This is a genomic window from Pseudoalteromonas sp. A41-2 (genome assembly GCF_015767615.1).
Lineage (GTDB): Bacteria > Pseudomonadota > Gammaproteobacteria > Enterobacterales > Alteromonadaceae > Pseudoalteromonas > Pseudoalteromonas lipolytica.
In genome coordinates this window covers 3,351,200-3,561,819 of record NZ_CP065231.1, presented here as the reverse complement: position 1 = coordinate 3,561,819, position 210,620 = coordinate 3,351,200, and the positions used below count along the sequence as shown (strand labels likewise).

The window sequence follows — 210,620 nt, the reverse complement described above, 5'->3', positions numbered from 1 at the left end:
TTAAATTCTACGATCTAATTTGCTTTTCCCAAGCTTTTATTCACTTTTTATACAGAGGCTGTGGAAAACTTCTTATTTATGATGATCCTATATGATCGAGCGACAGGATCCTTTATAATTACTGTGTTAGCCGTGTAATTATGATTGACTTTTGTTGTCTTCATCTATAATATCTCGCGCTCGCAATGGCACCTGTGCCAGGATCGCGACCTGCATAGGATGTTTTAACCTTAACCGATCGGATGGAATTGTTATGAAAAGAACTTTTCAACCTAGCGTTTTAAAACGCAAACGTACACACGGTTTCCGTGCTCGTATGGCAACAGCAAATGGCCGTAAAGTATTAGCTCGTCGTCGTGCTAAAGGCCGTAAAGTTCTTTCTGCTTAATATAAGTGGAAGACTTTAGCTTCAGCAGGGAGTTACGTTTGTTAACTCCCTCGCATTACTCTCGTATATTTAATGAACCAGCTCGCGCTGCGACTCCTTTCTTTACCTTATTAGCAAAACCCAATGACCAAACAAGTCCTCGACTAGGTCTTACTGTCGCTAAAAAACGTGTTAAAAAAGCCTGCCAACGTAATCGTATTAAACGACTTGCTCGCGAAAGTTTTCGTTTAAATCAACACAAAATCGATAACATTGATATTGTGCTTATGGTTAAAAGTGGCATTGATGAGCAGTCAAACGAAGAGTTAACAAAACAATTAAATAAATTGTGGCGAAAAATTAACGAACGCTGCAAGCCGGGTGCACCAAAACCACCCCCTTTCAAAAAACGCCCTAATAAATCAGCAAAATCTAATAAACAAGCCTGATATCAATAGAATTACGGGCATAATTAAGGTATCTTTAGCTCACCTTTTAATCATGCATTTAAAATTCTATCTTGGGAATTTAAATTCATGGTATTCCATTGACTAAATTAACGCAGGGGCAGACACACCATGAGGTTACTTAAACCACTTGTTGCTATTCCAAAGCGCTGTTTAGTCATGCTAATTCGTGGCTATCAAAATTGGATAAGCCCGCTATTAGGTCCACATTGCCGCTTTAATCCAAGCTGTTCTCATTATGCTATTCAAGCAATTAATTTGCATGGAAGTGTAAAAGGCAGTTGGTTAGCAGTTAAACGCATATTAAAATGTCACCCTTTACATGCAGGTGGGGATGATCCCGTTCCTGCAAAAAATCATATTAACCACCAACACGAGAAATAAGAGCTGTTATGGAATCGCAACGCACGTTTTTATTAATCGGCTTGATGCTTGTGTCGTTTTTATTATTCCAAGAGTGGAATAACGACTACAATGCACCAAAAGCTGATCCAAGTGCCACAACACAAACACTAGGCGCAACAACATCAGAGTCAGATGACTTTATTCCAGCATCATCTGACGGTGAAGTTCCTGTTGCTACAACAGCAAAGCGCTCAGTTATTGATGTAACAACTGATGTCTTCACTGTAAAAATTGACACCCGCGGTGGTGACATTATTGAAGCAGACTTACTTCAATACGAAGAGACAAAAGGCAGTGATACACCTTTTATGCTACTTGGTGAGTTTGACGGTAATCAATACTTCTCACAAAGTGGCTTAATTGGTTTAAACGGCCCAGATGCAACTGTTGCTGGTCGCCCTGTTTATAAAACCACACAAAAATCGTTCACCTTAAATGGCGATGAGCTTCGTGTACCACTCGAGTTTACCGACAGCAAAGGTGTGACATTTACCAAAACTTATATCTTCAAGAAAGGCGACTACGCTGTAGATTTAGAGTACACGGTAAATAACGTAACAGCGGATCCGATTCAAGTGCAGCTTTACACGCAAGTGAAGCGTACAGTACAAGATAAAGGTAGCTTAGTTGATCAAAACTACTTAGGGGCTGCATACGGTACTGAAGAAGAGCCTTACGAAAAATACAGCTTCTCTGATATGGCCGACAAAAACCTAAATGTTACGACGGCTGGTGGTTATATTGCGTTTATTCAACACTACTTTGTAAGTGCATGGGTTCCACAGCAAGACCAACAAAATACGCTATACAGCAAATTAGTGGCTGGTAATGCTGCCATCATTGGTACTAAAGGTGAAGCTGTTAACGTACAAGCTGGCACACAAACAACCCTTGCTTCGACTTACTATATGGGCCCGAAAGAGTCTGATGTACTTGAAGCAATTCACCCAGACTTAGACCTTACGGTTGATTACGGCTGGTTATGGTTCATCTCGCAACCATTATTCGTGCTACTTAAATGGTTGCACAGTATCCTAGGTAACTGGGGTCTAGCTATCATCGCTATTACTGTCATTGTTAAATCTGCAATGTACCCACTGACAAAAGCACAATACACGTCAATGGCGAAAATGCGCGCATTACAACCTAAAATGGCTGCACTAAAAGAGAAATTTGGCGATGATCGTCAAAAGTTCGGTCAAGCTATGATGGAAATGTACCGCAAAGAGAAAGTAAACCCGATGGGTGGCTGCTTACCGCTTTTACTACAAATGCCAATCTTCTTAGCACTATTCTACGTATTCTTAGAATCAACAGAATTACGCCATGCTGAGTTTGTATTATGGTTAACTGACTTATCAGCGAAAGACCCATACTACGTATTACCAATTTTATTTGGTGCAAGTATGTTCATCACACAAAAGCTGCAACCGATGACGGTTCAAGATCCAATGCAGCAAAAAATGATGACGTTTATGCCGGTAATCTTCTCTGTATTCTTCTTATGGTTCCCATCTGGCCTTGTACTTTACTGGTTAGTATCGAACCTTATCTCTATCGCGCAGATGCTTATCATCTACCGTGGAATGGAGAAAAAAGGCATTAAAGTAAGAGGCTAAAACCCTTACGCACAAAAAAGGCGACTTAGGTCGCCTTTTTTAATGCCCAGTTATTTTTAACCGAGTACAGGTGCATAAAGCTGCTTTGGCACGCTACGTTCACTAACGCTAACGCTTGTTATTACCACAGAGCCTATAACCAAGCCTATGGCTATATAACCTGATACACCTAACCAGCTAGAAACGGTTGCTTTGCGTTTAACTCTCAGCCAGCTCATGTAAATTCCAACACCACTAACACCGCTCATCAAGCTACCAAAAATAGCCCAAATAAACTTTGTGCCTAGACCTGCAAAGTTTCCAAAATGCAGTGGATCAGCGGTGTCTTTTATACGTGGAACAAACGGCAAGTCTTGCCCTTTTTGAATGCCTAACACGGCCCCTGTGCTTGCATTTATATAGACGCGATTAGCGCGTAGGCGTAGTAAAATATCGTTATTATAGCCACGAACTTCGATAGGCTGTGCTGCTTTTTGTCCGTAACCAATATAACGAATATCTAAACTAGGAAAAGCCTGTTGTGCTGCTTCGTATGCGGCCGTTAAAGATATTGGCATCATATTACTTGTCGACGCGCTTTGTTTTAGCGCAATAACCTTTGTAGGTTCTGCAACATAATGATCTACTTTGGCTGTTTGCAATCCATGCTCTATCAGATACCAAAGACCCGTTACCGCCATAACAGCAATAAACCACGTACTCCAAAGTCCTACAAGCTTATGCCAGTCTGCCCAACCATTGCGTTTATGCAATAAAAGTGGGGCTGGCTTTTTAAGAAAGCCTTGCCACCAGCGTCGGTAAACAAAAAAGCTCGAGACCAGTAATATAAGTACTAAGATACTTAAGCTTGTCACAATCAACTTACCAGTCCAGCCCATGGATAAATTCATATGCCAGTTACGTAAAAACCGCGATATTCGTGCCCACTCTCCTTCTCCTAATACTTCTCCTGAGGCAGCATCAAGATAAACAAACCGAAATGTATCATTAATTTTTAGCGCAACTTCTGTGGCTAAATAATCTTGCTTATGACGATGGATATACAGTACTTGTGCATTGGGATAATGCTTATTAAGACTGGATTCTATCGCGGGATAGTTAGTCATGGGTGAAGAGCTTAAAGCACGATATTTACTTCCAGTCAGGTACTCTATCTCGTGACTAAGGGTTGCTAACGTACCGGACACACAAATAACAAAAAGCAGGACCCCAACAACGAGTCCTGCCCACGAATGTAAGTTAAACCACTGCTTAGCGCTCACACGCCACCATTAAAAGCTGTATTTAGCACTTAAATAAACACGGCGTGGCTCACCGGGAAAATGCCCCGTACGTTCAATAAAGCCACTGCTTGCATATTCTTTATCAAACACATTTTTAACTGATAGCTGCCATTGCCAGTTATTTAAGGTCGTTTGCCATGCCATATTGTAGATAGTGTAAGGTTGAACACGTTGTCCGCCCAAGCTAAGCTGCTCATCAACATAGTCTAAACCTGCAGAAATAGATGACGATACGCGAGGTAGTTCATAGCGTGTCCAAATACCCAGGGTATTTTGCGGCGCATTGGCAAACTTATCACTGTTAGGAATTTGATTACGTATGCTGTCATTGGCTTTAGTGATACGGGTATCATTATAGGCATAACTTGCTGTCACAACCCAACGCTCGGTAATATCACCAACCACTTCGAGTTCAAACCCTTTACTTTGCACTTCGCCGACGGCCACTAAATCATCAACCCCATCGCCTGCAACATCACCCAACAAACTGGGTTGCAGAATATTTTTGCGCACAATGTCATAAGCGGCCATATTTACAGCTAAGCTATCATCAACAAGCTTCGTTCTTAAGCCCACCTCATTTATACGACTTGTTTCAGGAGCAAAAGGTCCGCCCTTGGCTGTTTCTTGATCGCTGGCACTTTGTGGTACAAAACCAGTACCATATAAGGCGTAAGGAAAGAAAGTATCATTAATATTGTAACTGGTGCCGACACGATAAGTGACATCGCTATCAGAAAACTCGGTCTGATTTAACTCATCTTTGTCTTCAAAGCGATCGTATCTTAACCCCGCGGTTATGCTCCAGTTGGCAGTGACATCAAGTTGGTCTTGCACATAAGCACCAAAGCGTGTGCTATGAGTACTGCCAAGTCTGGGTGTAATAGCATTGAGATCATAATCATCGCGAGACGTTAAACCATACTCGGGATCTTGAAGGTCAAGCCCAGGGACAGGCCCTCCTTTACTTTGTTGCGTAGCTGTGCGGTAAACACTTTCGAAATCATGCTCATACCAATCACTACCAAATAAGACTTGGTGTTGCATATTAACAAATATAAACTCAGCTACCGCATTAGCGGTTAAGCTAAACCCTGTATTTTCACGAAGTTGATCACGAAATTCGCGGTGACTCCAATCAACAATGCCATCGCCATTGGTATCCACAAGCCCTCTCGGCTCATGGTAATTTTGCACTTCTTTATTATCAAAATAACGTGCTGTAATATCCGTACGCCATACATCATTAATGTCGTGTTTTAAAATAGCTTGATAAACATGCGCCTCAACATTTTGGAAATCAGTCGCTTCATTATGATTCCAGCTAATATCCGTAATAAAATGCCCATTATCATCAGCAGGCACCCCACGAAGGCGTGCTCCTCCTAATTCTTGCTCTATATACGTATATTGCGTTGTAAGCTCTGTTGCGCTGCTTATCAGCCAAGTATAACCAAGATCAACAATCGTGTTATCACTGCTGGTATTAGCGCGAAATGGCTTTTCTGAATCACGATACAAACCAACACGATAAGCATGATTATCTAATGAGTCACTCAAGGGCCCTGTACTTTCTAATGCGCCACTAATAAAGTCATCATTACCAAGCTCAACTTCAATACTGTGCTTTTCAGTAAAGGTTGGCTTCTTGGTTACATAATTAATAATACCACCTGGATTACCGCTACCGTATATAGCACCCGCAGGCCCTTTTAACACCGCAACTTGTTCAATATTAAATAATTGTGGAACAGCAAAGCCGTTGAATGGATCGCCTTTGACACCATCATATAAAATTTCATCTTGGCGAAAACCACGAAATGTTACACCTGAATAACTAAAACCATTTACACCGGCAATATTACTGTATAAATCGGTAATCTGTCGGGCAGCCTGATCGTTAATCAGCTCCTGTGGCAAAATTTGAATAGACTGTGGGATCTTTTCAATCGGCGTATTAGTGCGGGTCCCGAAGCTTGACTCGGTTGGTCGATATAAAGAAAAAGCACGCCCTATTACATCGATTTTTTCGATTTCATTTTGATCTGACGTTTGTTGATTCTCAGCAACTGAAAAACCAGAAAAACTCGCGAGAACAGCTAATAATAAAGGAGAATAGCGCATATATTTTTAAATTATAAAGTAAGATGCAAATACCTTAATGAATATAATTATCATTTGCAATTAGTGTTTATTATTTATTAATGTTGAATAAAGTAAAACTAATAGCAACGACTAAGTTGGTATTTTTATACACCGCTATTCGCATGAAATTAAGCCATAGGTTACAATACAAACCAGCATCATTTTCAATATTGGCAATACTAAAAGCATGATTAATCAAGATACAATTGCAGCGCAAGCGACCGCACCCGGACGAGGTGGCGTTGGTATTATTCGCGTTTCTGGCAGCTTAGCCAAAACGGTAGCAGAGCATATTATTGGTCGCTGTCCTAAAACACGTTACGCAGACTATGTGCCTTTTAAGAGCTTAGACGGCGCACAGCTAGATCAAGGTATTGCCCTTTTCTTCCAAGGACCAAATTCTTTTACCGGTGAAGATGTACTTGAACTACAAGGACATGGCGGTCCTGTTGTACTCGATATGCTATTAAAAGAAATTAGCCATATTGAAGGTGTACGGTTAGCAAAACCAGGGGAATTCTCAGAACGTGCATTCATGAATGACAAGCTTGATTTAACACAAGCCGAAGCAATTGCCGACCTCATTAACGCAACCAGTGAGCAAGCTGCAAAAAGCGCCCTGCAATCTCTTCAAGGTGAGTTCTCAAAACACATAGAGATGCTGGTGGAAAAAGTCATTCATTTACGTATGTATGTTGAAGCAGCCATAGATTTTCCAGATGAAGAAATCGATTTTCTGACAGATGGAAAAGTAGCAAATGATCTCGATGCCATCATTCAACAACTTGATAATGTCACGCAACAAGCAAAGCAAGGGACGATAATGCGCGAAGGTATGCGTGTAGTCATTGCAGGTCGACCGAATGCGGGTAAATCAAGTTTATTAAATGCGTTAGCGGGTCGTGATGCAGCCATTGTTACCGACATAGCCGGCACCACACGAGACGTACTGCGAGAACATATTCATATAGATGGTATGCCGCTTCACATTATCGACACAGCCGGCCTTCGAGAAAGTCCAGACAAGGTAGAGCAAATTGGTATTGAACGCGCCTGGGAAGAAATTAATCAAGCCGATCGCGTGTTATTTATGTTAGATGGCACCGACACCGACGCTACAGATCCACATGCTATCTGGCCAGAGTTTATGTCTAAGTTACCACAAGGCATGGGCGTCACGGTGATCCGAAATAAAGCCGATATTTCGGGTGAAAATGTCGGTATGGATGAACATGATCAATACCCTGTCATTCGATTAAGCGCCAAAAATGCTGAAGGTATAGAGTTAGTTCGTACTCACTTAAAAGCATGTATCGGTTTTCAAGGCGCAACCGAAGGTGGCTTTATGGCCCGTCGTCGTCATCTCGATGCACTACACCATGCAGCGCATCATCTGCATACAGGTAAAGAGCAACTTGAACAGCATATTGCCGGTGAAATATTAGCTGAAGAGTTACGCTTAACTCAGCAGTTCCTAAATGAAATTACAGGTGAATTCACGTCTGATGATTTGCTCGGCAAAATATTTAGCTCGTTCTGTATCGGTAAATAAACGCCGGTCATCATTATTAGAAAAGAGTCGCAAGACTCTTTTCTTGTTCATAAACAGCACTTTCATTAACAGGTTCAGTGCCGAATACAGCCAGCAATAAATCTTACACTCATTAATCTATTGATGTCATTTATAGGAGGACATCATGGATAAATATCACATTTTTCATCAATTACATCAGCAACAAACAGGCTTTGTATTACCTAATGCATGGGATCTAAGCTCAGCGCAATTTATTCAAGCTTCAGGAGCAAAAGCCCTTGCAACAACAAGTTGGGGAATTGCCGCAAGTTATGGCTTACAAGATGGTGAGAAGATCCCATTTAGTTACCTACGATCGCTGGTCAAAACACTCATCAATCACCTCACTATCCCTTTATCTGTAGACATTGAGTCAGGCTATAGTAACGACGCACAGGTCATTAGCCAGCATGTACTTAGCTTAGCCAAGTTAGGGGTTGTAGGTATAAATATAGAAGACTCTGACAAAGTAACATCACAATTAAGATCGCTTGATCAACAGTGCACTATTATAAAGAAAATAAAGCAAACTCTGGATGAAAATGGCTTCGAAAAGCTCTTTATTAATGCCAGAACCGACACATATTTAATAGAAAAAGATCCCTATGAGCTGACATTAGCACGAGCAAAAGCCTATGAAAATGCAGGAGCAGATGGTGTGTTTGTACCTGGACTTTGCAAAATTGAACAGATAAAAATGCTGGTTAACGCACTTAATATTCCAATAAATGTGATGGCAATGGCAGATTTTAACTGCCCAAAAATAGCATTTGCTGGTGGGGTTAAACGATTTTCTTTGGGGAATTCTCTTTATGATCTTGTTGGTGAAACGCTAAAAAAACACTTAACACAGCTTGGAAATAACGAGCCACCAGCCATAAAGCTGATCTAAAATACAATTTAGATCGGCGATTGGTAAAAATGTTATCCACATTTGGCCTGTTTTTAGATCTAAGCAGCTAAACGATCACTATTTATCACTGTCATTTTTGTTATTCAGAGTAAATATGGCAGTTTTTTAGAGGTTTTTACCTTTAAAAACTAATTTTTTCATTTATTTTTCGTTTTTTTCGATCGAATTTACCGATCGAAAAATACAATTCGATCGTTATCAACAAGCGATCTATCCACAAAACGATCTCACCAAATACCTTCCCACGATCTGAGCGATTCTTTCAATTCAGATATTTAAAGATCAATCACTTAGCAAAGTTATGCACGTCTAGAAAATAGCCTTGATCAGAACTTTCCCCAAATTTACTAACAGCTTGATCAACGACTTTAAATTCGCGAAATAAATTAAAAACATTATAAATCATAAGCTTAAAACAAAATAAAAATTAAAGAGTGATTTTTGAACATAAAAACTTATTCAGATCGTAATTCAACACTTTACTCACACTACAAGTTCGTTATTATGTACCCACTTAACTCATTACACGATCAACGACATGCAATCAGTAAATATCATTGTGGGTAGTCAAATGGGATCTGCCGAATATGTTGCAGAGCAGCTCGCTGAAGCCCTTGAACAACAAGGGATTCAAGTAAAGCTTCATGAACAACCCGTTTTCAATGATATCGATCAACAAGACACTATCTGGCTATTATGTACATCGACTTATGGTGCCGGTGATTACCCTGAAAACTTACTTCCTTTTATTGAATCAGTTAACCAACAAATTGATTTAAAAGGATTAAAGTACAGTGTTATAGGTTTAGGTGACACCAGTTACGACACATATAACTATGCAGGCCGCCATATTGATGATTTATTTATAAGTAAAGGCGCAAGCCGCGTAGCAGAACGTTTAGAGCTAAATATATTAGATGAACAACTGCCAGAAGATACGGCCTTAGCCTGGCTACCCAGCTGGATCAAGTCTGTGGGTCTTTAAAGTATAGAGTGGCAAGATCTATTAAAAAAGTTACCCACAATTTACTGATAATTTAGATCAGATTGTGGATAAACACTGATTTACCTGCGTTTTTAACCTAGTTTATCCATTGGATAAGATCCATTCGATATTGCCCTGTGTATAAATAGGTCTTTTGATCAGAGCTTGTTAGCGGTTAGATCCGATCATATTAACACCTTTGGATCTGACTTAAGATCATGTTTTAAATATAGAACTAAACATTATCAACAGAAAACCGCTTCAGTAGTAGTAAGAGTAATAAAAGATCTCTTTAAAAGATCCTTTATATTATTAGAGATCACCCACTTAGATCTTGAGCACTGTTTAATCATTTATCTTCTCTAAATTTCTAGGTAGAATACGCTCCCTTTACAAAGTTTTGCTGGTCGATTAAGTAGGATCCATAAATGATTTTTCACGAAAGTTTTGATGTTATTGTTGTCGGTGGTGGACATGCAGGTACTGAAGCCGCATTAGCCTCTGCTCGCATGGGTATGAATACCCTATTGCTAACACATAATATGGATACCCTTGGTCAAATGTCATGCAATCCAGCTATTGGGGGCATTGGCAAAGGTCATTTGGTTAAAGAAATTGATGCACTCGGTGGTGCAATGGCACAAGCCATTGATAAAGGCGGTATTCAATTCCGTACTTTAAATTCATCAAAAGGCCCTGCGGTTAGAGCAACTCGTGCACAAGCTGATCGTGCTTTGTATAAAGCGGCTATTCAACATACTTTACAACACCAAGAAAATTTAAAGATCTTCCAGCAATCATGTGATGATCTTATTGTTGAAGGTGAACGTGTACTCGGTGTTGTTACCCAAATGGGACTTCGCTTCAGCGCCCCTACTGTTGTGCTTACAGTGGGCACTTTCTTAGGTGGCCAGATCCACATCGGTTTAGAAAACTTTAAAGGGGGTCGCGCAGGTGATCCACCATCAATTGCACTGGCACAACGTTTACGTGAATTACCTTTTAGAGTCGATCGTTTAAAAACGGGGACACCTCCACGTATTGATGCGCGTACTGTTGATTTCAGTAAAATGCAAGAACAGCCAGGTGATACACCAACACCCGTGTTTTCATTTATGGGTAAGCAATCGGATCATCCACAGCAGATCCCGTGTTATATCACTTATACGAATGAAAAAACGCATGACGTGATCCGTAATAACTTACATCGTTCACCTATGTATTCAGGTGTTATTGAAGGTATTGGCCCACGTTACTGCCCTTCTATTGAAGATAAAATTGTTCGTTTTGCTGATAAAGACAAACACCAAATTTTTGTTGAACCTGAAGGTTTAACATCATACGAATTATACCCAAATGGTATTTCTACCAGTTTACCGTTTGATGTTCAGCTTGAAATTGTGCAATCAATTACTGGCTTTGAGAATGCACATATTTGTCGTCCTGGTTACGCAATTGAATATGACTTCTTTGACCCGCGTGATTTGAAACAATCATTAGAAACTAAATTTATCAACGGGTTATTCTTTGCTGGCCAAATTAATGGCACCACGGGCTATGAAGAAGCGGGTGCTCAAGGGTTAATTGCTGGTATGAACGCCGCATTGCAAGTACAAGGTAAAGAGCCTTGGACTCCGCGTCGTGATGAAGCATACACAGGGGTATTAATTGACGATTTAGCGACGCTAGGTACAAAAGAACCCTACCGTATGTTTACCAGCCGTGCTGAATACCGATTATTACTTCGCGAAGATAATGCTGATATTCGTTTAACTGCAAAAGGCCGTGAATTAGGCTTGGTTGATGATGCTCGTTGGGCTGCATTTAATGAAAAAATGGAGATTATCGAGAAAGAATCGCAACGCCTAAAAGAAACGTGGATCCATAAGGATCATGTTGCGGTTGATCAAGTAAACGCATTATTAAAAACGCCACTGACACGTGAAGCGAGTTTAGAGGATCTGATCCGTCGCCCTGAAATTCGTTATAACGATTTAATGGCCATTGAAGGATTAGGATCTGAATTTAATAACCAAGCTGCGCTTGAGCAAGTTGAGATCCATACAAAATACGCAGGCTACATTGCTCGTCAGCAAGACGAGATCAATAAACAATTGCGTCATGAGCAAACTGTATTACCAAAAGACTTTGATTACTCAACGGTTTCTGGTTTATCAAATGAAGTTGTTGCTAAATTAACAGATAGTCGTCCAGACACGATTGGTCAAGCGTCACGTATTTCAGGTATCACCCCTGCTGCTATTTCGCTATTATTAGTGTATCTGAAAAAGCAAGGCTTACTACGTAAGACTGCGTAGTTGGTAAGGAATACAGTGTTACAACAACAATTAACGTCACTGTTAGCGCAAACTGATATTGCGCTAACAGAAAAACAACAGCAGCAACTCGTTCAGTATGTTGAATTATTAGACAAGTGGAATAAAGCGTACAATTTAACATCGGTGCGCTTACCTGAAGAGATGATGATTAAGCATATTATGGATAGCTTAGTTGTTGCGCCACACCTAAAAGGCAAACATTACATTGATGTTGGCACCGGTCCGGGTTTACCGGGTATCGTATTAGCCATTGCTTTACCTGACACACAATTTATTTTGTTAGATAGTTTAGGTAAGCGAGTACGCTTTTTGATGCAGGTAAAACACGCACTGGGTCTTGAAAATGTAACCCCAGTACAGTCTAGAGTTGAAGAATATCAACCAAGTGTTAAATTAGATGGTGTATTAAGTCGTGCATTCGCCTCTTTGCAAGATATGGTTGACTGGTGTTCGCACTTGATTGATCATTCGGGTAAATTTATCGCCTTAAAAGGTGTATTTCCGAGCGACGAACTTGACTCATTACCAGCGGGTATAAAGTTTGACGAAAAAATTAGCTTGGAAGTACCTGAGTTAGATGCGCAAAGGCATTTAATTATTCTATCTAAAGACTAGGGATCAGAGCACTGTGGCAAAAGTCATCGCATTAGCAAACCAAAAAGGGGGGGTTGGTAAAACAACCACCGCTGTAAATCTTGCGGCTTCTATGGCCGCGACAAAGCGTAAAGTGTTATTAATCGATCTTGACCCACAAGGGAACGCGACCATGGGCAGCGGTGTCGATAAATACGGTGACGTTGCAACTATTTATGACTTATTGATAGAAGAAACCCCAATCGAAGAAGTAATCAATAAAGAAACGTCAGGTGAATATCATTTAATTGCAGCTAATGGCGATGTCACAGCAGCTGAAGTTAAATTGATGGAATTATTTGCCCGTGAAGTGCGTTTACGTAATGCCCTTGAAAAAGTGCAAGACCAATACGACTTCATTTTTATTGACTGCCCACCTTCACTGAATATGCTAACGGTTAATGCGATGGCAGCAGCTGATTCTATTTTAGTGCCTATGCAATGTGAGTATTATGCCCTTGAAGGTTTAACTGCATTAATGGACACCATTACTCAGCTGTCGAAGTTGGTCAATCCGGCGTTAACAATTGAAGGTATTTTACGCACCATGTATGATCCGCGTAATCGCCTTGCAAATGACGTATCTGAACAATTAAAACAACATTTTGGCGATAAAGTTTATCGTACCGTTATCCCACGTAATGTCCGTTTAGCAGAAGCGCCGAGCTTTGGTGCCCCTGCCATGTATTATGACCGCGCATCAAGTGGTGCAAAAGCATACTTAGCCCTTGCCGGTGAAATGTTACGTAGAAAAGAGAAAACATCTTCAGCAGTAGCCTAACTTTGAGGTAAAAAAATAACATGTCTGCTAAAAAACGCGGTTTAGGCCGAGGACTCGACGCTTTATTAAGTTCATCAAAACCTGCCCCAAGTGCAGATAATCAGCAACAAAATGCAGTAACAACAGAGCCTGTATCAGATGCTGTGGCAGAGCAAAATAAAGGTGAACTGCAAAAATTAGCGATTGAGTTTTTACAGTCAGGTAAATATCAACCACGTAAAGACATGTCTGAAGAAGCATTGGAAGAGCTTGCAAGCTCGATTCGTGCGCAAGGCATAATCCAACCTATTGTTGTGCGCCCTATTGGTGCAAATAAATACGAAATTATTGCTGGTGAACGTCGTTGGCGTGCTGCTCAATTAGCTAAATTAGATAGCGTACCTTGTATTATCAAAGACGTACCTGATGAAGCGGCTGTTGCTATTGCACTTATTGAAAATATTCAACGCGAAGATTTAAATGCTATGGAAGAAGCCATTGCACTTAATCGTTTATTGAATGAGTTTGAGCTTACTCATCAGCAAGTGGCCGAAGCTGTTGGTAAATCTCGTACCACAGTGACTAATTTACTACGCCTAAATAATCTTAACGAAGATGTTAAAATACTGTTAGAGCATGGCGACATTGAAATGGGTCATGCACGTTGTTTATTAGCACTTGAAGGTGAAGCGCAGTCAGATGCGGCGCGATTAGCTGTCGCAAAAGCGTTAACTGTGCGTGAAACTGAAAAGCTTGTTCGTTCAATTTTAGAACCCGCACCTCAAAAAGAAGTGCTCGAAAAAGATCCAGATGTCAAACAGTTAGAGCAAAAACTTGCCGAGAACTTAGGGGCTAAAGTAGAAATTAACTACAACAAAAAAGGCAAAGGCAAGCTGGTTATTTCGTACACAAGCTTTGATGAGTTAGATGGCATTTTAAGCCGTATAAATTAAGACTATTCCCGTCATTAATTAATAACATGTCCAAAAAGAGACATTTGTGGTGTTTTTGCGCTACAAAGGGTCGACTCAAGTTGCAAAACTGGTAGGAATCAGTATAATTTCGCCAGTTTTCATACCCTGACAATATGAACGTTCTTAAGGTTAATAAAACGTGACTAATAGGTTAGCAAAGCCATATAGGCTTGCCGCATTTAAATTAATTTGTCTTCAGGGTATCGTAGCGATAATCGCTGCAGTAATTGTTTTTGTAGGTTGGGGAGTCAATGCCGGCCAGTCAGCGCTTGCTGGCGGAGCTGTTGCACTACTCCCTAATTTTGTATTTGTTGTTTATGCATTCAGATATATGGGTGCAAGTCGGACAAATCAAGTGTATGCCTCGCTAAAGCGCGGCAACGGATTAAAATTTATGCTAACAATTGTGTTGTTTGCACTGATACTGAAGTCTTACACGGTCGTTTTATTACCGTTTTTTTGTGTGTATGTATTGGTGTTATTTAGCGGATTGTTCGCACCCGTTTTTTTTAATCATTAACTTTTGGGATATAACATGGCTGCAGAAGAAGTAACTCTATCAAGCCATATTCAGCACCACTTAACCAATGCTAAGATGTGCTCGACCGACGCTGGTCTAGCCTTCAATAAAGCTTGTGCGGACAGTGGCTTCTGGACATGGAACATAGATACCCTCGCATGGTCAATCGGTTTAGGTCTTGTATTTTTATGGATCTTCCGTAGTGCCGCTAAAAAAGCAAATACCGGTGTACCTGGTAAATTTCAATGCTTCATTGAAATGATCGTTGAATTCGTTGGCGACAACGTACGCGATACTTACCACGGCAAAAGTAGTTTAATTGCTCCATTAGCTCTAACGATTTTCGTTTGGGTGTTCTTAATGAACTTAATGGACTTGATCCCGGTTGATTTCCTACCTGCATTCGCTGGCTTCGTTGGTGAGCAAGCATTTGGTATGGACTCTCACGACGTATACATGAAAATTGTACCGACAACAGACATCAATATGACTGCTGCACTTGCTATTGGTGTATTCATTCTGATGATCGGTTACGCAATTAAAATCAAAGGGATTGGCGGTTTCTTAGCGGAACTAACACTGCACCCATTTAGCTCTAAAAACAAGCTGATGATGGTGTTCTTAATCCCATGTAACTTATTACTAGAAACAATCGCTTTAGTTGCTAAGCCGTTCTCGTTAGCACTGCGTTTATTCGGTAACTTATATGCTGGTGAGTTGATTTTCATCTTGATCGGCGCTGTTGGTTTAATGCAACTACCGTTGCACTTTATTTGGGCCGCATTCCACATCTTAGTAATCGTGCTGCAAGCATTCGTATTTATGATGCTAACAATCGTTTACCTAAGCATGGCAAGCTCAGATAATCACTAATTTTTACACTTTTAAAATTTAATTTTAATTTACAATTGAAACTTTGGAGAAAAAAATGGAACTAATGATTGGTCTTAAGTATATCGCTGTTGCTCTACTTATCGGCTTCGGTGCAATCGGTACTGCTATCGGCTTCGGTAACATGGGTGGTAAATTCCTAGAAGCATGTGCGCGTCAACCAGAGCTTGCACCTTCACTACAAGTTAAGATGTTCATCCTTGCTGGTCTAATCGATGCCGTAGCTATGATCGGTGTTGGTATCGCAATGGTATTGTTGTTCGTACTTTAATATTATTTTTTGAACAGCTTACTATTTTAAGGAGGAGCGGTCGTGAACTTAACAGCCACTCTTATCGGTGAATTAATTGCATTTACGGTATTCGTACTTTTCTGTATGAAATACGTATGGCCACCACTAAATGGTGCAATTGAAGCTCGCCAGAAGAAAATCGAAGATGGTTTAGCTGCCTCTGATAGAGCCGAAAAAGACTTAGAACTTGCGCAAAAGAAAGCTGCTGAGCAGCTTAAAGAGGCAAAAGCTCAAGCGGCTGATATCATTGAACAAGCTAAAAAGCGTGCCACGCTTATCGTTGACGAAGAAACTGTTCGTGGTCAACAAGAGCGTGAAAAAATTATTGCTCAAGGGCACTCTGAAATCGAAGCAGAGCGTAACCGTGTAACAGAAGAGCTACGTAAGAAAGTAGCAACTCTGGCCGTGGTTGGTGCTGAGAAGATTCTAGAGCGCGAAATCAATCAAGCCGCACACAGTGACATCGTTGAAAAACTTGTCGCTGAGCTGTAATTAGGAGGGTATGAGCATGTCTGAATTGGCTACTATCGCTCGCCCATACGCTAAAGCGGCTTTTGAACTTGCTGTTGAAAAAGGCACTGTTGAAAGTTGGAACGACATGCTGTTCTTTGCTGGCCAAGTTGCCAGCAACGAGCAAGCCGCTGCTGCGCTAGCTGGATTGCCTACTGCTACTGAAAAAGCAGGTCTTTTTATTAAGATCTGTGCAGAGCAGCTCAACGAACAAGGCCAAAACCTAGTTAAGGTAATGGCTGAAAATGGTCGTTTAGTTGCACTGCCTGCTGTTGCAGAGTTATTCGCTGAATTAAAAGCGGATTACGATAAAGAAACCGACGTAGACGTGGTTTCTGCAACACCGCTTTCTGCCGAGCAGCAAGCAACATTGGTAGCGGCACTTGAAAAACGTTTCGCACGCAAAGTTAAGCTGAATTGTAGTGAAGACGCTACAGTTGTTGGCGGCCTTATTATTAAGGCGGGTGACACTGTAATTGACGGCTCAGTACGCGGCAAGTTAGCCCGCTTAGCTACATCACTACAATCGTAATTGGGAAAAAGAGCATGCAACTTAATTCCACTGAAATTTCAGATCTGATCAAACAACGTATTGAGCAGTTCGAAGTTGTAAGTGAAGCTCGTAACGAAGGTACTATCGTATCTGTTACAGACGGTATCATCCGCATCCACGGTCTAGCTGACTGTATGCAAGGTGAGATGGTTGAGCTTCCTGGCAACCGTTATGCTATCGCACTAAACCTTGAGCGTGACTCAGTAGGTGCAGTAGTTATGGGTCCATACGCAGACCTTAAAGAAGGCGTAAAAGTTAAATCAACTGGTCGTATTTTAGAAGTTCCTGTTGGTCGTGGTCTACTTGGTCGTGTTGTTAACACTCTAGGTGCCCCTATCGATGGTAAAGGCGCTTTAGATAACGACGGTTTTGAACCTGTTGAGAAAATCGCACCAGGCGTAATCGAGCGCCAATCAGTAGATGAGCCAGTTCAAACTGGTTATAAATCTATCGATGCGATGATCCCAGTTGGTCGTGGTCAGCGTGAGCTTGTAATCGGTGACCGCCAAACAGGTAAAACTGCTTTAGCTATCGATGCAATCATCAACCAAAAGAACACAGGCGTTAAGTGTGTGTACGTAGCGGTTGGTCAAAAAGCATCTACAATTGCTAACGTAGTACGTAAATTAGAAGAGCACGGTGCACTTGAAAACACAATTATTGTGGTTGCATCGGCTTCTGAATCTGCAGCACTTCAGTACCTAGCACCATTTGCTGGTTGTACTATGGGTGAATACTTCCGTGACCGTGGTGAAGACGCATTAATCGTATATGATGATTTATCTAAGCAAGCTGTTGCTTACCGTCAAATCTCATTGCTACTTAAGCGTCCACCAGGCCGTGAAGCATACCCAGGTGACGTATTCTACCTTCACTCTCGTCTTCTAGAGCGTGCATCACGTGTAAATGCTGATTACGTTGAGAAGTTCACTAATGGTGAAGTGAAAGGTAAAACAGGTTCACTGACGGCATTGCCAATCATTGAAACTCAAGGCGGCGACGTTTCTGCGTTCGTACCGACAAACGTTATCTCTATCACCGATGGTCAGATCTTCTTAGAAACTGACTTATTCAACTCAGGTATCCGTCCAGCTGTTAACGCTGGTATCTCGGTATCGCGTGTTGGTGGTGCAGCGCAAACTAAAATCGTTAAGAAACTAGGTGGTGGTATCCGTCTAGCGTTAGCTCAGTACCGTGAATTAGCTGCGTTCTCGCAGTTCGCGTCTGACCTTGACGATGCAACACGTTCTCAATTAGAGCATGGTGAGCGCGTAACAGAGCTAATGAAGCAGAAACAGTACGCACCAATGTCTGTTGCTGAAATGTCTCTGTCGCTATTCGCAGCTGAAAAAGGCTACCTAAAAGACATCGAAATCGCGAAAATCGGTGACTTTGAAGCGGGCTTAATTTCTTATGCAAACAGCACATACGCAGAGCTAATGGCTCAAATCAATGAAACTGGTAACTACAACGCTGAGATTGAAGCGCAACTTAAAGAACTTCTAGAGAAGTTCAAGTCGACGCAAACTTGGTAATTTAGTTATGAATGGTGAGCTTTAGGCAACTAAAGCCCACCTGATTCGGAGAGAGAGTCATGGCCAGCGGAAAAGAGATTAAAAGCAAGATCGGGAGTATCAAGAATACTCAAAAGATCACCAGCGCAATGGAAATGGTTGCTGCGTCTAAAATGAAAAAGGCGCAAGAACGTGTGGCATCAAGCCGTCCATACGCTGAAAACTTACGCAAAGTGATTGGTCGTGTTGCTCAAGCAAATCTTGATTTTACTCACCCTTTTTTAGAAGAGCGTGAAGTAAAACGAGTTGGTTATATTGTTATCTCTACTGACCGTGGTCTATGTGGTGGCTTGAACTCTAACGAGTTCAAAAAAGTTGCCCTAGATGTGAAAGCGTGGAAAGAAAAAGGCGTTGATGCTGAATTTACTACTTTAGGTAGCAAAGCAGCAGGCTTTTTCCAACGTTTCGGCGGTAAGTTAGTCGCTAAAAAGGCGAACTTAGGAGATACACCTTCATTACAAGACGTTATTGGTCCTGTAAAAACGATGCTAGATGCATACTCTGAAGGCAAAATTGACCGCTTATACGTCGTATTTAACAAGTTCGTTAATACGATGAAGCAAGAGCCAACAATCGATCAGTTACTCCCTTTGCCAAAAGCTGAAGAAGAAGTATCTCAACATTCTTGGGATTACTTATATGAGCCAAACCCAGAAGCTATTTTAGAAGCTCTGTTAGTACGCTTTATTGAGTCTCAAGTATACCAAGGTGTAGTTGAGAACGCTGCCTCTGAACAGGCTGCCCGTATGGTTGCAATGAAAGCTGCAACTGATAATGCTGGCGACCTTATGGATGAGTTACAGCTTGTTTATAACAAGGCTCGTCAAGCTGCAATCACACAAGAAATCAGTGAGATTGTTGGCGGCTCGGCAGCAGTTTAACGCTTCGGCAAAGTTTAATGAGAGGAATAGACATGAGTTTAGGTAAGGTCGTCCAAATTATCGGCGCCGTTGTGGATATCGAATTTCCACAAGACAACGTGCCAGCCGTATATGACGCACTAAAAGTAACAGATGGCGACTTAGCGGGTTTAACTTTAGAAGTTCAACAACAGCTAGGTGGCGGTGTGGTACGTGGTATCGCACTTGGTACTACTGACGGTTTACGTCGTGGTACATCAGTAGAAGGTACAGGTCAGCCAATCCACGTTCCAGTAGGTACGAAGACACTAGGTCGTATCATGGACGTACTTGGTAACCCTATTGATGAAGCTGGTCCAATTGGTGAAGAAGAGCGTATGTCTATTCACCGTGCAGCGCCTTCTTATGAAGAACAATCAAGTTCAGTTGAACTTTTAGAGACGGGTATCAAGGTAATCGACCTTGTATGTCCATTCGCTAAAGGTGGTAAAGTTGGTCTATTCGGTGGTGCCGGTGTAGGTAAAACCGTAAACATGATGGAACTTATCCGTAACATCGCAATCGAGCACAGCGGCTACTCAGTATTCGCAGGTGTTGGTGAGCGTACACGTGAGGGTAATGACTTCTACCATGAGATGAACGACTCAAACGTACTAGATAAAGTATCACTAGTATACGGTCAAATGAATGAGCCACCGGGTAACCGTTTACGCGTAGCGTTAACAGGTCTTACGATGGCAGAGAAGTTCCGTGACGAAGGTCGTGACGTACTTTTCTTCGTTGATAACATCTACCGTTATACACTAGCGGGTACAGAGGTATCAGCACTTCTAGGTCGTATGCCATCAGCGGTAGGTTACCAGCCTACACTTGCTGAAGAAATGGGTGTACTTCAAGAGCGTATCGCATCAACTAAGACGGGTTCAATCACATCAATCCAAGCGGTATACGTACCTGCGGATGACTTAACTGACCCATCTCCAGCAACAACGTTTGCTCACTTAGATGCAACAGTAGTACTTTCTCGTGATATCGCGTCACTTGGTATCTACCCTGCGGTAGACCCACTTGATTCATCTTCACGTCAACTTGACCCATTAGTAATTGGTCAAGAGCACTACGATACAGCGCGTGGCGTTCAAACAGTTCTTCAACGTTATAAAGAACTGAAAGACATCATCGCAATCCTAGGTATGGACGAGCTTTCTGACGAAGATAAGCAAGTTGTATCTCGTGCACGTAAAATCCAGCGTTTCTTATCTCAGCCGTTCTTCGTTGCTGAGGTATTTACAGGCGCGCCTGGTAAATACGTGTCACTTAAAGACACAATTGCTGGCTTCAAAGGTATCTTAAACGGTGAGTTTGATGATATGCCAGAGCAAGCGTTCTACATGGTTGGCTCTATTGAAGAAGCTCAAGAAAAAGCCAAAAGCATGTAATTAGGAGGGTAGTATGGCGGCTATGACTGTACATCTTGACGTAGTAAGCGCAGAAGAGAGCTTGTTCTCTGGTCTGGTTGAATCGATTCAAGTAAGTGGTAGTGAAGGTGACCTTGGTGTTAACTATGGCCACGCTCCATTATTAACTGCCCTAAAACCTGGTATGGTACGTTTAGTTAAGCAATTTGGTCACGAAGACGTGATGTATGTTGCTGGCGGTACGCTAGAAGTTCAACCTGATCGTATTACGATTCTTGCTGATACAGCAGTACGTGGTGAAGATCTGGACGAGCAAGCGGCTGAAAAAGCGAAACGTGATGCTGAAGAGCAAATGGCGAATACGTCAACTGCTGAGTTAGATTATCAACAAGCTGCAGTGCAACTTGCTGAAGCAATCGCTCAACTTCGCGTAATTCAACAATTACGCAAAAAGTAAGCCTACTCGGTTTTGTAAAAGCCCACTTAATGTGGGCTTTTTTGTGCCTGTAATTTACTCAACATTTATGTAATACCATTCCGCTTAATTTAGTGATCTATTTTGAGGCAATAAAACCGCGTTGATAACAAGGCAAAAATTTAGTTATTTAGTTGTTCTAAATCAGAAATTTTTAACGCAGGTAGCGACTGGTTTAATCACTCAAAATGATTAAGTATTATTATAGACCACTTAATTAAGCACAATGGTATAAGCAAACTCGTTTAAAGCGCCCTATTCTTCGTTTAGTACTTATATCCTTCATCAAAGCCCGTTACAATGTGGTGTATTAAATGTGAATAAGTATTTCATCTAAGGTTCAGTCCTCTTTATTAGGATTGAGTATTTGCACATGACGTGACTTACCTAACCAAGGTTGACTTATTTATTACACTCATTAACAGCTCAACTAAAACAAAGAAAGAAGGATATTGTTTTAATGTCTCTGACAACCGTTATTCTCGCTGCGGGTAAAGGTACTCGTATGCGTTCAGCACTCCCAAAGGTGCTTCATAAAGTGGCTGGAAAGCCGATGGTGCAACATGTAATTGATAATGCCACGGCCTTAGGCGCACGTGAGACCAACTTAGTTTATGGCCACGGTCGCGATCAATTACAAGCCGCCCTTTCTCATAATCAAGTAAATTGGGTGCTACAAGAAGAACAACTTGGTACTGGCCATGCTGTCGCGGTCGCTAAAGAGCATATCGCTGATGATGATACCGTGTTGATTTTATACGGTGATGTTCCCCTTACAAAACGTGCGACGTTAGAAAAGTTACTTGCTGTTACGCCTAAAAACGGACTTGCAGTATTAACAGTAACATTAGACGACCCATCTGGTTATGGGCGTATGCTGCGTGAAAATGGCAAATTAGTCGGTATTATTGAGCAAAAAGATGCGACCGCTGAGCAATTAGCGATTAAAGAAATCAACACTGGCATTATGGCTGCCAATGGTGAATTACTGAAACGTTGGTTAAGTAACCTATCGAATAACAATGCTCAAGGTGAATACTACCTAACAGATATTGTTGCCATGGCTCACAGTGAAGGCGTTGAAATCACCTCTGCACAACCTGAGCATCCAATGGAAGTTGAAGGCGCAAACAACCGTGTACAACTAGCGGCACTTGAGCGTGCTTATCAAGCATGGCAAGCAGAGGAGCTGATGTTAAACGGTGCCACCCTTGCCGACCCTGCACGCATTGATGTACGCGGTGAAGTAACAACGGGTGAAGATGTACTTATTGATGTTAATGTTATTTTTGAAGGTAAAGTAACACTGGGTAATAATGTACAAATAGGTCCTAATTGCGTACTTAAAGACTGCACCATTGGTGATAACGTTATTATTAAAGCCAATTCATTAGTCGAAGAAGCAACTGTTGCGACTAAATGTACTTTAGGTCCATTTGCACGACTGCGTCCTGGTGCCATTATGGAAGAAGATTCTCACATTGGTAATTTTGTCGAAATGAAAAAGACCCGCTTAGGTAAGGGCTCAAAAGCAAACCACCTTACTTATTTAGGTGATGCTGAAATCGGCGAAAAGGTAAATATTGGTGCGGGTACCATTACCTGTAACTACGACGGTGTAAATAAATCAAAAACCATCATCGGTGATAACGCCTTTATTGGTTCAAACTCATCGCTTGTCGCTCCTGTGAATATTGGTTCAACAGCAACGATTGGTGCGGGCTCTGTGATCACTAATACTGTTGAAGATGAACAACTGGCGGTAGCGCGTGGTAAACAGCGTAATCTCAGTGGTTGGAAGCGCCCTGTTAAAAAACAGTAAGCTGCATTATACCTAATTGAAAAAGGCGAGTTCACACTCGCTTTTTTTATGCCCGGATTTTGTCCACATAAAAATGCCATATTGTTGTCATGCCTGTGTGTTGTTATGTAGTAAATACAACACAAAGGAAAAATAATAATGTTAAAAAGATCAATGCTTGCTCTGTCACTGTTGTCTATTCTTACGGGTTGCTCATTAGAGGGAGATGATGGAAAAGATGGTTTACAAGGTGAGCAAGGTCCCGCAGGGCAAGATGGTGTTAATGGCACTAATGCACATTCACCTTTAAATATTCATCTTATTGGCCGTGCAGTATTAAATGCACAAAGCCCAGAAGGTGCCGCAGAGATTGTGGCCTATCAAGCGGCTAAAAAAAGAATTTTTGCAATTAATAGTTCGGGTGATTCTGCAGTGGTTAATATCATTCCGGCTGATAGCTTTGACAGAGCTGCGCTCGTAAAGGATAACGAAGGCGTTGTAAACGGCACTAATTTAGCCTCTGCAATTACCGTGTCTCTTAATGAGCACAGTGCGGGTGATGCAAACAGTATCGCCATCGATGAAAATAACGAATTACTTGCTGTAGCTATGGCTGCAAAAACAACGGGTGATGCAGGGCTTATCGCATTTTATGATATTAGTGGCGACGAGCCTCAGTTTATTAAGAATGTATCTGTAGGCGCCCTGCCCGACATGGTTACCTTTAGCCATGATGGTAATAAAGTACTGGTTGCAAACGAAGGCGAACCGAATGGGGATTACAGTATTGATCCTGAAGGCTCAATTAGCATCATTAACATCAATGATGGCGTGATTGCTGACACTGCTATTAGCATCACCTTCGCAGCCTATAACGATAAACAAGCAGAGCTTGAAGAATTAGGGATTGTTTTTGCTAATCCGACAGGTCGTACAATCAACGGCAAGCTAATTAATACAACCGTAGCTATGGATTTAGAGCCTGAGTACATCAGCATCTCTAAAGACAATAAGTTTGCCTACGTTTCACTACAAGAAAATAATGCCCTGGCTATCGTTAATTTGGAAAATAATAGCTTAGAGCTAAAAGGGTTAGGCTTCAAAGACTGGTCTAATTTACTCATTGATGCATCAGATAAAGATGGAGGGGTGAACTTTAAATCATACCCAGGCTTATATGGTATGTATCAACCCGATACTATCGCTAGTTTCAGCTGGAAAGGTGCAAATTTCATCGTTACAGCTAACGAAGGCGATGCACGAGAATACTTCTTTGACACAGCCGACGAAGCTGATTGTATAGCAAAAGGTGGTCTTGACTATGATGAAGATGATGGCTGCTTATCTTATATAGATGAAACCAGAGCTAAAGACTTAACGCTGGCAAGCAATTTTGATTATCTGAACAACGACAACACTGATATTGGCCGCCTAAAAGTGACCACAGTTAAAGGTGATGAAGATAACGATGGTGAATACGAGTCACTCTATGCGTACGGAGCCCGCTCATTTTCTATTTGGGATAGTAATGGCATGGTGGTTTTTGATTCTGGTGACCAAATTTCACGTATTACCGCATCAGTTCACGGCGAAGCATTTAACAATAATGAAGATGAAAATGCCGGTGATACCCGCTCAGATGACAAAGGGGCTGAACCTGAAGCATTAGCACTGGGTACTATTGGTGAGCGTACATTTGCATTTATTGGTTTAGAGCGTATGGGTGGCATTATGGTGTTTGATATTACTAATCCATACAATGTGACATTCCAAGATTACTTTTTTAACCGTGGCTTAGAAGCCGGTGCAGAAATAACCGGTGATCTTGCCCCTGAAGGGATGGCATTTATACCTGCAGAACAAAGTGCAACGAATGAAGCATTACTTGTCGTAGGTAATGAAATCTCGGGCTCAATCGCTGTGTGGGAAATTTCCACTAAGTAATCCAACTAGTAAAATAAAAGCGATAGACTGATTTTAAAGTATATCGCTTTTTCATTTGCCCTTTAATGAACATAAAAGTGACTGATTTTTGAGCTGAAATACTCCTGCAGCCCTTTATTTGTATGGTTATTGTACAAAATTGAAATTAATTAAATAAAACTGAAATAAAGCGTTGACGGCCTCCAGATAATCCCTATAATGCGCATCCACTGACACGGCGGGCAGCAACGAAAGACGCTGAACAACGTAGCAGAGAGTTAAGTAAAACTTCGGTTTTAAGTCTTCGAAAGAAAGTTTAAAATTAAGTGTTGACTCGAAAAATTAAGGATGTATTATACGCATCCCTCGAGACGCGAAAGCAACTCGAAACGTTCTTTAACAATGTAAAGCAATCATCTGTGTGGGCACTCGTACAGATTGAGTTCTAACAGTCGAGCTACTTAGGTAGTAAGACAAAAAAATTTAGAGTCTCAATTTAAACTGAGTGACCAACAGAAATAAGTTTACTTATTTCAGCACAGTCAATTCAACATCGAAAGATGTTAAATAAATTCAGAATTCATTGAGCATGTCCGCTCCCTTATGGGAAGGACAGAAAAAACTTTTAATTGAAGAGTTTGATCATGGCTCAGATTGAACGCTGGCGGCAGGCCTAACACATGCAAGTCGAGCGGTAACAGAGAGTAGCTTGCTACTCTGCTGACGAGCGGCGGACGGGTGAGTAATGCTTGGGAATGTACCTTATGGTGGGGGACAACAGTTGGAAACGACTGCTAATACCGCATAATGTCTTCGGACCAAAGCGGGGGACCTTCGGGCCTCGCGCCATAAGATCAGCCCAAGTGGGATTAGCTAGTTGGTGAGGTAATGGCTCACCAAGGCGACGATCCCTAGCTGGTTTGAGAGGATGATCAGCCACACTGGGACTGAGACACGGCCCAGACTCCTACGGGAGGCAGCAGTGGGGAATATTGCACAATGGGCGCAAGCCTGATGCAGCCATGCCGCGTGTGTGAAGAAGGCCTTCGGGTTGTAAAGCACTTTCAGTAAGGAGGAAAGGTTGGATGTTAATAGCATTCAGCTGTGACGTTACTTACAGAAGAAGCACCGGCTAACTCCGTGCCAGCAGCCGCGGTAATACGGAGGGTGCGAGCGTTAATCGGAATTACTGGGCGTAAAGCGTACGCAGGCGGTTTGTTAAGCGAGATGTGAAAGCCCCGGGCTCAACCTGGGAACTGCATTTCGAACTGGCAAACTAGAGTGTGATAGAGGGTGGTAGAATTTCAGGTGTAGCGGTGAAATGCGTAGAGATCTGAAGGAATACCGATGGCGAAGGCAGCCACCTGGGTCAACACTGACGCTCATGTACGAAAGCGTGGGGAGCAAACAGGATTAGATACCCTGGTAGTCCACGCCGTAAACGATGTCTACTAGAAGCTCGGTTCCTCGGAACTGTTTTTCAAAGCTAACGCATTAAGTAGACCGCCTGGGGAGTACGGCCGCAAGGTTAAAACTCAAATGAATTGACGGGGGCCCGCACAAGCGGTGGAGCATGTGGTTTAATTCGATGCAACGCGAAGAACCTTACCTACACTTGACATACAGAGAACTTACCAGAGATGGTTTGGTGCCTTCGGGAACTCTGATACAGGTGCTGCATGGCTGTCGTCAGCTCGTGTTGTGAGATGTTGGGTTAAGTCCCGCAACGAGCGCAACCCCTATCCTTAGTTGCCAGCGATTCGGTCGGGAACTCTAAGGAGACTGCCGGTGATAAACCGGAGGAAGGTGGGGACGACGTCAAGTCATCATGGCCCTTACGTGTAGGGCTACACACGTGCTACAATGGCGCATACAGAGTGCTGCGAACCTGCGAGGGTAAGCGAATCACTTAAAGTGCGTCGTAGTCCGGATTGGAGTCTGCAACTCGACTCCATGAAGTCGGAATCGCTAGTAATCGCGTATCAGAATGACGCGGTGAATACGTTCCCGGGCCTTGTACACACCGCCCGTCACACCATGGGAGTGGGTTGCTCCAGAAGTGGATAGTCTAACCTTCGGGAGGACGTTCACCACGGAGTGATTCATGACTGGGGTGAAGTCGTAACAAGGTAGCCCTAGGGGAACCTGGGGCTGGATCACCTCCTTATACGATTTAGAACTTATTTGTTCGTAGTGTCCACACAGATGATTGTTAGTTAGTAAAGCCATTGGCTTCACTAATTAATATGCTCTTTAAAAATTTGGAAAGCTGATAATAAAATTCTGATGAATAACATTGTTATTTATCAAGAGTTTTCAAAAGTAAAAATATGCCAATTAATCGACAGATTAATCGGTATCTACTTTAGTATTCTCATCATTATTTGATGAATTAACTTCTGGCGAAGTTAACAGCTGTCACTAACAAAGACCCGTTTGGGTTGTATGGTTAAGTGACTAAGCGTACACGGTGGATGCCTTGGCAGTTGGAGGCGATGAAGGACGTATTAACTTGCGATAAGCCTAGTCAAGCTAGTAAAAAGCACTTGAGACTAGGATTTCCGAATGGGGAAACCCACCTGCTTGCAGGTATCTTGCACTGAATACATAGGTGTAAGAGGCGAACGCGGAGAACTGAAACATCTAAGTACCCGTAGGAACAGAAATCAACCGAGATTCCGGAAGTAGCGGCGAGCGAAACCGGACCAGCCCTTAAGCTTATTATGTGTTAGTGAACATTCTGGAAAGTATGACGATACAGGGTGATAGTCCCGTACACGAAAATGCATCTTAAGTGAAATCGAGTAGGTCGGAGCACGTGAAACTTTGACTGAATATAGGTGGACCATCATCTAAGGCTAAATACTCCCAACTGACCGATAGTGAACCAGTACCGTGAGGGAAAGGCGAAAAGAACCCCTGTGAGGGGAGTGAAATAGAACCTGAAACCGTGTACGTACAAGCAGTAGGAGCCCACTTGTTGGGTGACTGCGTACCTTTTGTATAATGGGTCAGCGACTTATATTTTGTAGCGAGGTTAACCGATTAGGGTAGCCGTAGGGAAACCGAGTCTTAACTGGGCGTTGAGTTGCAAGGTATAGACCCGAAACCCGGTGATCTAGCCATGGGCAGGTTGAAGGTTGAGTAACATCAACTGGAGGACCGAACCCACTAACGTTGAAAAGTTAGGGGATGACCTGTGGCTAGGAGTGAAAGGCTAATCAAACCGGGAGATAGCTGGTTCTCCCCGAAATCTATTTAGGTAGAGCCTCGGACGAATACTTACGGGGGTAGAGCACTGTTAAGGCTAGGGGGTCATCCCGACTTACCAACCCTTTGCAAACTCCGAATACCGTAAAGTACTATCCGGGAGACACACGGCGGGTGCTAACGTCCGTCGTGAAGAGGGAAACAACCCAGACCGCCAGCTAAGGTCCCAAAGTCATAGTTAAGTGGGAAACGATGTGGAAAGGCCCAGACAGCCAGGAGGTTGGCTTAGAAGCAGCCACCCTTTAAAGAAAGCGTAATAGCTCACTGGTCGAGTCGGTCTGCGCGGAAGATGTAACGGGGCTAAACTATGCACCGAAGCTGCGGATTCAAAATTTATTTTGAGTGGTAGGGGAGCGTTCTGTAAGCCGTTGAAGGTGACCCGGGAGGGTTGCTGGAGGTATCAGAAGTGCGAATGCTGACATGAGTAACGATAATGCGGGTGAAAAACCCGCACGCCGGAAGACCAAGGGTTCCTATCCCATGTTAATCAGGGTAGGGTAAGTCGACCCCTAAGGCGAGGCCGAAAGGCGTAGTCGATGGGAAACGGGTTAATATTCCCGTACTTGGTATAATTGCGATGGGGGGACGGAGCAGGCTAAGCAAGCATGGCGTTGGTTGTCCATGTGAAAGTGAGTAGGTTGAGAGTTTAGGAAAATCCGGACTCTTAAGACTGAGACACGAGACGAGCCACTAAGGTGGTGAAGTTGTTGATGCCATACTTCCAGGAAAAGCCTCTAAGCTTCAGATTATACCGAATCGTACCCCAAACCGACACAGGTGGTCAGGTAGAGAATACTAAGGCGCTTGAGAGAACTCGGGTGAAGGAACTAGGCAAAATCGTACCGTAACTTCGGGAGAAGGTACGCTCCGATTGGTGATGAGACTTGCTCTTTAAGCTGATTGGAGCCGCAGTGACCAGGTGGCTGGGACTGTTTATTAAAAACACAGCACTGTGCAAAATCGCAAGATGACGTATACGGTGTGACACCTGCCCGGTGCCGGAAGGTTAATTGATGGGGTTAGTTTTCGGACGAAGCTCTTGATCGAAGCCCCGGTAAACGGCGGCCGTAACTATAACGGTCCTAAGGTAGCGAAATTCCTTGTCGGGTAAGTTCCGACCTGCACGAATGGTGTAACCATGGCCACGCTGTCTCCACCCGAGACTCAGTGAAATTGAAATCGCAGTGAAGATGCTGTGTACCCGCGGCTAGACGGAAAGACCCCGTGAACCTTTACTACAGCTTGGCACTGAACATTGAACCTACATGTGTAGGATAGGTGGGAGGCTTTGAAGCAGAGACGCTAGTCTTTGTGGAGCCGTCCTTGAAATACCACCCTTGTAGTTTTGATGTTCTAACGTTGGCCCCTAATCGGGGTTACGGACAGTGCCTGGTGGGTAGTTTGACTGGGGCGGTCTCCTCCCAAAGAGTAACGGAGGAGCACGAAGGTTGGCTAAGTACGGTCGGACATCGTACGGTTAGTGTAATGGTAGAAGCCAGCTTAACTGCGAGACAGACACGTCGAGCAGGTACGAAAGTAGGTCATAGTGATCCGGTGGTTCTGAATGGAAGGGCCATCGCTCAACGGATAAAAGGTACTCCGGGGATAACAGGCTGATACCGCCCAAGAGTTCATATCGACGGCGGTGTTTGGCACCTCGATGTCGGCTCATCACATCCTGGGGCTGAAGTCGGTCCCAAGGGTATGGCTGTTCGCCATTTAAAGTGGTACGCGAGCTGGGTTTAGAACGTCGTGAGACAGTTCGGTCCCTATCTGCCGTGGGCGTTTGAGAATTGAGAGGGGTTGCTCCTAGTACGAGAGGACCGGAGTGAACGAACCGCTGGTGTTCGGGTTGTCATGCCAATGGCATTGCCCGGTAGCTACGTTCGGAACTGATAAGCGCTGAAAGCATCTAAGCGCGAAGCAGGCCTCGAGATGAGTTCTCACTAGACTTTTAAAGTCTCTGAAGGGCCGTTGAAGACTACAACGTTGATAGGCAGGATGTGGAAGTGGTGTGAGCCATTAAGCTAACCTGTACTAATTACCCGTGAGGCTTAACCATACAACGCCAAACGCGTTTTATGACAGCGTAACAGACAGAAGTTAGTATACTAAAGTAGATTTTACGATTATCAGATTTCCAGATTTTATGTAGGGTGAACCTCAGCGCTTAATGCGAAATCAGTTCACCTTGCGCAAAGGACTCGTAAGCGCGATGCGCTTTGTCGAGAATCCTTTCCACGCATTTTGCTTGGTGACAATAGCGTTTTGGACCCACCTGACCCCATGCCGAACTCAGTAGTGAAACGAAACAGCGCCGATGATAGTGTGGCATTTGCCATGTGAAAGTAGGACATCGCCAGGCTCCTAATTAGAGAAACCCGATTCGAAAGAGTCGGGTTTTTTGCGTTCAGGGCTAAATCGTCCAGTACCATACTGAGATTGCATACAGAGATAAAAGGCGCATAAGCGCAAGATGAAGAGACGTAGGAGGCACTTTAGTGCCGAAGTGTCTGATATGCCCTTCATACATAACTACTGACATTCACGGCTAAAGCCGTTCCTACGCTTTGTAATCATGATGTTCAATCACGGTTCTAACGTTGTTTAATCATGATGACAGTAGTGGAGAATGATGGTTCTCTTAAATCGCTCATTTCACCTACACTGAGATAATTAGCGCGTAGGTGGCACTTGAGTGCCGAAAGAGTCTGATATGCTCTTCATGCATAATACCATTCCGCTTAAATATCTGATCTAATATAGGCTATATAAAATCACCGGTTAATAACATTGAACCAAAACATAGCTGAACAGCTTTTAGCGCTTTCGCGAAAAGAACCAAACGCACGAAAACGCATACGATTACTCGCAGTATCATTATTTTATGAGGGGAATAGCAGAACCGATATTGCAAAACGTCTTAACATAGCACGAAGTAGTGTTAATAAATGGGTTTCAAGTTACCTAGAGCAGGGGCTGTATGGCTTAGACAATAAGCCTATACAAGGGCGTCCATCTAGATTACAACAGTCACAACTTGAGCAACTGTCTGAATTTATAAAACGCACGAACACAGAACTTCAAGGTGGCCGGCTTACCGGTGAAGACATTGTGCATTACATTAGCACTGAATTTGGTGTTCATTATCACTTAAATCATACTTATAAAATACTCAAGCAGCTTGGCTTTAGTTGGATCACAAGCCGTTCGAAACACCCTAAACACTCATTAAAAAGCCAAGAAGCTTTTAAAAAACTTCCAACTGGAAACGATCCTTCACACACCCGGACACCTTCCACTTGACCGTATCGACGTATGGTTTCAGGACGAAGCACGATTTGGCCAGCAAAATCCGACTACGCGCATTTGGGCTGAAACAGGCACTCGGCCACGGATAGTAAAACAACAGCAGTTTGACTATGGATATTTATTTGGTGCGGTATGTCCTGCCACAGGCCAAACAGAAGCGCTAGTAAGCCCATTCGTCAATAAAGAAGCAATGACGCAGCACCTGAGTCAGATATCACAAGCTACACCAGTTGGCAGGCATGCTGTCGTGATAATAGATGGCGCAGGCTGGCACACATACGATACAGCCGCAGAATTTAACAACCTCACGCTAATAAAGCTCCCTCCTTATTCACCAGAGTTAAACCCAATAGAGCAAGTATGGAGCTGGATACGACAACACTGTTTATCCAATAGAGTGTTTTCGGGCTATGACGAAATTGTTGATGAAGTTTCAAAAGCATGGAATCACTTTATTTCAATACCGGAGCGAGTGATGAAGATGTGTAATCGGGAATGGATAAAGTTGATTTAACCTTTATGCGGAATGGTATAACCCCTGAGATTCACGGCTAAAGCCGTTCCTACGCTTCTTAATCACGATGTTAAATCACGGTTCCCACGTTGCTTAATCATGATGACAAGAATGAAGGGACTCTAAAATGGGCTACTTCACTTTATGCTAACCTAATTAGGGCGTGGAGGCACTTGAGTACTGAAAATATCTAATATGCCCTTCATACATAACCCCTAACATTCACGGCGCTGTGTCTGGCGAATTACTTGATATATCACACTGTTCTATTTCTTTTACATCTGCGCGGCCATCGCTTAGGTAGCATTGTTCTAGTAAAGAGCAATAGCAGATCTCGGTTTTGATGCTATTACGTTGCTTGTTTACTTTGTCCCATTGAGTTTCATTAAATCCCGTTCGCTTGAAACCAAAAAGTTTAAGTTCGCTGCCAGATGCCAGTAAACGGTTATCACTGGCACTCGTCATAATCCAGCCAAATGCTTCGAAAATATTTATGTTGGGAGAATCATCTTGCAGAGTTTGTAGCTGTGTTTCATATGCTTGTGTATCAAAACAGCATGCAGAAATTACTTTATAGATATCTAAATATGATTGGTCGTTATAGTGATACTTCACATACTTTACTATCGCAGGTCCTGATCCTGAATTAGTGAGTACAAAGGTGATTTCAGGTAGATTTTTTTCTTCATCAAAATTCCCCGTCATAACTTCAAGCCAAGGCCATGTGGCGGCTTTTACTTGTCGTTCTGCAGCATTTGCTTGCAGGTATGTGGCATAAAAAGACGCTGCTGAAATAATAATGGCACACAGTGCGAGAAAGAGGTTTAGGCGCTCATTGGTAAACCAAGCTTTAGGCTGTTTAGAGTCGTCGGGTTTAGTGCTTGCCGTGGTTGATTTTGGTTGGTGTTCATCGCTTGCCTCTTGCTGATGTGTCTCAAGAGTGGATTCGGTGACGTCCTTTTGTTGATTATCCATGACTTTGTCGTTGTTATTTTTATAGACTACTAAAGATACAACTTTAATTGGATATATAAAAGAGACAGGGAGTAAAACTCCCTGATTTGGTATTAACTATTTGAGATAAATACGGTGAGCTTTTCGCCTACTCTTAGACTATCCCTAGAAAGGTTATTCCATTGCTTTAGTTTTGTTATGCTGACTTTGTATTGCTTTGCTATTTTCCATAAGCTGTCGCCTGCTCTTACTTTGTACTCAATTTGTTGATCAGCTAAATGCGGTAATATGAGTTTTTGACCTACGCGAATAATGTTCGTTTTTAAGCTATTAAAGGTTTTAAGCTGGCTGACAGTCACTTTATAACGTTTTGCTATCACGCTTAAGCTATCGCCGCGTTTTACGGTGTAATGTTGCCACTGGCTGTAATCATTACTTTTCTGATTTGCTAACAGTGTTTTAAAAGTCGACTGTTGATCTTTTGGTACCACAATATGTGGCGCATCTATTACTGCAGGGTAGCGAATTACGCCATGGTTTAACTCTTCGAGTTCTTGCCATTTTGCTTTGTCAGCTAAGATCACAGCCCCTGACACAGGCAAGATGCTAATTGCTTCTTCATTTTTAATCGACGGAAAGACCATTTTTTGATGTTTAAGCAACTGTGCCGCAGCGAGCAACTTGGGCACATATTGGCGAGTTTGTGATGGCAGTTTTAAGCTGAAAAAATCGGTTGGTTTACCTTGCTTCTGATTACGAGCAATAGCTTGTAACACTCGCCCCTCACCGATATTGTAGGCAGCAATAGCATGATACCAATCGCCATCAAAGCGTTTATAAAGATACTCCATAAAATCGAGAGCTGCACGTGTGCTGTCAATCACATCTTGGCGACCATCATACCAAGGAGTAATTTTTACTTTAAAGTATTTGGCAATTGAAGGAGTGAGTTGCCATAAACCCGATGCATGCTTGTGCGAATAGGCACTGGCATCAAAATCGCTCTCTATAAGCGGCATTAGGGCAAGTTCTATGGGTAAGTCACGGTTTTCTACTGCTGTGACGATATGATACAAATACGGCGCTGCCCGACGGCTTATTTCTTCCATATAATTCGGATGAGTAAGGTACCAAGCAATGCGCTTTTGTACATCAGGATGACTTGAATCGCTAAACTGCAGTTGAACGCGAATACGCTGCCACACATCTTCAAGTTCACTTGGTTTTAGCGGTGGCACCGCATCTACTTGTTCTGTTTTAGATTCTGTAACCACAGTATCTGGATTTGCCTTAATTATGGGCTTCTTTTCAGTAAGAGACTCAGGGGCAGTCTGACAGCCTGTTACAATAAGACAAACAACAAGGCCTAAAAATCGATTTAAAAACACGTATTAAAATACTCCGTTAACTTAGGTGCGGGTAAACTAAAGCGCCTAAGCTTAACATAGGGTGAGCTAAAAATGACCATTAGATTAACAACGTGCTAACTCTCTCACCCAATTGAAATTAAAACGAAATACTAACTTGTAACCCAGCATAACCATGGTTTTGTGCCTCCCAATAGCGGCTGTCTATTTCTCGGGCTCTGGCATAGATCTCTATTCTGAATGGCTTAGAGTCCACGCCTATACCAACACCCACATAGCCATCGATACTATTGTTATCGTCATCGAAGCGGTCGTTATAGTCATGGTCTTTTCGGTCGTCGTAGAAAGCAAGCTCAATTAAATCTAAGCCCACTTCGCCATAGACAAAAAAGTCACTGAAATAGCCAAATTTTATGCCAGTATCGAGGGTTAAAAATGTCTCCCGATCACCTTTTTTAGTAAACACTTCAGCTGACCCAAGTGCTGTTGTCAATGCTGCGCCAAAATTGCTGTTGTTATTTTTAGCCATAAATTCGACACCTGCCGAGGTGATTGAGTCAGTGCTATTACGTTCTGACTTCACAAACAGGTTTATATTAGGGTTGTCATAAACCCCTGCAAAGCTTGTAGAAGGAATTAAGGCAAGTGGTGCAAAAAGTGCTAAGCCGAGATATTTCATATTGAATTTAATCCATTAACTGTAATGGGTACAATAATATCAATCTTGGTGAGTTCTAATTGTAAGAAAATGTTCTAAATTGGCAGGTTAGCCGACAATGTGTGCTCAATTTAATATCGCTATATTGTAATTTTTAAAGGTCTTTAATCTTCACTGCGGGGTTACCTGCTACTAGGGTATTTGCCGCGACATCTTTAGTAACTATTGCCCCTGCGCCAACTACGGCATTATCAGCAACTTTAATACCTGCAAGTATAATCGCACCAGCACCAATCCATACATTGTTGCCAATACTAATCGGCGCTGCAAAATTAGCTTTAGCTAAACGCTCAGTAGGGGTTACTGCATGCGATACTGCAAGAATTTGCACATTAGGGCCAATTAAGCAGTCATTGCCTATGGTAATTTGTGCATCAGATAGCGGCGCATCAAGCACAGTACAGTTAATATTTATGAAGGTTCGATCACCTATTTTAATACCACTGCCATAATCACAATGAAAACCCGCTTCAATAACGACCTGTTCACCACACTGAGCAAACATGCATTTTAGTCGTTTTAAATTGCCTTTACTGGGACTTTTGGCAAATAAACGGCAAATCTCATGTGCGTTTTTACGCTGTTCAATCAGGGATTTATCTAGGCTATTAAACTCTTTCATGGTGATCAGTCTAAGTAAATTCTAAAGATAGCTTATCGCGTAAAAGTCAGAGATCAAAATAAACTTAGTGGGGTTATAAAACATTCACTTGCCATTTATATTGTTTCGTTTAAAATCCCGTAACTTTCGAAACGAAACTTATGTGATCAGGTTAATGACAAAACGAAACACTCAACAACGTCGTCATACAATATTAAGTCAGGTTAATGAACTTGGCGAAGTAGCCGTTGAAGCGCTGGCTGAGCAGTTTCAAACCTCCGAAGTGACCATTCGTAAAGATTTAACAGCGCTTGAAAAAAGTGGCTTATTACTGCGCCGCTATGGTGGGGCTATTGCATTACCGCAAGAGATTGTGAGTGATGAAGAAGACTCAGTACGTAAAATCGCAATCGCTAAAGCGGCTGCGGGCCTTATTAAAGATCATAACAGAGTGATCATAGACAGTGGTCGCACAACGGCTGCCATGATCCCTGAGCTTGCAAGTAAACGTGGCCTAGTAGTAATGACAAATGCCATTAAAGTCGCTAACCGTTTATTAGCACTGGAAAACGAACCGACATTATTGATGACCGGCGGCACCTGGGATCCGCATTCAGAATCGTTTCAAGGCCAAGTTGCAGAGAACGTTTTGCGCTCTTATGACTTTGACCAACTGTTTATTGGTGCCGATGGCATTGATGTAGATAGAGGCACAACGACCTTTAATGAATTAGTGGGCCTTAGCCAAGTAATGGCTGAATCGGCTCGTGAAGTCGTTGTTCTTGTTGAGTCAGATAAAATAGGCCGAAAAATACCGAATTTAGAACTGCCTTGGCAGCAAATTACCACACTTATCACAGACAACAACCTTAGCGAAGAGAAACGCGAGGCGATAAGAAAATGTGGTGTGCAGCTGATTTGTGCAGACATTGAATAACCCGTAATAAGACCGACAACACCTTATTACATAAATTTTATGACAACACATACTGCCCAAAGTAAAACACTTTGGCATGTGCAAAAGGAGAGATTATGTGTGGAATCGTTGGGGCTGTTGCAGAACGCCCAGTAAATAAAATTCTTGTTGAAGGCTTAAAGCGCCTTGAATACCGTGGCTATGACTCAGCAGGTGTGGCTTTACTTAAAGGTAATGAACTAAACACAGTTAAAGCAGTGGGTAAGGTTGCAAACTTAGAAGCTGCACTTAATAATGCCGCTGTTAATGGCACTACCGGTATTGCACATACGCGTTGGGCAACGCATGGTGGTGTAACAGAGGCCAATGCGCACCCGCATATTTCAAAAAGCGAAATTGCCCTTGTTCATAATGGTATTATTGAAAACCATGCCAGCCTACGTGAAGCGTTAAAAGGCGATGGGTATGAGTTTTTATCAGAAACTGATACCGAAGTAATGGTGCACCTTATTCACCAGTTACGTCAGCAACATGACACGCTATTAGCAGCAGTACAAGCTGCAGTTAAGCAGTTTGAAGGTGCATTTGGTACTGTTGTTTTCGATAAAGCGAACGACAACGAAATCATTGTAGCGCGCTCAGGTAGCCCACTGGTGATTGGTTTAGGTCTTGGTGAGAACTTTATTGCATCTGACCAACTTGCCTTACTACCTGTTACACGCAGCTTTATTTACCTTGAAGAAGGTGATGTAGCGCGTATTACCCGTGATAGCGTGGAAATTTTTGATGCGAATGGCGAAGCTGTAGAGCGTGAAGTGATTGAATCAAACATCACCCAAGATGCATCAGGTAAAGGCGAATATCGTCATTACATGCTGAAAGAAATTTACGAACAGCCACTTGCGCTTCGTAATACACTTGAAGGCCGCCTTGTTAATGACACTGTAGCGATTGATGCCTTTGGCGACAGTGCCCAGCAAATCTTTAAAGATGTAAAACACGTACAAATTATTGCCTGTGGTACGTCTTATCACTCAGGAATGGTTGCGCGTTACTGGCTTGAACAGTTTGCGGGTGTGAGTTGTAACGTTGAGATTGCGTCTGAGTTCCGTTACCGCGAATCATTTGTGCATGAAAACAGCCTATTAGTCACTATTTCTCAGTCAGGTGAAACAGCTGATACCCTAGCTGCATTGCGATTAGCTAAACAACAAGGTTACATGGCATCGATGACCATTTGTAACGTACCGGGTTCATCTTTAGTACGTGAATCTGATTTAGCCTTTATGACGAAAGCGGGTGCCGAAATTGGCGTTGCATCAACGAAAGCCTTCACAACACAACTTGTTGGCTTACTAATGCTAACAGCGTCTATTGCGCAAGAAAAAGGCCTTGACCAACGTGTAATTGTCAATGCAATTAAAACACTCCCTAACAAGCTTGAAGAAGCATTGTTATTAGCGGATGGCATTGAAGAGTTAGCAGAAGAATTTGCCGACAAGCATCACTCACTATTCTTAGGTCGTGGCTCACAATACCCAATCGCGATGGAAGGTGCGCTTAAGCTGAAAGAAATTTCATACATTCACGCGGAAGCATACGCAGCAGGTGAGCTTAAACATGGCCCGCTAGCTTTAATTGATGCCGACATGCCAATTATTGTTGTAGCACCCAACAACGAGCTACTTGAAAAGCTTAAATCAAACGTAGAAGAAGTGCGTGCTCGTGGCGGTATTATTTATGTATTCGCAGATAAAGATTCACACTTCGAATCTGACGAAACCATGCGTGTGATCAACGTCAACCATGTTGATGATGTGATTGCACCAGTTGTATATACAATTCCACTACAGTTACTTTCATACTACGTAGCGGTGATTAAAGGCACCGACGTAGACCAACCACGTAACCTAGCGAAATCGGTGACAGTTGAGTAAAATCAATTAATTGAATTTTTAAAAAGGCGTTCTAGGCGCCTTTTTTTATACCTGTAATTCTGTTAGCTTAAAAAATTACCAGCATCTCAAGGATAAGTCGTGCGATTATTTAAGTTACTCTGTATTAGCGGTTTTTTACTCTGTACTAACCATGTAATGGCTCAACCAGCGGCAGATGAGCCTGTTATAAATTACAGCCAACAAACGCATACTTTTGAATCAAGTATGCTTAATGAGCAGCGCACTGTCGTTGTGCAATTACCGAAAAGCTATCAAACTCATCCAAATAAGAAATATCCCGTTATATATCGTTTAGATGGGGCTGGTAATGTGCCATTAATTAATGCTGTGCTTGAGCGCTTACAACAAGATGACCAAGCGCCAGAGGTGATTGTAGTCGCGATTGAAAGCACCAATCGACTTAGGGATTTTTATCCCACAGTGAACAAAGAACCGCAAGGACCCGTTGGCGAGGGCGGTGGTGCAGCAAAGTTTTTAGCTTTCGTAGAGCAAGAACTGATGCCTCTGGTTAATAAACAGTATCGCACTCATGATTATAGCGTTATTGCGGGAGCCTCCGCTGCTGGTGTATTTGCTCTTTACGCTATGCAGGCTAAGCCAGAGCTATTTCAAGCGCATATTGCTTATAGCCCCGCGGTATGGTGGAACTATGGCGCTCCGGCTAAGAGCTTAAAAACCTTTGTTACTAAAGCCAACAGTATCAACAGCTATGTATATATGAATATCGGTGAAGAAGCCGGCATTATGCGCGAAAGATACGATGAGATGCAGCAAACTATGCAAAATAGTAAGGTGCAAAATCTGCGTTTTAAGAGCGACGCCTTTGCTGGCGTTTCGCATAACTTAACCTCAGCTGCCGGAGCATTTAATGCTTACCATGGCTTATTTTTATCTAAACAGATGCCTTTGAGTGCATTGAGCGATGATGTTTCATCAATTGATGCTTATTATCAACGCTTATCTCAGCAATGGGGCGAGCAAATAGCGCCACCAGACCGTGCTGTTAGGCTACTAGGTTACAGCTTAACGGATAACCAGCAATTTGAGCGGGCTATTGAGGTGTTTAAGTACAATATCAAAAACTATCCTAAATCAGCGTATGCACTGTCAGCTTTGTCATATGGCTATGAAATGCAAAGTAATACTCGACAAGCTCTGGTTCAAATCGAAGCTGCAATAGCGGCCGCAGATGACACTTACCCTTATCTAGATTACTTAAAAGAGACCAAAATGAGGTTAGAAGCACAGTTGAGTAAGAGTTAATAATATGGCCAACTTAGTTGTTGGCTTTTTAAGTGCCTCTTTTAATATTGAGCAATTATCATAAACCAGTGGCTATTATCTAAAAGGTATTTAAATCACTAATCCCTACTTACCGGGCAATAAATGCGTTAAAATTGCAGGCTATTTTAGTAATGAGCCCGCACCTTTATGACCTCAGCCTCAAACCCTAGTAATTTCAATGCACTTGGCCTTATTCCAGAGCTAGTTGCTCGATTGTCTGATCTTGAATATACCCAGCCTACACCTATTCAGGCAAAAGCAATTCCAAGTATCTTGGCGGGATATGACTTAATTGCAGGAGCGAATACGGGCTCAGGTAAAACAGCGGCGTTTGCACTACCTATATTGCAAAAAATATCACAGGGTGCATTAAAGCGAGATGCTAAAGGTAACTATGTATCGGCGCTTATTTTGGTGCCTACGCGTGAGCTTGCAACGCAAGTGGCTGATAATGTTAAATCGTATTCTGCTTATTTTAATGGCGCGATTAAAACGATGGCTGTATTTGGTGGGGTGTCGGTTAATACACAAATGCAGGCACTACGCGGCGGTGCCGATATTATTGTGGCAACTCCTGGGCGTTTGCTCGACTTAATTTCAAGCAATGCCATTAAGCTAGATAAAGTAAACACCTTAGTGCTTGATGAAGCTGACCGACTATTGAGCCTTGGTTTTACAGAAGAGCTTGCTGAGTTGTTGGCGTTAATGCCTGCTAAAAAGCAAACGATGTTGTTTTCAGCTACGTTCCCTGAGCAAGTAATGCTATTAACGCAAGAGCTGTTAAAAAATCCGCTTGAGATTCAATTACAAAACAAAGATGAAAGCACCTTGGTGCAGCGTGTATTCACGGTAAATAAAGGCGAGAAAACCACCGTTTTAGCGCATTTAATTAAACAGCAGCAATGGCGCCAAGCACTTATTTTTGTGAACGCCAAAAAAGACTGTGAGCACTTAGCCAATAAACTAGAAAAACGCGGTATTAACGCACAAGTATTCCATGGCGATAAAGGCCAAAGCGAGCGTACACGCGTAATCGAGAAATTCAAAGCGGGTGAAATTGACGTACTAATTGCCACTGATATTGCTGCCCGTGGTTTAGATATTGAAAAACTGCCAGTGGTGATTAACTTTAATTTACCGCGCAGCCCCGCTGATTACATGCATCGCATTGGTCGAAGTGGCCGTGCTGGTGAAGTGGGTTTAGCGTTATCACTGATTGATTATGAAGACTTTCATCACTTTAGAATCATCGAAAAGAAAAATAAGTTACGCTTGGAGCGAGAGCAAGTGGGAGGTTTTGAAGTGAATAAAGCAAACCTTGATGCTGCACAGGCGCTTAAAAGCGATAAGCCAATGGCAAAACCGGAAGGCACGGGTAAGAAAAAGAAGAAAAATAAAGTGAACAAAGAAGACGATGTTTGGAGTAGCTGGCGTCGTAAGTAACAAAAATGAACAAGCCGACGAAAGTCGGCTTGTTCATTTACAGTAAGACAGAGTTTACTTATAAAAAACCTCAACAGTGCCTTTTACTTTCATAAGTAATGGCTGGCCGCGACGGTCTAGTGCTTTAGGTGCTGCAATTTTGATCCAGCCTTCGCTGATGCAGTATTCTTCTACGTCAAAACGCTCTTTACCGTTTAGTTTTACACCAATTTCATGTTCGAATACTTCTTCTACATAAAATTTGCTACGTGGGTTGATAGAAAGTTGATCAGGTAGTGCTGGTTTTGTTGTATCGGTCATAGTTGCGATCTGCATTGAATAAATTGTGCGCCATTGTAGGCAATACCGCGCATTCGCTCAAGTATCAGTGGTGCAAATTTGTTGTTTACTCACACGCTTGCGCTGAATGATCTATACACTGTGCAATGGCATCACTCTTTTTATCGAAATCATGGGTTAGGCAGTAGTCAAAACGCATGGTTAAATCAACCACCTGCTCATCGGTGCGCTCTGGCCAGCGCCAGTCTCTGACGATTTTCCTTGCGGCTTTTCTGACTTCTTTGCTGTATCGCTTAGGTGCAGATTTTTCAATATTTATCGCTTTTACTTGGCCTTGTGGTGTGACTTTAAAATTAACAATCGCGCAGCCACTGCCTTGCTTATTTAAAAGCTCACGAGGGTATTGAACATTTGGAATTTGCTGCAGTCGCTGCCATGTTAGCTCACCGGCTGAGGTATCAAGTACCTGTGCTTGAATATCCACAAACGGTACTTTACGTGATAAGTCTGGGTTGGCGTATGCGCTTACAGATGTGCAAGCCAGTGATAGTGCGAATAGCGATTTGTACATAGTCATCCGTAACATGTTTATTTTTTGTTCACCGATAAATACTAAAGATAAAAAAGCCGGATGTAAATAAGTGGTGTGGGTATAAAACAGCAACAAAATGATTTGTTATACTATATCAATACGATTATTTGTGTTATTTTATAACAAATAATCGTTTAATCTTTTTGAAGTACCAACCTATGACGTTTTCAACCCTTCCCCTTAGTTTAGCTGTTGTAATAAGCACGGCTGTGAATGCGACTGATAACAGTGATATAGAAACTATTACTATTGAACACAAGCAAGCGTTTCGGGGGGATATACCCGCCAAAGAGCTACCGCAATCGATCACGACCTTAAGTAAAGATATGCTCACTGACAACGGTATTACCACGTTTCGTGATGCACTCGATTTTTCTGCCAGTATTAGCCGTAAAAATAATGGAGGGGGCTTGTGGGATAGCTACTCTATTCGCGGTTTGTCTGGTAATGAAAACATGCCTTCGGGGTATTTAATTAATGGCTTTAGTGGTGGAAGAGGCTTTGCAGGGCCAAGAGATGTCTCGAATATTGAATACATTGAGGTGTTAAAAGGGCCTGGCTCTGCGCTTTATGGTCGTTCTGAACCGGGTGGTACTATTAATATTATTACTAAAAAGCCACAGTTTTACCAACAAGGCCAGTTTAAGGCTGAACTGGGCAGTGATGAATATAAGCGAGTTCAAGGTGATTATACCAATGGTGTGACTGATGATTTAGCATTTCGCATTAATGGTGCGTGGCAAGACAGCGATAGTTTTCGTGATTATGTGCACCACGATAAATTAGTGATTACACCTTCGCTTTACTATCAAGTGACTGATAACTCATCGCTCACCTATGAGTTTGAATATGTTGACCAACAACAAATGTACGACCGAGGGGTTGTGATTCTTAATGGCAATATTGAGACTGTGCCGGAGTCACGCTTTTTAGGTAACCCAAATGATGCGCCAACAAAAGTTCACTCCAGAGGCCATCAACTCAACTATAACTATAATTTTAATAATGATTGGTCATTACTTGCTGGTGCTAATTATCGTGCAGCCACTTTAACTGGTGAGTCTTCAGATGCAGAATTATCGCCATCGCGCCAATCATTATTTGATGATGGAACAACCTTAACGCGCCAGCACCGCTATCGAGATTATGAATCTGAGGATGTTTCCGTGCGTTTTGAGCTGAGCGGTCAGTTTGATATTGCAAGTATTACCAATCATGTTTTATTCGGTGCTGATGCATATGAATACGAGTTACGTACAGGGTTATATCGTTACCGCGGTGGTTATGGCACTTATACAATTGATATCCATGAGCCAGATTACACGCCTATCGAAGGCCCTGAAATGGGTATGCAATATGAGAACAATGAGGAACAACGTGCTTACGGTCTTTATATACAAGATCAGTTAGATATAACTGACAACCTAAAAGTGATGGTTGGGTTACGTTTTGATGAAATAGAACAAGATATTTTCGAAACGAAGTCGGGCGTTGCATCACACAGTAAAAAAAATCGTATTAGCCCACGTTTTGGTATGGTGTACGTGCTAAACGATAACATTAATCTGTACTCAAGTTACTCAGAGGGTTTTTTACCTCTAAGTGGCACCGACGCTGAAGGTAAGCCATTTGGCTTTGAAGAGAGTGACTCGTTCGAAGTCGGTGTGAAATTTAGCAGCGAAAAAATCACTGGTACAGTGGCAATATTTGATGCGACTAAGAGCAATATGCTGGTGGCAGATCCTGTTAATGTGGGGTATTCAGCCCCAATAGGCAAAGCCAAAAGTAAAGGTGTTGAGCTTGATTTAACAGGCTCACTGGGCGCGAACACTGAGTACAACCTATCTTATGCCTATGTTGACGCTGAGACAGCAACAGACAGTTTAAATGTTGAGTGGATAGTGCCTATTCCAAAGGGCAGCCCGCTTGTTAACGTGCCAAAGAATAACTTTTCTGCAAGTTTTAATCATGATCTGACACTATTTTCTCAAGAGCTTAAGGTCGGGGGGCATTATCAATATGTGTCAGATCGTTTAGGGGACCCAGCCGATTTAACTTTTCGCATCCCACGCTATCAATTAGTGGGTTTATTCGCAAAATGGCGTGCAACAGAGCAAACAACCGTGTCACTAAATGTCGATAATATCTTTAACGAAAAATATATTGCCAGTAGCTACAATGCACTGTGGGCTTATCCTGGAGCGCCAACGCAATTTAAACTGGGGGTGAGCTATGACTTCTGAGCAGCTTAAAAGTCGTATTCATAGTATCGACATTATGCGGGGGGTCGTTATTTTAATTATGCTCCTAGATCATGTCAGAGAACGCTTCTTTTTGCATATGCAAGTGTCTGATCCGATGGACGTTGATGTTACTTCACCCAGCTTATTTTGGAGTCGTTTTGCGGCCCACTTTTGTGCACCAACCTTTATCTTTTTAACGGGGCTGTCGGCGTGGTTGTACAGTCACCCAGCAACGGGTGTCGCACGCTCTGCTCGCGGCTTTTTAGTTAAACGAGGGCTGTTTTTAATTGCGCTTGAAGTAACGTTAATTTGCTTTTCGTGGATGGGGTATTACCACACGATTTGGCTTCAAGTGATGTGGGCTATTGGCTTGTGTATGTTGGTGCTTGCTTTACTTATAAAGCTACCTCAGAGGGTATTACTCGTCCTTGGTTTAGTGATTGTATTCGGCCATAACTTACTTACTCCAATCAGTTTCACGCCCGATGAGTTTGGTTATTCGCTGTGGACGATTTTGCATGATCGAGGTTATTTATCACAAGGTGGCTTAATTGACGTAAAAATTAGCTACCCTGTATTGCCGTGGATTGGTGTGATTTTACTGGGTTATTGCGCAGGGCCACTATATGCACATACGCAAAAAGCGCAGTCGCGTAAACGAGCATTGCTGCTGTTAGCACTATTATGTGTAGGATTATTCGCGGTACTGCGTGGTTTTAATATTTATGGTGAAACGCTGCCTTGGCAAACATTTAGCACCACCACAGAAACGATCATGTCGGTATTCAATGTAACGAAGTATCCGCCATCATTAAACTTTTTATTGATAACCTTGGCGGGGATGTTTCTCGGTTTATGGGCGTTTGAGCGACCCCTTAACCGCGTGACCAATGCGCTGCGCGTTTATGGTTCTGTGCCTATGTTTTTTTATATATTACACCTGTATGTGCTGCTCGCCATGTATCAAGTCGGTATGTTGATATGGGGGGCAAACCAAGGGCACTATTTTGGGGTAAGTGATATATCAAGTGTTTGGTTAATTACTTTACTCTTAATAATTGGACTCTATTGGCCAACCAAAAAGTTTAGTGAATACAAACGTAAAACTAAAAAACCGTGGCTTAAGTATTTGTAAAATGAAAAATGCCGATATGCAAGCATATCGGCATTACTTCTTAACTATCCTAATTAACTCATCCTTAGTTAATTTGAGATTTCTTACGACGAAGCGTCAGAAGTGGTGCAAACGCTAGTAATAACCAGCCAAATGAGCCACTTGATGATTTTTTGCTTTCTTCCACTTCAGGGTCTGGGATAACGGCCTCAGGGAAAGTACAACTACCATTGTCAGTATTTGCATTTTCATCATAATTTGTTGCTGCGCTGTCAGTACAACCCAACTCAATACCATCTGACATAACCATTAATGAGAATGAGCTCATTGCAGCATCTGCAGAGTTTACTCTGTCGCTTACTTTTACCATGACATCAATTTCACCATTAAAGTGCTCTGTAGGTGTGATTGTTACTGTGCTACCTGATGTGTGACCTGAAACTTCAGAAGTAAAGTTTTCACCCATCACTTCAATCACGTTACTTACGTTGTTTTCATCCGCGTAAAGTACATCGAAGCTAATAGAGTTGGTTTCTTCAACTTGCATATCAGGGAAGTCAGATAATGAAATATTACCCAGTACGTTAAGCTCTAAGGTTAACACTTCGTCATCAGCGCCTTCTAAGCCGTTATTAACCGTCAGCGTATGCATTTGTGCTGCAGCTGCTTCGCCAATATACGCTTGGAACTGAACGTCAAACTTAGACACTTCAGGGCCTACATAATCCATACATACGACAAGCTCATCATGAACAACTTCATCAAGATTGTCGTATGCAAAACCATCACCAATATTAAGATCTACAGGCATATCACCATTAACAATAATACGACCGTCAGCAGCTTTGAAACCAATAGAACCTTGGTTATCAGCGAGGTTAACGTTGTCATAAGCAAACATCATTTCATATTCGCCTGGCTCATAAGCAATATTCATACGCATGAACAATTCAACGTCAACTGATTGCCCTTCTACTTGAGAGCGTTGGATGTTATCCCACTCAAGGACAAGCCAATCACGTGCTTGAGTATAAGTTGGTGTAATACCCGCGTTAGCTTCATAGTTACCATAAGTACCATCTACACGCTCAGGGATTGTGTTATCACCAACCCAGAAAGGCGCAATAAGATACGGAGGAGGTGGTGGGAAACCGCCGCCTGATGGAAGTTCTACATGGAATGGTGTTGTGCGGCCGTTAGAGCCAAATGTCACTAAACCAGCTGGGTTAAGTTTGATTGAATCAAAATGGTATTTATTAAAGAATGGGAAAGAAACATCGAGATCTGTTGCCATTAACTCTTTAAATGAATACTCAAACTCGTTCCAGTATTGGCCTTGAACTCCTTCAAGTGTACGCCAGCCAAGTGTACGCAAGTCTAAATAGTTAGGGTACGGAGATTTAGCTGCTCCAAGAGAACACATTTCATCTGTTAGATTCGTGGTAATTTTATAGTTACGAGCCACATCTTTGGTCGTCTCTTGCGTACCTTGAAGTGATAATACGTTGTCTACCAGTTCAGGTGTTGCTGGAGTTGATGCTGTCGCAACAATGCTGTCTTCAATAATTTCGATGCCTTCTGGGAAAGCAGTATCAATTGTGAAATTACGAGCCGCTTGTTCATTATTTGCGATTACTTCAATTTTGAAATCAACTAATTCACCCACAGTCGCTTGTTCTTTATTTGCTGTAAAGCGCATGTCTTTATCAATTTGATTGATAATGACAGGAACAAAACCAAGGTTACCAGCGTCTTCAGGGTTGCTACCTAAGTCAAAACCACCAAAATATATATCGCCTACTTCCATGTCAGGTAAGTTGTACGACAGTGTTAGTTCGTAGTCTTTGTAACCTGCAATTTTCTCTGGAGCACTGACTGTTAGGTTGCTTTGACCTTCTTGAACCACTGCTGTTGCAAAAGTGATATCTCGGCCTTGGTCTTCTTCACCCGAAGGAACATTTGCTAAGCTCATGTAAACGGTGAAATATTCACCTGCTTCTGGGTCAACAATGTTACAGAAGTTGGTAACAGTAAAGCTGGTAGACATACAGATAGTTTCATCCATGCTTGCTAAACCATCGTTATTACTGTCTTTACCCATAAACATAAGCACGCGAGAGGCTTCGCCTACTGGGCTTGCGCTCAGCATTTTTGCGTCTTGTGGTACGGTAGTCCACTCAATATGGTTAGGGTTAACCATTTCACCATCGACGTCGACTAAATCAAATGGGTCGCCGCTGGTGGTGTCTGTGAATAATTTTACGGTGTTTTGTTGGCCTTCCACTAACCCAAAAGAGCGCGATGTGAAATCACTCACTTCATCGGTGTTGAAAGGACCTACATTAATTGTTGAAGAACGACGATGCGCATCTACTTTAATAAAGCTCGGTAATCCTGTATCACCGTTAAATGTCCATACTGGCATTTCTAGAACGGGTGAATTAGGGTTGCTCGAAACCAATTTTATTTGACCTTGGTTTCCTGATACCTCGATATTATCAATTGCTTGAGCAACTTGGTTCATTTTCACTTCAACAACAATGTTTTGTGTTTCACCGGCTTTTAGTGAAAACTCACTCGGCGTTACAGTAATTGTGCTGTTACCAATCCACTCTTCAGCTGATACGCTCCACGTTGCATCTTCTGTTGCTGTCACTGTACGCATAAAGCTACATTCTAGGCCACAGTTATTATCAACCATGTAAGCCGTGTTAAGTGCTTTTAAGCGGCCGCCTAAATTAGGATTTGCCGCTTTCATATTTTCGATACTTTCATGCATCACTAAACCGGCTTTATCAGCAAGGTCAACATGCATACGACCCGCACCCATATCTTGTAAAGATGAATCAAAGCCTTCATCTTTATAGTTATCAAGGTATTGTGCATTTTTAAGGTTGTTGCTTGCTGTTAACATTAGCGCTGATTGAATCTCCATTAAAGACCATTCAGGATGAGACTGTTTAAGCAATGCGGCAGCACCAGCAACGTGCGGACTTGCCATTGATGTTCCCGACATCGTTTGCCAGTCTGTTGATGATGGGTTTTTAGAAAACGGTTGGTCGTCTGAACTCGCTGCGAACACATCAACACCCGGTGCAGCAACATCAACTAACAAGGTATCAAAACCAAAGTATGATGGACCGCGACTTGAGAAGTACGCAATGCGCTCTTCATCTACTTCTTCTGTGCTAGCTGAGTTTGCTGTAATGGTTCCTTTATGACCTGAGCCTGTGCTTAACCAATTAAGTAGTTTAACACCTTCTGCATTGGTTACATGTGCTGTAGGCGCAGGGTAAGGCAGTTGAGGTGCTGGGCTACGGTCTTGGTATGACGATAGGTTGTAAATAATGACACCCTCAGCGCCACCGGCTAATACGTTATTTGCTTTTGCGTAAAGCGGTTTATTGCTTCGCTTACACACAACAATAACGTCTTCTTGGCTTTCGTCGATATCCGGCGTGTTAGGGTCATCGGTAAAGTCAAAGGTGCCCGCTGGATAAGGCTGATCACAGTCTGTTTGGTAGCGTGACACTGGCTCATTTGGGTTAGGGTAATCAGACGCAGAAACAATTAAACCCGTTAGCTCGTCAAAGGTAATGCCAGCAGCAATCATGTCTGTTGGTGCGTCAGTGTCGCCACCTGATAAGTTCTCAAGAGTTTTATCGCTAAACACAACTTGCGAAGATGGAGTATGCGCAGCAACCGTTGTTACCCAAGGAGATGAGTGATCAGCTGATTGTAAGTAAGGGCCACTGTTACCGGCTGCAACAGCAACGAACACACCTGAGTTTGCCGCATTGAAAAATGCTTGCTCAATAGGTTCAACCCAAGGATCTTCCTCAAAACCACCAAGTGAGGCATTAATGACATCAACGTTATCAATTGCTGATTGCTCGATAGCGGCAATAATTGCACTACCTGGACAGCCCGCATATGGGTCGCCAGCAGCACCAGGCCAACAAACTTGGTAAGAAATGATATTTGCATGCGGTGCCATACCTGACACTTGCGGGAAGATAAGGTTCGTTTCAGTCCCAGAGTTTTGGCTACCGTAACCAGGTTCTTTATAAGTAATATCATAAAGCACGTTACCCGCTGCGGTGCCTGCAACGTGAGAACCGTGAGAGTTATAATCTTCACCATACGCTGGACGCGATTCTTCAAATACAGGATCAGAATACGCTACCGTGATTTCTGGGTATGAATACACACCAATGAGCTTATCGTTACAGCGATCTGCGAATTCAGCTTTAGCACAATCACCTAAGTAAGTATCACCCAGTGGATTGGTGTGTGTATAGCCATCATCGCCTACGGCAGCAAATGATGGGTGATCAGTATTAATGCCTGTATCGATTATACCGACAACAACGCCTTCACCTTTGTTATTTGCTAGGCCACTTTGACTGTTGCTCCACAGTGCTTTTGCACCTGTTTGCTCAATCGTGTTAAACGTAGTTAATGGGTATATCTTAGAGCGTGCGATGTGCTTAATGCCAGGCACTTTTGCTAAACGCGCAGCTTCTTCTTGGGTCATTCGGGTGGTGAAGCCGTTTAAAGTGACGCTAAATTCACGATCTACTTTTAATTGCAGGCCTTGAAGTGTCAGTGCAGAGTTCACAACATTTTGACGCTTGCTTGCGAGGTGATTTGAGTAGCTTGCAATTTCAGGTTTATTTAAATCAAGTGGCTTTGCGGTTGTTTGTCTAGCTGTTGCCACTGTTTCACGTGTACTTGCTAGGCCTTTTAGGCCGCCATCATAAGCTGAAATAGGTGCATCAATTAATTGAACAATATAAGTTTGAACACCTGTGATGTCTTTTTCTGGCGTGAAAATACGGCTTTGTTTCTTTACCGTTTGGTTGATTTTACCATCCCAATTAGTTTCAGCAGAAACCATTGGTTTTGGCGCATAATCAGCGGGTTGTTCAGCCCATTCTTGTGCTTGATTCAGTGCAGCATGTGAAGTGCCAGCACTGATATACAGTGCAGAAGCGACCATCACTGATACTTTTTTCATATTGAACATGTGCTTTAGTTCCCTAGAAGGATTTTTTAATTATGAGCTCGCTATTTGTTGCGAACGATTTTAATCACTAGGGATAGTGTTCAGTTGTGTATCTAACATCAATATAATGTAAATAAATGGCACACACTGATACATCTTGGTACATTTTCGGGGAGGGGGTATTAACGCAAAAAATGAATACTTGCCTTGGCGCCAGTGAGCTGGCTGCTATTGTCTAAACTAAACTGTGCGTTATTCCAAATACAGAGTTGCTTCACGATTGACAAGCCTAAGCCGACTCCCTTATAGCCACGTTGATGCACAGAGGCCGTTTTAGAAAAAGGCTGCATTAAGGTTGCGCGCATCGCTTCTGGTATACCTGGCCCGTCATCTTCGATGATGAGTAACGTGCCTTTTTTAGTGTGTTTTAAGGTGATCTCAATATGTTGTTTAGCAAACCGCACAGCGTTACCAAGTAAGTTTTGCAGTAAGCGCTGAAAGCTTTGCTTATCAACACTTATTTTTTCTAGTTGGCAATCAATACGAATATCAAGCTGACAATAACTCATAAACTTAGCAATACAGGGCTGGAGTAATTCATCAGGGCTGTAGTCTTTAATTAATATGCGTGGCTCACACTGTTCAAGCTCTGCATAAGTTAAAAACTCTTCAACTAATAGCTCTAACTCAATAATGTCTTGCAAAATACTGTGGCGATAATGGTTGTTATCGTCAACGGCTTCGAGGGCAAACTTAGCGCGTGAAATCGGGGTTAAAAAGTCATGTGAAACGGCGTTGATAAGTTCGCGCTGACTTTGGTTTCGGTTATAAAGTGCCTGTGCCATATTATCAAAGGTATCGCCTATGCTTTTTAATAAACTAAAGCGGCTAAATTGAACTTGCGGGCTAAAATCAGCATTTGAAATTTTGCTACTTGCTCTACGTAGTTTACTTAAATCAATCAGTAATGGGCCGGTAAAAATAACCACCGCTAATGCAACACTACTATAAAAAACCAGACTCACGAGGGATTGTGATGCTGTTTCTTCTGTTTGTACGTAAGGGCCAGCGCTTAAAATGGTGTCACCATCGACAGCAAGTCGATGAAAATACACATTCCCTTCAGGGTCATTAACACTGATCACTTCGCCTCGTAACAGGGGTTGTTTTAAAGCATCGCCTAAGTAGAAACTGGCAAGGGGCGATTTTTTTATTAACGCATTATCGACTTGGCTTTCTACACTTAGCAGGTGGTGTGCGAGTTGCTGTTCTAACGAGTGAGCGGGAGGAGAAGGAAAATAAGTCTCTAGTACCCACGCTGCGCTACTTAGGCAAACAGCGAGGGTTAAATAGAGGTAAAAATACAGCCTAAACAAGGCAAGTTAGCTCCAAGCTTGAGGTGAAAAAATATACCCTTTGCCCCACACGGTGACTATTTTTTGGGGTGGCACAGACTCGTCTCCGAGCTTTTTTCGGAGCCGACTTATACGGCCATCAATTGTGCGGCTTTGACCATCATATTTACGACCAATTGCACTATCAAAAAGCTGATCGCGACTGATAAGTTGCCCTGGAGCCTTGGCTAACTGTATTAGTAATTCAAACTCTGCACTGGTTAATTCAAGAGGTTGGCTATGCAAATAAGCTTCGCGCTGAATGGTATTTATACTCAGTGAGCCAAACCGTATGTTATGGGCGTTGTGTACAGTACTTTGAGGCTTAACCTGTTGAGTGCGGCGAATCGTGTTGTTAATTTTTGCTAATAAAATAGACGGTGATACAGGCTTGGTAAGGTAGTCATCGGCTCCTAATTCTAGCCCTGTTATATGATCAACCTGACTTTGTCTGGCAGTCATAAAAATAATCGGACTGTCTTGATAGCGCTTTAGCTCTTTGAATACGTCAAAACCATCTTCGTTACCAAGGCCGATATCGAGTAAAATCAAGTCGAACTTCTTCATACTTGCTTGGTAGCACGCATGGCAGCCATTATCAAAATGATCAACCTCATACCCATTACTCATCAGGTAATTTACGACTAATTGAGCCAGTTTTAGGTCATCTTCAATATATAAAATTTTATTATGCTTGGTCATTAAAAAATACTCCATGCGATATCACGGCGACGTTTTTTAATATTTTGATAAAAAACGTTTATTTCAGTGCTTTCTAACGGGATAAGTTGCTCGGTTAATAGCTCTAGAACAATATTTCGATTGTTTCGTACAGCGATAAGGAAGTTGTGCCCTTGTTTTGGCTTTTGACAAAATAGCCTGACTTGCTGATCAGTAACACGAATGCACACCGTGCTGGTGGCCTCTGTGAACCAATCTACCTTAATATTCATCACACAATCTTGCTCATTAGTTACACAGTTACTGGGTGTTACTTCAATATGACTCGACTCAGCAAAGGCAAGTTTACTAAGGGTGAAGCTGAGGATAAGCATCATGAGTAAAAATGAGTTAGTTCGCAGCATTGTTTAGTAATTCCATGCAATGCCAGCATAAAAAGAAAGCAAGTTGCTATCGTTTATGAGTGGACTGTCGGCGATGCCCGAAGATAAGCGCTGGTACTTTACATCACTAATAAATTGCCATTGCTGACTAAAGTGGTATTGGTAGCTGGCCTTAAGGCCATACTTTTGACTTGAGCGACCTTCAAAGCGGCTAAACCCCACCTGCACGTCTTGTTGGCTAGTGCCATAATAGTAATCGACTAACCCTCTGTTTAAATGCTGTACTTCGATACCCAATAAAAGTAGGTGCTGATCAATTTTATATAAGCGCTGTGCAGAAAGTGCGCCTTGTAAACCCTTATGATAGTTGGTTAGCTCCATTGCCCAACTCACGCTAAAGCGCCAGTTTTGCCAATCGTATAGCGCTTCTGCGCCAGTCATAAAAGAGAGTTTACGGTTACTAATACTGCCTATATCGCCGCGTCTTTTTTGGGTCGTGGGCGGCATGTCACCCATTGCCGGTGGAATTGACCCCATTGGAGGGCGGCCACTTATAGTCCTTATTGCTGCGAGTGCAGCGGAATGCTTAGCAAAGTAAAGCCCGTCTTCGTTGAGTTGAGTGAACACTGAGAGTTGATAGTTTTCACGTGTTATCGGTGTCCAGGTTAGTTGCGTATTTGCGAACGAGAAATCACCGACAAACAGTTCCACGCGCGGCAGCACATAAAGTGGAATATCCCCTTTATTATAAACCGGATTATCGAGCTGCCCATACCCTAAGCTAATGCCAAGGCTCAACCCTTCATCTGCTAAATAGGCAGGCGCGGTACTGTGAGCCTGAGGAGACAAGTAAAGCGTGCTTAAGAGTAAAATAATGCGAAGCCCAATAGAGCAACCACTGTTAACTATCACAAATAAAAAACCTCAGCGAAAAAACGTGTTAACACTAAGGTGTTCTTGTTAACTTGAACAATGAAATAATGTACCAAATTGTAGCATTGGTTGGTTTTTGTAAACTAAATAATGTAAGCGCATGAATTAATAATTAATGTGTTTGTGATGCTGAGGTCGCTAAAAAAAAGCGTGAGCAACATAAACAGAGTATTACAAAGTATTAAACGGTGCATATTCACGCTCATTTAACACTTTAAAACCGCGTTAGGGGCACGTCATTACTGACATGACACTTTATTAAGTTGCTATTTGACTGAGTTTTTGCGATATTAATTATATTATAATATTAACAGGAAGCTAATAAGATGACTCTGCCTAGTTCTCAATCTGCAAATGCTATTCGCATACTTGCTGTCGATGCTGTTCAACAAGCTAACTCAGGTCACCCAGGTGCGCCCATGGGGATGGCTGATATTGCCGCAGTATTGTGGCAAAACTTTCATCGTCATAACCCATTAAACCCAGACTGGTCTAACCGTGACCGTTTTGTGTTATCAAATGGGCATGGCTCAATGTTGCAATATGCATTGTTACATCTAAGCGGCTACGACGTTAGCATCGAAGATATTAAGCAATTCCGTCAGCTTCATTCTAAAACACCGGGTCACCCTGAATACGGTTACACACCGGGTGTTGAAACAACAACAGGCCCATTAGGTTCGGGGATTGCTAACGCAGTCGGTATGGCTATCGCTGAAAAAACCTTAGCGGCACAATTCAATAAACCGAACTTTGATATTGTTGATCACTTTACATACTGCTTTATGGGTGACGGCTGTCTAATGGAAGGTATCTCGCACGAAGCATGTTCGTTGGCAGGTACGTTAGGCCTTGGAAAACTCATTGCATTTTGGGATGACAACGGTATCTCGATCGATGGTGAAGTAGAAGGTTGGTTCACTGATGATACACCTGCGCGTTTTGAGTCGTATGGCTGGCAGGTTATTCGTGATGTTGATGGTCATGATATGAATGCAATTGCGGGCGCAATCGAAGCGGCGCAAAGCAATACCACGCAACCTACACTGATTTGCTGTAAAACTGTGATTGGTTTTGGTTCGCCAAACAAATCGGGTAGCCACGACTGTCATGGTGCGCCACTTGGTCACGATGAAATCGCTGCGGTACGTGAGCAATTAAACTGGCCACACCCTGCATTCGAAGTACCGCAAGACGTGTACAACGAGTGGAATACTCAAGCGAAAGGTCAAGAGTTAGAAAGTGCATGGCAACAAACGTTTGCTGCCTATAGCAAAGCACACCCTGAACTTGCTAAAGAATATACTCGTCGCGTACTTGAAAAAACACTCCCTGCTAACTTCGCAGAATTAGCTGATGAGTACATTGCTAAATGCCAAGCTGGCATGCAAAACATTGCAACGCGTAAAGCTTCACAAAACGCAATTACTTTCTTTGCAAAGCAGCTTCCTGAACTAATGGGTGGCTCTGCTGACCTTGCCGGTTCAAACTTAACATTGTGGCCAGACGCTAAAGGCTTACAAGATGCCGCTGATGGTAACTATGTTTTTTACGGTGTACGTGAATTTGGTATGAGCGCTATCATGAATGGTATTGCACTACACGGTGGCTTTATCCCATTCGGTGCGACTTTCTTAATGTTTATGGAATACGCGCGAAATGCTGTGCGTATGGCTGCATTAATGAAAGCACAAAGCATCTTTGTGTATACTCATGATTCAATTGGTCAAGGTGAAGATGGTCCAACTCACCAACCAATCGAGCAAATTGCAAACCTACGTATGACCCCGAATATGACTGCGTGGCGTCCGTGTGATGAAACAGAAACAGCGGTTGCTTGGCGTCAAGCGTTATTAAAAGAAACAGGCCCAAGTTCACTCATTTTCAGCCGCCAAGGCACGAAAGCGATGGCGCGCGATGAGCAGCAAGTAGCCGATATCGCTAAAGGTGGTTATGTACTTGTTGATAGCGAACAAACAGCTGAACTTATCCTAATTGCAACAGGTTCAGAGGTTGAACTGGCGGTTAATGCTGCCGCTGAACTGACAGCACAAGGCAAGCAAGTTCGCGTGGTATCTATGCCGTCGACTAATCAGTTTGATAGCCAAGACAAAGCATACCGTCAAAGCGTACTACCAGCGGGTACTCCAAAAATTGCAGTTGAAGCTGCGCACCGTGACTTCTGGTTCAAGTATGTTGGCCAAGATGGTGACGTACTCGGTATGGATACATTTGGTGAATCAGCGCCAGGCGCGGTATTGCTAGAGCACTTTGGTTTCACGGTTGCTAACCTCGTCGCTAAAGCAAACGCATTACTTGCTGAATAATGTTGTTAGCTAAAAATTTATCGTAATCGCAACACGATAAGCCTGCCTTCACGATTATAAGGCAGGCACAAAAAAAGCCCGCAAACCTTAGTTTGCGGGCTTTTTTCTGCTTAAACAATCAGGTTTAAACTAATTCGCTTAAGATTGACTCTAGTTTCTCTTGGTCAATGGCGAACTGGCGAATACCTTGGCTTAGCTTTTCAGTGGCCATTGCATCTTCATTCATTTCCCAGCGGAATGCGTGCTCTGTCATCGCTGCTGGCGCGTCTGCTTTTTCAGTCGCAGGTTGTAGCTTTTGTGTCAAAGGCGCTTGCGTTGCTGCAAGTTCTGCAAGAAGTTTAGGGCTGATAGTTAAGCGGTCACAGCCTGCTAGTTCTTGAATTTCACCAATGTTACGGAAGCTTGCACCCATAACGATTGTTTCAAAACCATGTTTTTTGAAATAGTTATATATGTGAGTCACTGACTTAACGCCCGGATCGTTTGCACCGTCGAAATCTGCGCTTGCATCTTGTGCTTTATACCAATCAAGAATACGCCCTACGAATGGAGAGATTAGGTATGCGCCTACTTCGGCACAAGCACGCGCTTGAGCAAATGCAAACACCAGTGTTAGGTTACAACGGATGCCTTGTGCTTCAAGTACTTTAGCGGCTTGAATACCTTCCCATGTAGAAGCAATTTTGATTAACACGCGCGATGTGTCGATACCTTGCTCTTTATAAAGAGCAACAAGCTCAAGAGCTTTATCAACGGTTGCTTGGGTATCAAATGATAAACGCGCATCAACTTCAGTTGACACTAAACCCGGTACTTGCTCCATTAATTTAGAGCCAATTAACACTGCTAGTTTATCAGCTGCTTTGCTTATTACTTCATTTGTATCGTTACTTTGTGCTTTAGCCCATGAAACGGCTTCTGCAGCAAGTGGACGGTACTTCTCAATTTGAATCGCATTTAAGATGAGTGATGGGTTCGTTGTTGCATCTTGCGGTTTGTATTCGTTGATTGCTTCAAAATCACCCGTGTCAGCAACAACGGTTGTCATTGCTTTAAGTTGTTCTAGTTGGTTAGACATAATTATCCCATTCTTATCATACAAAAGTTAATTTAGTGGCTTTAATCTGTTATTTGTGCTGAAAAAACAATCTAATCTTCCAGAAAAACTGCGCAATAAATCGCCCGCCAGCAGCAAATAATCCTGTTAATAATATTTTTATAATACCTTTACAATCTGGTATTGTTGATATTATCATACAAATAAAGATAATGACTAACAATGTTAGTAAGCAATTAGTGAAAGGTAATTATGTCTCGTTATACGTTGGGATTAGACTACGGGTCAGACTCGGTAAGAGCATTACTCGTTGATGTTGCAACTGGTGAAGAACTAGCCAGCCATTTAGTGAACTACCCGCGCTGGGCACAAGGTTTATATTGTGACCCAAGTAAAGATCAGTTTCGTCAGCATCCACAAGACTACATTGATAGCCTTGTTGAAGTAGTGAATGGTCTTTGGTCGCATGTTCCAGCAGGTACCGCAGACAAAGTAGTGGGTATGAGCTTTGATACAACGGGCTCAACGCCTGTGGCTATTAATAGCCAAGGTACACCACTGGCATTAACTGAAGAGTTTGCAGAAAACCCAAATGCAATGTTCATTTTGTGGAAAGACCATACGTCTATTAAAGAAGCAAATGAAATCACTCAAGCTGCAACTAACAACGATGTGAACTACCTTTCACACATGGGCGGTATTTACTCTTCTGAGTGGTACTGGGCTAAAGCATTACATATTTTCCGCGTTGATAGCAGTGTTAAAGCAGCCACTTATTCATGGGTTGAACATTGCGATTGGATGACCGCGCTCATGTGCGGCACAACTCACCCTGAAGCATTAAAGCTAGGGCGTTGTGCAACGGGCCACAAACAAATGTGGAACGAGCAGTGGGGCGGTTTCCCACCAAACAGTTTCTTTACAAGTATCGATCCACTATTAGATGGTGTTGTTGATACTTTAAATGCAACCACAGAGCCAAGCGACCAAGTTGCTGGCAACTTAACCGCTGAGTGGGCCGAGAAGCTAGGTTTACCACAAGGCATCGTGATTGGTTACGGTGCATTTGACTGTCACATGGGGGCAGTAGCTGCCAATGTTCGCCCAGGCGTTCTAACTAAGGTAATGGGTACCTCAACCTGTGACATCACGGTAACGTCTAAAGAGCAACTAGGTGATACCTGCGTTAAAGGTATTTGTGGTCAAGTTGATGGCTCAGTGATCCCAGGATTAATTGGCTTAGAAGCTGGTCAGTCTGCTTTTGGTGACTTATACGCATGGTTTAAAAATCTAGTACTTTGGCCAACTCGCCAACTTACAAATCTATCTGACGCTGAGCAGGCGTTAGTTAACAAGCTAGAAGACTCAATCTTAGTTGATTTATCAAACGCGGCAGCAGCACTCCCTGTAACAAGCAGCGACGTAACTGCGCTTGATTGGGTAAATGGTCGTCGTACGCCAGATGCTGATCAAAGCGTTGCAATGGCATTAACTGGCTTAAAAATGGGCACCGATGCACCTAAATTCTTTAAAGCACTTGTTGAAGCAACGGCGTTTGGCGCACGTGCTATCACTGAGCGTTTTCAAAGTGAAGGCGTGCCAATTGAGTCAGTGGTTGTTATCGGCGGTATTTCTAAAAAATCAGACTACGTAATGCAAACCTGTGCTGATGTTTGGAACTGTCCAATCGACGTTTTAGAGAGTGAGCAAAGTTGTGCATTGGGTGCGGCAATTATGGCTGCGGTTGCTGCGGGTGAGCACGCAACAGTGGCTGATGCGCAAAAAGTGATGGCGTCATCAGTCTGTCATCAGTACTTACCAAACCCTGAGCGTGTAGCGGTGTATGACGCGCTTTATGCCAACTACCAAGCACTTGCAAGCTATGTAAACGGAGACAAAGCATGAGTTTTACTGAACTAAAACGTGAAGTTTATGAAGCGAATATGGAGCTTCAACGTCGTGGCTTAGTAATTTATACCTTTGGTAACGTATCGCAAATCGACCGCGACAAAGGCGTGATTGCGATTAAACCAAGTGGTGTATCGTACGACCAAATGAAAGCCGACGACATGGTGATCGTCGACCTTGAAAACACCATTGTTGAAGGCTCTATGCGTCCGTCTTCTGACACTAAAACGCATGTTCATTTATATCGCCACTTCGATGAGATTGGCGGTGTAACACACACGCATTCGACCTATGCAACTGCATGGGCACAAGCAAAACAAAGCATTCCTTGCCTTGGCACAACTCACGCTGACTATGTACACGGTGACATCACCTGTACGCGTGAACTAACTGATGAGCAAGTGAATGGCGATTATGAGTTAGAAACCGGTATTCAAATTACTGATGCGTATAAAGACCGCGATCCGAAAGCTGCACCTATGGTGATTGTTGCGGGTCATGCGCCTTTCACGTGGGGTAAAGATGCCGCTCAGTCTGTATACCATGCCGCGCTACTCGAAGAGATTGCTCGCATGGCGTATTTAACACGCACTTTAGATCCACACGCAGCTGAACTTAAAAAAGCAGTGATGGATAAACATTATCTACGTAAGCACGGTAAAAACGCGTATTACGGTCAGAGCAAATAGCAAGAATTTAGAGGATTATTAACATGACGACGATGACGAAAGAAGTCTGGTTTGTTACCGGCTCACAACATCTTTATGGTCCTAAGGTGTTAGAAACGGTTGCCAAAGACAGCGAAGCAATTGTAGCGGGCTTAAACAGCGAAGCGAACCTACCAGTAAACTTGGTATGTAAGCCTACCGTTAAGTCACCTGAAGAAATTCACGCTGTTTGCCAAGCGGCAAATACCGATCCTAACTGTGTTGGTTTAGTATTATGGATGCACACTTTCTCACCTGCGAAAATGTGGATTGCTGGCCTAAACGAATTACGTAAGCCTTGGTTACACCTTCATACTCAGTTCAATGCAGCCCTTCCTTGGTCTGACATCAACATGAACTACATGAATACGCACCAAAGTGCACACGGTGACCGTGAGTTCGGTTTCATCGGTACGGTAATGCGTAAAGAGCGCAAAGTGGTTGCGGGTCACTGGCAACGTGCTGACGTACAAAAGCAGTTAGATGACTGGTGTCGTGCGGCGAAAGGCTGGGCAGAAAGCCAAACACTTAAAGTAGCGCGTTTTGGCGACAACATGCGTCAAGTAGCGGTAACGGAAGGTAACAAAGTTTCAGCACAAATCACCTTTGGTTATGAAGTACACGCGTTTGGTGTCGCTGAGCTTGTAAAAGTGGTTGATACAATCACAGAAGACGAAATCGATGCACAGTTAGCGCTTTATAAGCAAGACTATGTGATTTCTGACGAAACTCTACAAGACGATTACGCCGTAAAAATGCTGCGCAACGAAGCACGTTTAGAGCTTGGTATGGAGCGTTTCTTAGAGAAAGGCGGCTTTAAAGCATTCACAAACTGTTTTGAAGACTTATCAGGTCTTTCGGGTCTTCCGGGTCTTGCTACACAGCGCCTAATGTCGAAAGGCTATGGCTACGGTGGTGAGGGTGACTGGAAAACAGCTGCGATGGTTCGCATCATGAAAGTAATGGGTGAAGGCCGTGAAGGCGGTTGTTCATTCATGGAAGATTACACTTACAACATGGGTGAGACTGACCAAGTACTTGGCGCGCACATGTTAGAAGTATGTCCTTCAATTGCAGCACAAAAACCACGCTTAGAAGTTCACCAACACACTATTGGTGTGAAGTGTGATGTAGGCCGTTTATTGTTTACTGCAAAGCCAGGCGCTGCAATTAACGTATCACCAATTGATATGGGTAACCGTTTCCGCATTCTAATCAACGAAGTAGATACAGTGGCTCCGCCAGCTGATTTACCTCACTTACCAGTGGCTTCAGCACTGTGGGAACCAAAACCAAATCTATCTGTTGCATCTGCTGCATGGATCCACGCTGGTGGTGCACACCACACTGCATACAGCCAAGCAGTCACAACTGATATGATCGTTGATTTTGCTGAAATGGCTGGCGTTGAAACGATGATCATCGATAACGATACGACAATTCGTGGTTTCAAAACAGAGCTTCGTCATAACGCAGCTTATTACATGCTAAAACGTGGCCTGTAAAAACGAGTACATAAAGTACTAGGGCATGCTTTTAGCATGTTCAATCAAATTTTGTTGTCGATTAAGCCAGTGATGAGCCTCGCTCCTCGCTGGCTTATGCTATTGTGAAGTAACACTTTTTAGGAGTAGATATGATCGACTTAAGCGCCTACCAAGGCATTATTTTTGATATGGACGGCACCTTAATTGACTCAATGGGCAGTCATTTGCAAGCATGGCAGAAAGCCTGTGAAGCGTATGGTTATCCGTTCGATTACGACTACATGTATAGCTTGGGTGGCATACCGACCGTTAAAACCATTGAAATGCTCAATGAAAAATTTGGTTTAGATCACGACCCTCTCGTTGTTGCTAAAGACAAGCACCAATTTTGGGTTGATTTACAGCACCATCCGTTGGTAATTGACGAAACCGTCGCTGTACTTGAGAAATACCATGGCGTACTGCCAATGGGAGTGGGTACAGGGGCTGACCGCGAGCATGCAATTGATCACCTAACAGATACTAATTTAATTAATAAAATAGGCGCCTTAGTTACCGCAAGTGATGTGAGTAAAGGTAAGCCAGACCCAGAAACGTTTTTAAAAGTGGCTGATCAATTAGGTGTTGAACCCAGTAAATGCGTGGTGTTTGAAGATACGCAAATTGGCTATCAAGCAGCAAAAAGTGCGGGCATGGACTGCATTATGGTAAAAGACGGCAAAATCCAATTTTAGCGATTAAATTTGCAATGATCCCCTTATTTGTATTATAAAACTATAAATACAATTAAAAAAAGGTTATTCATATGTCATTGCAATGTGTTTTCCAAGGTTTAAAAACAACTCATCAAACAGCCGGTTCGAACACGAAAAAGTCGCGCGGGCTTTATGCATTGTTGGTGACATGTGGGATTGCCCTTACACCAGCGTGTGCTCATCAAGGAGACAATATGACAACTTCCCCTTCAGCATCTATGACGGCTTACGGCGTGCTTGCAGATCAAACCCCTGTAAATCAAGTAACACTCACTAACAGCAATGGTATTAGCGTTGATGTGATTAACTACGGCGGCATTATCACGCGTATTGAAACACCAGATGCAAAAGGCGAAATGGGTAATATTGTACTGGGTTTAGATAACCTAGAAGCATACACAAAGGCGACAACTTACTACGGTGCAATCATCGGTCGTTTTGGTAACCGTATTGCGAACGGTAAATTCACGTTAAATGGCACCGAATATCAGCTTGCCACTAACGACGGCGACAATCATTTACACGGGGGTGTGCAAGGTTTCGACAAAAAAGTATGGAACATGACACCGTTCACTACGCAAAACAGTGCAGGCGTGACCCTAAGCCTTGTTAGCCCCGATGGTGACCAAGGATACCCGGGTGAAGTGACGACAGAAGTGACTTACACGTTAACCAATAACAACACGCTAGACATGCAGTTTATTGCTACAACGAACAAGCCTACCATTATCAATATGACGCAGCACAGCTACTTTAACTTAGCGGGTAAAGGCGACATTCTTGATCACCAAATGCAAATTAACGCCAAAGCGATTACGCCTGTAGATGGTGGCTTAATCCCAACGGGAGAGTTAATGGATGTAGCAGGCACACCGTTTGACTTCCGTACTGCTAAAGCAATTGGTCAAGATATAAAAGTAAGCAATGAACAGCTTCAGCTTGGTAAAGGCTACGACCATAACTTTGTACTAAAAGACACACCAAGCAAAGAGCTCATTGAAGCGGCCACGGTTTACGAAGCAAACTCAGGTCGTACATTAACCGTTTACACCGAAGAGCCTGCCGTACAGTTTTATTCAGGTAACTTCTTAGACGGTAGTAGCAAGCAAGCGTCTGGCTTAGTGCATAACTTCAGAAGTGGTTTTTGTTTAGAGCCACAACACTTCCCTGATGCACCCAATCAGCCAACGTTCCCAAGCACAACATTATTACCGGGTGACGTGTACTCAACACGCATCGTGTACGAATTTGGTACAAAATAAAGGAACACAAACGTGAAAACAACAAAGCTTAAAAGCGCAATGCAAAAGGCCGGTTTAGCCAGCCTATTTGCCTTGTCGTTTGGCGCGCTGACTGGCTGTCAGACAACGGCTGAAGACAACACCGCTAAAAAAACTGATGTAGCAGCCACAGAAAAAGCGCCCATTCAAGATAATGGCATATTTACCAATCCGCTGTTTCCTAATGGCGCCGATCCATGGCTTGAGTATTGGGATGGTAACTATTACTTAACCACAACAACATGGACTTCTGAATTAGTGATGCGAAAATCGCCCACGCTTGCTGGTCTTGCAGATGCAACACCTGTCAATGTGTGGTCTGATTCAAACCCTGAACGTTGTTGTAACTTCTGGGCGTTTGAATTCCATCGCTTAAAAGGGCCAAATGGCTATCGTTGGTACATGATGTACACAGCCGGTACCGATGGCACGCTAGATAACCAACACTTAAATGTTTTAGAAAGTGCCGGTGATGACCCTATGGGTCCATACGAATACAAAGGGGCATTAATGCCAAACGTATGGAATATCGACGGTAACTACCTTACATACAACGATAAACTGTATGTGATTTACTCACAGTGGCAGGGCGATCAACAGTTAAACATTATTGCTGAAATGGAAAACCCATGGACACTGAAAAAGAACTCTCCACACACGGTAATCACGCGTCCTGAGCTAGACTGGGAAATTAGTGGTCGTAAAGTAACGGAAGGCGCTGAAATTATACAGCACAATGGGCGTACGTTTATGACGTACTCAGCAAGCTTCTGTAATACCCCTGACTACAAGCTGGGTATGCTTGAGCTTGTAGGTGATGATCCACTTAAAGCCAGCAGCTGGAAAAAATACGACAAGCCGGTATTTGAGCGCACAGAAGACGTATTTGGCCCAGGTCATAATGGTTTCTTCACGTCGCCAGATGGTACTGAAGATTGGCTGGTTTACCATGGTAATGATTCAGTAGAGCACGGTTGTAGCGCAACGCGTTCTTTACGTGCGCAAAAATTCACTTGGAACAACGATGGAACGCCAAACTTTGGTAAACCATTAACGCCGGGTGTTGAAGTCGCCCCACCATCAGGTGAATATGGTCCGCTGGTAACACGTGTACAAGGTCAACGCTACCAATTAGTGAATGCCACAAGTGGCCTATGTTTAGACATCGCTGCAGACCCACAAGATGCGCGCGCAGTGCAGCGCCAGTGTGCAAGCACCAATGGTCAGTGGGTTATTGATGCAACAACAGACGGTTTTGTACGTTTAGCCAACAGCGAAGACAGCAAGTTCCTTGAACTTGAAAGCTGTAACGAGGCTGACAACGCTAAAGTACAATCTGCGGCATGGCGCAATAACTTCTGCCAGCAATGGAAAGTAGCTCCAAGCACAGACGGTAATGTGTCTATTACTAACCGTTACACAGACAAACCTTTAGCGGTTGCAGGGTGTTCGGCAGCGCAAAATCAAGCGGTGTTACAGCAAAGCGACACAACAGCGTGTGGCGACTGGCAATTACGCCCTATGGGCAGTGTTGTGGTATTAAGCCAACAAAGTGGTAAAGCGTTGAGCGTAGCTGGTACAGTTAAAGCTGGTACTAATGTTGAGCAACACGCTTATACGCATAAAGACGCACAGCAATGGTTCTTCACACCAACAGATACGGGTTATGTGAGCCTTAAACAAAGCGCTGACAGCGAGTTCTGTGCTGCAGTAGCCGATAATGCACTCGTGCCGGGTGCCAATGTAGAAATGGCTTCGTGTGCCGCGAAAACAGCACAGTGGCGCATTGCCCCAGTTGAAGGCGGTGGCATCATGCTTATCAACCGTTACACAAAACAAGCATTAGGCTTAAGTAACTGTGGTTTGGCTGAAAACACTAACTTTGCACAACAACCCGATTTAGGTAACAAGTGCCAAGTGTTCCACCTGCGTGAACCACATTAAGTCATAAGTAAAAAATCGACTCAAACCAAAGCCACTTCATTTATGAGTGGCTTTTTTTGTTCCTGTTAATATAACGTGAAGGTATAATTATTCAGTTTAAGGGAATGCGCTGGTTGCTTTCTCAGGGAGTAGGAGTTGTAAATGTCTTATTTAATTAATTCAAGTAAACCAATTTCAAGTGTGCATCAGCTGCAAAGTGAAGGTGGTCAGTACATTGAGTTAGCTGAAGCAGGTTATCAAATACCAATAGTCTGGTTAATGTTTTTCAATGAAGATGATTTCATCGAGTCTAAAATTGAATACATGGATGGAGAGGGTAATTTACACTACGATACGATCTCTTTACCGTGTACGACGGTCAAAAAAGCGAAAGAAAATATAGAAAACTCACATCGGTTTTTTACTGAGTTATTTCAAGAGCCTGAAATAGCGATAGGGTATTTAGATAAGACAATCGCGCTTTTTGATGAGCTAGAGTACGAGTATCTCATTCTGGATGCGAGTGAATATTTTTATATGAATATTGATGATTCTGAATGGCATTTGTTTCGGAATGCATTTCTTAGAAATGAAAAAGCGAAACGTTTTATTTTTGAATATTCAGGGTATGACGAGGCTTATTTACCGTATCCAGTCGAAGAGTTTTATTCTAATCCCCACTTAGATGACTATGATCGAATGAATAACTCAACGGCACTGAACCCTGCCTTTAGTGATCCGTCTTATCGTATAAGGTATCCCCATGAAACAGCAAGCTCAGCGTTGAGTAAAACAGATACCGCGAGTAACAAAAAGTGGTGGCAGTTTTGGAAAAGTGAGTAAAACTGCTCACGAGTTACTTTGGCTGTTGTTGGAAGTACATGGTATTCGGCTTTTCATCATCAAAAGCTGGCCAGTTTGGTAGTGCGTCATGATTGGGATTCCCGTTTTTAGCGAAGTTAGTCCAATACGTTGCCATAACCTCTGACATTTTTAAGTCGTTTGGTGTGACATTGGGATCTGACTTATTCAAGTTTTTAAACACGTACGCAATTTCATGACCGTGAGCAGAGCCGTGATCTTCATCTTTTGCACCACTCTTTCGGGCAGGGTGATGATCGAAGTAGTACAGGTATACAGGCGCATTACCATATTGTGTTTGTAACTTTGCCCAGCTCCATGTGTGCATAAAAAAGCCAGACAGAGTCTGGCTTTTTACGACAACGAATAAGGAAGGTGAGACAGCTCACCTTACTTATTACTCTTCTTGTGCAGAAGCTGCGTCAAAGAGTGCTTTTATTTCTTCAGCACTAATCGCACCGTTGAAAATTTTCAGTTCATCAATAGCCCCGTTATAAGGGGTATCCCAGTAGTTAACACCCAAGGCAAATTCATTGGTTTCACCAGGTACAGTGAACACGCGAGGGAAACCGCCCGCTTCTAGCTGAAGTTCACCATTGACGTACATTTTTATCGTATCGCCGTTGGTGCCATCAACCGTGAAGGCAACATGTGTCCACTCTTTGAGAGGGATGCGGCTATCTAGCTCTGCATTATCAAAGAATGCGCCATTATTTGCCCACAAACGAGTTAGACTAGAGCCAGCCATCGAAGGCACATAACTCAACCAAGCGTCTGCATTTGCACCTGCAAAGAATGCGGTTGTGTAATCGGTGAAGCTTTCTGGTTTTAACCACATAGATACAGAGTAATCATTGGTTGTAATAAGGTTATCTGGTAAGCGAACACCTGAACCGTCAAGGAATACGGCTTGACCAATGATACCGTCAACAAAAGTTACGTTACCACCAGTGTTGTTAATGAAACCACCCGTTGGTTTACCCGCTGCATACGCACCGTTTAATGCACTTAGGTCACCTTCGAAGCTGTATTCAGCTGGTGCAAGTGATTTTAAGGTTACATCGAATGACTTAGTATCAGTAAAGTCTTTGTACTTAATGGTTGCAGTTAATGTTACAACTTGGTCGCCAGCAGAGGCACTTGGTTGAGTCACAACAGCCGTGCCGTTAACTGGTTTTAAATACTCTTCGTTGTTTGACGTCCAGCTAATACCTGACACAAATGGACCGACACGTGGTAACTCGAAGCTTTCACGTACTGCAGATACATCACCTAAATCAAGCGCATCAGTGATGAAACTTTCGAACTTAGTCGGATCTGTTAGGTTGTTGATTGCTGCACCATTGATGTCTAAGCTGTTTAAGGCGTAGTCATACACGATAAATTCGTCAATTTGACCTTGGAAAGGTAAATCCCACCCGTAGTTAACACCGAGAGCAAAATTGCCTGTTTGCGTGCTGAAGAAATCCGGACGTGGCATTGACCCTGCTCGGATACCATCTCGATAAAGCGTAGCAGTCCCGTTAGCATACGTAATTGCAATGTGATTCCAGTCCATTACCGCAGGAGAACCAGAAATGATTTGGTTCCACATTTCTGTGCCATCTTCAGCAAGGTAACGGCTCCACAGCATTGGTGTTGTTGTAAAGTGCGTGCTACCCGGAATCAAGCTCATCCAACGCGCATCTGATGATGCAGCAAAAAATGTTGGCGTGAAGTCGGTCAACACAGTCGGTTTAAACCAATATGAGATTGTGTACTCATCGCTTGTCACTAAGTCATCAGGTAAACGAACACCCGTTGAACCGTCAAAGTTAAACGCTTTGCCTGTTTGACCTTCAGCGAAAGCGGCTGTGCCTGCACCCACATTTAATAGGTTGTTGTCTGTCACCCCTGCATCACCTAGATTGCCTAAACCATCGCTTAGTGATTCTTCGAATTTGTAGTGTGCAATCGCATTTTTAAATTCTGGACGCGCTTCAAGGTTTACATTAAATGTCTTGGTTGTGCTCTCGCCATTTAAAGAGATATTAGCCGTTAAAGTAACGGATTTATCACCACGGTCTGGCGTAGGGATAAACACAGACCCGTCGCTGGTGATGTAGTATTCATCACTACTTTGCCAGTTAATCGCTGCACCATCTTTACCTTTAGTTGGTAATGAATAGCCTTCGTCTGCAATTGATAATTCAGTTTTTATATCAAGTGCTTCTTGAACAGTGCCCAGCACGTTTGCAGTATCCGTAATTTCATCACGTTTACTTGCCCAAATGGTAGCGCCTTCGCTTGATGTTGCCGATACAGTGACGGCCATCGCTTTGGCGGCGTCATCCCATTGCCATTTAGCCACGCCGAAGTAAGTACCAGAATCAAGCTCTAGTTTGATATTAGAGTCATCAATCATGTACCAGATACCGGGATCATCACCTGTTACTGAGTGATCTTGGTTTAATGCAATATGCATTGAACGAATAGCATCAGTGTTTACATCAGTGCCGTGATTGATAAATTTGTAGTAACCGTAAAGCTCATCAGCAATTACCTTGTTGTCGCCCTCAAGCGGTACATAGCGTTGTGGTGAAGCCATCGGCCAACCTAATGAGTTAATAAACATTTCATGCACACGAACTTGGTGTGCTTCAGTATTGTTAGGGAACTCAGTTGATGTTTGTGGAAAACGGGTGTGTGTTACTAATAAATGACGACCTGTTGCTTCATCGTAGTAAGCCGAGTTATGCCCCGGTGATTGATAGCCCCAAGCAGGTGCTGTTTCGCCAAGTTCTTGGGTGTACTCAAAGCCGCCCATTAGTTTTTCACCAATTTCTAGGCCCCCTATTGCTGCAATGTCATTACCCGCGTTATCTAGGTATGGACCATCGGTGTTTTTGAGCGAGCAACACGAATGTTATAGCCTCCGTTTAAGTCAAATCCAGCAACTGAGAAGAACAGGTAATAGTACTCGCTCTCTGGGCTATACATTGCAAAGGCGCCTTCTATCGCACGGAAGTCACCACCGACTAGTTTTTTACCGTATCCTTGACCGGCTTCTGGCATACCGGTCTCTTCGTCCATTGCTAAAACGAAAATACCGCCGGAGTAAGAGCCGTAAACCATCCAAAGCTTGCCGTTTGCATCATAGAATGCTGCAGGGTCAATGGCGTTTGGATCAACGGCGCCATTCCATGTTGTTTGGCCGTTATCGAGTGGGTAGGCTGTAAATTCCGCCTCATTGCGGTAGCCACTGCGTAAGAAAATGCCTTTATTTTTATAGGGGCCTTCAATGTTATCAGCTTCAGCTAAACCAAGGTAAGAGCGGTTCCAACACACTTCATCAACAACATCCGGTGTATCTGGGTTATCTTGTGCACAGTGGTTATAGTAAAACCAAAACTTGCCATTTGGGGCTTTAATAACATCAGCAGCCCAGTTGCCAGTAAAGCCATCTGTCCATTCAATACCCTCGGCAATTTCACCTGTGTAGTTGTAATCAAATAGGGGGCTTTCATTAACGGCTGCGTTAGCTGAAAGGCTAGAAATCATTTCCCAGTTCAAGAGATCAGTTGATTTAGCGGCAGCAAGGTGTGAACCAAAAATATAATAAGTGTCGTCAACTTTAACGACAGAAGGGTCATGTACACTGACATTAGTAACCATTACGCTTCCTGATTCAGTGTATTCAACACTGCTGCTTACAGTCGGTTTTGCGCTTTGGGGTTCGGTAACTGCAAGAGACGAGTTAAGCTTAGTACCCTCTTCTTTGCCACAACCTGTCACAGCCAAAGAGCAGGCTATGACCATGGCTAATTTATTTAATTTCATTTTATGTGTCCTCTTGAAACTGGGATTCATTTTTTATTCGATTGTTGTCAATAAAATTGCCGCGTGCCTATATCAAACTAATAAGAACGTAGTATTGTAATTTTATAGTACGATTTAAAATGTGCAAATACTTTTGCAAAGGTAATTGATATGTAAACATGAAGTGTCAGTGTTTACAATATGTACAGCGTGATTTTAATTTTTTCAAGTTGCCAATTTTGGCGTTTTTTTCGCTGTTTTTACTCTTTTAGGGAAGTTTTTACTTATCGGAAAGTGAGGATTTTCCAGTAAATATGTTTATTTGTATTACATTTGAGCACTAAAAAGGGCTCTTTAAGAGCCCTTTTTGAGATTACTTGTCTTGTTTACTGAGACCTTCAGTGGTCATGATAATACGTTTAAGCGTGCCGTCTTCATTGTAGTAAAGTGGTTCGATAGCCACGGAACGACGAAAACGCCCACCACTTGGTTTGCCATCAATTGGTGGTACTGCACCTGTATGGTAAATAAAATAATCTTTACCTTTGTATTCGATAATTGATTGGTGGTTTGTTTCACTGTTGCCCGCGATTTCATTCAAGATACCTTTATATTCCCACGGTCCATGAATACTTTTACTCATTGCATAACAGATTTTTTCAGGGAACTCACAGGCGTACGATACATAGTAGTTATCATTTTTTTTATGCACCCATAATGCTTCTGTAAAGTTTGGCAAATCGATTGTTTTTATTTCCCCATCAAGCGAAAGTAAGTCATCGCTCAGCTTTACATATTTTGGCACTAAGTTACCAAAGAACATGTATGTATCGCCGTTTTCTTCGGTATAAATAGCAGGATCAATATCATCCCAATCATTCGGTGTGTGCTTGGTCATATCGTCTGTAACAAGCGCATGGCCTATGGCGTCTTTAAATGGGCCTGTCGGTGACTTAGACGTTGCAACACCAATAGCAAAGCCCGGTTTTGTATCGTTGTGACGAACCGTGGTAAAGAAGTAAAAGGTGCCATCACGCTCAATCATGTGTGAAGCCCACGCTTCGCCTTTTGCCCACTTAAAGTCAGTGGCTTTCATAATTGGGCCATGCTTTTTCCAATTCACCATGTCGGTAGACGAAAAGGCGAGCCAGTCATGCATTTCGAAAAATACATCGTTATTAGGTGCTTCATCATGGCCTGTATAAAGGTATACGGTGTCGTTGTGAACAAGTGCTGCGGGATCTGCTGTAAAAACATCGGTAAATAATGGGTTTTGTGCAACGGCTAAGCTACTCGAAAAAAGCAATGGCAGTGCTAACGCTTTCAATTTCTTCATGAGTGTCCTCTGTGACTAATGATTGTTGTACGAACTGCTGCTTTTGTGCTTAAAACTCATTCTAAATGACCAGATAATACACAGTGTACGCCTGATTATACTGAGTAACTGATTGTTTACATCGAAACAAATCAGCAAAAGTGCAGCAAAAATTAATTCTATATTGTATTATTGTATTTTAATCATAGTAGCATCAAAATTCGCTGGGTAAATAACTTGTTAGCCCTTTTTTGTCGCTCTAGGTGAACTAAAGACAAATTAAACAAGCAAATGATTACATGCTAAGTTTATGATAATAATCGGTATTAATGAATAACCAAAGCATAAACGCAGCACGCTTTAAGTTTGTAACATGTTATAATTGCGGCATTTTTTGTAAACATAATGGCAGTTATTTTAATTTGGCTTTTTGAGTTGACTGTCAAATAATCATACAATATGATTAAAGTTCAGGCAGCAATGTATTAACATAATAAAATATAGACTCACTTGCGCACCGTTTTGACAACACACGATGCACAATAAAGTGGTCACTCTTCGGTAACTGAATGGGGAAAGTTCAGCGGGCCGATATAACTATAATTTGGAGAACACCGCTTATGTTTAAAAGAACACACATAGCCAGTGCTGTAGTTATGGCATTTACCTGTCAATTTGCTTTCGCTCAAGAGCAAGCACCAAATACTCCTGAAAAGAACGTCGATGAAATGGAAGTTATTCAGGTATCAGGTATTCGCGGCAGTTTAAACAAAGCACTTGATGAAAAACGTGCAAGCGTTCAAATCGTGGATGCTATTGTTGCAGAAGATATTGGTAAATTCCCTGATAACAACGTAGTTGAAGCGCTTCAACGTGTGACGGGTGTACAAACAACGGGCCGTGGTGCAGGTGAAGTAAGTGCGGTTTCAATCCGTGGCCTTACTGACGTCAATACGACTATTAATGGTCGTGCTATATTTACTGGTGCGGGCCGTGATGTGGCACTGCAAGACATTCCAGCAAGCTTACTATCAGGTGTTACAGTTTATAAAACTCGTTCGGCAGATCAAATTGAGCGTGGTATCGCAGGGGCGATCGACATTAAAACGCATCGCCCATTCAACTTTGACGGTGAAAAAGTCGTTTTAGCGGCACGTGCTATTTATGCTGATCAGCCAGATAAAGTTGATCCAAATATCAGTGCGTTACTCTCTAACCGTTGGGACATCGATGGTGCAGGTGAGTTTGGTGCTTTAGTTAATATTTCATACGCTGAAACACATTATCGCGATGATACAATTACAGCAGGTGCAGCATTTCCATTTTTTACTGACAAGCCGCATCATAATTATTCACCGTATTCTCGAATCCCTGACCGTGACTCTCAAGATAATCTAATTTGGCAAGGTGGTTTAGAAAATGGTCTACCATCATCAGAGGGTTCTACGTTGAACGTAGAAGGTGAACCAACTGAGTATTTATTAGCGCGAGATGCTATTTTCGGTACTTCATTTACAGGTTTGCGTAAGCGCCCTGCAGCATCAATATCTTTGCAGTGGGCACCAAATGAAACACTTGAAATTACGGCGGAAGGTTTCTACACGGGTTACGAGAATCAATCTCAAAATGCGTTATGGTTTTCAAATACCTTTGAAACTGGTAACGGCTTTATTGAAACCCCCACAGTATTTGATGGCACTAACGTCGTTAAAGAAAAACAAGCAATCGGTGCTGGTGGCTTCCAAAGTGGTGACTATAACTCTGAAACAACAGATAGCTACTTATATGCATTAGGTGCCGAGTGGCAAGCAAGCGATTATCTAACTATTAAATCTGAAGTGGTTTATCAAGACAGTGAATATAAGTCGGACTTTTTTGCAATGCGTTTTGATCGCACTTCGTATGGTTTAGATGTTGACTTTAATGACAATGATGGTGTGCCAAGTATCTCATTTTGGGATGATCCAAACACCACAGTAAACGAAGCTGATATGGCTGCGATAGAAAATTGGAATGCTAGTACTATTTATGACAGTGCTGCTGGTAATAGCGGTGATGCCATCACTTTCACAATTGACGGTGAGTATCTTTTTGGCGGTACTTACATAGATAAAGTTCGATTTGGTGGGCGTTTCGAAAACCGTTCAGCACAAGAATTTACTAGAGATGATAATAAAGTTATTGGCAATACTTCAGTTGCAAGCCTAATGGAACAGCTAGTCGCTGCAGGCGCATCAGGAGATGGAAGTGGCTTAATTTTTAAAGTAGATGATTATTTTGATGGTCGTGCAGATGTATTTGATAGTTTCATTACTGCAGATGGTAGTTATTTACTGAAAAATGCCGATGCGGTTCGCCAAGTATATGATACTCAAGTTGAAGGTATAGCTAAATCTTTTGATATTGATGAAACTTCTTATGCATTTTATGCAACCACTAATTTCTTTTTAACGGAAGATATTAGTGGTGAATTTGGTTTACGTTATGTGAACTATGAACAAGACATGAAGTTTTATGATACAGATAACAATGGTGAGCTAACAACAGGTAAAAATAAAACAGATAAAATTTTACCAAGTCTAGTACTTAACTGGAACATCACTGATGACGTGGTAGGACGTGTAGCATATACAGAAACACTGCGTATGCCTAATTTTGCTGACCTGAACACGGTTGTAAGATTACAAGACCCACTAACTGATATACCTTATGGTACGGGAACGGGTGGTAATTCTAATTTACAACCGACAGAGTCAAAAAACTATGACTTATCACTTGAGTGGTACTTTGCTGATACAAGCTCAATTTACGCTGCTTACTTTAACCGCGAAATTGAAGGCTTAGTGTTACCTGGACGTAAGACTGAGATTCTTGAAGGTAATGATGGTGTAACTAGACCTTATGTGATTAGTACATCAGTGAATGCGTCAAACGGGGAGCTTTCGGGCTTTGAACTGGGGGCTGTCTATTTTCCTGAAAACTTGCCAGAAATGTTAAATGGTTTTGGTGTACAAGCAAGTTTCACACTACTTGATTCATCACAAGAAACTCCTGACTTTAATCGTGCTGGAGAGATTACAGAATATGTTAAGTCGCAAATGGCTGGCGTATCTGATGAGTCTTACAGCATCGTCGGTATTTACGAGCGTGATTCATTTGACATGCGTTTATCTTACGTGTGGCGTTCAGAGTTTTACACCGGTAACGAAGCAGCTAGCTTTGCTAATCCGATTCAGTTCTGGAGCCGCCCAGAGCAAAGTTTAGACTTCCAGTTTAGTTACAATGTAAATGATGACTTTGTTGTGACATTTGATGCAACTAATATCCTAGATGATGTGTATCAGAACTACTACGGTAAAGGTAACGATAACTTATTTAATTTCGGTAACGGTATCTATTCACGTACATTCGCGCTAGGTATCCGTTATTCTTTCTAAAATTCTTGAATAGACCCAAAAACCCCGGCTTTGCTGGGGTTTTTTATTTTTCAGATTTGCTAGAAAGTGGGCGTGTTTGTTATTAAACGAAAAGAGTTGCGATTTAATTAGTATGATAATACTATCATTCAGGTTAGCATTAAATTTACAAAAATAACGAATGCAGTGGCCAAGCTGTGTAGTATCACATAGTTGATACACAGTATTGAAAGGTGTTCATTGCTTAAAATATTGAGTATTGGCTTAATATTTTCCAATTAGGGTGTGGTATGGAATCTCAAAAGTTATCCGTTGTAGAAAAAGTTGGCTTTGGTGCCGGCGACATGGCAGTGAATGTCATGGTTGCAGCGTTATTTTATTTTATGTCTTTTTTCTACACCGATATCTACGGACTGGATCCGGTTGATATGGGTGTGTTGTTTTTAGTGGCGCGTTTTGTTGATGCTTTTACCGATCCATTAATGGGGGTCATCACCGATAAAGTGAAAACCCGCTGGGGTCAGTTCCGCCACTGGTTCTTATTCTTGTCTGTACCGTATGGTTTGTCGGTTATATTACTATTTACTACGCCAGATCTTGATTACAACATGAAGCTGGCGTGGGCCTATGCAACTTACCTGTTTGCTACGTTGATGTTTACCGGTGTAGCAATCCCTTATATCTCTTATATTGGTGTACTCACTGCGGATCCTAAAGAGCGTTTATCTGCTAATGGTTACCGTATGTTTTTCGCAAAAATTGCCAATGTAGTGATTGTATTCTCAGTACCGCTACTTGCGTCTTACTGGGGAAATGGCAGCTTGTCGTACGGTTATAAACTCGCAATGGCACTGGTCTCTGCGTGTGCCGTGGCACTGTTCTTATTTTGTTTTTTTACTACACGCGAACGTATTACTCACGAGCCACAAACAGAGAGTGTGCTTACACAATTAAAAGTGCTGCTTAAAAACGACCAGTGGTTGTTACTGTGTGCAGCGTGTGTACTTGGTACCTTAGGGTATGCAATTCGCGGTAGTGTGGCAATGTACTATGCAACCTATTATTTAGGGGTGCCCGATTTAGCGGGGGCATTCACCAGTGCGGGTATTGCGGCGTCAATCGTATCGATGGTGGCAAGTACGTGGATCACGCAGCGTTACTGTAAAATGAAGCTATTCCGTCAATCACAAATCGCCGTGTTATTTATTTCATTGCTTATGTATTTTGTGGTCCAACCGGGTGATGTAATGATGGCATTCGTGCTTTATATCATCTTGTCATTTGTGGTTGATTTACATGCGCCTGTGTTCTGGTCTGCGATTGCAGAAGCTGTGGATTACGGTGAAATTAAAGACGGTGTGCGTGCATCGGGCTTATCATTTGGTGGTATTTCATTCTGCCAAAAAGCTGGTGGCGGTTTAGCTGGTTTAGCAGGGGGATTATTACTGGCATTTTTCGAGTACAAACCCAACGTTGAGCAAACGGAGTTTACCTTAATGGGCTTAGCACTCATGCTTACTATTATCCCCGGTGTATTCCACGCGTTACTTGGTCTTATTCTTAAAAAATACAAGATTACCGATGAGTACTATACGGACATGGTCATTCAAAAACGCCTACCAAAGTAACCTCCTCTTAAAACGCGCACGCTAACACAGTGTGCGCTTTGCTCTTTAAAATAACGGTTCGCTGGGAGACAGTAAGCATGAACACATTTAAAGTGAGTTATTTAGCAAGTCTGTGTGCTGCAATATTAACGGTGACTGCATGCAGTGAGTTGCCAATTGACAGCAAACAAGTCGCCTCTGTTGCGCATGCTGAACATGCCAGCGAACAACATTTATTTGCGCTAAACCAAGTAAGCTTAAGCGCCAGCCCGTTTTTACATGCGCAGCAAACTAATGTGCGTTATTTATTAGCACTTCATCCTGATCAGCTGCTTGCTCCTTACCTGCGTGAGGCGGGCCTGACACCAAAAGCGCCCAATTATGGTAACTGGGAAAATACCGGTCTTGATGGTCATATTGGGGGTCATTATTTATCAGCATTGAGCCTTGCTTGGGCAGCAACAGGGGATGAAGAATTAAAGCAGCGTTTAGATTACATGCTAAGCGAGCTTAATCGAGCTCAACAAGCCACAGGTGGTTACTTAGGCGGTATTCCTAATGGCGATGAAATGTGGCAGCAGATTGAGAACGGTGAAATCAAAGCTGATTTATTCAGTTTAAACGACCGTTGGGTACCACTTTACAATATAGATAAAATCTTCCATGGCCTTCGTGATGCCTACGAAGTTGCAGGAAGTAGCCAAGCAAAGCACATGTTATTTAAGCTAGGCGAATGGTTCTTAGCAACCACAGCGAAGCTAACTGATGAACAAGTTCAGCAGATGCTGTACTCAGAGCATGGTGGCTTAAATGATGTGTTTGCGGATATGTATGTTATTAGTGACGATGAGCGTTACTTAAAACTAGCGCGCCAGTTCTCTCATAACATCATTATTGAACCACTATTACACACAGAAGATAAGTTAACAGGCCTGCATGCCAATACGCAAATTCCCAAAATTATTGGTATGTTGAAAGTGGCGAATGCCAGCGATGATAAAGCATGGCAGCAAGGCGCTGACTTTTTCTGGAAAACAGTGAGCCAAGAGCGCTCGGTGTCCATTGGTGGTAATTCAGTACGTGAACATTTTCATGATAAAAGTGACTTTACGCCAATGGTTGAAGATGTTGAAGGCCCAGAAACCTGCAATACCTACAATATGATGAAACTCAGCAAGTTACTGTTTTTGAAAACCGCTGATACGCGTTATTTAGACTATTATGAGCGCGCCACATATAACCATATTTTATCGTCACAACACCCGGAACATGGTGGCCTTGTTTACTTTACCTCAATGCGCCCAGGACATTACCGTATGTACTCATCAGTGCAAGACTCTATGTGGTGTTGTGTGGGCTCGGGTATTGAGAATCACAGCAAGTATGGTGAGTTAATTTATAGCAATACGGGTAAAGAGCTATGGGTGAACTTATTTATTCCCAGTACGTTAAATTGGCAACAACAAGGCTTACAGATCACCCAAGACAGCCAATTCCCTGATGATACCAAGGTTTCACTCACGGTGAACCGGTTGTCTGAGGGGCAAAGCTCAGAGTCTGTCATTCATATTCGAAAACCGTCTTGGCAACAAGGTGAACTGCGCTTTACGTTAAATGGAAAAGCCGTGACCGCGAGCGAAAAAGACGGTTACTACAGTATCAGCCATGCATGGCAAAGTGGCGATAAGCTTGCCTTTGAATTAGCGCCTAAGCTTTATACCGAGCAGTTACCGGATGGCCAAGATTATTATTCTATCATGTATGGCCCCGTGGTTATGGCCACCAAAGTACAGGCTTTTGCGAATGAGCAGTTAAGCTTTGTTGCTGATAACAGCCGTATGGGTCACATCGCTTCTGGACCGACGTGCCCACCAGAAGCATTACCCATTATGCTCAGTGAACCTGCGCAATTTGTTGCTGATTTAACTCGTAAACCGGGCCAAGCGTTGGCATTTATCGCAGACAAAAATGTAGCGATTGCAAAGCAAGGCATTGGACAGACTGAACGCACGGAACTTATCCCATTTTTCCGCTTACACGACAGCCGCTATCAAGTGTATTGGCCACAGCAAAGCAAAGCTGAATTCACACAATTTGTAGCTGACGCCAAAGCGGCTGAGCAAGCGAAAGAGCAGCTTCGATTATTAACCGTTGATCACATTACGCCGGGTGAACAGCAACCAGAAGTAGAGCATAGCTTTAAAGGTGAAGGAACCCGTGCTGGTGTCAATAATGGCCACCATTGGCGCGATGCAACAGGTTGGTTTGAATATCAGCTTCGTAACCCCAATAAAAACGCTGCAGCATTACGTATTCGTTATTTTATCGGTGATGTGAATCGTCATTTCTCAATCACCCTTAATGGGGAGAAACTGGCCGCGGTAAGTTTGCCTGTTGGCAACCCAAGCGATGAGTTTTACACCATTGATTACCCATTAACAGAGGCGATGAAACAGTCAGAAATGCTGACCTTGCGTTTCACAGCCAACCCAGATTCTGTTGCGGGTGGTATCTATGGCATTCGATTGATCAACGAGCAATAAAGAGTGAGCTATGTTAAGCAATAATGTGTTTGATAAAGCGGTGAAGCCGGTATTTTCGTCATGCTTAAAAGAGCAGCAAAGCGTTTACCAAACCCCTACGGGCCTTGGTTATCGTGTTATTGAGCAGGGAACAGGTGATAAGCCCCGCTGGGATGCAACAGTCACTGTGCATCAACGTGTAGTACTTAATAACGGTCGGGTGTTATTTGACACCCGTGCAGAGGGTGTACCTGTTGAGTATGAAATTGCCGAGGCGATTGTGGGCTTGCAAGAAGCATTGCAACTGATGAGTAAAGGCAGTCGTTTTGAAGTATTAATACTCCCTCATCTTGCGCGAGATGTGTACAGTACATTTATTGCTACAAAGCATGAACAGGATTGCCAAAGCCCGATGCGAGTTGATATCACCCTGCTTGATTTTAATTAATAATACCAACTTAAAATCTCAAAATAGATCACTTGAGTAAATAAAAAACCTGCAAAATTGCAGGTTTTTTGTGTTTGAATAATTACTTTATAAGCGTGGTTTTAAGCTTGTTTAGGTCGGCTGGGTTTACAACCGGCCAATCGTTTTTCCAGCTCATCGGTAAAATTCGTAGCTTTTGTACGCCGTTATCGGCTGTTTCATAGGCGTGCAACACGAGGTAGTCTTTACCATCAAACGTGTAAGCGGCATTGTGACCAAGGGCTGCCCACTCTTTGTTACCTTCAATCACTAAGCTACCACCGCCATCAACCAGAGAGCGACCTTGCTGATCTAAATAAGGACCTTCAACGTTTTTACTGCGACCAACGCGAACATTGTAAGTACTTTCAATACCTTGACAGCATTTATCAAATGACACAAACAGATAGTAATAGCCATTCTTTTTAAAGATATAAGGCGCTTCAATTGGGCCATGCTCCGTGTTTGGACGGCTGGCAATGTGATGCCACTTTTCAGGCTGTGCTAAGCGCACCATGTCATCATCTAGTTGCACTAATTTTAAACCACCCCAAAACGAACCAAAGCTCATCCAAGGTGTGCCATTGTCATCTTCGATAATAGCTGGGTCGATAGCGTTCCAATCATCACGCTCAGGCACTGACTCAACCACAATACCGTAATCAATCCACTTGTAGTCAGGTGATGATGGGTCAAGAGTGTCGTTTACCGTTACACCAATTGCTGAGGTGTTTTTACCAAATGCAGAAACAGAGTAATACAGGTAAAACTTGCCATTTTTCTCGTACACATCCGGTGCCCACAGATGGCCACCGAAATTAGGTGACACGCGTTTTGCCCAGCTAGGCTCGTCTTTAAAGACGCGGCCAGTGAGTTTCCAGTTAGTTAAATCTTTTGATTCATAATAGGTAATGCCAGGGCCTGTACTAAATACATAATACGTGTCGCCTTCTTTGGCCATAACCGGATCGTGTACTTCTACCTGTTTTGCCGACACTGCAGCTGCTGAGATAAGTAGTCCAGTTGAAAGCCACTTCATTGCTCGTGTCACTTGGTGTGCGGGTCTCATGATCGAATACCTTTTTGTTGTTTTAACTTTTCTGTTCATTCGTCTACTATATAATATGTAATACAATATTAACAATAAAATAAAAGCGAAATACAGGACACATTATGCTCAAAAAATTATCGCGGCTTACGTTACTTACCGTGTTAAGCGCTTCGTCAGTGCCAGCTTTTGCTGATGCTAATAGTAGCAAGACCGTCGCGCCAATTGATAACCCTATTGTACTTAAGCGTGCCGATCCTTGGTTAGTGCGTGATGAAAAAACCGGATGTTATACCTTTATTGGTAGTTCACCGATGTTTGATGAAATTGAACTACGCCAAGCATGTCGCTTAAATGACTTAAAACTAGCCGAGCCAAAAGTTATTTGGCAAAAGCATGATAAAGGCCCTATGAGCGTTAACATTTGGGCGCCTGAGCTGCACCACATTGATGGCAGTTGGTACATTTACTTTGCGGCCGGTGACATTGAAAAGCCTTTTAGCATTCGTATGTATGCACTTAAAAATGACCACGTTGATCCTATGCAAGGCGACTGGCAAGAAATGGGGCAGGTTATGAGTCACCTAGATAGCTTCTCTCTTGATGCGACCAGTTTTACTCATAAAGGCAAACGCTACATGATTTGGGCACAGCAAAACCAGCCTGCCACATACAACTCGGCCTTGTGGTTAGCAGAAATGGACTCACCAACGTCAATTAAAGAGCCTGTTATCGCGATTACTGAGCCGACTCTTGAGTGGGAAGTACAAGGCTATAAAGTGAATGAGGGGGCTGCTGTAATAACGCGTGGAGATAAAATTTTTGTGACCTACTCGGCCAGTGCCACCGATCATCGTTATGCGATGGGCTTGCTATGGGCAAATGTAAATGATGATTTACTTGACCCTAAAAGTTGGCATAAAAAGCCAGAGCCTGTTTTTACTACCCACGCTGAAGTTGGTCGCTTTGGTCCGGGTCATAACAGCTTTGTAAAAGCGGAAGATGACGTGACAGATTTGCTAATTTACCATAGCCGCGATTATAAAGAGCTGAAAGGCACGCCATTGACGGATCCAAATCGCCATGCGCGAGCACGCATTATTACATGGGATAAAGATGGGTTTCCTGTGTTTTCACCACAGCTAGCTGATTAAAAAATTTTTAAAAAAAGGGCGCCAATTGGCGCCCTACAACTTTGGGAACGAAATGTTTACCAAAAGCGGTAATATATAAAGGCAGTTATGCCTAAAATGCCCGCTGTATGGATGTAATCCCACTTATCTAAACCCTCGGCGACCTCTTTGAGTGTTGCTTTGTCTAGGCTTGAGAAAGTAAGGCCTTTTAATTGCTCTTCATCTGCTTGTTTAGTGAAAATACTCACCACAATCATAATTACGACAACCACAACAAACAGCAGGATACAGTAGTACAACCAGTTCATTGTCGTTATCCATGCAAACGATGAACCCGTTAAATCATCTTTAAAGGGTAATAATACTAAGCGGATCATACCCAGTACGAAACCAGACACAAGACCAACAAACCCCGCTGTTGGCGTTATGCGCTTACTACATAAGCCGAGTAAGAATACAGCCGCGATGCCTGGTGCAATTAATGATTGAACACTCTGTAGATATTCATAAAGTACATCGGCAATTAAGCTCATGACGGGTATCCACAACAGCCCGAGAACAACGATAACGATAGTGGCCATTCTGCCTACTTTTAGAAGGTGTTTTTCGCTTGATTCTGGCTTAAACTTTTTATAAAAGTCGATCGTAAATAAAGTGGCTGATGAATTGAATAGCGAAGCGAGCGAGCTCATCAGTGCTGCGACTAAGCCACCAATCACAATTCCTTTCACACCCGCAGGTAACAGCTCAGCGACTAACGTAGGAAATGCTTGGTCAGCGCTTTCGTAACTAATAATTCCTTTTGCATTCAGAGCGTAAGCAATCATGCCCGGCACTAAGAAAATAAACACAGGGAGGAGTTTTAAATAACCCGCAAACATCGTCCCGCGACGTGCTTCTTTAATCCCTTTCGCAGAGAGTACGCGTTGCACAATATACTGATCGGTACACCAATACCAAAAACCGATAATAAACGAGCCAAAGATAATCCCAGGCCAAGGGAATTCAGTGTCTGATGCGCTGCGAATAAGGTGCATATTAACGTCATTTAAGCGTTCAACTTCTGCCCAGCCGCCGACTTTATCAAGACCAACAACTAAAATGACCAGTGAACCAATGATCAACACTGGCGTTTGCAGCACCGAGGTCCACATAATGGCTTTCATGCCCCCTAGAACAGTATAAATCCCGGTGATCACCACTAAACCAATGGCAGAAATCCAAAAGAAATCGATACCCCAAATACTCTCAATTCCTAAAATGGTTTTAAAGGCGATACCACCGGCATACACGGTCACGGCGACTTTTGTTAATACGTAGCTGATTAATGAGATAACAGATAAGAAAGTTCGCGACTTAGAATTAAAGCGACGTTCTAGAAACTCAGGCATGGTGTAGACCTTGCTACTCCAATAGAAAGGCACAAAAATCCAACCGAGTAATAGAATAATCCACGACTGCATTTCCCAATGGGCGAGTGCCATACCTGATTGAGCGCCAGAACCAGATAATCCGACTAAATGTTCTGAGCCGATGTTTGATGCGAAAATAGAGGCACCAATTACTAACCAGCTTGCATTACGACCCGCCAAAAAGTAGTCAGCGGTGTCTTCTTCTTTTTGTCGCATAGACATGACGACAACGCCTAATAACAGGACAAAAAATCCTGCCAGCACTGCCCAGTCTAAGGTACTTAGTTCGACCATTGTGTGTTCCACCTAATTATGAAAGAGAATGTTGCTTTTTAATTGTCAGTTAAAAATATTATATTATAAATTGGGTGAGTGAAAGTGATTTGTTAAAATAAGGTGACACTGGATATATAAAAAAGTGACGATTACGCGCGGTTATAATAAGAGGTTCTGTCTTTTTAATGTTTTGTTATTGATTTTAATCAACTATTTGCAGGATGACGGAATAGCTTTATAGATGTATTATATTACCTAGATCTTTAGAGGAACACACATGGCGCGTTTAGAGAATTTGAACTTATCACAACAAGTTACCAATGAACTTGGTAAAGCAATTATTGTTGGTGATTATAATACTGAGACGGGGTTACCAACCGAAGCACAGTTGTGCGAAGTGTATGGTATAAGCCGCACAGCTGTTCGTGAAGCAGTTAAAATGTTGGCTGCAAAGGGATTAATTTCTTCTCGTCCACGACAAGGGATCCGTGTTGAACCGGCGGATAACTGGAACTTATACGACACCAGCGTATTAAAATGGTTACTTGAGAGCAGTCCGTCACTTTACGTACTGAAAGAGTTCTTGCAAGTACGCTTAGCTATTGAGCCACAAGCAGCGGCGTTGGCAGCACGAAAAGGTGACCAAGCTGCGATCGCTGAAATTAAAATGGCGCTCGATAAAATGCAAGCGGCTGCCGATGAACCTGAAGGCGTAATGCACGAGCCAGACCTTGCGTTCCACACGGCAATTTTGCACGCCAGTGGTAACCGTTTTTTCTATCAATTACGTGACTTTATTCGTACTGCATTGCATGTCAGTATTCAGCACACAACACCCGCTAAAGGTAATAAACAAGCCATCGCTGAAGAGCACTTTAAAGTGTATAACGCGATTGCCAATGGTGACCCTGAGCGTGCGAAAAATATGATGACGTACATGATTGATGAAGCGATGGCGTTTATCGAAAAAGAAATTGCAGACAAAGAAGCTGCAGCTCAATAAGTTTCGCTACTCAACGTTGTAAATACTGTAAAAACAAAAGGTTATCATGCCAAATTCAAATGAGCTTAAAACAGTTTACGCCAGCCTTGCCGGTAAAAGTGTATTTATTACAGGCGGAGCGACGGGAATTGGTGAAGTAATGGTAACGCGCTTCTGTGAGCAAGGCGCAAAAGTCACCTTTGTTGATATTGCAAAGCAGCAAAGCGAGGCTTTGTGCGCAAAGCTTGCGGGTAAATATGAGTTTGATCCGCAGTTTATCTATTGTGATATTCGTGATGTTGAAGCATTGCAAGCCGCTATAGAGCAAACCCGCCAGCAACAGGGCGATATTGGGGTATTAATTAATAATGCAGCCGATGACACTCGCCATGCAGCAGAAAACATGGATGTAAAATATTGGGAAGACAAGTTTGCTGTTAACTTACGCCCTTGTTTCTTTTCTTCACAGGCTGTTGTGGCGCATATGCAGCGTTTAGGTGGGGGAAGTATTATCAATATGGGGTCGGTAAGTTGGCGCATTAAGCAAACAGGAATGCCTGCTTACACCACTGCTAAAGCGGGTATTGAGGGTCTGACGCGTTCTTTAGCAGCCTCGTATGGCAAAGACAATATTCGGGTTAATACCTTGGTTCCTGGATGGGTAATGACAGAGCGTCAAATTACTCATTGGTTAACCCCAGAGATGGTTGAAGACGTTCGTTTAAGCCAGTGTATAAACGAAACAATACAACCCGACCACATTGTTAATGCAGCATTATTTCTGGCTGCTGATGATAGTCGGATGATGACAGCACAATCATTAATCGTAGACGCAGGTTGGACTTAATTGCATTTATACATTGCAAAATGACTGACTTGCGATAAAATTTTTTCAATAAAACAAATGATACTATAATAATAAAATATGGGTTGGTATTGTTACCATCTCCCCTATTTTTCTAAGGTGGTAAGAAAGTTTGACCGACTTTGTACTCGTGTATGTAATTCTGATCATTGGTGCTTGCTTGCAAAGTGTTATTGGCTTTGGTCTTGGTATGCTGTGTGTGCCAGTTCTATATTGGTTAATGCCTGAACTGGTGCCTGGCCCTATGATTTTGAATGCACTCTTTTTAACTTCGGTGTTAATGATAAAGCACCGAGGGTCAATCGATATGAAACAGACGGGGATCTCAATAGTCGGTGGTGCAATGGGCGTTATATTCGCAGCAGCAGTGATGTGGTATGTGAATGCTAAGCAGTACCAGTTATTGCTCGGAGTGAGTATATTAGTCGTCGTCGCATTATCTATCATAGGTATGAAACCTAAAATATCGACCATAACGAGTTTATTAGCCTCTATGTCGTCGGGGTTTTTAGGAACTACCACCTCCGCTGGGGGCGCACCGATGGGGCTGCTCTATCAAGCTGAGGATAAAGATAAAATAAAGGCCAACCTTAGTGCATTCTTTGTTTTCATTAACCTATTTGGCATTATTGTGCTGATGCTTACTGGCTCTGCTGATATGGGGGATGTAAAACTGTTTTTCTTTTGTCTGCCAGCAATTTTAATTGGCTGGGGACTGTCTTTTGTAATTAATAACAACTTAAACGAAAGAGCAATTCGCAGCATCATACTGCTGGTCGCAGGCTTATCTGGCCTAGCACTTATTTTTATACACAGATAGAATGGTAAAAGTTCAGCTGTTTATTTAATGAAATTTATGCTCGATGCCACCCTAAAAATAATTATTTCTAGCCAATGCCAATTAGGCGAAGGTGCTTACTTTGCAAAAGCCCACAACTGTGTATTTTGGGTTGATATTTTGGGTCAGCGTTTATTTCGTTTGCACTGCCAAAGTATGCGGGTAAGTCAGTTTGCCATGCCAGAACCCATTTGTTGGGTAATGGAAACGGAGCAAGGTGAACTTGTTGCTGGGTTTGCGAAAGGCATCTATAAACTTAATAGCGAAGACTTTAGCCGCGAACTGCTTTACTCAATCGACAATGAGCCACAGCAAAACCGATTAAATGATGGTAAAACATCACGGCAAGGTTTTGGTTTTTTTGGCTCGATGGACTCTCAAGAGCAAGCACCGAGTGGAAAGTTATACCGCGTTGGTCATGGAAAGGCTCCTGAAGTCGTTGACCAACACTACACCATTAGTAATGGACCGGCCGTAAGTAAATGCGGGCAGTTTTTATACTCAACAGACTCTGAAAAACAAACTATCTATCGCTTCTCATTAAGTGCACAGGGCGAGCTTAGTAATAAGCATGCGTTTATCCGTTTTACCGATAGCATGGGTTACCCAGATGGCATGACGGTTGATAATGACGACCACTTATGGGTTGCAGCATGGAATGGTTATGGTGTTTATCGTTTTTCGCCACGCGGCGAGCAAGTGCAATTTTTACGTATTCCCGCACCACGCGTTACCAGTGTTGCATTTGTCGGAGAGGCACTTGAGCATGTGGCAATTACTACCGCAGCGGTCGGGTTGGATGAGTCGGTACTTGCTGATTACCCGCACAGCGGGGGCGTGTTTATTTTAAAGCCGGGTGTTAAAGGCATCGCTGAAACACCGCTTAAACTATAGATTTTCCATTACTTGGTAGCGTAATTCGCCAAGAAATGCCCGTGCTGCGGGACCCAGTTTGTCACCGTCTTTGAAGAGCAAATGTAACTTAGCACTACGGCTACTGTTATGCGTTAAATTGAGCGCTTTCATTTGCCCTGCTGCGAGTTGTTTTTCAATTGCTATTTTTGGTAACCACGCAAAGCCTAGACCATTACTGATCATATCAATAGAGGTGCGTAAATGCGTTACCGTCCAACGTTGATCGGCACCTAGCCAGCCGCCATCTTGTTTGTGTTTATTCGCAGAGTCACGCACTACAATTTGTCGGTGTGATTTTAAATCTTCTAATGTTATTTCGCGGTCAATCGCATGCAAAGGGTGATCTGGATGCGCCACGGCAATAAATTCAATATTGCATAACTCTTCATGAAAGCCAGCCGCTATCGGAAAACCTGTAATGGCAATATCGACCTGATCATTTACAAGTAATTCATTGCCACCCATCAGCACAGATTCATGCAATTCGATACGCAGTTGTGGGTATTGCGAAGACGTGTCGTTAAGCACTTTATAAAGTAATTGCTGTGGAAAAATGGCATCAACTGCAATGCGCAGCTTACTTTCGATACCTTCGCCGAGGGTTTGGCCAATCGCTTCGACTTTGGCAGCTTCATCGAGTAAATAATTGGCACGGCGTAGCATCATTTCACCGGCTTCTGTGAGCACCGTTTTACGCCCTTGAATAGTAAATAATTTTACATTGAGTGCCGATTCAATTTTGCCCACGGCATTATGAATACTCGACTGGCTTTTATGAATGCTTTGTGCGGCTTGATTAAAGCCACCAAACTCAACAACAGCACGAAACATGCGCCATTGCTCTAGGGTGATTCTTAGCATGGTATTCCTTTGCTAACGTGGTTACTTACTAATTAGTGCCTGTAAATGGATAGTACCTATAAATTGCAAAAAAGTTTACTTTTTAGCAAAGGGCAACTCAATATATTCAAGCTCATCACCGGGGATTTTAGCAAAGCGCTGTGCTTGCCAATCTTGTTTTGCTTGCTCGATACGCTCTTTGCTGTATGCAACAAAGTTCCAGTGTAAATAAGGAACTTTATTGAATTTACTGCCACCGAGTAAAATAAAGCGGCTATGCACATGGGTCGTAATTTCGTGTTCGCTGTCATCGAGTAGAACAAAATTGTCTTGAGTATAGCGAGTATCACCAATACTAACTTCACCATAAATTACATACACAGCGGTTTCATGATGAGGATGCGGTTTAGTAATATAACTGCCTTGCTCTGCTACTGTATCTAAATAAAACATAGGTGAGTAGCTTTTCACCGGGGAGCTCAAGCCATAGGCATCACCCACGATTAGTCGCATCAGCACTCCTTTTTCTATTTTTTCAGGCAGTTGCTGTTTTTTGATATGTTCAAATCGCGGTGCTATTTCGGTCATGCTCTCAGGCAAAGCAACCCAGCATTGCAGACCATTAATGTCGTGCTCGCTTGCACGCACTTCAAGGCTTTCTCTTTCTGAGTGCACTATACCGCGACCTGCGGTCATCCAGTTAACATCGCCAGGTTCTATTTGCAGGCTATTGCCTAGTGAATCGCGATGGTAAATACTGCCAGTAAACAAATAAGTGAGCGTTGAAAGGCCAATATGAGGATGAGGCCCCACATTTATGCCTTCACCGCGAGGAAAGTGATTCGGCCCCATGTGGTCAAAAAAGATAAATGGCCCAACCATTTTTTTGTCAAAATGCGGCAAGATGCGTTTTACATCGAGCCCACCAATATCGTGGCTGGTTGCTGTTAATAACTTTGCCATATTTGCGCTCCTTAAAAACAAACCCAGCCAACAACCTAGGTTATTGGCTGGGAGAAATGTTATGCCTGACTACGTTTTAACATTAGTTGATCTAGGCTGATTTTGCCTGCACCAACACTGGCTAATGCTAAAAAGCCACCTGCCATTGCAATGTTTTTGTAGAACATTAAAAATTGCATTTGATCATCAAGTTGAAAGTGGAATAACAAAGCACTGGCCAGGCTGAAACCAGCAAAAGCGACAGCGGTTAGTTGTGTTAAGAAGCCGAGTAAAATAAATAACCCGCCAACCATTTCAAAAGCAATGACAAATGGCAGTAAGAACTCTGGTAAACCAACGGATGCCATGTACTGTGCTGTTGCATCGAAAAACTCGATTTTACTAAAGCTGGTGAGTAAAAAGATGGCCGATAAACCAATACGTGCCAATAAAGTGCTAATATTTTGTAATTGTGGTTGAGCTGAGATTAAAGTAAAAAGTTTCATAGTAGGTATCCTGTTTAGTTAAGCTGTGTGTCTGCGATGAAGTAACTATAAATTCACTTTAAAAGAATTAAAAATAGTAAAATTAGCGCTTATTATTCTTTAAAAAAGAATCTTAAAGAAGATTCAATGTGAAGTTATTGTTATCAATAGGATTTTGTTTTTCTATGGCTGCAAGCAGCGTGGTGTTTGCTAATCAAAACTTACCCAATAGTCGTCATTATGAGTTATTAGTTTCAGATATAGCGGTGCAGCAAAGCTGGCAAGTTAAAGACATAATTAAAGGTTATGAGATGTGGGAATATCAAATAAACCTTAATAAAGGCAATACATTAAAGGTTGATTTTGCTCCTTCAAACTCTAGTAACTACTTTAATATTTTACCGAAAGGTAACCCAACCGCTTTGTATGTTGGCCCGGCAAAAGGTGATCATGCTGAGCTTAAAATTCCTGATGATGGCAATTATGTGATTTGGGTATTTTTGATGCGCAATGCCGCAGGCCGTGATGAGCATAGTAAATTTACAGAAGATATTAGCGTTATCAAAAGCCCATTAAATGGGATGCACCCAAGCTGGGATGTCGATGGAGATGGGCCAATGATTGCGAGAAAGACGGCAGCTGTGATCACACCGTTGACTACAGTCTTCCTCGAAAGTCGAATAAGGCCTCTTATAAGGCCTCATTAAGTGACTTATTCAGGCGCGACTTCAAGGGTGGTAAATAATGAGTAACGCACGTTATCGATATCTGCTTCTGTTGGTTTTTGATCAACAGATGCTTCAATCAGATACATATCAGCGTGTTCGAATGTCACGGTGAAGAAACCTTCACTATCGGTAGTAAGTTTTACTTCATCACGCGCATTACGGTAACGAGCACTGCCGCGTACAATCGCTAGCTCAACGTTAGCGGCAGGTTTTCCATCCATTAATAATTGGAATTTAGCCTCTTCACCTGCAAATAAATCGTTTGGATGCGTTGGGCCCGAAATCTCTAAGCCTTGGCCAAGTAATGTGGGTTTAGAAGTGCCGTTACGGCTTACAAAGGTATCAACGGTTGCGATTGACTTAATCGTGCGTACTTCGGTTGCACCAGCAGGAAGATCAGCGTCTTTTTTACCTGTAAATACACGACCACGGTTGCCGTCTTTATCTTTGTAGAATGTCATTAGCAGGGGCTTTTGCTGCATCGCAATATGGTACGTCCCATCTTGCGATAAGCTAACGGCCGCTGAGTTTTTACGTTTTAGGTAGTACGCGCGAATCTTCTCTTCTACAGGCTTACCGTTTGGCGCAAGGGCGATTAATAAGTTGTCATCATATTCTGCGCCTTGTTCATTTGGGCGGTAGGCTTTGTCTGGGCTAAACAACTCGTTTGAAATACTGGCATCAATCATCACATAATGTGTTTTTTCACCCGATAAAGAGGTGTGCGATGGCATTAACCAACGAGCGTGTGCCTGTGCGTAACTTGATGCAAGTGCGGTGAACGTAACGGCACCGATTAGGGCCGTTTTTAATAATTTTAATTTCATTGTTTATCCTTAATTGCTAGTAATAGTAACGAAGCTAGTCGCGAATTCTTTTTCGCCAGCGAGAGTGACTTTGCCATCTTTTGTTAAGTCGATTTCAACACGGCTGTAATCACGGCCACCTTCTTCACGTACAACTTCCACATTGAGTAAATATTTACCGGGTTTAACGGGGTTACCTTTTAAATCCTTACCGTGCCACTCAATGGTGTAAGTACCAGGACGTTTTGTGGCACCTGTTACGCCGTCGAAGTTATCGTTACTGCGACCTGCTTTACGCCACCACTGACGTAAGTCTTTAAACCACTCTGCTTTTTCAACCCAAAGTGCCACTGTGGTTACATGTTTACGTTCTGGGGTTTCAAGCCAAAGCGCAACATATGGACGGTGATAAGGGGATACATCAAGCTCAGGCAAAGTGAACTCAACGGTGAGGTTGGCGTCTTTGGCAAAGCTAAGTGGGCTGAATAAACAGCTGAACAGTAGAGCAAGTAGTAAGTGGGCTTGTTTCATTAAGATACTCCTTTAAGTTGAGGCACCCAAACTAGATAAATAACCAGAGGTGTGACGACACCAAACAGTGTTAGCCAAAGCCCTGAGGTACGCTTTTTACGGTTTTGAAATAAAATAAATAAGCCAGTTATAGCGAAGATGATCATTAATACTGCTGAGATATCAATTACCCAGCTCCATGCCTCGCCTGTATGACGGCCTTTGTGCAAATCACCAATAAGGCTCATAACCCCACCTGTTTGGTAGTCAAGATTGAGCTCTCCCGTTTGAAAGTCGATTTCGGCATAAGCAAACCCTGCAGGCAACGGGTAGTCGAGCATGACTAGTGCGTCTTGTTTTTCCCATTCAATGCTTTTTACATTCTGCAGAGAAAACTGATCTGCCATATAGCGTTCAATTTCAGGGTAAAGAGTGGGTAATGCATTAAGGTTCTGCTGTGCTTTTTTGAAGAGCTGTGCAGAAATGAGCACGTGGGTTTGACCATTATGTTTGTCATTTTCAAGCCAACTTACGTGATTGAGGATGATGCCGCTGATACAAAATAAGATCAGTAGAAAAAATAGCGCGGTTGATAAATAAATATGTAAGGCACGGCTAACGCTATAAAACATGCGTTTATTGAAAGAGAACATAATGTAAGGTACTTGTTATTGATGCTCACATGATAATAGTTCGTATTATTAATAACAAGTGCGTTTACGTTCTTTACATTCGAGCAGTTAATACTGAATAGCGAGGTACGCAATAATGGCGAGTTGTGAGGTAAACAGGCTAGCAAGTAGCATTAATTGCAGCCGAGTGGATATGTTAAGTTGGATCAGCGTTGGATGATTAGGCTTTGAGGGACGATTGATTAAATAGCCCAACACGCACACCTCGATAACAGCCACAAGATACATAACCCAAATCGGTGCTGCGCTTTGCAGTAAGAAGAAATAGCCCACGGCCATGCCAAGGCCAGCTAAAAATTTTGCTCTTAGCGGAACCACTTTATAGAGCTGCCAATATCGAAGTGATTCGCCATACCGAGGATGATTTAATAGCCAAGCAGACAAAGCGGGAGAAGAGCGTGTAAAACAGCCCAAAGCAAGAATAAAGAAAATAGTTGTGGGCATCACAGGGAGTGCAATACCTATGATACCTAAGCCAACCATCAATAATCCAAGTAATTGATAGCAGCCATTTTTATAGGCGGTAAATACCGTTCTTACATTCATCAATATAATTGAGCCTGATAAAACTGAAAATGCGGTGATGCATATTTTGCAAAATCATACATTTATTCTGCGTTACTTTTAACTGTAGCTCAGCTAACGTTTTTTACCTAATGTTGCATGAAGAACGTTTAAGGGGGTTAAAAAATTACTGTGTTATTTAGAGGTAAACGAGGGATGGGTGCATAGAAAGTTTAAAAAAGCCCAGCAATAGCTGGGCTAATCGTTTTAAAAGTAGTAACCGATATTGATATTGAAGCGCGTTTCGGTCTCGTCGCTGTCGCCAGCTATTGAGCCACCAACAAACGGTTGGTTTTTCGCTTTTACAAGATCAAAGTAGGTAAATAAGCCACCTGCGGCGACCGACACACCCGTTACATTCATCCACGTGTCTGCACTGTTATCTGACTTATCGTAAATAATGCCGTAGTCATTATAAAATTGCAGGTTGGTTACTGGTCCCCACTCAACAGGTAAACTGTAAGCAATGTTGGCATTAGTCATGGTGGCTTCGGCGGCGATACTGTCATAAAAAGAGTAGGCACCGACAGCCATACGATTTACGTTATCAATGTCGTAATCGTATTCACCATGTTGCAGTTGGAAGTTCCACGGGCCAATGGTGCTGTTAAGGTGCACAGCCCAAGCCATGTAGTCGCCTGCTTTGTCTTCACCGTCGTGTAGGCCGCCTGATAACGCAGAAACACCTAACTCAGTGGTGCCACCATCATGCTCGAAGTGGTAACCATAACGTCCAGAGAATGTATTGTATTCACCTATCGCATTGGTGGGTTCTGCGTAAACGCCTTCGTCGGCATCACGAAAACCAACGACATCATACGAATAACGATCGCTGCGATTATCAACGTAACCGTCAACACCACCTAATTCATCATTTTTAAAAAAGCCAAGGTCAATTTGCCAGTTATCGGCTATTTTACGCTTAAATAACACACCTAAATCGTGGTCATCTTCTAAGCCAACGTAATAAGTGGTGCCAAAAAAGTAGTTATGAGAGTTATAAGGCCAGTTACCAAAGGGGACTTTGGTGATCCCTGCTTGCACTTGCCAATCTTCGGCAAAGTCATAGGCTGCATAGGCATATTTAACTGCAGTCATGTAATCGAAAAAACGAATTTCTGCATTTAATTGCACGTCACCAACATCGCCTGCAAAATTCAATCTGAAAATATCAAAATCGAAGTCGCCACCGCGGTTCTTATTGCCGTCATCATAAGATGTGTGACTAAAATTGGTACGTACAGCACCGCCAACTCGAATCCCAGATTCTTTCTTTTCGAGCTCTGAATCAACAGCAGCCGTTTGCTGCTCAAGCTGCTTTTGCTGTTTAGCAACTTGGGCATCAATTTGTTCTTGCTGCGCCGCTTGTTGTTTTGCTTGTTGCTCTGCTTTATCGAGCTGAGTTTGAAGTTGCTGCATCTGTTGCTTTAGTAATTGCAGCTGCTTTTGAAGGTCATCGATTTCTGATGCCTGACTAAGACTTGAAGTAGTGCCCAACGCTATCGCTAGGGCTAACTTTGAAAGTTTAAGCATGAATTATCGCTAATGTAAGAATGGGTACTATTTAGCATAGATGATATTCACACTGAACCCAAGGGTAGCCACATAAATTTAATATTAATCAACGGGTTTATTATTGAGACTCAATGGTTCGCGTAAGCGCACCTACTTCAAGTAAGGGGGAGGCATCAAGTTGGTCTGCATCCATCATGGCTGCAATACGTTGCATAGATGACAACAATAGACTTTGTTCCCACTCTTCAAGGGCTGAAAACTTTTCAATAAAGTGCTCTTGTAAAGGCTGTGGCGCTTTATTCAAAATTTCTTTGCCGCGCTCGGTAAGGTATAGACTGACACGGCGCTTATCTAGTTGACTGCGAACACGTGTAACTAGCTCACGGTTTTCAATGCGGTCTAAAATATTGGTGACAGTTGCGGGACTTAAATTAACGTTTTGTGCGATGCGGCTGGCCGTAATGCCATCGGTGTGCGCGACTTCGTTCATTATAAGTAATTGTGGGCCTGTTAATCCCGATGTTTTGTTGAGTTGTTTTGAATGAAGGTCGATAGCCCTGATAACTTTACGTAACGATACCAATAGCTCGTCATACTTTTGCATAGTTGTGTCTCTTTAAAAAGGCGGTATCTGGCGACCGCAATCGCGAAATATTACACATCTAATAAATTGAGTTCAAATAAATTACACCTATATCAGCCATAGATTAAAGCTAATAATGGCATGGTTTTGATTTGTATTTAGTTAGAGCAGAAATTAAATGCTCTATTTTGTCGTTTAGATAGGGTAATTGTTGTTAACACTGAAAATGCTAATATGGGGTGACTTAGCATTTGGTTGTAAAACATTTTCATCAAATAACTAAATATTATTTACTAATTGCCACCGCTTTGGGTAAGGTGGATTTTTCTTTCATTAAATGGGACGAATTATGAAGTTATCGCCATCAGTTACGATTGAACAAAGTGACACCGGACTTGAGTTTATTAAGGTTGCGAGTGAGTTGTGTGAAGCAACTATTTTTCTGCAAGGTGCGCAAATTACTGAGTTCACGCCTGCAGGCAAAAAGCCGTTGTTGTGGGTGTCTGAGTTAGAAGACTATCAAGAAGGGAAAGGTGTACGTGGCGGTATCCCTATTTGTTGGCCATGGTTTGGTGTAAGTCAGCATGAAGGTTGGCCTGCGCATGGTGTGGCTCGTACAGGTCTTTGGCGCGCTGAAGAAGTGAAAGAACAAGAAGATTCAATCTATATCAGCCTTTCGTTACCGATGACTCAGGTTGATGATAAATATTGGCCTCACAAAACTAAGCTACTTGCTGAATTTATTTTAACGTCGAGTCTTGAGTTACGCTTAACGACCACGAACATGGATAATGAAACCATTCACTTTACTCAAGCGCTACACACGTATTTCCCAACACCTGCGATTGAAGAAACCAAAGTTGATGGTTTGCAAGGGGCAAAATACATTGAGTTTGGCGAAGGCCCTTTTGAGCAGCATGACTTGGTTGCTTTTGCGCGCGAAACCGACATGGTGTACACCGAAGCAGAGGCTACACAGCGTATAATTACCCCAGACGGCATTATTGAAGTAGGTCGTGAAAACTCAACATCATGTGTGCTGTGGAATCCGTGGATTGAGAAGTCAAAACGCTTGTCGAACTTTGCCGACGATGAGTATCATGTGATGCTCTGCTTAGAAGCAGCAAATGTACTTGATGACAGTGTAGAGCTTGCGCCAGGTGCCAGCCATACGCTTGCAACGACACTTCGCTGGGTTTAATTTACCACGCTCAACGTTAGCACGTAAGGCCAGTGACACTGGCCTTTACAAGGAATAATCGTGTTTAGTAATCAACAAATCGACACTCTGCCTCGCCACCATACTATTAAATTTCAGCCACTTGCAGATAACGCTATTTGGCATGTACAAATTAATTGGCTGCTTTTTTATATTCCACTCATGACGGTCATTGTGGCTGTTCGGTATTTTAATCAACCGTTTGCTGATGCGGTATCTGCACCTTGGTTGCTACTGCTGCCCGTGCTCGTTGTGCTTTCAATGCTGTATAACCTTTACAGTGTTCGTGTAAAAGGGATTGCATTACGTGAGCATGATATTGCTTATAAGCGTGGTTTAATTTGGCAACAAGTGACTCTGTTACCTATTTCTCGAGTTCAACATACTGAGATACATCGAGGACCCATTGAGCGGAAACTTGGCTTAGCAACACTCAGACTCTACAGTGCTGGTGGCATGAGTGCGGATCTTCATATCAGTGGTTTAACAGATAAACAATGCAATGACATTAGGCAGTTTGTACAAAGCTATGGTTATGACAATCATGCAACAGTTGATGAGCTAGTCGATGAATAACAATGATTGGCAACGCGTGTCGCCGTGGGCACTTTTATATTTTATTGTGCATTTTGCTATTCGATTTGTTAAAGATGGCTTACTAAATTTACTGCCTATTTTAGTTATTTTTGTGACTCAGGTTGAGCAAAAATGGTTTTGGGGGCAAGTCGCAGCAAGCATCGCTATTGTCATGTTAGTTGTTTATGCATTTGCATATTATAGAAATTTTTCTTATCGCATCAGTAGCGAAAATGAAATCCTGTTAAACAAAGGGGTATTTAAGAAAGAGCGCTTAACACTGAAGTTTGCCAGAGTGCAAAATGTGAATATCGCTGAGCCCTTTTATTTCCAGCCCGTAAATTTGGTTAACTGTATTTTTGATGCTGCAGGCAGTAGCGCTCAAGAAGCCGTGATCCCAGGTGTAAAGCTCAGTTATGCCGAGCATGTACGCGAACAAGTGATGGCATTTAAAGCGCAGTTGCAGCAAAGTGACACGCCTGAAAAAGCGGAACATGCAGTACAACCATCAGCACAACACACACTCACGCTTAGTAACGCCGAAATAGCGAAGTTTGGTTTGATGTCGAATATGGCTATTTTAGCGTTAGCGGCGCTTGCCCCTTTTATGAATGCCATTTTTGATTACCTTGAAACCTCATTGATTGCGCGTCTAGAAGCCATGTTTAACGAGCAGGCTGCCTTTGTTGGCAGTGCGGCAGCATTGGCTGTGGTGACCGTTATTGTTGTTATCGTGCTGTGCGCTGTGTTGTTGTCGGTTACTATGGCTTTAATTAGGTTTTTTAATTTTCATTTATATTTTCAAGATAATAAGTTTAAACGTGTAGCGGGGCTCTTTGAGCGCCAGCAGTTATCAATAAGCTCAGAGAAAATACAAAGTGTACAAATTAAGCAAAATATCATTGCACGATTATTAAAGCGTTATACATTGATATGTCCACAAGTGAGCAGTGGTAATACAGCCCCAGGTGTTGCGGCGCATAAAAACAAACAAACACTGGTGATGCCCGTGTTAACCGCAGCGCATGTTCAGCAAGTGTGCCGTTGGTTGTTTCCGTGGTTTATTAATTTAAATGAGCTTAATTTTATTAAACCCGAACGGGCACTGCTGTATAAAAACACTGTGCTGTATGTATTTTTGCCGAGTGTGATTAGCGTTGTCGTTATTGATCAACTATTTGAAACGTTATCAATGCTTTGGGGTTTATTACCTGCGAGTATATTGATGGCTGCCGTATTTTTACGTTATCAAAAAACAGGCATGGCGCTATATCGACATGAAGGCCGCTCATTTGCCGTGTTTAGAACGGGAATGATAGGGACTCAGTATCGTTTGTTTGAAATTTATAAAGCACAAAGTGCCACGACTATTAGTACATATTTAATGCGAAAATCAGGTTTAAAAAGCCTGTATATACAACTTGCATCGGGTTCTGTATCAATGCCGTATATAAAATCAGTTGATGCAGAGCAGTTAATTGATTTTGTGCTTTATGAAATAGAATCAGAGCCACGCAACTGGTTTTAAATGAAAATGATTATCAATACCGTTGATTCGGTTTCGTTTTTGGGTATACTGTCCAAAAGTGAGGGATGCAGGTATTCAGATGATTTATTTACTTCCAATTATCGCTATTTCAGGCTTAGTTGCTTTACTGTGGTACGCGCGCTTTAAAAATGAGTGTAAAGGCTTTTGTATTAGTTGCGCAATTACTTGTATCGCGTTATTGGTAACCAGTGCAATGATGCTCGCAGGCCTTGGTGCGCTCAGAAGCAGTATGATGTTTGCAGTGACTATTTTTATTATTTATCAACTTTTGGGGTTAGTAAAACCTATCAAAATCGATTAATTTCTTACATTTTTTAACTACACCCGCGCAAAAAAGCAACGCATACTAGTGTGAATATTTAAAATCAATATACCCAAGCTGGGGATCAAGGATTATGATGAAAAAAGCACTATTGAGCGTTGCGCTGCTTGTTGCAGGCGAGGCGTCTGGCCAAGAAATATGGCAAACAATTCACACTGAGCATTTTAATGTACACTTTAGCGTTGAAAACCAACAGTGGGCGCAATCGGCTGCCACAGAGCTTGAAATTGTGCGTGATAAAGTGCTTAAGCAACAGCATCGTGCTTTGGATGAAGTCGTTGATGTAGTCGTGTTTGACCCTCTGAATGCCGCAAATGGCTTTGCTCTACCTGTCTCTAATAAACCCTTGATGGCACTTTTTACCACGCCACCGCAATCCGATACGGTGATTTCTAATACCGATGGTTGGCAACAGCTATTGATCTTGCACGAATATATTCACTTGGTGCATTTAGCTCAGCCGACTCGCAGTGATTTTCGTCAAGCAATTAAAAATAGCTGGGATCTGTATGACTTAGCAGAAAAAGACATGCCACGCTGGGCCGCAGAGGGTTACGCAACATTATTAGAATCAAAAATGACAGGCCGTGGTCGAGTGTTTGACAATTTGTCTGAAGCGATTTTAATTGAGTTTGCTCAGCAAGGTGCATTGCCAGGTTATAAGCAACTAAGCAATACAAAAGGCGGCTTTTTGGCGGGGTCGATGGCGTATTTGGTCGGTTCGCGTTTTTTGGCTTGGCTTGAAGAAAACTATTCAGAACAAACGCTTGATGCTGTTTGGACACGAATGCAGGCAGTAAAAGACCGTGATTTCGATGAGGCATTTACAGGTGTATTTGCTGATTCTCCAGCCAAGTTGTATCGCCGCTTTGTTGCTGAGTATACATACAAAGCAATGGCTAAAGAGGTAAGTGAACAACCACTTACAAGTAAGCTTTGGTTGGAGCTTGATCTCTACGCATCAAATCCAGCACTTAGTCCAGACAACTCTAAACTGGCTATTGTTGAGCGTAATAAAGAGGGTGATACACGTTTAGTTATTTACAGTACAGAGCAAAATACACAGGCTGCAGAAGAATTTGCAACACAGCAAAATGCGCTTTTAAACGATGATCCTCTGGATATTGTCGATAAAGCTCCCGCAGTATTTAAGCGTGAGCAGAAGCATGTATTGCAGCAAATAAATAGACAAGGGATTAAAAATCCACAATGGCTGGATGAAAATACGCTGTTTTTTACAGCAACAACCACCGTGGGCAAAGGGTCTGTTCTTGGGATTTCTGATTTATACCGTTACGATATTACAACGGGTGAGGTCACAGCATTGACGCATCACGCGGGCTTGCGTCGTTTTAGCATTAGCGAAAATGGCGAAACTGTTTATGCAGAACAAAATCAGCATGGTTTCTCAGCGTTAGTGAAAGTAGACCTTACTCATGGTGACGTCACTCCCTTGTTTACAAAAAGCCTTGAAACTGTTTATGACTACCCCGTATTAAGCCCTGATAAGTCGCGGCTGGCCTATTTGAAAACCACATTAAATCAGAATTGGCAGTTGTATATACAAGATTTAAACACGACAAAATCATATCGTGTGCCTATGCCTGCAGGGTATCAATATGTATCGCAACCTAATTGGCAAGCTGATGGGAAAGGCCTTTATTTTGTGGCGGGTAAAAATGCAGCAGTTGATTTGTACCACTATGACTTTGATAAAAATGAACTTTATCAACTAAGCCAAGGCCAAGAAGTTATGGCTCATCCTATGGCGATGAATAATGGTGAGTTATTGTATTTATCAGTCACACCGGATGGCCCAAATATTAAGCACTTTACAGACTTAACTCAGCGCGAAAAAGTGACTGAACTTGCTGTAAACCCCACACCACCGCGTGGTGTGACCGCAAGCGAAGTACTCCCTAAAGCGGCCATTTATCAACAAGCGACAGGTCGACAAACTGACTATGATGTATTACAGCAAAAGCCGACTCTCTCGTTGGGTTCTCAGTATTACTCCGCATCATCGTCAATATTAACCTTGGGTGTTAAAAGCAGTGACTTTTTAAAACAGCTTGATTTGCAAGCAGGCTATAGTATTGATTTACAAGATAGCGCATTAGAGGGGGCGTTTGCCGCTGCCAAATATTCAGCCTTTGATTTACACTTTAAAGCTTTGTTATTCGATTATCAGTTAGATACAGATAAACAGTACCACGGACACCATGCCGAAAAAATTGAAAACACGGGTATACACTTGGCAACAAGTTATCCAATGCAGTTTCAACAATTAAGTATCATTCCTTCTGTGAGTTATAACTACAGCGACTTTGTTCACGGCGATGATCAATGGTTAAAGCTGGGGCTAAAACAAAAGTGGCAATATGATAGACAAACAGTGGGGTTTTCTCAGTCAGCAAAGATAGCTTTACTGAAAGGTGATAGCAAAACGCATAATTGGCAAGGTTACGACTTTGCTACTGAGTTTGGTGCGCATGCGTTTAATATTCCTGTTTATGTTAACTTTGCTCAGCATTATCGTGACAATAATACGCTTGCGTTAGGTGGTTTTGCTTCTAACTTAATTAACAACGAGACTCAAAGTGGTTTAGTGGTGGCACCCGAATTACCGTTTATTAGCCAGCTTGGTAACCGCTATAAAGGTTATGGCGGCGGGGTTAGTTATAAAGATTCGCTCCCATGGCTTTACTATCAACAGCATCAAGTAGATAACCGAGTATATGCACAAAGCTATGGACTAAAATGGCAAGGCGAGTTTAGCTTTGGCCTAGGGCCTGCCGGGCTGAATGATGTGAATATTGATTTGGGCGTCGCCCGTGTTGAAGGCGACGACTTTGAAAACGATTTACGTGCTTGGCTTAGTATTTACTATTCTTTATAACGGTTACTGCTTGGTATTTAAGGCGAATAGTTTGGCGTGATAGAGCGCCCGCTTTTCGTCTTCCCTTTCAAGCTCAATGGCTTTTTCGAGCCACTCTTTGCTCGATTGCTCATTGCCTTGTTGGTAGTTAATAATAGCCAGCTCTAGATAGGGTTCAGACAAATAAGGTGCTAAGGCTATGGCGTCTTCGAGCTGCTTTCGGGCTTTAAAATACTGACCATTGTTGCGTGCATTTATTGCCGTTGCTAATAATTCGAACGGATCTTGCTTTGCTAGAGCAAGCTGTGAGTTGAGTTTAGTTAGAAGTACTTGGTCGTCGAGCTGTTCGGCCAGCACAGCGTAGTTATGAAGTAAATTGGTGTTTTCAATGTTGTGCTGTAATGCGGTTTGATAAATATGTTTTGCTCCCACTAAGTCACCAGCTTGACGGTGTAATACCGCTGCAAGATTATACAGTGCAGGATCGTAAGGGGTGTAATCGCCAGCTTTAAGAATATAGCTGTAACTTAAATTAAATTGTTTAGCGGCTAAAGCCTCGGCTGCTAAATTACTGTAGTAGCGACTTATTAAATCGTTTAAATGGGCTTTGCCGGTATAAAAACTGCCGCGGCTCGGAAAATAATCAATAATACTTCCCGGTGTGATTAAGTAAGTCACCTCATCATCAAGTGGGGCATAGACTTTGGTCCTAAAATGACCCGATACATACACAATATTACTTTCTTTGCTGTATACCGGTTCACTCGACACTGATTGAAACCCTGTTTTTAGCCCAGCTAACTGAGCATACGCCTGAGTTAAAATAGCAAGGCTAATACAATTACCTTTCTGTTTTTGAATTGTCTCAGAGGCAGTGAGTGTTTCACTGTAATAGTTAAAATTAGTGAGTTTATTTTCTAAATAGTGATAGAGAATTTGATCATCTCTGAGATAGCCACCTTGTCTTTGTGTAAAGTAATCAAGGAATTGTTGTTGCTCGTCGATGGGCAGAGCAAATAGCTCAGTGTCTTTTAAAGTAACAGGCTGAAAAAGTGTGCTATTAAGGAGGTCTGCAACACGAGGTGGCATAACAGGTTGGTTACTTTTACTGGCACATCCGAGCAGTAACATACTGATAAGTAAGATGCAGAAGAGTTGCTTCATCATCTACCTCTAAGCTTGTTTTTTATTCAATGTACCTATGTTATTCGTTGTATTCAAGTTATGAATGCTGTCTCTAAGCTGTAAACACACTGTACGGAAATCTTGCCAAGTCCTCGCTGGCTATTTTTTCATCTTCATTGCATTTTATGAGCATCTCATTAGAATGCCGCGCTCTTTTAAATGTCTTAAAAAACAATGATTTACTTGTTGTGTATGGGCTGTTTATAAACTGCTAACGTATTAACTAAATTGTAACGAGAGAGGTCTGTTTTGGCGCACTATTTGCCGATTATTTCATGCTTTATTTTGGCGTTTAGCTTTTATCCGCTATTAAATAAAATTCGTAAAAATCGCAGTGTGTCGGGCGTGTCGTTGCTAATGATGAGCTTTGGGGTGGCACAAAGTCTTTATTTCATTACCTACAATGTGTACTTTCAGCGCATTTACATGGTCTTACCGTTTATCGTGACGGGTGTGTTAAGTGGTTTAATTCTTTATTACTTCGTGCGTTACAATGCAGCGCGCCAGCAACGGTTGCAATTAACTGGGCTATTAATTGTGTCGGTGACGCCTTTTTTGTTATTGCTTAGCCCGTCACTTGATACTGCCATTGTCCTTAATTGGCTGACATATGTTGGCTTAGCGATGAGTTCTATCCGTGTTATGCCGCAAACCTACAAAACAATTAAAAGCGGTGATATTAGTAACTTAAGTGCACGTTATTTTAGTTTACAGTTTGTAGCGGGAGCCTGTGGTTTAGGCGCAGAACTGGCGATGGCTTCACCGAGTGTGTCACATGTTCTAACTTTTGTGATGATATTGCTAACTAATGCCGCCCAACTTGGTTGTATTCAATATTACAAGTCACGTCCAGCGATGGCTTGATGATAACGTTGAAATAATAAAAGGCTGCCCGTTGGCAGCCTTTTGTGCTTATTAATTAAGCTTCGAGCGCTTTGCTAATTAAGCGATCGATATACTGCTTATGTGCTTTTGCAGCAGTGTCGGCACCCCATGGCGTACTGATATCAGCAATTTTGTTTAGCTGATAAAGCGCAGCAGCTTTGGCTAGGTTGTCGTGCTTGCTCGCTTTACCTAAGCCTGCAATCGCAATCAGCTGGTTCACATACTCAATTTGTAAGTTATGACTTAATGAGTTCGCTTTTTTACTATCGACAAAAATGCTGGCTGTTAGGTCATCCATGAATTGGCTTAGTGAATACTCATTACCGTACATTGCGCTGTCTGAAATACGCAGCATGACTGCAGGGTGCAACAATTGCGCAAGCACAAGCTTTTGCATGCCTAAAATCATGTTATGTGGTTTTGGATCTTCGTTCTTACCGTAATGATTAAAACCACGACGTTGCTGTTGTAAGTAGTTATATAGCGGTTGCATGCTGACTAACACATCAGGTGCAAACACATTTTTGGCCAGAATTTGCATAGCCTGTTGCTGGCGCTCTAATGGCACTGGCGTAAATGGTGCGCCATTTTTATCATCACCCACGACGTTGCGCTCAACATATACCCCACCAATTTGACGAGATACTACGCCAGCCTGTGTTCTGTAACTACCGAATAGGATGTTGGCAGAAGTAACTAGTTGCTGATATGACTCACCTTCAACCGTGGCTTTGTCTTTTAGTTCAGTAAATAGTTTATTGATTAAGGCCATACGGTCTGAGGCGTAGGCCGCTGGGTTTGATGACATATCACCAATCATGATACGTGGATCAATGTGGCGTCCTGGTGCTCGCATATCATCAGCGTCGTTACCAAATGCAAGCGCATGCTCAGATGAGCGAGCAAGAATTTTTTCTAAACGTTGTTGCTCGGCATCGGTGTCTGCCAAAGCTTGACTGTAACCATATTCAATAGCCCAGTCGTCATAAGGACCTGGTTTCGTTTGGAAAATATCGCCTTGCTGCATGCCAATTGGAGCGATATTTGCCGGCGCATAGTCCATAACAGAGCCTGTAACAATCCCTTGCGTTTTACGCTTGTCGTGTACGTCTTTTTCGTTCCACAAAATAGAAGATTTCATATTGTGGTTTAAGCCTAAGGTATGACCGACCTCATGCAAGACAAGTTGTGTTAAACCTTGGCGTAAAATTTCTTTGTCTTCGATGTTTGCACCAGTACCTAGGCCTTTTGCAAGTAACATGTTTTCTTGAATACTGTGGCCCAAAGAGCAGTGTAGTTCTGAGTCACTCATATGTTCAGTGAGTGTCGCCGCACCTTGTGTATATAGGGTGTCGTACATCCAACGGTTTTTCATGAAGACATACTCGAGCATGATGTCTGAGCCTAAGATCTCACCCGTTAATGGATTAGCAAGTGCAGGACCATAGCCACCAAATGGTGGACGTGGAGATGCGGTCCAACGTAATACGTTGTAATTTATGTCGCCTGCATCCCAGTCTGCATCGTCTGGTTGTATTTTTACTTCAATCGCATTTTTGAAACCTGCTTTTTCAAACGAGGTGTTCCATGCCAGTACCGCATCGCGGATGGTATCGCGCCACTCAACCGGTGTGGTATTTTCAATCCACCACGTAATTGGTTTTACAGGTTCAGATAAGGCTGCGGATGGATCTTTCTTTTGTAAATCCCAGCGTTTGATCACGTCTTCATAAGGGGCCCAGTCGGCAGAGGTCATATTATCGAACTGGTTAGTAAAATAACCAATTCGCGCATCATCTTGACGAGGTTGGTAGTCATTTTCAGGTAAAGCAACAAATGAGTGCTGTACTTTTATTGATACGTTACGAGGGTCGCTTATAGCGGCAGAGCCCCGCACACTTGGGTTGGCGTTGCTGAATACATAATCAACAATAACATCTAGGTTATTTGCGTAAGGGCGCTGGTTAACAATACGCGATTTTTTGTCATCTAGTTTACCTAGCTTGAAGCGTTTTTTAGCGTTTTTATCGTCAGGGTTAACCCATGGAGACACTTTATGCAGTGCTTCGCTTAAAAATAGCTTATCAACGTCAAAGGCTATTTTTCCGTCTTCTTCTTTGTCTATTTTGATACTTGCGAGAACGGCTTCACTGATATTGGCATCTGCAGAGCGGGCAAGCGCTGAGTTCTCGTCAAACTTATAGCGTGGTGTTTTGCTTACAATATCAATACGATCAAAATGCTTTCTAAATTCTATGAGTTTGGTCTCTCGGTATGAGCCTCGAAAGTGGCCTGCATCTGTCACGCCATCAACGGTATGTGCAAAATACACAAACGGGGTATTAAGCTGTGACTCATTGATGACCATTAAGTTTTTACCCGTTTTGGCATCTTGGTAAAGTGTAAAAATACCGACAAATTCGGTTTTATCTTTGATCATCTCAGCCAGTGTTTCTGGCTTTTTTTCTTCTTTTTTTGCTGCAATGGCGTGGCCATTGACTGTCAATGCTAGGCTTAACGCTAGCGCAATATTTGTTATTTTCACTGTTAGAATGTCCTTAAACTATGTCATAGAGCAGTTTAATGAAATAATGTCTTGATAAAAGGTGATATGTTAACAAATGTGAAATTGTGTTTTTAACCAGCTGAAATTAAAATGGTTTTCTTTGTAACAAATTGTTTTATACGTCACTTTAATCTGAACGGTGTCATTCTATGTCTGTTTGTAACAGTTACTTACAAATGTCACATTAATGTTTCTGTCAGCTTTGGTATGATAGGACCAGTTAAAATATTAAAGGTGTAAGTTATGCGCACGAATTTATTAAAATGGACGTTACCTATTATCGCTTTATTCATTGGTATTGCTGGTTTTATGGGGATCAATGCGATTGCCCAAGAGCCACAAGATAAGGATGAAGTTGATGTGCGTCCTCTCGTGAAAGTTGAAGCTGTTTCTAGTGATGATCACCAAGTGATTATTAACAGTTACGGTGAAGTGAAGCCACTTGAAAGTACCCTGATTGCATCGCAAGTTGCAGGTGAAGTGACCAGTTGGCATCCAAATTTTGTTGCGGGCGGAATCGTCGCGCGTGGTGAAGTGTTATTTACTATTGAAAAAGATAACTACGAAGCTGCTGTATTACAAGCAGAGGCTTCGCTTGCAAGTGCGCAAGCGGCATTGATTGAAGAGCAAGCACAAGCAAAGGTTGCACAGGATGAAGCAAAACGTTACCCAGAGCGTGAACGCACAGACTTATTCCTTCGTAAACCGCAAGTATTAAGTGCCCAAGCGGCTGTAAAATCAGCACAAGCTGCATTGAAACGCGCTGAGCGTGACCTTGCTCGCTGTGAAGTGAGAGCACCTTACGATGCATTGGTCATTAACCGTGAGATTGGTGTAGGTCAATACATTAACGTGGGAAGCCAAGTTGCTGAACTTAATAACATTGAAAGTGCCGAAATCATTGTTCCTATTGCTGGTTTTGATAGTGTGTTTTTACCGAAACGCCTTAAAGGTGTTAAGGCGACGATTATTAATAAAGGTTTAAACAGCTTTACACGTGAAGCGGTGATAGACCGCGATCTAGGGGTTGTTGATAATGCGACGCGTATGAGTAATTTGGTGATACGAGTGAACGATCCATATGGTCTCAAGCATGACGTACAGCCGATTAAGTTTGGTGCTTATGTGCAAGTTAGCTTCGCGGGTGAAACACTGCAAAATATTTACCGTTTACCGCAATCACTTGTTAATAATCAAACGGTTTGGGTTGTAAATGACGAGCAAAAACTTGAGCCTCGTAAAGTCACGGTAGTGCGTGAAGAAGGTGAGTTTTTCTATATCAGTGACGGCTTACAAGTTAATGATCAATTGGTGCTTACATTACCGGAATACCCGCAAGCGGGTATGGAAGTGAAAATTGCAGGCATGAAAGAAATGACGAGCGATGCAGAGAATACTGCAGCGGTTGAAAAGCTTTAAGGTGGCGCTATGACAGACGAAAACACAGAAAAACAGTCTGGCATTATTGCCTACTTTGCCAATAACTCGGTTGCTGCGAACCTCATGATGGTCTTTATCGTTATCATGGGGATTATTAGTTATTTTACGATTCAGCGTCAGATGTTCCCGAATGTCGAAATTAACTACATTGAGATACAAGCCAATTATCCGGGTGCATCACCGCAAGAAATTGAAGAAAGTATTCTGATCAAGATAGAAGAATCGTTAAAAGACATCACCGAAATCAAACGAGGTGTGTATCGTGCGTTTCGCAACAATGGACGAGCAAGTTTAGAGATTAATACCGATGCAGAACTCACAGATGTACTTGATAAAGTAAAGCTGCGTGTTGACGGTATTGCAACATTTCCTGCAGGTATGGAACCCGTTACCATTAGTCAGGTCGAGTTTCGTCAAGACGTCATTGGTATGACCTTGGTCGGTGATATTCCGCTGACTGAGTTAAAACCGGTTGCTAATCAAATTGAAGATGAGCTACTGCAATTATCGAATGTGTCCTTGGTACAAAACGATGTGCCACTTGATGAGATTGCGATTGAAATAGACCCTGATTCGTTGCGTCAATACAACCTGACATTAAGCGATGTTGCTAATGCGGTGCGTCGTTACTCGGCTAACATTTCGGCGGGTCAATTACGCACAGATGCAGGTATTATTTCTGTGCGTGTTGAAAATCAATATTACAGCGGTGACGAATTCCGCCAAATTCCCGTTAAAATTGGTGAAAATGGTGCGAAAGTCCTGTTGCAAGATATTGCCGTAATTAAAGATCAATTTATCGAAGGTGAACGCTACTTTAAATTTAATGGCGAGAATGCGGTTTATTTATCGGTAAAAGCAACGAAAGAGCAGAACATGATCCCCGTTGCAGACTCTGTTAAAGCCTTTATAGAAAAGAAAAATAAAGAGCTGCCAGTTGGTTTGCGCCTAGAGCCGCTCATGGATATGACATACTATCTTAATGCGCGTTTAGACATGATGAAAACCAACCTGATCCAAGGGGCGATTTTGGTTGCCATTATGTTGTCGATTTTCTTACGCTTTAAGTTAGCACTGTGGGTAATGATTGGTTTACCCGTGTGTTTCTTAGGGGCGATGATGATGATGCCGCTCTTTGGGATCAGTATTAATATTGTGTCGTTATTTGCCTTCATTATGGTACTGGGGATCGTGGTCGACGATGCCATCGTCATAGGGGAAAGCGCCTACACCGAAATTGAGAAAAAAGGGGGAGGCGTTGTTAATGTGGTGAATGGTGCTAAGCGAGTTGCAACACCAGCAACCTTTGGCGTATTAACGACCATCGCGGTGTTTGCACCGTTTACATTATCAAGTGGCCCCGAAAGTGCGTTTTTCTTTGGTATCGCAGTGGTGGTTATACTGTGTTTAATATTCAGCTTAATTGAATCTAAACTGATTCTACCGGCTCACATTGCGCACACGAAGTTTCCACCTATTAACCCAAATAGCTGGCGTGCCCGTTTTAATAAGCGTTTTTTCAAATTTGTAAACGGCCCATATAAAGCATTTATCGTACGTTGTGTAGAGTGGCGCTGGTTTGTGTTGTTTTCATTCATTGGCCTATTAATTTTAACCTTTGGCCTGATTTCTTCTAATCAAGTGCGCGTGGTGCCAACACCAAAGGTACCTCATGATTTCCCACAAATTCGTTTAGAGATGAACGAAAATGCGTCGGACATTCAAACAATTGATGCGGTTCGTGAAATTGAAGCCATGGTGTTAAGAGTTGATCAGGAAACTGAGCGTGAGTTTGGCCAAAAACTGATCCGCGATATTTTGGTATTTAATCAAGGCCGAACGGAAGCACAAATTTTAGCGCCGTTGGTTGATGAAGACCTTCGTCCATATAATGCCTTTGAGCTATCACGCCGCTGGCGTGAACAAATGCCAAGCATTGCGGGGGTTAAGTCTTTGCAAATTTACGATGACGTGAATGGCGGTGGCAGTGATGGCGAGTTTGGTTATCTACTTTATGGCCCAGACATTGATACCTTAAATGATGCAGGCCGTCGCTTTATTCAGTTATTACAACAGCAAAAAGGGCTTTTTGATATTAGCTCGACTATCGACCCAGCCAGTAAAGAAGTACAGCTCAGCTTAAAACCTGTGGCGTATGACTTAGGGTTAGACTTAGCAAATATTGCTAATCAAGTCGGCGCAAGCTTCTATGGTGGTGAAGCACAACGTGTTATTCGTCGTGGTGAAGAGGTGCGTGTAATGGTGCGTTACCCTAAGCTCACACGTGAAGCGTTTGCCTCTTTAAAGCATGCTGTAATCACAACCCCTGCGGGTAAAGAAGTTATGCTAGGTGACGTGGTTGAACTAACCGAAAAACCGGGCATCAGCTATATTCGCCGCGAAGGCGGTTATCGTACGGTTTATATTTACGGCAGTATTGATGAAGAAGCCATTGAGCCGGGTGCCGTTGTTAAACAAGTTGAAGACACTTTATTACCACAATTAAAAGAAGAGTACCCATCAGTGAAAACTGAGTTAGGAGGCTCAATTGAAGAGCAACAAGCGCAAGCAAACGAGCAATTAATGTTCTTCATTGGCGGTATGATACTTGTGTATATTTTGCTTGCAGTCCCACTTAAGAGCTATTCACAGCCGTTGATTGTGATGTCAGTTATTCCATTTAGTTTAACAGGCGCTATATGGGGTCATTTTTGGTTTGGCCTAGATATTAGTTTAATGTCGGGCTTTGGTTTAATTGCAGCTGCTGGGGTGGTTATTAATGACTCCTTAGTAATGACAGACTTTGTAAACCAAGCGAGACGAGAAGGCATTTCAACTCGTCAAGCCGTTATCGAGGCGGGGTGTGCACGTTTTAGGGCTATAACCCTAACCTCAATTACAACGTTTGCCGGTGTGTTGCCGATCATGTTTGAAACAAGCCTACAAGCGAAGTTTGTTATTCCGATGGCGGTCGCACTGGGTTTTGCTGTGATGTTTGCAACGTTGATTACCCTAGTGCTTGTCCCTTGCTTATACATTGTGATGAGTGACGTTGGGCACGTATTCTTACGTTTCTTTCGCTCGGTGCGTGAGTTATTTCCAAGCGCTAAGCCAGTAAGAGATTAAGTTAAGATAATGTTTAAAAGCCAACCTCCGGGTTGGCTTTTTTGTATCTGCATTTGCTAGTACTTAATAGTTATATGTATGTTTTGGTTACATTCTTTTGTTTGATTTGTTTTCCGGTCGCGATTATACTCAACTCAGTTTTTGGCAAACTAACTGAAAAGTTAGGACGCAAAGTTTCCGGTCTAAGGTTTTGTTAACAAAACTATGATAGCGGGGCCGCCGATAAGCGCATATTCTTCGGGCTTTGGATCTTTTGCCTCAAACTAAAAAATGTATTTATTTTGTTCGGTTATTGTTGGATAGTACCTATTAGTTGTTCTTAGGGTGTTACTTTGTTTATGCATTCGTCATTGGCCTCTGGAAAGTGGTTACCGATTGGTTGCTTGAACCATCATACTCAGCTTTTTGTTGGGGACACGGTGGTCGTAACCTTTTATGACATGCAAGGAGAGCTAGTCGATTTATCATTCAATTACCGGATCACCAGTACGGATGAAGGTGAGCCTCATAATTGGCCACGTTTAGTTGCCGAGCATATAAACGTGCACATTCCACTGGTTGAGGCCGGAAAAATGACCGAACAAGGTTTGGTGGTTGCATACCGCTCAAACCAAATTTATGCCCTTGAAGGTTCGGGCATAACACATGCAAAAGTGGCGTTTAACTGCATCGCGAAATGTAAAGAACGCGCGGTCGATAATCCACAAGATTATGATTATGTTTACCCACAGGCATGCAGTGATTACAGTGCTGGTGTAAAAGTGCTACAGCCTAAAACAGGCCACATTTATAGGTGTAAGCCTTGGCCATTTAGTGAATTTTGTCGTGTTAAAGATTCACATAACCCGTTGTTTGAACCGGGAGTTGGCAAAAGTTGGGCCATGGCATGGCAGCAGATATCGCATTAACCGTTTTCCCCCTAAATGCTATTTTAGCATTGCTTAGCCCACTCAATTTGAGTGGGCTTTTTTATACCCATTTGTTAAGCGAATTGGCCAAGCTTCTATGGTAAACTCGGTTTAATTCGTTTTTTAATTGTGGTTTCTTTGTGTCATCAAGTTCGTATTCATTGTCATTATTAGCGCATCCGCCGGTTGCTAAAAAACAGCCTCATTCCTTAAGCACTCATCAGTTTACTCGCATCGATAATTACTATTGGATGCGCGATGATGAACGACAAAATACCGAAGTATTAACTCATTTGCATGCCGAGAATGATTATTGTGAAAAGCAGCTTGCAGGTATAAAGCCACTTCGTGAGCAGCTATTTGATGAGCTAAAAGGGCGTATTGTAAAAGACGATAATACCGTACCCGTAAAAGATGGAACGTATTGGTATCATTCAGAAGTACGTGGCGATGATGAATATGCCCGCCACTACCGCAGTAGCTCAATTGACGCCCATGATAAGCAGTTACTATTAGACGTAAACCAATTAGCCGGTGAGTTTGAGTTTTACGAGCTGGGCGAAGTGGCCATTAGTCCAAATGAGCAGTTGCTTGCTTACTCAGAGGATACTGAAGGCCGACGTGTTTATACGGTACGATTTAAACACCTTGCCACAGGTGACATGTTTACTGATGTACTCGAAAACACCGAAGGGCAAGTCGTGTGGGCAAACGACAGTAACACCGTATTTTACGTGAAAAAAGATCTGCAAACCTTGCTTGGTTTTCAGGTTTTTCGCCATGTGTTAGGCACGCCTCAGGCCGACGATGTATTGGTGTATGAAGAGCAAGATAAAAGCTTTTTTATGGGACTTGGCAAAAGCCGTGATGAAAGCCTTATTATCATTGATCTTGCGACCACAGAAACCAGTGATACATGGGTGCTTGATGCCAACAATCCATGTGGTGAATTTAGTGCGTTAACACCACGTGAAGAAGGCCATGAGTTTGATGTAGATAAGCTAGGTGATACGTTTTATATCGTGACTAACTGGCAGGCAAAAAACTTTCGTTTAATGACGGCTACGTTAAGTACAATCGCAGATAAATCACTTTGGCAAGAACACACTCCACACCGCGACAATGTGTTACTAGAAGGTGTAGAGATATTTGATGATTATTTAATTTTAACTGAGCGAGAGCTAGGACAAACACGATTTGTTGTGGTGAATAAGCACGGTGAGCGACTCACTTTAGAGTTTGATGATCCCTGTTATTACGCTGCAATTGCAATGAACCCAGAACCCAACGTACGCTCTGCGCGTATTTATTATTCGAGTCTGACGACACCGGGATCACTGTATGATGTTGATTTAAATACAGGGCAAAAAACCTTATTAAAACAACAACAGGTATTGGGTGAGTTTAAACCAGAAAAGTACCGTTCAGAACGTATCATGGTGACGGCAAGAGATGGCGAACAAGTACCTGTATCACTGGTTTACCGCATCGATAAGTTTAAAAAAGACGGCACAAATCCATTGCTGCAATATGGGTATGGTGCGTATGGCATTACTATCGATCCGAGCTTTTCTAGTAGTTCATTGAGCTTACTCGATCGTGGCTTCGTGTATGCGATTGCTCATATTCGCGGTGGTGAAATGCTGGGGCGTAGTTGGTACGAACAAGGTAAAAAACAGCACAAGCAAAATAGCTTTAATGACTTTATCGATATTACGCGAGCGTTAACCAAGCAAGGGTACGCACACCCTGCAAAAGTCTGTGCGTCGGGTGGCAGTGCTGGAGGTCTATTAATGGGCGCCGTCGTTAACCAAGCACCCGAGCTTTATTTAGGCATTGGCTGTCATGTGCCATTTTTAGATGTTTTGACGACCATGTTAGATGAAAGCATTCCGCTTACGACTAACGAGTATGATGAGTGGGGAAACCCGAACGACCCCGCGTATTATGATGTGATTCAGGCCTATTCTCCGTATGACAATATTAAGGCGCAAGCGTACCCTAATATTTTAGTGACGACGGGCTTTCATGATTCACAAGTACAGTATTGGGAGCCCATGAAATGGGTGGCTAAACTTCGCGAGATGAAAACAGATGACAACATTCTTGTCTTTAAAACAGATATGGATGCAGGTCATGGTGGTGCGTCGGGTCGTTTTAAAAGCCTTGAAGAAAAGGCTCTTGAAATCGCATTTTTTATTGCTTTATTATCGAATTAAAGCTTAGATAACACCTATAAGTGCAAAACTTAAGTTGTATTTTAAGGGGTGAGCATGTTTAAAGCCCACGGTGATTGGTGTTACTTTATTGAACCGCCAGTGATTTATGTGGAAATAAGTGGCAGTTTTAATAAAGAAGCTGTTGCTTCGTTTAGTGTTGAAGTTGCTCAAGAAATAATGAAATACCCTGAGCACTCAATTCAGTATGCTGTTGTTAATTTAGCGCAATTTGAATTAGCAACGGCAGATAGTATTGAAACCGCGAAGGCGTATTTTCAAGCTATAAAAGCACGTGGTTACAAACGCGTTGACTATATCAAAGCAAATATAATTGCGCGCAATTTACTCGAGACAATATGGTCGGGTGTCGATATGGATATTAACTTCCATCACAATGCTGATAGCTTTTTTGAAGACAGGCCAGAATACAGTCACCTGAGAAAGTGGTTAAAATAAAAAAGCCCTCATAGAGGGCTTTTCAAGTGATGTAAAGTAAGGGCCTAGCCTAAGTAAGCTTTTAACATCCAAACAAGTTTTTCTTGTTCTTTAATGTAATCACTCATTAGTGATGCAGTCCCTTCGTCATCAGCATCGCCAGCTTCTGTTAAAATTTCGCGCTGCATTTGAATAAGTGTGCTGTAACCTGCTAATAGGTTTTCAACGGCTGCGGTGCCTTCAGTAATGTTCTTCGCTTCATTAATCTTACTTGCTTCGAGGTATTCTGAAAACGCATGAATAGGTGCGCCACCAAGTGTCAAAATACGCTCTGCAATTTCATCTACTTTTTCAAGAAGTAGGTTATAAATTTCTTCAAATTTAAGGTGTAATTCAAAAAAGTTACGACCTTTAATATTCCAATGAAAGCCACGTGCATTCATATATTGAATTTGGTAGCAGCTTAATAAAGTATTGAGAGATTTTACGATATCTTCACTTTTTGCGCTGTTTAAACCAATTGCATTTACCTGTGACATAGATTAGCTCCTTAAAAAAATAATCGTGAATAGGTTACTTGCTAGTGCGTGATATCAAGTATTGGCCATTTTTATTAATCTGTAAAATGGTTTAATTCGAACGGGGTGATAGGTTTTAGCTATCAATACGCATTTTGAATCAGTCGTCCACTATCAGCATAACCTCGAAGTACTCTTCTATAAACTTGGGGCAAATGACGTAAAAAACCACCATAAAAAGTGATTATTTTTTAATGAAGGTGAAAATATGATCTAAAACAAGTTTTGCTTTAGCTAATATACACGCCGATTTAGAACTTGATTTAGGTCAAAAAATCAACGTAGCAGAAGCGCATAATACCTTTACCGCATTTAGCTAGGAGAACAAAAATGGACGGTAAAACAGTAAAAGAAAACAAAGCAGAAATAGTGGTTGTTGTTATTGCATTACTTGCGTTTGTAATCGGTTTAGTTGGTCATCTTGCAGGGGCAAGCTTTGCTAATTTTGACACCTTTGGTTATATCGCTGCGCCGGTGCCGCTGATTCTGGGGATTATTGTATTAATTTCTTACAAAGTTGCCGCAAGTGCTGAGAAATAAAATACAGCTAACGTTGATTGATAAGCTTAATAATGTAATCCATGACTTGGCGTGAGTAGATCATACTGGTGTGACTTAAATGAAACACCTTGTGCTCTGCCATGCCATTGAGTTTGGTTTCATCTATAAGCACTGTGCCATCGGAAGCACTGCCTTTAGCAATGAGCGGCATTAATCCAATGGGTAAGTCGCCTGCAATACTATAAAGCTTGGCATTAAACGGCCAGTCGCCATTTTCAGACAACAAAAACTCGACACTATTTTTAAGTAACATATCGAAGCCTTTTTGCTGCATTTGCTTAGCAATATGGCTGCCTTTATGAGGCGTGCCTAAGGTAATGACTTTTTCAACATGTTTGCTTTGTAGAGAGTTTGCTTCAAGGTAGGCCCGGGCAACTAAACCGCCCATTGAATGACACACCATTGCTGTGGGTTTGCCATTAATAAAGCGGTCAATCTTGTCAAAAATAGCCGTTCTATTTGGCGACAGCGTATTGTAGGTCAAATTGAGTATATTAAGCCCTGATTTTTCAAGACGTGCGCACAGAGGGCGCATTACAAAGCCCGACATATAAAGTCCGTGTAATACTACAACCTGCCTAATTGCCATCGCATTCCTTACATGAGTTGCTGAGGTTTAATTTCGATATTTGCTGTGTCTGAGCTAACCCATACCTCACCGTCTTGAATCGTAATCGTAAGCTTAATATTACGGTCAGCCAGTGCGGCTAATGCTTGAGTCGCAGCATAATCGAGGCTAAAAATACTTAAGTTTTTAAAATCATACAACTTAGGTTGATGCTTTTGCCACCAAATAGTTTGGTTATTTTCGCCGTAAGTATACAAAATAACCTGTTTAGCTTTGTTACAGGCTTTTTTCAAACGCTTTTCATCAGGTAGACCAAGCTCAATCCATAACTCAATTTCTTCGCTGTAGTTTATGTGCCAAAGCTCAGGTTCATCATCAGCACACAAGCCTTTGGTAAACTCCAACCCTTCTCGGGCATTGAGTGCAAATGCCAGCAAGCGGATCATCAGGCGCTGCTCGGTCTCTGATGGGTGCTGTGCAAGGGTTAGATTGAAATCTTGATACAGGTGTCGGTCCATATCGCTCAGCGATATGTGTGCTTTTATAATGGTTGATTTAAGAGCCATAACTGCTTACTTGAAAAAATTTGCGTCATTATAGCGCAATTAACTGCTGAGCCAGTTAAAATACCGTGAAATTATCTTGTAGGAGTAAAACATGGCAATCCAGTGGTTCCCGGGTCACATGAACAAAGCCCGTAACGAAATTAAAGAAATCATGCCACAAATGGATGTGATCATTGAGGTGCTTGATGCCCGTATTCCTTATAGTAGTGAAAACCCGATGGTTACAGCGCTTCGCGGTGATAAACCCGTTATAAAAATCATGAATAAAGCTGACCTTGCTGATCCTAAACTCACGCAAGCGTGGAAAGACTACTTTGAACAACAAAGCGGTGTTAAAGCAATTGATTTTGGGAATGATAAAGCGGGTGAAGTGCATCGTATTAATGAGCTTTGTAAAAAGTTAGTGCCGCATAAAGTGGGTGCAGATAAGCAAATAAAAGCTATGATAATGGGTATTCCAAACGTAGGTAAATCAACGTTAATCAATACCTTAGCTGGCCGAATTGTTGCAAAAACGGGTAATGAGCCTGCTGTAACCAAAGCCCAGCAACGCATTAAACTTGATGATGGCATTATGTTGTACGACACGCCAGGCATGTTGTGGCCAAAAGTAGAAAACGAAAACTCAGGTTATCGTTTAGGTGCAACAGGTGCGATTCGTGATACCGCGATTGATTATGAGGAAGTGGCAAGCTACACGGCGGAGTATTTATTGCACGCATACCCTGAGCTTTTAAAAAGCCGTTATAAGATTGACGAATTACCTGAGTCTGACTGGGAATTTGTTGAAATGGCCGGTAAAAAGCGTGGCTGTATCCGTGGTGGTAATCAAATTGATACCTATAAAATGTCAGAAATTCTGATAAATGAATTACGTGATGGCATTATTGGTCGAATTACCATGGAAACCCCCGCAATGCGTGAAGAAGAAGAGCGCATGGTGGCAGAGCTTCGCGCTGCGGCAGAAGCTAAAAAAGCAGCAAAAGAAGAAGAGAAAAAACAGCGCCGAGCGCGTGCTCGTAAAAACCGCCGTTAATCACACTTTATTTGCAGACATAAAAAAAGCCCGTAAGGGCTTTTTTAGTTTCATATCTACCGTCACCGATATGAGCAATGTAGCAAGTAAAATAAGTAGGGCGATCGCCTGTTGCCAACATCAAGGGGCGCTGCGGTTAGCAACAAGTGATCTTAGCTTTATCGTGGGCCACACGTGTTTCAGGGTCGAGAAACAAATCAGTTTATTCCGATAACAATTCGCCAAAATACGTAATTAAGCGAACAGCTATTACAATCCGTAATGCTTTTTCCGTCTTGTTGATATTGATTATCAATTAGATTTAGATATCTGTCAACACTCTATTGCAAATAATTCTCATTTAATTTTTATTTTCTTCAAAGTATAGCTATTACACGCATTAGCACTAAAGTTAGGCTGTAAATTAGCGCCAATAAAAACTATGCTGGTGTCATAATAATTAAAAAAATCACATGCGATGTTTTCAATTTGGTCAATAAGCCTACTTGCGATTGTTTATTTAGCAATTTTATTTGCTGTTGCAGGCTGGGCTGATAAAAGAAAGGTGTTGCCTTTTAAAGGCTTAACTTATGGTTTGTCGTTGGGCGTGTATTGTACGTCGTGGGCTTTTTTTGGCACTACGGCGCAAGCAGCTTATAACGGCTGGTGGTTAGCTCCAACGTACGCTGGCACGATTCTGCTGTTTATTTTTGGCTGGCAGATTTACTGCCGAATTGCCCATATTTGTAGACAGCAAAAAATCACTTCCATGGCTGACTTTATCGCGACTCGTTATGGTCAATCATCAAGCTTGTCGGGCTTAATATCGCTAATTTCTGTGATTGCTATTGTACCGTATATTTCGTTGCAACTCAGTGCGACCGCACAAAGTATTAATTTACTAACCGACCGAGCAGTGACACAAAGCAGTGAGGTATGGGCCGACAGCACTTTTTATATCACGCTCTTGTTGGCGTTATTTGCAATTTTATTTGGTGCAAGACGCTTAAAACCCAGTGAACATAACCCCGGTTTAATCGCCAGTATTGCCTTTGAGTCGGTGGTGAAACTTCTGGCATTTTTAGCGGTTGGTTTATACGTATGCTTCGTTTTATTCGACAGTCCCATCGCTCTTTTTGAAACGGCACAACAATTAAATATTGACCAACAAGTTGCGGCTTCAAAGAGTCCGACCTATGTGTATGTTGCACATACTCTCTTGGGTATTTTGGCTACCTTGTGCTTACCACGTCAGTTTCATATGAGCTTTATTGAAAAAAATAACGATAAAGAACTGGCTTCAGCACGTTGGCTGTTTCCTATTTACTTATTACTTATCAACTTGTTTATTTTGCCGATTGCGTATGCCGGGCTTATTTATTTTCAAGGACAAGACGTAGGCTACGATACCTTTGTATTGGCATTACCCATGGCCGCAGACGATGCCTTTGTTGCATTGTTGGCCTTTTTAGGCGGCTTTTCAGCGGCGACGAGTATGGTGATTGTGTCGGCAATTGTACTCTCGGTGATGATCACCAATGACTTTATTAACCAGTTCATTTTACGCCGCTCACAACTCACGTCGAGTAGCCGAGGCTTGGATAAAAATAACCTTTTGCATGCGCGTAAAATCGTTATCGTACTGATTTTATTATTAAGTTACTTCACGCATCGGGTTTTAGGCGAAAGCACTACCTTAGCTAATGTTGGTTTGATGTCGTTTACGTTGGTCGCCCAATTTTCACCGGCCATGATCATTGGTTTGTGGTGGCGACAAGCGTCTTGCCGGGGTGCACAACTGGGTATTTTGAGTGGTTTTATTATTTGGGGTTACACGTTATTACTGCCCAATTTAGCGGGCGGATTAGGTAACGATAGCCAATGGTTGGTTGATGGCCCTTGGCACATTAACTGGCTTGCACCGACTGATTTATTTTCGCTGGGTCTTGAAAGTATCAGTCAGGCTTTATTGTTATCGTTGGGTGCGAATTGTTTGGTGTACTTTTTGGTGCCTCTGTTTAGTCGTGCAACACTGGCTGAGCGTTTACAAAGTAATAAGTTTGTTGCTCAAGGAAATGAATCTCGTGTAAGTAACCATTTGCAGCCTTTAAGTTATCACGATTTAGGGGCTTTATTGCAGCGCTTTGCTGAAAAAGAAGCGGGGCAATCGCTGGTAAATCACTATTTTCCTGAAGATAAAAGTAAATGGAAGCGGCCCGCAAATGTTGAACTTGAGTTACTCGTAGAGCGTGAAATGTCGGCGGTCATCGGGGGCGCTTCAGCACGGCTTATTTTGGATGTTGCCAAAAATGAGCAGCGCCAACCTCTTGAGCAAGTTGCTGAATTTGTTGATGAAGCAAGCCAAGTATTGAAATTTAATCGTGACCTGTTGCAATCAACCATAGAAAATATTCAACAAGGTATCAGTGTAGTCGACAGTGAACTGCGTTTAGTTGCTTGGAATCAAGGCTACAAAAACATGTTTGCTTACCCAGATGATGCCTTGTATATCGGTCGTCCGGTTGCCGATATTATTCGCTTTAATGCTGAGCGCGGCTTGTTTAGCGGTGAAAGTATGACCAGTGAAGTTGAAAAACGCTTGGCGTATTTGCGCCAAGGCAGTGCGTATAAATATCAGCGCTCACACAATGATGGCCGCGTGTTTGAAATGCAAGGTAATCCGCTGCCAGGTGGTGGCTTTGTAACGACTTACACAGATATTACTGAATTTGTAAAACAACAAAAAGCACTCACAGAGGCCAATGTGAGCCTTGAAGAAAAAGTGGCGGCACGGACCTTAGCACTCACTCAAGCGAACCAAGAGCTATCAATGGCAAAACAAGTCGCCGAGCAAGCAACCGTCAGTAAAACGCGCTTTTTTGCAGCTGCCAGCCATGATTTATTACAGCCATTTAATGCTGCGAGCTTATTTTGTTCCTTAATGAATGAAAAAGCCCAAGACACAGAACTTAAAGAACTGGCAATGAATATTAAGAATTCGCTCGGCAGTGCTGAAGAATTGTTATCGAGTATTTTAGAGTTAACTAAACTTGATTCGGGATCATTTAAAGTGCAAATGAGTGAATTTGCCATCAGTAGTTTGGTTGAACCATTGCGCAATGATTACGAAGCGTTAGCAAGTGACAAAGGGTTAAAGTTCATTTTAGAAACATGTGATGTCCGTTTGCATACAGACAAAGCATTATTGCGTCGTGTGCTTCGCAATTTACTCAGTAATGCAATTCGTTATACGGAGCACGGCGAAGTTCGCCTGAAAATGCATCACGATGATGACCATGTATCGTTTATTGTTGAAGATACAGGGATTGGTATTGCTGCCGGTGATCAACACACCATATTCCAAGAGTTTAAGCAGTTGGGTGTTAAACCGAGTGCTGAAGGACTTGGGTTAGGCCTTGCCATTACAAAACGTATTTGCGACTTATTAAAAATACCGCTCGTAATGGGCTCTGAGCTGGGCAAAGGTACACAGTTTACTTTAACCTTACCGTGCAAAGTTAGCACTGCACCAAAGCAGGCGCAACATGCTGAAATATCGCAAGAAACAGAACTTGGGCAATTAAGAATTTGGCTGCTGGATAACGATAGTAATGTATTAGAGGCATTAAAGCAGTTACTTGAAAACTGGGGATGCGAAATCTCTACGGCAACTAACTTAGCTGAGCTGGAACAATTAAAAGCTGAGCAGCCCTTGCCGCAGTTGCTGATCATTGATTATCAACTTGATGATGGTGTTACGGGTCTTGAGGTCATAGAGCAAGCAGGCTTAACAACACTGCCTGCAATTGTAAATACCGCAAACCATGACGAGGGTATACGCGAGTTAGTGCTCGATGCGGGCTATCCGTTGCTTTATAAGCCACTGAAAGCGCCCGCATTAAAGCGTATGATTAAGCGACTGACTTAATCTGCGTTTTGCTCAGTTGCTGGGGTATTGGCTTTAATTAAGCGCTCTACCTCAGCGACAAACTTCTTATCTAAGTCATCTTCATGGCTCAAAAATAACAGCATTTCATCACCATTGTGGTCAATGACCGTTAGCGTGGTGGTTAGTAGGGCGCTTTTAGCATAATCAACGTTGAGCTTTTTAATGTCACTAAAGCGGCGCTGATCTTTCTCAAGCACACCGTGCTCATTTTCCCAGTAACTAAAAATGGTGTTTTCAGTTATGCCGTTTCCATCAGTTTTAAAATCAACAAAGGCATCACTATAAAAGTATTGCACATTCTCATTTGCTGGGATGATCTCTTTTCGTTTTAAAAAGTTAACTTGATACGACCATAGCTTATCGCCGGTTACTATGGTTGAATTTGGCAACAAATATAGCTCATAAATTAAGCCATAAAATAGCCAAGGCAACATGAATATCGAAATGATAACCTGCCTTGCTCGCCATTGAGAGTGATACTCAAGAGCTTGTTCAGGTTGCTTGAGGTTTTGAATGTAATTAACTAGAGGCAACCATAAAACAGGCGTAACTAAAAACAGCCAGGTACCATATTCCCAGTTATAGCTTACGACTTCAGAAATGATAATCGCCAGCCATAACACGAACCCAACCGCGACGGGCATGATCTTATTTTTGCCAAAGGTTTGTTCGCTGTGCTTGCAAAGCTCAAGTAACAACGGAATAAAAAACAGTGGTGCAAATATACCTCGGGCAATCGGCATTATATGGCTTTGTTGTTGCTCTTTTATCGCTTTCCAGTTGCGATAGCTCCAGTAGTTAATGAATATTCCTAAGCTGAATAAGCTGTAAATAACAAACTTACTGTTACTGACAGGGTAGAACTGCGTACCTTCAAATTCTGGACGTTTTCGAACTTCAAAACGCCAAGCCGCGATGAAAAAGATGATTGCCGCTAAGTAGCTTAAAATAAAAACGCTATACCAATTGGTTTCTTCATCTACCTGCATGGTAGTCGCAGTGTTAGTAACATATTTGATAATGCCATATTGCGTTTCGTTAATTAGTTTTTTCCGCGCGTTGAGGTATTGCTCTATTTGGTCTGCAGGAATATGGTCTTGCTTCGCACTGTAATCAAAGTAAAGGGTAAGTATAGAGTCTTTGAAGGTAACGCGTTTTTCCAGATGGAAAAAGGGATTGTCGATACTGAGTTGTTCTTCCTCAAATTCCCAATTAGGCTCTGAGAATGCGATTTGAATTGTTGTTTCAATATCATTTGGATACCGAAACCACATGGGTGCATTACGCTCTAGCTGTTCTGGTTTATAAACGCTGTTTTGAATTTCGCTGGCATAAAAATCGTTGCGATAGCCTTTATTGTCAGGTTTCCAGAAATTATCAATTGTGTAGTATTCATTTGTAATTAGTTGACCTGTGTCATCAAGGGTATCTACGGTCATGGGTTTAGCTGTTTTTAAACCTTTGAAAGAGTCTTGATAATATTCTCTGTAATCATCTTCTGTGCTTTTAAGGCTATTTTTTGCTATTGAACTACGGCGGCTTATCGCTTCATAATCGCCGTATTCATAGCGAGTTGTAAAGTGGGTGGCATCATCTACCTTTTCGGGGATTGAGTAGCTATCAAAGACTTGAACACGCTTGACCAGAGGCTTAGTAAGCATGTCTGTAAAGCCTGTTTCACCTTCTTTAACGATTAAAGCCACGCCATAGTTTGGTTGTGCTAAATGCGCTAAGTCGCCGCGTTGATATGACGTGGTAGGATCAAGCCAATAGCGCTTCCCTTGGTGCTCTAGGGTGACAATGACGTGATCAAATAAGTTTGGGGCGACAGGTAACCTCGCTAAACGCTTTGTTTCTTCTGTATTTACCAATGCTGGATAGGCGTCAACGCCCAGTGCTTTTAACAATGAAATAAGCAGTACTGTTTTGTCTTTACAATCACCATAGCGCAGTGCAAGGGTTTCTGATGCCGGAGTTGGCCGATGCGAGTTGGTGCCCATTTCGAGCCCCAAGTAACGAACTTCGTCTTGACTGAAACGCAGTGCTGCAACTATTTGTGACTCTAAATCAGTATGCTGCAACTTGATTTGACGAGTAATAGTTTCAATAGCAGGGCTAATTTCAATGGCTGATTGGTAAAGTGGCAGTGACCAATCGATGACCTCTTGCCAGTTATTAACTTCAGAGAAATAAACTTGTTTATACGGTGAGTACCAATAAGGTACTTCACTTGCTGAGATCATTGTAGGTTCATTGTGTTGGTTTATTTGGTAGTCAAATCCTATATTTAGGGGAGTACTGATAAGAGTTGATTCGCCATTGACAAAGTTGATGTGTAAAGGGTTTGGCTTTTGCCATAGAACCCGCATAAATTGCTGCACGACAGGCACAGACCAATTAAGAGTTCTCGCTGTACTAAAGTGTTGATAAACTGGATTGCTGCCCGAAATCGTATAGCTGTAATCTAATATATCCATTACCCGCATATCATCAATAATGATATTTAGGCTTAATGTGCCATTGTATATTCGACTTGCTAGGTCGGTCTCACGTTGTAAAACCTGTCGCTGAGCACTACCCAGTTTGTCTATATATTCACCATTACGGATAATCCCTAAACTATTGAGCGAAAGTGATTGATAACTAGGGTCAAAATCAATATTGAGTTGACTAATATAATCTACTCCAGATTGATTGGCAGCTTGCATAACCGTTCGAGTAAAGCGTTGCTGTGGTGCTTGTTCAGTCACCTTAAACTGTGTATCGAGCATAAGATAGAAGGTCCCATCTTTAATATGCTCATTGGGGATATTCGGTGTTAGTAGTTCATGCTGTTTGACCCAGCTATCCGCTGGCGTAACCTGGTAATCATCAGCAACTACCAAGCAGCTTATAAAAAGTAAAAAAAGCGATGATAACGTGAGGTATAGGTGCGTCCATTTCATTATTATTTTCTAATTACGTTTAGTTTTATATGACAAATTACTGAAATAAACAGTATTAGCCAACCAAAATTAGCCTTTTTTGTCTCTTTTTTAGTTATAAAGGCATTTGGTGAAAATGAAGAGTGGATGATGTTTAAATAGTGTGAGGTGGAAATAGGATTCTTCAAAAATCGGCGTATAGTGAAAAAATAATAAAAAGGAGATGTCATGGAAGAGGTTAAACAACAAAGCGCGACTCAAACAGCCGATGTTCAAGGAGATAAGGATTTAGTCGGTATAAAAGGTTGGCTGATTCTGGTTGCTATTGGAGTGGTTATCAGCCCACTTCGGGTTTTTTATGAAAGTATCAACATATTTAAACCTATCTTTACTACTGATATGTGGCAAAGATTAACCTCACAATTTGGTGATATGTATCACCCGTTGTGGGAGCCTCTTTTAATTATTGAGATACTCTTTAATGTTACATTATTTTTTGCATCACTTTATTTGATTGTGTTGTTCTTTAAGCATAAAAAAGCATTTGTTAGCTGGTATTTAGCTATTTTACTCGGCGGCCTCGCATTTATAGTGCTTGATGCTTTTGTTGTGAGCTTACTTGTGCCGAGTGTCACCATTTTTGATAGTGAAATGAAAACTATGCTGATAAGGGGAGTTATTCAAGCCTTAATTTGGGGCCCCTATATGCTTTTATCTCAGCGTGTTAAAGCAACATTTGTTAAATAGTGCTGCAGGGCACGCTCACTTTTGCTTGCGTTCCGTGCGCTGGCTGCGACGTTAAAGTAAGCTCGCCACCTTGATTGCGTATTAGTTCGCGGGTGATTATCAGTCCTATGCCTGTGCCGTTAGCTTTGGTTGAGTAAAATGGCACAAATAGGTTGTCGGGGTTTTGAATGCCACAACCTTGGTCGCTAATTTCAATATTTAAGTTATCACCTTGTCTTGACCAAGTGAGGCTAGGAGCAGAATTGCTACCTGCTTCAAATGCATTTTTTATCAGGTTGATTAAGGCTTGTTCGAGTTGCCCTAAATCGGCACTAAAATGCAGCTTTTCGCTGCTATTTATAACGAGTTCAGGGAAGATAGCTGTTAAACGCGTATTTAATTGCTCGTTGCTTATCGGTTGTTTGTTTGCAGGTGGTAGTTTTGCAAAGGCGCTGTAACTGCTCACAAAGTCTAACAAGTGCTGGGCGCGTTTTTCGATGACTTGCAGCATATCTTGAGCAAGATCATCGTGATTGCTTATTTGTCCCTGACGCTTCATGGTTTGCAGCGATTGGCTCATTGAATAAATCGGGGTGAGGGAGTTACGAACTTCGTGATTTAATACCCGAATGAGGCGCTGCCAGACAAGCTGCTCGTTTTCGCGAAGTTGTTTCTCGATAGAAAAAAAGGTCAGTAATTCAAAGCTTCTGCCAGCCCGCCAAAAAGTTTGAGAGGCTATCTGAAAGCGCTGTGTAAAGGGGGCGCTTTTTTGCTGCTGCCATTGCCCGTCTTGAAGTGTTAACCCCAGCTCACTGGCAGTTTTACCTTCTATATTGCTATTTTGTATACTGTTTAAAAAAGCACGGTTGCTAAAATATACCAAGCTATGTGGGTCTAATATCACAATGGGTAAATCTAGCATGCTCGCAAACTCAAATACAAACTCTTCGGTTTGCATATAGTGGCGTTTGTTTTTCGCTATTTTATCGCTCAGCTTAGCAAAGTCGTTTTTGAGTGAGGCAACTCGGCCACTTTCATAAAAAGCTAAATGCCAGCTATTGCTCTCGTCGTTGGCGAGTGCGTCAAGCTGTAAACCAAAACGCTCTACGACATCGGTGATCAGACGGTAGCTTTTAATTAATGCGAATGCGCTTACGCCAATAAAAGGCAGCAGTAGACTAATGCTGGCGAACCAGTCGAGCTTTAGGCTCAATGTGAGTGCGATGCCCAGTGTGAATAGAGCAATTAACACCACAGAATAATAACGTTTTACACGCTTCTCTAACGACAGCTTTGCACCCATTTAACGATCTACTTCTTTTAGGTCAAGTTGGTGTTTATCAATGCGACGATAAATAGCTGATTTACTTAACCCTAAAAATTCGCCAGCAGCAATCACATTGCCATTAAATTGCAGCAGCGCTTTTTGAATCATCTGTTTTTCAAGCTCTTCAAGAGGCAATAAGGGCAGCGTTTTATCTGCACTGTTAATAGGTTGCTCGCAGCTAGGTTGATCTAAAATGAGATCGCTTGCTTGAATATTGATGTTGTCACTCATGATCACAGCACGTTCAATGCAGTGGCTCAGTTCACGAATATTACCCGGCCAACTGTATTGTTCTAATGCCTCGATGGCTGAGTTACTTAGCGACATATTTGAACGTTGGTATTTTTTACCATGAGTGAGTAATAAATGCTCCGCTAAGGGGGCAATATCCGCTTTTCTGTCGCGAAGCGCAGGAATATGTAGCTCAATGGTGTTGAGTCTAAACAGTAAATCACGGCGGAATTCACCTTGCTCAATCGCCGTTGCAAGTTCTGAGTTGGTTGCCGAAATAATCCGAACATCGGCTGTTCTGGTCTGGCTTGAACCTAATACCTCAAATTCTTTGCTTTCGAGCACGCGCAGCATTTTGCTTTGTAGTTCAAGGCTCAAAGTGGCTATCTCATCAAGAAATAAAGTGCCCCCTTCGGCAATTTCAAAACGCCCTAAGCGATCTTCTTTGGCGTCAGTAAACGCCCCTTTTTTATGGCCAAATAATTCGCTTTCAAAGAGTGATGGCGCAATGGCGCCTATATTTACGCTTACATAGCGTTTGTCACTGCGTATAGAATGCTGGTGGATATAATTGGCCAGTAAACTTTTGCCTGTGCCATTTTCGCCGGTAATTAAAATACTGGCATCGGTTTTTGCGGCGCGCTCTGCTTTGGCGAGTAGTTGTTGCATTACCTCAGAATGGGCTATATAGCTAGCGTGTGTGTTATTGGTAAGTGCTTTTAAGCAGGCATTATCATGGTGGCTTTGTTTTAGTTTTAACTGCTGTTGCACCACCGCTGTTAAGCGCAAATTATTCCATGGCTTTTCGACAAAATCGACCGCGCCTAATTGCATGGCTTTAACGGCGACATCAATGCTTGCCCACGCCGTCATTACGATCACGGGAATGGTTGAACCTAACGTATTTAGTTGCTTTAAAAAACGCAGTCCTTCCTCACCCGATGTGGTGTCGAGTTTGTAGTTCATGTCGAGTAAAATTAAGCTAATATGTTCTGATTTCAACACGTCAAAAGCGTGTTCAGGGCCTTCCGCTTCAAGGCATTGTAAGCCGAGTTGTTGTAATGCAACGGTTGCAGCCAGACGCACATCAGCTTGATCGTCAATGACTAAGATTTTGTCCATGATGTTTTTCTTTTTGTCCTGTTGATGTGGCTTAAGTTAGCACTTAAGCCACCGTTTTGTGCTGTTAATCGTTACGCAGTGCAGCCATAGGTTTTGCTTTAAGCAGTAAAACCAAAGGCCTAAAGCAAGCGAATAGGGCAATACATAAGGTAATGCTCCAAGCGAGTAATTGCAGCCTTACATCAAGTACCAGCCAAGACATTAGCTGCCCTTGTAATAAGTAAAAACCAGCAATCACAGCAGCCAACGCGACACTAAAACCAATTAAAACAGGGATAATCGCTTCAACACTCATCAGTTTGAATAAACGTGCTTTTTTAGCACCTAAAGCCATGCGTATACCGAATTCATAACGGCGCAGACCAAGGTTGTAGCTCAGTACCCCAAAAATACCGATTGCCGCTAATAATAGAGTAAATAGCGCTAAGGTACTACACAGAACCACAGTTAGTCGGCTCATATACAGTAAATTGTCATACTCGTGTTGTAAGTCATTAAACTGCCACATGGTTAAGTCGCTGTTCTTTTCTTTTAGTGTATTAAGTATTTGTTTATTGGTCAGCTTGACGCCTTCAGAGGCTTTAATTGTGAACATATAGCTATACGGCTGGGCCGGCCACCAAATATGACGGCCAAACGACTCGTCGTAGTATTTTGGGTGATTAAAGTCTTCGGTTACGCCGACCACTTCAAACATTTTTTCTTCCAGGCCTTGATAAGATTTACCAATAATATTGCGATAATCTTGATCGGGTAATAAGTTTTCTGCCACGCTTTGTGACACCAGTATCTCGTTGGTTTCACCGCGTATTGCTTGCTCAGTAAAAGTGCGCCCCGCAAGAATTTGCGTGTTAACTAAAGCAAAGTAATCAGGCCCCACCCACTGACTTGGGAAGAAAATTGAGCTTTTACCATTAACATCAGTCAGGGTATTGGCGTTTTGTCTTGGCGACACCGGGCTGTGACCGAGAGCCACATCTTCAATGCCTTCGCTATTAAGTAAAACTTGCTTGTATTGCAGCATGTGTTCGTAGCGCTCAGCCAATGACATTTGATTATTTGGCTGGAACAGGTTGGCAAAATAGAGGTTCTCAGTGTCACTGCCTAAAGGGCGGTTAATCGTACCGAGGGCTTTGCTTACAACCATTACCGAAAAGCTAACGAGTAGAGCGGCAACAAACATTTGTGAGCCAATTAAAATGCGTACCGTACGGCCAGATACTTGTGATACCCCGCCTTTACCACTGTTCTGCATTTGCGTGTTTAGGGTTTTGTAATTCACTAAACGCGCTGTTATCAGTGAGAAAATAGTGGCAAGTGCAATACATAAAAGCACTGCAACGATCACCAGTGTACTATCAACAGCAAGGCTATTAACCAAGGGTAAACGCCCTTCGGCCAATACTTTAAATAAGCGAATGCCCCAGACTGCTAAAAACAGTGCAATACTGACCGACAAAGTCATTAGAATCAGTGACTGTAAGAATATGCTATTAAACAAGGTTTTTCGTTTAGCACCGAGCACTGCTTGCAAAGCGAGGGTTTTATGTTGCGCCAGCGCACGCGAGAAAAATAAAGTACTGACGTTCAGCACCGCAATGATTAATAAGCCCACGGCTCCTGCAAGCATCATTAAGCTTAAGTCATCATTTTTGCCTAATTCAACGTCGCGATAGGCGGTTACTTCGGGTTTTACATCGGTAATGCCGCCATTGTTGAGCCATTCTGATTTTATGGTGTCAATTTGTTGTTTTAAGTCGACTTTAACTTGCTCAATTGTTACGCCGGGTTTTAAAACGGCAATTAGCTTTAAGTTTTTAAAGGTGTTTGTCCACGGGCTTTGCCAGTCTTCATTGTGAAAAAAACGACGGTCGGCGCTTGATGGAAACCACACTTCAACATCACTTGCTTTAAACATATAAGGTGGGCTAAATGAATCATCAACAACCCCCACGATACGGTGAACATAATCGGTTTTACCGGCCATTACTGAGAGTGTCTTACCAATAATATTCGGATCGCTGCTGTAATGCTTGCGCCAAAAGTTGGCTGAAATCACTACGCGATCGTCGGGTGTTTCTAGTGTTTCGCCAAGGTCAAAACCTTGCCCTAGTATGAATGGGGTGTGCAACAAGTCAAAATAATTGCCGCCCACATAAAGTACCGGTTCTTTTGGTTGGCCATCGAGGTTGGCAAAGATTTCCTCGCCAGCATTGATCATCATACTTTGCTCGAAGCTTTGATTATGCTTGAGCCAATGCACCATCGACTGATAGCTTTGAAAGCCGGTGGCGTCGTAGTCATCATAAGTAAGGGATTGTTCAACGACCACCATGCGATTTTCATCGTAGACATCTAGTGGCTTTAAAAAGTAGCTGTTTACTAAACTGAGTACCACAAACAAGGTGGCGAGGGTGAGTGCCAATGTTGCGATAACCGCCGTTACAAAGCCGGGAGCATTCATTAGAGATGCCCACGCTAAACTCAATTGAGTGCGTATTTTGGTTAGTTTCATGTTAGATCACCTCTGCACTTTCTTCATTGTGTTCAGTGGCTGCTAAGTGATCTGAGGCTTGACGCGCCTCTGAGTAGGAAATAATTTCGCCATCGAGTAGTTTTAGCTGGGTTTTGGCACGTCCTGCGTAACGTAAGTCGTGGGTAACCATGCAAATCGTGGTGCCTTTTTTATTTAGCTCATCGAGCAAGTCCATAACCGCATCACCATTTTTTGAGTCTAAGTTACCCGTTGGCTCATCCACTAATAGAATGCTGGGTTTACCAGCCAGCGCACGGGCGATAGCAATGCGCTGCTGTTGACCACCCGATAATTGATTGGGTTTATGCTGAGCACGGTGGCCCATTTCTACTTCATCGAGTGCTTGCTTTACTGCCGCTTCAATGTCGTTTTGGCTCATTGCGGGCTCTCTATAGGTGAGAGGTAGTGCAACGTTATCGAATACAGATAGTTCATCAATTAAATTAAACGACTGAAAAATAAAGCCAATATGTAGATTTCTCAACTCTGCTTGTTTATCCATATCGAGGGTTTTAGTGTCGACATCTTTAATGAAATAGTCGCCACCTGTAGGGCTATCAAGCAAGCCCAGTAGTGAAAGCAGCGTTGATTTACCACAGCCAGAGGGGCCGCTAATGCAAATATAGTCACCTTGATTAATGTTCAGACTGATGTTTTTTAATGCATAGGTTTCAACATTTTGGCCGCGATAGACTTTGGCGATATTGTTTAATGAGATAAGCGTATTGGTTTTCATAAACTGTCCTGTTCGATTTTTATTGTTGCCAAATGCTGCCATTTAGAAAGATCTGAAATGATCAGCTGTTCGCCCTCAGTGGCGCCGCTCAAAAGTTGAATTTGGTTGTCACTGAGTGTACCAAATTCGATATTAATTGGCGCTGCTAACTGAGTACTTGGATTGAGTTTAAAAAGAGTGGCATGGCTGTGCGCCGTTGCTCTTTGCGGTACATTAATGGTTAATGCATCGGGGATGATATTACTCACTACATAGCCTTCGATGCTTAAGTCGGGTCGAGCATTGGCAGGCAGCGTCCCTTCTAAATCAAGTTCTATGATCACGCGACCGTCGGTCACGATAGGGTCAATTCGGGTCACTTTAGCGCTTACTTCTCCCTGACCCGCTTGGCTAAAGGTGTTTACTTTAGCTGTCATATTAAGTGCCACTTTTTCTGCATCGGCTTGCTGTACACTGAGCTCAGCTTTGAGTGCTTTATTTGAACCCACAACAGCAAGGCGGGTGCCCGGCATGAGGTTTTGTCCAAGTTCTACATTGAGCTCTTGCAGCATGCCATCGATACCAGCTTTGATTTGCAGTTCATCAAATGCGTGTTGTTCTACCTGATAATTCAGCTCAAATTGGCTTAATAACTCTTGCTGAATTTTATCGCGCTGTAGGTGCATTTCTTTTAGTTGCATAAGGCGTTGCTTTTCGATGTTAACGCGTTCGGTTAGTTGTGCGACACTGAGTAAACTGCGTTTGTAATCTAAGCTTGAAACAATACCTTGCTCAACTAATTTGCTTTCGGCATCGGCTCTAAGCTCTGCACTTTGTAATTCACTTTTTAAAATCGCGAGGTTAGCTTGGCGTTCAAGTAGTTCACTTTGCTGGTTAATTTGTTGCTCATTGACACTGGCTTTTTGGCGGGCGAGTTCTAATCGTGCAACCGATAAACGTTGTGCTTGTTGCGGGTTTATTAAGCTGAGTATAACCGTGTCTTTAGTCACTAAGGTGCCAGGGTAAACATGGATAGCCTCGACCATGGCAGTATCGGTATTGGTTAAATAGCGTTGGAATTTGGGTTTTAAACGACCAAAACCGCGTATCTTCACTATAAAATCGGCTTTTTTAACGGTGGCGATTTGCAGTTGCTTGGCCAAGAGCGTCGTGGGGGCGAGCCATGATTTGACCAACCACATTACAAGCAACGTGCTTATAATTAAGACGCCAATGATCAACTTTTTACGCTGACTTGGCTTATTGCTAGGTTTTAAGGTGCTATCTAAATCCATTGGCTATGTTTCATTGTGTTTTTAATTAATAAATACAATAGCGAGGAACATGCCAATATTTAAGTTTATGAATTATATGGATTTTTATGTTTTTGTGAATGCGGAAATTCCCACTTCCGGGATTAATAAATCAAAAGTGGGACAGCGTATAAAAACGGCGTTTATTGATTTAATTTTGCAAGCTTAGCCAGTTGCTTTTTCGCATGCGCGTTATCAGGTTGTAGCGTAAGCACATGATTATAGTTGGCGATTGCGTGTTTGTGGTAACCCAAATACCAGTAAGCTTCTGCCAAGCTATCAAAGGTATTGTAGCTATTTGGGAAAAGGTGTGTGTTGAGTTTAAAAATGGCTAATGCTTCATTGAGCTTATCTTGATTGATAAGTGAATAGCCCCACTGGTTAATATTTTTTTCATCAAATTGGATGTGCTCTTTTTGGCTCAATATGTGTGCTGCTTCAATTGCATTTTCATAGCCTTGAACTTCAAGTACTTGCCATAGTTTTTTAAGATTTTTGCTTAAACCAAAGCCATTCTCACGTTTCATTTCAGGGATATAAAAACCGGCAATTTCATCAACAAACTGCGAGGGAAGTGCGCCAATTAAGTTGGTTAAAATGACGATTGACATATTATCTTCAGGGTAAACAAACACACCTGCTCTATCGCCACCTACAGCAGCTATCGCAGGGTGTTCTTCTCTCGCCATTACAGGCCAGCCGAGGCTATAGCCATTTAAACGTTGGTTAAACCCTTGCGTATTGCCATTTAATAAACGAGTAGGGGTCCACATTTTGCGCACACTATCAGCCCCCATTAATTGATTTGTTTGTAATGCAATTAGCCAATGTGCCAGCTCAGTTGCTGTAGAAGCCATGCCCGCGGCTGTTTGCAATAGAGGAGAAAAAATCGCTTCTCTAGAGTTTAAAAGGTCATTGCCTTGGTTTTCGTATCGTCTCGCTGAGTGTTTTACGACGTTATTGAGGTTGTTAAAGCCTGCTTCAATTGTTCTGTTCATTTCGGCCTGTTGTAACTGGTTTTTTTGAATAAATTCCTGAAAAGGCATGCCTGAGAGTTTGTTAATAAGCTGACCGACAATAACGTAATTTGTTTGGTTATATTTAAAACGAGTACCTGTATTAAATTCTAATGGCATAGTTTGTACTCGTTGCCACGCGTGATCAGGGCCTTGATCGGAGATTAAATTACCAATGCCATCTTTTAAAATCTCAGGTAAACCAGACGTGTGGCTCATTAGTTGCCTTGTTGTGATTGGGTGCCACTGTTTAGGGAGGTCTGGTAGGTAAGTGGAAATAGGCGCATCAAGGGTTAGTTTCTTTTGCTCAACCAGTTGCATTAGGGCTACGCCGACAAACGCTTTGGTGACTGAGTTAATAGCAAATAAAGTAGTTGAATCAACGGCAATATTATCTTCAATATTTGCAGTGCCATAGTTGGCAGTTTTGGTTATTTTATTATTTTGCACGACAGCTAGCTGCAACCCTGGGATATTTCTTTTTTGCATTAACTCAACGATCCATTGGTCGAGTTCGTCTGCATGCACAGAAAAAGCACTGAATGTGATGGTAAGAAAGGTGATGGTTTGTAGTATGAGTTTTTGTCTAAGCTTTTTGCTTGTTGAGTACACGTGATTATCCTTAGCGTTCATTTTTATCGGTATATGCTTTTTACGAACACATAAGCGAGGAGTGTGCCAAGGTTTAAGTTATTAAAATATATAGTTTTTTGTTTTTAATGCGGAAGGTAAATTCCCACTAATGGGAATTTTAAATAAAAACGGGAGTCGCGTTTATTGCTGTGGTTTATTAATGTGGGTTTAGTACAGTACTCGTTGTCTTCTATTTTAGTTGTCTTCTATTTTAGTTGTCTTCTATTTTACCAACCTGCGAAAGCTGATTAAATAAAATACCTGCCTGAGTACGGTTATACACATTGAGTTTGCGTAAAATGGCTGATACATGCTGTTTAATGGTGGTTTCTTGAATCGACATTTCAAAAGCAATTTGTTTATTGAGTAAACCATCGGCAATCATCGCCAGCACGCGGTATTGTTGTGGGGTGAGTTTTTCAAGGTTACGAGCAAACTCACTCTGCTCATCATTGATTACCACATCGGTTAAATCAACTTCAGGAGGTAACCACGTATCGCCATTTAGCACATGACTAATTGCTTCGCTGATCACATCAAGAGACGATGACTTAGGAATATAGCCAGCTGCACCTAGGCTCATTGCTTGTTTAATAATGGCGGGTGTTTCATTGGCTGAGACCATAATGACTAAAATATCGGGGTAGTGATTACGCAATTGCGACAGGGCTTGCAGACCATTTGCACCAGGAATGGTGAGATCTAAAAAAATCAGCTCAATTTCTGGGTGAGCGGCTAATAATGTAAATAAGCCATCAATATCACTGGTTTCTTTTATGTGTTCTTCAGGCACAGATGTTGCGGCCGCTTGACGAAGTGCACTTCTAAATAACGGATGATCATCGGCGATTATGGTGTTCACAGCTAAAGACATTCCCTCGATTCTCCAATGCGTTATGTTATAAGTGATTTTACAGTTGGAAACAAGGTTTGCCTGAGGGGAAGTATCAGGCAAACCTTTCTCACACAAGGATTTAGAAACGGTAACCTACGGTGAAAGCGACAGTGCGAGGGTCGCCGTAGTAACCGATTAGCGTATTATCACCCCCTAAACCTGGGGTGTATTTGCTAGTATCGGTAGGGTCGCTCGGATCAGGTGCTACGAATTGGTAACCCCCAATCATGTACTCTTCGTCGGTTAAGTTTTTACCGTAAAGACCCGCCGTCCAATGACCATCAGTGCTGTACCATGTCACACCCATGTTGAAGATACCGTAAGCATCTTGCGTTAATAGGCTGTCTTCTTCGAACAGTGCATAATCACCACGGTAGTAGTAATTACCATTGACGACAAAGTCACCCATTTCAGTGTACATACGGTATGTTGCACCTAAATTAAAGGTTAAATCAGGCGTATTTGAAACGCTAAAGCGGTCTGACTTGTCAAATGCTTCACCTGTTTCAGGATTGTAATCAATAACATTGTCGAAGCTACTGTCGATATAACCGACTGAGGCATCAAAGCTGAGTGATTCTGTTGCTACGTAATTAAGTTCAAGCTCAATACCGTCTGATTTAGATTCACCAATGTTACCTAAACGTTGGTTTAAATCAGCTGCACTGTCGCCCGGTAGTACAGAAATATATTGGCGGTCTTTATGATCAAGGGTAAATACGGTGACGTTTGCACGTAAGTTATTGTTCCATTCGCTCTTCATACCCATTTCGAAAGAATCAACAATTTCTGGTCGTGCAGCTGGCTCTGCGGTTGTTGCACGCGGGTTGAATGTGCCTGATTTAAAGCCTTGCGCATAACTTGCGAAGAACATAATGTCGTTTGAGTATTGGTACTCAACACCTGCACGAGGTGTAAAGCGTGACCACTCTTCTTCATCATCAAGTACGGTAGGGACTAGCTGGCCTTCTGGGCGCACATAACCTGGGATCCAGTCTGATTCAGGATAAACAATGTCAAATACAAGGCCGTTGTTAACAATGGCCTCTTTGCTGTCTTTGGTGTAGCGCGCACCTAATGTCATTGACCATTTTTCACTCAAATCAATCGAGCCTTGTATATAGGCTGCTTTACTATTTGAATTACTACAGCCGCTTACTTCACGCGTTAATCCCGCAGCGCCTAAGCTTTGACCTAACACACCTAAAATAGCCTCAAATTGACCACATGACTCACCATCGTAATAGTAAAGGCCTGACACCAACTTGTAGTTATCGCCTTGATGGTTTAGTTGAATTTCGTGTGTCGTTTGTTCGTCATCGTAAATAGCCGGTACGTCAAAAATAGGCAGTGAGGTGTTATCAAAGTCAATATTGGTTGGTGAATAACTTTCACGGCTCGAACCGATGTATTTAACACTGGTGCGGTCGCTCATATCCCAACGTGCAGTTAAGCTGTAACCCTCAAGCTCTACTTTATTCCATGTTGGTAAGCTGGTGTATGAGTCGTATACGCTGTCGGGGACTGGCGCATCCGTGAGTAAGCTTGGTAGTAAACGGTAGCCGCCTTTGGCGTTCGATTTATCTTCTGTTTTATCCCACGCTAAGCGGAAGAATAAGTCATCTGTTGGTGTGTATTCTAATGTAACACGAGCTGCAGTGACATCTTTGTTGTAGTTTTCGCGGTCTTGGTTATCAAGTGCTGAGGTTAAAAACTCACCAAAGCCATCACGGTTTAATGTAGCAAACCCAAAGCCCACATACAGTTTTTCGTCAACAATAGGCAGTTGACCTGTGATTTTAAGGTCCTTTTGGTTGTAGCTACCCACTGTGCCCTGCACATTTAACATGGCATCGCCGCTCATTTCTTTGGTGACATACTTAATTGCGCCACCAATGGTATTTTTACCATACAGCGTCCCTTGTGGACCACGAAGTACTTCGATTTGTTGTACGTCTAGTAGGTCGAGTACCGCACCTTGTGGACGCGCTAAATAGACGTCGTCAATATAGATACCGACACCAGGCTCATAGCCCCACAGTGGATCTTGCTGACCTACGCCACGAATAAATGCAGTAATGGTTGAGTTAGTACCACGGCTTGCTTGTAGTGTGGTGTTAGGTGAAAACTGCTGAACTTCGGTCATCACTGATATGCCATTTTCAGCCAGCTCTTCAGCACCAATTGAGGTCACTGCAACAGGTACTTCTTGTAGGTTTTCAACGGTTTTACGCGCTGTTACCTGAATGCGTTCAAGTTCACCTTTCTTGGCTGCAGGTTCTGCTTGATCAGCTGCTTGCGCATTCACACCTGCTAAAGCAAGGGAGACTGCCAGAGTAAGTGGCGCGACTTTTGGGTTAAGCTTTATCATGTTGTATTCCTTGTTATTGTTGTCATTTGTCTTGTGGCCACTCACGATGATGTTGCCTAAGACTCATAATATTTGCCCGTGTCACCTGTCAGTTAATGTAGAAGATAGTTGCGAAAAATGAATTAGTACCATAGTGCTATACCCGCTATAGGCCTTTATTTATCAAGCTTTTAAGCTATTTTTAAAGCAGATAGTACCTTAGTGTTATGTCTTTTTTTGGCGCTTAAGGTAAGACTGAATGCATTATTCCGATGTCACCTCATCTGTTTAATAACAATAATTATAGGAATGTCTATGCTGAGCATGATAGGACTGTTAGGCGGTTTAATACTGCTGATCATTTTAACGTTGCGTGGGGTAAATTTATTTATTGCCGCGCCAATCTGTGCGCTACTTGTCGCACTCAGTAGTGGCATGGCTATTTTTCCTGTGTCGGCTGACTCAAACTTTATCAATGCCTATATGGACGGCTTTGCTGGTTTCTTAAGTGCGTGGTTCTTTATGTTCTTGCTGGGATCTTTATTCGGTAAGTTTATGGAAGACACGGGTGCGGCAGACAGTGTGGCAAGTTATATTGTGGGTAAACTAGGCATGAAGCACGCGGTGCTTGCTGTGGTGATTGCGTGTGCTGTATTAACGTATGGTGGCGTTAGCGTGTTTATCGTAGCGTTTTCTGTCTACCCAATGGCACTTAGTTTGTTTAAAGATGCCAATTTACCGCGCCGTTTTATTCCAGCGACCCTCGCATTTGGCTCAGTGACCTTTACCATGACCTCGGCTGGTTCACCTGAAATCCAAAACTGGATCCCCGTGAAGCACTTAGGTACCTCGCCTTATGCTGCATGGGAAGTGAGTTTAGTGGTGGCTATTTTCATGGCTATAGCAGGGTATTTTTGGTTAAACAAAATGATCAAAAAAGCGGTGGCTAATGGCGAAACTTTTGAAGCGCGTGATGACGACCCGGTAATAATTGAACGCCGTCGCCCGCACCCAATTACGGGTGTGATCCCTTTGATTGTGGTACTGCTTTTATCATTTACTTTACACGATGTGTTACAGCAAACAGCATTGATCGTTGCGTTGCTGGGAGGGGTGTTAAGTATTGTGATTATTAACTTTAAGCATTTTCACGATATGGGGAATGCCATTAATGTGGGCACAACCGGGGCATTGGTCGCCATTGGTAATACCGCAGCAGTTGTTGGTTTTGGTGCGGTGGCTAAGGTGTCACCTGCGTTTACTGCTGCTGTGGATGTAATGACGCATATGCCTGGTAATGAACTTGTAGGGGCTGCGGTTGCCGTGAGTGTCATTGCGGGTTTAACTGGTTCGGCTTCTGGCGGGCAAGCCATTGCATTACCCCTTGTCGCACCTGGGTATTTAGATATGGGTGTGAACCCAGAGCAACTACACCGTGTGGTGGCAATTAGCTCGGGCGCACTCGACACCTTGCCGCATAATGGCTATGTGGTAACGACCATACGCGCTATCTGTAAAGAAACGCATCAACGCGCTTATTGGTCAATGGCAGCGCTAACAGCGGTTATTCCGCTCATAGGTGTGGCATTGGCACTTGGACTCTTTATTTTATTTTAAGGAACAGCAATGAAAACTAAATTAATAATGTTGCTATGGTTGGTTGTATTTAGTTGCACAGCGTTTGCTGCTGATAACACACCACCTCAGACAATGCTGGTAGAAAAACAGCATTTTACGACAAAGGACTTTACCACTGTCTCTGGCGTGACTTTACCTAAAGTCGATATTGGTTGGGAAAGTTACGGTAAATTAAATGCCAACAAAGATAATGTGATTTTAATTACCCATTATTTTTCGGGTACCTCACATGCTGCAGGTAAATATAAAGCAGATGATGCATTACCAGGGTATTGGGATGCGATCATCGGCCCAGGTAAGGCGATTGATACTAATAAATATTTTGTGATCAGTTCAGACACCTTAGTGAATGCGAATTGGCACGATTCTAATGTGATCACCACAGGTCCAGCATCGATTAACCCAAAAACGGGTAAACCCTATGGTTTGGATTTTCCTGTTGTGACAATCACTGACTTTGTTAATGTGCAAAAGCGTTTATTAGACAGCCTAGGCATTAATAAATTACATGCAGTAATGGGCGCATCTATGGGCTCGTTTCAAGCGCTTGAATGGGCAACACGTTACCCCGATAAAGTAGAGCGTTTAATTCATGTTATTGGTGCGGCAACGATGGACGCATGGACTGTCGCAGCACTTGAAAAATGGGCTTTACCAATTCGCCTTGATAAAAATTGGCAACAAGGTAATTACTATGGCAAAGAGCGCCCGTTAGAGGGGCTTGCTGCAACCATGCTCAATATCACTCAAGATGCAATGCACCCGATTATTTACAATGCCAGTTTCCCAGATTTTAACGTTCTAGATGACGGGGCATTAAAAGACATTCGCACTTTGCCTAAATTAAACCAAGTGCTTGCACAGCGTGCAATGGCGCGTGCGCAAACTCAAGATGCGAACCATGTATTGTATTTGGTCCGGGCATCACAATTATTTACGGCGGGTATGCAAAGTGATTTAACCAGTGCACTTAAAAACGTATCTGCAAAAACCTTACTGCTTCCTGCAAGTAACGACTTATTGCTACGCCCTGAAAACATGCGCGCTGTGTATGAAACCATGAAAGCGCAAGGTAAAGATGTCACGCTTTCTGAAATCGAAGGCGGTTGGGGGCACCTTGATGGCCTGTTCTCAATTGCGCCTAAGGCGCAGCTTATCAGTGAGTTTTTAGAGGAGTAACCCGATGAGCAAAACAGTTTTAATTACCGGTGCTGCCAGTGGTATTGGGCTGTATATTGCCCAGCAACTTGCGATGCAAGGGCATACCATTATTGTCACTGATTTAAATCAACATGCGGCGCAGCAAGCAGCAGCAGGAATTGTAGAGCAAGGCGGCAGCGCTGAAGGCTATGCACTGAATGTGGCAGACAGCACTGCGATAGAGCAATTTTTCACTGAGCTAAATCAGCCGATTGATGTTCTTATTAATAATGCGGGTATCCAGCATGTTGCCAAGCTTGAAGACTTTCCGGCAGATAAATGGCAGTTTTTACAACAGGTAATGCTTGTTGGTCCGGCAATGATGACCAAAGCGGTATTGCCGCGTATGCGTAAGCAAGATTTTGGTCGCATCATTAACATTGGCTCAATTCATGCCATGGTCGCCTCTAAGTATAAGTCGGCTTATATCGCCGCAAAACATGGCTTAATTGGCTTTGCAAAAACCATGGCACTCGAAACTGGCGATGCCAACATCACGATTAATACGGTGTGTCCGGCCTATGTGAAAACCCCGCTGGTGGAGCAGCAAATAGCGTCTCAAGCGAAAGAACATGGCATTTCTGAGCAGCAAGTGATCGACACCATTATGCTTGCTCCTATGCCGAAAAAGGCATTTATCGGCTTAGATGAAATACTGCATACCGTGAGCTTTTTAATGGCGGATGCAGCAAGAAACATTACTGCGCAAGCAATCGCCATTGATGGCGGTTGGACAGCACAATAGGAGGAGCCCATGGCTGGTTTTGATAAAGTAGTAACAACGTATAGTGATGCTATGGCAGGCCTTGAAGATGGCATGACTGTCATCGCTGGCGGCTTTGGCTTATGTGGTATTCCCGAAGGTCTAATTGCTGAAATTAAACGTCAAGGCACGCGTGATTTAACCGTGGTGTCGAATAACTGCGGCGTAGATGGTTTTGGCTTAGGTGTGTTGCTCGAAGACAAGCAGATCCGCAAAATGGTGGCCTCGTATGTCGGCGAAAACGCGTTATTTGAGCAGCAATTATTAAACGGTGAGCTTGAGGTTGAGCTCACACCGCAAGGCACCTTAGCTGAAAAAATGCGTGCTGGTGGTGCGGGTATTCCTGCATTTTATACCGCGACGGGTGTGGGTACACCGGTCGCTGAGGGTAAAGAAACCCGCAATATTAATGGTCGCGATTATTTATTAGAGCCAAGTATTACGGGTGACTTTGCGATAGTAAAAGCGTGGAAAGCAGACCGTTACGGCAATTGTATTTATCGACATACGGCAATGAATTTTAACCCGATGGCGGCAACCGCGGGCAAAATTACGGTTCTTGAAGTTGAAGAAATCGTTGAGCCAGGGGTGCTTGAGCCAAGTCAAATTCACACACCGGGTATCTATATTGACCGCGTGATTAAAGGTGAATTTGAAAAACGCATCGAGAAAGTTACCACTAAGCAAGAGAGTCAATAAGGAGCACGCAGATGGCATTATCACGAGAACAAATCGCTAAACGCGTGGCGATGGAATTACAAGACGGTTACTACGTTAATTTAGGCATTGGTATTCCAACCTTAGTCGCGAATTATGTCCCTGATGGCATCGAAGTGATGCTGCAATCAGAAAATGGCTTGCTCGGTATGGGGCCCTACCCAAGCGCAGACCAAGTTGATGCCGATATGATCAACGCCGGTAAAGAAACGGTCACTGCGGCAACGGGGGCGGCTATTTTTAACTCTGCAGAAAGCTTTGCCATGATCCGCGGTGGGCATGTTGATTTAACGGTACTGGGTGCCTTTGAAGTTGACCAAAACGGTAACATTGCCAGTTGGATGATCCCGAAAAAGTTAGTTAAAGGCATGGGAGGCGCAATGGATTTAGTGGCCGGTGCTAAAAACATTATTTGCACCATGACGCACGCCAATAAACACGGTGAATCAAAGCTACTAACAGAGTGTAGTTTACCGCTCACTGGTGTTGGTTGTATTAATAAAGTGATCACCGATTTAGCGTTATTAGAAATTAAAGACGGTGCATTTCATTTATTAGAGCGTGCCCCAGGTGTTTCGGTTGATGAGATTATTGCAAAGACACAAGGCAAACTTATTGTCTCGGGTGAGATTCCTGAGATGGCATTTGATTAGGCGTTTTTTCGCATTATTTCGAATCTCTTTTTATTTTTGGAGACATAAAATGACTCCTTGGCACCTTAACATCACTTTAACGGCACTTTAAAAAGTGCCGCTTATCCTTTGCATATAAAAATTTTATAAAATTGATTGCATTTTAAGCGACTTCTATGGTGATGTTCGCTTTAAGTAATGCTATACTCCCGCCGAATAATTTTTCGACTTTATTAAGAGTAAAATAATGGCAGATTTATCGAAGTACAGAAATATTGGTATTTTCGCCCACGTTGACGCGGGTAAAACTACCACCACTGAGCGTATCCTTAAGCTTACGGGTAAAATTCATAAGACTGGTGAGGTACACGACGGTGAGTCTACTACTGACTTCATGGAACAAGAAGCTGAGCGCGGTATTACAATCCAATCAGCAGCTGTAACTTGTGAGTGGAAAGGCCACCGCTTAAACGTTATCGATACTCCGGGACACGTTGACTTCACAGTAGAAGTATACCGTTCACTTAAAGTACTAGACGGTGGTATCGGTGTATTCTGTGGTTCTGGTGGTGTTGAGCCACAGTCAGAAACTAACTGGCGTTATGCGAACGAATCAGAAGTTGCACGTGTAATCTTCGTAAACAAACTAGACCGTATGGGTGCTGACTTCTACCGCGTAGTTGGTCAAGTAGAAAAAGTACTTGGTGCTAACCCACTAGTTATGACTTTACCAATCGGTATCGAAGACCAATTCTGTGGTGTTGTAGACGTACTTGAGAAAAAAGCATACGTTTGGGACGAGACAGGTCTTCCTGAAAACTACGAAGTACAAGACGTTCCAGCTGACATGGTAGACAAAGTTGAAGAATACCATGAGATGCTAATCGAGTCTGCTGTTGAGCAAGACGATGAGCTAATGGAAGCGTACATGGAAGGTGAAATGCCTTCATTAGAAGAAATCAAGCGTTGTATCCGTAAAGGTACTCGTGATCTTGCGTTCTTCCCAACGTTCTGTGGTTCTGCATTCAAAAACAAAGGTATGCAATTAGTACTAGACGCGGTTGTAGATTACCTACCTGCGCCTACAGAAGTTGATCCACAGCCTCTAACTGATCCAGAAACAGGTGAAGCGACAGGTGAAGTAGCAACAGTTTCTGCTGATGAGCCACTTAAAGCGCTAGCGTTCAAAATCATGGACGACCGTTTCGGTGCACTTACATTCATCCGTATCTACTCAGGTCGTATGAAAAAAGGTGACACAGTACTTAACTCAGCAACAGGTAAAACTGAGCGTATCGGCCGTATGGTTGAGATGCAAGCTAACGACCGTAACGAGATCTCTGAAGCGCAAGCGGGTGACATCATCGCTGTTGTTGGTATGAAGAACGTTCAAACTGGTCACACGCTTTGTGATCCTAAGCACGAATGTACACTTGAAGCGATGATCTTCCCTGATCCAGTTATCTCAATCGCTGTTGCGCCTAAAGACAAAGGCGGTAACGAGAAGATGGGTATCGCGATCGGTAAGATGGTTGCAGAAGATCCTTCATTCCAAGTTGAAACTGACGAAGATTCAGGCGAAACCATCCTTAAAGGTATGGGTGAGCTTCACTTAGATATCAAAGTAGATATCCTTAAGCGTACTTACGGCGTAGACCTAGTTGTTGGTCAACCTCAGGTTGCTTACCGTGAAACTATCACGAAAGAAATCGAAGATAGCTACACGCACAAGAAACAATCTGGTGGTTCTGGTCAATTCGGTAAAATTGATTACCGCATCAAGCCAGGTGAGCCTAACTCAGGTTTCACATTCACGTCTTCAGTTGTTGGTGGTAACGTTCCTAAGGAATTCTGGCCTGCAGTTGAGAAAGGCTTTAAGTCTATGATGGATGAAGGTGTTCTAGCTGGCTTCCCAGTATTAGACGTTGAAGTAGAACTTTTCGACGGTGCTTTCCACGCAGTTGACTCATCAGCAATCGCGTTCGAAATCGCTGCTAAAGGCGCTTTCCGTCAGTCTATCCCTAAAGCGGGTGCACAACTTCTTGAGCCAATCATGAAAGTTGACGTGTTCACACCAGAAGACAACGTAGGTGACGTAATCGGTGACCTTAACCGTCGTCGTGGTATGATCAAAGACCAAGAAGCAGGCGCAATGGGCGTTCGCATCAAGGGTGAAGTACCACTTTCTGAAATGTTCGGTTACATCGGTCACTTACGTACTATTACGTCTGGTCGTGGTCAGTTCTCTATGGAGTTCTCACACTACGCACCATGTCCACAAAACGTAGCTGAAACTGTAATCGCTGCAGAAAAAGAGAAAAAAGCTGCTAAGTAATTAGCCTTTTAACTTCTTAAAAAAACCCGCACTTGTTGCGGGTTTTTTATTGCCCGCCAAGCACGATTACAAATAACACATCTAAATTAATCTTCTATTCAGTGCTTCTTTATTAATGTTCCCAATATGATCACGACTTTTAGTATTGGTTTTATTTTCATAATTACCAAATAAGTACTAAGTGGTTTGATGTGCATGATTTTTGTACAAATTTATTTTTAATCTAAAAAGCTATGCTTTTTAGTAAGTTGTGAATTAATCATTTTGTTCTAGTCTAAAAGTCTTATTCTGTACCTTGTGTACCTTTTTTGAACGGTGTAGAATTGCCTTGCGAATGATTAGTTAATCATTTTGTATTAAAAGTCCTGCTTATTTTTATTAAAAATTAAAGATATATTCTCATGAAAACGATTAAGTTAAGTCCAAATTGGACCGTACAGGGAAGCAAGTTAGTGCTGGCTAGTCTTGTTGCATTTAGTGTTAACATTATTGGTACGTCATTACTGATGTTTATTTTGCCAGTTTTACTGTTTATCACGGTATTAAACTTTTTGCAGATCCGTTTTTTACACTGCTACAAAGCAGGCATTTGCTATTCTCGTGGTTTTGGTAAGCGTTATATAAATGCTGAAGAGATTAAAGCCATTGAGTTTAAGAAAGTGGCCTTTCTTACGGTGTTTAAGATTAGCCTTGAGAATGGTGAAAAATACCATTTTAGTAATTGGCAAATTAATGAAGAGCAGCAATTAGCAATTACGAAGTTGTATAAAGTAAACAAAGGCTCTAGTACATTTAAGGCACATGTAGAGTGTAAGGCTTAAATCGCAGGATGAATAAAGGCCGCAATTGCGGCCTTTTTAATGTTTATGCTTTAAAGCGGCGGCGTACAGCCACGAAAGGTAAAGCAAGTAAACTCAGCCAGCCAAATGAGCCAGAATCGTCTTCGTCTTCATCGTCAGCTTCATCATTTTTCACATTGATGTAAAGTAGTTGCGCTTCCGATAAGTTACCTGCGCTATCTTCAGCGCGGATCATAAGTGTTAGTTTATTTTCGAACTCATAATCAAGTTCTTTCGTAAGGCTGATTTGACCGAGTGCGTCGATTGATATCGCATCTGCGTTTTCACCAGAAACAATGAATTTTACAACAGGCGTATACTCAGCATCAGCATCGCTGAATTCAAGTTGGCCAATGACAGTACCAATCGCGCTATTTTCAAGTACTTCAAAAGCTTGCTCTGGGCTTATCACTGGGGCTTGTGGCTCAGGAATAGGCTCTGGTGCTGGCTCTGATTTAATATCAATGATGACTGGGTCATGATCCGATGCTCGATAAGCATTGTCTGCATAGAGGCTTGCTTGTTGAGTTGATGACTTGTATTCAAGATTATAGTCTAAGCTAATTGGCTCATCGGCATTGATATGCCAATCTGTCGCTGCAACTACTTTACCAAGCAGTGATTCAGATACTAATGCATGATCAAGGCTACCAATACGACCAGAGAAGCTATAAGAATAACCTAATGTGTTACCATCTAACTCTGTAACAGCACTCTTAAGGCCTTTGTCTGCAAATGCACGGATAGGGTCTTCCATGGCATAAGCGTTCATATCGCCAACCAAAATGACATCGTCATCTGCGACACCCGTAGGATGAGTGGCTAACCAATCTGCATAGGCATTGGCACCCGCAACTCGAATTTCATTCCAACATGCTTGGCCATCGCCTAAATCTGCATTATTGCCTTCGGCACTGCCACAGCCACCTTTTGATTTTAAATGCGCAACAGCAACAGTGAAAACCTCTTCTGTTTCTAGCGATTTAAAACTTTGTGCAATTGGCGGACGATTACTGTAATCAAATGGTGCAACCGTAGTATGCGCGGCTGTGCCAACCTCGGTTACTTTATTTGCACGATAGATAATTGCCGTTGTAATCGCGTCAGTGCCTACTTGTGGGACGTTAAAGTCAACAAAAGCATAACTGTTGTTTACGTCTTCATCATTGAGTGCTGCGACTAGGCTGGCGATAGCGCTATTTTCACCAAAGCCATCGTTTTCGATTTCCATTAAGCCAATCACATCTGCCTGAATTGCAGTGATTGCACTGACGATTTTCGCTTGTTGACGAATAAACTCTTCTTCACTGTCTGCACCGCGGCTAGTAGGGAAACCTGCACCTTGGCCATCACCATTGAAGTAGTTCAGTACATTGAAACTAGCAACACGTAAATCTGCACCTTCGGCCAGCTCAGGAGCGTCTGCACGTGGATTTGTTGCTGTAAAACTAGGTTGCACAGTCGGGTGAATACGGTAACGGTCAAAGCTGTAACCCATTACACCGGTGATAGAATTTACTGTATCGCCTAAACGCAGAGTATTATAAGCATCGAGGCCCGTGCCAGGATAAGCAATTGGATCACGGTTTTGTTTGGTTGAACCATCATCAATTAAGATTTGCTTCTTCAGGTTTTCAGCTTCAATTGCATTCGCAGCATCACCTGGGAGCGCAACTTGCGTGCCTTGGTATAAACGCTCAGTACCTAAGTCAACTTCGCCGTAGCGGCCAAGGCCATAGTTGTTATTAACGACAAGTGGTTGAGAGAGGGTAACGAGCATACCTTCGTAAGCTTCAAGGTCTGCAACGTCAGCAACTGGCAAGGTGATAGCCGTAGCGTCGGTAGTTAAACCTGTCGCACAAATTTCTACTTGGCTAACATCACCCAGTTGTGTTGCGCTGTAGTATTCAGCCACGCTGCCTTTAACACGTACGTGGTCACCAACAGTCACATCAGTATCAGCGAAATAAACGAATACGCCTTCAGAGGTAAGTGGGTTTGCATCGATATCAGCCGCAAGTGAGCCGATGAAGAAACCTTTAAGTTGATCATCACCTTGGAAGTCAGCAGTGACTACGCCTTCAACTTCTACTTCAGTGTTAATAAGTGGGCTATCACCCCCTTCACCTTGAATGGCGCTGATTAAGGTTTTTTCTGCGCCACACACAAGTGGTGTTACTGGTTCTGGCTCAGGTGTTGGTTCACTGCTGTCACCATATAGGCCTAAGTTGCTGAAATCGTCTTGATCGAATTGTTCCCACTCTTCGCTTGGGTTAAAGCCTGCCGTTGCATCGGTACGGCCAGTGGTTACAGTCGTTTTACGACGGAGTGTTTTATTAGCCGTTGTTACTCCCCCCTCAGACCACGCTGAACCTGGATCAACACCGAGTTGACCAAAGCTATCAACAATTGCTCCGTCTTTGCTTAATACCAACGCATCATCACCATTAAAGTAGGTAATGGTTGAATCTGTATCTGCTTTTGCTATTAATTCTGCACTAGCGCCTGCATTAGCAATCACATATGTGCCATTTGCAGCAAGGGTACCGCTTAAGGTGAGGCTGTTATTAGGAGAGGCTAAGTCACCATTTCCATTTGAATACAATGAGATAGTGTAACCATCGAGTGATAACTCAGTGCTTGACGTGTTGTAAAGCTCAACAGCTTTGTTGTTGGCGCTTCCTTCAACGTATTCTGAGATGATTAAGTTGGCTGAGGCAGGCGCGCTCAGGCTTGCAATGACAAGCGCGAGCGGCGTTAATTTAGTATTTATCATTATATTTTCCCGTGTATTTATGATTAGAGTCCCAAATTGGGACACAATACTTTAAGGAAAATCTATGACAAATTGAATACAAAATGTTAATAAAAGTGAAATAATCACTGTTTTTTAGACTATTTACTTTAGGTTAGTTATTTTTTAACCACGTTGCTGCTTGTTTAGCAAAATAAGTGAGGATGCCATCGGCACCTGCACGTTTAAAGGCCAGTAAAGATTCCATGATTATTGCCTCTTCTGCAAGCCAACCATTATCAATGGCTGCTTTATGCATGGCATATTCACCGCTCACTTGATACGCAAATGTTGGTACGCCAAACTCGTCTTTCACGCGACGTACAACATCTAAATATGGCATGCCAGGTTTAACCATCACCATATCTGCACCTTCTTGTAGGTCTAACGCTACTTCACGCAAGGCTTCATCTGAATTTGCTGGATCCATTTGATAGGTTTTTTTGTCGGCACCTTTTAAATTACCTGCTGAGCCTACCGCATCACGGAATGGTCCATAATAGCTTGAAGCGTATTTAGCAGAATACGCCATGATGCGAGTATGGATATGGCCTTGCGCTTCTAATGCTTCTCGAATTGCACCGATGCGACCATCCATCATGTCAGATGGGGCGACGACATCAGCACCGGCTTCGGCATGTGAAAGTGCTTGTTTTACGAGTATTTCAGTTGTCACATCGTTAATCACATAGCCTTCGTCATCAATAATGCCGTCTTGGCCATGCACAGTGAATGGATCGAGTGCAACATCAGTGATTACACCCAGCTCTGGAAATGCTTCTTTTAGTGCACGCACAGTGCGTTGTGCAAGTGCATCTGGGTTGTAAGCTTCTTCAGCGAGCAGTGATTTTTTATCACTCGGTGTAACAGGAAAAATCGCGACAGCGGGTACACCTAATTCAACAAGCTCTTTGGCTTCTTCTAGCAATAAGTCGATAGAAAGGCGCTCAATCCCCGGCATAGATTCAATGGCTTCACGGCGGTTTTTACCTTCTAACACAAAAACAGGGAAAATAAGATCATTCACGGTTAGTTGGTTTTCAGCCATAAGGCGTCGAGAGAAATTATCACGGCGCATACGGCGCATACGTGTATATGGGAAAAGATCGAGTCCTGATTGGGCCATGCTTTTATACTCCTAGTCTGGTAGAGGATAACTTACTACGCGATTACGGCCTGTTTGCTTTGCGTGATAAAGGGCTTTGTCGGCATAGTCTGTGAATAAACTTGGTTTATTAACGTCTTCTGCAACGGCGCTGAAAACACCGGCACTGAGTGTAAATTTAATCGTTGTTCCGGCAACTATTATATCAGTGTTAGCAGCGGCTTTGCGTATTTGTTCAGCAATTATTAGGGCACCTTCAAGGGGGGTGTTAGGCAAGAGTACAACAAACTCTTCCCCACCATACCGGGCGACTTCATCGAGAGGGCGCTTTAAGTGTTCTTTAATAATATTTGCAGTCGTTTGAATGGTTTGGTCACCGGTTAAGTGGCCAAAATTGTCATTAATTGCTTTAAAATGGTCAATATCGAGCATAATGACGCTAAGCGGGGTTTGTTCCCGGCGAGAGCGGCGAATATCCATTATTAATTTCTTATCGAAATAACGGCGATTTTTCGTTTTCGTTAATGCATCTTCCATATTGAGCTGCTCAAGCTCACGATTTTTGTCTTCAAGCTCACGTAGGGTAACTTGCAGCTCAAATGTTCGCTCTTCAATGTTAGCCTCTAAATCTTGCCGAGCTTGTTCTTGAAGGGCTAAGCGCTCCCGCATTAAGGTATCTTGCGCTTTACTCTCTGCTAATGCGTTTTGTTGTGACACGACTTCGGCATCACGTTGCATCAAGAATAATTTAATAACGGCATAACATAAGCTCAGACTACAAATTAAGAAGCAAACAAACGTAAGAGAAAGCATACCAATATTTAAATTAAATGGGTTAAAGACACCTAAACCACTGTAAATAATCGCAGAGAAAAATGCAGATAAACCAATAAGGAAGGCAATGCTTGGTTGCTTGTACGCCTGGTTAAATTGCTTCATGGCAATGATGAAAAACACCAGTAGTAATACAGGCAAGCTGATTAAACACAGTGAGAGTGCAAAATGTTTAGGGAGAAACCACATTAATACTGTCATCAGTATCATGGCCCAGGCTAACCAATATTGAGTGCGACTCAGGGTTTTATTATCAGTGCTAAAAATACACCGTTGTATAGGAACAAATAGCGCACCACTTATAAAAAATAGACTCGGGATTGCCAACTGCTGGAATGTTAAACCACTCGGTTGTAAGTAGCGATACCCAAAACCATATATATAAGCAAGTGTTAACCATAATGAGGTTAGTAAAATACCTGTGTAGGCAAAGTAACGGCGTCTTGAAAAACCGTACAGGACGAGGTTAGTGATCGCCAAAGAAAGAATAAAACCAACTAATAATCCATAGAGTAAGTTAAATTTACTTTTATATTTAAGGTATTCAGACGGCTCCCATAGACTAAGTGGGACACGTAATCCGCCCTCATTCTCAACTCTTAAAAATACTTCCGTATGACTTGCTTTAGGCAAAATGAGTGGAACAAGTAAGGACTCATTCTTTATTTGCCGATTTGCAAGCGGCAGTGCGTCGCCAATTTTGGTCTTTGACAGAATGTGCCTACCTTGCACATGAAAAACACTGACTTCATCAAGAAGTGGGTTATCGATCGAGAGAATCAGAGTGAGATCATTCAAGGAGGTATTTTTTATCGATACCTTTAGCCACAAGGGTGTCAGGTTTAAGCCCAAGTTAAGAGTGTCAGCTTGATTTTTTTGCCAGTCGATATCTTTACTGATAAATGCTTGTTGCTGAGTAATAGGCTCGAGCGTGTACTCAACATTTATGATTTGTTGAGACTTAAAGTGCGAGCTAACGGCGATAGGGTTAGCCTTTAAATAATGACTGAATAAAACAACGAAGAGTACGCCACATAGTGACCATAGGCGCTTCATTTTAACCCTTTGTGGTAAATAATGTCTGAAAGTTTAGTGTAGTTTGTTTTGCCACTTCAGTAAATTCACAGCCTTTTAAGTCAGCAATTTGCTGGCATACATAGGTAAGATACTGTGGCTCGTTCCGCCGAGACTTAGGTTTAGGCTTAATGGTTCTTGGCAATAAAAAAGGGGCATCTGTTTCAATAAGCAAACGTTCTAATGGGATGTCGGGCACAAGCGCCTGTAGTTGTTCACCACGGCGTTCATCACACACCCAGCCTGTAACGCCAATATAAAGCCCAAGCGCCAGGTAATTTTGTAATGCTGATGCATCACCTGTAAAGCAATGTAATACGCCACGTACGTTGTAATCGGCTAGAATCTGAAACATATCTTCGCTGGCATCTCGCTCATGAAGATAAACAGGCATGTTAAGTGTTTCAGCAAGTGCCAGCTGTCTTCTTAAAACGCTTCGTTGTACATCACGTGGAGAAAAATCGCGATTGTAATCGAGCCCACATTCACCAATAGCAACCACCTGTGCATGGTTAACAAGTGCGCTTAGCTCACTCTCAAGTGCCTCAGTGGCTGTTTTCGCATCGTGGGGATGAACTCCGGCGGTACACAGCAGATTAAATTGCTTTGCAAGCTGTAATGAGTCATGGCTGCTTTGTAAATCACAGCCAATCAATAGCATTTGCGTTACACCCGCAGCCTCAGCTCGCTGTATGACAGCGGCGTGACGATCATCAAATTGATGATTGCTTAAGTTGACGCCAGCATCAACAAGCCGTGTGCTCATTAGTTTGTGCGCTTAACACGAATTGAGCGGTTTTGACCTTCAACTTTCAATAAAAATGAATTAAAAATACCGCGCTCAATCACGACTGTGTCATTGGCTTTTAGACGTAAACTATCTGAGCCAATTTGACGCCATTGTTGACCATTTTTCAGTTCGATGATGAGCTCGCCATACGCGGCTTTTTCAACGCTTTTAACGACGGCACTAATCTCATCATCATTGTCTTTTGTTGCTTCTTTGTGCTCTAGACCAAAATCTTCATTTTTTGTCTTAACAACTTGGTTTGATGAAGCAACTACAGCAGGTGCCGAAACTGCGGCGGCGTTTGTTACAGGCTTTTCAATTTGTTTGTTTGCTGCAGGTTTAGTCAGTGATTTACCTGCCATAATGTTGTCGTAACAAAGCAAGCGATTAAAGTCGTTTTCAACAAAAGTACAGGCTTGCAATGCTTGAATATTAATTTCGTTAGCGTGCGTTGTGCCTGCAACTGTAAGTAGTGCAATAAAGGGAATTAGTTGTTTTTTCATTTATTCCTCTGATTCCTGTTGGGGTTTGGCGGTATAAAATGCAGCCAAAATTAAGCCTAACTCAAATAACAACAGCATGGGTAATGCTAATAATGTTTGTGACAATACATCGGGTGGGGTTAAGAACATGGCTACCACGAACACACCGACCACGATATATGGGCGTTTCTCTTTTAAGCTTTTAGTGGTTGTCGCACCGCTCCAGCATAACAGCATAATGGCAACTGGTATTTCAAAAGCAATGCCAAATGCATAGAAAAGCTTAATAACAAAGCTTAGATAGCTGCCTATGTCAGGGGCTAAGGTCATCATCTCGGGACCTGCTGCAGTGAAAAAAGCCAGTATCATTGGCAGCACGACGAAATAACAAAAGCTGACCCCACCATAAAATAAAAACACACTTGAAATCAAAATGGGTACTAACATTTTTTTCTCATTTTGATACAAGCCGGGTGCGATAAACCCCCAAACTTGGTGCAATATCATGGGTATGGCAATTAAAAAAGCTAAAAACAGAGTAAGTTTAATCGGAACTATAACAACAGAAGTAACATCTGTAGCAATCATGCTTGTGTTACTGGGTAAGTTTGATACTAAGGGTGCAGATATAAAATCATAAATATCGTACATAAAAAATATCAAGACGATAAATACCAGCAAAGTGCTTAGGAGCGCTTTCATGAGTCGATTTCGTAACTCAATTAAATGGCCCACAAAGCCTGAATGAGCTTGCTCAGTCATAGTGTTATAAATACTCTCTAAAATGGACAACTAAAAGAAAAATTAATTTCATTTTTTTTCACTGTTTTCAACTTTCGTTTCTTCTTGGTTGTCTTTTTTGTAGCTGTGGGTGACAGACTGTGCTGCTTTTTGCAGTTCGTTCACAGAGTCTTGCAGTTCAGGTGATAACTCTTTTAAGTTTTGCTGCTCTGCTTTTTTTAAGTTTTCATGAAGTTCATGGATACGGAGTTCTTCGTTTACTTCAGCTTTCACTGAGTTGGCAACTGACTTAAGCGTTTTCATCCAGCGACTAACGGTGCGTATTGCGACAGGCAAGCGCTCAGGCCCTAAGACAATTAGGCCTACAATCAGTACGACAACAAGTTCCCACATCCCCATATTGATTAAACCTTATGGTCGTCTTTGCTTTTTTCTGCGGTCTCTTTGCTTTGCGTATTAGACGCTTGCTCGATCTGCTCGTTGTTGCTGCTGGTTTTATCGTCTTCAGACACGGCTTTTTTAAAGCCTTTTACTGCACTGCCCAAGTCGCCACCAATGCCACGTAATTTTTTAGTGCCAAATAACAATACAATAATTGCTAAGATAATGACTAATTGCCAAATACTGATACCACTAAGCATGGGTTACTCCATATTTTATCAAATTGATTGAATGTACTTGTTTTGATTATACTCACCAAAACATAAATAGCACTTAGTTTATGCGCTGCGCCAAGCTGCAATAAAACCAACCACAGCAAGTCCTGTTGTGATGCCTGCTGCAATTAGGTCATCCTGTAAATAACACAGTCCCGACACAATAAAGCAACTGCCCGCAAAAATGCTCAGGAGCAGAGGTTTTGACGACGACTCCTGCGGCAATTGTACAGGTTGTTGATGACGCTTTAAGTTTTGATAGATTAAATCGGGTAATTCAGGCATTTTTTCAGCCCAGAATGGTAAGTTCGCGTACATTTTTTTCATCACTGCAAGCGGACCCACTTGTTCTTTAACCCATTCTTCTAAAAATGGCTTAGCGGTTTTCCACAGATCAAGCTGCGGATAAAGTTGCCTGCCAAGACCTTCAACATATAACAGTGTCTTCTGTAATAACACCAATTGCGGTTGAACCTGCATATTAAAGCGACGTGCGGTATTAAATAAATTAACCAGTACGTGACCAAATGAAATTTCAGCCAGTGGTTTATTGAAAATGGGCTCACATACTGTGCGAATCGCAAACTCGAATTCTTCAATACTGGTATCTGCGGGGACCCACCCCGAATCAACATGCAGCTGCGCTACTTGGCGGTAATCACGATTAAAAAAGGCAATAAAGTTTTCTGCAAGGTAACGTTTATCTTCTCTATTTAAGGTGCCGACAATGCCGCAATCAATGCCAATATATTGAGGGTTATGGGGCGTCTCGCGAGAAACAAAAATATTGCCCGGATGCATATCTGCATGGAAAAAGCTGTCGCGGAAGACTTGTGTAAAGAAGACCTCGACACCGCGTTCAGCGAGTAATTGCATATTGGTGTTTTGTGCAAGGAGCGCTTCGGTATCAGAGACAGGAATACCATAAATACGCTCCATAACTAAGACATTACTGCGGCTATAATCGCTGTAAACAAAGGGAATATAGAGAGAATCTGAGCCCTCGAAGTTGCGACGTAATTGAATGGCATTCGCGCCTTCGCGCATTAAGTCGAGCTCATCTAGTAAGGTTTTCTTGTACTCATTTACCACCTCAATAGGGCGCAAACGTTTGGCTTCTTTTAAAAGTTTTGCAACGAGCTTAGCGACCTTTTGCATCAGCATTAAGTCGGCGTCTATCTGCTCTTTAATATTAGGGCGAATAACTTTAATAACGACATTTTGCTCTTCACCATGCTCATCTAGCAAGGTTGCCGTATGCACTTGTGCAATGGATGCTGACGCGAGAGGGGTTTGCGAAAAGTCATTAAAAAGCTCACTAATGTCATTTATACCAAGCGCTTTTTCAATCAGTTGCTGAGCAAGCTCTCCTTCGAAGGGCTCAACTTGGTCTTGTAACAAAGCCAGTTCAAGCGCAATATCATGCGGTAATAAATCGCGGCGTGTAGAGAGCATTTGCCCAAACTTAATCCACACAGGCCCTAACTCTTGTAAGGCTAAGCGTAAACGCATCCCCGCAGGTTTATCTTTATGTTGATTGCGTAACCAAAATAAACTGCCTCGCGCTAATGTGGCAAACCAAGGTATTTTTTTACGTGGGATCAGTTCGTCTAAGCCGAAGCTCAGTAATGTTTTTGTGATGTAATACAGACGAGCAGTTGACACACAATATCCTTAGCGCACTAGCATGACTTTAATAAGGCGTTTATTCGCATCTCGAGTTGAGACACTTGGTTCTTTAATTGGCGGTTCTGTTGCTTAAACTCAGCCAGTTCAAGTGGGTGAATTGTCACTGCAAGCTCGTCTTGACATAAGGTGGTCAGTGTATTTTCGAGTTTATTTTTTACGTTCACACCGTGACGTTTCATTGCTTGCAAAGACAGCCATAGCTGCTGTGCTGGTGCGTCGCCAATATAACGTGAAAAATGCTCTGGCCAATCAATATTAAGTGCAGCAAAGGCATTACTAAAGCCTTGAGCTATGTGTAAATCGCCTTGTAAATCTAATTTATCTTGGCGGATTAACTGGGTTAGCATTGCTGGATTTTTCAGCGTGAGCAGAGTGTCAATATCAGCACTGATCATGCAGTCGAAGTGATGCTCTGCAGTGCTATATAAGTGTATTTGCTCATCACTGTATACGCATAAAATGCGCTGTTGCCAATCACGGATCTCAATCAGTAATTGCTTGTCTGAAATAGCCGCTAGGTTGTCCTTTAGAGACGAGTCTAGCTGCAAAACATGATTAATGATTCGTTCTACCAGTGATAACAGAGCATTTGCTAACATCGCGTTACCTACTTAATCTGTTTAATTTTAGTATTTAAAACCACGGTGTAAGGCGACAATACCGCCGGTGAGGTTTTGATAGCTAGTGTGTTCGAAGCCCGCATCTTCCATCATGCTTTTCAGCGTTTCTTGGTCTGGGTGCATACGAATCGATTCGGCTAGGTACTGGTAAGATTCGCTATCATTTGCAACTAGTTGCCCCATTTTTGGCAAAATATTGAATGAATAAAAATCGTACGCTTTGCTGAGCGCTTCATGTTCTGGTTTAGAAAATTCAAGAACGAGTAAACGACCACCTGGTTTAAGGATGCGGTACATTGAGCGCAGCGCTTTGTCTTTGTCAGTTACGTTACGAAGACCAAATGCGATGGTGATTAAATCAAAGCTGTTATCAGGGAATGGCAGCGCTTCAGCATTCATTTGTACGTATTCAATATTGCCTACTCGGCCTAGGTTACGTAACTTTTCACGGCCGACTTTTAGCATTGAAGAGTTGATATCACCCAAGATTACTTGACCTGTTTCACCGACGAGTTGGCTAAACTTCGACGTTAAATCGCCAGTACCGCCTGCAAGGTCTAATACGTAATGGCCTTTGCGAACACCAGAGCTGGCAATTGTTTGACGCTTCCATAAACGATGAATACCGAACGACATAAGATCATTCATAACGTCATATTTTGCAGCGACTGAGTGGAATACATCTGCAACCATAGATGCTTTGTCGTTTTCAGCAACAGTTTTATAGCCAAAATGCGTGGTCTTTTGTTGATTCTCGTTCATGATTTGTCTCTATCGTGGCAATAAAGACTAGTGTACTTGATTGTAGCTGTGGGGTGCAATTTGATTATAACTAAATCATCAGATTAGCATTGGCTTTTATGATTTAGCGCAGGTTTATTGGCCGGCAATAAAACTGCTTTGACCTAGTGACTTTGCTTTCGCAGCAGCAAGCGAAGCTTTGCGGACTAAGCTGTTGAAGTTGTCTTCATCTTGATGTTTAGCAATCCCTAAAGCAAGATGAATAGCGGGTAGTTTTGTGCCATTCTTTGAACTAATAAAGCGCAGCTTTTCAACACCATTACGCACTTTTTCAGCAATTAAATTAGCCGTCTCAGGCTCAATATCAGCCAGTAAAATAGTAAATTCATCTTTGCCAGTGCGCCCTGGTAAACCACTTTCAAGGACATATTTTTGCACTTGTTTGGCGACCTTATTCAAGATCACCTCGCCAATGACATCACCGTAATTATTGATGAAGTGCTCAAGGTTTTCTATTTGAATCGCAATGGCGCACACCGCTTTTCTTTGACCAAGCCACAATTGTGTTTGTTGATTTAAATAATGACGTTTATACAAACCAGTTTGCTGATCGGTGATGTGCTGTTTACGAAGTTGGGTGAGTTGTTTTTGGGTCTTATCTTGTAGTGCTTTGGCTTTTGCGATTTCTTGTTTAAATTGGCGATGTTGAGCCAGTAAATGTTCTGATTGTTTACTGAGCATTTTTAGCGCATGACGTGTTTGTTCTAAGTTGTTTTCGTCAATGGCGTGTACACAATCACTAATTTGTTCAGTAAAGCGAACAATATTTTGTTCATTATTGTTTGCATTGCGCGTTAGTGTGCCCAGAACAGAATCAACATTACGTACAATCGCTGTTTTCATTTTATGGCCTTGCTCCATAAAATCAAAATACAGTTGCTCTATAAAGATACTGTCGATCGGCTTTTTTTGCGCGATGGCGCGATCCAGTGCGGCATTAAGTTTTAGATTAGATTGGCTGACATATGTATATACAACCTGGTAATTAAGTGGTGACGGCGGTAATGCATGATGTTCTAAAAAGATACATACCTTTGTCATTTTTTCTTGAGCAATAGCCATGGAATCATGGAACATCATTTTTTCAATACCACTAAATACGCATAACAACCAATTAATCATCTCTTCCGTAAGGTTTAATTGCATCCAAGCACCTTATATAAATTCGCATAACACGTAATCACGAGAGATAAAACTTGACGCTAATTGCGTTAAAAACGTCTGTTTTACGGCTGTATCAAAGCAGAAAAGTTGCTGAGTAGAACTCATTAACGAAACGTTTGCCGTACCTCAAAATGGATCACTTAATTAAGCGAATGGGTATTACAGTAATCTGTAATCTGTCTATTTAAAAGCAAAATCGCTAATTTTGGAACTTAAATTTGTTTCGTTTGGGTCTAATAGCTGATTTTCTCAGCAACTTTAACAAGTGTAATTAAAAATTGCTTAAAGCCTGCTCATTCATGCATTTATAGTGATGTTAATTTGAGCGTATTAAACCGCTGCTTGGTCGCATTTGCTTGGGTTTTAGTGTGAGCTACGCTACTTTATCTCTATTGTTTAAAACGAATAAGAATCCTATGAAACAAACACTATCGCGAACGTTAAACCGTTCTTTAATAGCCATTGCTTTAGCGTGTACTTTAAGTGCGTGCCAGGTAACCACTGTTGATGCAGATCAGCAGTTTAATCAGGTTGCAGAAAATGTGGTCAATTACCGTGAAAGTATTAGCCCTTATGGTAAAGAAAACGGCGTTAATGGTTATTTATTAGCAAATTTATCTGCTGAGTTTTTAGAACAAAAATACCAAAAAAATACCGAACTCCTTGCAGAGCTAGATGCCATCGACCGCGATAAATTGTCGGAAGAAAATCGTATAAATTTAACGATTTTACGTGGCCAAGTACAAAATAGTGTTGATGAATATGTGTTTAATACCCACTACATGCCGTTAACGTCTGAATATGGCTTTCATTCGAGCCTCTCATTTATGATCTCAAGCTCCGATTACACGAAAGCGAAAGATTACGATGTTTATCTTGCCAAACTGCAGCAAATTCCCCGCTTTTTTCAGCAAAATATTGGCTGGATGCGTAAGGGCCTTGAAGTTGGATTAACGCAACCGCAAGCCGTTTTAGAGGGTTATCAAGATTCGATTACAGCATATATAGTTGATGATGCGACACAATCTGAGTTTTATAAACCCTTTTTAAAAAATACTGCAGGGCTCAGTGAGAGCGAATTTTTACAGCGTCAACAACAGGCACAAAAGATTATAAAAGAACAGGTGATTCCTGCATACCAAGGCTACCTGACTTTCTTTAATAACGAATACCAACCGGGTGCTCGTAAAGAGATTGGTATTTCGAGTACGCCTAACGGCAAAGCATTTTATGAAAACCGTGCGAAGTACTACACAACAACAGATATGACGCCAAAAGAAATCCATGAATTGGGTTTGCAAGAGGTCGCGCGTATCCGTGCAGAAATGGATAAAATCATTAAAGAGGTTGGTTTTGAAGGCAGCTTTGCCGACTTTGTGCATTTTTTGCGTACAGATCCGCAGTTTTATGCCAAAACGCCTGAAGAATTATTAAAAGAAGCGTCTTACATTGCTAAAAAAATGGACGCACAGCTTCCTAAACTATTCCATACGTTACCAAGAATGCCTTACGGTGTTGCACCAGTGCCAGCCAGCATTGCGCCTAAATACACCACGGGGCGTTATTCGGGATCACGCCGTGACGACCAAGCGGGCTATTACTGGGTCAATACTTATGCGCTTGATAAACGTCCTTTGTATGTACTTGAAGCGTTAACTCTGCACGAAGCTGTGCCAGGACATCACTTACAAATTTCATTAAATTCAGAGCTGGAATCGCTACCAAGCTATCGTCGTAATGCGTATTTGTCGGCATTCGGTGAAGGTTGGGGGCTATATTCTGAATTTTTAGGTATTGAAGCCGGTTTTTACCAAGACCCATACAGTGATTTTGGTCGATTAACTTACGAAATGTGGCGAGCTGCACGTTTAGTCGTTGATACGGGGATGCATATGTATGGCTGGAGTCGTGAGCGTGCGATGACGTTCATGAGCGAAAACACGGCGCTTTCACTGCATAATGTAAAAACAGAAACCGACCGCTACATCTCATGGCCAGCACAAGCGCTGTCTTACAAAATCGGTGAATTAACGATAAAACGCTTGCGCCATGAAGCTGAACAAGCACTGGGTCAAGATTTTGATGTGCGTGAATTCCATCACCAAATATTACGTCATGGTTCTGTGCCGATGTCGGTGCTTGAAGAGCAAATTCAACTTTATATTAAGGCTGAATTAGCAAAGCGAGCCTAAGCAATTGAGCTGATTAAAAAAGGCGTGTTTAAAACACGCCTTTTTTGTTTGTTGCGCGTATTTTAAACTGCTTATATGATTTGCAAGGACGTCATCATCACACAGGAGTCTTGAATGAGTGATTTTATAATTTTTAGTATCGATGTATTTGCCAGCTTGTTTATCTTTGCGTTAGGGATAGGGCTGTTGGTAATCATCTGTTTTTACATTAGTGATGTGACGCAGTCGAAACAGGCTATTCGTCGTAATTACCCTGTGATAGGGCGTTTTCGTTACTTTTTTGAACGCCAAGGTGAGTTTTTTCGCCAGTATTTTTTTGCGATGGACAGAGAGGAGCTTCCGTTTAACCGTGCCGATCGAAGTTGGGTCTACCGTGCGGCAAAAAACGTTGACCGTACCACGGCATTTGGTTCCACTCAAAGCTTAGAAGCCACAGGCACTGTGATGTTCATGAACTGTGCATTTCCGACGCTCGATGAAGAGGCACTCGAACCTAGTCATGTCACCTTGGGACCCTATTGTGAAAAACCTTATTCTACCAATGCATTATTTAATATTTCGGGCATGAGCTTTGGAGCACTTTCAAAACCGGCTGTTCGCGCTTTATCTCGAGGCGCAAAACTAGCTGGGTGCTGGATGAATACAGGTGAAGGGGGGTTGAGTCCTTATCATCTGGAAGGAGGAGCCGATATTGTATTTCAGATTGGTACGGCAAAATATGGTGTCAGAGATGAGCAGGGCAAACTGAGCCTCGAAAAGCTCAAAGCGATTGCTAGTCATGAGCAAGTGAAAATGTTCGAAATTAAAATGAGCCAAGGCGCAAAACCGGGCAAAGGTGGCATGTTGCCGGGCCGAAAAGTCACCGCAGAAATCGCTAAAATCCGTGGCATACCAGAAGGACATGACTCGATTAGCCCTAATGGGCACCCAGAAATAAAAAAACCTGCTGATTTACTCGATATGATTGAAACTGTTAGAGCTACGACAGGAAAACCCACAGGATTTAAAGCAGTAATCGGTGAGTATACGTGGCTTGAAACCTTATTCAGTGAAATTAACAATCGCGGTATTGAGTCAGCACCAGACTTTATTACCATTGATAGTGCTGATGGTGGCACTGGGGCTGCCCCGCAGCCATTGATGGATTCTGTTGGTTTACCTCTAAAAGAAAGCTTACCTTTGGTCGTTGATTTGTTGAAAAAACATGGTTTAAGAGAGCGGGTGAAAGTGATTGCATCGGGTAAATTAATCGTCCCGTCGAAAGTGGCTTGGGCATTGGCTTTGGGGGCTGATTTTATTGTGTCAGCGCGCGGGCATATGTTTTCATTAGGCTGTATTCAAGCATTACAATGCAATAAAGATACTTGCCCGACCGGTATTACAACGCACAATGAGCGATTACAACGCGGCTTAGATGTGACAGACAAAGCGCAGCGAGTTGCAAATTACAATAAGTTTATTCACTACGGTGCAGGCTTAATTGCTCATTCATGTGGCGTGTCGAGCGCCCGAGAACTTGCTCGTCACCATGTGCGTGTTGTACAAGAAAATGGGTTGTCAGAACCGCTTGATAAAATGTATGAGCATTACAATAAATAATGATGAGATTCAATAAGGCGCGATAAGCGCCTTATTCATTGGGTAGCTGAATAACTAGTTTAATAAGCTGATCAATAAGGTAAAAAATTCATCTTTATTATCGCAACTTGTTGCGTTAAGCATCAATTGCTCGCCTAACACTAAGGTTTGTTGCTGCACAGCTAAGCGTGCTTGCTCGTTTTCAATGCCGTCAATGTCAGCAACGTGGGCAAGGCCAATCGTACGGCGAATAAGTTCTGCACCGCAATAACCAATGGCATCATGCAACACGCTTTTTAAGTAATCTTCTGTAAAAGCGCGGTTAGCAAAGCTTACATCGGTTGTCTCATTACTTGCTAAGTTCAACCACTGCTCTTCAAACTGGCTATAACAGTCTTGTAAGCATGTTAATAAATGCGTTTGATATTGGCGACGCTTTGCTAATTCAGCTATACGGCCATTTTGCGCGCAGTAATTAAGTAATAAATTACCCATAAATGAACCGATATCGAAACCAACTGGGCCAAAAAAGCCAAACTCTGGGTCGATCATCTTGGTTGTGTTGTTATCAACAAAAATACTGCCGCTGTGCATATCGCCGTGTAACAAGGTTTGCGGACACGATAAGAACCTAGCTTTTAATTTCGCTGCGGCAAGTTTTAGCGCGTTGTTATTACGAATGTGTTGCACTGACGAATTGAGTTCAGCCGGGAAGTGATTGCGCTCGTGCTCGATATAAGGGTCAGTGAAAAAGAGGTCCTCAGTGATCTTACATAAATCTGGGTTGATAAATTGGCTCACTTTGGCTTTTTTATCGTCGGCAGAAAGATAAAAGTCGGAGTTATAAAAACCGGTGCGACTGAGATATTGGGCAACATGACTGGCTAATTTAGGGAACTGCTCGGCATTTATTTGTGCACCACGTAAAATTTGTAAGTGACCTAAGTCTTCCAGCACGGTTAATGCAAGCTCAGCATTGTGGTGCAAAATGGCTACGGTGTGCTCTGGGCATAATGAACCATGATTTATCAAGACGTCAGCCTCGATACGCGCACGGTCTAACGATAACGGCCATGACTCACCCACGCAGCGAGCATAGGGTAAAGCTTGCTTTAAAATTACACTGTTGTTGTGTTGATCAGTGACCCGGAAAACTAAGTTTAGATTTCCGTCGCCGAACTCGTACGCAGACAGCTCAGCGTTAGGAGTAAACACTGAACTGAGTTCACTTTCGGTAAGTTTTTTAATGTAATCAACAGCATGCTCTGCAGTGAAGGCAGTGTAATTAGCCATGGCTCTATCTCAAAATATTATTAACTTTGGGCATTCTATACCTGTAAGCGTTTAGATGTCCATACATCCAGCTTGTTAGTTGTGTAAACTGATGTAAAATACCTTTTCATCAAATTAGTAATCTGGATGCACTATGCAAGATCTCATCGCGAGTAGTATTAAATATCAGCAAAATACCTTAACTGTGCTTGATCAGTACTTATTGCCTCATCAACAGCATTGGCATGTATGCAATGATGTTGAAACGATGAAAGAACTGATTTTGACTTTAAAAATTCGTGGTGCCCCTTTAATTGGCTTAGGTGCCAGCGTACTCGTTGCTCATTTAGCAGAGCAAGGTATGAGTAAAGCAGAGCTTGCTTCAGCGATTGATGAATTAGAAGCAACGCGTCCGACCGCTGTGAATTTAATGCACTGTATGGCACAGCTGCGTGAGGCATTAATGCAACCTGCATATGTTGAGGCTGTTGTAGATACGGCTGAGCAGTTATTTTTTGAAGACATTGCACTGTGTGACAGCATGGCACAGCGTGGTGCTGAGCTTGTTGCTAAAGGCGATAATATTCTTACTCATTGTAATACTGGAGCATTAGCTACGGCGGGAGTTGGCACAGCGTTAGGTGTGATTTATAAAGCTCAGCAGCGCCATGGAGATCTGCATGTCTGGGTTGATGAAACACGCCCATTATTGCAAGGGGGCCGATTAACTGCATTTGAGCTTGAGCGCTGGCAAATACCTTACACGTTAATTTGCGACAATATGGCAGCAAGCTTAATGGCTGCGGGTAAGGTCGATAAAATTTTTGTAGGTGCCGATCGTATTGCTGCAAACGGCGACTTTGCTAATAAAGTGGGTACGTATAATTTGGCAGTATTGGCTCACTTTCATAATATTCCGTTTTACGTGGTTGCGCCGCTAACAACACTTGATACGCAAACAGCCTGTGGTGATGATATTGAGATTGAACAGCGAAGCCCCGCTGAAGTACGTGGTGTGAGCGGTAGTTTTGGTGAAGCACAGTGGGCACCGACGAATGCATCAGTGTATAACCCTGCTTTTGATGTCACGCCTGCAAAGTTGGTTACAGGCTGGGTATTAGATACCGGTGTTTACGAGTATGCTGATATCGAGCAAGGTGTATTAACGCAATTAAAATAACTAGTTGCTGGGTCTTTTCTCAGTGTAAAGCTCAATACTGTTTTGATTATTAGCGGTTACGAATGAAATCGCTAATTTTTCATTTTGTGCGTTGAGGTGCAAAATATAGTTAGACGGTTTCATTTTAATCAGTGTATTCACTTCCGTTAGTTCCTCTAAAGCGGCACTGTAAATGTCAGCAGAGGTGGCGATAAACAGTGTTTGCTCATTACTCGCCATCGTTACTATTGACGGTTTTATTGCAGTCAACTTATCTGGCATAGGTAATTCATGGTAGCGATTAGTTTGGCTATCAAGTTCTAAAAACTGTGTGTGTTTGGCATGCACAATCAATTGATGATCATTACGCCAAGCGATAGCAAGGGGCGTATCAATCGTGCTGATGACTGTTTCTGTATTGTCAGTATTCAATAGCATTAACTGATTTTGTAAGGTGGTTGCATCGGCGTAGATTATCGCAATGCGGTTTTTACGTATTTTAGCGAGCACAATTCGGCCTGGTATTTGCCATTGCTTAATTGTCTTAAAGTCTGTGGCATCTAATAGTGAGAGTTGATGCGTGTGTTTATTGAAACTCAATAAACGCGTGCTGTTTTCATTGGCAGAAACAATGATATTGTCAGTGCCAACCCTATCAGAAATAGGGATATATTGGTTATTGGTTTTAAGCCAATGTTCACGCTTATCGTAATAGGTATCGGCAAAATAAATATCACCATTTGCAAGCGCTACAGCAGAATTTTCATGCTTATTAGCGGTGGCTATGTAGCTCATTTCTTGCGTCTTTAAATCAAAAACACTGGCATCTAGATCATGCAGATCGGTACTTATTAACAAAGACTCTTTGTTGAGTGGGTAAGCGTAGTTAGCGTCTTTAACGGGGGCTTTAATAGCATGGGCTCGGGTCATTGAGTCGAACGAAAATGATTCAATAGTCGAATTGGCACGGTTATACCAAATGAGCGAATTACTGGGTTCATCATACGTGGCAGCCCATGATCTATAGTTATTTGTCGTGAGCAGCTTCATGGAGCTACCGTCTAGGTTTGCCATATAAATTTCTGCTTGGCCAGTGTTGTGGCGTTCAAAAATAATCCGTTCAGGATTTGATAATGTCGTTAATAAAAAATCACCTGTGCCAGTAATATTGGGTGATGTAATGCGGATTTCTTCTGCTGTTTTTTTATCATAAGCGTAAAGCGCAAATAATTGGCTTAAGCCACGATAATGATTACGTCGAAAAATAGCGGTATCCCCGACTTCTGTGTATTGCGTTAACTTATCACCTGAAGAATAAGGATACGACAGGGGGGATTTTTTGATTGTTTCAGAAAAAAAGTCACTGGCCTGCCATTGTTGGCACTGACTATAGTCACCGGGTTTACATTTGACATAAAATAAGCGCAGACCATCATCAGACCAGCCCTGAATATAAGCGTCACCTGAGTCAACTAAAAACTCTTTTTTGGTTTTTAGGTCCATTACATAGATATTCATTATGTCATTTTGCTTGAGAGGTGTGAGCAAATAAGCAAGCTTACTTTTATCGGGGGGCAGTAGTAAGTGAGAGTAACTGCCTTTATGCCAAGAAATAGTGTCAGCATCTAATGCTAGAAAAGGCATGGTTTGTCTGGTTTCACTACTTGCCGCAGGTTTATCTGAAAAAAACCAGAAAAAACAAATTAGCGTTGCTATTAATATGGCGGGAATTGACCACGACCAATTTACATTTCTTTTGGGATGACTGTGTGAAGATGATTCAGCGGCAGCGACTTCACTCGAAGATTCATGTTGATTTTGCTGTTCTGTAGTGACTGTCTCGGTTTTATTTGAGCTGACAGGAATAAATAAACTATACCCTTTACGGTAATGTGTTTTGATACTTTGGCCAGGCTGCTTTTCTGATTTGAGTGCTTTTCTAAGCTCCGATATCGCTCGATTGATGGCATTATCATCAACGTAGCTTTGCTGCCAAATGTTGTCCGCCAGCTCTTGGCGAGAAATAATACGTTCATTATGTTCAATAAAATAGCACAGTAACTTAAATAACAGCGGTTCTAGTTCGCGAGCATGCACGCCGTCATTAATTGTTTGCAATGATATGTTTAGCTGCCATTCGCCAACATAAATAATATTATCGCGTAAGGGTGAAATTACCGACCCCATGTGTAGTCCTTTAGCTAATAATTAAGTACTGAGCATTGATGAGGTGATGATACCAGAAGTTGTTTTTGAATTGGGTTTTTTTGTTTTGTATTTGTAAATTAAAGGCCGTTTTTTGCAACATATAATCAAGCAGAAGTATTACATTGGAATTTTTCTGCAATGCGTTGATAGTCATCTACCTCATAGTCATCGGCTTGGGCCAACTCTTGTTCGGTGATTAAATAAATTGTGCCATTCACAATGTCGCAGTCTTCACCTGTTTTAATTAACGCAGGATGAAAACGCTGGCCACTGCTTTTTAACACCGCAGGATCAGTAATTTCAATTTCACCGACAATGTACCCTGTTAAAGTCGCAGGCTGACCTTCGAGCAAACGCCCGAAGGTATCGAGTTGCACCTGTTTATATTGCAAAGTGCCGTATGAGAAAAGCTTTTCCATATTAATCAAGCAATGGAAAGTCATTCGCGATAGCTGAATCTGTGCTTTTAGCCACCCAGCCTTCGGTATTATTAAATAAGCGAATAGCAGTAAATTCAGGGTTGCTGCCCATGTCAAACCAATGAGGGGTTAATTCTGGCACCGAAATTAAGTCACCTTGCTGGCACAGCACTTGGTATACTTTATTATCGACATGCAGACAAAAAAGCCCTTGGCCTTTTACAAAAAAGCGTACTTCATCTTCGCTGTGGGTATGTTCAAATAAAAACTTACCACGTAACTCAGCGGCATTCGGGTTGCCTTTTGCGAGCGAGATAACATCAACAGTTTGATAACCTCCTTCACGCTTTAAGCGCTCAATGTCGTGAGCGTACGCACTTAAAATAGCATCATGGCTGGTTGTTTCATCAATATGTACATTCGCCTGCCACTGTTCAAAGCGTACACCCACTGCATTTAGTTTCGTAGCTATGGCGTTTGAGTCGTCGCTGTGAAAAAGGATGTCATCGGCATTGTTATCATTAAAAACTGTTAACTGGCTCATGCTAAATACTCCGCACTAAATTCACTAAAATCATTAATATAAGGATGCTCGCTGGTACTGTCTTGGCCATCGCGAATAAGGTGCAAAGTGCGTAAACCTGCCGCTTTAGCTGCCTCTAATTCAGCAGCAACGTCGCTTAAAAATAGCACCTCAGAGGCGTCAAATGGCAGTGCAGCGATAATTGTGTTGTAAGCGCTTTGCTCTTGTTTTGCGCCCACTTTGGTATCGAAGTAATCACTAAAAAGAGGTCTCACATCACCATAGTCAGAATATTGAAAAATAAGGTGCTGTGCTTTTACTGAGCCTGATGAGTAAACATACAGGCTTCTTCCTGCTTGTTTTTGTGCGTTTAAAAAAGCGTATGCGTCAGGATAAAGGTGACCGGTAAAATCACCATTTTCATAACCTGTTTGCCAAATTAAACCTTGTAACTGTTTTAATGGCGTTACTTTTTGATCCGTTTCAATCCAATGAAGTAAAGTACTAATCACCGTTTCTAGGTCAGCTTCTGGCTGTTCAATGTGTGCTTTTACACTCGCAATATGTTCCGCGACATCGTGATCGTCTTGGTGTGCTTTAATAAACGCAGGAAGCTTTTCAGCGGCATAAGGGAATAGCACATCTTTCACAAATGAAATGCGTGTGATAGTGCCTTCAATGTCAGTTAAAATGGCTTTGATCATGCGTGGATACCTTCCAGTTTTAGGCGCTCAAGCTCGCAACTAAATAAAAACTCCAGCCCTTCTAAATGGCGCAATACTTCTTTGATGTCTCTGCCGACAACATAGAGGCCGTGGCCGCGAATAAGCACTGCGTGCTCTATTGGCGTATGCAGGTGATGGTCGCTTACTAATAGACTTAGGCGATCAATATCTTGATCGTTGTCGAAAATAGGAATGCTTAGCGTATCTAAATGTGAGGTAACACCACTGAGTGACTTTTGCATCTCGTAGCCATGTAAATTAATGGCATGTCCTTTTATGACGCGAGATAAAACGGTGGCAGCAACCGAGTGGGTATGTAAAACAAATTTTGCAGAAGGGATCAGCTTATACATGTTCAAGTGTAGTTCTGTTTCTGCCGAGGGTTTTCCCGACCCTTTAGTGCGGTTGCCTGCGTGGTCTAACTCAATAAATGCATGTGTACCGAGCTGGCCTTTATCGAAACCACTGGCGGTGACGACATAACCCGTTTCTGTGCGGGCTGAAAAATTACCACCGGTTGCTGGGACCCAACCTCGTTGGCTTACCCATTTACCTGCTTCTATTAGTTCTGAAATAGCGGTATTGTTATGCATACATTCCTCGACTTTCTAAAAGTTATTTAGACGGCTATACATCTGTTTTAAGCAATGATAGCATCGCTTCGAGCGCAAAACCATCTTTAAGGAACCTCTGTGTTTGAAAGTAAATTGCCGAATTTAGGCACCAGTATTTTTAGTCAAATGACTGCTTTAGCGAATCAGCATCAAGCACTTAATTTATCTCAGGGCTTTCCTGAATTTGACGCCCCTGATTTACTAAAAAAACAGTTAAATCATTATGTACTTGAAGGGGTTAATCAATATGCTCCGTCAAGTGGTATTGTGCGTTTACAGCAGCAAATAGCAGCACTGATTGCGAGAAAATACCATAACAATATAGATTATGAGCAGCAAGTCACGGTGACATCGGGTGCAACCGAAGCATTATTTGTGGCAATTCAAGCGCTGGTAAGAGACGGTGATGAAGTGGTGGTGTTCGACCCTGCCTATGATTCGTACCAGCCCGCGATTGAATTAGCAGGGGGACGCAGTGTGCATGTTGCCTTACATGCGCCTGATTATCGGATTGATTGGCACGCGGTTGCAGAGGTCATGAGCGAAAAAACGCGCGCTATTATTATTAATACGCCACACAACCCGAGTGGCAAAATACTTAAAGCTGACGACATTGCAGCACTGAAAGCCTTAGTTAAAGCACACGACTTATACGTGATAAGCGATGAAGTGTATGAACACATCACCTTTGATGGTGCTGCACATGTTAGTGCACTCACGGATACAGAATTATTTGAACGCAGCTTTGTTATTTCAAGCTTTGGGAAAACGTTCCACAGCACAGGCTGGAAAATGGGCTACTGTGTTGCCCCCGCTGAGCTGATGATAGAGTTTCGTAAGATTCATCAATACGTGACATTTTCAAGTTTTACCCCAGCACAACATGCTTTAGCAGATATGTTAGAACTGGAGCCTGAACATGTTGATGGGCTAGCGGATTTTTATCAACATAAGCGTGATTTGCTCAGTAACGCGTTACAAGATAGCCGTTTTACCCTTTTGCCCAGTGAAGGCACATATTTTTTATTGCTTGATTACAGTGATGTGTCAGACCTAAATGATGTGGAGTTTTGTCATTGGTTGGTAGAGCAAGCTGGCGTTGCAGCAGTACCGCTTAGTGTATTTTACAACAGCCCAAGTAATGATAAGGTCATACGAGTATGTTTTGCAAAAAATGATGACACGCTGTTGCGTGCCGCGGAGATTTTATGTCAGCTTTAACGCTTGCCCTTGTACAATCCTCACTTTATTGGCTAGATAAACAGGCAAATCTTGCGCATTTTTCTGAGCTGCTTGACGATTTAACTGAGCCGGCTGATTTAATCGTGTTACCCGAAACATTTGCGACAGGGTTTGCCATCAATCTTGACTGTAGTGAGCCTGAGCAAGGTGACGTTGTTAACTGGTTAAAAGCCACTGCAAAACAAAAAAATGCAGTCATCGCTGGGTCGGTATTAGTGTCTCACGGTGATAAGAAAGCAAATCGTTTCTACTGGGTGTGGCCAAATGGTGAGGTAAAGTTTTACGACAAGCGTCACTTATTTTGTTTAGGGAACGAAGGCCGCTATGTTGAGGCGGGTAAGCAGCGTGAAATTTTCAATATCAAAGGCTTTCGCATTTTACCGCAGGTGTGTTACGACCTACGCTTCCCTGTTTTTCAACGTAACTGCAATGACTATGACCTCATGGTGAATGTTGCAAACTGGCCTGCGGCACGTCGCCATGTTTGGGATACCTTATTAAAAGCGCGCGCAATGGAAAATGTCTGTTATGTGGTCGGTGTCAACCGTATTGGGCCAGATGGCAATGAGGTTGATCATAATGGCGGCACTGCAGTATACGATTTTAAAGGGGATACATTAGCAGCGCTCGATGATAACCAATCGGGTATCATAATTCAGCGCCTTGATATATCCGCATTAGAGGATTTTCGGCGTGCTTTTCCTGCGCATTTAGACGCGGATCAATTTCAGTTGATCTAAGCCGCATCGCTAAAAATTTGTTAAACTCATGGTTGGTTTATTAACTACAAGCAATCATGAGTCGCAAAATTACCCCTGTTATTCTTGCTGGTGGCATAGGTTCACGCCTATGGCCGTTATCACGCAAGGCCATGCCTAAGCAATTTTTACCTTTGCTAAGTGATGAATCGCTACTGCAAAGCACCTTAAAGCGGGTAACTGGTTCGCAATTTAATGCACCGATATTAGTGTGTAATGAAGCGCATCGATTTATTGCCAAATCACAGGCATTAGACGTATCTAAAAATGTGACTCTTTTACTTGAACCTGAGGGCAAAAATACCGCGCCAGCTATTGCGTTAGCGGCTGAATATGCGCAGAAAAATGGTTTACTAGGCCCGTTATTGGTAATGCCTGCAGATCATTATATCTGTGACTTTGAAAAGCTACTTGCGCGATTAGATGATGCCGTAGCCTTGGCAGAGGCTCAGCAACTCGTTACGTTTGCAATTACCCCAACGGAGCCGCATACAGGGTATGGTTATATTCGCCAAGGCCCACCACTGCACCGTGATGGCTGTTACAAAGTCGCTGAATTTAAGGAAAAGCCAGTGCTTAAACTTGCTGAGCAATACATTGCCAGTGGTGAGTTTAGCTGGAATAGCGGTATGTTTTTATTTTTCGCTGATGTGTACTTATCTGAGTTAAAACGGTTTGCGCCAAAAATAGCCAGTAGTATCGCACAAGCAGCCTATTTTACTGAAGATCTCGGTTTTTTGAGACCCAACGCAGACATACTGAAAACATGCCCAAGTGACTCAATTGATTACGCTATTCTTGAGCGAAGTGAAAATGTCGCTATGCTTCCGGTTGATTTAACGTGGAGTGATGTGGGCAGCTTCTCAGCCCTTTCAAAAATTGCTAACAAAGATCAATTTGGTAATTATTTGGGCTCGCAGGGAGTGAGTATTGATAGTGAAAATAATTTGCTGATTAGTGAAGCTGATCACACGATTGCAGCTTTGGGAATTCGCAATAAGGCGATTATACATACCCACGATGCCACCCTCGTCGCAGATAAAAAAGCCCTTGATAAGTTGCCTGAATTACTTAAACAACTCGCGCAACGAGACAACGATAAATTGACGCACCATCAAGCCGTATTCAGACCTTGGGGCAATTACCGCACTTTGGTTGAGAGTGTTGGGTTTAAGGTTAAGAAAATTATCGTTAATTGTGGTGCGAAACTCTCAACTCAGCGTCATCATCACCGTGCCGAGCATTGGGTTGTGGTTTCGGGCATTGCCAGTGTACATGTGGGAGATGATAAGTTTGAACTCGGTGCCGATCAGTCTTGTTATATTGCCGCCCAGCAAATTCATAGCCTTGCCAATTGTCATGATGAACCCCTCATTGTCATTGAAGTACAAACCGGGGCGATACTTGATGAAAGTGATATCGAACGGTTTGAAGATGAATATGGGAGGGAGTAATTGTTAAGCCTCAGAGGTCAGTCGTTAGTCGAATGAGCGGATGATTTAATTCTCGGCGTAATGAAACAAAAAGAGTATTACCATCCGTAAGGGCAGATTTACTTTGTTAATCTAAACTCACTAACCTAGCTCACTTCTCACATGGTTTAAGTACGCTTGTAGGCTGTCTTGCCAAAGTACTAGGGCATCGGTGAGTGATTCTTTTAAGGGCTTATTATCGAGTAACTTACGCTCGATCTTTTTCAGCTCTAAGCCGTAACGATTGAAGCCGAGCTGTAAGGCGGTACTTGCTTGGCGATGCAGTAGTTTAATACATTGATCTTTATCATCTTCAACAAGTTGTTGGCTTCGTATCAGTTTATTCCGCGCCGAGAGAACAAACTCATTATAAATAGAAGACACTTCATCTTCATTAAATGAGCTAATGAGTGCAGCAGCTGCTGTTTCGTCATATAAGGTGTCACGCAGCTCGACGGCAATGCTGGCAGCTTGATTTGTTTGCGAGTCGCTCAATGCTTGGCGCAGTTTTTGTTGTTTAATTGGCTTACCGACAATATCTTTAATCCCCAACGCTAAGTATTCTTTTATTTCATCGGGACTCAGACTCGCAGTGAAAGCGAGGACTGGCGTGCGTTGATTTAAATGGTCGATATTTTTTAGTTTTTTTAATACTTCTTGACCTGTCAGGTCGGGTAAATTCATATCCAGTAGTACCACATCAAAATGATGTTTTTGCATCAGCTCAATTGCGCTGTTACCGTCTTTTGCGAGTTTTATTTTATGCTCGTCATCGGCCATAAATTCAATGGCAATTTTTTGATTTAAGTCGAGATCTTCCACTAACAAAACATCTAAACCGGTCACATAATCTTTCGATTGATGACGTTGCTCAACAAGACTAAGTTCACCAATTGTGAGTGTGATATCAAAACTAAAAACACTGCCTTTGTTAAGCTCACTACTTATGTTGAGCTTACTGCCGAGCTTTTCGAGAAGGCGACTTGTAATAGCAAGGCCAAGGCCTGTGCCACCTTTTTCTTTTCCTGCACTGCTTTGAACATAAGGTTCGGTTAGGTAGATGATTTCTTCATCTTCGATACCTGGGCCTGAATCAATCACACTGATCCGAACGACATGGTCTAGCTGCCCTTCATTGAGCAGTTTGACGTGGATTTTTACAGAGCCTTTATCAGTAAATTTAATTGCATTGCCAACAAGGTTAATAATTACTTGTCTAAGCTTTTGCTGGTCACAATAGTAACAAGCCTGTTCGGGTAAATCGTAAATCAGCTCAAATTTCAGGTGCTTTTGTTCTGCAAGCGGACTGAGTAATAAGCATAAGTTGTTTAACCATGTTTTAAATTCGACATCTTCTTCGTAGAGGGCTTCATCGCGCTGATCTAGGCTTGCATAGTCGAGCACTTTGTCGACCAGTAAGTTCAGTGACTCTGCTGAATTAATAATGGCTTCACAGTATGGTTTATCTCGCGGGTCGCTCGACTGATTCATGATCAGTTGAGCGCTTCCCAGTATGCCATTGAGGGGAGTGCGAATTTCATGACTAATGGTTGATAAGAATAAGCCGCGAATTTCAAGATCTTTATGTGCTTTTTCAGTAAGCTGGTTGAGGTGTTGCTCGCGGCGTTCATTACACAAAATTGCCATGCCTGTGGCATAAAACATCGGTGCAATCACCCCATTAATGAATAGGGTGATACTAAACCAATTTTCGGAAAGTAAATTAGCTGTGCTGACATCGCCCATCATCAGTGTTCTGCCTGTAAATATGGCAAGAATAATGGTTAATATTAAGATATAAACAATGCTGCCATTCGGGTAACTTTTGCGGCCATTGCGAATGAATAAGGCAAGTAGAAACAAGGCCTCAATAATGTGTTGTAAATCAGATACTAAAATCCGGTTTCTAAGCTCAGCATTGTCTGTCGCTAAATAGATCATGCTCAGTGCTAATACCCCGGTTATCCCTATAAATGCTCTAAACCCTATACACTTGGCATTTAAGAACTGACAAATAGCGAGTACATGAATAATAGAAGCACTGAATAATAAGGCGTTTGCAATGGTGATACTTGCAATATCATTGATATGACCGAGAAGTGCAAAACTCAGCACCGAAGTGAACATCACTAAAGGATAGAAAATATAGAGCAAGGTGCCCGGAATGCTTTTATTTGCTCGCCATGTCAAATAGTTAAGGAGTGTCATTACCGCCATCATGGCTGCACTTGTGTAGTATAAGGTGACTGAATCGAGCATGGCTTTTCCGAGGATTACGAACATCTTCGAGCATAAAGTCTATTTGGGTGTTTAGCAACTAGAAACAAAAACAGACGCATTGTGCGTCTGTTTTTTTAAAGAAGAGAGTTTAGCGTATTTCGTCTGGGATATTTTGTTGTGCCCACGATAAAAGCTCGATGCGATTTCGGCATTTCGTTTTTCTGAATGCACTATAAAGGTGCGTTTTAACAGTGTGTGGGCTGATACTTAAATCTTCAGCAATCTCTTTATTTTTCGAACCTTTGCTCATCAATGAGATGATGGCTTTTTCGCGTTTAGTTAGCTTAACAGGCTCGATATTACCGTCAGTTAGTTTGTGCAGGGCATCTTTATTAAATTGCAGCATGCGGTTTAAAGCATTGCACATTATTTCGCGGCGGTACCACAATTGATCTTCAAGCAATAAACGAATGCCTTTCATCAATACATCAGCGTTATCAGTCGTGTAAAAAACACCACGAATACCACTTAATAGTGCACGGTTAGCAATCTCTGGGTTTTCGTCAAGATTGAATAGTACAATATCGCACTTAATGCGTAGGTTAACTAGTTGTTCTTTTAATTTACCCCAGGCATCTGTGCTCGATGTTTCGATGAATAATAAGCGTGTACCTTCTGGCACTTCAGATATATCAGTCCCAGATGTAACAGTTAGACCTTGTGTTTTTAACAACGGCTCCAATACGTTAACACCAATCGTGTTAATTGGTTCTGGATCTAATAATAAAAAAGCTGAACTACTCATATTTATACACTCTTGAATAAAGTTGACTGATTCATCCTACCACGCAATCCACCCCTTTCGTATTAGAAATTTCTGAGTCTTATGCAGGAAAAGTACAGTTTGTGTCTATTTTGTTTCAAAAAATACAGTTAGTTAACGTAACTAAATACGTTAACTAACTGATATATATTCATAATAATCAATAATAGTATATTAGTTCGACTTTTTACAATTTTTTACATAGCAAAGTGCTAGATATTTTGTTTTTTCTTGTCCTGATAAGGAGGCCAACCCATTTCTTTACCAGCTAACATATGTAGATGTATATGGTACACGGTTTGACCGCCATGATCATTACAGTTCATAACCACACGAAAGCCGTCGTCACTAAAACCAAACTGCTTTGCAAGTTTTGCGGCTACGACATAAAGATGACCTACCAAAGGAGCATGTTCTTCACTGATATCATTTATGGTCGCAATGGGTGTTTTAGGAATGATCAAAACATGAAAGGGGGCTTGTGGGTTAATGTCTTTAAAGGCAAGTGACTGCTCATCTTCATAGATGATATCCGCAGGGATCTCACGATTAATAATTTTTGTAAAAATAGTCTCTTGGCTCATATTTACCTCTTTTAAAATTGGCTTAATTACCCGCTCACTAATGACAAACTTTATTTGCAGTGTCAAACTGAAACTGTCGCAAATGAACAACCAAGGAGTGATCATGCGTAAGTTAGTATTACTAAGCAGTGCGTTAATGCTATTCAATAGTATCAGTAGTTTAGCTGAGACAATCCACCTTCCTGAGGAATTTGTCCCTTTGCAAGTAGGTGACCGTCTTATTGAACAATCATTTTTTAGTCGTGTTGACGATGTTGAGCTTGCTCCTGGAACATATCAGTTAAAACTGAAGTACACAGATCTTTACGAACAAGGCTACGATGATCATCAAGTCGTTGAATCCGAACCATTTTGGGTTGAAGTGACGGTTGAACAAGGCAAAAACTATGATTTAGTGTTTAATCGTGCGAGTAATGCCGTTGCTGCTGAAGTGTTTGCTGAGTCACCGCAAGTGAGCCTAAAAGCCAAAGGCAGTGAACTGGCTATGCCTTTATCAATTGTGAATTACCGAGCGGCTTCGGCTCCTGTGCAGGCGGTTGCGGCGGCTCCCGTTGTTGCTGCAAAGAACAAACCGGCGACCGCGGCACCAGTCACCCTGCCTGCAAACGTGTCTGGTGGTCAGGCTGGATTGAAAAAAATGCCAAATGCAGCAGCCATGTTGGAATTTTGGTGGCAACAAGCTAGCCCAGAAGAGCGCCGAGCGTTTTTACAAAAAGTAAGTCAATAGTATTGAGAGTTAAAAAAGGCGCTGATATTCAGCGCCTTTTTACATTTAGAAGCGTCTTATTTTGAAAATAAGTCGTCAACGGTACCTTGTGCTAGCGGGTGATAACCCGGACGTGCTTTTAAGTACACATCGTGCGCCCAGTCTCTTTTGCCGTTTTTAATCAGTGCTTTATAAAGTGGCACTATTAATTTACGGCGGCCAATACCAGACAAGTGCTTGTCCAAAGCAGGGTAAATAGGCTGATAGCCATTGCCTACAGCCAGCATAAACCATGCAAATGCACGCTCAGCATTGGTTGATTGAGTTAAGTTGAATTGTTTATCAAGCTCAGTCATTTTCTCAATGCTTAAATCGCGAGGGAGGTTATTGAGGAAATGTAACCACTCATGCACTGTCCATTCAGCAGTCGGCAATTCTGCTGCATCGATCTCATTGTTTAACCATGTTTTTGTCACTGTATCGACTTTATCAAATGCATCAGATGTTGGGTTAGGAGCATCAGTTGGTAACCCTGGCTCAAAAATCCACTCGTTTACTTTATCCATGCTTACTACGCCTGGATACTTGTCGATAAGGTTTGCTTTTATGTAAGTAACAAATTGGGCTGTCGTGAGTGACTTAAATGCAAACTCGTCGAAATAACCTTTTACAAATGGGTCAAATTTATCGCGACCAAATTTATTCTCTAGGTAAATAAGAAACAGCTGCCCTTTAGTATAAGGCACTGAGCTGAATGCATCGTCAGGATCACGACCATTAAGCTTTAAGTTTAGGCGCGTGTCTGGAGCAGGAAGTGTTTTAAGTAAAGCACGTAGACCTGCTGCATCTAAAGCTTGCTCCATGATTGCGCGGTCACGACCAAAAACTTCTTCCATGATGCGGTTTTCAACATAAGAGGTAAAGCCTTCGTTTAACCATAAATCTTCCCATGTTGCGTTCGTCACTAAGTTACCCGACCATGAGTGTGCGAGTTCGTGAGCGATTAGGTTAACTAAGCTCTTATCGCCTGCAACAACGGTGGGGGTGATAAACGATAAACGTGGGTTCTCCATACCGCCAAATGGGAAGCTAGGTGGAAGCATTAATAAGTCATAACGCCCCCAAGCATATTCACCGTACATGGCGTTAGTTTTGTCGATCATTGCTTGTGTGTCGTTGAACTCAGCAACCGACGCATCTAAAATTGTTGGCTCAGCAAAAATACCTGTCTGCTTAGACATGGCTTTAAATTCTAAGTTACCAGCCCCTATCGCGATTAAGTATGGCGAAATAGGTTGTGGCATATCGAATAAGTAATCACCATCTTTGTACAACGCATCTTTATTGTCTGCACTCATGACTGCGCGAATATCTTTAGGTGTATGAATACGCGCAGAATACGTAACACGCATTGCCGGTGTGTCTTGCACAGGGATCCAACTACGCGCATGAATAGCTTGTGATTGGCTGTACATGAATGGGTGTGATTTACTGGCTGTCTGCTCAGGCGTTAACCATTGTAATCCCGAGGCTTCTGGGCGGCTATTGTAGTAAATACGAGCTTTAACCGCTTGGCTTTTAAATTTAATTGTTAATTTTGAGCCCTTTACGTCATCGCGTGCCGCAAGCGTGAAGTCGGCTTTGTGCCAGCCGCCTTTTTTATCTTGATACATAACTTTGTCGATATCTAAATCGCGAGTATCAAGTACCAGAGTTTTGCTGCTAGCATTGTGCCAATCTAGCGTATGCTCAACAAACCCTTCTAGTTGCTTATCATCAAAATCAACATCTAAATCTAGTAATAGGTGAGTGGTTGTTACGTCATCTAAGTTTGCATAGGTGTGCTGGCTAATTGCGTCAGCAGTTGCTTGAGAGCATGCGCCTGCCATAGCAAGACTTAAAAATAATGGTTTAAACTTCATAATAACCTTGGAACACAAATGAAAAAAGAACCCGTTTTATAACATGATTAATACAGTGGGTTGAGTGATTTTTACAATCTGATGCGTATTTTGCGATGATAGGTTACACTAATGCGATTAGTTACCGGTAACCTTTGAGGCGTTTTGTGGCTCAGTCCCTGCAACCTTTTCATACCTTTTCATTGCCAAGCCATTGTCAGCATTTCCATCAAATAGATGACGTAGAGCAGCTCGTAAATACCGATTTCTCTGCACCGTTTTGTATTTTAGGCGAGGGTAGTAATACGGTATTTTTAACCGACTACCAAGGGACGGTAATCTATATGGCCACTAAAGGGATTGAAATTGAAGAGCTAAACGATCATTTCCTTTTACATGTTGCTGCAGGTGAAAATTGGCATCAATTAGTGAGTATGACGATTGCCAACGATATGCCTGGGCTTGAAAACTTAGCGCTGATCCCCGGTACGGTAGGTGCAGCCCCGGTGCAAAATATTGGTGCTTATGGTGTCGAGCTTGAAAAGTTTATTAGCTATGTAGAGTACTTCGATATTGCATCTGCGAGTATTAACCGTTTAAGCAAAGAACAGTGTCTGTTTGGCTACCGTGATTCGATATTCAAACATGCACTTAAAAATAAAGCAGTGATCACGAAAGTCGGGCTAACCTTACCCAAACAATGGCAGCCAATATTACATTATGGGCCACTGCAACAGCTACATAACCCGACTGCGCAACAGGTGTTTGAGCAGATTATTGCGACTCGAAATAGTAAGTTACCTAACCCAAGTGAACTTGCTAATGCAGGTAGCTTTTTTAAAAACCCTGTGATTAGCAATGAGCAACTCGCTGACTTATTAAAAAAATACCCAGATATGCCCCATTATTTTGTCGACGCACAACACCACAAAGTAGCTGCAGGTTGGTTAATTGAACAGGCTGGCTTAAAAGGTCACCGTATTGCGGGCGTTGAAGTACATCAGCAGCAAGCTTTGGTGTTAGTTAATCATGGCAACAGCACCGGCGATGACCTGATTGCCATGGTGAATTATGTGCAACAACACGTGTGGCAAAAATACCACATTGCTTTGCAACATGAAGTGCGCTTAATGAATGCCGATCACGAATGTCATATTCACTTGGAGTCACAAAATATGAAGGCGCCAGATGGAAATAAACTCGCAATTTTAAATGCGCTCAATTCAGGTGGTTTTATTTCGGGTCAGCAATTAGGTGAGCAGCTAGGAATTAGCAGGGCCGCAGTTGGAAAACATATTCACTCGTTACAAGAAATGGGATTGGATATTTTTAAAGTGACAGGGAAAGGCTACCGCCTGAATAATAGCGCGGGGCTTTTGCATAGAAGTAAAATTAATGACTATTATGCTGAGCTTGGTGGAAATACCGCATGCGTTGAAGTGCAGTCAATTATTGATTCGACCAATAGCGAGTTAATGCGCCGTATTCAGAGTGACACCCCATTAGACTCTGGCACTGTACTCGTTGCAGAAATGCAGCAAGCAGGACGAGGCAGACGAGGTCGGGTTTGGCAATCGCCATTTGGTGCAAACTTATATTTTAGCTACTTTTGGCGTCTAGACGATGGCTTACAAGCTGCAATGGGTGTGTCGATTGCTGTTGGACTTGCGGTATACGATACCTTAAAGGCACTTTATCAACTGGATGTGGAGTTAAAGTGGCCAAACGACATTTATTTAGACGGAAAAAAACTAGCGGGTGTGTTGGTTGAGCTTGATGGTCAACCTCAAGGACCATGTCAGTTGGTTATCGGCATAGGTATAAACGTGCATATGCCAGACAGTGTCAGCCAGCATATTGATCAAGCATGGACAGACTTGAGCCAACATGTAAAAGGCCTTGAGAAAAATAAACTCGTGGCGTATCTGTGCTTTTACCTTGAGCAACGTTTGGCGCAATACCGTCAAACAGGTTTAAATGACATGTATTAAACAATGGAATCAGTTAAACGCATTTGCAGGTCAATGTGTGGAGCTCAATACAGGCCATCGAAGTTGGCGCGGTATATGTGAGGGGATTGATCACCAAGGCGGCGTTCGCATTCGCCAAGATGGTGAGGTTAAAAGTTATTACGGTGGTGAAATATCACTGCGTAAGGCTGAACTATGAGATTATTGGTCGATGTGGGTAATACGGCAATTAAGGCCGTACTTTTTGATAATGAGCGTTATCAAGCATGTGAGCTCAATGCCATTCCATGGTCGCATGTTACAGACATGGTTTATGCGTGTGTGGGGAGCACAGAGCGACTTATGCCACTATTTGCGCAGGCACAACAACATGCAATTCCTTATTTCGAAGCTAAAGTAACCGCTGAGCTTGCAACATTAACCTGTGCTTATAAGCAGTATCAAAATTTGGGGATCGATCGCTGGCTTACTGTCATCGCTGCATACACTGAATACCCAGAGAAAGATTGTGTTATTGTTGATGCGGGGACAGCGACCACAATTGATGTATTGAATAAAGAGGGTCAGCACTTAGGTGGTTGGATTGTGCCTGGGCTCGATTTAATGACCCGCTCATTAACGCAAAATACTCAGCGCGTTTTTGACGATGAGCACACCCCTTTTGCCACCGATTTAGGGTGTAATACACCTAATGGTTTAAAAAATGGCGCGCTCGTTGCGACAATGGGGGCAATTGAGCAAGCTGTTCAGCATGTTGATCAGCAAAATTGTTGTTTATTATTTGCCGGTGGCTATGGAAAATTACTTGCTGATCTATTTTCTGGCAGTCAATTTGATAGTGTTTTGGTTTTTAAAGGACTGAATTATTGGCGTGAATTAACAATAAAACAGTAAAAAACCGTGGATTTGCCTGAATTGTGAGCGTTTAACACATAAATTCACACTTTTTTTAATTTTATTGTTGCATCCCAATAAACCTTACCTTAGAATCTCGCCCCGTACTAAAGCAGTGCCGACTTAGCTCAGTTGGTAGAGCAACTGACTTGTAATCAGTAGGTCATCCGTTCAACTCGGATAGTCGGCACCACTTTCCTTTTACCGGAAGTGACTTAGTAAAGAATTTTCGTGGAGGGGTTCCCGAGCGGCCAAAGGGATCAGACTGTAAATCTGACGGCTCAGCCTTCGCTGGTTCGAATCCAGCTCCCTCCACCACTTTATTCTTGACGGTTAGAGGTAGTTTAAGAACAGTTTCCTATGCGGGCATCGTATAATGGCTATTACCTCAGCCTTCCAAGCTGATGATGCGGGTTCGATTCCCGCTGCCCGCTCCAGACTCTGGTGTTGCTGATATAGCTCAGTTGGTAGAGCGCACCCTTGGTAAGGGTGAGGTCGGCAGTTCAAATCTGCCTATCAGCACCAGTATCGAGAACTTATCTTATTATCTCCCTTTATCTGTCAGAAAAAACTATTTGAAATTTGAAAAAATTAAATTAATCTACCCTCGGTGGATTATTTTCATATGTAATCTAGATACACAAAACTGATAGGTTCCGTCATGGCAAAAGAAAAGTTTGAACGCGTAAAACCGCACGTAAACGTTGGTACAATCGGCCACGTTGACCACGGTAAAACTACCCTAACTGCAGCAATCACTAACGTACTTGCAAAAGTATACGGTGGTACAGCTAAAGACTTCGCATCAATCGATAACGCTCCAGAAGAGCGTGAGCGTGGTATCACAATCTCAACTTCACACGTTGAGTACGATACACCAACTCGTCACTACGCACACGTAGACTGTCCAGGACACGCCGATTATGTTAAAAACATGATCACTGGTGCTGCTCAAATGGACGGCGCAATCCTAGTAGTTGCTGCAACTGACGGTCCTATGCCACAAACACGTGAGCACATCCTACTTTCTCGTCAGGTTGGCGTACCTTACATCATCGTATTCATGAACAAATGTGACATGGTTGATGACGAAGAGCTACTTGAGCTAGTAGAGATGGAAGTTCGTGAACTTCTTTCTGAGTACGATTTCCCAGGTGACGACTTACCTCTAATCCAAGGTTCAGCACTTAAAGCCCTAGAAGGCGAAGAGCAATGGGAAGCGAAAATCATTGAACTAGCTGAAGCGCTAGATTCATACATCCCAGAGCCAGAGCGTGACATCGATAAGCCATTCATCATGCCTATCGAAGACGTATTCTCAATCCAAGGTCGTGGTACAGTTGTAACTGGCCGTGTTGAAGCTGGTATCATCAACGTGAATGACGAAGTTGAAATCGTAGGTATCAAAGAAACTACGAAGACAACATGTACAGGTGTTGAGATGTTCCGTAAGCTTCTAGACGAAGGTCGTGCGGGTGAGAACATCGGTGCACTTCTACGTGGTACTAAGCGTGAAGACGTTGAGCGTGGTCAAGTACTTTGTAAGCCTGGTTCAATCAAGCCACACACTAAATTCACTTCAGAAGTATACGTACTTTCTAAAGATGAAGGTGGCCGTCATACTCCATTCTTCAAAGGTTACCGTCCACAGTTCTACTTCCGTACAACTGACGTAACAGGTGACGTACAGTTACCAGACGGCGTTGAAATGGTAATGCCTGGTGATAACATCAAGATGACTGTAGAGCTAATCGCTCCAATCGCGATGGACGAAGGTTTACGCTTCGCTATCCGTGAAGGTGGCCGTACAGTTGGTGCTGGTGTTGTTGCAACTATCGTTGAGTAATCAACTATAGTGATGCATTAAGCATTCAAGAAAAACCCGAGCTTAGTCTCGGGTTTTTTTATGGATGAGAAAATAGATATTAGAAGTTAGATATTAGATATTAGAAGTCAGATCACAACCGAGCGGGGGTTACTTACTGGTGTGATTAAACATCAAAAAGTTTGCTTGAGGTTAACGTGGCTTTATTTTGTTCTCGCTACTCGCTACTCGCTACTCGCTACTCGCTACTCGCTACTCGCTACTCGCTACTCGCTACTAACCACTATTTCCAAGTACTTTGTTTAATTCTTCTCTTAGTCGTGGGTGTTTTAGGCTGTCGGTCATAATGTCAGCTACTTTACTATCGCCACTTGATTCTAAGCTTTGAATACGCTGTGCAAGCTCAAGAGCAAACTCTTTTTTATCGAGTTGATTAGCGCGATAAAATTGGCTCACAAGGGCACTGGCTGACACGCTACGAACATAGTCGTTATCGTCGCTTTGCAAGAGCTTTTGAAAGTAGTCGGCTAGTTTTGGTGAAACAGAATCGAGTCGCGATAGATTCTCTATGGCATGAATTCGTGTGGTTGGTTCACTTGTATACTCACTGATATTGAGCATCGCGTCGACAACGGCTGTGTGTTGATTTTCATCTAGATCACGTCTGAGCATGCCTAACGTCATTTTAAGTTGCCCATAGGCTGCCAAACGGTCGTCGTCGCTATTATTGATATTTAGTAGTGCAGAAAATGCGTCGTTAATTGATTTGTTTGCATAGTGTTGATCGGCCTTAATGCGCTGACGATAATCATCAGGCAAGTTTCTAAACCAATTAACCGATGGATTTCTTTTGGTTGCTTCTGCAATACGTTCTTTTTCGCGTTGTTCGATGACTTTATCGATTTGTTCTGCAATTAAAGTTGGCTCAATTTTAGGGCTACTTTGTTCTAGTGCGTTAATTCGAGTTTCAAGGTCTAGAATATAGCCATGCAATGCGACGAGGTTTTCCCTGTCTTCAAGGGGAACGCTACCACTTACAGATGAAAAATCGTACTTTGCGGGTTGCGGTTTGTTGAGTGGCTTAGATGCCCCAAACTGGTTGTATAACGTTATGCCTAATGCAGCGGTTGCAAATACAAGCGCAACATTTCCTTGCCATGAAGCCATGTCACATCATCCTAATTACTTCAGTGTAATCATCAGATTAAATCATGCTATTTTTTTAATCAATAAACGATGTTGCAATCAATAAAAAAGCGCATTAGCTGCGCTTTTAAGATGGTGATAATGAGATTAGTTTAATGCGCTTTCGCGTACTCTTCAGCTTGTTGCCAAACTCGAAGCATGTTGCCACTTAAGATCTTTTTAATATCTTTATCGCTATAGCCTCGATCTATGAGGCCTTGTACAAGGTTAGGGTAGCTAGACACGTCCTTTAAGCCTACAGGCAGTGAGTCACCAACACCATCGTAGTCAGAGCCAATACCGACGTAATCAATGCCTATTAGCGCGACTACGTGGTCGATATGGTCAAGTACTTGCTCAAGGCTTGCAAACGGGAATGGGTTCTTAGCACGATAAGCTGCGTCAAAATCTTTGCTGAGCTTCGTGCCTTCCTTCTTCTTGTCTGCTTTTGCTGTTTTTAGCTGATCATACCAAGAACCAGCTTGAGCGGTTACGAAGCTTGAACCAAAGTTGATTTGAATAACACCGCCATTCTTTTTGAGTGCTAATAACATATCGTCATTCATATTACGCTCAAAGCCTGGCGTATATTTACGCAGCGATGAGTGAGAGGCAATCACTGGTACTTTCGAAATTTCCATGACCTGGTAAAACGCATCATCTGAAATATGCGATACGTCTACAAGCATACCGATGTTGTTCATCTCTTTGACCAGCTCTTTACCAAATGGGCTTAAGCCTTTCCATTTACGGCGAATATCGTAAGAAGAGTCTGAAATGTGATTGCTTTGCGAGTGAGCAAGGGTGATGTAGCGCACACCACGGTCATAAAAATGCTTCAGGTTTTTCATGTCACCTTCAATCGGTGAACCATTTTCCATCCCCATTGCCAACGACATTTTACCTTGTTTAAAGTGTGCTTTGATATCTGCTGTTGAATCAGCCATTGCAAATTTATCTGGGGCACGCTGTACAATGGCTTCCATGCTATCGATTAACTGATTAGCAAGTTGGTAGCTTTTACCTTTGCCTTCAAACTCGAGGTTAGCTGGAATGTAAATTGACATAAAAGGGGCGTTTAGGCCGCCTTGCACTGCACGCGGATAGTCAAAATCGCCGTCATCAGTCGCTTTAGTTACATCGGCCCATTTATCGTGAATACGGTAAGGCACATCAATGTGTGTATCAATTAAAATCGTGTCTTTTGCTAGTTTGATGGCTTTATCTGATGCCGTCGTCTCACTTGCATGAGCTTGGCTGATTAAGGCCAACGAAACAGCGGCAACCAATGAGCTTAGTTTTTTCATTCTTAATGGCTCTTTAAAGTTAAAAAGCCATTGTGAAGGGTTGTAGAAAAAGTTACAAGTTTAGTCGTTAAACGACGCTTGATACTCTGGGTCGGCTTGTAATGCGATAAACTCGGCTTTTGAAATAATGGTGACAGATTCATGTAGTTCAGAAAAGAACACCATTGCGTCACCTTTTTTTAGTTGCTGAGTAACCTGCGCCACCTTACTTTCAATACTTACCTCTTGCTCGCCATAGTCAGTGCCTTCACGTAATACATAGCTTTCAATTAAATTGTAAAGTGTCTCTTTATCAAGTTTTTCGTGTGGAATGATCATCACTGCTCTTTTTAACTAACTGTTGAAAATACTCAGGCACTATACGCTCAAGCCAGTACTCGGGTTTAAACGGATTATTACCGCTAATAAAACCAACATGGCCGCCTTTTTCGGAGATACGCAGAGTAACATGTTCACTGACATCTGTGCTATCGGGCACGGCTTTAATTGATAGCATCGGGTCATCTTTTGAGTGCACAATAAGTGTCGGTGTTGCGATCGTTTTTAAAAACGGTTTGGCGCTTGCTTGTTGATAGTAATCTTCAGCGCCAGCAAAACCATGCAAGGGAGCCGTTAGTAAGTTATCGAACTGCCATAAGTCATCAATAGCCATTAACTTTTCTGGGGTAAGACTAATTTGCTGTTCTATTTGTGGCAGCTTTCTTTGCATTGATTTTTTCATGCGATCAAGCAAATACTTTTGATAAATTTTACCTAAACTTTTACGTATTACTTCGCATGATGCCGATAAATCAAAAGGAGCCGATACCACGGCTGCACCATGTAAGTTCGATTGGCTACCTTGCTCACCTAAATATTTAGCAAGCACATTACCGCCTAGCGAAAAGCCAACAGCGAAAAGAGGACGTGAGGGAAATGTGTTTTTTAGGTGGTTGATAAAAAAGCGTAAATCTTCGGTCTCGCCACTATGATAAGCACGCGCAAGGCGATTAACTTCGCGTGAGCAATTACGAAAGTGCATGAGCACTACCGCAAAGCCTTGCTGCTTGAGCTTTTTCATCATGCCTTTGGCATAAAAGCTATTAATGTTGCCCTCTAGGCCGTGTAACACAATGGCTAATGGAGCATGTTCATTGTGTGGCTGTGCCCAAGCAAGTTCTAAAAAGTCACCATCTGGGGTGTCGATTGTTGATAAGTCGTAGCGTGTATTATGAAAAGGACGAAAGAAGCGCGGCATTATGGTTTGCAAATGGCGATTGCGCATCCACCACGCAGGCTTAAACTCAGGTAACATAGTTGACACTTTCAAGACAAAACAAGCGCCCATTGTAGCAAGTTTTTGCTTTTTTAGAACAGGTGGCAATTTTGTGTTGTTGCAAATAAAAAGCCCCTAAACAATAAAATTGGATGGGGGCTTTGTGCGTCGTGCTTAATTCTTACTTAGGAACTTCTGCGTCGTGAACTTTCTTGATGAAATATCCGACGTAAAAAAGGCATAAAACGATAACAACTGCCAAAATGCCAAATGACATAAATAAGACGGGGTCGCTAAAAAAATCTCTAAAGAATACGTTCATGGTTGTGCCTCCTAATGTCTATGGGTTAATCATAGGCTGGCTTTGGGGTGGGTGATATGATCCAGATCAAGCTATTTTCCTGAAGCTACACAAGGCGATTTAGAAGTTGATTTGGATCAAGTTTGATAGGCTATTAGCGATTAGACGTCAGTCGATCGAGAGGCGTTTTGCTTCAGATAAAGCCTTAAGGGTATGGCTTACTACTTACTATGAGTGGCGTTGGATTGACTGCGAACTCACCACTTTACTTAATATATAATCCTATATTATTCGCATTGGAACATGGCGTTAGAGTCATCGTATTCAGTGCGTTTATAAGAAGCTGTTGCTGTTGTTTTTCGAGTTTTAATTCTGCACTGAGTAATTCTTTACGAATCGTGGCGTAATCAGCAATTTCGGTTTGATTGGCCTTTAGGTAGGCGCGAGTCTTACGTAGAGGCTTTAATACCTGCTCGTCAAATTCAATAATGCATAATTCAAGCTGATTAAGTTGAGAATTGTTTAAAGCAAGCCCAAGAGAATCTAAATAATACAATAGCAGACACAGGTTAACGTTTTTACCTTGCTGGTTTTGGTAATCTAACAGGCGTGCTTGCATGTCATCTTTACTATAAAGCTGACATGCAAATTGCCAAAAATCGTCACTGTTAAGCAAGTTCATCGGCAAACGCTTGTTCTTTTTCTTCCATCTCTTCAAGGGCCATCAGTAGCTCTTCTTCGATGTCATTTACTTTTGGCGTTAATGTCGCTTGTTTTGCGAGTAACTCTTTGAGTTTTGCTTTGTTGTCATCGTTATAAAGCGCGTTATCGCCAAGTGCATCTTCGATTTCAGCTAATTCCGCTGAGTGTTTATCGAGTTGCTTTTCGAGCTTTTCAATTTGCTTTTTAAGTGGTTGCACTGATTTTCTAAACTCGGCTTCTAAGCGCTTTTGTTCTTTACGATTGATGCTTGAATGCGCTTTCGGTGCGCTGTCTTCAGTTGTTTTTGCAGCTTCTTTGTTCGCATTGAGTAACCATTGGTAGTACGCGTCAAGGTCATAGCCAAACTGGGTTACTTCTCCGTTATCAACAAGGTAATATTCATCGGCTGTGTTTTTCAACATGTGGCGATCGTGCGATACGGTGACCATTGCCCCTTCAAAACCTTGTAGAGCCATTACAAGAGCATGTCGCATTTCTAAATCAAGGTGGTTGGTGGGCTCATCGAGTAACAGTAAGTTGGGCTTTTGATACACCAACATAGCCAGTACTAAACGTGCTTTTTCGCCACCCGAAAATGGAGCAACTGGCTCAAGTGCTTTATCGCCAAAAAATGCAAAGCCCCCTAAAAAGTCGCGCAGTGATTGCTCTGTTGCCTGCGGATTTAAACGTTGTAAATGCGTAACGGCACTGGCTCTTAGATCTAGCGATTCGAGTTGGTGCTGCGCAAAGTAGCCAATATTTAATCCTTGATGCTGGAATACTTCGCCCGCTTGCGGTTTGAGATCTCCTGCTAATAATTTTATTAGCGTTGATTTACCCGCGCCATTTCGACCAAGCAAGGCAATACGGCTGCCCGGTACGAGGTTAAGCTTAATGCTGTGTAAAATGGTGGTATCGCCATAGCCCGCTTTGGCTTGGTCAAGTGTCATGAGCGGGTTCGGTAGTGCGGTTGGTTCAGCAAACTCAAAATCGAAGGGTGAATCAGCATGTGCTGGCGCCAGCTTTTCCATACGCTCCAGTGCTTTTACCCGGCTTTGTGCTTGTTTTGCTTTACTTGCTTTGGCTTTAAAGCGAGTAATAAACTGTTCAAGATGCGCAATTTGTTCTTGTTGCTTTTCGAACATGGCCTGTTGCTGTAATAAGCGCTCTGCTTTTTGGCGTTCAAATTGCGAGTAATTGCCTTTATAAATATTAATTTTTTGCTGGTCGATATGCCAAATTTGATCAACCACCGCATCGAGAAACTCACGGTCGTGTGAGATAAGCACAAGTGTGCCAGTATAGGCGCGTAAAAAGCGCTCTAACCAGTAAACAGCATCAAGGTCTAAGTGGTTGGTTGGCTCATCTAAAAGCAATAAATCGGCATCGCGAATAAGGGCTTGTGCCAAGTTTAAGCGCATACGCCACCCCCCCGAAAAGGCACTCACAGGGTTGTCAATTTGCTCATTGGAGAAACCTAAACCATGTAGCAGTTCACCGGCTTTTGCTTCAATGCTGTAACCTTGGATATTTTCAAGACCAATATGTGCCTTTGCTTGTGCCGCGCCATCATTATTTTGCTCGGCTTCGCGTAGTGCGATTCTGAGTGTGTAATAGTCAGGATGGCCTTGGAGTACGTAATCAAGTGCACTAATATCGAGAGCCGGTGTTTCTTGCTTTACAGAAGAAATGGACCAGTCTTTAGGAATGCTGCATTCACCAGCATCGAGTTGTAATTCAGACTTTAATAGCGCGAACAATGTGGATTTACCACAGCCATTAGCCCCGACTAGGCCTACTTTATGCTCAGGGAATAAGGTTGCAGAGGCACCTTTTAATAAGGCATTACCACCACGAAGAAGCTCGATGTCTGAAATTTGGATCATGAAAGTTTACTTGCACACCACAGTTTTAATTGCGCATATCATAACACGGATCGTATTAGGCTTCGCAATCGTATCAAACACAGAATTATTAGGCTAAAATAGCCGCCTAAATGGCACCGGAGATCATGTATGAGACAAAAAAAACGCTTTATCGCAGGGGCATCATGCCCAGAGTGTAATGCGATGGATACGATGATGCTTTATAAAGAGCATGATGTTGAGAAAGTAGAATGTGTGCAGTGTGGCCATAAAATGACTCAGCCAGAAAAAGCAGTACAAGCCTCAACACGCCAGTTTGAACAAGTGATTGGGGTGTTTAAGCCGGGCGATTAACCCGGCTAAATTTTTCAATATTAATAATGTGGCGGAGGCGGCTCATGCATCTGCGACATTAAAGAAGGTTGTTGTGCTTCTTTAATTTTTTCTGCAAGCAATTCAGTCTGGCGCTTCATTTTTGCAAGCTGTTGCTGATGCGCTTTAAGCTCATCATTTAATATTTCAATTGTTTCATCTTGAAAAGCGACTTTTGCTTCAAGTTCCATTAGACGATGTTCAATTGTGTTCATTTGATTCTCTTACATTAAAACTTTCAGCGAATCCGCTGGAGCTTTCGGTTAATAACGCTTGGTTGTTATCAGTAAACGCAACATCTAACACCACGGCCGATTTCGGGCGACTTCCTTCACGAGGAACCACTTGCCACGTTTGCAATTTTTTACCTGAGTCTAGCTGCCATAATTCAACAAGTCGATTGGGTGACCCGGTTGCGATTAAGGTGCCTTCATCGTTAAAACGCACTGCGGTAAAAATTTTCTGACGCGCAATATACGCCAGTTTGCTAACAAGATCACCTGTAGTCAGTTGCCATACATTTGCTTGCTTCATACTGTCAGCTGTAAATGCATAGCGGCCTTGTGGATCGAGGGCGACTTGAGTAACGCGAGTCGGGTGGTTAAAGCGATGTATAACTTGCCCTGTACGGGTATCCCAAAAGTAGGCAACATAGTCATTAGAACCACTGATTGCGTAATGACCATTCGGTGAAAGGTCAACAACATTCACTTTTTCTTGGTGGCCAAGGAACTCTATGCGTCTTCCGGTCTCTAAGTCGAGGTAAACGACTACACCGTCGGCGCGGCCATATAACACGCTGCGTCCTTGGTTGCTAATCGCGATATCTCTAATTGTTGAGGCGTGTATTTTATAGTAGCCCGTGTTTTTACCTGAGTTAATGTCCCACACAGCAAATGTGGACTTTTCTGCGGTGACAGCATGGCTATTGTCGTAAGAGATTGCCACAGTGTGAACGAGGCTATCTTGAGCTTGTTGTTGAAACCATTGGTATTTTAATACCTGCTGTTGATTATCCCACAGCGCGACCCCATGGTGTATAGATGAGATCACGCTGTATTTGCCATCATGCGAAATAGCAGATGCAAACGCACCTTTAGCCGCATGTTCATAACGTGCAGTGGATTGCTCATGTTGCTCAGAGCAGGCAACAACTAAGCTTAGGCTTAGCAGATACAAAAAAGTACGAAATATCGACATATTACGGGTATTTCCCCTTAACTCTTCGTGATTGAGAGGTTAGACTAGGGCTCATTAAAGGCCTAGGTTGTTATTCTAATCACTGATCATGCGTTTGCATGAAGTTTAGTTATTAGACAAGCAGCCTACCATGTAGGTCGTTAATCTTTAACTAGTAATAATACAATAATTGACAACTGCAAAGTGTGTCGGAGATATAAAATGAGAAAGACGATTAAATTGTCATTGATTGCAGCGTCAGTTTTAGCGCTTACAGCTTGTAATCAAGAAGCAAAAAAAGAACAGCAAGTTGAAGTTAAACTAGAGACTGAAGCACAACAACAAGCATACGGTATCGGTGCCTCTGTTGGTAATTTCTTGAATCAAGACTTAGCTGACAAAAAAGAGTTAGGTGTTGAATTAGATGAAGCGCTATTAAAGCGTGGTTTTGAAGACGCACTTGCAGGTAACGCAAAATTAGACGACGAAAAAATTCGTGAAGTGTTAACAGCGCTTGATCAAAGCATTCGTACTAAGCAACAAGAAAAAGCAAAAGTAGAAGCTGAACAGAGCAAAGCTGAAGGCGAAAAATACCTAGCTGAGAACGCGAAGAAAGAAGGCGTGACAGTAACTGAGTCTGGTTTACAGTACGAAGTGATTTCACAAGGTGATGGCGAAAAGCCAGTTGCAACTGACGTGGTAAAAGTACACTACAAAGGTACTTTACTAGATGGAACTGAGTTCGATAGCTCTTATTCACGTAATGAGCCAACGACTTTCCCACTTAACCGTGTGATCCCAGGTTGGACTGAAGGTTTACAGTTAATGCCTGTTGGCTCTAAGTACAAGTTCACTATTCCAGCTGATCTTGCTTACGGTGAGCGCGACCTAGGTAAGATCCCTGCTAACTCAACGCTTGTGTTTGAAGTAGAACTACTTGAAATTCAAAGCGAAGAAAAAGCAGCTGCTGCAGAGTAATTTTTTACTCAATGAGAAAAGGGCCTAAAGTAGGCCCTTTTTTTAGCTGCTAAATGCTGTTTCTTTCATTTGCAGCGTGCCTTTATCGGCATCAAGTGCCACCACCGTACCGACCGGTAAAATAAACTGGCGTTTAATATGACCAATCATTGCACCGCGATAAGCCGGAATGTCTAATGGCTTAATATAATCAGCAAAGATATCATCCAAGGTTAATGAGCCATAGCCTCGACCAGGCTTACAGTCATTACAATCACCAAATACAAACCCCGCTATTTTATCTAGTGCGCCCATAAGTTTAAGGGTGCTCATCATACGGTCAATACGATAAGGGGCTTCATCAATATCTTCTAAAAATAAAATAGCCCCATTAAAGTCAGGTAAGTAGTCAGAGCCTGCGAGTGCTGTGAGTACAGTGAGATTCCCCCCGATTAAACGGCCACTGACCTGACCCGCATTGATGGTTTGGGTTAAGTATTGGCTGTTGACTAGTTCATCGTCTGCTTTGGGTAAATTTTGGTAGCGCATTAACTGACGTTGTTCAAACATGTTTTTAAATTGCGCAACATGAAATGGATTCCAATCGCTGGTGGCATTAGGGCCATGAAAACTAATAAGCCCGGCTTTAGCGAGTAATGCATTATGTAATGCCGTGATATCAGAATAGCCCATAAGAGGTTTCGGATTATTTCGAATTGTTGCATAGTCTAAAAGTGGCAGGATGCGAGCCGCACCCGATCCACCCCGTAAGCACACAATCGCATCGACATGTGGGTCGGCAAATAAGCTGTTTAAGTCACTCGCTCTTTGTGCATCTGTGCCAGCTAAATGACCGCGTCGGGCTAAAATATTAGGGGCAAGCTTTGCTTTATAGCCGAGTGCTTCTATTACACCTTTTGCGAGTATGATGTCAGCGTGCTCAGCGGTTGCCGCTGATGGGCTGCACAGACCAATGGTTCCCCCTTTTTTTAATGGCTTTGGTTTTACTAAAGTGGGAGTTGCAGTGTGTGATGCGCCAATCAGTGGTTGGCTGGTTGCTAAACTTGCACCTGCTGCAAGAACAGAAAGAGATTTTAAGAAAGTACGTTTGTTCATCGTGCGCCTCATTTTTTTACTATGAGTAACGCATTAAAATAATTATTTCAAATTTTTGTTATGAAATGGAATATAACATTCTATTAAGGTAGGCAGATAACAAGACTTTCCAGCAGAGAAAGTGTTCTCTGCTGCCGTCTTACTGTGTTAGCTGGTGTGGTTTGAATAGAGATTATCGATTAGTTCATCTTCTAATTCAAAGCGCAGCTCAAGTGCTTCACCTAGCACTGATAAATCTTTATCAAATTCGTCGAGCAAGTCATCTGAGTCAACTTCAGCGTATTTGTCGTTAAAGTCTAATGCAACATCGGTAGTTTCAGAAATTCGTGGGTAGAGCGCATTGGCTAGCTTTTGGCTTTCTGGGCCTTTTTCTTCACAGGCCTTGGCAATGTCGTCATACACTTCGAAATGTCCCGCTGACAGGTAATCCATCAGTATTTGACAAAAGTTTTGGATTTGCAGTTGATCAGGTAGGGCGTGATCTTTCTTTTCATACGGTGAAAATCCCGCAATACGGCAAAACAACACAAGTAGCTCTTGACGTTCTGTAAGCCATTTATCGATGACAGAATGGCTACCTCCCCACTTTTGTTGAGCTTTTTCCAAACGCGTCAGCATATTTCATCTCCTCGCTGAGTTGGTTTTCCTTCCCTATATAAGAAGGAAATATGACACAAAGATCAACTAAATTCTTAGTGCCTAATTGCAACAGATTGTTAAAAGCCAACTTAGAGGCGCATATTTAAGCAGCGTTTTTCTGCTTCTTTACGCTGTTGTCTAAGGCTGGACTTTTATGCTCTAACAGCAGTGTATGGGAAATAATTAAAAACTACTAGTGTTTATTTTGGATTATCAATCTAATGAGGTAGAGGGGGTATCTTGTTGATTAAGAAAAGAAAAAACCACCAAAATTGGTGGTTTAATTCTTTTTCCGGACTTGTTAAAACAAGCTTTCTTATAGTTATGGGAAGATTTTTGTTCTTATTGTTATACAATTTTTATTATTGTTTTTGTTAGCGCGGGATAAGTTATACCAAGCTTTTTTCGATGTTGCAAATTTATTAATAAAAAGTTTTAAAATTATTTTAATTTCGTTCAATAATTGTGCGGTTTTATGTGGCGTAGCTAAAAACTATGATCTATGTCTAGGGTCGGTTATCTATCCATAGTGAGCGGCGCAATATGGTGATACAATCAGCGCAATTTCATTCAGTTCTAGGATCTAAAACGCATGAGCGAATTAAAAAACGACCGTTATTTACGTGCACTACAAAAGCAACCTGTCGATGTTACACCGGTATGGATGATGCGCCAAGCAGGCCGTTATTTACCTGAATACCGTGCTACACGTGCTCAAGCAGGCGACTTTATGAGCTTATGTAAAAACGCCGAACTTGCTTGTGAAGTGACTTTACAGCCATTACGTCGTTACCCGCTTGATGCTGCGATTCTATTCAGCGATATTTTAACTATCCCAGATGCGATGGGATTAGGCCTTTATTTCGAAACCGGCGAAGGTCCTAAGTTCGATCGCCCAATTTCATCATTAGCGGATGTTAAAAAGATTCCTAATATCGATCCAACTGATGAATTAGGCTATGTGATGAATGCGGTAAGCACCATTCGTCGTGAACTCAAAGGTGAAGTGCCACTGATTGGCTTCTCAGGTTCACCTTGGACACTTGCCACATACATGGTTGAAGGTGGAAGCAGCAAAACATTCGGGAAAATCAAAAAAATGGCGTTTGCAGAACCGCAAACACTACACCTATTACTCGATAAATTAGCTGATTCAGTGATTGATTACCTCAACGCACAAGTGAAAGCAGGTGCGCAATCATTGATGGTTTTTGATTCATGGGGGGGAGTGTTAAGCCCGCGTGATTACAATGAATTCTCACTACAGTATATGCATAAAATCGTTGATGGCTTAATTCGCGAGTACGACGGTCGTAAAGTGCCGGTAACACTATTTACTAAAAATGGTGGTCAGTGGATTGAAGCAATTGCAGCAACAGGCTGTGATGCAGTAGGCCTTGATTGGACAATCAATATTGGTGATGCAAAGCGTCGTGTTGGTGATAAAGTGGCACTACAAGGTAATATGGACCCATCAATGCTGCATGGTACGCCAGAGCGTATTCGTCAAGAAGTGGCCACAATTTTAGAAGACTTTGGTACAGGTTCTGGTCATGTATTTAATTTAGGGCATGGTATTACCCCAGATGTTGACCCTGAACATGCCGGTATATTTATTAACTCAGTGCATGAGTTAAGCGCTAAATATCACAAGTAAGTCGCTCTAGTTATAAAAAAGCCCGCAATATGCGGGCTTTTCTATATACGTTCAATCGCTTATTTAAATAAGCGATTTAAACCATTTAACGCAGCAACTCGGTAGGCCTCAGCCATGGTTGGGTAGTTAAAGGTTGTATTTACGAAGTAATCGATGGTGTTACCACCGTTCTTTTGTTCCATAATTGCTTGCCCGATATGGACAATTTCAGACGCACGTTCACCAAAGCAATGCACACCAAGCACTTCTTTAGTATCAACATGGAATAAAATCTTTAAGCTACCTACCTCAGTCCCGGCAATTTGTGCGCGTGCCAAATGCTTAAACTGTGCACGGCCAACTTCATATGGAATTTTAGCTGCGGTAAGCTCTTGTTCGGTTTTACCCACTGAGCTCATTTCAGGAATCGTATAAATACCGGCAGGAATATCAATAATCAATTTTTCTTCGCAGTTACCACATGCAATGGCATCAGCAGCAATACGGCCTTGGTCAAAGGCGGCACTCGCAAGGCTTGGGTAACCAATAACATCACCTACAGCATAAATGTTATCAACCTCTGTTTGATATGTTTCATTTACTTTAAGCTGGCCACGGCTATCGGCTTTTAAACCCACAGCATCGAGGTTTAGAGTGTCGGTATTACCCGTACGCCCGTTAGCAAACAAAATACAGTCTGCTTTGACACGTTTGCCCGACTTCAAATGCATCACGACACAGTCATCACGGGTTTCGATGCGATCAAACTCTTCGTTATGGCGAATAACAATGCCGCTATTCCAAAAGTGGTAACTCAGTGCATCTGAAATCTCAGCATCCATAAAGGCTAGTAAGCGATCACGGGTGTTAACTAAGTCAACTTTCGCGCCTAAGCCTTTAAAAATAGAGGCGTATTCACAGCCAATCACACCTGCACCATAAATAAGCACGCGATGAGGGTCGTGTTCAAGGCCTAAAATGGTATCGCTGTCGTAAATTCGTGGATGCGAAAAATCAACGCCTGGTGGCCTGTAAGGGCGAGAACCCGTTGCGATAACAATGGTTTGTGCAGTTAATGTTTCAAATGAACCGTCGATGTGAGTAATTTTCACTGTGTGTTTATCAATAAACTCAGCATCGCCTTGGTACATATGAATACGATTACGGTCGTAAAAGCTACTGCGTAGGTTAGATTGTTTCGAAATGACATTACTAGCATGGCGAAGAATATCAGGGAAAGTGAGGCGGTTAGGGCGCTCGCTGATATTAAAAAGAGGGTTCGCTTTGTATTCAATGTAACGACTAACAGAGTGGCGTAAGGCTTTTGAAGGAATAGTGCCCCAATGGACGCAACCGCCACCTACTGATTCTTGGCGCTCAATAACAGCTACTTTCTTGTTACTTTTAGACAGGTTCATGGCGGTGCCTTCACCGCCAGGACCTGTGCCTATGATAATCGCGTCGTACTGATACGAAGGCGTATCTTTTTGCTTTACGTTTTGTTTGGCCACAGCCGCTCCTATGTTAACTAAAAGAGGCTTTTAATAACCTCGCATTTAGTGCAAGCCAAGCCTGCTTTTGGTTTTCCCAAGCGGCTTCAAGCTCATGATATTGTGTCATTACTGCTGATTTTTCGCATTGTTTTATCATTTTATTTTTTTTGATTTCTAACACGCGTTTTTGCAGGGCACAAAAGTGTTGCAGCTTTTTCAGCAATAATTCGTACTCAGATTGTAATAATGTAAGCTTATCTTGGGCTAAAGGCAATTTTGCGAGCTTATCTTGGGTTTTATTCATCAAGGTTTCTGCTTTCGCTTTTTCAATACGTTCAACAGGTGTACGTTTGAGCTTTGAGGCTAAACCCATCGCGGCCAATGAGCGGATCATCCACTTAGTAGGGTCATAGTGATACCATTTTATGCCGTTACGATAGTCGCTGGCAAAAATATGGTGGAAGTTATGATAACCTTCGCCATAAGTGAATAACGCTAAAAAACCGTTATCACGAGCAGTATTTTTCTCTGTGTATGGACGAGAGCCCCAAATGTGCGCCACTGAATTTATAAAAAAGGTAAAGTGTTGGCTTAATACCAAACGTAGCAGACCCGCAAGTAATAGCATGCCCCACACATCACCCAGCATTAAACCCAGTGCAAGTGGAATACCAATATTAGTGGCTAATACTAACTTCATGTAATGGCGGTGTTGCCACATTACCACTTTATTTTTCTGTAAATCTCGGCAGTTGTTGTAGTTGCCATACTCATCACCTTGATAGTCACGTAGCATCCAGCCTATATGGCTATACCAAAAGCCGTTGGTAGCAGCGTAAGGGTCTTTGACAGGGTCGTCGACTTGACCATGGTGAATACGGTGATCACTACTCCAATGCAGTGCGCTGTTTTGCAGTGCAAATGCACCACCAAGGGCAAAAAAGGCTTCAATCACTGGATGAGTATCGTAAGTCTTGTGTGCCCACAGGCGATGATACCCTGCGGTAATCGACATACCCGCATAAAACATACACGCAACGAATGCAATCCAATGTGCGCTGGTAAATCCATAGGTAATTCCATACCATGGCACTAAAGTAACGGCAGCCAAAAAAGTAAGGCTAAAGAATAGGACGTTGGTCCAAATAATAGGTGGTTTTTTCATCTTTCAAAATCTGAGCGTACACTTGTACGCTAAAATAGTGTTTCAAACTCTCCGCGTCAAGTATTAGACTGTCTCATTAACCGAAAAATCATTAAAAATTCACGCTGGGAGTTTCCATGTCGGGTGTTAGAGCGCAACAGAAACAAAAAACACGACAAGCACTAATCGAAGCAGCATTTAATCAATTGAGTGCGGATCATAGTTTTTCTAATTTAAGCTTGCGTGAAGTTGCCCGTGAGGCCGGTATTGCGCCTACCTCGTTTTACCGTCACTTTAAAGACATGAACGAACTTGGCTTAACCATGGTAGATGAAGCGGGTTTAACGCTGCGTCAATTAATGCGTCAAGCACGTAGGCGAATAGCCAGTGGTGGCAGTGTCATTACGACATCTATTGTGACTTTTATGGAGTTTATCGATAACTCGAGTAACCAGTTTAGGTTGCTGCTGCGTGAACGTTCTGGCACCTCTAAGGCATTTCGTGCTGCTGTCGCGCGTGAAATTAAACACTTTATCTTAGAACTTGCTCACTACCTTGAAAGCGAAACCCCATGCGATGCCACCCATGCGTATATTCAAGCGGAGGCCATGGTGACTTTAGTATTTAACGCCGGAGCTGAGGCACTTGATATTGAAGGACAGCAGCGAGAAGAGTTAGTAGAGCGTCTAATTTGGCAACTACGTTATATTGCTCGCGGCGCCACAATGTATGTGCGAGACAACAATCATTCTTAAAAGTTAATCTAAACACGGGAGTCGGCTGTAAACGATAAATTAAACGCTGTCGACTTGGGTTTTGGATTGATTATTCAGAATGTGCGGTTTAAAGGGTTTTAAATTTCTATTATTATCGCTTTTCAATCTACTTTTTAGAAAAATTATGCTTGCAAGCCTGTTTGTTGAATGTTAAAAATACAGCTCACTGAACACACATTTAGTAAATAAAGATGCAAATGACACGTTTAATTACATTAAAACTAAACCTCTTACTGCTTAAGCGAGTAGGCGGGGCTTAGTGTATTTGCATTTGTAAAACATTATAAAACCCCGCAAGCGCGGGGTTTTTTTTATCTCGCTAATGGGTCATTGGGAACGAGGACAGTTTATGAAAGATAAGGTTTGGATTTTTGACACAACGTTACGTGATGGTGAGCAAGCGCTTAAAGCGAGCCTAACAGAAGACGATAAAATTCAACTTGCGCATACCATTAGCCGCTTAAACGTGGATGTAATGGAAGTGGGTTTTCCGGTATCAAGCCCGGCAGATTTTCGCTCAGTACAGCGTATTGCGACCGAAGTAAAAGGACCAATTATTTGTGGTTTAGCGCGTGCGGTTGCAAAAGACATTGAGGCCTGTGGTGAAGCGCTACGCCCAGCAGAGCAAGGGCGTATTCATACCTTTATTGCAACCAGTCCATTACACCTTGAACATAAACTACGAATGAGCTTAGACGATGCCACCGCCATGGCTGTAAAGTCGATTAAGCTTGCTCGTCACTATACTGATGACGTGGAATTTTCGTGTGAAGATGCTGGCCGTACACCACATTGGGATTTATGCCGTATCGTTGAAAAGGCCATTGATGCAGGTGCATCGACCATCAACTTACCTGATACCGTGGGCTATGTAACGCCAGACGAGTATGCGGCGATGATCCATCACTTAATGAATAATGTGCCCAACATCGATAAGGCGCGCTTAAGTGTGCATTGTCATAACGATTTAGGTTTAGCAGTGGCGAATTCAATTGCCGCAGTGCAGGCGGGCGCTCGCCAAATTGAGTGTACGATTAACGGCATAGGTGAGCGTGCAGGTAACTGCTCGCTTGAAGAAGTGGCGATGATCATGAAAATGCGTGAAGACCACTTAAAAGTGCATACCGATATTCACAGTGAAGAAATTTACCGCGCTTCTCGTCAAGTGGCGAAGATATGTAATATGCCGGTCCAGCCAAACAAAGCCATTGTTGGTGAGAATGCGTTTGCGCACAGCTCGGGTATTCACCAAGACGGCGTTTTAAAAGCGCAGAATACTTACGAGATCATGTCGCCAGAAAGTGTGGGTGTGCCCAGTAATCAATTAAACATGACATCGCGTTCAGGGCGTCATGTTATTGAGCACCGTTTAGAAGAGTTAGGTTATCAAAAGTCTGACTACGACATGGATAGCTTATACGAGAGCTTTTTAGCATTAGCAGACCAAAAAGGCACTGTGTATGACTATGACTTAGAGGCGATGATTTACTTCAATCAAATCAGAGATAAAGACGAGAAGTATCAACTTGAGTTTGTTAACTCAACGTCTAATTCGCAATCGGTTGCCAGCTCTACGATTGGCATGACCATTGACGGTGTATCAAAGCAAGAAGCTGCAACGGGCAATGGCCCGGTAGAAGCCTCGTTTTTGGCAATTGAGCGTTTAACGGGTATGTCGGTTGAGATGATTGAATACAACCTTGAAGCCACAGGGCAAGGCGCAAGTTCATTAGGCCAAGTAAATATTATTGCTAAATACGATGGTCGCCCTTATCACGGTGCGGGCATTGCGGCAGATGTCGTTGAAGCCTCAGTGCGTGCCATGATCCGTGTGTATAACTTAATTTATCGTGCACAAAAAGTGTCTGATTTAAAACAACAAAGGAAAGCAGGATGAGTCAATCTAATTACAGCATCGCCGTATTAGCAGGCGATGGCATTGGTCCAGAAGTAATGGCTGCAGCAGAAACCGTATTGGATGCTGTAAGTGAAAAGTTTGGTTTTACATTGACTCGTCATCACCATGCGATAGGTGGCGCTGCGATTGATGAATTTGGTCAAGCATTGCCGCAAAGTACACTTACTGCGTGTGAAAATGCTGATGCTATTTTATTTGGCTCTGTAGGCGGCCCAAAATGGGAGAACTTACCACCGAATGAGCAACCTGAGCGTGCTTCGTTGTTGCCACTGCGTAAGCATTTTGGTTTGTTTTGTAATTTACGCCCCGCACAGTTGCTACCAGCCTTAAGTGCAGCTTCACCACTTCGTGCAGATATTAGCGCACAAGGCTTTGATATTTTATGTGTACGTGAGTTAACGGGCGGTATTTATTTTGGTGAAAAAGGGCGTAGCGGTGAAGGCGAACAAGAGACCGCATTCGATACGCAAACCTATTCGCGTAAAGAAATTGAACGCATTGCTCGCTTTGCGTTTGAAGCGGCAAAACTACGTAGTAACCATGTTACATCGGTTGATAAAGCCAACGTGTTAGCGTCAAGTGTACTGTGGCGAGAAGTGGTCACCGAAGTCAGTAAAGACTACCCAGAAGTAAGCCTCGATTACATTTATGTTGATAATGCGGCGATGCAATTAGTGAAGCAACCAAGCCAATTTGATGTACTACTTTGCGATAACCTATTTGGCGATATTTTGTCGGATGAATGCGCGATGATCACAGGCTCTATGGGCTTATTACCATCGGCGAGTTTGAACCAGTCTGGCTTTGGTTTGTATGAACCTGCGGGTGGCTCTGCCCCCGATATTGCAGGAAAAGGGGTGGCAAACCCGATTGCGCAAATTTTAAGTGCTGCACTTATGTTGCGTTACTCGCTTGGACAAGATGAAGCGGCACGGACTATCGAAAAAGCGGTGGCAGAGGCGGTTGAAGCCGGTGTGGGTACGCCTGATATCTATCCAAATGCAGGGTATACCACCAGTGATGTTGCTGCAGCAATTGTTGCACGTATTTAATTAAAATTGATTGCGCTGAACTCGTCATTCAGTGCAGCTAAAACGAGGGAATAGCAAGTGGCCCAAACCTTATATGATAAAATTTGGCAAGCCCATGTGGTCGCCAGTATTAATGATCAAACCGATTTACTGTATATCGACCGTCATTTAGTTCACGAAGTAACATCACCACAAGCGTTTGCAGGTCTGCGTGAGAAAAACCGCAAAGTGCGTTGCCCAGAAAAAACCTTTGCAACCATGGATCATAACGTTTCAACAAAAAGCCGTTCGTTAGATGCTGCAAGCGAAGTGTCTAAAAACCAGTTAATGGCACTGGATGCAAACTGTAAAGAGTTTGGTATTCAACTTTATGATTTAAATTCGATTAATCAAGGTATTGTGCATGTAATGGGGCCTGAGCAGGGCATTACCTTACCGGGTACGACCATTGTTTGTGGTGACAGTCATACTTCAACCCATGGTGCGTTTGGTGCACTTGCGCACGGTATTGGTACCTCAGAGGTGGAGCACGTATTAGCAACCCAAACCTTACAGCAGAAAAAAGCCAAGTCGTTAAAAATTCAAATTAATGGTCGTTTACGCCCAACAGTCACAGCGAAAGACCTAATTATGGCGGTCATTGGTAAGCTAGGGACCGCGGGTGGCACTGGGTATGTAGCTGAATTTTGTGGTGAAGGCATTGAAGCACTGTCAATGGAAGCACGCATGACGCTGTGTAACATGAGCATTGAAATGGGCGCAAAAGCCGGTTTAATTGCACCTGATCAAACTACCTATGATTACTTAAAAGGTCGCCCATTTGCACCAAAAGGCGATGACTTTGACGCAGCAGTTGCCTATTGGCAAACACTAAAAACGGACGAGGGCGCGCAGTTTGACCATGTTGTTGAATTACAAGCAGCCGACATTCAACCGCAAATTACTTGGGGCACCAGCCCCGAACAAGTTATTGGCGTAGATGAGTGTATTCCAGACCCAGACCAAGAGCCTGATTTAATTAAAGCCGATGCGATTCGCAGTGCGCTGAAATACATGGGCTTAAAGGCGGGTGACAAGCTGTCTTCAGCAACGGTTGATACGGTATTTATTGGTTCATGTACAAATAGTCGTATTGAAGACTTACGTGCCGCTGCACAGATTGTTGAAGGTAAGCAAGTTGCAGCCGGTGTAGAGGCGTTGATTGTTCCAGGCTCTGGCCTTGTTAAAAAGCAAGCAGAAGACGAAGGACTTGCTGATATCTTTAAGGCGGCAGGATTTGAATGGCGTGAGCCGGGGTGTTCAATGTGTTTAGCCATGAATGACGACCGATTAGAAGCAGGTAAACGCTGTGCATCGACCTCAAATCGTAACTTTGAAGGACGCCAAGGTCGCGGTGGGCGCACTCACTTAGTTAGCCCAGCAATGGCTGCGGCGGCTGCAATTCATGGTCGTTTTGTTGATATCAGAGGAGAAGCCTAATGAGCGTATTTTTTAGTGGCTTAATGGCCCCGTTAGATAAAAACAATGTAGATACTGACCAAATTATTCCAAAGCAGTTTTTAACTTCGACAAGTCGTGATGGCTTTGATGCGGCGCTTTTTTATGATTGGCGTTACTTAGATAATGGCGAGCCAAACCCCGAGTTTATTTTGAATCGCCCTTGTTACCAAGGTGCGCAAATTCTTTTAACTCGCGATAATTTTGGTTGTGGTTCGTCGCGTGAGCATGCGCCGTGGGCATTAAAGCAATATGGTTTTGAAGTCATTTTAGCGGAAAGCTTTGCAGATATTTTCTTTAATAACTGCGGCAATAACCAAATGCTTGCTATCGCATTACCGGCAGAAACACTTGAGCGATTATTTGTACTGAGTGAACAGCATGATGATATTCATATCGAAGTAGATTTAGAAAATCAGCAACTTCGTAGCGATAAATTTGAGACCATTCATTTTGATATTCGTCATGACATTAAAGAACGTTTATTAAGTGGCCTAGATTTTATCGGAGTAACCGAGACGCTTAACGGCCAAATAGATGCTTTTGAAAAGCAACTTGCAGCCACGAGACCTTGGCAATAAACGTGTATTACATGTGGAACCTAAACGCGGCGTAAGCCGCGTTTTTATTTATTACTTATCGTGATTGCTTTCTTTGTCATGTATAAATCGCTAATCTAAAACACGTATTTTTTATTTAAGGAACACACCATGAAATATTTAGTGGCTTCAATGCTAGTGACAGCATCATCAGTGGCAATTGCACGCCCAGCGCCGTTAGTGTCAATACCGAGCCATGATGGCTTTTTTAATAATATTGCAGCGCATTGTGGCAAAGCGTATGAGGGAAAAGTTACGGTTGATAATGCCACTGGGCCAAGCTCATTTGCAGGTAAAAAGCTTATTATGCATGTGCGCCACTGTAACGAGCGTGAGTTGCAAGTACCATTTCATGTTGGAGATGATGCGTCGCGTACATGGATCATAACTAAAACAGGCAGTGGTTTGAGTTTAAAGCACGACCATCGCCATAAAGATGGCAGCGATGATGCGTCTACAATGTATGGCGGTCATACTGTTGATGCTGGCTTTGTGAATGCTCAGTCATTTCCTGCAGATCAATATTCAAAAGAGTTGTTTGCAAGCCAAGGTATTCCGCAGTCGATGGGGAATACGTGGCAAATGTATATTTACCCAAAACAATTCACCTACCGTTTAGTGCGTGAGGGTCGTGAGTTTCGTGTTGACTTTGACTTAACAAAACCGATTACACCTCCAAACGCTCCGTGGGGCTACACTGATTAACTAGCTCCAAGTAAACTCAAGAAGTTGGCATTAATAGTAGCCGCTGGATACCGATTTATTATCCAGCCTTTTGGTTAATTAGCGTCGTCTTCACATTGCAATACTACGGTTAAAGGTGGCTGGTAGGCACGTGGTTTCGTAGGAAAGCGCTCGTACTCTTGTACGCCATCAGTCACTCTTAACATAAAAGGTTTGTCCTTACATAACCGGCTAGCATGACGCAGTAAAAAGACGCTTTGATTTTTGAAATGTGGGTAATCATCAGATTGAATTTCAAGATGATAACGACCATCTGCCAATTTGGTTTGATAGTAATGGACTTTCTCATCAAAGTCGTAGAGTTTCTCGGTTTCGCCTTTTGCGGCCTGGGCAGCACTGCACCCCGCAATCAATATCATCGCGCTGATCAGTAGTGCTTGTGTACTTCTAACTCCACTCATAAACACTTAACTCCATGTGATTAATGCGTTAATTCATCGCATCGTTGAACCATGAATTAGCATCCATAGTCAAACTAAGGTAACGTTACATCTATACGTAGTTTAACACCCAAAAGGGACAATGTGATGCTCAGTAAAATAAAACAGCTCTTTTCAGCAATGGACAACAGCCAATCTAACATTAGCGAACATGACCTCAAAACGGCTGTTGCTGCACTATTAATTGAGGTGATGCGCGCTGACAATGAGTTACAAGATGATGAGCAACAGGCACTGAACAACACCTTAAAGAAATACTTTTCTTTATCAGACGAAGAAGTGCTGGAGCTTGTAGAAGGTGCGTCGAAAAACTTAGATGAAGCGATTGATTACTTCCAATTTTCTAAGCAAATTAACGCTCAGTGCAGTGCCGAGCAGCGCATCGATATCATCGAGCTGTTATGGCGTTTAGCGTACGCTGATGGCGAACTTGATAAACATGAAGAATTAGTAATTCGCCGTGTCGCGAGTCTTCTGTATGTGACTCATGAAGACTTCATCGCTGCAAAATTAGCAGCGACAAAGTTGAGCTAAACGCTTACTTATTTAATTTACTGGCGACACTGACAAGTTGCTGTGCAAGGCTGGCAACTTGTTCGGCGGTATCGGCATCGTTAATGCGGCCTTGTTCATCTAATTTCGTGTGGATAGCGGGCACTGCAAGTTGGTCAGCTAATACTAGGCTACCGATGCCGGATAAAATATCGCGTACATGATTTAAACCACGTAGGCCGCCTAAACCACCAGGTGATGGCGCAAACAGTGCCGTTACTTTGTTACGAAATGCAGGCACTGCACCTTGCTCAGTTCGCGAAGCCCAGTCGATGGCATTCTTTAAAGGTGCTGTAATAGAGCCATTATATTCTGGGCTTGCTAATAAAATACCGTCGGCAGCACGTAGTTTATCTTTTAAACGTTGTGCACCTGCAGGTGTACCCTGTGCTTCTATATCTTCATCGAATAGTGGTAAGTCTAAATCGCTTAGTTTAAGCACTTCTACTTCAGCACCGCTTTCAAGGGCGAAGCGTGCTGCTTCATTAATTAGTTTTTGATTAAAGCTGTCTTTACGTAAGCTGCCTGCGAGGGCAATGATTTTTGGTGCTGTCATGATGGCTTCCTTTTAAGCTTCACGGTTGATACCTTAACTTTAGCAAAAAACAGCTTGCAGAAAAGCCAAATAAACGCAAAACTTATGTGCATATACGCACACAAGAGGGCGCTATGGCAATTCAATTTGATGATTGGCAAGATGTAAAAGTTGCTTATGAAGTCGCACGACTAGGCACATTAACTGCCGCGGCAGAATCTTTGGGTGTTCATCACAGCACGGTACTCAGAAGGGTTAATAACTTAGAAGAGAATCTTGATGCACGCTTATTTCATCGCCATGCGCGTGGTTACACCGTGACAGAAATAGGTGCAAAGCTCTTTGCGACAGCGAAAGCGATTAATGCAGAGCTCGAAAAGCTACACAACGATATTATTGCTGCCGACAGTCAACTGCGTGGCAGTTTATTATTGACAACGGTCAGTGGTTTCATTGATGTATTAAGTGAAGTGTGCGAACAGTTTCAGAGCCTACACCCGCAAGTACGGCTTGAAGTGATCCTTGACCAAAACCGATTACGTCTTGACCATGGTCAAGCTCATATTGCTGTACGTGCAGGCCCTCGCCCTGATGAAGGAGATTATATTGCTCAGCATTTGGCTGAGTTATCATCCGGGTTTTATGCGTCAAAAAGCTACATTGAAAAATATGGTTTGCCGAAAACCTTACAGCAGTTAGAGCAGCATAGTTTTGTGTCGGGTGTAGCTGGTTACAACGCTAAAGTGCCTTATTTTGCTTGGGTTGATGAGCACATAGCACCCGCACAAATCAAGCTTAGAGTATCAGAAACATCAGAAGCAACGCGTGCTATTGTTAGGGGGTTGGGCATTGGTGGTTTACAGCATGAGGTCGCAGATCAATACCCAGATTTAGTGCCTGTGCTTGCAAAAGAACTCGTTTGGCCGACCGACCTCTGGTTGGTAACACATCACTTGGTGCACCGCACCGCGAAAGTACAGGCGTTTAGCCAGCTACTAAAAGCCTATTTTAAAAAATTAAAAAACTAGAGCGACTTTTTTACGTTAATACCCAAGCGTTTGGCCAGCCTCACAAGGTTGGCCCTGTCGACTTTAAGCGTGCGGGCAGTGGCTGCCCAGTTTAAGTTGTGCTGTTCTAGTTGCTGCATAATCATCTGATAACTAAACGCATCGGTAGCTTCTTTTAGTGACAGCGAGGATGTATTGGTATTGATAAGCTGAGTCGTTGTGTGTGTGTTTGTAGCACGTTTTTCTATATCACAGTGCTGTGGTTCAATGGTGATGATTTTCTGTTGCCATTGTTGTTGTTTGGCTTTCAAAGCAGCTCTACTTATCACGTGTTCAAGCTCTCTCACATTACCAGGCCAATCATATTGGCGTAGCAATATTTGCGTATCGATACCCAGTTTTAGCTGTTTTATAGCAAGTTTGCGTGCAGTTTGCTCAACAAAAAAGCCAGCCAAAAGAATCACATCATTTTCGCGCTCTTTTAGTGCGGGTACGTTAAGTGGGTAAACGCGCAGCCTATGATAAAGATCTGCGCGAAAACGTCCTTCAGCAACTTCTTGTTTTAAATCGCGATTTGTTGCTGCAATAACGCGTACATCAACGTAACGACTTTGATCTTCACCCACGGTTTGCACTTCGCCACTTTGCAGTACGCGCAACAACTTACTTTGCATTGCTAAGGGTAATTCACCAATTTCATCAAGAAAAAGTGTTCCGCCATCAGCGAGTTGAAATTTACCTTGGCGAGTTGAATGGGCGCCAGTAAATGCGCCTTTGCTATGCCCAAAAAATTCACTTTCTGCCAGATTCTCAGGTAACGAAGCACAATTAAGGTGGATTAAGGGTTGTTCTCGTCGCTTCGAATTGAGATGAATATTACGTGCAACAAGCTCTTTCCCGACTCCAGTATCGCCTTGTATCAGTACGCTAAACTCCGATGCAGCCACTAATTGAATATCATTTTTTAGTATTTGCATACAGTGGCTATTACCAATTATTTCAACACCTTCTCGGGTTAAAGCCTCAAGATTAAGTTGCTGAGCTAGTTGGTGATTGTGCTGTGCATGTTGCTGGTAATGTTGCACTGTAAGGAGGGTTTCAACATGTGCTGCGACTAATTGCATAAGCTGTGTGAGCTGAGTATGGGGGACATCATCAAAAGCATATTCGTTGAGGCTATCAAAGGTTAAAACAGCCAGTAATTGTGAATCTTGCTGTTGACTGTAAAGGGGCAGCCCCATGCATGCATGTACAGGAAAATCCCCCTCACGACTTTGTAATAAACCATCATAAGGGTCAGGAAGCTCACACTCTTTAGCAAACTTGAGCGGTTGGGTGCTTCTGCAAATTTCAAATAAACGAGGGTGCTCGTTTATCTCAAAGCGTCTGCCAAGAGTGTCTTGAGACAAGCCGCGCTGGGCGACGGGTTTTAACGTTTCGCCCTGCTTAATAAGTAGGGCAACGGCATCACAGTGTATCCATTCACTTATACAGCTTAGTAGATCGCTAAAGTCGTTTTTGTTTGGATTTACGTGGGCAAGTGCCAATGCAATATCGAGGATGCTTTTTTGGCTTGTCATGTCAAATTGACCTAAATGTGTTATTTTGTCTTTTATAATGGTGAGTCATTATGACACATAAGGCAATGATTTGTTTTTAATTAATTGAAAATAAATGGTTTTTATTTTTGGCGTGAACTGTGCAATAGGCTGACTAATTCGGGCAAATAAGGGTTGCAATGAAAGTCATTAATTTAACAGAGCCAATGCCAAAAAAAATCCATGTTTATCAGCTAAGTAAATGGCCAGTATGGGGATTAGCATTTAGACCTTTCTTTTTAGGGGCAGGTATTCTGGCTGTTTTATCTATGAGCTACTGGCTGCTAATTCTGAGTGGCTATGCAAGTTGGCAGTTAACAATGCCTGCTACGCTGTGGCATGCCCATGAAATGCTATTTGGGTTTGCAGGGGTCGTTGCTATGGGATTCTTACTGACCGCAGCGCAAACGTGGACAGGTGTGCCAAGTGTTAGCGGTATTAAATTGTGTTTACTTAGTGTGACTTGGGTTATCGCACGCGGCAGTTTCTTTGTTGACGTAAATGGTATTAGTCAACTTAACCTTTACTTGGTAGGGGGATTTCAGCTTGTGTGGTGGTTGGCTGGTATTGCTATTTTGACTGATATGCTCTTACAGGCTAAAAGCCGTCATAATTATTTGTTCATTTTTATTACCGCCATGCTATGCGCGTGCAATATGATTTTCCTCAGTTTGGTCGTTTTGCAAAAGTTTTCCTTTGCGCTAAGTATTGTTGATACCGCCGTTTTACTCATGGTGTTATTGGTGGGGGTTGTTGCGGGGCGTGTTGTGCCTTTTTTTACCGCACGCGGTCTTAATATTACTGAACAAGTGCGCAGCCCTAAGCTTGATAAGCTACTGCTATTCAGTTCGTTATTTGCCATTGCTTGGTATTTCTTAAGCCAGTTATTTTTTAACACATTGAGTGTTGGCTGGGTATTCGCATGGCTAGCTACCTTGCATTTTTATCGCAGTATTTTGTGGTGGCATGCAGGTGTATTAAAAGTGCCTTTATTGTGGTCTCTGCATTTTGCTTATTGGGCACTGGCAATAGGTTTAGCGTTAATCGCTGTTAGCTTTTACAGCCCACTCATACTATTTAAAGATGCGTTGCATCTTGTCACTGTTGGCACGATTGGCTTAATGATTCTAGCCATGATGGTGCGTGTATCGCATGGCCATACAAGTCGTCCTTTACAGGTGCCTGTACTCGTGAATGTCGCCTTTATGCTTATTGCAGGAGCTGCCATTGTCCGTGCTCTGCTCCCCGCTATTTTAAACCATCACCTTGCGTGGCAATTAAGTGCATTGCTATGGGTGCTGGGTTTTATTTTATTTTTATTTCATTGTGCGCCCATTTTACTGAAACGTCGTGTTGATGGCCGTCCAGGTTAACTACTCTTGAATAGGAAAAAATATGTTATCTGAAAAAACGATCCAGGTTGTAAAAAGTACACTGCCTTTGCTTGCAGAAGCAGGTCCGCAGGTTACTGAGTACTTTTATGATCGTATGTTTAGTTATAATCCTGAGCTAAAAAATATTTTTAATATGACCCATCAAAAATCAGGGCATCAGCAATTTGCATTATTCAATGCGTTAGCTGCTTATGCTGCAAATATTGATAATCTTGAGGTCTTAAAAAGTGCGTTAGCGCGTATTAACCATAAACACACGAGTTACCATATTTTGCCAGA

171 protein-coding genes, 4 tRNA genes, 3 rRNA genes, 3 pseudogenes and 1 riboswitch (1 of these 182 cut by a window edge) are annotated in these 210,620 nt (G+C 42.5%); of the genes and pseudogenes, 100 read left to right on the top strand and 81 right to left on the bottom strand.

Going from position 1 to position 210,620, the window contains the following annotated elements:
- The first annotated feature begins 253 nt into the window (after positions 1-253).
- From rpmH to yidC, 4 genes are all read left to right on the top strand, one after another.
- Positions 254-388 carry a 50S ribosomal protein L34 gene (gene rpmH / locus IT970_RS15995; protein ID WP_008488847.1) on the top strand — a complete coding sequence of 45 codons (135 nt, stop codon included), beginning with the start codon at positions 254-256 and terminating at the stop codon, positions 386-388.
- A 5-nt stretch (positions 389-393) separates the two neighbouring features.
- Positions 394-816 (top strand): ribonuclease P protein component, encoded by a 423-nt coding sequence (gene rnpA / locus IT970_RS15990; protein WP_036973690.1) that lies wholly within the window; start codon positions 394-396, stop codon positions 814-816.
- A 129-nt stretch (positions 817-945) separates the two neighbouring features.
- Positions 946-1,218 (top strand): membrane protein insertion efficiency factor YidD, encoded by a 273-nt coding sequence (yidD, locus tag IT970_RS15985; RefSeq protein WP_036973693.1) that lies wholly within the window; start codon positions 946-948, stop codon positions 1,216-1,218.
- 8 nt (positions 1,219-1,226) lie between these two features.
- The gene (yidC, locus tag IT970_RS15980) at positions 1,227-2,858 is read left to right on the top strand and encodes a membrane protein insertase YidC (protein WP_036973695.1); all 1,632 of its coding nucleotides are present in this window, start codon (positions 1,227-1,229) and stop codon (positions 2,856-2,858) included.
- A 56-nt stretch (positions 2,859-2,914) separates the two neighbouring features.
- Here yidC and IT970_RS15975 read toward each other — a convergent pair whose 3' ends face one another.
- Complete coding sequence (locus tag IT970_RS15975) at positions 2,915-4,120, bottom strand: PepSY-associated TM helix domain-containing protein (protein ID WP_036973697.1); 1,206 nt, start codon at positions 4,118-4,120, stop codon at positions 2,915-2,917.
- Between the two features lie 9 nt (positions 4,121-4,129).
- Positions 4,130-6,265: a TonB-dependent siderophore receptor gene (locus IT970_RS15970; RefSeq protein ID WP_074989746.1), complete on the bottom strand. Its 2,136-nt coding sequence runs from the start codon at positions 6,263-6,265 to the stop codon at positions 4,130-4,132.
- A 208-nt stretch (positions 6,266-6,473) separates the two neighbouring features.
- Here IT970_RS15970 and mnmE point away from each other — a divergent pair, with 208 nt between their 5' ends.
- From mnmE to IT970_RS15860, 22 genes are all read left to right on the top strand, one after another.
- On the top strand, positions 6,474-7,838 hold the full coding sequence (gene mnmE / locus IT970_RS15965; protein ID WP_065978282.1) for a tRNA uridine-5-carboxymethylaminomethyl(34) synthesis GTPase MnmE: 1,365 nt from the start codon (positions 6,474-6,476) through the stop codon (positions 7,836-7,838).
- A 145-nt stretch (positions 7,839-7,983) separates the two neighbouring features.
- Positions 7,984-8,751: an isocitrate lyase/PEP mutase family protein gene (locus IT970_RS15960; protein WP_196857484.1), complete on the top strand. Its 768-nt coding sequence runs from the start codon at positions 7,984-7,986 to the stop codon at positions 8,749-8,751.
- A gap of 559 nt (positions 8,752-9,310) precedes the next feature.
- Positions 9,311-9,757: an FMN-binding protein MioC gene (gene mioC, locus IT970_RS15955; protein WP_118843864.1), complete on the top strand. Its 447-nt coding sequence runs from the start codon at positions 9,311-9,313 to the stop codon at positions 9,755-9,757.
- A 428-nt stretch (positions 9,758-10,185) separates the two neighbouring features.
- On the top strand, positions 10,186-12,075 hold the full coding sequence (mnmG, locus tag IT970_RS15950) for a tRNA uridine-5-carboxymethylaminomethyl(34) synthesis enzyme MnmG (RefSeq protein WP_065978285.1): 1,890 nt from the start codon (positions 10,186-10,188) through the stop codon (positions 12,073-12,075).
- 15 nt (positions 12,076-12,090) lie between these two features.
- A complete protein-coding gene (gene rsmG, locus IT970_RS15945) occupies positions 12,091-12,711 on the top strand; it encodes a 16S rRNA (guanine(527)-N(7))-methyltransferase RsmG (RefSeq protein ID WP_036973708.1) in 621 nt (206 codons plus the stop codon).
- A gap of 13 nt (positions 12,712-12,724) precedes the next feature.
- A complete protein-coding gene (locus tag IT970_RS15940; RefSeq protein WP_036973709.1) occupies positions 12,725-13,510 on the top strand; it encodes a ParA family protein in 786 nt (261 codons plus the stop codon).
- Positions 13,511-13,530: 20 nt separating this feature from the next.
- The gene (locus IT970_RS15935; protein WP_036973710.1) at positions 13,531-14,442 is read left to right on the top strand and encodes a ParB/RepB/Spo0J family partition protein; all 912 of its coding nucleotides are present in this window, start codon (positions 13,531-13,533) and stop codon (positions 14,440-14,442) included.
- Between the two features lie 160 nt (positions 14,443-14,602).
- On the top strand, positions 14,603-14,983 hold the full coding sequence (locus tag IT970_RS15930; RefSeq protein WP_036973711.1) for an ATP synthase subunit I: 381 nt from the start codon (positions 14,603-14,605) through the stop codon (positions 14,981-14,983).
- A 15-nt stretch (positions 14,984-14,998) separates the two neighbouring features.
- Complete coding sequence (gene atpB / locus IT970_RS15925; protein ID WP_036973712.1) at positions 14,999-15,856, top strand: F0F1 ATP synthase subunit A; 858 nt, start codon at positions 14,999-15,001, stop codon at positions 15,854-15,856.
- Between the two features lie 55 nt (positions 15,857-15,911).
- Positions 15,912-16,145, top strand: a complete 234-nt coding sequence (gene atpE, locus IT970_RS15920; RefSeq protein ID WP_010561330.1) for a F0F1 ATP synthase subunit C — start codon at positions 15,912-15,914, stop codon at positions 16,143-16,145.
- A gap of 42 nt (positions 16,146-16,187) precedes the next feature.
- On the top strand, positions 16,188-16,658 hold the full coding sequence (gene atpF / locus IT970_RS15915) for a F0F1 ATP synthase subunit B (RefSeq protein WP_036973713.1): 471 nt from the start codon (positions 16,188-16,190) through the stop codon (positions 16,656-16,658).
- Between the two features lie 16 nt (positions 16,659-16,674).
- The gene (atpH, locus tag IT970_RS15910; protein ID WP_036973714.1) at positions 16,675-17,208 is read left to right on the top strand and encodes a F0F1 ATP synthase subunit delta; all 534 of its coding nucleotides are present in this window, start codon (positions 16,675-16,677) and stop codon (positions 17,206-17,208) included.
- Positions 17,209-17,222: 14 nt separating this feature from the next.
- A complete protein-coding gene (gene atpA / locus IT970_RS15905; RefSeq protein ID WP_036973715.1) occupies positions 17,223-18,764 on the top strand; it encodes a F0F1 ATP synthase subunit alpha in 1,542 nt (513 codons plus the stop codon).
- Between the two features lie 59 nt (positions 18,765-18,823).
- Complete coding sequence (atpG, locus tag IT970_RS15900) at positions 18,824-19,684, top strand: F0F1 ATP synthase subunit gamma (protein ID WP_036973716.1); 861 nt, start codon at positions 18,824-18,826, stop codon at positions 19,682-19,684.
- Between the two features lie 32 nt (positions 19,685-19,716).
- Positions 19,717-21,102 carry a F0F1 ATP synthase subunit beta gene (gene atpD, locus IT970_RS15895; RefSeq protein WP_036973717.1) on the top strand — a complete coding sequence of 462 codons (1,386 nt, stop codon included), beginning with the start codon at positions 19,717-19,719 and terminating at the stop codon, positions 21,100-21,102.
- 13 nt (positions 21,103-21,115) lie between these two features.
- Positions 21,116-21,538 carry a F0F1 ATP synthase subunit epsilon gene (locus IT970_RS15890; RefSeq protein ID WP_036973718.1) on the top strand — a complete coding sequence of 141 codons (423 nt, stop codon included), beginning with the start codon at positions 21,116-21,118 and terminating at the stop codon, positions 21,536-21,538.
- A 478-nt stretch (positions 21,539-22,016) separates the two neighbouring features.
- Complete coding sequence (gene glmU / locus IT970_RS15885; protein WP_065978286.1) at positions 22,017-23,378, top strand: bifunctional UDP-N-acetylglucosamine diphosphorylase/glucosamine-1-phosphate N-acetyltransferase GlmU; 1,362 nt, start codon at positions 22,017-22,019, stop codon at positions 23,376-23,378.
- A gap of 138 nt (positions 23,379-23,516) precedes the next feature.
- A complete protein-coding gene (locus IT970_RS15880) occupies positions 23,517-25,301 on the top strand; it encodes a choice-of-anchor I family protein (protein ID WP_036973720.1) in 1,785 nt (594 codons plus the stop codon).
- A gap of 605 nt (positions 25,302-25,906) precedes the next feature.
- Positions 25,907-27,447 (top strand): 16S ribosomal RNA (locus IT970_RS15875).
- A gap of 280 nt (positions 27,448-27,727) precedes the next feature.
- Positions 27,728-30,612: ribosomal RNA gene (locus IT970_RS15870) — 23S ribosomal RNA — on the top strand.
- 188 nt (positions 30,613-30,800) lie between these two features.
- Positions 30,801-30,915: ribosomal RNA gene (rrf, locus tag IT970_RS15865) — 5S ribosomal RNA — on the top strand.
- The 16S, 23S and 5S rRNA genes sit together here, the layout of an rRNA operon.
- A 440-nt stretch (positions 30,916-31,355) precedes the next feature.
- Positions 31,356-32,376, top strand: a protein-coding gene (locus tag IT970_RS15860; protein ID WP_374027195.1) for an IS630 family transposase whose coding sequence is annotated in 2 segments (ribosomal slippage) — positions 31,356-31,808 and positions 31,810-32,376 — 1,020 coding nt in all. Because the reading frame shifts where the segments join, the coding sequence is not laid out codon by codon here.
- Positions 32,377-32,598: 222 nt separating this feature from the next.
- Here IT970_RS15860 and IT970_RS15855 read toward each other — a convergent pair.
- The 4 genes from IT970_RS15855 to IT970_RS15840 form a co-directional block, all read right to left on the bottom strand.
- Positions 32,599-33,351 carry a hypothetical protein gene (locus tag IT970_RS15855; RefSeq protein ID WP_196857483.1) on the bottom strand — a complete coding sequence of 251 codons (753 nt, stop codon included), beginning with the start codon at positions 33,349-33,351 and terminating at the stop codon, positions 32,599-32,601.
- A 92-nt stretch (positions 33,352-33,443) separates the two neighbouring features.
- Positions 33,444-34,718, bottom strand: coding sequence for a LysM peptidoglycan-binding domain-containing protein (locus tag IT970_RS15850; RefSeq protein ID WP_196857482.1), 1,275 nt, complete (start codon positions 34,716-34,718; stop codon positions 33,444-33,446).
- Between the two features lie 118 nt (positions 34,719-34,836).
- A complete protein-coding gene (locus IT970_RS15845; protein WP_036973642.1) occupies positions 34,837-35,376 on the bottom strand; it encodes a hypothetical protein in 540 nt (179 codons plus the stop codon).
- 133 nt (positions 35,377-35,509) lie between these two features.
- The gene (locus tag IT970_RS15840; RefSeq protein WP_036973641.1) at positions 35,510-36,037 is read right to left on the bottom strand and encodes a sugar O-acetyltransferase; all 528 of its coding nucleotides are present in this window, start codon (positions 36,035-36,037) and stop codon (positions 35,510-35,512) included.
- A 154-nt stretch (positions 36,038-36,191) separates the two neighbouring features.
- Between IT970_RS15840 and IT970_RS15835 the strand changes: the two genes are divergently transcribed.
- From IT970_RS15835 to IT970_RS15820, 4 genes are all read left to right on the top strand, one after another.
- Entirely contained in the window at positions 36,192-36,953 is a 762-nt protein-coding gene (locus IT970_RS15835; protein WP_036973640.1) for a DeoR/GlpR family DNA-binding transcription regulator, read from the top strand.
- A 95-nt stretch (positions 36,954-37,048) separates the two neighbouring features.
- Positions 37,049-38,869 carry a glutamine--fructose-6-phosphate transaminase (isomerizing) gene (glmS, locus tag IT970_RS15830; protein WP_196857481.1) on the top strand — a complete coding sequence of 607 codons (1,821 nt, stop codon included), beginning with the start codon at positions 37,049-37,051 and terminating at the stop codon, positions 38,867-38,869.
- A 156-nt stretch (positions 38,870-39,025) separates the two neighbouring features.
- Positions 39,026-40,153, top strand: coding sequence for an alpha/beta hydrolase (locus tag IT970_RS15825; protein WP_196857480.1), 1,128 nt, complete (start codon positions 39,026-39,028; stop codon positions 40,151-40,153).
- Between the two features lie 168 nt (positions 40,154-40,321).
- Positions 40,322-41,617, top strand: coding sequence for a DEAD/DEAH box helicase (locus IT970_RS15820; protein WP_196857479.1), 1,296 nt, complete (start codon positions 40,322-40,324; stop codon positions 41,615-41,617).
- Positions 41,618-41,671: 54 nt separating this feature from the next.
- On the opposite strand, the gene IT970_RS15815 is transcribed toward IT970_RS15820, so the two are convergent.
- Positions 41,672-41,917, bottom strand: coding sequence for a DUF3297 family protein (locus IT970_RS15815; RefSeq protein WP_174403901.1), 246 nt, complete (start codon positions 41,915-41,917; stop codon positions 41,672-41,674).
- Positions 41,918-42,002: 85 nt separating this feature from the next.
- The gene (locus IT970_RS15810; protein WP_182395884.1) at positions 42,003-42,467 is read right to left on the bottom strand and encodes an energy transducer TonB; all 465 of its coding nucleotides are present in this window, start codon (positions 42,465-42,467) and stop codon (positions 42,003-42,005) included.
- A gap of 179 nt (positions 42,468-42,646) precedes the next feature.
- Between IT970_RS15810 and IT970_RS15805 the strand changes: the two genes are divergently transcribed.
- The gene (locus IT970_RS15805; protein WP_196857478.1) at positions 42,647-44,731 is read left to right on the top strand and encodes a TonB-dependent siderophore receptor; all 2,085 of its coding nucleotides are present in this window, start codon (positions 42,647-42,649) and stop codon (positions 44,729-44,731) included.
- A complete protein-coding gene (locus tag IT970_RS15800) occupies positions 44,721-45,866 on the top strand; it encodes a DUF1624 domain-containing protein (protein WP_036973634.1) in 1,146 nt (381 codons plus the stop codon). Before IT970_RS15805 ends, IT970_RS15800 begins: the two co-directional genes overlap by 11 nt.
- Positions 45,867-45,930: 64 nt before the next feature.
- On the opposite strand, the gene IT970_RS15795 is transcribed toward IT970_RS15800, so the two are convergent.
- From IT970_RS15795 to IT970_RS15775, 5 genes are all read right to left on the bottom strand, one after another.
- Positions 45,931-50,874: a S8 family serine peptidase gene (locus IT970_RS15795; RefSeq protein WP_196857477.1), complete on the bottom strand. Its 4,944-nt coding sequence runs from the start codon at positions 50,872-50,874 to the stop codon at positions 45,931-45,933.
- 161 nt (positions 50,875-51,035) lie between these two features.
- Entirely contained in the window at positions 51,036-52,229 is a 1,194-nt protein-coding gene (locus IT970_RS15790) for an ATP-binding protein (protein ID WP_036973632.1), read from the bottom strand.
- Between the two features lie 6 nt (positions 52,230-52,235).
- Positions 52,236-52,949 (bottom strand): response regulator transcription factor, encoded by a 714-nt coding sequence (locus IT970_RS15785; RefSeq protein ID WP_036973631.1) that lies wholly within the window; start codon positions 52,947-52,949, stop codon positions 52,236-52,238.
- Positions 52,949-53,332: a DUF3019 domain-containing protein gene (locus IT970_RS15780; protein ID WP_036973630.1), complete on the bottom strand. Its 384-nt coding sequence runs from the start codon at positions 53,330-53,332 to the stop codon at positions 52,949-52,951. The genes IT970_RS15785 and IT970_RS15780 overlap by 1 nt, the downstream gene beginning before the upstream one ends.
- Before the next feature lie 3 nt (positions 53,333-53,335).
- On the bottom strand, positions 53,336-54,223 hold the full coding sequence (locus tag IT970_RS15775) for a MipA/OmpV family protein (RefSeq protein WP_036973629.1): 888 nt from the start codon (positions 54,221-54,223) through the stop codon (positions 53,336-53,338).
- 347 nt (positions 54,224-54,570) lie between these two features.
- On the opposite strand from IT970_RS15775, the gene tkt reads away from it, so the two are divergent.
- Positions 54,571-56,571, top strand: coding sequence for a transketolase (tkt, locus tag IT970_RS15770; protein WP_075594490.1), 2,001 nt, complete (start codon positions 54,571-54,573; stop codon positions 56,569-56,571).
- A 124-nt stretch (positions 56,572-56,695) separates the two neighbouring features.
- On the opposite strand, the gene tal is transcribed toward tkt, so the two are convergent.
- Complete coding sequence (gene tal, locus IT970_RS15765; RefSeq protein ID WP_074989530.1) at positions 56,696-57,649, bottom strand: transaldolase; 954 nt, start codon at positions 57,647-57,649, stop codon at positions 56,696-56,698.
- A 231-nt stretch (positions 57,650-57,880) separates the two neighbouring features.
- Between tal and IT970_RS15760 the strand changes: the two genes are divergently transcribed.
- From IT970_RS15760 to IT970_RS15730, 7 genes are all read left to right on the top strand, one after another.
- Positions 57,881-59,533: a ribulokinase gene (locus IT970_RS15760; protein WP_036973626.1), complete on the top strand. Its 1,653-nt coding sequence runs from the start codon at positions 57,881-57,883 to the stop codon at positions 59,531-59,533.
- Positions 59,530-60,225 (top strand): L-ribulose-5-phosphate 4-epimerase, encoded by a 696-nt coding sequence (locus IT970_RS15755; protein ID WP_065979505.1) that lies wholly within the window; start codon positions 59,530-59,532, stop codon positions 60,223-60,225. The genes IT970_RS15760 and IT970_RS15755 overlap by 4 nt, the downstream gene beginning before the upstream one ends.
- Before the next feature lie 23 nt (positions 60,226-60,248).
- On the top strand, positions 60,249-61,748 hold the full coding sequence (gene araA / locus IT970_RS15750) for an L-arabinose isomerase (RefSeq protein WP_196857476.1): 1,500 nt from the start codon (positions 60,249-60,251) through the stop codon (positions 61,746-61,748).
- Positions 61,749-61,879: 131 nt separating this feature from the next.
- The gene (locus tag IT970_RS15745; protein ID WP_065979503.1) at positions 61,880-62,464 is read left to right on the top strand and encodes an HAD family hydrolase; all 585 of its coding nucleotides are present in this window, start codon (positions 61,880-61,882) and stop codon (positions 62,462-62,464) included.
- Between the two features lie 215 nt (positions 62,465-62,679).
- Entirely contained in the window at positions 62,680-63,747 is a 1,068-nt protein-coding gene (locus tag IT970_RS15740) for an aldose epimerase family protein (protein ID WP_231387299.1), read from the top strand.
- A 12-nt stretch (positions 63,748-63,759) separates the two neighbouring features.
- Positions 63,760-65,709, top strand: a complete 1,950-nt coding sequence (locus tag IT970_RS15735) for an RICIN domain-containing protein (RefSeq protein ID WP_231387298.1) — start codon at positions 63,760-63,762, stop codon at positions 65,707-65,709.
- 141 nt (positions 65,710-65,850) lie between these two features.
- On the top strand, positions 65,851-66,531 hold the full coding sequence (locus tag IT970_RS15730) for a hypothetical protein (protein ID WP_196857474.1): 681 nt from the start codon (positions 65,851-65,853) through the stop codon (positions 66,529-66,531).
- Positions 66,532-66,544: 13 nt separating this feature from the next.
- Here the strand turns inward: IT970_RS15730 and IT970_RS15725 are convergent, their stop codons facing one another.
- The 4 genes from IT970_RS15725 to IT970_RS15715 form a co-directional block, all read right to left on the bottom strand.
- A complete protein-coding gene (locus IT970_RS15725) occupies positions 66,545-66,877 on the bottom strand; it encodes a carboxylesterase family protein (protein ID WP_231387297.1) in 333 nt (110 codons plus the stop codon).
- A 69-nt stretch (positions 66,878-66,946) separates the two neighbouring features.
- The gene (locus IT970_RS15720; protein WP_231387296.1) at positions 66,947-69,355 is read right to left on the bottom strand and encodes a LamG-like jellyroll fold domain-containing protein; all 2,409 of its coding nucleotides are present in this window, start codon (positions 69,353-69,355) and stop codon (positions 66,947-66,949) included.
- Positions 69,356-69,411: 56 nt separating this feature from the next.
- Positions 69,412-70,368: a family 43 glycosylhydrolase gene (locus tag IT970_RS16070; RefSeq protein ID WP_231387295.1), complete on the bottom strand. Its 957-nt coding sequence runs from the start codon at positions 70,366-70,368 to the stop codon at positions 69,412-69,414.
- A 352-nt stretch (positions 70,369-70,720) separates the two neighbouring features.
- Positions 70,721-71,683 (bottom strand): glycoside hydrolase family 43 protein, encoded by a 963-nt coding sequence (locus IT970_RS15715; protein ID WP_036973618.1) that lies wholly within the window; start codon positions 71,681-71,683, stop codon positions 70,721-70,723.
- Between the two features lie 599 nt (positions 71,684-72,282).
- Between IT970_RS15715 and IT970_RS15710 the strand changes: the two genes are divergently transcribed.
- The 4 genes from IT970_RS15710 (at position 72,283) to IT970_RS15695 (ending at position 79,655) form a co-directional block, all read left to right on the top strand.
- Positions 72,283-75,099: a TonB-dependent receptor gene (locus tag IT970_RS15710; RefSeq protein WP_180311244.1), complete on the top strand. Its 2,817-nt coding sequence runs from the start codon at positions 72,283-72,285 to the stop codon at positions 75,097-75,099.
- 269 nt (positions 75,100-75,368) lie between these two features.
- Entirely contained in the window at positions 75,369-76,706 is a 1,338-nt protein-coding gene (locus IT970_RS15705) for an MFS transporter (protein WP_036973616.1), read from the top strand.
- A gap of 77 nt (positions 76,707-76,783) precedes the next feature.
- Positions 76,784-79,228, top strand: coding sequence for a glycoside hydrolase family 127 protein (locus IT970_RS15700; RefSeq protein ID WP_196857473.1), 2,445 nt, complete (start codon positions 76,784-76,786; stop codon positions 79,226-79,228).
- 10 nt (positions 79,229-79,238) lie between these two features.
- Complete coding sequence (locus IT970_RS15695) at positions 79,239-79,655, top strand: FKBP-type peptidyl-prolyl cis-trans isomerase (RefSeq protein ID WP_196857472.1); 417 nt, start codon at positions 79,239-79,241, stop codon at positions 79,653-79,655.
- An 82-nt stretch (positions 79,656-79,737) separates the two neighbouring features.
- On the opposite strand, the gene IT970_RS15690 is transcribed toward IT970_RS15695, so the two are convergent.
- Positions 79,738-80,742 (bottom strand): arabinan endo-1,5-alpha-L-arabinosidase, encoded by a 1,005-nt coding sequence (locus tag IT970_RS15690; RefSeq protein WP_036973614.1) that lies wholly within the window; start codon positions 80,740-80,742, stop codon positions 79,738-79,740.
- A gap of 104 nt (positions 80,743-80,846) precedes the next feature.
- Here IT970_RS15690 and IT970_RS15685 point away from each other — a divergent pair, with 104 nt between their 5' ends.
- Positions 80,847-81,875, top strand: a complete 1,029-nt coding sequence (locus IT970_RS15685; RefSeq protein ID WP_065979490.1) for a glycoside hydrolase family 43 protein — start codon at positions 80,847-80,849, stop codon at positions 81,873-81,875.
- Positions 81,876-81,931: 56 nt separating this feature from the next.
- Here IT970_RS15685 and IT970_RS15680 read toward each other — a convergent pair whose 3' ends face one another.
- Complete coding sequence (locus IT970_RS15680; protein ID WP_036973612.1) at positions 81,932-83,560, bottom strand: sodium:solute symporter; 1,629 nt, start codon at positions 83,558-83,560, stop codon at positions 81,932-81,934.
- 259 nt (positions 83,561-83,819) lie between these two features.
- Here IT970_RS15680 and IT970_RS15675 point away from each other — a divergent pair, with 259 nt between their 5' ends.
- From IT970_RS15675 to IT970_RS15660, 4 genes are all read left to right on the top strand, one after another.
- A complete protein-coding gene (locus tag IT970_RS15675; RefSeq protein ID WP_065979489.1) occupies positions 83,820-84,545 on the top strand; it encodes a FadR/GntR family transcriptional regulator in 726 nt (241 codons plus the stop codon).
- 46 nt (positions 84,546-84,591) lie between these two features.
- Positions 84,592-85,371 (top strand): SDR family NAD(P)-dependent oxidoreductase, encoded by a 780-nt coding sequence (locus tag IT970_RS15670; RefSeq protein WP_036973609.1) that lies wholly within the window; start codon positions 84,592-84,594, stop codon positions 85,369-85,371.
- 130 nt (positions 85,372-85,501) lie between these two features.
- Positions 85,502-86,209, top strand: a complete 708-nt coding sequence (locus IT970_RS15665; protein WP_074989520.1) for a sulfite exporter TauE/SafE family protein — start codon at positions 85,502-85,504, stop codon at positions 86,207-86,209.
- Positions 86,210-86,236: 27 nt separating this feature from the next.
- Complete coding sequence (locus IT970_RS15660; RefSeq protein ID WP_227006793.1) at positions 86,237-87,121, top strand: SMP-30/gluconolactonase/LRE family protein; 885 nt, start codon at positions 86,237-86,239, stop codon at positions 87,119-87,121.
- On the opposite strand, the gene IT970_RS15655 is transcribed toward IT970_RS15660, so the two are convergent.
- The 3 genes from IT970_RS15655 to IT970_RS15645 all read right to left on the bottom strand — a co-directional run bounded on the left by IT970_RS15655 (position 87,116) and on the right by IT970_RS15645 (position 89,430).
- A complete protein-coding gene (locus IT970_RS15655) occupies positions 87,116-88,003 on the bottom strand; it encodes a LysR family transcriptional regulator (protein ID WP_036973605.1) in 888 nt (295 codons plus the stop codon). The genes IT970_RS15660 and IT970_RS15655 overlap by 6 nt on opposite strands.
- A 75-nt stretch (positions 88,004-88,078) precedes the next feature.
- Complete coding sequence (locus IT970_RS15650) at positions 88,079-88,945, bottom strand: pirin family protein (RefSeq protein WP_036973604.1); 867 nt, start codon at positions 88,943-88,945, stop codon at positions 88,079-88,081.
- Positions 88,946-89,004: 59 nt separating this feature from the next.
- Positions 89,005-89,430 carry a DoxX family protein gene (locus IT970_RS15645; protein ID WP_036973603.1) on the bottom strand — a complete coding sequence of 142 codons (426 nt, stop codon included), beginning with the start codon at positions 89,428-89,430 and terminating at the stop codon, positions 89,005-89,007.
- A gap of 164 nt (positions 89,431-89,594) precedes the next feature.
- On the opposite strand from IT970_RS15645, the gene IT970_RS15640 reads away from it, so the two are divergent.
- Entirely contained in the window at positions 89,595-90,116 is a 522-nt protein-coding gene (locus tag IT970_RS15640; protein ID WP_051501945.1) for a hypothetical protein, read from the top strand.
- 5 nt (positions 90,117-90,121) lie between these two features.
- Here the strand turns inward: IT970_RS15640 and IT970_RS15635 are convergent, their stop codons facing one another.
- The 6 genes and pseudogenes from IT970_RS15635 to IT970_RS15610 all read right to left on the bottom strand — a co-directional run bounded on the left by IT970_RS15635 (position 90,122) and on the right by IT970_RS15610 (position 94,828).
- Entirely contained in the window at positions 90,122-90,964 is an 843-nt protein-coding gene (locus IT970_RS15635) for a DUF4198 domain-containing protein (RefSeq protein WP_036973602.1), read from the bottom strand.
- Between the two features lie 9 nt (positions 90,965-90,973).
- Positions 90,974-91,474 carry a DUF2271 domain-containing protein gene (locus IT970_RS15630; protein ID WP_036973601.1) on the bottom strand — a complete coding sequence of 167 codons (501 nt, stop codon included), beginning with the start codon at positions 91,472-91,474 and terminating at the stop codon, positions 90,974-90,976.
- A complete protein-coding gene (locus IT970_RS15625; protein ID WP_196857471.1) occupies positions 91,474-92,106 on the bottom strand; it encodes a PepSY-associated TM helix domain-containing protein in 633 nt (210 codons plus the stop codon). Before IT970_RS15625 ends, IT970_RS15630 begins: the two co-directional genes overlap by 1 nt.
- A gap of 201 nt (positions 92,107-92,307) precedes the next feature.
- Positions 92,308-92,691, bottom strand: a pseudogene (locus IT970_RS15620) (YbaN family protein); the annotation flags it as partial.
- 225 nt (positions 92,692-92,916) lie between these two features.
- Positions 92,917-94,242 carry a porin gene (locus IT970_RS15615; protein ID WP_065979480.1) on the bottom strand — a complete coding sequence of 442 codons (1,326 nt, stop codon included), beginning with the start codon at positions 94,240-94,242 and terminating at the stop codon, positions 92,917-92,919.
- Between the two features lie 100 nt (positions 94,243-94,342).
- On the bottom strand, positions 94,343-94,828 hold the full coding sequence (locus IT970_RS15610; protein ID WP_036973598.1) for a MarR family winged helix-turn-helix transcriptional regulator: 486 nt from the start codon (positions 94,826-94,828) through the stop codon (positions 94,343-94,345).
- A gap of 328 nt (positions 94,829-95,156) precedes the next feature.
- On the opposite strand from IT970_RS15610, the gene IT970_RS15605 reads away from it, so the two are divergent.
- The 5 genes from IT970_RS15605 to IT970_RS15585 all read left to right on the top strand — a co-directional run bounded on the left by IT970_RS15605 (position 95,157) and on the right by IT970_RS15585 (position 101,372).
- Positions 95,157-96,008, top strand: a complete 852-nt coding sequence (locus IT970_RS15605; RefSeq protein WP_118844755.1) for a D-hexose-6-phosphate mutarotase — start codon at positions 95,157-95,159, stop codon at positions 96,006-96,008.
- A gap of 60 nt (positions 96,009-96,068) precedes the next feature.
- Positions 96,069-96,602 carry a PH domain-containing protein gene (locus tag IT970_RS15600; protein ID WP_036973596.1) on the top strand — a complete coding sequence of 178 codons (534 nt, stop codon included), beginning with the start codon at positions 96,069-96,071 and terminating at the stop codon, positions 96,600-96,602.
- The gene (locus IT970_RS15595; RefSeq protein ID WP_196857470.1) at positions 96,595-98,130 is read left to right on the top strand and encodes a PH domain-containing protein; all 1,536 of its coding nucleotides are present in this window, start codon (positions 96,595-96,597) and stop codon (positions 98,128-98,130) included. The genes IT970_RS15600 and IT970_RS15595 overlap by 8 nt, the downstream gene beginning before the upstream one ends.
- A 79-nt stretch (positions 98,131-98,209) precedes the next feature.
- Positions 98,210-98,452: a hypothetical protein gene (locus IT970_RS15590; RefSeq protein WP_036973594.1), complete on the top strand. Its 243-nt coding sequence runs from the start codon at positions 98,210-98,212 to the stop codon at positions 98,450-98,452.
- A 97-nt stretch (positions 98,453-98,549) separates the two neighbouring features.
- On the top strand, positions 98,550-101,372 hold the full coding sequence (locus tag IT970_RS15585) for a TolB family protein (RefSeq protein ID WP_196857804.1): 2,823 nt from the start codon (positions 98,550-98,552) through the stop codon (positions 101,370-101,372).
- Positions 101,373-101,375: 3 nt separating this feature from the next.
- Here the strand turns inward: IT970_RS15585 and IT970_RS15580 are convergent, their stop codons facing one another.
- On the bottom strand, positions 101,376-102,518 hold the full coding sequence (locus IT970_RS15580; protein WP_231387293.1) for a tetratricopeptide repeat protein: 1,143 nt from the start codon (positions 102,516-102,518) through the stop codon (positions 101,376-101,378).
- Between the two features lie 267 nt (positions 102,519-102,785).
- On the opposite strand from IT970_RS15580, the gene IT970_RS15575 reads away from it, so the two are divergent.
- Positions 102,786-103,400 carry a hypothetical protein gene (locus IT970_RS15575; protein WP_118844752.1) on the top strand — a complete coding sequence of 205 codons (615 nt, stop codon included), beginning with the start codon at positions 102,786-102,788 and terminating at the stop codon, positions 103,398-103,400.
- A 55-nt stretch (positions 103,401-103,455) separates the two neighbouring features.
- Here IT970_RS15575 and IT970_RS15570 read toward each other — a convergent pair whose 3' ends face one another.
- Positions 103,456-105,966, bottom strand: coding sequence for a zinc-dependent metalloprotease (locus tag IT970_RS15570; RefSeq protein WP_065979473.1), 2,511 nt, complete (start codon positions 105,964-105,966; stop codon positions 103,456-103,458).
- Positions 105,967-106,230: 264 nt separating this feature from the next.
- Here IT970_RS15570 and IT970_RS15565 point away from each other — a divergent pair, with 264 nt between their 5' ends.
- The 5 genes from IT970_RS15565 to IT970_RS15545 all read left to right on the top strand — a co-directional run bounded on the left by IT970_RS15565 (position 106,231) and on the right by IT970_RS15545 (position 114,136).
- Positions 106,231-107,406, top strand: coding sequence for an efflux RND transporter periplasmic adaptor subunit (locus IT970_RS15565; RefSeq protein WP_036973588.1), 1,176 nt, complete (start codon positions 106,231-106,233; stop codon positions 107,404-107,406).
- Positions 107,407-107,415: 9 nt separating this feature from the next.
- A complete protein-coding gene (locus IT970_RS15560; protein WP_036973587.1) occupies positions 107,416-110,553 on the top strand; it encodes an efflux RND transporter permease subunit in 3,138 nt (1,045 codons plus the stop codon).
- 133 nt (positions 110,554-110,686) lie between these two features.
- A riboswitch (cyclic di-GMP riboswitch) is annotated at positions 110,687-110,777 on the top strand.
- Positions 110,778-110,891: 114 nt separating this feature from the next.
- A complete protein-coding gene (locus tag IT970_RS15555; RefSeq protein ID WP_065979472.1) occupies positions 110,892-111,461 on the top strand; it encodes a chitin-binding protein in 570 nt (189 codons plus the stop codon).
- A 140-nt stretch (positions 111,462-111,601) separates the two neighbouring features.
- A complete protein-coding gene (locus tag IT970_RS15550; RefSeq protein WP_036973585.1) occupies positions 111,602-113,680 on the top strand; it encodes a S9 family peptidase in 2,079 nt (692 codons plus the stop codon).
- A 54-nt stretch (positions 113,681-113,734) separates the two neighbouring features.
- Complete coding sequence (locus IT970_RS15545; RefSeq protein ID WP_036973584.1) at positions 113,735-114,136, top strand: hypothetical protein; 402 nt, start codon at positions 113,735-113,737, stop codon at positions 114,134-114,136.
- Between the two features lie 44 nt (positions 114,137-114,180).
- Here IT970_RS15545 and IT970_RS15540 read toward each other — a convergent pair whose 3' ends face one another.
- Positions 114,181-114,654 carry a Dps family protein gene (locus IT970_RS15540; RefSeq protein ID WP_196857469.1) on the bottom strand — a complete coding sequence of 158 codons (474 nt, stop codon included), beginning with the start codon at positions 114,652-114,654 and terminating at the stop codon, positions 114,181-114,183.
- A gap of 369 nt (positions 114,655-115,023) precedes the next feature.
- Here IT970_RS15540 and IT970_RS15535 point away from each other — a divergent pair, with 369 nt between their 5' ends.
- Positions 115,024-115,233 carry a hypothetical protein gene (locus IT970_RS15535; RefSeq protein WP_036973582.1) on the top strand — a complete coding sequence of 70 codons (210 nt, stop codon included), beginning with the start codon at positions 115,024-115,026 and terminating at the stop codon, positions 115,231-115,233.
- Positions 115,234-115,240: 7 nt separating this feature from the next.
- Here IT970_RS15535 and IT970_RS15530 read toward each other — a convergent pair whose 3' ends face one another.
- On the bottom strand, positions 115,241-115,843 hold the full coding sequence (locus tag IT970_RS15530) for a PGAP1-like alpha/beta domain-containing protein (RefSeq protein WP_065979470.1): 603 nt from the start codon (positions 115,841-115,843) through the stop codon (positions 115,241-115,243).
- A gap of 8 nt (positions 115,844-115,851) precedes the next feature.
- A complete protein-coding gene (locus tag IT970_RS15525; protein ID WP_036973580.1) occupies positions 115,852-116,388 on the bottom strand; it encodes a YaeQ family protein in 537 nt (178 codons plus the stop codon).
- 91 nt (positions 116,389-116,479) lie between these two features.
- Between IT970_RS15525 and ylqF the strand changes: the two genes are divergently transcribed.
- Both ylqF and IT970_RS15515 read left to right on the top strand, forming a co-directional pair.
- Positions 116,480-117,424, top strand: a complete 945-nt coding sequence (ylqF, locus tag IT970_RS15520) for a ribosome biogenesis GTPase YlqF (protein WP_065979469.1) — start codon at positions 116,480-116,482, stop codon at positions 117,422-117,424.
- Positions 117,425-117,881: 457 nt separating this feature from the next.
- Complete coding sequence (locus IT970_RS15515) at positions 117,882-121,331, top strand: PAS domain-containing hybrid sensor histidine kinase/response regulator (RefSeq protein WP_118844749.1); 3,450 nt, start codon at positions 117,882-117,884, stop codon at positions 121,329-121,331.
- Here the strand turns inward: IT970_RS15515 and IT970_RS15510 are convergent.
- Positions 121,328-124,297: a DUF3857 domain-containing transglutaminase family protein gene (locus IT970_RS15510; protein ID WP_118844748.1), complete on the bottom strand. Its 2,970-nt coding sequence runs from the start codon at positions 124,295-124,297 to the stop codon at positions 121,328-121,330. The genes IT970_RS15515 and IT970_RS15510 overlap by 4 nt on opposite strands.
- 207 nt (positions 124,298-124,504) lie before the next feature.
- Between IT970_RS15510 and IT970_RS15505 the strand changes: the two genes are divergently transcribed.
- The gene (locus IT970_RS15505; RefSeq protein WP_118844747.1) at positions 124,505-125,023 is read left to right on the top strand and encodes a DUF2569 domain-containing protein; all 519 of its coding nucleotides are present in this window, start codon (positions 124,505-124,507) and stop codon (positions 125,021-125,023) included.
- Here the strand turns inward: IT970_RS15505 and IT970_RS15500 are convergent.
- The 8 genes from IT970_RS15500 to IT970_RS15465 all read right to left on the bottom strand — a co-directional run bounded on the left by IT970_RS15500 (position 125,016) and on the right by IT970_RS15465 (position 137,161).
- Positions 125,016-126,305 carry a sensor histidine kinase gene (locus tag IT970_RS15500; RefSeq protein WP_180311235.1) on the bottom strand — a complete coding sequence of 430 codons (1,290 nt, stop codon included), beginning with the start codon at positions 126,303-126,305 and terminating at the stop codon, positions 125,016-125,018. The two genes, IT970_RS15505 and IT970_RS15500, sit on opposite strands and share 8 nt — an antisense overlap.
- Positions 126,306-127,682: a sigma-54-dependent transcriptional regulator gene (locus IT970_RS15495; protein WP_118844745.1), complete on the bottom strand. Its 1,377-nt coding sequence runs from the start codon at positions 127,680-127,682 to the stop codon at positions 126,306-126,308.
- A 64-nt stretch (positions 127,683-127,746) separates the two neighbouring features.
- Positions 127,747-130,197: an ABC transporter permease gene (locus IT970_RS15490; protein WP_036973575.1), complete on the bottom strand. Its 2,451-nt coding sequence runs from the start codon at positions 130,195-130,197 to the stop codon at positions 127,747-127,749.
- 1 nt (position 130,198) lies between these two features.
- Positions 130,199-130,954, bottom strand: a complete 756-nt coding sequence (locus IT970_RS15485; RefSeq protein WP_036973573.1) for an ABC transporter ATP-binding protein — start codon at positions 130,952-130,954, stop codon at positions 130,199-130,201.
- Complete coding sequence (locus IT970_RS15480) at positions 130,951-132,228, bottom strand: HlyD family secretion protein (protein WP_036973572.1); 1,278 nt, start codon at positions 132,226-132,228, stop codon at positions 130,951-130,953. Before IT970_RS15480 ends, IT970_RS15485 begins: the two co-directional genes overlap by 4 nt.
- A gap of 161 nt (positions 132,229-132,389) precedes the next feature.
- Complete coding sequence (locus IT970_RS15475; protein ID WP_231387292.1) at positions 132,390-133,874, bottom strand: serine hydrolase domain-containing protein; 1,485 nt, start codon at positions 133,872-133,874, stop codon at positions 132,390-132,392.
- A 232-nt stretch (positions 133,875-134,106) separates the two neighbouring features.
- Positions 134,107-134,769, bottom strand: coding sequence for a response regulator transcription factor (locus IT970_RS15470; RefSeq protein WP_036973567.1), 663 nt, complete (start codon positions 134,767-134,769; stop codon positions 134,107-134,109).
- Positions 134,770-134,869: 100 nt separating this feature from the next.
- The gene (locus IT970_RS15465) at positions 134,870-137,161 is read right to left on the bottom strand and encodes a TonB-dependent receptor (RefSeq protein WP_036973565.1); all 2,292 of its coding nucleotides are present in this window, start codon (positions 137,159-137,161) and stop codon (positions 134,870-134,872) included.
- 294 nt (positions 137,162-137,455) lie between these two features.
- On the opposite strand from IT970_RS15465, the gene IT970_RS15460 reads away from it, so the two are divergent.
- The 7 genes from IT970_RS15460 to IT970_RS15430 all read left to right on the top strand — a co-directional run bounded on the left by IT970_RS15460 (position 137,456) and on the right by IT970_RS15430 (position 145,246).
- Positions 137,456-138,757 (top strand): GntP family permease, encoded by a 1,302-nt coding sequence (locus IT970_RS15460; RefSeq protein WP_036973562.1) that lies wholly within the window; start codon positions 137,456-137,458, stop codon positions 138,755-138,757.
- 9 nt (positions 138,758-138,766) lie between these two features.
- On the top strand, positions 138,767-139,957 hold the full coding sequence (locus IT970_RS15455) for an E22 family MetX-like putative esterase (protein WP_036973560.1): 1,191 nt from the start codon (positions 138,767-138,769) through the stop codon (positions 139,955-139,957).
- 4 nt (positions 139,958-139,961) lie between these two features.
- Entirely contained in the window at positions 139,962-140,723 is a 762-nt protein-coding gene (locus IT970_RS15450) for a 3-hydroxybutyrate dehydrogenase (protein WP_036973558.1), read from the top strand.
- A 9-nt stretch (positions 140,724-140,732) separates the two neighbouring features.
- Complete coding sequence (locus tag IT970_RS15445; protein WP_118844742.1) at positions 140,733-141,440, top strand: CoA transferase subunit A; 708 nt, start codon at positions 140,733-140,735, stop codon at positions 141,438-141,440.
- 11 nt (positions 141,441-141,451) lie between these two features.
- Entirely contained in the window at positions 141,452-142,111 is a 660-nt protein-coding gene (locus IT970_RS15440; RefSeq protein ID WP_074989499.1) for a 3-oxoacid CoA-transferase subunit B, read from the top strand.
- Between the two features lie 226 nt (positions 142,112-142,337).
- Positions 142,338-144,425, top strand: coding sequence for an elongation factor G (gene fusA, locus IT970_RS15435; RefSeq protein ID WP_118844741.1), 2,088 nt, complete (start codon positions 142,338-142,340; stop codon positions 144,423-144,425).
- Positions 144,426-144,826: 401 nt separating this feature from the next.
- Positions 144,827-145,246, top strand: a complete 420-nt coding sequence (locus tag IT970_RS15430; RefSeq protein WP_036973553.1) for a hypothetical protein — start codon at positions 144,827-144,829, stop codon at positions 145,244-145,246.
- 43 nt (positions 145,247-145,289) lie between these two features.
- On the opposite strand, the gene IT970_RS15425 is transcribed toward IT970_RS15430, so the two are convergent.
- The 12 genes from IT970_RS15425 to IT970_RS15370 form a co-directional block, all read right to left on the bottom strand.
- Positions 145,290-148,040 (bottom strand): ExeM/NucH family extracellular endonuclease, encoded by a 2,751-nt coding sequence (locus tag IT970_RS15425; protein ID WP_065979461.1) that lies wholly within the window; start codon positions 148,038-148,040, stop codon positions 145,290-145,292.
- Positions 148,041-148,173: 133 nt separating this feature from the next.
- Complete coding sequence (gene hemB / locus IT970_RS15420; protein WP_065979460.1) at positions 148,174-149,184, bottom strand: porphobilinogen synthase; 1,011 nt, start codon at positions 149,182-149,184, stop codon at positions 148,174-148,176.
- Positions 149,185-149,196: 12 nt separating this feature from the next.
- Positions 149,197-151,053, bottom strand: a complete 1,857-nt coding sequence (locus IT970_RS15415) for a sensor domain-containing diguanylate cyclase (protein WP_065979459.1) — start codon at positions 151,051-151,053, stop codon at positions 149,197-149,199.
- Position 151,054: 1 nt separating this feature from the next.
- On the bottom strand, positions 151,055-151,837 hold the full coding sequence (locus IT970_RS15410; protein WP_065979458.1) for a TatD family hydrolase: 783 nt from the start codon (positions 151,835-151,837) through the stop codon (positions 151,055-151,057).
- Positions 151,837-152,364: a hypothetical protein gene (locus tag IT970_RS15405; RefSeq protein WP_036973544.1), complete on the bottom strand. Its 528-nt coding sequence runs from the start codon at positions 152,362-152,364 to the stop codon at positions 151,837-151,839. The genes IT970_RS15410 and IT970_RS15405 overlap by 1 nt, the downstream gene beginning before the upstream one ends.
- A complete protein-coding gene (gene tatC, locus IT970_RS15400; RefSeq protein WP_036973540.1) occupies positions 152,365-153,105 on the bottom strand; it encodes a twin-arginine translocase subunit TatC in 741 nt (246 codons plus the stop codon).
- 48 nt (positions 153,106-153,153) lie between these two features.
- On the bottom strand, positions 153,154-153,483 hold the full coding sequence (tatB, locus tag IT970_RS15395; RefSeq protein ID WP_036973537.1) for a Sec-independent protein translocase protein TatB: 330 nt from the start codon (positions 153,481-153,483) through the stop codon (positions 153,154-153,156).
- A gap of 5 nt (positions 153,484-153,488) precedes the next feature.
- Entirely contained in the window at positions 153,489-153,725 is a 237-nt protein-coding gene (gene tatA, locus IT970_RS15390; protein WP_036973536.1) for a twin-arginine translocase TatA/TatE family subunit, read from the bottom strand.
- 78 nt (positions 153,726-153,803) lie between these two features.
- Positions 153,804-155,405, bottom strand: coding sequence for a ubiquinone biosynthesis regulatory protein kinase UbiB (ubiB, locus tag IT970_RS15385; protein ID WP_065979457.1), 1,602 nt, complete (start codon positions 155,403-155,405; stop codon positions 153,804-153,806).
- Between the two features lie 17 nt (positions 155,406-155,422).
- A complete protein-coding gene (locus IT970_RS15380) occupies positions 155,423-156,028 on the bottom strand; it encodes a ubiquinone biosynthesis accessory factor UbiJ (RefSeq protein WP_036973533.1) in 606 nt (201 codons plus the stop codon).
- 27 nt (positions 156,029-156,055) lie between these two features.
- The gene (ubiE, locus tag IT970_RS15375; protein WP_036973531.1) at positions 156,056-156,811 is read right to left on the bottom strand and encodes a bifunctional demethylmenaquinone methyltransferase/2-methoxy-6-polyprenyl-1,4-benzoquinol methylase UbiE; all 756 of its coding nucleotides are present in this window, start codon (positions 156,809-156,811) and stop codon (positions 156,056-156,058) included.
- Between the two features lie 114 nt (positions 156,812-156,925).
- Positions 156,926-157,912, bottom strand: coding sequence for a GGDEF domain-containing protein (locus IT970_RS15370; protein ID WP_074989536.1), 987 nt, complete (start codon positions 157,910-157,912; stop codon positions 156,926-156,928).
- 518 nt (positions 157,913-158,430) lie between these two features.
- Here IT970_RS15370 and IT970_RS15365 point away from each other — a divergent pair.
- Together IT970_RS15365 and IT970_RS15360 are read left to right on the top strand one after the other, a co-directional pair.
- A complete protein-coding gene (locus IT970_RS15365; RefSeq protein ID WP_036973529.1) occupies positions 158,431-160,206 on the top strand; it encodes a DUF885 domain-containing protein in 1,776 nt (591 codons plus the stop codon).
- A 114-nt stretch (positions 160,207-160,320) separates the two neighbouring features.
- On the top strand, positions 160,321-161,805 hold the full coding sequence (locus IT970_RS15360) for an FMN-binding glutamate synthase family protein (protein WP_065979454.1): 1,485 nt from the start codon (positions 160,321-160,323) through the stop codon (positions 161,803-161,805).
- Between the two features lie 54 nt (positions 161,806-161,859).
- Here the strand turns inward: IT970_RS15360 and mtnK are convergent, their stop codons facing one another.
- Positions 161,860-163,077, bottom strand: coding sequence for an S-methyl-5-thioribose kinase (mtnK, locus tag IT970_RS15355; RefSeq protein ID WP_075594210.1), 1,218 nt, complete (start codon positions 163,075-163,077; stop codon positions 161,860-161,862).
- A 133-nt stretch (positions 163,078-163,210) separates the two neighbouring features.
- On the opposite strand from mtnK, the gene mtnA reads away from it, so the two are divergent.
- Complete coding sequence (mtnA, locus tag IT970_RS15350) at positions 163,211-164,236, top strand: S-methyl-5-thioribose-1-phosphate isomerase (protein WP_065979452.1); 1,026 nt, start codon at positions 163,211-163,213, stop codon at positions 164,234-164,236.
- Here the strand turns inward: mtnA and IT970_RS15345 are convergent, their stop codons facing one another.
- The 5 genes from IT970_RS15345 to IT970_RS15325 form a co-directional block, all read right to left on the bottom strand.
- Entirely contained in the window at positions 164,237-166,402 is a 2,166-nt protein-coding gene (locus IT970_RS15345; protein WP_118844740.1) for a winged helix-turn-helix domain-containing protein, read from the bottom strand.
- A gap of 125 nt (positions 166,403-166,527) precedes the next feature.
- Positions 166,528-166,842 carry a gamma-glutamylcyclotransferase family protein gene (locus IT970_RS15340; protein ID WP_118844739.1) on the bottom strand — a complete coding sequence of 105 codons (315 nt, stop codon included), beginning with the start codon at positions 166,840-166,842 and terminating at the stop codon, positions 166,528-166,530.
- A gap of 1 nt (position 166,843) precedes the next feature.
- A complete protein-coding gene (locus IT970_RS15335) occupies positions 166,844-167,386 on the bottom strand; it encodes a 1,2-dihydroxy-3-keto-5-methylthiopentene dioxygenase (RefSeq protein WP_118844738.1) in 543 nt (180 codons plus the stop codon).
- Positions 167,383-168,069, bottom strand: coding sequence for an acireductone synthase (gene mtnC, locus IT970_RS15330; RefSeq protein WP_036973505.1), 687 nt, complete (start codon positions 168,067-168,069; stop codon positions 167,383-167,385). The genes IT970_RS15335 and mtnC overlap by 4 nt, the downstream gene beginning before the upstream one ends.
- Positions 168,066-168,683, bottom strand: coding sequence for a methylthioribulose 1-phosphate dehydratase (locus tag IT970_RS15325; RefSeq protein ID WP_036973502.1), 618 nt, complete (start codon positions 168,681-168,683; stop codon positions 168,066-168,068). Before IT970_RS15325 ends, mtnC begins: the two co-directional genes overlap by 4 nt.
- A 99-nt stretch (positions 168,684-168,782) precedes the next feature.
- Here IT970_RS15325 and IT970_RS15320 point away from each other — a divergent pair, with 99 nt between their 5' ends.
- From IT970_RS15320 to IT970_RS15310, 3 genes are read left to right on the top strand one after another with little or no spacing between them, the layout of a single operon-like run.
- The gene (locus IT970_RS15320) at positions 168,783-169,925 is read left to right on the top strand and encodes a methionine aminotransferase (protein ID WP_118844737.1); all 1,143 of its coding nucleotides are present in this window, start codon (positions 168,783-168,785) and stop codon (positions 169,923-169,925) included.
- Positions 169,913-170,686: an amidohydrolase gene (locus tag IT970_RS15315; RefSeq protein WP_065979449.1), complete on the top strand. Its 774-nt coding sequence runs from the start codon at positions 169,913-169,915 to the stop codon at positions 170,684-170,686. The genes IT970_RS15320 and IT970_RS15315 overlap by 13 nt, the downstream gene beginning before the upstream one ends.
- 56 nt (positions 170,687-170,742) lie before the next feature.
- A complete protein-coding gene (locus IT970_RS15310; RefSeq protein WP_178387092.1) occupies positions 170,743-172,158 on the top strand; it encodes a mannose-1-phosphate guanylyltransferase/mannose-6-phosphate isomerase in 1,416 nt (471 codons plus the stop codon).
- A gap of 120 nt (positions 172,159-172,278) precedes the next feature.
- On the opposite strand, the gene IT970_RS15305 is transcribed toward IT970_RS15310, so the two are convergent.
- The 3 genes from IT970_RS15305 to IT970_RS15295 all read right to left on the bottom strand — a co-directional run bounded on the left by IT970_RS15305 (position 172,279) and on the right by IT970_RS15295 (position 175,803).
- Complete coding sequence (locus tag IT970_RS15305) at positions 172,279-174,435, bottom strand: ATP-binding protein (protein ID WP_118844736.1); 2,157 nt, start codon at positions 174,433-174,435, stop codon at positions 172,279-172,281.
- Between the two features lie 109 nt (positions 174,436-174,544).
- On the bottom strand, positions 174,545-175,201 hold the full coding sequence (locus tag IT970_RS15300; RefSeq protein ID WP_036973496.1) for a helix-turn-helix transcriptional regulator: 657 nt from the start codon (positions 175,199-175,201) through the stop codon (positions 174,545-174,547).
- A gap of 230 nt (positions 175,202-175,431) precedes the next feature.
- Positions 175,432-175,803 (bottom strand): histidine triad nucleotide-binding protein, encoded by a 372-nt coding sequence (locus tag IT970_RS15295; RefSeq protein ID WP_065979446.1) that lies wholly within the window; start codon positions 175,801-175,803, stop codon positions 175,432-175,434.
- Between the two features lie 103 nt (positions 175,804-175,906).
- Here IT970_RS15295 and IT970_RS15290 point away from each other — a divergent pair, with 103 nt between their 5' ends.
- Positions 175,907-176,530, top strand: a complete 624-nt coding sequence (locus tag IT970_RS15290; protein ID WP_075594202.1) for a DUF2057 domain-containing protein — start codon at positions 175,907-175,909, stop codon at positions 176,528-176,530.
- A gap of 56 nt (positions 176,531-176,586) precedes the next feature.
- On the opposite strand, the gene IT970_RS15285 is transcribed toward IT970_RS15290, so the two are convergent.
- Entirely contained in the window at positions 176,587-178,431 is a 1,845-nt protein-coding gene (locus tag IT970_RS15285) for a M1 family metallopeptidase (RefSeq protein ID WP_036973488.1), read from the bottom strand.
- Positions 178,432-178,577: 146 nt separating this feature from the next.
- Between IT970_RS15285 and murB the strand changes: the two are divergent.
- From murB to tuf, 8 genes and pseudogenes are all read left to right on the top strand, one after another.
- Positions 178,578-179,576, top strand: a pseudogene (murB, locus tag IT970_RS15280) (UDP-N-acetylmuramate dehydrogenase); the annotation flags it as partial.
- Positions 179,577-179,585: 9 nt separating this feature from the next.
- A pseudogene (gene birA, locus IT970_RS15275) lies at positions 179,586-180,579 on the top strand (bifunctional biotin--[acetyl-CoA-carboxylase] ligase/biotin operon repressor BirA).
- Entirely contained in the window at positions 180,576-181,274 is a 699-nt protein-coding gene (locus IT970_RS15270) for a type III pantothenate kinase (protein WP_074989484.1), read from the top strand. The pseudogene birA and the gene IT970_RS15270 overlap by 4 nt, the downstream one beginning before the upstream one ends.
- Positions 181,275-181,391: 117 nt before the next feature.
- A tRNA-Thr gene (locus IT970_RS15265) sits at positions 181,392-181,467 on the top strand.
- 40 nt (positions 181,468-181,507) lie between these two features.
- Positions 181,508-181,592, top strand: a tRNA-Tyr gene (locus IT970_RS15260).
- 44 nt (positions 181,593-181,636) lie between these two features.
- Positions 181,637-181,711 (top strand) — tRNA-Gly (locus tag IT970_RS15255).
- A gap of 12 nt (positions 181,712-181,723) precedes the next feature.
- Positions 181,724-181,799, top strand: a tRNA-Thr gene (locus IT970_RS15250).
- 136 nt (positions 181,800-181,935) lie between these two features.
- A complete protein-coding gene (tuf, locus tag IT970_RS15245) occupies positions 181,936-183,120 on the top strand; it encodes an elongation factor Tu (protein WP_036971551.1) in 1,185 nt (394 codons plus the stop codon).
- Positions 183,121-183,375: 255 nt separating this feature from the next.
- Here tuf and IT970_RS15240 read toward each other — a convergent pair whose 3' ends face one another.
- The 7 genes from IT970_RS15240 to IT970_RS15210 all read right to left on the bottom strand — a co-directional run bounded on the left by IT970_RS15240 (position 183,376) and on the right by IT970_RS15210 (position 189,735).
- Entirely contained in the window at positions 183,376-184,266 is an 891-nt protein-coding gene (locus IT970_RS15240) for a HEAT repeat domain-containing protein (protein WP_036973483.1), read from the bottom strand.
- Positions 184,267-184,397: 131 nt separating this feature from the next.
- Positions 184,398-185,591: a dipeptidase gene (locus IT970_RS15235; protein WP_036973481.1), complete on the bottom strand. Its 1,194-nt coding sequence runs from the start codon at positions 185,589-185,591 to the stop codon at positions 184,398-184,400.
- Positions 185,592-185,651: 60 nt separating this feature from the next.
- Positions 185,652-185,909, bottom strand: coding sequence for a YheU family protein (locus IT970_RS15230; protein WP_036973480.1), 258 nt, complete (start codon positions 185,907-185,909; stop codon positions 185,652-185,654).
- A complete protein-coding gene (locus IT970_RS15225; RefSeq protein WP_065979438.1) occupies positions 185,884-186,885 on the bottom strand; it encodes a hydrolase in 1,002 nt (333 codons plus the stop codon). The genes IT970_RS15230 and IT970_RS15225 overlap by 26 nt, the downstream gene beginning before the upstream one ends.
- A gap of 142 nt (positions 186,886-187,027) precedes the next feature.
- On the bottom strand, positions 187,028-187,168 hold the full coding sequence (locus IT970_RS15220) for a DUF3149 domain-containing protein (protein WP_074989877.1): 141 nt from the start codon (positions 187,166-187,168) through the stop codon (positions 187,028-187,030).
- A gap of 244 nt (positions 187,169-187,412) precedes the next feature.
- On the bottom strand, positions 187,413-187,829 hold the full coding sequence (locus IT970_RS15215) for a TIGR02444 family protein (RefSeq protein WP_065979437.1): 417 nt from the start codon (positions 187,827-187,829) through the stop codon (positions 187,413-187,415).
- Positions 187,816-189,735 carry an ATP-binding cassette domain-containing protein gene (locus IT970_RS15210; protein ID WP_065979436.1) on the bottom strand — a complete coding sequence of 640 codons (1,920 nt, stop codon included), beginning with the start codon at positions 189,733-189,735 and terminating at the stop codon, positions 187,816-187,818. The genes IT970_RS15215 and IT970_RS15210 overlap by 14 nt, the downstream gene beginning before the upstream one ends.
- Positions 189,736-189,864: 129 nt before the next feature.
- Here IT970_RS15210 and IT970_RS15205 point away from each other — a divergent pair, with 129 nt between their 5' ends.
- A complete protein-coding gene (locus IT970_RS15205; protein ID WP_036973475.1) occupies positions 189,865-190,068 on the top strand; it encodes a YheV family putative zinc ribbon protein in 204 nt (67 codons plus the stop codon).
- Between the two features lie 20 nt (positions 190,069-190,088).
- Here IT970_RS15205 and IT970_RS15200 read toward each other — a convergent pair whose 3' ends face one another.
- Positions 190,089-190,301, bottom strand: coding sequence for a SlyX family protein (locus tag IT970_RS15200; protein ID WP_036973473.1), 213 nt, complete (start codon positions 190,299-190,301; stop codon positions 190,089-190,091).
- The gene (locus IT970_RS15195) at positions 190,288-191,286 is read right to left on the bottom strand and encodes a WD40 repeat domain-containing protein (RefSeq protein ID WP_036973471.1); all 999 of its coding nucleotides are present in this window, start codon (positions 191,284-191,286) and stop codon (positions 190,288-190,290) included. The genes IT970_RS15200 and IT970_RS15195 overlap by 14 nt, the downstream gene beginning before the upstream one ends.
- 201 nt (positions 191,287-191,487) lie before the next feature.
- Here IT970_RS15195 and fkpA point away from each other — a divergent pair, with 201 nt between their 5' ends.
- Entirely contained in the window at positions 191,488-192,243 is a 756-nt protein-coding gene (gene fkpA / locus IT970_RS15190) for an FKBP-type peptidyl-prolyl cis-trans isomerase (RefSeq protein WP_065979435.1), read from the top strand.
- 42 nt (positions 192,244-192,285) lie between these two features.
- Here fkpA and IT970_RS15185 read toward each other — a convergent pair whose 3' ends face one another.
- Together IT970_RS15185 and IT970_RS15180 are read right to left on the bottom strand one after the other, a co-directional pair.
- The gene (locus tag IT970_RS15185) at positions 192,286-193,338 is read right to left on the bottom strand and encodes a S66 peptidase family protein (RefSeq protein WP_176714559.1); all 1,053 of its coding nucleotides are present in this window, start codon (positions 193,336-193,338) and stop codon (positions 192,286-192,288) included.
- 147 nt (positions 193,339-193,485) lie between these two features.
- On the bottom strand, positions 193,486-193,956 hold the full coding sequence (locus IT970_RS15180) for an Rsd/AlgQ family anti-sigma factor (RefSeq protein WP_036973468.1): 471 nt from the start codon (positions 193,954-193,956) through the stop codon (positions 193,486-193,488).
- 613 nt (positions 193,957-194,569) lie between these two features.
- Here IT970_RS15180 and hemE point away from each other — a divergent pair.
- Positions 194,570-195,634: a uroporphyrinogen decarboxylase gene (hemE, locus tag IT970_RS15175; protein ID WP_065979433.1), complete on the top strand. Its 1,065-nt coding sequence runs from the start codon at positions 194,570-194,572 to the stop codon at positions 195,632-195,634.
- Positions 195,635-195,693: 59 nt separating this feature from the next.
- Here hemE and sthA read toward each other — a convergent pair whose 3' ends face one another.
- Together sthA and IT970_RS15165 are read right to left on the bottom strand one after the other, a co-directional pair.
- Positions 195,694-197,124, bottom strand: coding sequence for a Si-specific NAD(P)(+) transhydrogenase (gene sthA / locus IT970_RS15170; protein ID WP_036973466.1), 1,431 nt, complete (start codon positions 197,122-197,124; stop codon positions 195,694-195,696).
- Positions 197,125-197,137: 13 nt separating this feature from the next.
- Complete coding sequence (locus IT970_RS15165) at positions 197,138-198,271, bottom strand: fatty acid desaturase (RefSeq protein WP_065979432.1); 1,134 nt, start codon at positions 198,269-198,271, stop codon at positions 197,138-197,140.
- Positions 198,272-198,387: 116 nt separating this feature from the next.
- Here IT970_RS15165 and fabR point away from each other — a divergent pair, with 116 nt between their 5' ends.
- From fabR to IT970_RS15135, 6 genes are all read left to right on the top strand, one after another.
- Positions 198,388-199,005: an HTH-type transcriptional repressor FabR gene (gene fabR, locus IT970_RS15160; protein WP_036973464.1), complete on the top strand. Its 618-nt coding sequence runs from the start codon at positions 198,388-198,390 to the stop codon at positions 199,003-199,005.
- 370 nt (positions 199,006-199,375) lie between these two features.
- The gene (gene leuA / locus IT970_RS15155; RefSeq protein WP_036973462.1) at positions 199,376-200,923 is read left to right on the top strand and encodes a 2-isopropylmalate synthase; all 1,548 of its coding nucleotides are present in this window, start codon (positions 199,376-199,378) and stop codon (positions 200,921-200,923) included.
- A complete protein-coding gene (gene leuB, locus IT970_RS15150) occupies positions 200,920-201,996 on the top strand; it encodes a 3-isopropylmalate dehydrogenase (protein WP_036973461.1) in 1,077 nt (358 codons plus the stop codon). Before leuA ends, leuB begins: the two co-directional genes overlap by 4 nt.
- Before the next feature lie 57 nt (positions 201,997-202,053).
- Entirely contained in the window at positions 202,054-203,454 is a 1,401-nt protein-coding gene (gene leuC / locus IT970_RS15145; protein WP_036973457.1) for a 3-isopropylmalate dehydratase large subunit, read from the top strand.
- A complete protein-coding gene (gene leuD / locus IT970_RS15140; RefSeq protein ID WP_065979429.1) occupies positions 203,454-204,053 on the top strand; it encodes a 3-isopropylmalate dehydratase small subunit in 600 nt (199 codons plus the stop codon). The genes leuC and leuD overlap by 1 nt, the downstream gene beginning before the upstream one ends.
- 129 nt (positions 204,054-204,182) lie before the next feature.
- A complete protein-coding gene (locus IT970_RS15135) occupies positions 204,183-204,776 on the top strand; it encodes a hypothetical protein (protein ID WP_036973454.1) in 594 nt (197 codons plus the stop codon).
- 74 nt (positions 204,777-204,850) lie between these two features.
- Here IT970_RS15135 and IT970_RS15130 read toward each other — a convergent pair whose 3' ends face one another.
- Positions 204,851-205,174, bottom strand: coding sequence for a hypothetical protein (locus IT970_RS15130; protein ID WP_371915646.1), 324 nt, complete (start codon positions 205,172-205,174; stop codon positions 204,851-204,853).
- Between the two features lie 168 nt (positions 205,175-205,342).
- Here IT970_RS15130 and IT970_RS15125 point away from each other — a divergent pair, with 168 nt between their 5' ends.
- Complete coding sequence (locus tag IT970_RS15125; RefSeq protein ID WP_036973451.1) at positions 205,343-205,789, top strand: tellurite resistance TerB family protein; 447 nt, start codon at positions 205,343-205,345, stop codon at positions 205,787-205,789.
- Between the two features lie 4 nt (positions 205,790-205,793).
- Here IT970_RS15125 and IT970_RS15120 read toward each other — a convergent pair whose 3' ends face one another.
- Positions 205,794-206,363, bottom strand: a complete 570-nt coding sequence (locus IT970_RS15120; RefSeq protein WP_196857467.1) for an NADPH-dependent FMN reductase — start codon at positions 206,361-206,363, stop codon at positions 205,794-205,796.
- 113 nt (positions 206,364-206,476) lie between these two features.
- On the opposite strand from IT970_RS15120, the gene IT970_RS15115 reads away from it, so the two are divergent.
- On the top strand, positions 206,477-207,370 hold the full coding sequence (locus IT970_RS15115; protein WP_036973449.1) for a LysR family transcriptional regulator: 894 nt from the start codon (positions 206,477-206,479) through the stop codon (positions 207,368-207,370).
- Here the strand turns inward: IT970_RS15115 and norR are convergent.
- Complete coding sequence (gene norR, locus IT970_RS15110) at positions 207,367-208,929, bottom strand: nitric oxide reductase transcriptional regulator NorR (protein WP_036973447.1); 1,563 nt, start codon at positions 208,927-208,929, stop codon at positions 207,367-207,369. The two genes, IT970_RS15115 and norR, sit on opposite strands and share 4 nt — an antisense overlap.
- Before the next feature lie 158 nt (positions 208,930-209,087).
- Between norR and IT970_RS15105 the strand changes: the two genes are divergently transcribed.
- Positions 209,088-210,320 (top strand): NnrS family protein, encoded by a 1,233-nt coding sequence (locus tag IT970_RS15105; RefSeq protein ID WP_074989185.1) that lies wholly within the window; start codon positions 209,088-209,090, stop codon positions 210,318-210,320.
- Between the two features lie 22 nt (positions 210,321-210,342).
- A protein-coding gene (gene hmpA, locus IT970_RS15100; protein ID WP_196857466.1) for an NO-inducible flavohemoprotein crosses the window boundary here: on the top strand, positions 210,343-210,620 show its beginning. It continues 886 nt past the right edge of the window; 278 of the gene's 1,164 nt are visible here — the first part of the coding sequence; it begins with the start codon at positions 210,343-210,345; its stop codon lies beyond the right edge, outside the window.

Coding starts and splice junctions, on each gene's coding strand:
- IT970_RS15340 (WP_118844739.1), bottom strand. CDS start 166,842: ATGGAAAAGCTTTTCTCATACGGCACTTTGCAATATAAACAGGTGCAA.
- IT970_RS15135 (WP_036973454.1), top strand. CDS start 204,183: ATGAAATATTTAGTGGCTTCAATGCTAGTGACAGCATCATCAGTGGCA.
- IT970_RS15695 (WP_196857472.1), top strand. CDS start 79,239: ATGTTAAGCAATAATGTGTTTGATAAAGCGGTGAAGCCGGTATTTTCG.
- norR (WP_036973447.1), bottom strand. CDS start 208,929: ATGACAAGCCAAAAAAGCATCCTCGATATTGCATTGGCACTTGCCCAC.
- IT970_RS15855 (WP_196857483.1), bottom strand. CDS start 33,351: ATGGATAATCAACAAAAGGACGTCACCGAATCCACTCTTGAGACACAT.
- IT970_RS15180 (WP_036973468.1), bottom strand. CDS start 193,956: ATGCTGACGCGTTTGGAAAAAGCTCAACAAAAGTGGGGAGGTAGCCAT.
- IT970_RS15960 (WP_196857484.1), top strand. CDS start 7,984: ATGGATAAATATCACATTTTTCATCAATTACATCAGCAACAAACAGGC.
- IT970_RS15360 (WP_065979454.1), top strand. CDS start 160,321: ATGAGTGATTTTATAATTTTTAGTATCGATGTATTTGCCAGCTTGTTT.
- tal (WP_074989530.1), bottom strand. CDS start 57,649: ATGTCTAACCAACTAGAACAACTTAAAGCAATGACAACCGTTGTTGCT.
- IT970_RS15625 (WP_196857471.1), bottom strand. CDS start 92,106: ATGTTCTCTTTCAATAAACGCATGTTTTATAGCGTTAGCCGTGCCTTA.
- atpE (WP_010561330.1), top strand. CDS start 15,912: ATGGAACTAATGATTGGTCTTAAGTATATCGCTGTTGCTCTACTTATC.
- IT970_RS15675 (WP_065979489.1), top strand. CDS start 83,820: ATGGCGCGTTTAGAGAATTTGAACTTATCACAACAAGTTACCAATGAA.
- ubiE (WP_036973531.1), bottom strand. CDS start 156,811: ATGAACGAGAATCAACAAAAGACCACGCATTTTGGCTATAAAACTGTT.
- hemB (WP_065979460.1), bottom strand. CDS start 149,184: ATGGCCCAATCAGGACTCGATCTTTTCCCATATACACGTATGCGCCGT.
- IT970_RS15555 (WP_065979472.1), top strand. CDS start 110,892: ATGCATTCGTCATTGGCCTCTGGAAAGTGGTTACCGATTGGTTGCTTG.
- IT970_RS15935 (WP_036973710.1), top strand. CDS start 13,531: ATGTCTGCTAAAAAACGCGGTTTAGGCCGAGGACTCGACGCTTTATTA.
- IT970_RS15720 (WP_231387296.1), bottom strand. CDS start 69,355: ATGGGCGGCTTTGAGTACACCCAAGAACTTGGCGAAACAGCACCTGCT.
- IT970_RS16070 (WP_231387295.1), bottom strand. CDS start 70,368: ATGAAATTAAATAAATTAGCCATGGTCATAGCCTGCTCTTTGGCTGTG.
- araA (WP_196857476.1), top strand. CDS start 60,249: ATGACGACGATGACGAAAGAAGTCTGGTTTGTTACCGGCTCACAACAT.
- IT970_RS15220 (WP_074989877.1), bottom strand. CDS start 187,168: ATGAACGTATTCTTTAGAGATTTTTTTAGCGACCCCGTCTTATTTATG.
- IT970_RS15185 (WP_176714559.1), bottom strand. CDS start 193,338: ATGAACAAACGTACTTTCTTAAAATCTCTTTCTGTTCTTGCAGCAGGT.
- IT970_RS15630 (WP_036973601.1), bottom strand. CDS start 91,474: ATGAAACAAGCCCACTTACTACTTGCTCTACTGTTCAGCTGTTTATTC.
- IT970_RS15565 (WP_036973588.1), top strand. CDS start 106,231: ATGCGCACGAATTTATTAAAATGGACGTTACCTATTATCGCTTTATTC.
- IT970_RS15755 (WP_065979505.1), top strand. CDS start 59,530: ATGAGTTTTACTGAACTAAAACGTGAAGTTTATGAAGCGAATATGGAG.
- IT970_RS15365 (WP_036973529.1), top strand. CDS start 158,431: ATGAAACAAACACTATCGCGAACGTTAAACCGTTCTTTAATAGCCATT.
- IT970_RS15285 (WP_036973488.1), bottom strand. CDS start 178,431: ATGAAGTTTAAACCATTATTTTTAAGTCTTGCTATGGCAGGCGCATGC.
- atpB (WP_036973712.1), top strand. CDS start 14,999: ATGGCTGCAGAAGAAGTAACTCTATCAAGCCATATTCAGCACCACTTA.
- IT970_RS15505 (WP_118844747.1), top strand. CDS start 124,505: ATGGAAGAGGTTAAACAACAAAGCGCGACTCAAACAGCCGATGTTCAA.
- mnmE (WP_065978282.1), top strand. CDS start 6,474: ATGATTAATCAAGATACAATTGCAGCGCAAGCGACCGCACCCGGACGA.
- IT970_RS15470 (WP_036973567.1), bottom strand. CDS start 134,769: ATGTCTTTAGCTGTGAACACCATAATCGCCGATGATCATCCGTTATTT.
- leuB (WP_036973461.1), top strand. CDS start 200,920: ATGAGTCAATCTAATTACAGCATCGCCGTATTAGCAGGCGATGGCATT.
- mnmG (WP_065978285.1), top strand. CDS start 10,186: ATGATTTTTCACGAAAGTTTTGATGTTATTGTTGTCGGTGGTGGACAT.
- IT970_RS15325 (WP_036973502.1), bottom strand. CDS start 168,683: ATGCATAACAATACCGCTATTTCAGAACTAATAGAAGCAGGTAAATGG.
- IT970_RS15655 (WP_036973605.1), bottom strand. CDS start 88,003: ATGCTAAGAATCACCCTAGAGCAATGGCGCATGTTTCGTGCTGTTGTT.
- IT970_RS15195 (WP_036973471.1), bottom strand. CDS start 191,286: ATGTCGATATTTCGTACTTTTTTGTATCTGCTAAGCCTAAGCTTAGTT.
- IT970_RS15120 (WP_196857467.1), bottom strand. CDS start 206,363: ATGACAGCACCAAAAATCATTGCCCTCGCAGGCAGCTTACGTAAAGAC.
- IT970_RS15650 (WP_036973604.1), bottom strand. CDS start 88,945: ATGGCAAAGTTATTAACAGCAACCAGCCACGATATTGGTGGGCTCGAT.
- IT970_RS15730 (WP_196857474.1), top strand. CDS start 65,851: ATGTCTTATTTAATTAATTCAAGTAAACCAATTTCAAGTGTGCATCAG.
- IT970_RS15795 (WP_196857477.1), bottom strand. CDS start 50,874: ATGTTCAATATGAAAAAAGTATCAGTGATGGTCGCTTCTGCACTGTAT.
- mtnC (WP_036973505.1), bottom strand. CDS start 168,069: ATGATCAAAGCCATTTTAACTGACATTGAAGGCACTATCACACGCATT.
- IT970_RS15615 (WP_065979480.1), bottom strand. CDS start 94,242: ATGCTTAAACTTTCAAAGTTAGCCCTAGCGATAGCGTTGGGCACTACT.
- IT970_RS15800 (WP_036973634.1), top strand. CDS start 44,721: ATGACTTCTGAGCAGCTTAAAAGTCGTATTCATAGTATCGACATTATG.
- fabR (WP_036973464.1), top strand. CDS start 198,388: ATGTCGGGTGTTAGAGCGCAACAGAAACAAAAAACACGACAAGCACTA.
- IT970_RS15215 (WP_065979437.1), bottom strand. CDS start 187,829: ATGAACTTGCTTAACAGTGACGATTTTTGGCAATTTGCATGTCAGCTT.
- IT970_RS15530 (WP_065979470.1), bottom strand. CDS start 115,843: ATGGCAATTAGGCAGGTTGTAGTATTACACGGACTTTATATGTCGGGC.
- IT970_RS15490 (WP_036973575.1), bottom strand. CDS start 130,197: ATGAAACTAACCAAAATACGCACTCAATTGAGTTTAGCGTGGGCATCT.
- IT970_RS15785 (WP_036973631.1), bottom strand. CDS start 52,949: ATGACCAAGCATAATAAAATTTTATATATTGAAGATGACCTAAAACTG.
- IT970_RS15805 (WP_196857478.1), top strand. CDS start 42,647: ATGACGTTTTCAACCCTTCCCCTTAGTTTAGCTGTTGTAATAAGCACG.
- ylqF (WP_065979469.1), top strand. CDS start 116,480: ATGGCAATCCAGTGGTTCCCGGGTCACATGAACAAAGCCCGTAACGAA.
- IT970_RS15685 (WP_065979490.1), top strand. CDS start 80,847: ATGCTCAAAAAATTATCGCGGCTTACGTTACTTACCGTGTTAAGCGCT.
- IT970_RS15670 (WP_036973609.1), top strand. CDS start 84,592: ATGCCAAATTCAAATGAGCTTAAAACAGTTTACGCCAGCCTTGCCGGT.
- mtnA (WP_065979452.1), top strand. CDS start 163,211: ATGCAAGATCTCATCGCGAGTAGTATTAAATATCAGCAAAATACCTTA.
- IT970_RS15700 (WP_196857473.1), top strand. CDS start 76,784: ATGAACACATTTAAAGTGAGTTATTTAGCAAGTCTGTGTGCTGCAATA.
- yidC (WP_036973695.1), top strand. CDS start 1,227: ATGGAATCGCAACGCACGTTTTTATTAATCGGCTTGATGCTTGTGTCG.
- fusA (WP_118844741.1), top strand. CDS start 142,338: ATGGCAGATTTATCGAAGTACAGAAATATTGGTATTTTCGCCCACGTT.
- yidD (WP_036973693.1), top strand. CDS start 946: ATGAGGTTACTTAAACCACTTGTTGCTATTCCAAAGCGCTGTTTAGTC.
- IT970_RS15595 (WP_196857470.1), top strand. CDS start 96,595: ATGAATAACAATGATTGGCAACGCGTGTCGCCGTGGGCACTTTTATAT.
- IT970_RS15455 (WP_036973560.1), top strand. CDS start 138,767: ATGAAAACTAAATTAATAATGTTGCTATGGTTGGTTGTATTTAGTTGC.
- IT970_RS15690 (WP_036973614.1), bottom strand. CDS start 80,742: ATGAGACCCGCACACCAAGTGACACGAGCAATGAAGTGGCTTTCAACT.
- tkt (WP_075594490.1), top strand. CDS start 54,571: ATGACTCTGCCTAGTTCTCAATCTGCAAATGCTATTCGCATACTTGCT.
- IT970_RS15315 (WP_065979449.1), top strand. CDS start 169,913: ATGTCAGCTTTAACGCTTGCCCTTGTACAATCCTCACTTTATTGGCTA.
- IT970_RS15425 (WP_065979461.1), bottom strand. CDS start 148,040: ATGATAAATACTAAATTAACGCCGCTCGCGCTTGTCATTGCAAGCCTG.
- glmU (WP_065978286.1), top strand. CDS start 22,017: ATGTCTCTGACAACCGTTATTCTCGCTGCGGGTAAAGGTACTCGTATG.
- IT970_RS15525 (WP_036973580.1), bottom strand. CDS start 116,388: ATGGCTCTTAAATCAACCATTATAAAAGCACACATATCGCTGAGCGAT.
- IT970_RS15430 (WP_036973553.1), top strand. CDS start 144,827: ATGAAAACGATTAAGTTAAGTCCAAATTGGACCGTACAGGGAAGCAAG.
- IT970_RS15335 (WP_118844738.1), bottom strand. CDS start 167,386: ATGAGCCAGTTAACAGTTTTTAATGATAACAATGCCGATGACATCCTT.
- IT970_RS15240 (WP_036973483.1), bottom strand. CDS start 184,266: ATGGCTTCATGGCAAGGAAATGTTGCGCTTGTATTTGCAACCGCTGCA.
- IT970_RS15165 (WP_065979432.1), bottom strand. CDS start 198,271: ATGAAAAAACCACCTATTATTTGGACCAACGTCCTATTCTTTAGCCTT.
- atpA (WP_036973715.1), top strand. CDS start 17,223: ATGCAACTTAATTCCACTGAAATTTCAGATCTGATCAAACAACGTATT.
- IT970_RS15610 (WP_036973598.1), bottom strand. CDS start 94,828: ATGCAAAAGTATGACGAGCTATTGGTATCGTTACGTAAAGTTATCAGG.
- leuA (WP_036973462.1), top strand. CDS start 199,376: ATGAAAGATAAGGTTTGGATTTTTGACACAACGTTACGTGATGGTGAG.
- IT970_RS15115 (WP_036973449.1), top strand. CDS start 206,477: ATGGCAATTCAATTTGATGATTGGCAAGATGTAAAAGTTGCTTATGAA.
- IT970_RS15210 (WP_065979436.1), bottom strand. CDS start 189,735: ATGATCCAAATTTCAGACATCGAGCTTCTTCGTGGTGGTAATGCCTTA.
- IT970_RS15585 (WP_196857804.1), top strand. CDS start 98,550: ATGAAAAAAGCACTATTGAGCGTTGCGCTGCTTGTTGCAGGCGAGGCG.
- IT970_RS15295 (WP_065979446.1), bottom strand. CDS start 175,803: ATGAGCCAAGAGACTATTTTTACAAAAATTATTAATCGTGAGATCCCT.
- IT970_RS15480 (WP_036973572.1), bottom strand. CDS start 132,228: ATGGATTTAGATAGCACCTTAAAACCTAGCAATAAGCCAAGTCAGCGT.
- IT970_RS15590 (WP_036973594.1), top strand. CDS start 98,210: ATGATTTATTTACTTCCAATTATCGCTATTTCAGGCTTAGTTGCTTTA.
- IT970_RS15310 (WP_178387092.1), top strand. CDS start 170,743: ATGAGTCGCAAAATTACCCCTGTTATTCTTGCTGGTGGCATAGGTTCA.
- IT970_RS15815 (WP_174403901.1), bottom strand. CDS start 41,917: ATGACCGATACAACAAAACCAGCACTACCTGATCAACTTTCTATCAAC.
- IT970_RS15680 (WP_036973612.1), bottom strand. CDS start 83,560: ATGGTCGAACTAAGTACCTTAGACTGGGCAGTGCTGGCAGGATTTTTT.
- IT970_RS15715 (WP_036973618.1), bottom strand. CDS start 71,683: ATGAAGAAATTGAAAGCGTTAGCACTGCCATTGCTTTTTTCGAGTAGC.
- IT970_RS15780 (WP_036973630.1), bottom strand. CDS start 53,332: ATGCTGCGAACTAACTCATTTTTACTCATGATGCTTATCCTCAGCTTC.
- IT970_RS15605 (WP_118844755.1), top strand. CDS start 95,157: ATGAAGTTATCGCCATCAGTTACGATTGAACAAAGTGACACCGGACTT.
- IT970_RS15880 (WP_036973720.1), top strand. CDS start 23,517: ATGTTAAAAAGATCAATGCTTGCTCTGTCACTGTTGTCTATTCTTACG.
- IT970_RS15415 (WP_065979459.1), bottom strand. CDS start 151,053: ATGAAGCGCCTATGGTCACTATGTGGCGTACTCTTCGTTGTTTTATTC.
- tatB (WP_036973537.1), bottom strand. CDS start 153,483: ATGGGGATGTGGGAACTTGTTGTCGTACTGATTGTAGGCCTAATTGTC.
- tatA (WP_036973536.1), bottom strand. CDS start 153,725: ATGCTTAGTGGTATCAGTATTTGGCAATTAGTCATTATCTTAGCAATT.
- IT970_RS15745 (WP_065979503.1), top strand. CDS start 61,880: ATGATCGACTTAAGCGCCTACCAAGGCATTATTTTTGATATGGACGGC.
- atpG (WP_036973716.1), top strand. CDS start 18,824: ATGGCCAGCGGAAAAGAGATTAAAAGCAAGATCGGGAGTATCAAGAAT.
- IT970_RS15125 (WP_036973451.1), top strand. CDS start 205,343: ATGCTCAGTAAAATAAAACAGCTCTTTTCAGCAATGGACAACAGCCAA.
- glmS (WP_196857481.1), top strand. CDS start 37,049: ATGTGTGGAATCGTTGGGGCTGTTGCAGAACGCCCAGTAAATAAAATT.
- IT970_RS15485 (WP_036973573.1), bottom strand. CDS start 130,954: ATGAAAACCAATACGCTTATCTCATTAAACAATATCGCCAAAGTCTAT.
- IT970_RS15710 (WP_180311244.1), top strand. CDS start 72,283: ATGTTTAAAAGAACACACATAGCCAGTGCTGTAGTTATGGCATTTACC.
- IT970_RS15130 (WP_371915646.1), bottom strand. CDS start 205,174: ATGATATTGATTGCGGGGTGCAGTGCTGCCCAGGCCGCAAAAGGCGAA.
- tatC (WP_036973540.1), bottom strand. CDS start 153,105: ATGACTGAGCAAGCTCATTCAGGCTTTGTGGGCCATTTAATTGAGTTA.
- hemE (WP_065979433.1), top strand. CDS start 194,570: ATGAGCGAATTAAAAAACGACCGTTATTTACGTGCACTACAAAAGCAA.
- IT970_RS15540 (WP_196857469.1), bottom strand. CDS start 114,654: ATGTCACAGGTAAATGCAATTGGTTTAAACAGCGCAAAAAGTGAAGAT.
- IT970_RS15535 (WP_036973582.1), top strand. CDS start 115,024: ATGGACGGTAAAACAGTAAAAGAAAACAAAGCAGAAATAGTGGTTGTT.
- mioC (WP_118843864.1), top strand. CDS start 9,311: ATGCAATCAGTAAATATCATTGTGGGTAGTCAAATGGGATCTGCCGAA.
- IT970_RS15305 (WP_118844736.1), bottom strand. CDS start 174,435: ATGCTCGATTCAGTCACCTTATACTACACAAGTGCAGCCATGATGGCG.
- IT970_RS15890 (WP_036973718.1), top strand. CDS start 21,116: ATGGCGGCTATGACTGTACATCTTGACGTAGTAAGCGCAGAAGAGAGC.
- IT970_RS15405 (WP_036973544.1), bottom strand. CDS start 152,364: ATGAAAAAACAACTAATTCCCTTTATTGCACTACTTACAGTTGCAGGC.
- IT970_RS15500 (WP_180311235.1), bottom strand. CDS start 126,305: ATGGGTGCAAAGCTGTCGTTAGAGAAGCGTGTAAAACGTTATTATTCT.
- IT970_RS15760 (WP_036973626.1), top strand. CDS start 57,881: ATGTCTCGTTATACGTTGGGATTAGACTACGGGTCAGACTCGGTAAGA.
- IT970_RS15290 (WP_075594202.1), top strand. CDS start 175,907: ATGCGTAAGTTAGTATTACTAAGCAGTGCGTTAATGCTATTCAATAGT.
- IT970_RS15440 (WP_074989499.1), top strand. CDS start 141,452: ATGGCATTATCACGAGAACAAATCGCTAAACGCGTGGCGATGGAATTA.
- fkpA (WP_065979435.1), top strand. CDS start 191,488: ATGAGAAAGACGATTAAATTGTCATTGATTGCAGCGTCAGTTTTAGCG.
- mtnK (WP_075594210.1), bottom strand. CDS start 163,077: ATGGCTAATTACACTGCCTTCACTGCAGAGCATGCTGTTGATTACATT.
- IT970_RS15230 (WP_036973480.1), bottom strand. CDS start 185,909: ATGATCATTCCACACGAAAAACTTGATAAAGAGACACTTTACAATTTA.
- IT970_RS15705 (WP_036973616.1), top strand. CDS start 75,369: ATGGAATCTCAAAAGTTATCCGTTGTAGAAAAAGTTGGCTTTGGTGCC.
- IT970_RS15200 (WP_036973473.1), bottom strand. CDS start 190,301: ATGAACACAATTGAACATCGTCTAATGGAACTTGAAGCAAAAGTCGCT.
- IT970_RS15970 (WP_074989746.1), bottom strand. CDS start 6,265: ATGCGCTATTCTCCTTTATTATTAGCTGTTCTCGCGAGTTTTTCTGGT.
- leuD (WP_065979429.1), top strand. CDS start 203,454: ATGAGCGTATTTTTTAGTGGCTTAATGGCCCCGTTAGATAAAAACAAT.
- IT970_RS15445 (WP_118844742.1), top strand. CDS start 140,733: ATGGCTGGTTTTGATAAAGTAGTAACAACGTATAGTGATGCTATGGCA.
- IT970_RS15515 (WP_118844749.1), top strand. CDS start 117,882: ATGTTTTCAATTTGGTCAATAAGCCTACTTGCGATTGTTTATTTAGCA.
- IT970_RS15645 (WP_036973603.1), bottom strand. CDS start 89,430: ATGAAACTTTTTACTTTAATCTCAGCTCAACCACAATTACAAAATATT.
- tuf (WP_036971551.1), top strand. CDS start 181,936: ATGGCAAAAGAAAAGTTTGAACGCGTAAAACCGCACGTAAACGTTGGT.
- IT970_RS15845 (WP_036973642.1), bottom strand. CDS start 35,376: ATGAAATATCTCGGCTTAGCACTTTTTGCACCACTTGCCTTAATTCCT.
- IT970_RS15465 (WP_036973565.1), bottom strand. CDS start 137,161: ATGATAAAGCTTAACCCAAAAGTCGCGCCACTTACTCTGGCAGTCTCC.
- IT970_RS15345 (WP_118844740.1), bottom strand. CDS start 166,402: ATGGGGTCGGTAATTTCACCCTTACGCGATAATATTATTTATGTTGGC.
- IT970_RS15300 (WP_036973496.1), bottom strand. CDS start 175,201: ATGAGTAGTTCAGCTTTTTTATTATTAGATCCAGAACCAATTAACACG.
- IT970_RS15235 (WP_036973481.1), bottom strand. CDS start 185,591: ATGAAAAAACTAAGCTCATTGGTTGCCGCTGTTTCGTTGGCCTTAATC.
- atpD (WP_036973717.1), top strand. CDS start 19,717: ATGAGTTTAGGTAAGGTCGTCCAAATTATCGGCGCCGTTGTGGATATC.
- IT970_RS15640 (WP_051501945.1), top strand. CDS start 89,595: ATGGCTGCAAGCAGCGTGGTGTTTGCTAATCAAAACTTACCCAATAGT.
- IT970_RS15740 (WP_231387299.1), top strand. CDS start 62,680: ATGACAACTTCCCCTTCAGCATCTATGACGGCTTACGGCGTGCTTGCA.
- rpmH (WP_008488847.1), top strand. CDS start 254: ATGAAAAGAACTTTTCAACCTAGCGTTTTAAAACGCAAACGTACACAC.
- IT970_RS15105 (WP_074989185.1), top strand. CDS start 209,088: ATGAAAGTCATTAATTTAACAGAGCCAATGCCAAAAAAAATCCATGTT.
- IT970_RS15820 (WP_196857479.1), top strand. CDS start 40,322: ATGACCTCAGCCTCAAACCCTAGTAATTTCAATGCACTTGGCCTTATT.
- IT970_RS15635 (WP_036973602.1), bottom strand. CDS start 90,964: ATGAAATTAAAATTATTAAAAACGGCCCTAATCGGTGCCGTTACGTTC.
- IT970_RS15580 (WP_231387293.1), bottom strand. CDS start 102,518: ATGATGAAGCAACTCTTCTGCATCTTACTTATCAGTATGTTACTGCTC.
- atpH (WP_036973714.1), top strand. CDS start 16,675: ATGTCTGAATTGGCTACTATCGCTCGCCCATACGCTAAAGCGGCTTTT.
- IT970_RS15835 (WP_036973640.1), top strand. CDS start 36,192: ATGACAAAACGAAACACTCAACAACGTCGTCATACAATATTAAGTCAG.
- IT970_RS15725 (WP_231387297.1), bottom strand. CDS start 66,877: ATGCACACATGGAGCTGGGCAAAGTTACAAACACAATATGGTAATGCG.
- IT970_RS15825 (WP_196857480.1), top strand. CDS start 39,026: ATGGCTCAACCAGCGGCAGATGAGCCTGTTATAAATTACAGCCAACAA.
- IT970_RS15380 (WP_036973533.1), bottom strand. CDS start 156,028: ATGTTAGCAAATGCTCTGTTATCACTGGTAGAACGAATCATTAATCAT.
- IT970_RS15840 (WP_036973641.1), bottom strand. CDS start 36,037: ATGAAAGAGTTTAATAGCCTAGATAAATCCCTGATTGAACAGCGTAAA.
- IT970_RS15410 (WP_065979458.1), bottom strand. CDS start 151,837: ATGAGCACACGGCTTGTTGATGCTGGCGTCAACTTAAGCAATCATCAA.
- IT970_RS15270 (WP_074989484.1), top strand. CDS start 180,576: ATGAGATTATTGGTCGATGTGGGTAATACGGCAATTAAGGCCGTACTT.
- IT970_RS15495 (WP_118844745.1), bottom strand. CDS start 127,682: ATGGACAAAATCTTAGTCATTGACGATCAAGCTGATGTGCGTCTGGCT.
- IT970_RS15810 (WP_182395884.1), bottom strand. CDS start 42,467: ATGTACAAATCGCTATTCGCACTATCACTGGCTTGCACATCTGTAAGC.
- IT970_RS15660 (WP_227006793.1), top strand. CDS start 86,237: ATGAAATTTATGCTCGATGCCACCCTAAAAATAATTATTTCTAGCCAA.
- IT970_RS15370 (WP_074989536.1), bottom strand. CDS start 157,912: ATGGCTATTGCTCAAGAAAAAATGACAAAGGTATGTATCTTTTTAGAA.
- IT970_RS15545 (WP_036973584.1), top strand. CDS start 113,735: ATGTTTAAAGCCCACGGTGATTGGTGTTACTTTATTGAACCGCCAGTG.
- IT970_RS15205 (WP_036973475.1), top strand. CDS start 189,865: ATGAGACAAAAAAAACGCTTTATCGCAGGGGCATCATGCCCAGAGTGT.
- IT970_RS15560 (WP_036973587.1), top strand. CDS start 107,416: ATGACAGACGAAAACACAGAAAAACAGTCTGGCATTATTGCCTACTTT.
- IT970_RS15450 (WP_036973558.1), top strand. CDS start 139,962: ATGAGCAAAACAGTTTTAATTACCGGTGCTGCCAGTGGTATTGGGCTG.
- IT970_RS15460 (WP_036973562.1), top strand. CDS start 137,456: ATGCTGAGCATGATAGGACTGTTAGGCGGTTTAATACTGCTGATCATT.
- IT970_RS15225 (WP_065979438.1), bottom strand. CDS start 186,885: ATGTTACCTGAGTTTAAGCCTGCGTGGTGGATGCGCAATCGCCATTTG.
- IT970_RS15510 (WP_118844748.1), bottom strand. CDS start 124,297: ATGAAATGGACGCACCTATACCTCACGTTATCATCGCTTTTTTTACTT.